The sequence below is a fragment of the Mesorhizobium huakuii genome, from assembly GCF_014189455.1.
Lineage (GTDB): Bacteria > Pseudomonadota > Alphaproteobacteria > Rhizobiales > Rhizobiaceae > Mesorhizobium > Mesorhizobium huakuii_A.
The window spans coordinates 57,672-287,118 of record NZ_CP050296.1; the positions used below are offsets into that span (position 1 = coordinate 57,672).

197 protein-coding genes, 2 tRNA genes, 2 other RNA genes, 24 pseudogenes and 1 riboswitch (2 of these 226 only partly in view) are annotated in these 229,447 nt (G+C 63.7%); of the genes and pseudogenes, 91 read left to right on the forward strand and 134 right to left on the reverse strand.

Annotation, left to right across the window (positions count from 1 at the left end; translation table 11 throughout):
- The 4 genes and pseudogenes from HB778_RS00270 to HB778_RS00285 form a co-directional block, all read left to right on the forward strand.
- Positions 1-23, forward strand: a pseudogene (locus tag HB778_RS00270) (HpcH/HpaI aldolase/citrate lyase family protein) (it extends 939 nt beyond the left edge of the window).
- A gap of 19 nt (positions 24-42) precedes the next feature.
- Positions 43-1,230 (forward strand): malate--CoA ligase subunit beta, encoded by a 1,188-nt coding sequence (locus HB778_RS00275; RefSeq protein WP_183460532.1) that lies wholly within the window; start codon positions 43-45, stop codon positions 1,228-1,230.
- Between the two features lie 14 nt (positions 1,231-1,244).
- A complete protein-coding gene (gene sucD, locus HB778_RS00280; RefSeq protein ID WP_096447120.1) occupies positions 1,245-2,144 on the forward strand; it encodes a succinate--CoA ligase subunit alpha in 900 nt (299 codons plus the stop codon).
- Positions 2,145-2,348: 204 nt separating this feature from the next.
- Positions 2,349-5,030: a phosphoenolpyruvate carboxylase gene (locus tag HB778_RS00285; protein ID WP_183460534.1), complete on the forward strand. Its 2,682-nt coding sequence runs from the start codon at positions 2,349-2,351 to the stop codon at positions 5,028-5,030.
- Positions 5,031-5,272: 242 nt separating this feature from the next.
- Here HB778_RS00285 and HB778_RS00290 read toward each other — a convergent pair whose 3' ends face one another.
- The 3 genes from HB778_RS00290 to HB778_RS00300 all read right to left on the reverse strand — a co-directional run bounded on the left by HB778_RS00290 (position 5,273) and on the right by HB778_RS00300 (position 7,615).
- A complete protein-coding gene (locus HB778_RS00290; protein ID WP_183460536.1) occupies positions 5,273-5,767 on the reverse strand; it encodes a DUF302 domain-containing protein in 495 nt (164 codons plus the stop codon).
- A 67-nt stretch (positions 5,768-5,834) separates the two neighbouring features.
- The gene (locus tag HB778_RS00295) at positions 5,835-6,695 is read right to left on the reverse strand and encodes an alpha/beta fold hydrolase (RefSeq protein ID WP_183460539.1); all 861 of its coding nucleotides are present in this window, start codon (positions 6,693-6,695) and stop codon (positions 5,835-5,837) included.
- Between the two features lie 149 nt (positions 6,696-6,844).
- Positions 6,845-7,615, reverse strand: coding sequence for an alpha/beta hydrolase (locus tag HB778_RS00300; protein ID WP_183460541.1), 771 nt, complete (start codon positions 7,613-7,615; stop codon positions 6,845-6,847).
- A 213-nt stretch (positions 7,616-7,828) separates the two neighbouring features.
- Here HB778_RS00300 and HB778_RS42705 point away from each other — a divergent pair.
- The 4 genes and pseudogenes from HB778_RS42705 (at position 7,829) to HB778_RS00320 (ending at position 11,884) form a co-directional block, all read left to right on the forward strand.
- Positions 7,829-8,792: pseudogene (locus HB778_RS42705) on the forward strand (cupin domain-containing protein).
- 142 nt (positions 8,793-8,934) lie between these two features.
- Positions 8,935-9,783, forward strand: a complete 849-nt coding sequence (locus tag HB778_RS00310) for a MipA/OmpV family protein (protein WP_183460543.1) — start codon at positions 8,935-8,937, stop codon at positions 9,781-9,783.
- Positions 9,784-9,800: 17 nt separating this feature from the next.
- Positions 9,801-10,562 (forward strand): response regulator, encoded by a 762-nt coding sequence (locus HB778_RS00315; protein WP_179298216.1) that lies wholly within the window; start codon positions 9,801-9,803, stop codon positions 10,560-10,562.
- The gene (locus HB778_RS00320; protein WP_183460545.1) at positions 10,559-11,884 is read left to right on the forward strand and encodes a sensor histidine kinase; all 1,326 of its coding nucleotides are present in this window, start codon (positions 10,559-10,561) and stop codon (positions 11,882-11,884) included. Before HB778_RS00315 ends, HB778_RS00320 begins: the two co-directional genes overlap by 4 nt.
- Before the next feature lie 86 nt (positions 11,885-11,970).
- Here HB778_RS00320 and HB778_RS00325 read toward each other — a convergent pair.
- Positions 11,971-12,055: transfer RNA gene (locus HB778_RS00325), tRNA-Leu, on the reverse strand.
- A gap of 236 nt (positions 12,056-12,291) precedes the next feature.
- Between HB778_RS00325 and lipB the strand changes: the two genes are divergently transcribed.
- On the forward strand, positions 12,292-13,035 hold the full coding sequence (gene lipB / locus HB778_RS00330; RefSeq protein WP_183460547.1) for a lipoyl(octanoyl) transferase LipB: 744 nt from the start codon (positions 12,292-12,294) through the stop codon (positions 13,033-13,035).
- Between the two features lie 131 nt (positions 13,036-13,166).
- On the opposite strand, the gene HB778_RS00335 is transcribed toward lipB, so the two are convergent.
- The 6 genes from HB778_RS00335 to proS all read right to left on the reverse strand — a co-directional run bounded on the left by HB778_RS00335 (position 13,167) and on the right by proS (position 18,820).
- Positions 13,167-14,309, reverse strand: coding sequence for a site-2 protease family protein (locus tag HB778_RS00335; RefSeq protein ID WP_244661753.1), 1,143 nt, complete (start codon positions 14,307-14,309; stop codon positions 13,167-13,169).
- A gap of 385 nt (positions 14,310-14,694) precedes the next feature.
- Positions 14,695-14,847, reverse strand: a complete 153-nt coding sequence (locus tag HB778_RS00340; protein WP_179298214.1) for a hypothetical protein — start codon at positions 14,845-14,847, stop codon at positions 14,695-14,697.
- Between the two features lie 267 nt (positions 14,848-15,114).
- Positions 15,115-15,408: a GYD domain-containing protein gene (locus HB778_RS00345; protein ID WP_095204077.1), complete on the reverse strand. Its 294-nt coding sequence runs from the start codon at positions 15,406-15,408 to the stop codon at positions 15,115-15,117.
- A 120-nt stretch (positions 15,409-15,528) separates the two neighbouring features.
- A complete protein-coding gene (locus tag HB778_RS00350) occupies positions 15,529-16,257 on the reverse strand; it encodes an ABC transporter ATP-binding protein (RefSeq protein ID WP_179298215.1) in 729 nt (242 codons plus the stop codon).
- Positions 16,209-17,495 (reverse strand): lipoprotein-releasing ABC transporter permease subunit, encoded by a 1,287-nt coding sequence (locus tag HB778_RS00355; RefSeq protein WP_183460549.1) that lies wholly within the window; start codon positions 17,493-17,495, stop codon positions 16,209-16,211. The genes HB778_RS00350 and HB778_RS00355 overlap by 49 nt, the downstream gene beginning before the upstream one ends.
- On the reverse strand, positions 17,492-18,820 hold the full coding sequence (gene proS, locus HB778_RS00360; RefSeq protein WP_183460551.1) for a proline--tRNA ligase: 1,329 nt from the start codon (positions 18,818-18,820) through the stop codon (positions 17,492-17,494). The genes HB778_RS00355 and proS overlap by 4 nt, the downstream gene beginning before the upstream one ends.
- Here proS and HB778_RS00365 point away from each other — a divergent pair.
- Complete coding sequence (locus HB778_RS00365; RefSeq protein WP_183460553.1) at positions 18,819-19,169, forward strand: hypothetical protein; 351 nt, start codon at positions 18,819-18,821, stop codon at positions 19,167-19,169. The genes proS and HB778_RS00365 overlap by 2 nt on opposite strands.
- A gap of 295 nt (positions 19,170-19,464) precedes the next feature.
- Here the strand turns inward: HB778_RS00365 and HB778_RS00370 are convergent, their stop codons facing one another.
- Together HB778_RS00370 and mce are read right to left on the reverse strand one after the other, a co-directional pair.
- The gene (locus HB778_RS00370; protein ID WP_010910093.1) at positions 19,465-19,749 is read right to left on the reverse strand and encodes a DUF1467 family protein; all 285 of its coding nucleotides are present in this window, start codon (positions 19,747-19,749) and stop codon (positions 19,465-19,467) included.
- Positions 19,746-20,150 (reverse strand): methylmalonyl-CoA epimerase, encoded by a 405-nt coding sequence (gene mce / locus HB778_RS00375; RefSeq protein WP_183460555.1) that lies wholly within the window; start codon positions 20,148-20,150, stop codon positions 19,746-19,748. Before mce ends, HB778_RS00370 begins: the two co-directional genes overlap by 4 nt.
- 159 nt (positions 20,151-20,309) lie before the next feature.
- Here mce and HB778_RS00380 point away from each other — a divergent pair, with 159 nt between their 5' ends.
- A complete protein-coding gene (locus tag HB778_RS00380; protein WP_183460557.1) occupies positions 20,310-21,173 on the forward strand; it encodes an MBL fold metallo-hydrolase in 864 nt (287 codons plus the stop codon).
- A 9-nt stretch (positions 21,174-21,182) separates the two neighbouring features.
- On the opposite strand, the gene HB778_RS00385 is transcribed toward HB778_RS00380, so the two are convergent.
- From HB778_RS00385 to HB778_RS00465, 17 genes and pseudogenes are all read right to left on the reverse strand, one after another.
- Positions 21,183-22,853 (reverse strand): ribonuclease J, encoded by a 1,671-nt coding sequence (locus HB778_RS00385; RefSeq protein ID WP_095204106.1) that lies wholly within the window; start codon positions 22,851-22,853, stop codon positions 21,183-21,185.
- Between the two features lie 35 nt (positions 22,854-22,888).
- Positions 22,889-23,710 carry a biotin--[acetyl-CoA-carboxylase] ligase gene (locus tag HB778_RS00390; RefSeq protein WP_095204084.1) on the reverse strand — a complete coding sequence of 274 codons (822 nt, stop codon included), beginning with the start codon at positions 23,708-23,710 and terminating at the stop codon, positions 22,889-22,891.
- Between the two features lie 4 nt (positions 23,711-23,714).
- A complete protein-coding gene (gene nuoN, locus HB778_RS00395; protein WP_183460559.1) occupies positions 23,715-25,151 on the reverse strand; it encodes an NADH-quinone oxidoreductase subunit NuoN in 1,437 nt (478 codons plus the stop codon).
- 18 nt (positions 25,152-25,169) lie between these two features.
- Complete coding sequence (locus HB778_RS00400) at positions 25,170-26,675, reverse strand: NADH-quinone oxidoreductase subunit M (RefSeq protein ID WP_183460561.1); 1,506 nt, start codon at positions 26,673-26,675, stop codon at positions 25,170-25,172.
- Positions 26,675-28,648, reverse strand: a complete 1,974-nt coding sequence (gene nuoL, locus HB778_RS00405; RefSeq protein WP_183460563.1) for an NADH-quinone oxidoreductase subunit L — start codon at positions 28,646-28,648, stop codon at positions 26,675-26,677. Before nuoL ends, HB778_RS00400 begins: the two co-directional genes overlap by 1 nt.
- Before the next feature lie 10 nt (positions 28,649-28,658).
- Positions 28,659-28,967 (reverse strand): NADH-quinone oxidoreductase subunit NuoK, encoded by a 309-nt coding sequence (nuoK, locus tag HB778_RS00410; protein ID WP_183460565.1) that lies wholly within the window; start codon positions 28,965-28,967, stop codon positions 28,659-28,661.
- Position 28,968: 1 nt separating this feature from the next.
- A complete protein-coding gene (locus HB778_RS00415) occupies positions 28,969-29,589 on the reverse strand; it encodes an NADH-quinone oxidoreductase subunit J (RefSeq protein WP_095204088.1) in 621 nt (206 codons plus the stop codon).
- A gap of 130 nt (positions 29,590-29,719) precedes the next feature.
- Positions 29,720-30,211: an NADH-quinone oxidoreductase subunit NuoI gene (gene nuoI, locus HB778_RS00420; RefSeq protein WP_095204089.1), complete on the reverse strand. Its 492-nt coding sequence runs from the start codon at positions 30,209-30,211 to the stop codon at positions 29,720-29,722.
- The gene (nuoH, locus tag HB778_RS00425) at positions 30,211-31,254 is read right to left on the reverse strand and encodes an NADH-quinone oxidoreductase subunit NuoH (RefSeq protein ID WP_027051252.1); all 1,044 of its coding nucleotides are present in this window, start codon (positions 31,252-31,254) and stop codon (positions 30,211-30,213) included. Before nuoH ends, nuoI begins: the two co-directional genes overlap by 1 nt.
- 2 nt (positions 31,255-31,256) lie before the next feature.
- Positions 31,257-33,338: an NADH-quinone oxidoreductase subunit NuoG gene (gene nuoG / locus HB778_RS00430; protein WP_183460567.1), complete on the reverse strand. Its 2,082-nt coding sequence runs from the start codon at positions 33,336-33,338 to the stop codon at positions 31,257-31,259.
- 73 nt (positions 33,339-33,411) lie between these two features.
- Positions 33,412-34,107 carry an NADH-ubiquinone dehydrogenase gene (locus tag HB778_RS00435; RefSeq protein WP_183460569.1) on the reverse strand — a complete coding sequence of 232 codons (696 nt, stop codon included), beginning with the start codon at positions 34,105-34,107 and terminating at the stop codon, positions 33,412-33,414.
- Between the two features lie 62 nt (positions 34,108-34,169).
- A complete protein-coding gene (nuoF, locus tag HB778_RS00440; protein WP_183460571.1) occupies positions 34,170-35,474 on the reverse strand; it encodes an NADH-quinone oxidoreductase subunit NuoF in 1,305 nt (434 codons plus the stop codon).
- A 10-nt stretch (positions 35,475-35,484) separates the two neighbouring features.
- On the reverse strand, positions 35,485-36,777 hold the full coding sequence (locus tag HB778_RS00445; RefSeq protein ID WP_183460572.1) for an NADH-quinone oxidoreductase subunit E: 1,293 nt from the start codon (positions 36,775-36,777) through the stop codon (positions 35,485-35,487).
- A pseudogene (locus HB778_RS00450) lies at positions 36,778-37,969 on the reverse strand (NADH-quinone oxidoreductase subunit D). It abuts the gene before it with no gap.
- A 9-nt stretch (positions 37,970-37,978) separates the two neighbouring features.
- The gene (locus HB778_RS00455) at positions 37,979-38,584 is read right to left on the reverse strand and encodes an NADH-quinone oxidoreductase subunit C (protein ID WP_183460574.1); all 606 of its coding nucleotides are present in this window, start codon (positions 38,582-38,584) and stop codon (positions 37,979-37,981) included.
- 4 nt (positions 38,585-38,588) lie between these two features.
- On the reverse strand, positions 38,589-39,170 hold the full coding sequence (locus HB778_RS00460; RefSeq protein ID WP_015317338.1) for a NuoB/complex I 20 kDa subunit family protein: 582 nt from the start codon (positions 39,168-39,170) through the stop codon (positions 38,589-38,591).
- The gene (locus HB778_RS00465; RefSeq protein ID WP_010910112.1) at positions 39,161-39,526 is read right to left on the reverse strand and encodes an NADH-quinone oxidoreductase subunit A; all 366 of its coding nucleotides are present in this window, start codon (positions 39,524-39,526) and stop codon (positions 39,161-39,163) included. The genes HB778_RS00460 and HB778_RS00465 overlap by 10 nt, the downstream gene beginning before the upstream one ends.
- Before the next feature lie 334 nt (positions 39,527-39,860).
- Between HB778_RS00465 and HB778_RS00470 the strand changes: the two genes are divergently transcribed.
- The 9 genes and pseudogenes from HB778_RS00470 (at position 39,861) to HB778_RS00505 (ending at position 50,294) form a co-directional block, all read left to right on the forward strand.
- Complete coding sequence (locus tag HB778_RS00470) at positions 39,861-41,060, forward strand: winged helix-turn-helix domain-containing protein (protein ID WP_183460576.1); 1,200 nt, start codon at positions 39,861-39,863, stop codon at positions 41,058-41,060.
- A 29-nt stretch (positions 41,061-41,089) separates the two neighbouring features.
- Positions 41,090-41,294, forward strand: a riboswitch (cobalamin riboswitch).
- A gap of 40 nt (positions 41,295-41,334) precedes the next feature.
- The gene (locus HB778_RS00475) at positions 41,335-41,763 is read left to right on the forward strand and encodes a DUF1636 family protein (protein WP_183460578.1); all 429 of its coding nucleotides are present in this window, start codon (positions 41,335-41,337) and stop codon (positions 41,761-41,763) included.
- Between the two features lie 2 nt (positions 41,764-41,765).
- Positions 41,766-42,803 (forward strand): cobalamin biosynthesis protein CobW, encoded by a 1,038-nt coding sequence (cobW, locus tag HB778_RS00480; protein ID WP_183460580.1) that lies wholly within the window; start codon positions 41,766-41,768, stop codon positions 42,801-42,803.
- A gap of 18 nt (positions 42,804-42,821) precedes the next feature.
- Positions 42,822-46,557: pseudogene (locus tag HB778_RS00485) on the forward strand (cobaltochelatase subunit CobN).
- A gap of 44 nt (positions 46,558-46,601) precedes the next feature.
- A pseudogene (locus HB778_RS43375) lies at positions 46,602-47,150 on the forward strand (precorrin-3B synthase); the annotation flags it as partial.
- Between the two features lie 305 nt (positions 47,151-47,455).
- Positions 47,456-48,131 (forward strand): annotated as a pseudogene (locus tag HB778_RS43380) (precorrin-3B synthase); the annotation flags it as partial.
- A gap of 2 nt (positions 48,132-48,133) precedes the next feature.
- On the forward strand, positions 48,134-48,766 hold the full coding sequence (locus HB778_RS00495) for a precorrin-8X methylmutase (RefSeq protein ID WP_096447192.1): 633 nt from the start codon (positions 48,134-48,136) through the stop codon (positions 48,764-48,766).
- On the forward strand, positions 48,763-49,533 hold the full coding sequence (locus HB778_RS00500) for a precorrin-2 C(20)-methyltransferase (protein WP_183460582.1): 771 nt from the start codon (positions 48,763-48,765) through the stop codon (positions 49,531-49,533). Before HB778_RS00495 ends, HB778_RS00500 begins: the two co-directional genes overlap by 4 nt.
- On the forward strand, positions 49,530-50,294 hold the full coding sequence (locus HB778_RS00505; RefSeq protein WP_183460584.1) for a precorrin-3B C(17)-methyltransferase: 765 nt from the start codon (positions 49,530-49,532) through the stop codon (positions 50,292-50,294). The genes HB778_RS00500 and HB778_RS00505 overlap by 4 nt, the downstream gene beginning before the upstream one ends.
- Here HB778_RS00505 and HB778_RS00510 read toward each other — a convergent pair.
- Positions 50,258-51,025, reverse strand: coding sequence for a cobalt-precorrin-6A reductase (locus tag HB778_RS00510; RefSeq protein WP_183460586.1), 768 nt, complete (start codon positions 51,023-51,025; stop codon positions 50,258-50,260). The genes HB778_RS00505 and HB778_RS00510 overlap by 37 nt on opposite strands.
- 1 nt (position 51,026) lies before the next feature.
- Between HB778_RS00510 and cbiE the strand changes: the two genes are divergently transcribed.
- The 8 genes from cbiE to HB778_RS00550 are packed head-to-tail and all read left to right on the forward strand — an operon-like array spanning position 51,027 to position 58,171.
- Positions 51,027-52,262, forward strand: a complete 1,236-nt coding sequence (cbiE, locus tag HB778_RS00515; RefSeq protein ID WP_183460588.1) for a precorrin-6y C5,15-methyltransferase (decarboxylating) subunit CbiE — start codon at positions 51,027-51,029, stop codon at positions 52,260-52,262.
- Complete coding sequence (locus tag HB778_RS00520; RefSeq protein WP_183460590.1) at positions 52,259-52,645, forward strand: cobalamin biosynthesis protein; 387 nt, start codon at positions 52,259-52,261, stop codon at positions 52,643-52,645. The genes cbiE and HB778_RS00520 overlap by 4 nt, the downstream gene beginning before the upstream one ends.
- Entirely contained in the window at positions 52,642-53,406 is a 765-nt protein-coding gene (gene cobM / locus HB778_RS00525; RefSeq protein WP_183460592.1) for a precorrin-4 C(11)-methyltransferase, read from the forward strand. The genes HB778_RS00520 and cobM overlap by 4 nt, the downstream gene beginning before the upstream one ends.
- Positions 53,403-54,221 carry a uroporphyrinogen-III C-methyltransferase gene (cobA, locus tag HB778_RS00530; protein WP_183460594.1) on the forward strand — a complete coding sequence of 273 codons (819 nt, stop codon included), beginning with the start codon at positions 53,403-53,405 and terminating at the stop codon, positions 54,219-54,221. The genes cobM and cobA overlap by 4 nt, the downstream gene beginning before the upstream one ends.
- A complete protein-coding gene (locus tag HB778_RS00535; protein ID WP_183460596.1) occupies positions 54,218-55,531 on the forward strand; it encodes a cobyrinate a,c-diamide synthase in 1,314 nt (437 codons plus the stop codon). Before cobA ends, HB778_RS00535 begins: the two co-directional genes overlap by 4 nt.
- A gap of 44 nt (positions 55,532-55,575) precedes the next feature.
- Positions 55,576-56,355 carry an adenosylcobinamide-GDP ribazoletransferase gene (gene cobS / locus HB778_RS00540; protein ID WP_183464950.1) on the forward strand — a complete coding sequence of 260 codons (780 nt, stop codon included), beginning with the start codon at positions 55,576-55,578 and terminating at the stop codon, positions 56,353-56,355.
- A 39-nt stretch (positions 56,356-56,394) separates the two neighbouring features.
- Positions 56,395-57,405, forward strand: coding sequence for a nicotinate-nucleotide--dimethylbenzimidazole phosphoribosyltransferase (gene cobT, locus HB778_RS00545; protein WP_183460598.1), 1,011 nt, complete (start codon positions 56,395-56,397; stop codon positions 57,403-57,405).
- A 25-nt stretch (positions 57,406-57,430) separates the two neighbouring features.
- Positions 57,431-58,171 carry a hypothetical protein gene (locus HB778_RS00550; protein WP_183460600.1) on the forward strand — a complete coding sequence of 247 codons (741 nt, stop codon included), beginning with the start codon at positions 57,431-57,433 and terminating at the stop codon, positions 58,169-58,171.
- A gap of 70 nt (positions 58,172-58,241) precedes the next feature.
- Here HB778_RS00550 and HB778_RS42710 read toward each other — a convergent pair whose 3' ends face one another.
- Positions 58,242-58,823, reverse strand: a complete 582-nt coding sequence (locus HB778_RS42710) for an ISAs1 family transposase (protein ID WP_183455035.1) — start codon at positions 58,821-58,823, stop codon at positions 58,242-58,244.
- Positions 58,783-59,397: an ISAs1 family transposase gene (locus HB778_RS42715; RefSeq protein ID WP_183456831.1), complete on the reverse strand. Its 615-nt coding sequence runs from the start codon at positions 59,395-59,397 to the stop codon at positions 58,783-58,785. Before HB778_RS42715 ends, HB778_RS42710 begins: the two co-directional genes overlap by 41 nt.
- 103 nt (positions 59,398-59,500) lie before the next feature.
- On the opposite strand from HB778_RS42715, the pseudogene HB778_RS00565 reads away from it, so the two are divergent.
- Positions 59,501-59,647 (forward strand): annotated as a pseudogene (locus HB778_RS00565) (nicotinate-nucleotide--dimethylbenzimidazole phosphoribosyltransferase); the annotation flags it as partial.
- Positions 59,640-60,377, forward strand: coding sequence for a hypothetical protein (locus HB778_RS00570; protein ID WP_183460602.1), 738 nt, complete (start codon positions 59,640-59,642; stop codon positions 60,375-60,377). The pseudogene HB778_RS00565 and the gene HB778_RS00570, both read left to right, overlap by 8 nt.
- A gap of 78 nt (positions 60,378-60,455) precedes the next feature.
- Here the strand turns inward: HB778_RS00570 and HB778_RS00575 are convergent.
- A tRNA-Lys gene (locus tag HB778_RS00575) sits at positions 60,456-60,531 on the reverse strand.
- 106 nt (positions 60,532-60,637) lie between these two features.
- Positions 60,638-61,545: pseudogene (locus HB778_RS00580) on the reverse strand (PhzF family phenazine biosynthesis protein).
- A gap of 101 nt (positions 61,546-61,646) precedes the next feature.
- Between HB778_RS00580 and HB778_RS00585 the strand changes: the two are divergent.
- From HB778_RS00585 to HB778_RS00600, 4 genes and pseudogenes are all read left to right on the forward strand, one after another.
- Positions 61,647-62,939 carry an efflux RND transporter periplasmic adaptor subunit gene (locus HB778_RS00585; protein WP_183460604.1) on the forward strand — a complete coding sequence of 431 codons (1,293 nt, stop codon included), beginning with the start codon at positions 61,647-61,649 and terminating at the stop codon, positions 62,937-62,939.
- Positions 62,940-62,944: 5 nt separating this feature from the next.
- A pseudogene (locus tag HB778_RS00590) lies at positions 62,945-63,651 on the forward strand (ABC transporter ATP-binding protein).
- Positions 63,648-64,866: pseudogene (locus HB778_RS00595) on the forward strand (ABC transporter permease). The pseudogenes HB778_RS00590 and HB778_RS00595 overlap by 4 nt, the downstream one beginning before the upstream one ends.
- A 123-nt stretch (positions 64,867-64,989) precedes the next feature.
- Positions 64,990-65,232, forward strand: coding sequence for a hypothetical protein (locus HB778_RS00600; protein ID WP_183460606.1), 243 nt, complete (start codon positions 64,990-64,992; stop codon positions 65,230-65,232).
- 97 nt (positions 65,233-65,329) lie between these two features.
- On the opposite strand, the gene HB778_RS00605 is transcribed toward HB778_RS00600, so the two are convergent.
- Both HB778_RS00605 and HB778_RS00610 read right to left on the reverse strand, forming a co-directional pair.
- Positions 65,330-66,046: a hypothetical protein gene (locus HB778_RS00605; RefSeq protein ID WP_183460608.1), complete on the reverse strand. Its 717-nt coding sequence runs from the start codon at positions 66,044-66,046 to the stop codon at positions 65,330-65,332.
- Positions 66,047-66,051: 5 nt separating this feature from the next.
- Positions 66,052-67,164 carry an endonuclease/exonuclease/phosphatase family protein gene (locus HB778_RS00610; RefSeq protein WP_183460610.1) on the reverse strand — a complete coding sequence of 371 codons (1,113 nt, stop codon included), beginning with the start codon at positions 67,162-67,164 and terminating at the stop codon, positions 66,052-66,054.
- Between the two features lie 189 nt (positions 67,165-67,353).
- Between HB778_RS00610 and HB778_RS00615 the strand changes: the two genes are divergently transcribed.
- Entirely contained in the window at positions 67,354-67,941 is a 588-nt protein-coding gene (locus tag HB778_RS00615) for a BA14K family protein (RefSeq protein ID WP_183460612.1), read from the forward strand.
- 76 nt (positions 67,942-68,017) lie between these two features.
- On the opposite strand, the gene ilvC is transcribed toward HB778_RS00615, so the two are convergent.
- The 3 genes and pseudogenes from ilvC to HB778_RS00630 all read right to left on the reverse strand — a co-directional run bounded on the left by ilvC (position 68,018) and on the right by HB778_RS00630 (position 70,353).
- Entirely contained in the window at positions 68,018-69,037 is a 1,020-nt protein-coding gene (ilvC, locus tag HB778_RS00620; RefSeq protein WP_183460614.1) for a ketol-acid reductoisomerase, read from the reverse strand.
- A gap of 25 nt (positions 69,038-69,062) precedes the next feature.
- A pseudogene (locus HB778_RS00625) lies at positions 69,063-69,730 on the reverse strand (TetR/AcrR family transcriptional regulator).
- A 164-nt stretch (positions 69,731-69,894) separates the two neighbouring features.
- Positions 69,895-70,353: a MarR family winged helix-turn-helix transcriptional regulator gene (locus tag HB778_RS00630; RefSeq protein ID WP_183460616.1), complete on the reverse strand. Its 459-nt coding sequence runs from the start codon at positions 70,351-70,353 to the stop codon at positions 69,895-69,897.
- 100 nt (positions 70,354-70,453) lie between these two features.
- Here HB778_RS00630 and HB778_RS00635 point away from each other — a divergent pair, with 100 nt between their 5' ends.
- Together HB778_RS00635 and HB778_RS00640 are read left to right on the forward strand one after the other, a co-directional pair.
- On the forward strand, positions 70,454-70,759 hold the full coding sequence (locus tag HB778_RS00635; protein ID WP_183460618.1) for a Rieske (2Fe-2S) protein: 306 nt from the start codon (positions 70,454-70,456) through the stop codon (positions 70,757-70,759).
- A gap of 1 nt (position 70,760) precedes the next feature.
- Positions 70,761-71,492, forward strand: coding sequence for a glutathione S-transferase family protein (locus tag HB778_RS00640; RefSeq protein ID WP_183460620.1), 732 nt, complete (start codon positions 70,761-70,763; stop codon positions 71,490-71,492).
- Here the strand turns inward: HB778_RS00640 and HB778_RS00645 are convergent.
- A pseudogene (locus HB778_RS00645) lies at positions 71,440-72,704 on the reverse strand (FAD-dependent oxidoreductase). The gene HB778_RS00640 and the pseudogene HB778_RS00645 sit on opposite strands and share 53 nt — an antisense overlap.
- Positions 72,705-72,757: 53 nt before the next feature.
- Positions 72,758-73,168: a winged helix-turn-helix transcriptional regulator gene (locus HB778_RS00650; RefSeq protein WP_183460622.1), complete on the reverse strand. Its 411-nt coding sequence runs from the start codon at positions 73,166-73,168 to the stop codon at positions 72,758-72,760.
- Positions 73,169-73,304: 136 nt separating this feature from the next.
- On the opposite strand from HB778_RS00650, the gene HB778_RS00655 reads away from it, so the two are divergent.
- Positions 73,305-74,198 (forward strand): SDR family oxidoreductase, encoded by an 894-nt coding sequence (locus tag HB778_RS00655; RefSeq protein ID WP_183460624.1) that lies wholly within the window; start codon positions 73,305-73,307, stop codon positions 74,196-74,198.
- A 34-nt stretch (positions 74,199-74,232) separates the two neighbouring features.
- Here the strand turns inward: HB778_RS00655 and HB778_RS00660 are convergent, their stop codons facing one another.
- From HB778_RS00660 to HB778_RS00675, 4 genes are all read right to left on the reverse strand, one after another.
- Positions 74,233-75,261, reverse strand: coding sequence for an SDR family oxidoreductase (locus HB778_RS00660; protein WP_183460626.1), 1,029 nt, complete (start codon positions 75,259-75,261; stop codon positions 74,233-74,235).
- A 35-nt stretch (positions 75,262-75,296) separates the two neighbouring features.
- Positions 75,297-77,216 (reverse strand): potassium transporter Kup, encoded by a 1,920-nt coding sequence (locus HB778_RS00665; RefSeq protein ID WP_095202304.1) that lies wholly within the window; start codon positions 77,214-77,216, stop codon positions 75,297-75,299.
- 188 nt (positions 77,217-77,404) lie between these two features.
- Entirely contained in the window at positions 77,405-79,318 is a 1,914-nt protein-coding gene (locus HB778_RS00670; RefSeq protein ID WP_183460628.1) for a potassium transporter Kup, read from the reverse strand.
- Between the two features lie 98 nt (positions 79,319-79,416).
- The gene (locus tag HB778_RS00675; protein ID WP_183460630.1) at positions 79,417-80,157 is read right to left on the reverse strand and encodes a pyridoxine 5'-phosphate synthase; all 741 of its coding nucleotides are present in this window, start codon (positions 80,155-80,157) and stop codon (positions 79,417-79,419) included.
- Between the two features lie 161 nt (positions 80,158-80,318).
- On the opposite strand from HB778_RS00675, the gene HB778_RS00680 reads away from it, so the two are divergent.
- Positions 80,319-80,738 (forward strand): STAS/SEC14 domain-containing protein, encoded by a 420-nt coding sequence (locus tag HB778_RS00680; protein WP_183460632.1) that lies wholly within the window; start codon positions 80,319-80,321, stop codon positions 80,736-80,738.
- A 2-nt stretch (positions 80,739-80,740) separates the two neighbouring features.
- On the opposite strand, the gene HB778_RS00685 is transcribed toward HB778_RS00680, so the two are convergent.
- From HB778_RS00685 to HB778_RS00725, 9 genes and pseudogenes are all read right to left on the reverse strand, one after another.
- A complete protein-coding gene (locus HB778_RS00685; protein WP_183460634.1) occupies positions 80,741-81,868 on the reverse strand; it encodes an ATP-dependent DNA helicase in 1,128 nt (375 codons plus the stop codon).
- A gap of 145 nt (positions 81,869-82,013) precedes the next feature.
- A complete protein-coding gene (locus HB778_RS00690; protein WP_183460636.1) occupies positions 82,014-82,373 on the reverse strand; it encodes a nitrile hydratase accessory protein in 360 nt (119 codons plus the stop codon).
- A complete protein-coding gene (gene nthB, locus HB778_RS00695) occupies positions 82,360-83,019 on the reverse strand; it encodes a nitrile hydratase subunit beta (RefSeq protein WP_183460638.1) in 660 nt (219 codons plus the stop codon). Before nthB ends, HB778_RS00690 begins: the two co-directional genes overlap by 14 nt.
- Positions 83,016-83,621, reverse strand: coding sequence for a nitrile hydratase subunit alpha (gene nthA, locus HB778_RS00700; RefSeq protein WP_183460640.1), 606 nt, complete (start codon positions 83,619-83,621; stop codon positions 83,016-83,018). Before nthA ends, nthB begins: the two co-directional genes overlap by 4 nt.
- Positions 83,622-83,699: 78 nt before the next feature.
- Positions 83,700-86,860: pseudogene (locus HB778_RS00705) on the reverse strand (efflux RND transporter permease subunit).
- The gene (locus HB778_RS00710; protein WP_183460643.1) at positions 86,857-88,122 is read right to left on the reverse strand and encodes an efflux RND transporter periplasmic adaptor subunit; all 1,266 of its coding nucleotides are present in this window, start codon (positions 88,120-88,122) and stop codon (positions 86,857-86,859) included. Before HB778_RS00710 ends, HB778_RS00705 begins: the two are co-directional and overlap by 4 nt.
- Before the next feature lie 213 nt (positions 88,123-88,335).
- Positions 88,336-88,932 (reverse strand): LysE family translocator, encoded by a 597-nt coding sequence (locus HB778_RS00715; RefSeq protein WP_183460645.1) that lies wholly within the window; start codon positions 88,930-88,932, stop codon positions 88,336-88,338.
- Between the two features lie 116 nt (positions 88,933-89,048).
- Entirely contained in the window at positions 89,049-89,624 is a 576-nt protein-coding gene (gene ilvN, locus HB778_RS00720) for an acetolactate synthase small subunit (RefSeq protein ID WP_183460648.1), read from the reverse strand.
- Between the two features lie 78 nt (positions 89,625-89,702).
- Positions 89,703-91,484, reverse strand: coding sequence for an acetolactate synthase 3 large subunit (locus HB778_RS00725; protein ID WP_183460650.1), 1,782 nt, complete (start codon positions 91,482-91,484; stop codon positions 89,703-89,705).
- A 474-nt stretch (positions 91,485-91,958) separates the two neighbouring features.
- On the opposite strand from HB778_RS00725, the gene HB778_RS00730 reads away from it, so the two are divergent.
- Complete coding sequence (locus tag HB778_RS00730; RefSeq protein WP_183460651.1) at positions 91,959-93,761, forward strand: NAD(P)/FAD-dependent oxidoreductase; 1,803 nt, start codon at positions 91,959-91,961, stop codon at positions 93,759-93,761.
- 89 nt (positions 93,762-93,850) lie between these two features.
- Here HB778_RS00730 and HB778_RS00735 read toward each other — a convergent pair whose 3' ends face one another.
- From HB778_RS00735 to tmpA, 3 genes are all read right to left on the reverse strand, one after another.
- The gene (locus HB778_RS00735; protein ID WP_183460654.1) at positions 93,851-95,008 is read right to left on the reverse strand and encodes a PcfJ domain-containing protein; all 1,158 of its coding nucleotides are present in this window, start codon (positions 95,006-95,008) and stop codon (positions 93,851-93,853) included.
- Positions 95,009-95,720: 712 nt separating this feature from the next.
- Complete coding sequence (gene tmpB, locus HB778_RS00740) at positions 95,721-96,305, reverse strand: (R)-1-hydroxy-2-trimethylaminoethylphosphonate oxygenase (RefSeq protein WP_183460656.1); 585 nt, start codon at positions 96,303-96,305, stop codon at positions 95,721-95,723.
- Positions 96,302-97,453 carry a 2-trimethylaminoethylphosphonate dioxygenase gene (tmpA, locus tag HB778_RS00745; RefSeq protein WP_183460663.1) on the reverse strand — a complete coding sequence of 384 codons (1,152 nt, stop codon included), beginning with the start codon at positions 97,451-97,453 and terminating at the stop codon, positions 96,302-96,304. Before tmpA ends, tmpB begins: the two co-directional genes overlap by 4 nt.
- Before the next feature lie 120 nt (positions 97,454-97,573).
- Here tmpA and HB778_RS00750 point away from each other — a divergent pair, with 120 nt between their 5' ends.
- Entirely contained in the window at positions 97,574-98,461 is an 888-nt protein-coding gene (locus HB778_RS00750) for a LysR family transcriptional regulator (RefSeq protein WP_183460664.1), read from the forward strand.
- Positions 98,462-98,471: 10 nt separating this feature from the next.
- Here the strand turns inward: HB778_RS00750 and HB778_RS00755 are convergent.
- The 3 genes and pseudogenes from HB778_RS00755 to HB778_RS00765 all read right to left on the reverse strand — a co-directional run bounded on the left by HB778_RS00755 (position 98,472) and on the right by HB778_RS00765 (position 99,908).
- Positions 98,472-99,002, reverse strand: a pseudogene (locus tag HB778_RS00755) (GNAT family N-acetyltransferase).
- A 29-nt stretch (positions 99,003-99,031) separates the two neighbouring features.
- Entirely contained in the window at positions 99,032-99,340 is a 309-nt protein-coding gene (locus tag HB778_RS00760; protein WP_027044842.1) for a hypothetical protein, read from the reverse strand.
- Between the two features lie 4 nt (positions 99,341-99,344).
- The gene (locus HB778_RS00765; RefSeq protein WP_183460666.1) at positions 99,345-99,908 is read right to left on the reverse strand and encodes a helix-turn-helix domain-containing protein; all 564 of its coding nucleotides are present in this window, start codon (positions 99,906-99,908) and stop codon (positions 99,345-99,347) included.
- Positions 99,909-100,062: 154 nt separating this feature from the next.
- On the opposite strand from HB778_RS00765, the gene HB778_RS00770 reads away from it, so the two are divergent.
- A complete protein-coding gene (locus HB778_RS00770; RefSeq protein ID WP_183460668.1) occupies positions 100,063-101,895 on the forward strand; it encodes an ATP-binding protein in 1,833 nt (610 codons plus the stop codon).
- A 220-nt stretch (positions 101,896-102,115) separates the two neighbouring features.
- Here HB778_RS00770 and HB778_RS00775 read toward each other — a convergent pair whose 3' ends face one another.
- Together HB778_RS00775 and miaA are read right to left on the reverse strand one after the other, a co-directional pair.
- Positions 102,116-102,907 carry a GGDEF domain-containing protein gene (locus HB778_RS00775; RefSeq protein ID WP_095202236.1) on the reverse strand — a complete coding sequence of 264 codons (792 nt, stop codon included), beginning with the start codon at positions 102,905-102,907 and terminating at the stop codon, positions 102,116-102,118.
- 105 nt (positions 102,908-103,012) lie between these two features.
- Entirely contained in the window at positions 103,013-103,978 is a 966-nt protein-coding gene (gene miaA / locus HB778_RS00780; protein ID WP_183460670.1) for a tRNA (adenosine(37)-N6)-dimethylallyltransferase MiaA, read from the reverse strand.
- On the opposite strand from miaA, the gene serB reads away from it, so the two are divergent.
- Entirely contained in the window at positions 103,968-104,855 is an 888-nt protein-coding gene (serB, locus tag HB778_RS00785) for a phosphoserine phosphatase SerB (RefSeq protein ID WP_183460672.1), read from the forward strand. The two genes, miaA and serB, sit on opposite strands and share 11 nt — an antisense overlap.
- Positions 104,852-105,424 (forward strand): GNAT family N-acetyltransferase, encoded by a 573-nt coding sequence (locus tag HB778_RS00790; protein WP_183460674.1) that lies wholly within the window; start codon positions 104,852-104,854, stop codon positions 105,422-105,424. The genes serB and HB778_RS00790 overlap by 4 nt, the downstream gene beginning before the upstream one ends.
- A gap of 32 nt (positions 105,425-105,456) precedes the next feature.
- Here HB778_RS00790 and HB778_RS00795 read toward each other — a convergent pair whose 3' ends face one another.
- The 6 genes from HB778_RS00795 to HB778_RS00820 all read right to left on the reverse strand — a co-directional run bounded on the left by HB778_RS00795 (position 105,457) and on the right by HB778_RS00820 (position 111,102).
- Complete coding sequence (locus tag HB778_RS00795; RefSeq protein ID WP_183460676.1) at positions 105,457-106,971, reverse strand: DegQ family serine endoprotease; 1,515 nt, start codon at positions 106,969-106,971, stop codon at positions 105,457-105,459.
- Between the two features lie 148 nt (positions 106,972-107,119).
- Entirely contained in the window at positions 107,120-107,308 is a 189-nt protein-coding gene (locus HB778_RS00800; RefSeq protein ID WP_183460678.1) for a DUF2065 domain-containing protein, read from the reverse strand.
- A 3-nt stretch (positions 107,309-107,311) separates the two neighbouring features.
- Positions 107,312-108,280, reverse strand: a complete 969-nt coding sequence (hflC, locus tag HB778_RS00805) for a protease modulator HflC (RefSeq protein WP_095202231.1) — start codon at positions 108,278-108,280, stop codon at positions 107,312-107,314.
- Positions 108,280-109,395, reverse strand: coding sequence for an FtsH protease activity modulator HflK (hflK, locus tag HB778_RS00810; protein WP_183460679.1), 1,116 nt, complete (start codon positions 109,393-109,395; stop codon positions 108,280-108,282). Before hflK ends, hflC begins: the two co-directional genes overlap by 1 nt.
- A gap of 169 nt (positions 109,396-109,564) precedes the next feature.
- Complete coding sequence (locus tag HB778_RS00815) at positions 109,565-110,083, reverse strand: dihydrofolate reductase (protein WP_183460681.1); 519 nt, start codon at positions 110,081-110,083, stop codon at positions 109,565-109,567.
- The gene (locus HB778_RS00820) at positions 110,083-111,102 is read right to left on the reverse strand and encodes a DUF4424 domain-containing protein (protein ID WP_183460683.1); all 1,020 of its coding nucleotides are present in this window, start codon (positions 111,100-111,102) and stop codon (positions 110,083-110,085) included. The genes HB778_RS00815 and HB778_RS00820 overlap by 1 nt, the downstream gene beginning before the upstream one ends.
- Positions 111,103-111,234: 132 nt before the next feature.
- On the opposite strand from HB778_RS00820, the gene cobF reads away from it, so the two are divergent.
- Positions 111,235-112,011: a precorrin-6A synthase (deacetylating) gene (cobF, locus tag HB778_RS00825; protein ID WP_183460685.1), complete on the forward strand. Its 777-nt coding sequence runs from the start codon at positions 111,235-111,237 to the stop codon at positions 112,009-112,011.
- A gap of 162 nt (positions 112,012-112,173) precedes the next feature.
- Here cobF and HB778_RS00830 read toward each other — a convergent pair whose 3' ends face one another.
- The 4 genes from HB778_RS00830 to modA all read right to left on the reverse strand — a co-directional run bounded on the left by HB778_RS00830 (position 112,174) and on the right by modA (position 115,235).
- A complete protein-coding gene (locus tag HB778_RS00830) occupies positions 112,174-112,515 on the reverse strand; it encodes a winged helix-turn-helix domain-containing protein (RefSeq protein ID WP_183460687.1) in 342 nt (113 codons plus the stop codon).
- A 91-nt stretch (positions 112,516-112,606) separates the two neighbouring features.
- Entirely contained in the window at positions 112,607-113,719 is a 1,113-nt protein-coding gene (gene modC / locus HB778_RS00835; RefSeq protein ID WP_183460689.1) for a molybdenum ABC transporter ATP-binding protein, read from the reverse strand.
- Positions 113,716-114,420, reverse strand: a complete 705-nt coding sequence (gene modB / locus HB778_RS00840; protein ID WP_183460691.1) for a molybdate ABC transporter permease subunit — start codon at positions 114,418-114,420, stop codon at positions 113,716-113,718. Before modB ends, modC begins: the two co-directional genes overlap by 4 nt.
- A 20-nt stretch (positions 114,421-114,440) precedes the next feature.
- Complete coding sequence (gene modA, locus HB778_RS00845) at positions 114,441-115,235, reverse strand: molybdate ABC transporter substrate-binding protein (protein ID WP_183460694.1); 795 nt, start codon at positions 115,233-115,235, stop codon at positions 114,441-114,443.
- A gap of 158 nt (positions 115,236-115,393) precedes the next feature.
- On the opposite strand from modA, the gene HB778_RS00850 reads away from it, so the two are divergent.
- Positions 115,394-115,603, forward strand: a complete 210-nt coding sequence (locus HB778_RS00850) for a TOBE domain-containing protein (protein ID WP_095202217.1) — start codon at positions 115,394-115,396, stop codon at positions 115,601-115,603.
- A 66-nt stretch (positions 115,604-115,669) separates the two neighbouring features.
- On the opposite strand, the gene HB778_RS00855 is transcribed toward HB778_RS00850, so the two are convergent.
- Both HB778_RS00855 and HB778_RS00860 read right to left on the reverse strand, forming a co-directional pair.
- Positions 115,670-116,464, reverse strand: a complete 795-nt coding sequence (locus HB778_RS00855) for a thymidylate synthase (RefSeq protein WP_183464951.1) — start codon at positions 116,462-116,464, stop codon at positions 115,670-115,672.
- Positions 116,465-116,905: 441 nt separating this feature from the next.
- Positions 116,906-117,217, reverse strand: a complete 312-nt coding sequence (locus tag HB778_RS00860; RefSeq protein WP_064983857.1) for a DUF2853 family protein — start codon at positions 117,215-117,217, stop codon at positions 116,906-116,908.
- Positions 117,218-117,386: 169 nt separating this feature from the next.
- Here HB778_RS00860 and ssrA point away from each other — a divergent pair.
- The 3 genes from ssrA (at position 117,387) to HB778_RS00875 (ending at position 119,046) form a co-directional block, all read left to right on the forward strand.
- Positions 117,387-117,746: a transfer-messenger RNA gene (gene ssrA / locus HB778_RS00865) on the forward strand.
- A gap of 177 nt (positions 117,747-117,923) precedes the next feature.
- A complete protein-coding gene (locus tag HB778_RS00870; protein ID WP_183460696.1) occupies positions 117,924-118,505 on the forward strand; it encodes a DUF4145 domain-containing protein in 582 nt (193 codons plus the stop codon).
- 31 nt (positions 118,506-118,536) lie between these two features.
- Entirely contained in the window at positions 118,537-119,046 is a 510-nt protein-coding gene (locus HB778_RS00875; RefSeq protein ID WP_183460698.1) for a hypothetical protein, read from the forward strand.
- A 37-nt stretch (positions 119,047-119,083) separates the two neighbouring features.
- On the opposite strand, the gene HB778_RS00880 is transcribed toward HB778_RS00875, so the two are convergent.
- On the reverse strand, positions 119,084-120,289 hold the full coding sequence (locus tag HB778_RS00880) for a multidrug effflux MFS transporter (RefSeq protein ID WP_183460700.1): 1,206 nt from the start codon (positions 120,287-120,289) through the stop codon (positions 119,084-119,086).
- Positions 120,290-120,477: 188 nt separating this feature from the next.
- Between HB778_RS00880 and HB778_RS00885 the strand changes: the two genes are divergently transcribed.
- The 4 genes from HB778_RS00885 (at position 120,478) to HB778_RS00900 (ending at position 122,295) form a co-directional block, all read left to right on the forward strand.
- Complete coding sequence (locus HB778_RS00885) at positions 120,478-121,167, forward strand: TetR/AcrR family transcriptional regulator (RefSeq protein WP_183460702.1); 690 nt, start codon at positions 120,478-120,480, stop codon at positions 121,165-121,167.
- Between the two features lie 145 nt (positions 121,168-121,312).
- Complete coding sequence (locus HB778_RS00890) at positions 121,313-121,849, forward strand: SspB family protein (protein ID WP_183460704.1); 537 nt, start codon at positions 121,313-121,315, stop codon at positions 121,847-121,849.
- Between the two features lie 17 nt (positions 121,850-121,866).
- Positions 121,867-122,061, forward strand: a complete 195-nt coding sequence (locus HB778_RS00895; protein ID WP_183460706.1) for a DUF4169 family protein — start codon at positions 121,867-121,869, stop codon at positions 122,059-122,061.
- Positions 122,062-122,070: 9 nt separating this feature from the next.
- Positions 122,071-122,295, forward strand: coding sequence for a ribbon-helix-helix domain-containing protein (locus tag HB778_RS00900; protein WP_183460708.1), 225 nt, complete (start codon positions 122,071-122,073; stop codon positions 122,293-122,295).
- Between the two features lies 1 nt (position 122,296).
- On the opposite strand, the pseudogene HB778_RS00905 reads toward HB778_RS00900, so the two are convergent.
- Positions 122,297-124,092: pseudogene (locus tag HB778_RS00905) on the reverse strand (chloride channel protein).
- Positions 124,093-124,222: 130 nt separating this feature from the next.
- Between HB778_RS00905 and HB778_RS00910 the strand changes: the two are divergent.
- The 3 genes and pseudogenes from HB778_RS00910 (at position 124,223) to HB778_RS00920 (ending at position 126,004) form a co-directional block, all read left to right on the forward strand.
- A complete protein-coding gene (locus HB778_RS00910; RefSeq protein ID WP_244661754.1) occupies positions 124,223-124,660 on the forward strand; it encodes a MarR family winged helix-turn-helix transcriptional regulator in 438 nt (145 codons plus the stop codon).
- 116 nt (positions 124,661-124,776) lie between these two features.
- Positions 124,777-125,082: a hypothetical protein gene (locus tag HB778_RS00915; RefSeq protein ID WP_183460712.1), complete on the forward strand. Its 306-nt coding sequence runs from the start codon at positions 124,777-124,779 to the stop codon at positions 125,080-125,082.
- Positions 125,082-126,004: pseudogene (locus HB778_RS00920) on the forward strand (sigma-70 family RNA polymerase sigma factor). Before HB778_RS00915 ends, HB778_RS00920 begins: the two are co-directional and overlap by 1 nt.
- Positions 126,005-126,139: 135 nt before the next feature.
- Here HB778_RS00920 and HB778_RS00925 read toward each other — a convergent pair.
- Positions 126,140-130,110 (reverse strand): annotated as a pseudogene (locus HB778_RS00925) (AsmA family protein).
- A 133-nt stretch (positions 130,111-130,243) separates the two neighbouring features.
- Here HB778_RS00925 and HB778_RS00930 point away from each other — a divergent pair.
- Entirely contained in the window at positions 130,244-131,230 is a 987-nt protein-coding gene (locus tag HB778_RS00930) for a Dyp-type peroxidase (RefSeq protein ID WP_183460714.1), read from the forward strand.
- 33 nt (positions 131,231-131,263) lie between these two features.
- Here HB778_RS00930 and HB778_RS00935 read toward each other — a convergent pair whose 3' ends face one another.
- The 3 genes from HB778_RS00935 to HB778_RS00945 all read right to left on the reverse strand — a co-directional run bounded on the left by HB778_RS00935 (position 131,264) and on the right by HB778_RS00945 (position 133,845).
- Positions 131,264-131,785, reverse strand: a complete 522-nt coding sequence (locus HB778_RS00935; protein WP_183460716.1) for a hypothetical protein — start codon at positions 131,783-131,785, stop codon at positions 131,264-131,266.
- Between the two features lie 137 nt (positions 131,786-131,922).
- Complete coding sequence (locus HB778_RS00940) at positions 131,923-132,426, reverse strand: hypothetical protein (RefSeq protein ID WP_183460718.1); 504 nt, start codon at positions 132,424-132,426, stop codon at positions 131,923-131,925.
- A complete protein-coding gene (locus tag HB778_RS00945) occupies positions 132,427-133,845 on the reverse strand; it encodes an FAD-binding oxidoreductase (RefSeq protein ID WP_183460728.1) in 1,419 nt (472 codons plus the stop codon).
- 102 nt (positions 133,846-133,947) lie between these two features.
- On the opposite strand from HB778_RS00945, the gene HB778_RS00950 reads away from it, so the two are divergent.
- Positions 133,948-134,427, forward strand: coding sequence for a thioesterase family protein (locus tag HB778_RS00950; protein WP_183460730.1), 480 nt, complete (start codon positions 133,948-133,950; stop codon positions 134,425-134,427).
- Between the two features lie 256 nt (positions 134,428-134,683).
- The gene (locus HB778_RS00955) at positions 134,684-134,881 is read left to right on the forward strand and encodes a hypothetical protein (protein WP_013894716.1); all 198 of its coding nucleotides are present in this window, start codon (positions 134,684-134,686) and stop codon (positions 134,879-134,881) included.
- A 53-nt stretch (positions 134,882-134,934) separates the two neighbouring features.
- Here the strand turns inward: HB778_RS00955 and HB778_RS00960 are convergent, their stop codons facing one another.
- The gene (locus tag HB778_RS00960; RefSeq protein ID WP_183460732.1) at positions 134,935-135,414 is read right to left on the reverse strand and encodes an Lrp/AsnC family transcriptional regulator; all 480 of its coding nucleotides are present in this window, start codon (positions 135,412-135,414) and stop codon (positions 134,935-134,937) included.
- A gap of 89 nt (positions 135,415-135,503) precedes the next feature.
- On the opposite strand from HB778_RS00960, the gene HB778_RS00965 reads away from it, so the two are divergent.
- Positions 135,504-136,424, forward strand: a complete 921-nt coding sequence (locus HB778_RS00965) for an EamA family transporter (RefSeq protein WP_183460734.1) — start codon at positions 135,504-135,506, stop codon at positions 136,422-136,424.
- Between the two features lie 9 nt (positions 136,425-136,433).
- On the opposite strand, the gene HB778_RS00970 is transcribed toward HB778_RS00965, so the two are convergent.
- Entirely contained in the window at positions 136,434-137,282 is an 849-nt protein-coding gene (locus HB778_RS00970; RefSeq protein ID WP_183464952.1) for a dienelactone hydrolase family protein, read from the reverse strand.
- Between the two features lie 421 nt (positions 137,283-137,703).
- Here HB778_RS00970 and HB778_RS00975 point away from each other — a divergent pair, with 421 nt between their 5' ends.
- Positions 137,704-137,859 (forward strand): hypothetical protein, encoded by a 156-nt coding sequence (locus HB778_RS00975; protein ID WP_183460736.1) that lies wholly within the window; start codon positions 137,704-137,706, stop codon positions 137,857-137,859.
- A 9-nt stretch (positions 137,860-137,868) separates the two neighbouring features.
- Positions 137,869-138,306 (forward strand): hypothetical protein, encoded by a 438-nt coding sequence (locus HB778_RS00980; RefSeq protein ID WP_183460738.1) that lies wholly within the window; start codon positions 137,869-137,871, stop codon positions 138,304-138,306.
- A gap of 34 nt (positions 138,307-138,340) precedes the next feature.
- Here HB778_RS00980 and HB778_RS00985 read toward each other — a convergent pair whose 3' ends face one another.
- Positions 138,341-140,659 (reverse strand): glucose/quinate/shikimate family membrane-bound PQQ-dependent dehydrogenase, encoded by a 2,319-nt coding sequence (locus HB778_RS00985; RefSeq protein ID WP_280515945.1) that lies wholly within the window; start codon positions 140,657-140,659, stop codon positions 138,341-138,343.
- 196 nt (positions 140,660-140,855) lie between these two features.
- Here HB778_RS00985 and HB778_RS00990 point away from each other — a divergent pair, with 196 nt between their 5' ends.
- Positions 140,856-141,692, forward strand: a complete 837-nt coding sequence (locus HB778_RS00990) for a DUF2059 domain-containing protein (protein WP_183460742.1) — start codon at positions 140,856-140,858, stop codon at positions 141,690-141,692.
- 81 nt (positions 141,693-141,773) lie between these two features.
- Positions 141,774-144,311: an ATP-dependent helicase gene (locus HB778_RS00995; protein ID WP_183460744.1), complete on the forward strand. Its 2,538-nt coding sequence runs from the start codon at positions 141,774-141,776 to the stop codon at positions 144,309-144,311.
- Between the two features lie 26 nt (positions 144,312-144,337).
- Here HB778_RS00995 and HB778_RS01000 read toward each other — a convergent pair whose 3' ends face one another.
- The 5 genes from HB778_RS01000 to HB778_RS01020 all read right to left on the reverse strand — a co-directional run bounded on the left by HB778_RS01000 (position 144,338) and on the right by HB778_RS01020 (position 149,320).
- The gene (locus HB778_RS01000; protein WP_183460746.1) at positions 144,338-145,384 is read right to left on the reverse strand and encodes an ABC transporter permease; all 1,047 of its coding nucleotides are present in this window, start codon (positions 145,382-145,384) and stop codon (positions 144,338-144,340) included.
- Positions 145,381-146,178 carry an ATP-binding cassette domain-containing protein gene (locus HB778_RS01005; protein ID WP_183460748.1) on the reverse strand — a complete coding sequence of 266 codons (798 nt, stop codon included), beginning with the start codon at positions 146,176-146,178 and terminating at the stop codon, positions 145,381-145,383. The genes HB778_RS01000 and HB778_RS01005 overlap by 4 nt, the downstream gene beginning before the upstream one ends.
- Positions 146,179-146,264: 86 nt before the next feature.
- The gene (locus HB778_RS01010) at positions 146,265-147,272 is read right to left on the reverse strand and encodes a substrate-binding domain-containing protein (RefSeq protein WP_095202191.1); all 1,008 of its coding nucleotides are present in this window, start codon (positions 147,270-147,272) and stop codon (positions 146,265-146,267) included.
- A gap of 111 nt (positions 147,273-147,383) precedes the next feature.
- Entirely contained in the window at positions 147,384-148,289 is a 906-nt protein-coding gene (locus tag HB778_RS01015) for a sugar phosphate isomerase/epimerase family protein (RefSeq protein ID WP_210308059.1), read from the reverse strand.
- Complete coding sequence (locus HB778_RS01020) at positions 148,289-149,320, reverse strand: Gfo/Idh/MocA family protein (protein WP_183460752.1); 1,032 nt, start codon at positions 149,318-149,320, stop codon at positions 148,289-148,291. Before HB778_RS01020 ends, HB778_RS01015 begins: the two co-directional genes overlap by 1 nt.
- Before the next feature lie 194 nt (positions 149,321-149,514).
- On the opposite strand from HB778_RS01020, the gene HB778_RS01025 reads away from it, so the two are divergent.
- Positions 149,515-150,540, forward strand: coding sequence for a LacI family DNA-binding transcriptional regulator (locus HB778_RS01025; protein ID WP_183460754.1), 1,026 nt, complete (start codon positions 149,515-149,517; stop codon positions 150,538-150,540).
- A gap of 22 nt (positions 150,541-150,562) precedes the next feature.
- On the opposite strand, the gene HB778_RS01030 is transcribed toward HB778_RS01025, so the two are convergent.
- Positions 150,563-150,877, reverse strand: coding sequence for a hypothetical protein (locus HB778_RS01030; protein ID WP_095087016.1), 315 nt, complete (start codon positions 150,875-150,877; stop codon positions 150,563-150,565).
- Positions 150,878-150,932: 55 nt separating this feature from the next.
- On the reverse strand, positions 150,933-151,688 hold the full coding sequence (locus tag HB778_RS01035) for a DUF4239 domain-containing protein (protein WP_183460756.1): 756 nt from the start codon (positions 151,686-151,688) through the stop codon (positions 150,933-150,935).
- Positions 151,689-151,882: 194 nt separating this feature from the next.
- Between HB778_RS01035 and HB778_RS01040 the strand changes: the two genes are divergently transcribed.
- From HB778_RS01040 to HB778_RS01060, 5 genes are all read left to right on the forward strand, one after another.
- A complete protein-coding gene (locus tag HB778_RS01040; protein ID WP_183460758.1) occupies positions 151,883-152,947 on the forward strand; it encodes a sensor histidine kinase in 1,065 nt (354 codons plus the stop codon).
- 5 nt (positions 152,948-152,952) lie between these two features.
- A complete protein-coding gene (locus tag HB778_RS01045; RefSeq protein WP_183460760.1) occupies positions 152,953-153,564 on the forward strand; it encodes a response regulator transcription factor in 612 nt (203 codons plus the stop codon).
- A 364-nt stretch (positions 153,565-153,928) separates the two neighbouring features.
- Positions 153,929-154,180 carry a hypothetical protein gene (locus tag HB778_RS01050; RefSeq protein WP_183460762.1) on the forward strand — a complete coding sequence of 84 codons (252 nt, stop codon included), beginning with the start codon at positions 153,929-153,931 and terminating at the stop codon, positions 154,178-154,180.
- A gap of 147 nt (positions 154,181-154,327) precedes the next feature.
- Positions 154,328-156,085 (forward strand): ABC transporter permease, encoded by a 1,758-nt coding sequence (locus HB778_RS01055; RefSeq protein ID WP_183460764.1) that lies wholly within the window; start codon positions 154,328-154,330, stop codon positions 156,083-156,085.
- 23 nt (positions 156,086-156,108) lie between these two features.
- Positions 156,109-157,428 carry an ABC transporter ATP-binding protein gene (locus HB778_RS01060; protein WP_183460766.1) on the forward strand — a complete coding sequence of 440 codons (1,320 nt, stop codon included), beginning with the start codon at positions 156,109-156,111 and terminating at the stop codon, positions 157,426-157,428.
- 13 nt (positions 157,429-157,441) lie between these two features.
- Here the strand turns inward: HB778_RS01060 and HB778_RS01065 are convergent, their stop codons facing one another.
- Both HB778_RS01065 and HB778_RS01070 read right to left on the reverse strand, forming a co-directional pair.
- Positions 157,442-158,995 (reverse strand): trimethylamine methyltransferase family protein, encoded by a 1,554-nt coding sequence (locus tag HB778_RS01065; protein ID WP_183460768.1) that lies wholly within the window; start codon positions 158,993-158,995, stop codon positions 157,442-157,444.
- A 12-nt stretch (positions 158,996-159,007) separates the two neighbouring features.
- On the reverse strand, positions 159,008-161,419 hold the full coding sequence (locus HB778_RS01070; protein ID WP_183460770.1) for a GcvT family protein: 2,412 nt from the start codon (positions 161,417-161,419) through the stop codon (positions 159,008-159,010).
- 307 nt (positions 161,420-161,726) lie between these two features.
- On the opposite strand from HB778_RS01070, the gene HB778_RS01075 reads away from it, so the two are divergent.
- The gene (locus HB778_RS01075; protein ID WP_183460772.1) at positions 161,727-163,202 is read left to right on the forward strand and encodes an esterase-like activity of phytase family protein; all 1,476 of its coding nucleotides are present in this window, start codon (positions 161,727-161,729) and stop codon (positions 163,200-163,202) included.
- A gap of 70 nt (positions 163,203-163,272) precedes the next feature.
- Here HB778_RS01075 and HB778_RS01080 read toward each other — a convergent pair.
- Positions 163,273-164,063: pseudogene (locus HB778_RS01080) on the reverse strand (L,D-transpeptidase).
- Between the two features lie 199 nt (positions 164,064-164,262).
- On the opposite strand from HB778_RS01080, the gene HB778_RS01085 reads away from it, so the two are divergent.
- Positions 164,263-165,627, forward strand: coding sequence for an MATE family efflux transporter (locus HB778_RS01085; RefSeq protein ID WP_244661755.1), 1,365 nt, complete (start codon positions 164,263-164,265; stop codon positions 165,625-165,627).
- A gap of 221 nt (positions 165,628-165,848) precedes the next feature.
- Positions 165,849-166,424 carry a TMEM175 family protein gene (locus HB778_RS01090; RefSeq protein WP_183460774.1) on the forward strand — a complete coding sequence of 192 codons (576 nt, stop codon included), beginning with the start codon at positions 165,849-165,851 and terminating at the stop codon, positions 166,422-166,424.
- A gap of 2 nt (positions 166,425-166,426) precedes the next feature.
- On the opposite strand, the gene HB778_RS01095 is transcribed toward HB778_RS01090, so the two are convergent.
- On the reverse strand, positions 166,427-166,708 hold the full coding sequence (locus tag HB778_RS01095) for a hypothetical protein (RefSeq protein WP_023668298.1): 282 nt from the start codon (positions 166,706-166,708) through the stop codon (positions 166,427-166,429).
- A 136-nt stretch (positions 166,709-166,844) separates the two neighbouring features.
- Here HB778_RS01095 and HB778_RS01100 point away from each other — a divergent pair, with 136 nt between their 5' ends.
- A complete protein-coding gene (locus HB778_RS01100) occupies positions 166,845-167,711 on the forward strand; it encodes an SDR family NAD(P)-dependent oxidoreductase (RefSeq protein WP_183460782.1) in 867 nt (288 codons plus the stop codon).
- 11 nt (positions 167,712-167,722) lie between these two features.
- On the opposite strand, the gene HB778_RS01105 is transcribed toward HB778_RS01100, so the two are convergent.
- Positions 167,723-168,097 carry a low affinity iron permease family protein gene (locus tag HB778_RS01105; RefSeq protein WP_183460784.1) on the reverse strand — a complete coding sequence of 125 codons (375 nt, stop codon included), beginning with the start codon at positions 168,095-168,097 and terminating at the stop codon, positions 167,723-167,725.
- Here HB778_RS01105 and HB778_RS01110 point away from each other — a divergent pair.
- Positions 167,982-168,263, forward strand: a complete 282-nt coding sequence (locus HB778_RS01110; RefSeq protein WP_183465331.1) for a hypothetical protein — start codon at positions 167,982-167,984, stop codon at positions 168,261-168,263. The two genes, HB778_RS01105 and HB778_RS01110, sit on opposite strands and share 116 nt — an antisense overlap.
- A 288-nt stretch (positions 168,264-168,551) precedes the next feature.
- Here HB778_RS01110 and HB778_RS01115 read toward each other — a convergent pair whose 3' ends face one another.
- The gene (locus HB778_RS01115) at positions 168,552-169,193 is read right to left on the reverse strand and encodes a DapH/DapD/GlmU-related protein (RefSeq protein ID WP_183460786.1); all 642 of its coding nucleotides are present in this window, start codon (positions 169,191-169,193) and stop codon (positions 168,552-168,554) included.
- A gap of 461 nt (positions 169,194-169,654) precedes the next feature.
- Entirely contained in the window at positions 169,655-170,173 is a 519-nt protein-coding gene (locus HB778_RS01125; RefSeq protein WP_183460790.1) for a CreA family protein, read from the reverse strand.
- 188 nt (positions 170,174-170,361) lie between these two features.
- Here HB778_RS01125 and HB778_RS01130 point away from each other — a divergent pair, with 188 nt between their 5' ends.
- Together HB778_RS01130 and HB778_RS01135 are read left to right on the forward strand one after the other, a co-directional pair.
- Positions 170,362-170,940 carry an SCO family protein gene (locus HB778_RS01130; protein ID WP_183460792.1) on the forward strand — a complete coding sequence of 193 codons (579 nt, stop codon included), beginning with the start codon at positions 170,362-170,364 and terminating at the stop codon, positions 170,938-170,940.
- 10 nt (positions 170,941-170,950) lie between these two features.
- On the forward strand, positions 170,951-171,823 hold the full coding sequence (locus HB778_RS01135; RefSeq protein ID WP_183460794.1) for a 50S ribosomal protein L11 methyltransferase: 873 nt from the start codon (positions 170,951-170,953) through the stop codon (positions 171,821-171,823).
- 37 nt (positions 171,824-171,860) lie between these two features.
- On the opposite strand, the gene HB778_RS01140 is transcribed toward HB778_RS01135, so the two are convergent.
- Together HB778_RS01140 and HB778_RS01145 are read right to left on the reverse strand one after the other, a co-directional pair.
- Positions 171,861-174,482, reverse strand: a complete 2,622-nt coding sequence (locus HB778_RS01140; protein ID WP_183460796.1) for an autotransporter outer membrane beta-barrel domain-containing protein — start codon at positions 174,480-174,482, stop codon at positions 171,861-171,863.
- A 116-nt stretch (positions 174,483-174,598) separates the two neighbouring features.
- Positions 174,599-174,895, reverse strand: coding sequence for a hypothetical protein (locus HB778_RS01145; RefSeq protein WP_183460798.1), 297 nt, complete (start codon positions 174,893-174,895; stop codon positions 174,599-174,601).
- A gap of 541 nt (positions 174,896-175,436) precedes the next feature.
- Here HB778_RS01145 and HB778_RS01150 point away from each other — a divergent pair.
- Positions 175,437-177,281 carry an aminopeptidase P family protein gene (locus HB778_RS01150; RefSeq protein WP_183460799.1) on the forward strand — a complete coding sequence of 615 codons (1,845 nt, stop codon included), beginning with the start codon at positions 175,437-175,439 and terminating at the stop codon, positions 177,279-177,281.
- Positions 177,282-177,292: 11 nt separating this feature from the next.
- On the opposite strand, the gene HB778_RS01155 is transcribed toward HB778_RS01150, so the two are convergent.
- The 3 genes from HB778_RS01155 to HB778_RS01165 form a co-directional block, all read right to left on the reverse strand.
- On the reverse strand, positions 177,293-178,159 hold the full coding sequence (locus tag HB778_RS01155; protein ID WP_183460801.1) for a LysR family transcriptional regulator: 867 nt from the start codon (positions 178,157-178,159) through the stop codon (positions 177,293-177,295).
- Positions 178,160-178,488: 329 nt separating this feature from the next.
- A complete protein-coding gene (locus tag HB778_RS01160) occupies positions 178,489-178,785 on the reverse strand; it encodes an AzlD family protein (protein ID WP_183460803.1) in 297 nt (98 codons plus the stop codon).
- Positions 178,782-179,510, reverse strand: a complete 729-nt coding sequence (locus HB778_RS01165; protein WP_183460805.1) for an AzlC family ABC transporter permease — start codon at positions 179,508-179,510, stop codon at positions 178,782-178,784. The genes HB778_RS01160 and HB778_RS01165 overlap by 4 nt, the downstream gene beginning before the upstream one ends.
- Positions 179,511-179,631: 121 nt before the next feature.
- Between HB778_RS01165 and HB778_RS01170 the strand changes: the two genes are divergently transcribed.
- Positions 179,632-180,390: an SDR family NAD(P)-dependent oxidoreductase gene (locus HB778_RS01170; protein ID WP_183460807.1), complete on the forward strand. Its 759-nt coding sequence runs from the start codon at positions 179,632-179,634 to the stop codon at positions 180,388-180,390.
- 23 nt (positions 180,391-180,413) lie between these two features.
- Here HB778_RS01170 and HB778_RS01175 read toward each other — a convergent pair whose 3' ends face one another.
- The 21 genes and pseudogenes from HB778_RS01175 to mraZ all read right to left on the reverse strand — a co-directional run bounded on the left by HB778_RS01175 (position 180,414) and on the right by mraZ (position 206,564).
- Positions 180,414-181,100 (reverse strand): DUF2461 domain-containing protein, encoded by a 687-nt coding sequence (locus tag HB778_RS01175; RefSeq protein ID WP_183460809.1) that lies wholly within the window; start codon positions 181,098-181,100, stop codon positions 180,414-180,416.
- A complete protein-coding gene (ligA, locus tag HB778_RS01180) occupies positions 181,097-183,301 on the reverse strand; it encodes an NAD-dependent DNA ligase LigA (RefSeq protein ID WP_183460811.1) in 2,205 nt (734 codons plus the stop codon). Before ligA ends, HB778_RS01175 begins: the two co-directional genes overlap by 4 nt.
- Before the next feature lie 129 nt (positions 183,302-183,430).
- A complete protein-coding gene (gene recN, locus HB778_RS01185; RefSeq protein ID WP_183460813.1) occupies positions 183,431-185,104 on the reverse strand; it encodes a DNA repair protein RecN in 1,674 nt (557 codons plus the stop codon).
- Positions 185,105-185,322: 218 nt separating this feature from the next.
- The gene (locus HB778_RS01190; protein ID WP_183460815.1) at positions 185,323-186,192 is read right to left on the reverse strand and encodes an outer membrane protein assembly factor BamD; all 870 of its coding nucleotides are present in this window, start codon (positions 186,190-186,192) and stop codon (positions 185,323-185,325) included.
- Between the two features lie 263 nt (positions 186,193-186,455).
- Positions 186,456-187,406, reverse strand: a complete 951-nt coding sequence (lpxC, locus tag HB778_RS01195; protein ID WP_183460817.1) for a UDP-3-O-acyl-N-acetylglucosamine deacetylase — start codon at positions 187,404-187,406, stop codon at positions 186,456-186,458.
- A 281-nt stretch (positions 187,407-187,687) separates the two neighbouring features.
- On the reverse strand, positions 187,688-189,373 hold the full coding sequence (gene ftsZ / locus HB778_RS01200) for a cell division protein FtsZ (RefSeq protein WP_183460819.1): 1,686 nt from the start codon (positions 189,371-189,373) through the stop codon (positions 187,688-187,690).
- 65 nt (positions 189,374-189,438) lie between these two features.
- Complete coding sequence (gene ftsA / locus HB778_RS01205) at positions 189,439-190,746, reverse strand: cell division protein FtsA (protein ID WP_183460821.1); 1,308 nt, start codon at positions 190,744-190,746, stop codon at positions 189,439-189,441.
- The gene (locus HB778_RS01210) at positions 190,743-191,684 is read right to left on the reverse strand and encodes a cell division protein FtsQ/DivIB (RefSeq protein WP_183460823.1); all 942 of its coding nucleotides are present in this window, start codon (positions 191,682-191,684) and stop codon (positions 190,743-190,745) included. The genes ftsA and HB778_RS01210 overlap by 4 nt, the downstream gene beginning before the upstream one ends.
- Positions 191,672-192,598, reverse strand: a complete 927-nt coding sequence (locus HB778_RS01215; protein ID WP_183460824.1) for a D-alanine--D-alanine ligase — start codon at positions 192,596-192,598, stop codon at positions 191,672-191,674. Before HB778_RS01215 ends, HB778_RS01210 begins: the two co-directional genes overlap by 13 nt.
- Before the next feature lie 302 nt (positions 192,599-192,900).
- Complete coding sequence (murB, locus tag HB778_RS01220; RefSeq protein ID WP_183460826.1) at positions 192,901-193,866, reverse strand: UDP-N-acetylmuramate dehydrogenase; 966 nt, start codon at positions 193,864-193,866, stop codon at positions 192,901-192,903.
- On the reverse strand, positions 193,863-195,263 hold the full coding sequence (gene murC / locus HB778_RS01225; protein ID WP_183460829.1) for a UDP-N-acetylmuramate--L-alanine ligase: 1,401 nt from the start codon (positions 195,261-195,263) through the stop codon (positions 193,863-193,865). Before murC ends, murB begins: the two co-directional genes overlap by 4 nt.
- Positions 195,260-196,386, reverse strand: a pseudogene (murG, locus tag HB778_RS01230) (undecaprenyldiphospho-muramoylpentapeptide beta-N-acetylglucosaminyltransferase). The gene murC and the pseudogene murG overlap by 4 nt, the downstream one beginning before the upstream one ends.
- A 1-nt stretch (position 196,387) precedes the next feature.
- A complete protein-coding gene (gene ftsW, locus HB778_RS01235; RefSeq protein ID WP_015317209.1) occupies positions 196,388-197,539 on the reverse strand; it encodes a putative lipid II flippase FtsW in 1,152 nt (383 codons plus the stop codon).
- Positions 197,539-198,939: a UDP-N-acetylmuramoyl-L-alanine--D-glutamate ligase gene (murD, locus tag HB778_RS01240; RefSeq protein ID WP_183460831.1), complete on the reverse strand. Its 1,401-nt coding sequence runs from the start codon at positions 198,937-198,939 to the stop codon at positions 197,539-197,541. Before murD ends, ftsW begins: the two co-directional genes overlap by 1 nt.
- 10 nt (positions 198,940-198,949) lie before the next feature.
- Positions 198,950-200,032 carry a phospho-N-acetylmuramoyl-pentapeptide-transferase gene (gene mraY, locus HB778_RS01245; protein ID WP_095202157.1) on the reverse strand — a complete coding sequence of 361 codons (1,083 nt, stop codon included), beginning with the start codon at positions 200,030-200,032 and terminating at the stop codon, positions 198,950-198,952.
- Between the two features lie 17 nt (positions 200,033-200,049).
- Positions 200,050-201,482, reverse strand: a pseudogene (locus tag HB778_RS01250) (UDP-N-acetylmuramoylalanyl-D-glutamyl-2,6-diaminopimelate--D-alanyl-D-alanine ligase).
- Positions 201,479-202,934 (reverse strand): annotated as a pseudogene (locus HB778_RS01255) (UDP-N-acetylmuramoyl-L-alanyl-D-glutamate--2,6-diaminopimelate ligase). Before HB778_RS01255 ends, HB778_RS01250 begins: the two co-directional pseudogenes overlap by 4 nt.
- A gap of 54 nt (positions 202,935-202,988) precedes the next feature.
- A complete protein-coding gene (locus HB778_RS01260) occupies positions 202,989-204,698 on the reverse strand; it encodes a peptidoglycan D,D-transpeptidase FtsI family protein (protein ID WP_183460832.1) in 1,710 nt (569 codons plus the stop codon).
- Entirely contained in the window at positions 204,695-205,090 is a 396-nt protein-coding gene (gene ftsL, locus HB778_RS43035) for a cell division protein FtsL (RefSeq protein ID WP_095202153.1), read from the reverse strand. The genes HB778_RS01260 and ftsL overlap by 4 nt, the downstream gene beginning before the upstream one ends.
- 12 nt (positions 205,091-205,102) lie before the next feature.
- A pseudogene (gene rsmH / locus HB778_RS01270) lies at positions 205,103-206,109 on the reverse strand (16S rRNA (cytosine(1402)-N(4))-methyltransferase RsmH); the annotation flags it as partial.
- Positions 206,106-206,564, reverse strand: a complete 459-nt coding sequence (gene mraZ, locus HB778_RS01275; protein ID WP_183464953.1) for a division/cell wall cluster transcriptional repressor MraZ — start codon at positions 206,562-206,564, stop codon at positions 206,106-206,108. The pseudogene rsmH and the gene mraZ, both read right to left, overlap by 4 nt.
- A gap of 408 nt (positions 206,565-206,972) precedes the next feature.
- Between mraZ and HB778_RS01280 the strand changes: the two genes are divergently transcribed.
- Positions 206,973-208,088: a cystathionine gamma-lyase gene (locus HB778_RS01280; protein ID WP_183460834.1), complete on the forward strand. Its 1,116-nt coding sequence runs from the start codon at positions 206,973-206,975 to the stop codon at positions 208,086-208,088.
- 101 nt (positions 208,089-208,189) lie between these two features.
- On the opposite strand, the gene HB778_RS01285 is transcribed toward HB778_RS01280, so the two are convergent.
- The 6 genes and pseudogenes from HB778_RS01285 to HB778_RS01310 form a co-directional block, all read right to left on the reverse strand.
- Positions 208,190-208,459 carry a type II toxin-antitoxin system ParD family antitoxin gene (locus HB778_RS01285; RefSeq protein ID WP_244661756.1) on the reverse strand — a complete coding sequence of 90 codons (270 nt, stop codon included), beginning with the start codon at positions 208,457-208,459 and terminating at the stop codon, positions 208,190-208,192.
- A gap of 166 nt (positions 208,460-208,625) precedes the next feature.
- An RNA gene (gene rnpB / locus HB778_RS01290) (RNase P RNA component class A) lies at positions 208,626-209,025 on the reverse strand.
- Positions 209,026-209,102: 77 nt separating this feature from the next.
- The gene (locus HB778_RS01295; RefSeq protein WP_183460836.1) at positions 209,103-209,804 is read right to left on the reverse strand and encodes a lytic transglycosylase domain-containing protein; all 702 of its coding nucleotides are present in this window, start codon (positions 209,802-209,804) and stop codon (positions 209,103-209,105) included.
- Between the two features lie 211 nt (positions 209,805-210,015).
- Positions 210,016-210,772, reverse strand: a pseudogene (locus tag HB778_RS01300) (N-acetylmuramoyl-L-alanine amidase).
- On the reverse strand, positions 210,769-211,488 hold the full coding sequence (locus HB778_RS01305) for a J domain-containing protein (protein WP_095202292.1): 720 nt from the start codon (positions 211,486-211,488) through the stop codon (positions 210,769-210,771). Before HB778_RS01305 ends, HB778_RS01300 begins: the two are co-directional and overlap by 4 nt.
- A 163-nt stretch (positions 211,489-211,651) precedes the next feature.
- Positions 211,652-211,864 (reverse strand): hypothetical protein, encoded by a 213-nt coding sequence (locus tag HB778_RS01310; RefSeq protein ID WP_183460838.1) that lies wholly within the window; start codon positions 211,862-211,864, stop codon positions 211,652-211,654.
- A gap of 180 nt (positions 211,865-212,044) precedes the next feature.
- Between HB778_RS01310 and HB778_RS01315 the strand changes: the two are divergent.
- The 5 genes and pseudogenes from HB778_RS01315 to HB778_RS01335 all read left to right on the forward strand — a co-directional run.
- Positions 212,045-215,795, forward strand: a pseudogene (locus HB778_RS01315) (hydantoinase B/oxoprolinase family protein); the annotation flags it as partial.
- 32 nt (positions 215,796-215,827) lie between these two features.
- Positions 215,828-217,126 carry a DUF3419 family protein gene (locus tag HB778_RS01320; protein ID WP_183460840.1) on the forward strand — a complete coding sequence of 433 codons (1,299 nt, stop codon included), beginning with the start codon at positions 215,828-215,830 and terminating at the stop codon, positions 217,124-217,126.
- Positions 217,123-217,788, forward strand: a complete 666-nt coding sequence (locus HB778_RS01325; protein WP_183460842.1) for a class I SAM-dependent methyltransferase — start codon at positions 217,123-217,125, stop codon at positions 217,786-217,788. The genes HB778_RS01320 and HB778_RS01325 overlap by 4 nt, the downstream gene beginning before the upstream one ends.
- 129 nt (positions 217,789-217,917) lie before the next feature.
- Positions 217,918-218,214, forward strand: a complete 297-nt coding sequence (locus HB778_RS01330) for a type II toxin-antitoxin system RelE/ParE family toxin (RefSeq protein WP_183460844.1) — start codon at positions 217,918-217,920, stop codon at positions 218,212-218,214.
- An 8-nt stretch (positions 218,215-218,222) separates the two neighbouring features.
- The gene (locus tag HB778_RS01335) at positions 218,223-218,531 is read left to right on the forward strand and encodes a HigA family addiction module antitoxin (RefSeq protein ID WP_019859111.1); all 309 of its coding nucleotides are present in this window, start codon (positions 218,223-218,225) and stop codon (positions 218,529-218,531) included.
- A 13-nt stretch (positions 218,532-218,544) separates the two neighbouring features.
- Here the strand turns inward: HB778_RS01335 and HB778_RS01340 are convergent, their stop codons facing one another.
- The gene (locus tag HB778_RS01340) at positions 218,545-219,924 is read right to left on the reverse strand and encodes a serine hydrolase domain-containing protein (RefSeq protein WP_183460845.1); all 1,380 of its coding nucleotides are present in this window, start codon (positions 219,922-219,924) and stop codon (positions 218,545-218,547) included.
- A 279-nt stretch (positions 219,925-220,203) separates the two neighbouring features.
- Here HB778_RS01340 and HB778_RS01345 point away from each other — a divergent pair, with 279 nt between their 5' ends.
- Both HB778_RS01345 and HB778_RS01350 read left to right on the forward strand, forming a co-directional pair.
- The gene (locus HB778_RS01345) at positions 220,204-221,004 is read left to right on the forward strand and encodes a glycoside hydrolase family 25 protein (protein WP_183460847.1); all 801 of its coding nucleotides are present in this window, start codon (positions 220,204-220,206) and stop codon (positions 221,002-221,004) included.
- 239 nt (positions 221,005-221,243) lie between these two features.
- On the forward strand, positions 221,244-222,422 hold the full coding sequence (locus HB778_RS01350) for a lytic murein transglycosylase (RefSeq protein ID WP_183460849.1): 1,179 nt from the start codon (positions 221,244-221,246) through the stop codon (positions 222,420-222,422).
- Positions 222,423-222,522: 100 nt separating this feature from the next.
- Here HB778_RS01350 and HB778_RS01355 read toward each other — a convergent pair whose 3' ends face one another.
- Complete coding sequence (locus HB778_RS01355; RefSeq protein WP_183460851.1) at positions 222,523-223,743, reverse strand: alanine racemase; 1,221 nt, start codon at positions 223,741-223,743, stop codon at positions 222,523-222,525.
- A 223-nt stretch (positions 223,744-223,966) separates the two neighbouring features.
- Between HB778_RS01355 and HB778_RS01360 the strand changes: the two genes are divergently transcribed.
- Positions 223,967-224,884 carry a DMT family transporter gene (locus HB778_RS01360; protein ID WP_183460853.1) on the forward strand — a complete coding sequence of 306 codons (918 nt, stop codon included), beginning with the start codon at positions 223,967-223,969 and terminating at the stop codon, positions 224,882-224,884.
- A gap of 481 nt (positions 224,885-225,365) precedes the next feature.
- On the opposite strand, the gene metF is transcribed toward HB778_RS01360, so the two are convergent.
- Positions 225,366-226,283, reverse strand: coding sequence for a methylenetetrahydrofolate reductase [NAD(P)H] (gene metF / locus HB778_RS01365; RefSeq protein ID WP_183460855.1), 918 nt, complete (start codon positions 226,281-226,283; stop codon positions 225,366-225,368).
- Positions 226,283-227,299, reverse strand: a complete 1,017-nt coding sequence (locus HB778_RS01370) for an ArsR/SmtB family transcription factor (protein WP_183460857.1) — start codon at positions 227,297-227,299, stop codon at positions 226,283-226,285. The genes metF and HB778_RS01370 overlap by 1 nt, the downstream gene beginning before the upstream one ends.
- A 195-nt stretch (positions 227,300-227,494) precedes the next feature.
- Between HB778_RS01370 and tsaA the strand changes: the two genes are divergently transcribed.
- A complete protein-coding gene (tsaA, locus tag HB778_RS01375; protein WP_244661757.1) occupies positions 227,495-228,019 on the forward strand; it encodes a tRNA (N6-threonylcarbamoyladenosine(37)-N6)-methyltransferase TrmO in 525 nt (174 codons plus the stop codon).
- Positions 228,016-228,330: a DUF2293 domain-containing protein gene (locus tag HB778_RS01380; protein WP_095202134.1), complete on the forward strand. Its 315-nt coding sequence runs from the start codon at positions 228,016-228,018 to the stop codon at positions 228,328-228,330. Before tsaA ends, HB778_RS01380 begins: the two co-directional genes overlap by 4 nt.
- A 5-nt stretch (positions 228,331-228,335) precedes the next feature.
- On the opposite strand, the gene HB778_RS01385 is transcribed toward HB778_RS01380, so the two are convergent.
- A complete protein-coding gene (locus HB778_RS01385; protein ID WP_183460859.1) occupies positions 228,336-228,845 on the reverse strand; it encodes a hypothetical protein in 510 nt (169 codons plus the stop codon).
- 154 nt (positions 228,846-228,999) lie between these two features.
- Between HB778_RS01385 and HB778_RS01390 the strand changes: the two genes are divergently transcribed.
- Positions 229,000-229,447, forward strand: the 5' end (the start) of a protein-coding gene (locus tag HB778_RS01390) for a D-amino acid aminotransferase (RefSeq protein WP_183460861.1). The gene runs 515 nt beyond the window's last position; 448 of the gene's 963 nt are visible here — the first part of the coding sequence; its start codon is at positions 229,000-229,002; the stop codon falls past the right edge of the window.

Genomic DNA, 229,447 nt, shown 5'->3' on the forward strand with positions numbered 1-229,447 from the left:
AGATCCGCATCGCGACGCATTGAAAGTTACGGGAGGACGACAATGGACATCCACGAATATCAGGCCAAGGAACTGCTCGCCCGCCACGGCGTACATGTGCCGCGCGGCGGGCTGGCCTACAGCCCCGAGCAGGCCACCTACAGGGCGCGCGAGATCGGCGGCAGCAAATGGGTCTTGAAGGCGCAGGTGCACTCCGGCGCCCGCGGCAAGGCCGGCGGCATCAAGCTGTGCGCCAATGACGAGGAAATCTCCAACGCCGCCGAAGCCATGCTCGGCCGCAAGCTGGTGACCCAGCAGACCGGCCCGCGCGGCAAGCTGATTTCGCGCCTCTATCTCGAGGAAGCGGTCGACATCGCCCAGGAGCTCTATGTCGGCTTCGTGCTCGACCGCAAGGAAGAGCGCGTCATGATCGTCGCCTCGGCTGCCGGCGGCATGGAGATCGAGGACATTGTCGAGAAAGAACCCAATTCCATCCTGCGCACATCGGTCGATCCCGGCGTCGGCATGCAGCGCTTTCAGGCGCGCGAGATCGCCTTCGGGCTCGGCCTCGACCACAATCTGATCGGCAAGGCGACCGAAACCATCTTCAGCTGCTACCAGGTGTTCCGCGACTACGACGCCTCGATGCTGGAGATCAATCCGCTGGTGGTGACGCGCGACGGCAATCTGATCGCGCTCGACGCAAAAATGTCGTTCGACGAGAACGCGCTGTTTCGCCGGCCGGAAATCTCCGAGCTGCGCGACAAGAGCCAGGAAGACCCGCGCGAAACCTTCGCCAGCGATCGCGGCCTCTCCTATGTCGGTCTCGACGGCAATATTGGCTGCATCATCAATGGCGCAGGCCTCGCCATGGCGACCATGGACATGATCAAGATCGCCGGCGGCGAACCGGCCAACTTCCTCGACATTGGCGGCGGCGCCTCACCCGAGCGGGTGGCGAAATTCTTCCGCGCCGTGCTCGGCGACAAGAATGTCGAGACCATCCTGGTCAACATCTTTGCCGGCATCAACCGCTGCGACTGGGTCGCCGAAGGCGTGATCAAGGCGATACGCGAAGTCGGCGTCAACGTACCGCTGGTGGTGCGGCTCTCCGGCACCAAGGCCGAGGAAGGCCGCCGCATTCTGGCTGATTCCGGCGAGGCGGTGATCGTTGCCGACACGCTGGCCGAAGCCGCCGAAAAGGCCGTCGCCGCCTGGCGCGCGGCCGCCAAGAAGAAAAAAGCAGCCTGAGGGAGGTCGAAAAAATGGCAATTCTGCTCAACCGCAGCACCCGGGTCATCGTCCAGGGTTTCACCGGCAAGATCGGCAGCTTTCACGCCGAGGACATGAAACGCTACGGCACCAAGCTGGTCGGCGGCGTCACACCCGGCAAGGGCGGCCAGAAGCATCTCGGCCTGCCCGTCTTCAACACGGTCAAGGGCGCGGTGCGCGAGACCCGCGCCGAGGCGAGCATCGTCTTCGTGCCGCCGCCCTTCGCCGCCGACTCGATCATGGAAGCGGCGGATGCCGGCATAAAACTCTGCGTCTGCATCACCGACGGCATCCCCTCGCAGGACATGATGCAGGTCAAACGCTACATGCTGCGCTACCGCTACGAGGACCGCATGCGGCTGATCGGCCCGAACTGCGCCGGCGTCATCACGCCGGGACAGGCGCTGATGGGCATCATGCCGGGCAGCATCTACCTGCCTGGCCGGGTCGGCATCGTCGGCCGCTCCGGCACGCTCGGCTACGAGGCCGCCTCGCAGATGAAGGCGCTCGGCATCGGCGTGTCGACCAGTGTCGGCATCGGCGGCGACCCGATCAACGGCTCCTCCTTCAAGGACATGCTGAAGCTGTTCGAGCAGGACGACGAGACCGACGCCGTGGTGATGATCGGCGAGATCGGCGGGCCGCAGGAAGCCGAAGCCGCGATCTGGGCGCGCGACAACATGCGCAAGCCGCTGATCGCCTACATTGCCGGCCTCTCCGCCCCGAAAGGCCGCCGCATGGGCCATGCCGGCGCCATCATCTCGGCCTTCGGCGAGTCGGCGCAGGAAAAGGTCGAAATCCTGAAAGAGGCCGGTGTCGTCATCGTGCCGACGCCTTCCTCCTTCGGCGAGGTCGTTGCCGATACACTGGCGCGGATGAAGAAGGCGGCGTGATGGCCGATCGGGCGAAGGCCGCATGGCGCAAGACGTGAAGTCTGTCCCAGCGGCACCGCAGCCGCTGGAGGACGTCGTGCTGTTGCCCGACCGCCTTCTTCGAGGGTCACCCGGTCCCCGATTGGGTCGCCCGGCAGCCGGCGCTGCCCTCGAAACAGGGCGCGGCTATAGCAGCAATCGATGCGGACAGATCAGGAAAGCAGTTTGGAACAGAGCCGACGCATCAACTTTCGTGAGGACGAGCGCAGCCTTTTGTTGCGCCTGCTGCTGCAGGTCGCAAGCGCGCGTGAGCCCGAGATCGCCGCCGTTCTGACCGGACGCAGGTCGCTTGTCTCCCTCGCCCCGGAGCAGCGCATCCCGGCACTTCAGGCGAGCGGCGTATGGTTCCAGTTGCTGGCGATTGCGGACGAGTTGCTTGCCATGCGGGCGCGTCGCGAACTCGAACAAGGCGCGGGCTTCGACGAAGTGCCGGGCTCCTTTGCCAGCGTTGTCGCGCAGATGGCAGCCAATGGCCACTCAGCGCAGGAAGTCCAGGCGACGCTCAATGAGCTTTGCGTCGGCCCGACCATGACCGCGCACCCGACCGAGGCCAAACGCGTCACGGTGCTGGAGATCCACCGCCGTATCTATCGCAAGCTGACCGAGCTCGATCAGCCGCGCTGGGCGCCGCGCGAACGCGACCTGTTGATCGCCGATCTGGAAAGCGAGATCGAGCTTCTGTGGATGACGGGCGAGTTGCGACTTGAGCGCCCGACTGTCGAACGCGAAATCGCCTGGGGGCTGCATTTCTTTCGCGAAGTCATCGTCGAGGCAACGCCGCAGCTCTATGGCAAGCTTCAAGGCGCCTTCGAGCGTCACTATCCGGGAGAGCCGATCAGAATTCCCTCCTTCATGCGCTATGCCTCGTGGATCGGCGGCGATCGCGATGGCAATCCCAATGTGACGGCCGCGGTCACAGCCCATGCCGTGACCGAATACCGCGATACCGCCATGGGTTGGTATCTGACGCAGGTGCAGCGGCTGGTGACGGTGCTCAGCGCCAGCTCGAATGTCGTCGCTCTGCCGACCAGCTTCAAACCGGTGCTGCAAACCGCGCTCGATAAAAGCGGACAGGCGCACCTGATCGCCGCGCGCAACCCTGACGAACCGCTTCGCCAGTTCGCTTCGGCCTTGCTTGCCCGGCTGGAGGCCACGCGAAATGGCGGTATGGCGGCGTACCACTCGGCAGAGGCGCTTCGTGCTGATCTGAACGGCCTGTCTTGTGTTCTCGAAGCGATTGGAGGCCGCGCGGTAGCCAAGCGTTTCGTCCAGCCTCTGCTCTGGCAAGTCGGAAGCTTCGGCTTCCGTACGGTCTCGCTCGACATCCGGCAGAACTCCACGGTGGTCAACCGGGTGCTGGCCGAGTTGTTTGCGCTGACAAATCCCACCGATCCGGTCGCAGCCGGCACGCCGCAATGGTCGGCGCGCATTCGCGCGGCCATCAGCCAGGGCGAGCAGCTGGAGATCGACGCAGGCCGGCTCTCGCCTGAAGCAGGTGAACTGCTTTCGACATTCTCTGTCATCCGCGACCATACGTCCGGCTTGGATGCCGACGCCGTCGGCTCTTTCGTCCTCAGCATGACCCGCTCGGCCGACGATCTTCTCGCGGTCTATCTGCTGGCGCAATATTGCGGACTTTCAACCTCGCCCGGTGGCGGCACAATCAGGCTGCGGATCGTGCCATTGTTCGAGACCATCGCTGATCTACAGGCCGCCCCTGGCATCCTGAATGATTTGCTCGGCGTTTCGCTGGTGAGACGGACGGTGCGAGATTTCGGCGCGCGCCAGGAAATCATGCTTGGCTATTCAGATTCCAACAAGGACGGCGGTTTCCTCGCGTCCAATTGGGAACTGGCAAAAGCGCAAAAGCGCCTCGCTGCCGTCGGGCACAAGCACAAGGTCAGGATCAGTTTCTTCCACGGTCGCGGCGGCTCTGTCAGCCGTGGCGGCGCACCGACCGGCCGGGCGATCGCGGCGCAGCCCGAAGGCACTGTCGCTGGAATCATGCGGGTGACCGAGCAGGGCGAGGTCGTATCGTCGAAATTCGCCAATCGCGGCACCGGCCTCAACCAGCTCGAGATTCTCGCCGCCGGCGTGCTGGCCCACAGTGTCGGATCGCCCGGTGATGTCGAGCCGAAGGAAGCGCCGGAGTTCAATGAAGCGCTGGAAGCGCTGGCAGGCATGTCGCAGGCATCCTATGCCGGGCTGATGGCTGAGCCTGGCTTCCTCGATTATTTCAACCAGGCGAGCCCGGTCGCGGAACTGGCGCTCCTGAAAATGGGCTCACGGCCGGAGCGCCGTTTCGGCGCCAGCGGTATTGCCGACCTGCGCGCCATTCCATGGGTGTTCGCCTGGAGCCAGAACCGTCATCTGCTGACCGGCTGGTATGGCATCGGCAGCGCGCTCAGCGCTTTCGTCACGGTGCGCGGCGAGGCCGGGCGCGAGCTTTTGGCGCGCATGTTCGAGCACTCGCGCTTCTTCCGCCTGATCGTCGACGAGGCCGAAAAGACGCTTTACCAGTCCGACATGGAGATCGCTCAGCTCTACGCCCGCCTGGTGTCCGACAGCGATGCGGCTCGACGGATCTACGCCCGCATCGCCGCCGAATACGAGCTGACGCGGCGCCTGATTGGTGACCTCACGGGAGGCGATCTCTCCGCGCGCTTTCCAATGTTCAAGCGGCGCTTCGACAATCTGCGGCGACAGATGGATGATATTCACCGGCTGCAGGTCGATCTGTTGCGTGAAGTTCGGACAAACACCGGGACAGTAGATCAAAAGCGAGCCACTGACGCTCTGCTCGTATCGATCAATTGCATCTCGGCCGGCCTTGGGTGGACGGGATAGGCTCGGTTTTTGCCAAGCCGTGGTCGTTCAAGGCACCTACAGCGCATCGCTTTCGGCGGCAAAGGGCTGGCGCACGAGGGAGAGCCGGCGATCGGCGTCACCCTTGCCGGGCGCCGCTCGCCGAGAATTGAAACCTCCAGCGCCGTGCCGGGCGGGCCAAGCCCCAACGGCAGCAGCGCCGATGCCATGTCATGGCCAAACGCGGTGGGGAGTAACCTGCCGCCTGAAGCGTCATCACGAGCTTAGTGCGCGCATTCGCGTAACAAGGTTGTGATTTTCACATCAAGATCGCGGGCGACGGCAAGAGCCTCCAAACTGCCATAAGGGAGCAGACAACTCTCCATTTTGTCGTAGGAGACATGCACGCCATCGGAACGTTCATCAACAAGGACTGTGACTGGCGCGTAAGATCCAGCATCGGGAACGTGCCTGACCATTTCTTTCATGATGAGTGGATTGCCCACCAGGAATCGCATGCTTCTTGGAGAGTCGAATCCAGTTTCCCGGCGCAGAATGGCGCCCAGGTCGAATTCCGCGAAGAGCATGAGACCTGTGCGGCCGAGGCCGCTTTGTACAACGCGCTCCAATTCCGGAAAGGAATTTGCAGCCCTCGTCGCCTTGAAAAACTCGACCATGTCAGGTTGCCCGACCGCCGACTTGAGCGCGGCCACAACGGCGTCGAATGGTTTGGAACACGTCAGGCTGAAACGCTCAACCTCGACCTTTGCGATTGTCATTTCTTTCTCCGCAACAGCTCTCATGAATAAAGGTGCGACCGAGCGCGCCGGACTATGCCTCCGCCGATTACGCTTCCAGGAACGTCCGGACGTGGCTGACGAACAATTCAGGGTACTGAAACAGGGCGCCGTGGCCGGAATCGGGATAGAGGACCAGCTGGGCGTTGCTTAGAGCCTTGAACATTGCGTAGGCGTTGTCCGCCGGCAGCATGGTGTCGTGGCTGCCGCTGACCACAAGGGCGGGCTGATGGATGGCGCGCAGAAGAGCGTGCTCGGGATCTGGTGTGGCGCACCAGGTAATAAGCGCCTTGGCCTGTGGATCCGTCACCGTGCTGCCGTTATCGGTATCCCGATCTTCCTTACGCACCTTCGCCCGCTTCAGAAACGCTCGGCCGGCCGACTGGCTGGCGGACGACTTCGTGAAGAACAGCGGCAGGCGAACGTCCGGCGCCTCGGTTTGGGAAAACGCGTCCTGCAGAACCGCCAACAGGTGTTCCTCTCCGCCTTTCGGAGCGGTGCCGACGAGGATGAGCTTGCGGACCAGCGTCGCGTGCTCGGCTGCGATCTGCTGGGCGATGAAGCCGCCGAGGGAAAAGCCCAGCAGATCGACTTGGGAGAGACCGAGCAGCTTGATAAAGGCGACCGCGTCCCGGGCCATCGCCGCGATATTGTCGGGCGTTTGGCCTGTCGAGCGGCCGACCCCGGCGTTGTCGAAAACGATGACCGGTCGATCGGTGGCCAGGGCATTCACGACGGCGGGGTCCCATGCATCGATGTTACCCGAGAAATGCTGCAGGAGAATCAACGCCGTTCCGGTCGATGGGCCGAGGCGGCGATAGGCGAAACGGATTCCGCCGCCTTCGATGTAGCGGGTGGGCGCCGTTTCCAGTGTGGCGGCGTTCTGGCTCGCGGTGTCGAGTTCAGTCATGTCATCCTCCGGATGCTTGGCATAAAATAATCGAGTGGGAGTAGCTGGTGCGGTTCTGGCCAGGTTTGAGCCGCTCGCGGCCCAAGGCATTCCGTAGCCCGCCGAGCACCGGTGGTGCTCCCGGCACGAAAGTCCCGGGAGCGGTATCGTCACTTCACGAGTGCGGCCTTTTCAATCACCGCGGCGACTTCCTTCGCGTGGACGACCAGGGAAGCATGGCTGCCGGCGACCTCCGTCGTCTGGGCCTTCATCCTGTTGGCGAAGATCTTCTGGACCTCGGGTGCGATGACCTTGTCCTTCGTGCTGATCACATAGAACGTCGGCTTGTCGTGCCAGGCTGCCTTATCGACGGGAGCCTCGAACGCCGTGTGGTTCAACGGGAGCTGATGGTTTGCCAAGGATTCGGCGATCTCCGGAGGAAGGTCGGCCGCGACTGCCGAAGGAAACACTTTGGGATCGATGTAGAGGTCGCCCTTTTCGTCGGGGTGAATCGCCGCGGCGCCTTCGGTTGCCGGACCGCTCTTGGCTAAGCTCGCCAGAGATTCTCCCACGTCGGGCGCGAATGCGGAGACGTAGACGAGCGCCGAGACGTTGGGATCGTCACCTGCCTGAGTGATGACCACACCGCCCCAGGAGTGGCCAACGAGGACGGTCTTGCCGCTCTGTTTGGCAAGCGCCTGTTTGGTGGCATCGACGTCCGCTGCGAGGGAGGTGAGCGGGTTTTCGACGAGCGTTACGTTGTAGCCCTTCTTCGTGAGGATATCGGCAACCGGCTTCCAACTCGTCTGGTCGACGAAAGCGCCATGGACGAGCACGATATTGTGAGCCGCCCCCTTGGGCAGTTGAGCTGATTGGGCGGGGGCCGCGACTGTTGCTCCGGTCATGAGCACGGTGGCGACTGAGAGTAGAAGATTTCGCATTGATTGCTCCTGTTGAAATGACGGACGACGCGGGTCCGGGGAAAGGCAGGCGTGTCGGCAACGGTCGCGGTTCTCCCATCTGCCGTTCGGGTGATGGTTGCCGCGCGACCTGTTGGCTCGACTTGCGATCAACTAATACGTGGAGCATTTGGACGTTAGGCCTCAATCGTCCGAATATTGTGTCTGACCGTCCGTCGTATTAACATCGGGACGATGGACATCCTCGCTGAAGTGCTCGATCGCGTTCGCCTTGGCGGAACCTTGCTGTTCCACTTCGAGCTCGGCCATCCCTGGAATGTCGCGTTGCCAAAGCGCCCCTATGCCCTGTTCCACTATCTCAGCCGTGGCTCGGCTACCCTCGCGCTCGAAAAGGGACAAGAACTCCACATGAGCGAGGGCGACTTTGTCGTCGTCACGCGTGGCGAGCCCCATGTGATCTACTCGGATAGCCGGACGGAGCCGTTGCCGATTGTCGACATCGATCGGCTGGCCGGGCGTCTTGGCCTCATTCGTCACGGAGGCGGCGCGCAGCCGCTCGCGACGATGATCTGTGGTAATTTCACTGTGGCGCGGCCGTCGCGCGGTAGCGTTTTGGAATTGCTTCCGCCCCTGCTTCTCCTGAAGCCGACGGAAGACGGAGGATGGCTCGAGGCGATCTCTGCAACGCATGGTGAGCGAGGCGGCGTTCGAGCGTCCCGGACAAGGCGTCGCGCTGTCACGTCTGACTGAAGTGCTCTTCGTCGAGGTGTTGCGAAGCTGGATCAAGTCGCTCGGCCCCGGAGAAGGCGGGTGGCTGGGAGCGATGGCGGACCCGCACATAGGGCCGGCCCTTCAGTTGATCCACGAACGACCGGATCGGCCCTGGACGCTTGGCGACCTCGGGCAAAGCGTGGGACTTGGTCGCTCGGCGTTTTCGGCTCGCTTCACCAAGCTCGTTGGCGAGCCCATGTACCGTTATCTGATCTCACGCCGGATGTCGGAGGCCGCATTTCTGCTCGAAACAAGCGACGAGGCGATTGCACGGATTGCGACCCGTGTCGGCTATGAGACCGCGGCCGCGTTTTCGAAGCTGTTCCATCGACATCACGGCCTATCGCCTGGCCGTTATCGAGCATTTCGCCGCTCTGACGGTGGCCGAGGGCAAGGTGGCGCTCTGGAAGCAGAAGTCGTCGATTGACCTCCCGCGCTTGTCGCCGGGCGACAAGATCGGGCCAAGATTGCGCAACAAAACTTAACATCACTTCACGCATGCAGCCATCTTCGCCTGAAATAGTCCGGAGCATCGGGGGCTCTTACTGCCTCTCTGCTCTGGAGCATGCATGTTCAAAATGGTTTCTGGACTCTTCGCCGGCCGGGCCTCCCTCGCGGCGATGGCAATCCTGTTTTCAACGGAGATCGTGCAGGCGGCGGACGCCATTGCCGTCGATACCGAGGATTTGACCCCGCCGCCCGATCCCACGCGTTTCGGGCGCTTCGAACAGAAACTGGCGGACTGGCATGTCGTCCTGGGCGGCGGCGCCATCATCGTCCCCAAATATGAGGGCAGCAACGAGTTCAACGTCATGCCGGTGCCTTTCATATCGGCGACATTCCTCGACACGGTGACGATCGATCCGACGGGCGCCAACATCGCCGTCTATGAACAAGGACCGTTCGAACTCAGTGCGCGGCTTGGCTACGACATGGGCCGCAAGGAAGACGATGCCGATCGTCTGCGCGGCCTGGGGGATGTCGACATGGGCGCGATCGTCGGCGCCAAGGCGGCGGTGAAGTTCGGCCCGGCTGAAATCTACGCGCAACTGGACAAGACCATCGGCGGCAGCGACGGCCTGGAGGGCACGCTCGGCATCGAGGTGACCCAGCCTCTGTCTCCGTCATGGATGGTCGGCGCCGGCGCATCGGTCGTCTTCGCCGACGAAAAATACATGCAGGCCTATTTTGGCGTCACGCCGGAGCAATCGGCCCGCTCTGGTTTGGCCCAGTATGATGCCGGCGCCGGGTTGAAACGCGCCGATTTTTCGATTTCCGCCACATATATGCTCAATCCGAACTGGATGGTGCGCGGCCAGGCGGGGGTCGGCATTCTTATGGGGGACGCTGCCGACAGCCCTGTTGTTGTCGACAAGGTCCAGCCCATGGGCATGCTCCTTGTCGGATATCGGTTTTGATGCCCACACATAATGCAATGCAGGCTGCGGCAAGCCGGATCGATTTGAACGCCGAGTTCAAATCGCCGAGGCAAGGCCCGCATATCCTCATTGTCGAAGACGATATCGAGATCGCGCGCATGCTGGGCGAAACGCTCAGCGAAAACGGCATGATCGTGGAAATCGCCGCAAACGGCGTCCGCATGAACGCCGCGCTTCGCAACCAGAAATTCGATCTCATCGTGCTCGATATCATGCTGCCTGGTGAGAACGGCCTCAGCATCTGCCGCCGGCTTCGCGCGCAAACGAACGTTCCGATCCTGATGCTGACGGCGCTTGGCGAGGAAATCGACCGCATCTTCGGACTGGAGATCGGCGCCGACGACTATGTGACGAAACCGTTCAGCGCGCGCGAACTAACTGCAAGGATAAGGGCGTTGCTGCGCCGCACGGCCTACGCTCCCGACGAACGCGACCGCACAAAGGTGCTTCGCTTCAACGGCTGGCGCCTCGATCCCGTTCGCCGACAATTGCATGATCCCAGCAATGCACGGGTTGCGACCACGACGCACGAATTCGACCTTTTGCTGGCGTTCTGCCGCAATGCGGGCCGTGTTCTGTCGCGCGAGGAGCTTCTCAGCGTCACCCATGCCGGGCTTGCCGGCCCGATCGAGCGAAGCGTCGACGTCCATGTCAGCCGGATCCGCCAAAAGATCGAAAAGGACGCGCGCGATCCGGTTCTTCTCAAGACTGTCCGGCTGGGTGGCTACATCTTCACCGCCACGGTGGAGGAAGCGTGAGGGATCTGGTCCGCCGCTTCCTGCCGCAGTCGGTGCGCGGGCAGTTCGCGGCGATCATTTTCATGGCCGTGATCGTGATCATGTCCGCCGGATCGGCCTTCGAAGGTTTGATCGAGAATGCCGACCTCCCCGTCGTGGAAGACAGCGCCAGGCGAGCTGCAATTGTCGCTGCCTTGTTGCGCCAAACACAAACCGAAGCCCGCGGCACTGTTCTGGCCGCAGCGACACGCGCCGGCTTTGATTTCAAGATCCTGCCCAGGCAACAGATCAGCAATATTCCGGATTCCTATCTGCAATGGCGAAGCATCACATGGCTTCTCCAGATCGAAAGCAGTTCGATCGCTGGGCGCTGGATAAGGACCGGCGGCAGGTACGCGTTTGTCATCGATCTGGACCAGCAGAGCGTCCTGGCGCATTTCGGCATGCCCGATTCCTGGCTGACATCAGGTTTCGTCCGCGTCTCGTTCTACAGGTTCATGGCTTTCATCGCCTTGCCCGTGCTGATCTGGCTGTTTGCGGTCTGGGCCGTGACGGAGCCGTTGAAGCGCATCTCGGCGGCAGTGGGAGAGGCCGAGATCGAGAATGGCAACGAGCTTTTCGCCGAACGCGGCTCCATCGAAATGGTCGGCCTGGCACGCGCGCTGAACAGGATGAGAACGCGTATCCGCACCATGATCGAGAACCGCACGCGCATGCTGCGCAGCGTCAGTCATGATCTGCGCACGCCATTGACGCGGCTGCGCCTTCGCGCCGAGCGCATGGAGGACGGCCCTGTTCGAACCGCCATATTGTCCGACGTCCGGCACATCGAGGATCTGATCGACGAGACCCTGACCTATCTGCGCAACGACGTCTCGACGGAGAAGCTGCAGCGGGCCGACATAGCCAGCGTGCTGCAAACCGTCTGTGCCGAATTCTCCGATGTCGGGTTTTCGGTTTCCTATTCCGGACCCGACAGGCTTCTGGGCTGGTGCAAACCCAATGCGCTGGCGCGTGCCGTCACCAATTTGTGCGACAACGGGGTCAAATTCGCCGGCAATGTCACCGTCGCATTGACGCAGACCGACACGGCGGCGCGCATCGCGGTCGGCGACGATGGGCCCGGCATTTCGATGACGGCGCGCTCCCGCGTTTTCGAACCCTTCTTCAAGGAGGACATGTCACGCGGCGTTGCGTCGAAGCATGGTTTCGGTCTCGGCCTTTCGATCGTCGCGGATATCATCCAGGGCCATGGCGGCAAGATAGAGTTGCACGACAACCAGCCAACCGGGCTCGTCGTTACCGTCGATCTGCCGAATGGGCCCGACGTCCAACCCTTGTAGGAGGGTCGGCGCCGTGCTCGGGGTCGATGATCACAGGATTGCCGGAGGTGATTTCAGGGCGTCCGAAGGCTTGCCTCGGAAAATACTGGTGCGGTCGAGAAGACTCGAACTTCCACGGGTTGCCCCACAGCGACCTCAACGCTGCGCGTCTACCAATTCCGCCACGACCGCACGTGGTAGGAGCCGGAACCGACCGGCTCGCGGCGTGTAGCAAATCGTTTCCGGCGAAACAAGTGCGCGGCACGCAATAATCTCAGGCGATTGGCATAACGGTCCACAGGATTGGAATGCAGGGCCGGAACTGGACGTTTGCGCGCGATATCGCCATATGGGAGGCGATGCATGTCGCCCAAAATCGCGAGGCGGCTATGGGACCATGACGTGCACAAGCGAAAAAACGAAAAACCATGACAGAACGCAGCCAGATCGCCACGTCGTTCCTGCCGCTCCCCGGTTCAGCACCGGTCGAGTGGCGCATCGAGCCTGGCCTGACCGCCTATCCCGATGCGCTCGCCTTCATGGAAGCGCGGGCCGAGGCGATCCGCAGCGGGGCCGCCGGGGAAATGGTCTGGCTGGTCGAACATCCGCCGCTCTACACCGCCGGCACCAGCGCCCGCATCGAGGACCTGATCGATCCTGATCGCTTTCCGGTCTTTTCGGCCGGCCGCGGCGGCGAGTACACCTATCATGGACCTGGCCAGCGCGTCGCCTATGTCATGCTCGATCTGAAGCGGCGCCGCGAGGATGTCCGCGCTTTCGTCGCCGCGCTCGAACAGTGGATCATCGGCACGCTCGCCGCCTTCAACGTGCACGGCGAGCGCCGCGAGGACCGGGTTGGCGTCTGGGTGGTGCGGCCCGATCGCCCTGCCCTGCCGGACGGCTCGCCGGCCGAGGACAAGATCGCGGCCATCGGCATCCGGCTGCGGCGCTGGGTAAGCTTTCACGGCATCGCCATCAATGTCGAACCGGAGCTCGACCATTTCGGCGGCATCGTGCCGTGCGGCGTGCAAGATCACGGCGTCACCAGCCTCGTCGACCTCGGCTTGCCCGTCGGCATGGCCGACCTTGATCTGGCGCTGAAATCAGCCTTCGAGGACGTGTTCGGTCCTGCCACTGCCTTGACCGCCGAAGCAGCCCGCAAGGCCAGTTGAACCTTTCGGGCTCAACACGAGCTCAAAGCAGTTGCGCCGACGCCCACAACACGCCGCAGCCATGAATGGTGAACACCGCCAGCAGCGCGCCGGCGATGGCGAAGCGGTCAACGGTGCGGATTGGCTCCAACTCATAGCGCGGCTTCCACGCCGCTGCCGACAGTGAGCAGGCTGAGGATCGAAAACACCGCTCCCGCCACGATTAGAAAGCCGGACGAGAAGCCTGCCCGCCAGCCCACCGCCAGGAACACGGAAAGCAGGAAGAACGAGGCCAGCGCCAGCGCGATCGGCCCCGGGCAGATCTGGCGCAGCACCTGGCCGCCATCGAACTTCCACACCGGCACCAGATTGGCAATGTTGAACAGGGCCGCACAGCCTGCCAGCGCTGCCAGCAGCGCGGCGGCGGCCTTGTGCCCCTCGCTGCCCGCAAACGCACTGGCGGCAATGACGATCGGCACCAGGAAGGCGGAGAAACCCGCCCCCATCAGCGCCACGAAGGCCACTTCGAAACGGCTGTTATAGGGCCGGCCGCCGATGGCGATGCCGCCGAGCAGCGGAATGAAGATCATCCGCGCCTTGCGGTGGCCCATCAGCCGGAATGCCGCCATATGGCCGAGCTCGTGAAGAGCCACGACCGAGGTCAGGATCGCGGCCAGCGCCAGCCCGCCGAGATGGAGGCCGAAGAACGGCCACAGGATCAATGCCGACAGCACGGCAAAGCCGACCTGACTCAGCGGATGCTCGAACCAGCCACCCTTGCGGTACTGTCCGGTTACCGCCCAACGCTGCAGCTTGGACAGCTCGCGGCGCATGGCGAAGTACCGAAACACCAGAAAGGCAGCGCCGCGGTAACGATCCGTCTGGCTGAGCGTCACCCGCGTGCCGCTGCCTTCGGAGACGAGTTCGGCGGTTTCGCGATAGTCTTTCCAGAACGAGCCATCGAGCGCGGTATCCTCGAGGACGCGCATGGCGAAGCGGCTGCCCTCGACGATGTCTTCAAACCGCGCCCTGCGCTCGATCGGCTTGCCGTCGCGGCCTTCCCACGACAGCATGATGCGAGACACACCCTCCCCGTCCAGCGGCCGCGCCGACAGGATCTCACCGGACCAGCCGGCATCGCTGCCAAGCGGCCACAGCGCCTGCCAGACGCGCTGGCGGTCCATCGCCACCACGCGGCTGACCCTGACCGTGCGCAAACCAAGCGGCACGGTCATCAAAAGAAAGATCAGCCCGAGATTGCTGGCCACCAGAATGGCCGTGACGATGGGCGACACCTGGACGTTGCTCCTGCCTTAGAGGAGCTACCCTAGCGTCGCGGCGGCAAGAAAGGTTTAACGGCGGAGCGGTTTTCGCCCGCCAGAAACCAAGGCGGCGAGAGCCGCCAAATCACATGGCGCCGATCCAGATCGCCATGGAAATGAGGAATGTGCTCATGCAAACCAGCGAGATGACATCCTGAACCAGATCGGTCATAACTCTCTCCTGTTGTTGATATGTTCGCAATTTGTTCTAATTTTGTTTCAATGTCAACGCCTGCAGAGATATGGTGATAGGACGGGAATTTGGGACGGTTAGTAAAAGGTTAACCGCTCGCTGGGAGGCGAGTGAAGCTGCTATTGACCACACCAGGCAGGCCATCCGCGAGCAGCGCCGCGAAGGTTACGATTGCGGGCAGCCACAGACTTCCCGGTTGGAGCCCTGCACGCACCGGTATGAACCGCCATGCGGGCAACCGAAGATCAATGAATAGACGGTCGCCAGGATGGCTACCAAGAACAGCAACGCCGCAACCCCGAGAATGATCTTTTTCACGGCCGCCTCCGACCAGCGAGAGCCCGGGAACGTACCATGCCGAAGCGGTTCGAGATCACGGCAAGCGTGGTGGATGGCGCACCTCGCCCTTGGTGATCTCAACTCTGCGGCAAGCGATCTTCTCGCCCACAGTTGGGCCGTTCCCGATGGTCCGGAAATCGCAACTGCGATTGCTGCCATTAAGCCCGCTGCGGGCGGGAAGCCTCCAACGCACCTTGGTGTGAGCCGCGGTGACTAGCCGGGATGGCGTGAATGCCTACGCTCCAGTCAGGCCATCTTTGCCATTATCTTGGTCATATCTGCCGTGTCGAACGCCCTCAGTGTCTGAGTTCTGATGTTACCTTGCGACGCTATCGACAGGGCTAGTGCGGTCGCAGCAATGTCGTCGTCTGCTTCGGCAATCGCCACGACATCATGCTGGCCAAGCGTCCACAACAGGGTGTGGACCTTGACACCGCTTTTGCTGGCCATCGCCTTGAAGGCCTCAGAACGCTTCTGAGTATCCTTTACACTCCTGATACCTTGATCTGTGAAATTCGACAGCAGCACGTAATAAGCCATTTGTTCCTCCCACAATAGGGAGCGGGCGGGCACTCACGGCGCGTCCGCCGTCTCCCAGAGCCTACGATAACACGAGCCGAGTGTGCGAACCACAGGTGGCCAGACACGCCATCGCGCAGCCTACAATGGGACAACCTTGCCGTCGGCCAGCGTGACGCGCCGGTCCATGCGCGATGCCAGTTCGTGATTGTGGGTGGCGATCAGCGCCGCGAGGCCTGACTGTCGCACCAGCGCCTCCAGGGCTTCGAACACATAAGAGGCGGTGACCGGATCGAGATTCCCGGTCGGCTCGTCGGCCAGCAGAACCAGCGGCGCATTGGCGACCGCACGCGCTATGGCCACGCGCTGCTGCTCGCCGCCCGACAATTCGGCCGGCCGGTGCGAGGCGCGCTTGCCGATCTGCATATAGTCGAGCAGTTGCGCCGCGCGCTCCGCCGCTTCCTTGCGCGGCAGCCCCTTGATCAGCTGCGGCATCATGATGTTTTCCAGCGCGGAAAACTCCGGCAGCAGGTGATGGAACTGGTAGACGAAGCCGACATCGTTGCGGCGAATCGAGGTGCGCTCGTCGTCGGACAGCCGCCCGCAGGCCCGGCCGGACAGGATCACGTCGCCGGCGTCGGGGCGTTCCAGCAGCCCGGCCGTGTGCAGCAGCGTCGACTTGCCGGTGCCCGACGGCGCCACCAGCGCCACCATCTCGCCGCGCTTCAACGAGAAATCGGCGCCGTTCAGGATGGTGAGCTTGCGCGGCCCCTGGACATAGTGCCGCTCGACGCTCTTCAGTTCGATAATGACCTCGGCCACTACTCGTACCTCAAGGCTTCGACGGGATCGAGGCGGGCTGCCCGCCATGCCGGAAACACCGTCGCCAGGAAGGACAGGCCGAGCGCCATGATGATGACATAGGTCGTCTCGCGCGGATCCATCTTCGCCGGCAGCTGGCTGAGGAAATAGAGCTCCGGGTTGAACAGCACCTTGCCGGTCATCCAGGAGAAGAACTGGCGGATCGATTCGATGTTGGTGCAGATGACGACGCCGAGCAGCACGCCGGCGAGCGTACCGGTGACGCCGATCGCCGCCCCCGTCATCAGGAATATCCGCAGGATGGCGCCGCGCGAGGCGCCCATGGTGCGCAGGATGGCGATGTCGTGCCCCTTGTCCTTCACCAACATGATCAGTCCGGAAATGATGTTGAGCGCCGCCACCAGCACGATCAACGTCAGGATCATGAACATGACGTTGCGCTCGACCTGCAGGGCCGAAAAGAAGGTCTCGTTGCGCTGGCGCCAGTCGACCATGTCGATGGGCCGTTGCGCCGCCTCCTCCACCTTCGGTTTCAGCGCGTCGACATTGTCGGGATTGTCGACATAGATCTCGATGGTCTGCGCGCGGCCATCCATGTTGAAATAGAGCTGCGCTTCGGAGAACGGCATGTAGACGATGGAAGTGTCATATTCCGACATGCCGACTTCGAAGATCGCCGAAATCTTGTAGCCCTTCATGCGCGGCGTCGTGCCGATCGGCGTCACATCGCCATCAGGAGAGATCAGCGTAATGGTGTCGCCGAGCGTCAGGCCGAGATTCTCCGCCATGCGCTTGCCGATGGCGACGCCCTCGCCCGAGTCGAAACCGGCGAGCGAACCCTGCTTGATGTTGTTGGCGACGATGGCGATCTTGCCGAGATCTTCGCCGCGTATGCCACGCACCAGCGCGCCGGTACCGCCGCCGACATTGCCTTGCGCCAGCACCTGGCCGTCGATCAGCGGGATGGCGTATTTGACGCCGGGCACGCCGTTGATGCGGCCGGCAACCTGGGCGTAGTCCTCGAGCGGCGAATCGAGCGGCTGCACGATCAGATGGCCATTGACGCCAAGGATGCGCGTCAACAGTTCAGCGCGGAACCCGTTCATCACGGCCATGACGACGATCAGCGTCGCCACCCCCAGCATGATACCGAGGAAGGAGATCGATGCGATGACCGAGATCACCGTCTCCTTGCGCCGCGAACGCAAATAGCGCCAGGCAACCGTGCGCTCGAAGAAGGAGAACGGGCCGGCGCCCGCCGATCTTGTCGCCGCCGCCTCGCTCATGCGGCGACACCGAAGCGTTTTTTCGCATCGGCGATCGGCAGCGTTTCGCGCTCACCCGTCTTGCGATTCTTGATCTCGACCTCGCCGGCAGCCACGCCGCGCGGCCCGACGATCACTTGCCAGGGCAAGCCGATCAGGTCGGCGGTGGCGAACTTGCCGCCCGGCCGCTGGTCGGTGTCGTCGTAGAGCACATCCTTGCCGGCGGCGGTGAACGCGGCATTCAGCTCTTCGCTGACACGGTCGCAATCGGCGTCGCCCACCTTCATGTTGATCAGGCCGATGTCGAACGGCGCCACTGCGTCGGGCCAGATGATGCCGTTCTCGTCATGGCTCGCTTCGATGATCGCCGCGACCAGCCGCGATGGGCCGATGCCGTAGGAACCGCCGGAAGCGAAATGGTCCTTGCCGTCGGGTCCCGTCACCTTGGCACCCATCGGCTTGGAGTACTTCTCGCCGAAATGGAAGATGTGGCCAACCTCGATGCCGCGTGCCGAAACCTTATCGCTCTCGGGGACCTTCTCCCACGCCGCCTCGTCATGCATCTCGTCGGTGGCGGCGTAGGGCGTCGTCCACGTCTTGACGATATCGGATATCTCGCCGTCATTGGCGAAGTCGGTATTGGCGCCGGGCACGGCTAGCGAAAGATAGTCACGATGGCAGAAAACCTGGCTTTCGCCGGTGTCCGCCAGGATGATGAATTCATGGCTGAGGTCGCCGCCGATCGGCCCGGTGTCGGCGCGCATCGGAATCGCCTGCAGGCCCATGCGCGTAAACGTCCTGAGGTAGGAGACGAACATCCTGTTGTAGGCCGCCCTCGCGCCCTCGAAATCGAGGTCGAAGGAATAGGCGTCCTTCATCAGGAACTCGCGCGAACGCATGACGCCGAAGCGCGGCCGCACCTCGTCGCGGAACTTCCACTGGATGTGGTAGAGGTTGAGCGGCAAATCCTTGTAGGATTTCACATAGGCGCGGAAAATCTCGGTGACCATTTCCTCATTGGTCGGGCCGTAGAGCATGTCGCGGTCCTGGCGATCCTTGATGCGCAGCATCTCCTTGCCATAGTCGTTGTAGCGACCGCTTTCGCGCCACAGATCGGCCGACTGGATGGTCGGCATCAGGATTTCCAGCGCACCGGCCCGGTCCTGCTCCTCGCGGATGATCTGGCAGACCTTGTCCAGCACCCGTTTGCCAAGTGGCAGCCAGGAAAAACTGCCCTGCCCCTGCTGGCGGATCATGCCGGCACGCAGCATCAGCCGGTGCGAGACGATCTCGGCCTCACGCGGATTTTCTTTGAGGATGGGCAGGAAATAGCGCGACAAACGCATGGACTGGTCCGTGAATGAGAACGGCCACGCCAGAATCGGCGCGACGCAGGCTTGCTTGACCCGGCTTCATAGCCATTTCATGGCGGAATGGAAACCCGGACATGGCGGCACATCAGTGCGTTGCGGCCCGGAATCCTACGGTTTCCAGGATCAGCCGCGCCGGCGATTGAGCATAGCGAACGTCTTCGGACTTGGCCGCCAATTCTTTGCGCGCGTCAATTCAGGACATGCCGCAAAGGCTCCGTGGTCGTTTCGAAAGCAAAGCATGCCATACTATTGTGCAGTGCAGCACGAGAATGCCTGTTTCGAGGCAAAATTCTTCGTGACATTTTCATTCGGCTTAGGCTAGTGTGCCTCGATAACCGAGAGGGCGGAGAAAAATCTGCTCTCCTACGCGGTCAAAGTCTTGGGAGGATGCGATCTAGGCGCGGTTACTCGCTGCCGCCGGAAACCGGAAACAGATCGGACGCGTTTAATTGCAAGGCCTCGTGCCTTGCATTTTTTTGTGCAATCATCTGGTTAGCGCGGCGAGTTGCCACGGTGCATGACCTTGCGTCAACAGGCGTACGGCCGCGAGATGTGGTGGCATTTTTGATCCCTGCCCGCAGCGCTCCAATGCGGCAGGAGCGCCCTCGCCGGACGATCTACTTTGCCGGCGTCTGGCCGAAATCCGGCACGATGTGGGGGATGTCGTTGAGGCTGTATCCCAGCCCGTGCGTCAGGCCATAGAAAATGCCCATCAGGATCGCCGTGGCGATGGTGGTGCGGATCACGGCGCGCAGCATGTGCGGCCCGCGCGGCGCGCTTGGGACCGTGCCCAGCGTCACGTCGTGATCGTCGTCCTGTGTGCGGACGCTGAACGGCAGCACGGCAAACAGCACCACCCACCAGGTCGCGAAAAACAGGGCGGTGAACGAAACCCAGCTCATGATTGCTCCAGTTCGATCAGCGTGCCGAAGAAATCCTTCGGATGCAGGAACAGCACCGGCTTGCCATGCGCGCCGATCTTGGGGTTGCCGTCGCCCAGCACGCGGGCGCCGGCGGCCTTGAGCTGATCGCGCGCGGCCAGGATGTCGTCGACCTCGTAGCAGAGATGATGCATGCCGCCGGACGGGCTCTTCGCCAGGAAAGCGGCGATCGGCGAGCCCTCGCCCAACGGTTCCAGCAGTTCGATCTTGGTGTTGCCGACGTTGACGAACACCACGGTGACACCATGCTCCGGCAAAGCCTGCGGCTCCGTCACTTCGGCGCCAAGCGTGTTGCGGTAGGCAGCAGCGGCAGAGGCCAGATCCGGCACCGCAAGCGCGACATGGTTCAGCCGTCCGAGCATGTGCGAGCTATCTCTCCTCTGTCCAATGGCTCGCGTCATACGTCAAATCGGCTGAGATCAACAGCCATTCGCGAAGCGCGCACTGTCGCACTTTGGTGAACATTCTCGCGAATCACGATCGAGGCTGGTCCGCCCGGCAACCGCAAAGTACAAACGGCAATGTCTTACATCCGCCCTGCCCGCGCCCGCGTTTTCACCTTCGATCTCGGATCATTCAAGATTGCCGCCTTGCTCGACGCTGTCGATGTTCGCGACAATCTTGCATCGGCCTTCGCAGCCGGACAGTCGCCAGCCGCCGTGCTCGAACTCGCGGTTTCGAACTTCATCGACCAGGATCGATACGAACATTGTTTCATCCCGACGCTGATCGACACCGGTTCCGAAAAGATCCTGTTCGACACCGGATGCGGAGATGAAGGCAGCTCACTCCTCGACTGTTTGCGAGACCTTGGGCTTGGGCCTGATGATATCGACGTGGTGGTCATCACGCACGGGCACCCGGATCATATCGGCGGGCTCATCAGGAATGGCGAACCCGTTTTCAGCCGCGCACGCTATGTATTCGGCGCGGCGGAATTCGCCTTCTGGACCGACGGAACCGCCGTTCGCGAGGCCAGATTGGCCAACCGTGATCTGTTCAGGCAGGTCTGCACCGGGCTGGCCGGCCGGGCAACTTTCATAGCGCCCGGAGATGAGGTGGTTCCTGGCATTACCGCCATCGACGCGTCAGGTCATTCCCCCGGTCTCCTGGCATTTCTCGTCGAAAGCGACAGCCAGAAATTGCTGATCTGGTCGGACGCCTTCCTGCACTATGTCGTGTCCATCCAGCAGCCGGAATGGCATGCCGATTTCGATGACGACAAGGAACAAGCGGTCGAGACCCGCAAGCGTCTGCTGAAGATGGCAGCGGACCAGCGCCTGCTGGTGGCCGGCCATCACATGCCATTTCCTGGCCTGGGTTACATCGAATCGGCGAACGGCTCTTTTCGCTGGCTTCCGGTCAGCTATCAGCTGAACGTGTAACTACCGCCCTCACCTGGTGACGAAAACCGTCACCAGCGGCTTCTTGCCCCAGGCTTCGTTGGCGGCGCCGCGCACCGCGCGCCGCACTGCCTCCTGCACCAGGTCGAGATCCTTGCGACGCTGACGGGGAATCGAATCGACCGCGCCGACCGCTGCGTCGATCATCAAATCCTCCAGTGTCTCGCCGCTGGCATCGGCCTCGGCGACGCCGATGGCGACCAGATCGGGATCGCCGGCGAGCTCATATTTGTCGTCGAGCACGACATTGACCGCGACATGGCCGGCAAAGGACAGTTTGCGCCGGTCGCGAATGCCCATCGCCTGGTCGGTGCCGATCAGGTTGCCGTCCTTGTAGATGCGGCCGAACGGCACCTGGTCGATGATGGTGGCAGGACCGGGAGCAAGCCTCAGCATGTCGCCGTCACGCACCTGCGCCACCTGGCCGATGCCGGAGGTCGACATCAGCGAGCCCTGCGCCACCAGATGCGCCGCCTCGCCATGCACGGGAACGCCGATCTGCGGGCGCACCCATTCATACATCTTGCGCAACTCGCTGCGCCGGGGATGGCCGGAGACATGCACCAGGGCGTCGCCATCCTCGATGATCTTGATGCCGAGATCGATCAGGCGGTTCTTGATCTCGAGGATCGCCTTCTCATTGCCGGGAATGGTGCGCGAGGAAAACACCACCGTGTCACCTGCCGTCAGCGACACCGACTTCATCTCTTCGCGCGACAGTTTCGCCAGCGCCGCAAGCGGCTCGCCCTGGCTGCCGGTGCAGATAATGACCAGGTTTTCGCGCGGGATGAAGCCGAAATCTTCCTCGGCGATGAATTCCGGCAGGCCGTCCATATAGCCAAGCTCGTCCGCGACATCGATGACCCGCTTCAGCGAGCGGCCGAGCACCAGGCACTGGCGGCCGGCGTCGCGCGCCGCCTTGGCGATGGAGACGATGCGCCCGACATTGGAGGAGAAGGTTGTGACGGCGACCCGGCCGACGGCACTCTGGATGACGCCCTTGAGCCCCTCACCAACCGCCACTTCCGACGGCGATTCCCCTTCCCGCAGCGCATTGGTCGAATCGCAGATCAGCGCCAGCACGCCCTTGTCGCCATAGGCCCGGAAACGCGCCTCGTCTGTCTTGGGTCCGATCGTCGGTTCCGGATCGATCTTCCAGTCGCCGGTGTGGATGACGGTGCCGGCCGGCGAGGTGATCGCCAGCGACATCGGCTCGGGGATAGAGTGCGCCACTGGAATGGCTTCGATCTCGAAGGGGCCGACGGTGAATTTCTCGCCCGCCCGGTAGATCGTCAGCGGGATTTTCGGTGCGCCCTGCTCGCCCTGCCGCTTGGCTTCCAGCAGCCCGGCGCTGAACGGCGTCATCCACACCGGCGCCTTCAGCTTCGGCCAGGTGTCGAGCAGCGCGCCGTAATGGTCTTCATGCGCGTGGGTGATGATGATGCCGCGCAGATTGGCGAGGTTCTCCTCGATGAAGCGCGTGTCGGGCAGCACCAGGTCGACGCCGGGCAGGCTGGCATCTGGAAAGGTGACGCCGACATCGATGACGATCCATTCGCGCGCGCTCGGCGGGCCGTAGCCGTAGAGGGCGAAGTTCATGCCGATCTCGCCGACGCCGCCGAGCGGCACGAAGACGAGTTCGGCGTTTTCCGCTTTCGCCATGATTTTTCCCTTCCTGGCCCTTGAGGCCAAGCCCATTATACCCGTGCGGACGCCACCGCGCCGAAATGCACATCGCCGGCGGCGATCGTCAGGACAGTCCCCTCATCGTCGCGGATCACGAAACGGCAGTCCTCGTCAATGGTCTCGAACACCCCACGCACTACATTACCGTCAATTCTGACGGCAACCTCGCCGCCAAGCCCCGCCGCGCGCGCCAGCCAGCGCCGCCTGACAGCGGCAAGGCCGCGCCCTTCATCCCACAGGCGGGCATTCTCGCTCCAGGCATCCGACAGCGCCAGGAACAGCGTTTCGGCATCGCATGTCGCGCCGAGCGCATGCAGCGATGTCGCGGGATAAGGCAAATCCGTTGGATGCGCCACCACATTGACGCCGATGCCGACCGCGACCGCGAAGCGGCCGCCGTCCAGTATCGCGGACTCCAGCAGGATGCCGGCGAGCTTGGCACCGGAAGCAAGCACGTCATTGGGCCATTTCAGCTCGAAACGGTTTTGTCCCTGGCTGGCGCCATCAAGCCCGATTGATATCCGACCCTTCGGCACCACGGCATCGAGTGCGTCGGCAAGCGACAGGCCGGCGACAAAACCCAGCGTCGCGGCAAGGCGAAGTTCACCGCCGGTGACGACAAGCAAGGTCGCCGCCAGATTGCCTTCGGGCGACACCCAGGCGCGGCCACGCCGGCCACGCCCGCTTTCCTGTTTTTTGGAAACGACCCACAGCCTGCCCGGGTCGCCTGCCCTTGCGTGGTCCAGCGCCACCGTGTTGGTGGAACCGATACTGTCATGGGCCTCGAGCCGGAACCCTTCCGACGCCGAGGTTGGAGCCAGCCGAAATGCCATCCCGTCAGAAAAATGTCTTGGCGGCGGCTTCGGCATAGGTACCGATCGGCCCGCCGATCAGCACATAGAACAGCACGAAGGCGCCGGAGACGCCGAGCACGAGGCGCAGTTCACTGGCCATCGGTACGAAGCCGCCGACCGGTTCGTCGAACCACATGATCTTGATGATGCGCAGATAGTAATAGGCGCCCACCACCGAGGCCAGCACGCCGATGATCGCCAGCGCGTAGAGGTTGGCGTTGATGGCTGCGAGGAAGACGTACCACTTCCCCCAGAAGCCGGCGAGCGGCGGGATGCCGGCCAGCGAGAACATCAGGATGGTGAGAATCGTCGCCATGATCGGATTGGTCGAGGCAAGTCCGGCCAGGTCGCTGATCTGTTCGACATTGCCTTCCTTGCGCCGCATGGCGAGGATGAAGGCGAAGGTGCCGAGCGTCATCACCAGGTAGATCAGCATATAGATCGCAACGCCGCGCACGCCGGCCTGGCTGTTGGCGGCAAGGCCGACCAGCGCGTAGCCCATATGGCCGATCGAGGAATAGGCCATCAGGCGCTTGATGTTGGTCTGGCCGATCGCGGCGAAGGCGCCGAGCGCCATCGAAGCGATCGAGATGAAGACGATGATCTGCTGCCAGTCGGCGGCGATCGGCTTGAAAGCGCCCATGGTGACACGCACGATCAGCGCCATCGCCGCCATTTTGGGCGCCGCCGCAAGGAAAGCTGTCACCGGCGTCGGCGCGCCCTCATAGACGTCGGGCGTCCACATATGGAACGGCACCGCCGAGATCTTGAAGGCAAGACCGGCCAGCACGAAGACCAGGCCGACAACAAGGCCCAGCTGGCGCTCGCCGCTGCCAAGTGCAGAGGCGATTTCCTGGAAGCCGGTGTTGCCGGTGTAGCCGTAGACCAGGCTGATGCCGTAGAGCAGCATGCCCGACGACAGCGCACCAAGGACGAAGTACTTCAAGCCCGCCTCTGTCGAACGCAGATTGTCGCGGTTGATCGCCGCCAGCACGTAAATTGCCAGCGACTGCAGTTCGAGGCCGAGATAGAGCCCGATCATGCCATTGGCCGAGATCATCAGCATCATGCCGAGCGTGCACAGCAGGATCAGCACCGGGTATTCGAATTTGTCGAAATGCTCCGCCTTGGCAAAGCGCATCGACATGATCAGCGTCACCGCCGAGCCGACCAGCGCCAGCACCTTCATGAAGCGGGAGAACGGATCCTGGATAAAGGCGTTGCCATAGGCACTGCCCAGCCCGGTGGAAAAAATCAGCCAGGCACCGGCGACCACCAGCACGGCCACGGCAAGGCCGGTTACGGTGTTGGCGGTGTTGGCGCGCGAATAGGCGCCGACCATCAGCAGCGCGAGCGCACCGATGGCAAGGATCAGCTCGGGCGTCGAGAGCGACAGGCTGGAGAGAAGGTCCGGCGTCATGGTTCGCAAAACCTCTGGTCAGTTCGCCGCCGCGGTCTGCGCGGCGCCGATGGATGCGGTGACATTGGTGACGAGCGACTTGACCGATTGGGCCGTCGCATCGAAGACGGGAGCGGGATAGACGCCGAAGAAGATGACCAGCACGACCAGCGGGTAGATGATGAACTTCTCACGCGGCGACAGGTCGAGCAGGTTCTTCAGGCTGTCCTTGGTCAGCGCGCCGAAAATCACCCGGCGATAGAGCCAGAGCGCGTAGGCCGCCGACAGGATGACGCCGGTGGCAGCGAAGAACGCCACCCAGGTGTTGACCCGGAACACGCCAAGCATGGTCAGGAACTCGCCGACGAAGCCGCTGGTGCCCGGCAGGCCGACATTGGCCATGGTGAAGACCATGAACACGGTGGCGTATTTCGGCATGTTGTTGACCAGCCCGCCATAGGCGGCGATCTCACGCGTGTGCATGCGATCATAGATGACGCCCACACAAAGGAACAGCGCGCCCGACACGAGGCCATGGCTGAGCATCTGGAAGATCGCGCCCTGCACGCCTTCCTGGTTCATGGCGAAGATGCCCATGGTGACGAAGCCCATATGGGCGACAGACGAATAGGCGATCAGCTTCTTCATGTCCTCCTGCATCAGCGCCACCAGCGAGGTGTAGATGATGGCGACGACCGACAGCGTGAAGACCAGCGGCGCGAACATTTCGGATGCCAACGGGAACATCGGCAGCGAGAAGCGCAGGAAGCCGTACCCACCCATTTTCAGGAGAATGGCGGCCAGGATGACCGAACCTGCCGTCGGCGCCTCGACGTGGGCATCCGGCAACCAGGTATGCACCGGCCACATCGGCATCTTCACCGCGAAGGAGGCAAAGAAGGCGAGCCATAGCCATGTCTGCATGTTGGCCGGGAATTGGTGCGTCAACAGCGTCGGGATGTCGGTCGTGCCGGACTGATAGAACATCGCCATGATGGCAAGCAGCATCAGCACCGAGCCGGCGAGCGTATAGAGGAAGAACTTGAACGAGGCATAGACGCGCCGCTTGCCGCCCCAGACGCCGATGATGATGAACATCGGGATCAGGCCGGCTTCGAAGAAGACATAGAACAGCACGATGTCCAGCGCGCAGAACACGCCGATCATCAGCGTCTCGAGCAGCAGGAAGGCGATCATATAGGCCTTGACGCGCTTCTCGATCGCTTCCCACGAGGCCAGGATGCAGAGCGGCATCAGGAAGGTCGTCAGGATGACGAACAGCATGGAAATGCCGTCGACGCCCATATGGTAGGAAATGCCGGAGTCGAGCCAGGCGAATTTCTCGACGAACTGGAAGCCGGCCTGCGAATTGTCGAAGCCGGTCCAGATGAACAGCGAGATGATGAACGTGGCCGTCGTCGTCAACAGCGCAATGGAGCGGATGTTGCGGCGCGCGTTTTCGCTGTCATCCCTGATGAACAGGATCAGCAGCACACCAACCAGCGGCAGGAAGGTGACCAGCGAGAGGATTGGCCAGGCGGTCATCAGAGCATCATCCAGGTGACGAGTGCGGCAACGCCGATCAGCATGGCGAAGGCATAGTGGTAGAGGTAGCCGGTCTGCAGCTTGACGACGCGGTTGGTGACATCGACGACGCGCGCCGAAATGCCGTCAGGCCCGAGCCCGTCGATGATGGTGCCGTCACCGGTCTTCCACAGGAAATGGCCGAGGCGCTTGGCCGGGCCAACGAACAGGAAGTCGTAAAGCTCGTCGAAATACCACTTGTTGAGCAGGAAGGCGTAGAGCCCGCGATTCTGCTTCGCAAGGGTCACCGGCATTTCCGGCGAGCGGATGTAGAACTTCCAGGCCAGCGCGAAGCCGATCAGCATGGCGATGAAGGGCGACAGCTCGACCCACAGCGGCAGTTCTTCGATGTCGTGCAGGATGTGATTGTCCGGCAGTGTGAACAGCGACGCCTTCCAGAACTCGGCATAGCCTTCGCCGATAAACGAATTGTGGAAGATGATGCCCGCAAACAGCGCCCCGGCGGCCAGGATGAACAGCGGCACCAGCATCACCGGCGGCGATTCATGCACATGATGCATCACCTCATGGCTCGCCCGCGGCTCGCCGTGGAAGGTCATGAAGATCAGCCGCCAGGAATAGAAGGAGGTGAAGCAGGCGGCGATGACCAGCAGGATGAAGGCAAAGCCGGCGACCGAGTTATGTCCGGCAAAGGCGCTTTCGATGATCGCGTCCTTGGAGAAGAAGCCGGCAGTGCCGATGACGGTCACCGGAATGCCGACGCCTGTCAGCGCCAGCGTGCCGATCACCATCATCCAGTAGGTGGTCGGGATCAGCTTCCGCAGGCCACCCATCTTGCGCATGTCCTGCTCATCGGAGACGGCATGGATGACCGAGCCCGAGCCAAGGAACAGCAGCGCCTTGAAGAAGGCGTGCGTGAACAGATGGAAGATCGCGGCGCCATAGGCGCCGACGCCAAGCGCCACGAACATGTAGCCGAGCTGCGAGCAGGTCGAATAGGCGATGACGCGTTTGATGTCGTTTTGCACCAGACCAACGGTCGCCGCGAAGAAAGCGGTGAAGGCACCGATGAAGGTCACCACGGTCAGCGCCGAATGCGACAGTTCGAACAGCGGCGACAGCCGTGCCAGCATGAACACGCCCGCCGTCACCATGGTGGCGGCATGGATGAGTGCGGAGACCGGCGTCGGGCCTTCCATGGCGTCCGGCAGCCAGGTGTGCAGCGGCACCTGCGCCGACTTGCCCATGGCACCCATGAACAGCAGCAGACACACGACGGTCATCGCCGTCTGCTTGTCCAGCGCATGGCCGAGGAAGGTCAGCACGGCCGCACCTTGCGGCGCGCCTTCAGCCGGGATGAACGTTGCTGCGTTGGCGAAGATGGTGCCGAGATTAACCGAACCGAACAGCACGAACACGCCGAAAATGCCGAGAGCGAAGCCGAAATCTCCGACGCGGTTGACGACGAAGGCCTTGATGGCGGCGGCATTGGCGGACGGCTTCTTGTACCAGAAGCCGATCAGCAGATAGGACGCGAGGCCCACCCCTTCCCAGCCGAAGAACATCTGCACGAGGTTGTCGGCCGTCACCAGCATAAGCATGGCGAAGGTGAACAGCGACAGATAGGCGAAGAAGCGCGGCCGGTTCGGATCGTGGTGCATGTAGCCGATCGAATAGATATGAACCAGCGCCGACACGGTGTTGACCACCACCAGCATCACCACCGTCAGCGTGTCGATGCGCAGCGCCCAGGGTGCTTCGAGCCCGCCGGACTGGATCCAGCGCAGCACCGGCACGGTGAACACCTCACCATGGCCGAAACCGACGCTGAAGAAGGCAACCCACGACAGCACCGCCGAAATCACCAGGAAGCCGGAGGTGATGTATTCGGATGCCTTGGCGCCGAGCGACGTGCCGAACAGGCCGACGATCAGGAAGCCGAGCAGTGGAAGGAAGACGATGGCCTGATACATGGTGGTTCCGTCAACCCTTCATCATGTTCACGTCTTCGACCGCGATCGAGCCGCGGTTGCGGAAGAAGACGACGAGAATGGCAAGTCCGATGGCAGCCTCGGCGGCAGCGACCGTCAGCACGAACAGCGCGAACACCTGGCCGACGAGGTCATGCAGCGCCGCCGAAAAGGCGACGAAATTGATGTTGACCGCGAGCAGGATCAGCTCGATCGACATCAGGATGACGATGATGTTCCTGCGGTTCAGGAAGATGCCGAACACGCCGAGTGTGAACAGGATCGCCGATACGGTCAGATAATGCGCGATGCCGACGACCATCTCAGACTCCTTCGCCCGACTTGACCTTGCGGATTTCCATGCCGGTGGCCGGCGTGCGGCCGACCTGGGCTGCGATCGACTGCCGCTTGACCCCTTCCTTGTGGCGCAGCGTCAGCACGATGGCGCCGATCATGGCAACCAGCAGGATGAGGCCCGAAATCTGGAAGTAGTAGAGGTAGTCGGTATAGAGGATGTCGCCGAGTGCGGCCGTGTTCGAGCGCGCGGCGAGATCGGGAATAGGCTTCGAAACCGTCGCGGCCAGCTTCGGTGCGAATGTGTAACCGCCCAGCACCACGATCAGCTCCGCCGCCAGGATCAGCCCGACCAGCGCGCCGATCGGCGCGTATTGCAGGGCGCCTTCCTTCATCTCGGCGAAATCGACGTCGAGCATCATGACGACGAACAGGAACAGCACCATGACCGCGCCGACATAGACGACGAGCAGGATCATCGCCAGGAACTCGGCGCCGGTCAGCATGAACAGGCCGGCGGCGTTGAAGAAGGTCAGGATCAGGAACAGCACCGAATGCACGGGGTTGCGCGACGAAATGACCATGAACGCCGACGCCACGGCGACAAAGGCGAAGAGGTAGAAAAAGGCCGCCTCTAGTCCACTCAGCATTGGGGTTCCCCCGGGTTCCTGTCCGGACACGACGCTTGCGTCCTGCCCGATCTTGCTTGCCACCGCCTCCGGTCGGCAAGTTTCGTTGTGTCCTTAGACGAGGCCCCTCGCCCCGTCCATGCGTCAAATATCAGCGGTAGGGCGAGTCCAGCGAGATGTTGCGCGCCAGCTCGCGCTCCCACCGGTCGCCATTCGCCAACAGCTTGTCCTTGTCGTAGTAGAGTTCCTCGCGCGTCTCCGTCGCGAATTCGAAATTCGGCCCCTCGACAATGGCGTCGACCGGGCAGGCTTCCTGGCAGAAGCCGCAATAGATGCACTTCACCATGTCGATGTCATAACGCACCGTGCGGCGGGTGCCGTCATTGCGGCGCGGGCCGGCCTCGATGGTGATGGCCTGCGCCGGGCAGATCGCCTCGCACAATTTGCAGGCGATGCAGCGTTCCTCGCCATTGGGATAGCGGCGCAACGCATGCTCGCCCCGGAAGCGCGGGCTGGTCGGCCCCTTCTCGTGCGGATAGTTGATCGTCTCCTTCGGCGCGAAGAACTGGCGCATCGACAGGAAGAAGGCGCTGACGAAATCCTGCAGCAGCAGCGATTTGGCGGCTTGGCCGAGAGCGGACATCACGCAAACCCCGTGATCTTGAGGAAGGCTGCGGTGGCGACCACCATGAACAGCGAGATCGGCAGGAACACTTTCCAGCCCAGCCGCATCAGCTGGTCGTAGCGGTAGCGCGGCACGAAGGCCTTCACCATGGAGATGCCGAAGAACACGAAGCAGACCTTCAGCACGAACCAGATGACACCGGGCACCCAGGTGAAGGGCGCGAAGTCGAAGGGCGGCAGCCAGCCGCCGAGGAACAGGATGGTGGCCAGCGCGCACATCAAGACGATGGCGACATACTCGCCGAGGAAGAACAGCAGGAACGGCGTCGACGAATATTCGACCATGTGGCCGGCGACGAGTTCCGATTCGGCTTCCACCAGATCGAAAGGCGGCCGGTTCGTCTCGGCCAGCGCCGAGATGAAGAAGATGATGAACATCGGGAACAGCGCCAGCCAGTTCCAGTCGAGGAACGTGTTGGGCAGGCCAAGCCGCGTGCCAATTCCACCCTGCTGCGACAGCACGATATCGCTGAGGTTGAGCGAACCGGCGGTGAGCAACACGGTAACGATAACGAAGCCGATCGAGACTTCGTAGGACACCATCTGCGCCGCCGAACGCAGCGCGCCGAGGAACGGATATTTCGAGTTGGACGCCCAGCCGCCCATGATCACGCCATAGACCTCGAGCGAAGAGATGGCGAAGACGTAGAGGATGCCGACATTGACGTTGGCGATCGCCCACCCCTGGTTGACCGGAATGACGGCCCAGGCCGAGATCGCCAGCACCGCCGACACCAGCGGGGCCAAAAGGAACACGCCCTTGTTGGCGCCGGACGGGATGACCGGTTCCTTGAAGACGAACTTCAACAGATCGGCGAAGGCCTGCAGCGTGCCCCAGGGGCCGACGACGTTCGGGCCGCGGCGCAACTGCACCGCCGCCCAGATCTTGCGGTCGGCGTAGAGGATGTAGGCGACGAAGACCAGCAGCACCACGATCAGCACGACTGACTTCAAGAGGATCAGCAGCGCCGGCAGCACGTAGAAGGAGAAGAAGGTGTCCATGCTTATTCCGCCGCCTGCTTGAAGCCGCTCTTGGCCAGTGCCGAGCATTCCGCCATCACGGCGGACGCCCGCGCGATCGGGTTGGTCAGGTAGAAATCCTTGACCGGTGAGGTGAAGGTGCCCTTGTTCAGCCGCCCGCCGAGTTTCGCCACATTGGCGATATCCTCGGCATTGCCGGCCGCGACCTGATCGATGCGGGCCAGATGCGGGTATTCGCCATAGAGTTTCGCGCGCAGCTGCGGCAGCGAATCGAACGGCAGCTTCTTGCCGAGCACATCCGACAGGGCTCTCAGGATTGCCCAGTCCTCGCGCGCATCTCCCGGTGCGAAGCCGGCGCGGTTGGTCTGCTGCACGCGCCCTTCGGTGTTGACGTAGGTACCCGACTTTTCGGTGTAGGCGGCCGCCGGCAGGATGACATTGGCGCGGTGCGCGCCCTGGTCGCCATGGGTGCCGACATAGACGACGAAGGCGCCGCCGGTCTTGCCCATGTCGATCTCGTCGGCGCCGAGCAGGAACAGCACGTCCGTTTCGCCCAGCATGCCGGCAACATCCTTGCCGCCCTCGCCCGGCACGAAGCCGAGATCGAGGCCGCCGACTCTGGCCGCCGCATTGTGCAGCACGGCAAAGCCGTTCCAGTCGGCGCGGGCGGCGTTGACGGAAGCTGCGAGCTTCGCCGCCTGGCCGAGCACAGCCGTGCCATCGGCACGCGCCAGCGCGCCCTGGCCGACAATGATCAGCGGATGCGTCGCCTTCTTCAGCGTCTCGAAGAACTTGCCATTGCCGTCGGCCAGATCCTTGAGCGAATCCGGTCCGGCGCCGAGCAGTTCATATTCGTAGCGCGTGTCGCCGACATCGCCGATGACGCCGACCGGCAGATTGCCGACCCGCCAGCGCTTGCGGATGCGGGCGTTGAGCACCGAGGCTTCGAAGCGCGGATTGGCGCCGATGATCAACACCGCGTCGGCCTGCTCGATGCCTTCGATGGTCGGGTTGAAGATGTAGCTGGCGCGGCCGAGCGCCGGATCAAGGGCTGCGCCATCCTGGCGGCAGTCGGTGTTCTTCGAACCGAGCGAAGCCATCAACAGCTTCAGCGCGTAGATTTCCTCGACCGCGGCGAGATCGCCTGATATGGCGCCGATCTTCTCGGGCGTCGTCTTCGACACCGCGTCCTTGATTGCACCGAAGGCTTCAGCCCAGCTCGCCGGAACCAGCTTGCCGTCCTTGCGCACATAGGGTCGGTCGAGGCGCTGCGTGCGTAATCCGTCCCAGATGAAGCGGGTCTTGTCGGAGATCCACTCCTCGTTGACCTGCTCGTTGACGCGCGGCAGGATGCGCATCACTTCGCGGCCTCTGCTGTCGATACGGATCGCCGAGCCGACCGCGTCCATCACGTCGATGGATTCGGTCTTGGTCAGCTCCCACGGCCGCGCCTGGAAGGCGAAGGGCTTGGAGGTCAGCGCGCCGACCGGGCAGAGATCGATGACATTGCCCTGCAATTCCGAGGTCATCGCCTGTTCGAGATAGGTGGTGATCTCGGCATCCTCGCCGCGGCCGATCAGGCCGAGCTCGGAAATGCCGGCAACCTCGGTGGTGAAGCGGACGCAGCGCGTGCAGTGGATGCAGCGGTTCATCACCGTCTTGACCAGCGGGCCGATATACTTGTCTTCGACCGCGCGCTTGTTCTCGTGATAGCGCGAGGAATCGACACCAAAGGCCATCGCCTGGTCCTGCAGGTCACACTCGCCGCCCTGGTCGCAGATCGGGCAGTCCAGCGGATGGTTGATCAGCAGGAACTCCATCACGCCTTCCCGGGCCTTCTTGACCATCGGCGTGTTGGTGAAGATTTCCGGCGGCTCGCCATTCGGGCCGGGGCGCAAATCGCGCACGCCCATGGCGCAGGAAGCCTGCGGCTTGGGCGGCCCGCCCTTCACCTCGATCAGGCACATGCGGCAATTGCCGGCGATCGACAGCCGCTCATGGAAGCAGAAGCGCGGCACTTCCGCGCCCGCGTCTTCCGCCGCCTGCAGCAGCGTGTAGTGGTCGGGTACAGTGATCTCTTTCCCGTCGACCTTGAGCTTTGCCATTCGCTTCAAACCCCTGCGGATTTCCCGCAATCTCATTTCCCGGGCGCGGCAGACGCAGCGCCCGGCATTTCATTCACTTCTTTGCGGCCAGCACAGCCGCCTGGGCAGTCCAGTCATCGCGGCCGATGCGGCCGTTGAACGACAGATAATCGTCGACCCAGGCGATCTCCTGCGTCGACCAGGCGGCGATCTGGGCATATGTCCAGATACCGAGCCCGTTCAGCACCTTCTCCAGCTTCGGACCGATGCCCGATATCGCCTTCAGGTCGGAAGGCTTGGCCGGCTTGTCGATAGCCTTGGGCTGGCGGAAATCCTCGGGCAGCAGCACATCGGCGGCCTCGGCCGTTGCCGGAGCGGCATTCGCCACAGGCGCCGCGGTGGCGGCCTCCTTGGCGGCGATGTCGGTGACTTCCTGCGCAAAGGACTGCGCCTCGGCGATCAGGGTTTTCGTTGTCGCTCGCGCTTTGGTGGCGGGGACGCTTGTGTCGTCGAAACTCCCGACGCGCGCCTCGAAATCCTCGATCAGAGGCTGCATCAGGCGCTGTGATGCCTCGGCGGCTCCTGTGAGCGCGCCCAGCCAGACGCCGAAGGCGTGGTTGGCAAGCCCGATACCGAGCGCCGACATCGCCGCCGCACCCGCGACAGGATGCACGAAAAGGTTGACGGCGCTGGCCATCTCCTTCGGCATCATCCTGGTCAGGTCCTGGTTCATCTTCTCGATCTGGTCCAAATTGAGCATCATTGGGTAGGGTGTCGAATACGCCGCCATAGAGTTCTCCTCGTCGTTTCTTCGCTCGCCCCGCCCCGTTATTCCCAAACTCACAAATTCGTCTATTCCGCCGCCACCATCACCGGTTCGGCGCGGTGCGCGTTGCGCGAAAACTCGTCGATGCGGCGCTCCACCTCGCCGCGGAAATGCCGCATCAGGCCCTGGATCGGCCATGCCGCGGCGTCGCCCAGCGCGCAGATCGTGTGGCCCTCGACCTGCTTGGTGACGTCGAGCAGCATGTCGATCTCGCGCTTCTGCGCCTCGCCGCGCACCAGCCGCTCCATCACCCGCCACATCCAGCCGGTGCCTTCGCGGCACGGCGTGCATTGGCCGCAGCTCTCATGCTTGTAGAAGTAGGACAACCGGGCAATCGCCTTCACGACGTCGGTCGACTTGTCCATGACGATGACGGCCGCCGTGCCGAGGCCGGATTTGAGGTCGCGCAGCGCGTCGAAATCCATCGGCGTGTCGATGATCTGCTCGGCCGGCACCAGCGGCACCGAGGCGCCGCCCGGAATGACCGCCAGCAGATTGTCCCAGCCGCCTCGGATGCCGCCGCAATGCGTTTCGATGAGCTCGCGGAACGGGATCGACATCGCCTCTTCGACGGTGCACGGATTGTTGACGTGGCCGGAGACGCAGAACAGCTTGGTGCCGACATTGTTGGGCCGGCCAAAGGACGAGAACCAGGCCGCGCCGCGGCGCAGGATGGTCGGCGCCACCGCGATCGATTCGACGTTGTTCACGGTTGTCGGACAACCGTACAAGCCGACATTGGCCGGGAATGGCGGCTTCAGCCTCGGCTGGCCCTTCTTGCCTTCGAGGCTTTCCAGCAGTGCGGTCTCTTCGCCGCAGATATAGGCGCCGGCGCCGTGATGCATGTAGACGTCGAAATCGTAGCCTGAAGTGTTGCCCTTGCCGATCAGCTTGGCCTCATAGGCCTCCTCGATGGCGCGCTGCAGCGCCTCGCGCTCCCTGATGAACTCGCCGCGCACATAGATGTAGGCGGCAATCGCGCCCATGGCAAAGCCAGCGAGCAACGCGCCTTCGACCAGCGTGTGCGGGTCGTTGCGCAGGATGTCGCGGTCCTTGCAGGTGCCGGGCTCGGATTCGTCGGCATTGATGACCAGATAGCTCGGCCGGCCGTCGCTCTGCTTGGGCATGAACGACCATTTCAGCCCAGTCGGGAAGCCGGCGCCGCCACGGCCGCGCAGGCCAGACGCCTTCATCTCGTTGACGATCCATTCGCGCCCCTTGGCAACGATGCCGGGCGTGTTGTCCCAGGCGCCGCGTGCCATGGCGCCGGCCAGCGACTTGTCGAACAGGCCGTAGATGTTGGTGAAGATGCGGTCTTTGTCCTGAAGCATTTTTCGTCTCTCAGACCGGCTTCTTGCCGAAAACGCGGATGTATTCGGCGACGCCGCCCTTGGCGAGCGCCTTGGCCTGCTTGACCCAGTCGTCGCGCTCGATGCGGCCGTGGAAGGAAAGATACCCGTCCACCCAATCGCGCTCGGCCTTCTTCCACGACGCGACCTGCGCGAAAGTGAAGATGCCCAGCGTATGCAGGACGCCCTCGATCTTCGGGCCGACGCCGGAGATCAGCTTGAGATCGTCGACCGCGGCCGGCCTGTCGATACCGGCCGGGCGGTTCTTGTCCTCCAGCGACGGTTTCGCCGGCTTTGCCGCCGGCGTCTTGGCTTCCGGCGCCTTGAAGGCAGTGACCGGTTCGGCCTTTGCCGTCGGCCCGTTGCGCTGCTTGGAGACCTGCTCGACTTCCGGCGCCGCCGTATTGGCGTTGGCGGCCGAATGCGGCGGTGCCGAAACGCTCGCCGCCGTCTCCACCGCCGGCGCCACCTTGGTGGCCGAGGGCGTCTTCAGGGCCGGGCTGGTTTCAGGCGCATCGGTCTTCGGCTTGCTGGCATTGGACGGCGCGACAGGAGCGGCAGCAGCAGGTGCTTGCGCTGCAGGAGCAGCCGGGGCCGGAGCAGTAGCGGCCGCATCCTTGGCCGCCTTGGTCGCCGCCTTGGCTTCCTTGTCGCGGGTCGACTTCAGGATCGCCTTTTCGCTCTTCAGCGTCGTCAGGCCGGAGGCCGGCTCCGAGCCGGTGCGGCCATTCTGCGGTCCCGGCGCCACCGAGGCGCCCTTGCCCGCATCATAGAGATCGATGATTTCAGCCAGCCGTTCCGGCGTCAGGTCCTCGAACGTATCCTTGAACACCATGACCATCGGCGCATTGACGCAGGCGCCGAGACACTCGACCTCTTCCCAAGACAAGGTGCCCTTGTCGTTGGTGTGGAATTGGTCGTGATGGATCTTCGAGCGGCAGACATCCATCAGCGCTTCCGAACCGCGCAGCATGCAGGGCGTGGTGCCGCAGACCTGGATGTGGGCGCGAGTGCCGACCGGATTGAGCTGGTATTGCGTGTAGAAGGTCGCGACTTCGAGCCCGCGGATGCGCGGCATGCCGAGCATGTCCGAGATCGTCTCGATCGCCGCCTTGGTGACCCAGCCTTCCTGCTCCTGCGCGATCATCAGCAAGGGAATGATCGCCGACTGCTCGCGGCCTTTCGGGTACTTCTTGATCCATTGCTTAGCCGCGGCCGCATTCGCCCGGTTGAAGGCGAAGGAGGCTGGCTGGACGCTGGCTTCTGCGAGACGGCGGACTGACATTTAGCGATCGACCTCACCAAACACGATGTCGAGGGAGCCGAGAACGGCGGTGACGTCGGCCAGCATGTGGCCGCGGCAGAGGAAATCCATGGCTTGCAGATGCGCGAAACCGGGAGCGCGCAGCTTGCAGCGGTACGGCTTGTTCGAGCCGTCGGAGACCAGATAGACGCCGAATTCGCCCTTCGGCGCCTCGACGGCCGCATAGACCTCGCCGGCCGGCACACGGTAGCCCTCGGTGTAGAGCTTGAAGTGATGGATGAGCGCTTCCATCGACCGCTTCATTGCCTGGCGCTTCGGCGGCACCACCTTACCATCGAGATTGGACACCGGGCCGGTGCTTTCCTTGCCGAGCAAGAGATCGACGCACTGGCGCATGATCCGTGCCGACTGGCGCATCTCTTCCATGCGCACGAGGTAACGGTCGTAGCAGTCGCCGTTCTTGCCGATCGGGATGTCGAAATCCATTTCCGAATAGCATTCATAGGGCTGCGACTTGCGCAGGTCCCAAGGCGCCCCCGAACCGCGCACCATGACGCCGGAAAAGCCCCAGGCCCAGGCATCGGCCAATGAGACGATGCCGATATCGACATTGCGCTGCTTGAAGATGCGGTTGCCGGTCAGCAGACGATCGAGGTCGTCGATCGACTTCAGGAACGGGTCGATCCACTTGCCGATGTCCTCGACCAGCTGGCGCGGCAGATCCTGGTGGACGCCGCCGGGGCGGAAATAGGCGGCATGCATGCGCGATCCGGAGGCGCGCTCATAAAACACCATCAGCTTTTCGCGCTCGACGAAGCCCCACAGCGGCGGCGTCAGCGCGCCGACATCCATCGCCTGCGTCGTCACATTGAGGATGTGCGACATGATGCGGCCGATTTCGCAATAAAGCACGCGGATCAGCTGGCCGCGCCTCGGCACCTCGATGCCGAGCAGGCGCTCGGCGGCAAGCGCGAAGGCGTGCTCCTGGTTCATCGGCGCGCAATAGTCGAGCCGGTCGAGATAAGGCACCGCCTGCAGATAGGTTTTTGCCTCGATCAGCTTTTTCGGTGCCGCGATGCAGCAGGCCGATATGCGGATCGACGCGATCGACGACTTCGCCGTCGAGCTCCAGCACGAGGCGCAAAACGCCGTGCGCCGCAGGGTGTTGCGGCCCGAAATTGATGTTGAAATTGCGGACGGAGGTTTCAGCCATTCTGGCGCCTCAATTCGTCTTGGCTTTTTCGTCCCCGGGCAGCACATAGTCCGTGCCTTCCCAAGGGGAAAGAAAATCGAAATTGCGGAATTCCTGCTTGAGTTCCACCGGCTCGTAGATGACGCGCTTGGCTTCGTCGTCGTAACGCACTTCGACGAAGCCGGTGAGCGGGAAATCCTTGCGCAGCGGATGGCCTTCGAAGCCGTAATCGGTCAGCAGGCGGCGCAGGTCGGGATGGCCGGAGAACAGCACGCCATAGAGATCGTAGGTCTCGCGCTCGAACCAGTCGGCACCGGGATAGACGCCGGTGATCGACGGCACCATCGTCTCCTCGTCGGCCTGCACCTTGACGCGGATGCGCACATTCTGTTTCGGCGACAACAGGTGATAGACGACGTCGAAGCGCTTGGCGCGCGACGGATAATCGGCGCCGCAGACATCGATGATCGAGATGAACTGGCAGCGCGCATCGTCGCGCAGGAAGGTCATCACCTCGACCAGATCGCGCGTCTCGACATGAATGGTCAGCTCGCCATAGGCGATCGCCGCGTCAGTGACGCGGCCGATCAGCTTCTCGCCGAGATAGGTCGACAGTTCGCTAAGGGATGCGGCCATGGATTTACCGTTCGATCGTGCCGGTGCGGCGAATCTTCTTCTGCAGGAGAAGAATGCCGTAGAGCAAAGCTTCGGCGCTCGGCGGGCAGCCGGGCACATAGATGTCGACCGGCACGACGCGGTCGCAGCCGCGCACCACCGAATAGGAATAGTGGTAATAGCCGCCGCCATTGGCGCAGGAGCCCATCGAGATGACGTAGCGCGGCTCCGGCATCTGGTCGTAGACCTTGCGCAGCGCCGGCGCCATCTTGTTGGTCAGCGTGCCGGCGACGATCATGATGTCGGACTGGCGCGGCGACGCGCGCGGCGCGACGCCGAAGCGCTCCGAGTCGTAGCGCGGCATCGAGGTGTGGATCATCTCGACGGCGCAGCAGGCCAGGCCGAAGGTCATGAACATCAGCGAGCCCGAGCGCGCCCAAGTGATCAGCGCCTCGGTCGAGGTGACCAGAAAACCCTTGTCGGCAAGCTCATTGTTGATTTCGAGGAAGAAGGGATCGTCCTCCCCCACCGGCCTGCCGGTGTTGGGATCGATGATACCCTTCGGCTTCGGCGCGACGAGGGTGCCTGAACTGTCGTTCAATCCCATTCCAGCGCTCCTTTTTTCCATTCATAGGCAAAGCCGATGGTCAGCACTGCCAAAAACACCATCATCGACCAGAAGCCGAGCATGCCAATCTTCGAGAAGGAGACGGCCCAGGGAAACAGGAAGGCCACTTCGAGATCGAAGATGATGAACAGGATCGACACCAGGTAGAAGCGGATGTCGAATTTCATGCGGGCGTCGTCGAACGAATTGAAACCGCACTCGTAGGCGGAAAGCTTTTCCGGATCGGGATTGCGGTAAGCCACCAGGAACGGTGCGGCCAGCAGCGCCAGGCCGACGACCAGCGCCACGCCGATGAACAGGACGATGGGCAGGTACGAACTGAGGAGTGCGTTCATGCAGCGGCTTTCCGTTGGCGCCAATCCACTTTGATTACAGCACCGGACCTTAATGCGGAAGCGTGACAGATTAACCGCTGAACCGTTTTAAGGGGCCTATGCTGCAACGCGGCGAGGGTTAGCGCAGCACTTCCAGCGAAGCAAGTCAAACCTTGTTCAAAACGCCGACCTGGACGGCATATCCGAAGAAACTGGTCCGATCCGCTCCTGTTTGATTTCCTTCGCTTTTCACTCCACTTTTCTCTCTTGACAAGGTTGCCGCCAAAACCCTGCTAGCATGGGCCGGAATCACCCATCGGACTCTCGACCTGGACGCCCTTAGAGTGACAGCTGCATGAAGGAAAAGATCTCGCTTGCCACCGCCCGGCGCATAGCGCTCGCCGCCCAGGGGTTTCTCGATCCGCGCCCGAATGGCACGCCCGACCGCCGCCACTTCGCCCGCGTGCTCTCGCGCACGGGTCTGCTGCAGATCGATTCCGTCAGCGCGGTGGTGCGCGCGCATTATATGCCGCTCTATTCGCGGCTCGGCCCCTACCCGCTCGCTTTGCTCGACAATGCCGCCGTGACGCGCAAGCGCATTGTGTTCGAATACTGGGCGCACGAGGCCTCGTTCCTGCCGGTCGAGACCTATCCGCTGATGCGCTGGCGCATGCAGCGCGCCGAGCAGGGCGACGAGATGTATCTGGGGCTGGCCAAATGGGGCCGAGAGCATGCCGCCTATATAGAAGACATTTATCGCGAGGTCGTAGCGCGCGGTCCGATCGCCGCTTCGGCGCTCGAGGGCCAAAAGGGTTCAGGCGGCTGGTGGGGCTGGAGCCATGCCAAGCACGCCTTCGAATGGCTGTTCTGGGCCGGGCGCATCACCACGGCGCATCGCCGCGGCTTCGAGCGCTTCTATGATTTGCCCGAACGCGTGCTGCCGCAGGCGATCCTCGACCTGCCGGTGCCATCAGCCGAGGACGCGCATCGCGAATTGCTGCGCATTTCCGCCCGCGCCCATGGCGTGGCGACATCAAGCGATTTGCGCGACTATTTCCGCCTGTCGCCGGCCGACATGAAGGGGCGTTTGGAGGAACTGGTCGAGACTGGCGAACTGGTGCCGGTGCGGGTCGAAGGCTGGGACAAGCCGGCTTACCTCCATAAGGATGCCCGTTTGCCCCGCAAAATCGAGGCCCGCGCCTTGCTGGCGCCGTTCGACCCGGTCGTTTTCGAACGGTCGCGGTCGGAGCGGCTGTTCGATTTCCATTACCGCATCGAGATCTACACACCGGCCGAAAAGCGGCAGTACGGCTACTACGTCCTGCCGTTCCTGCTCGGCGACCGGATCGTGGCGCGCGTCGACCTCAAGGCAGACCGGCCAGCCAGCGTCCTGCGCGTCCATGCCGCCTACCCCGAGCCCAACGCACCGCCTGAAACCGCTGCGCAGCTCTTTGAGGAACTGAAGCAGATGCAGGGCTGGCTCGGCCTTGAACGCATGGAAGTGACGCCGGCCGGCGATCTGGGCCCGGCGCTGGCCGACATAGCCATGTCGTAGCCGCGCGTTGACACCACTGCCTGCAAAAGCCTAAATCCGGTTCAGACGGTCCCTTGCCCGCAACGGCAGGGGCTAAGAGGGAATGCGGTGCGGGATGAAAATCTCAAATCCGCGGCTGTCCCCGCAACTGTAAGCGAAGAGCCAAGGCCGAAAGCCACTGGGAGTTTCCCGGGAAGGCGGCACCCAAGGCGATGACCCGCGAGCCAGGAGACCTGCCGTCTGCGACAAAAGAATCCGATCGCCTGGCGGGTTTCCGGGCAAGGAGCCCGGCTTTTTGGACCAGAACAGCAGTTTTTCGGCTGGCAAAGCGGACAATTCGTCCGCCGACGGCGATGCCTTGGCCGGCATCACGGTCATCGTCTGCGCCTCCTGCCGTGACGAGACCGGCTCCGACGCCCATCCTCGCGCCGGCGAACTGCTGGCTGAAGACATGCGCCGTGCAGCGTCTGACGACCATATCCGCGTGCGCACGGTCGAATGCCTCGGCAATTGCAAGCGCCGCCTCAGTGCGGCGATCCTGCGCGACGGCTGCTGGAGCTATGTGTTCGGCGACCTGACCGCGACCAGCGGCGCCGACCTCGTCACCGGCGCAAAGCTCTTCGCCACCTCGACGGACGGCCTCATTCCATGGCGCGGCCGGCCTGATTCCCTCAAGCGCGGCCTCGTTGCCCGCATTCCACCTCTCGACCTGTTGAAGGATTGATCATGAGCGCTTCCGTCTCCCGCGTCCCCTGCACCGTCGTCACCGGCTTCCTCGGCGCCGGCAAGACGACGCTGGTCCGCCATCTCCTGGAAAACGCCGGCGGCAAGCGCATTGCCATCATCGTCAACGAGTTCGGCGACATCGGTATCGACGGCGAGATTTTGAAGGGCTGCGGCATCGACACCTGCCCGGAGGAAAACATCGTCGAACTGGCCAATGGCTGCATCTGCTGCACCGTCGCCGACGATTTCGTGCCGGCGCTCGATCAAATCCTGTCGCTGACGCCGAAAGTCGACCACATCCTGATCGAAACCTCAGGCCTCGCTCTGCCCAAGCCACTGGTCCAGGCTTTTCAGTGGCCGACGGTGAAGAGCCGCGTGACGGTCGACGGCGTCATCGCCGTGGTCGATGGTCCCGCACTTGCCGAAGGCCGCGTCGCCAACGATATGGACGCGCTGCAGGCGCAGCGCGCGCAGGATGACAGCCTCGACCATGACGACCCGGTCGAGGAAGTGTTCGAGGATCAGATCGCTTGCGCCGATTTGATCATCCTGTCGAAGAGCGACCTGATGGATGCCGCCGGCTCGGCCCGCGCCAACGCCATCATTGGCGAACATTCCGCCCGTGCCGTGAAGATCGTGCCGACAGCACACGGCAAGGTCGATCCTTCCGTACTGCTCGGACTCGGTCTCGCCGTCGAGGACGACATCGAAAACCGCAAATCCCATCATGACGGCGCCTTCGACCATGAGCATGACGACTTCGACACCTTCATCGTCGACATTGCCTCGATCGCCAATCCGGACGAGTTGGCAAAGCGCGTCGCCACCGCCGCCGAACAGGAAAACGTGTTGCGCGTGAAAGGCTTCGTCGAGGTCGGCGGCAAGCCGATGCGGCTCCTGCTGCAGGCCGTCGGCCCGCGCGTCAACCACTACTACGATCGCGCCTGGACCGCCGAGGACGACCGACGCTCGCGCCTCGTCGTGATCGGCCTGAAGGGGCTGAACCGCCCCGCGATCGAGCGTATACTCGCCGGCTGATTTCAGACACGGGCCGCGATGCATATCCTCACCACGACCTCCGCCTCGCTCGACGATCTCGCCGAGCCGGTCGATCTGCGGCAGACGCCGGCGGATATCGTGGCCTTGTCCTTCACCGACAGCGACCTCGCCGGCCTGGCGGCCGCGTGGAAGGCCAACGCCGGCCGGTTGCCCTCGATGAGGCTGGCCGCTCTGCGCGACCTGCGCCATCCCATGTCCGTCGACCTCTGGATCGACAGCGTCGCCCGCCATGCCAAGATCATCCTGGTGCGCATCCTCGGCGGCTACGACTGGTGGCGCTATGGCTGCGACCAGCTGGCCACGATCGCCCGCGAACGCGGCATAAAGCTCGCGCTGCTGCCAGGTGAGAGCCATGACGAGGACCTCAGGCTGATCGAAGCCTCGACGCTGCCGCGCCAGGAATTGGATAGCCTGCTCGGCTATTTCCGCGAGGGCGGTCTGGCGAATATGAATGCGCTGGTGCAGAGGCTGGCCAGTTTGGCTGGACGGGATACTGCCGTTGTGGAGCCGGTGGCAGTGCCAAAGGCCGGCTACTACGAGCCAAGCCGCGGCGTCGTCCCCCTCCCCCTCGAGGGGAGGGTCCGGCCGCAGGCCGGGGGTGGGGTCCTCTCCGAAACGCGCCGACTCAAAGAAACGCCACACCCGGTCGTACCGACCCCACCCGGCCCTGCGGGCCACCCTCCCCTCGAGGGGGAGGGAAACGCCGCTCCCGTCATTCCCATCCTGTTCTACCGCTCGATGCTGCTCGCCGCCGATGTCGCACCGATCGACGCCCTTTTTGAAACACTGCGCCAGCGCGGCATGCTCCCGGTCCCCATCTTCGTCTCCAGCCTGAAAGACCCGATCTCCCTCGCCTTCGTCGAAACTGCACTGGCCGCACTTAAACCCGCCGCCATCATCACCGCGACCGCCTTCGCCTCCGGTGCTGAGCCCGGCGTCGAAACCCTGTTCGACCGCGCCGGCGTGCCGGTCTTCCAGGTCATCGTCGCCACCACCCGCCGCGACGTCTGGGAAAACAACCAGCGCGGCCTGGCGCCCGCCGACCTTGCCATGCATGTCGTGCTGCCCGAGTTGGACGGCCGCATCCTCGCTGGCGCCATTTCCTTCAAGGGCGAAAGCGATGTCGATCCGGCACTTGGCCACCGTGCTTTCGCCAACCGGCCGGAACCGGATCGCGTGGCGCAGGTGGCGGACCGTGTGGAGGCGTTCATCAAACTGCAGGAGACTCCGCGCGCAGAGCGCAAGCTGGCTATCCTGATCCCGGATTACCCAAGTGCGCCTGGCCGCACGGGATATGCCGTCGGCCTCGACGTGCCGTCGAGTGTGCTGGCAATGCTGCATGACCTGAAGGAACAGGGCTATGGCGTTGAGGGGATTCCGCAATCGCCGCGTGGGTTGCTGGAGATGCTGGAGCGGGGCGATGATGGGCTGGGGTTGGACGATTATCTCGACTTTTCTGCCGAGTTGCCGACAGCGGCAATTGCCGCAGTAGAAGCCGCTTGGGGCAAGGCAGAAGAGACAGGTTTGCGCGAGGCCCCCCTCTCTGTCCTGCCGGACATCTCCCCCTCAAGGGGGAGATCACGCCGTCATCACCGCCCTCGCCAATCTCAAACGTTGCAGGAAGGGTGCCGGCGCCCAAACTGCCAATCTCCCCCTTGTGGGGGGGTGAGGAGCGGTCCGCGCAGCGGACGGAAAGCCAATTGCTTGGCTTTCCGAGCAACGAACGCCCGGAGCGACAGCGAAGGGCCGGATCCGGCAGGACAGAGGGGGCGCCTCGCGCCAACCCTCACCATCAAGCAAACAGCACTTCCCCTTCCGCACCGCGACCTTCGGCAACATCACCGTGGCGCTGGCCCCCGATCGCGGCCGCTCGGCCGACCGCCGCACCGACTACCACGACCCGACCCTGCCGCCGCGCCATGCCCTGCTCGCCTTCGGCCTGTGGCTGCGCAAGTCGCTCGGCGTCCACGCCCTGATCCATGTCGGCGCCCACGGCACGCTGGAATGGCTGCCCGGCAAGACCGTCGCGCTGTCGCAAAGCTGCTTCCCCGAGATCGTCACCGGTCCCTTGCCCGTCATCTACCCCTTCATCGTCTCCAACCCAGGCGAAGCGGCGCAGGCCAAGCGGCGCATCGCAGCCGTCACCCTCGGCCATCTGCCGCCGCCGCTGACCGGCGCCGGACTGGACGAGAACCAGCACAAACTCGAGCGCCTGGTTGACGAATACGCCCAGGCCGACGGGCTCGACCGCCGCCGCCGCGACCGCCTGGCAAAGCTGATCGTCGACACCGCGCAAAAGACTGGTCTCGCCGCCGAAGCCGGTGTCGCCAGGACCGATGCGCCCGACGAGGCGCTGCGCCGCATCGACGCCTGGCTCTGCGACCTCAAGGACTTCGCCATCAAGGATGGCCTGCACATCTATGGCCGGGCGGCTGAAGACGAGCCCGATACCATGCGCCGCCAGAGTGCAGAGGCTGAAAGGTCGGCGCTGCTTGCCGCGCTCGATGGCCGCCACGTCAAGGCCGGTCCGGCCGGCGCGCCAGCGCGGGGCCGGTCCGACGTGCTGCCCACCGGCCGCAATCTGTTCACCTCGGACCCACGCACCATGCCGACGCCGACCGCCTACGATCTGGGCAGGGCGGCGGCGGAAGAAGTGGTGCGCAGCTACCTCCAGTCGCATGGCGACTGGCCGCGCTCGCTGGTCATCGATCTCTGGGGCTCGGCCTCACTGCGCACCGGCGGCGAGGAGATCGCGCAAGGTCTGGCGCTGATGGGCTGCCGGCCACAATGGGATGCCGCCACCGGCCGCATCACCGGCATCGAAGTGCTGCCGCCGGCCATGCTCGGTCGCCCGCGCGTCGACGTCACCTGGCGCATATCGGGCCTGTTCCGCGACATGTTCCCGACGCAGATCGCGCTGATCGACGCCGCCGCCAACGCTGTCGCCGCCCGCGACGAGGAGGATTCGGAGAACCCGCTCGCAGCCCGGACCCGTGCGGATGGCAAGATCAGCCCGCGCATCTTCGGCACCTCGCCCGGCACTTACGGCGCCGGCGTCGAGGATTTGTTGTCGAGCGGCGACTGGGGTGCGCGCGAAGAGATCGGCCGCGCCTATCTCGACGCCACCTCGCATGCCTATGGCGGCGCCGAGGGCGTAGGCATCTCCGCGCCCGGTGCTTTCGAAACCCGCATCGCCGAGGCCGATCTTCTCGTCCACACCGGCGACGACCCCGGCCGCGACATTCTTGAAGGCTCCGCCGACGTCGCCTTCATCGGCGGTTTTTCGGCAGCACTTGCCGCCCTTGGCCGGAATGCCGATGTCATCGTGCTCGACACGACGGACCCACAAAAGCCAAAGCCACGCTCGGTCAGTGAGGCGGTGTCGCGGGTGGTGCGCGCCCGCGCCATCAATGCGCGCTTCATATCAGGCCAGATGCGGCACGGCCCGCGCGGCGCCTCCGAATTCGCCGAAACGGTCGACCGGCTGGTCGGCTTCGCCGAGACCACCCATGCTATTTCAGGCGCGCTGATCGAAGCCGTGCATGATGCCTATGTCGGCGACGCGGAAGTTCGCGCCTTCATCCTGCGAGAGAATCCGTCGGCGGCGAAGGTCATTGCCGAGCGCTTCCTGTCGGCCCGCCGGCGTGGCCTCTGGCATCCCTTGCGCAATTCCATTGACGACGATCTCGCCGCGCTGATTGCCGAGGCCGAGGCGCTGGGAGTGGCGGCATGAACGCCTTCTCACGTCGCGGCGCCTGTCCGGCCTTGTCGGCGCCGATGCTGACGGGTGATGGGCTGCTGGTACGGGTCAATCCGGTTGCTGGAGGGCTGACGCCGAAGCTGTTGATCGGGTTAGCTGAATCCGCTCTGCGGCATGGCAACGGCATCATGGAAGTCACCGCTCGCGGCAGCTTGCAGATACGCGGTCTGACGGCGGAGAGCGCAGCACTGCTGGCGGCGGAGGTCGATGCGCTGGGCATTGCCGTGCGCACCGGCGTGCCGGTGGAGACCGGGCCGCTGGCGGGCATCGATCCGCAGGAGATCGCCGATCCCCGGCCGCTGGCTGAGCGGATCAGGGTGGCGGTCGAAGAAGCTGGGCTGACGCAGCGGCTTGGGCCGAAGGTGTCGGTCATTGTCGATGGCGGCGGACAACTGACGATGGATGCGGTGACGGCCGATGTGCGGCTGAAGGCGGTGCAGTGCGGCGAAGGCGTTCTGTGGACTGTATCTGTCGCTGTTGACGGCCAAAGCCCGAAACTGCTTGCGACGGTTGAGGACGATGCAGCGCGCGATATCACTGTCGCTGCTCTCCGAATGGTTGCTGAGAAGGGCCGCGACGCCCATGCGCGTGATTTGTCCGAGAGGCAGTTGGTGTCTTTGGCGGCGGGTTGGCTATGCTTGGCAGGTTTGCGCGAGGCGCCCCCTCTGTCCTGCCGGACATCTCCCCCCACGAGGGGGAGATTGCTCATGCACGCCCGCCTTCGCCAGTTTCCATGGCTGACGAGGGAAAGCCGGCGCCGAAACTGCCGATCTCCCCACTTGTGGGGGGTGAGGAGTGGTCAGCGCAGCGGACGGAAAGCCAATTGCTTGGCTTTCCGAGCGACGAACGCCCGGAGCGACAGCGGAGGGCCGGGTCCGGCAGGACAGAGGGGGGCGCCTCGTGCAAACCTATCGGCCTTTTCCCCTTGGCCGGCGACGCTTTCGCGCTCGGCATCGCTCTCCCCCTACGGCAGCATGCCAGCCGACAAAATCATCAGCCTCACCCAAAATGCCCTTGCCCACGGCACCACTGAAATCCGCCTCGCCCCGGGCCGTGCCTTGCTCTTCCTCGGTCAGCCGTCAGCCACCAACGAACTCCTCCAGCACACCGCCGCCACCCTCGGCTTCGTCACCTCCCCCGCCGACCCGCGCACCCGCATCGCCGCCTGCCCCGGTACACCGGCCTGCGCCTCCGGGCGCATCGCCACCCGCGACATCGCCGAGACGATTGCCGCTGAAAACGCCGATATTCTCGACTTCACCCTGCACATTTCCGGCTGCGCCAAGGGCTGCGCGCATCCCGGCCCGGCGGCGCTCACGATCGTCGGCGGCGAAAATGGAGCCGGACTTGTCGTGAACGCGACGGCAAAGGCCCTTCCTGCCGGCTACAGGCCGGGCTATGACGCCGCGCGCGGCTTCAGCCGCGTCGCGGCGGTGATCCGCAGTGCACGATTTGAGGGCGAGACCGCCGCCGCTTGCCTGACAAGGCTCGGGTCGGCAGCAATCGCCGAGGCTTACCGACAGGCCCAAACTAAAAAACGGAAATGAGCATGGCCGCCTACGACTACATCCACGACGGCACGGCGATCTACGAGCGCTCCTTCGCCATCATCCGCGCCGAGGCTGACCTGTCGCGCTTCTCCGAAGCCGAGGCCGATGTCGCCATCCGCATGATCCATGCCTGCGGCCAGGTCGAGGCATCAAGCCATTTCGTTTTCTCGCCTGATTTCGTCGCCGCCGCGCGCAAGGCCCTTGCCGCCGGCGCGCCGATCTTCTGCGATGCTGAAATGGTCTCGCATGGCGTCACGCGTGCCCGGCTGCCGGCCGGCAACGAGGTGATCTGCACGCTGCGCGACCCGCGCACGCACGACATCGCCAAGGCGATCGGCAACACCCGCTCGGCCGCGGCGATCGACCTGTGGGGCGAGCGCATGGCCGGCTCCGTCGTCGCCATCGGCAACGCGCCGACCGCACTCTTCTATCTCCTGGAGAAGCTGCGTGATGGCGCACCGAAGCCGGCGGCCATCATCGGCATGCCGGTCGGCTTCGTCGGTGCCGCCGAATCGAAGGATGCGCTGGCCGAGAATTCCTATGGCGTGCCCTATGCCATTGTGCGTGGCCGGCTTGGCGGCAGCGCCATGACCGCCGCCGCGCTCAATTCGCTGGCGAGGCCCGGCCTGTGAACGCGCTTCCCAATGCCAATTCACGGGGCAAGCTCGTCGGCGTCGGCACTGGTCCCGGCGACCCCGAACTGTTGACGCTGAAGGCGGCGCGGGCCTTGGCCGAAGCCGATGTCGTCGCCTATTTCGCCAAGCGCGGCAACAACAGCAATGCGCGCGCCATCGTCGAAACGCGCTTCCGGCCTGACATGCTGGAATTGCCGCTGCTCTATCCCGTCACCACCGAAATCGACAAGGATCACGACGACTATCGCTCGCAGATCACCGGTTTCTATGAGGAGTCGGCCGGAAAGGTCGCCGAGCACCTCGAAGCAGGCCGAATGGTTGCCGTCCTGTCCGAGGGCGATCCGCTGTTCTACGGTTCCTACATGCATCTGCATGTGCGCCTTGCCCATCGCTTTCCCACGGAAGTCATCCCCGGCGTCACCGCCATGTCAGGCTGCTGGTCGCAGACCGGTGTGCCGATCGTGCAGGGCGACGATGTACTGACCGTCCTGCCCGGCACAATGAGCGAGTTCGAGCTGACGCGTCGCCTCGCTGACACCGACGCCGCCGTCATCATGAAGGTCGGCCGCAACCTGCCCAAGATCAGGCGCGCGCTGGAAGCCACCGGCAAGCTGACGCGCGCCGTCTATGTCGAGCGCGGCACCATGACCGGCAGCGTTTCGATGAAGCTCGCCGACAAGCAGGACGACAAGGCGCCCTATTTCGCCATCGTGCTGGTCGCCGGCTGGTCCGGCCGGCCCGGTGCGCTGGGAGTGCAGGCATGAGCGGCCGTCTCACCGTCATCGGCCTCGGGCCCGGCAATGCCGATCAGGTCACCCCTGAAGCCAACCGCGCCGTGGCCGAGGCGAAATTCTTCTATGGCTACAAGCCCTATCTCGACCGGCTGGAACTGCGCCCGGATCAGACCCGCGTCGCCTCCGACAACCGCGAGGAACTCGCCCGCTCCAAGGATGCCTTGATCAAGGCCGCCGAGGGCTATGACGTTGCCGTCGTTTCCGGTGGCGATCCCGGCGTCTTCGCCATGGCGGCCGCCGTCTGCGAGGCGATCGAGGCCGGACCGGCCGAATGGCGCGCGGTCGATGTCGTGGTCGTGCCCGGCATCACTGCAATGCTCGCCGTTGCCGCCCGTATCGGCGCGCCGCTCGGCCATGATTTCTGCGCCATTTCGCTGTCCGACAATCTGAAGCCGTGGGAGCTGATCGAACTGCGCCTCCTTGCGGCAGCCGGCGCCGGCTTCGTCATTGCGCTCTACAACCCGATCAGCAAGGCGCGCCCCTGGCAGTTGGGCCGCGCCTTCGAGTGCTTGACCGCGATCTTGCCCGGCACCACGCCTGTCATTTTCGGCCGCGCCGCCGGCCGTCCCGACGAACGCATCGAGGTCTACCTGCTGGCCGATGTCGACGCGCAGAAGGCCGACATGGCGACCTGCATCATCATCGGCTCGCCGGAAACCCGCATCATCAAGCGCGGCGACAGACCGGCGCTGGTCTACACGCCGCGTTCGGCAGCGGGCTCGACAAAATGATCGACCATCGCGGCCAGCGCTTCGACGGTTTCAGCCGAAGGCACGTCCGGCAAGGTCGGCCTGCGGACCATGACCACCTCGATGCCAAGCGCCCTGGCGGCGGCAATCTTGCCGTAGGTCGCCTCGCCGCCGCTGTTCTTGGACACGACGACATCGATGCGATGGTTTCCGAGCAAGACGCGTTCGTCCGTCTGGCGAAACGGGCCGCGCGCCAGCAGATAATCGGCATCGGGCACCGCCAGCTTCGGCTCGACCGGGTCGACGCTGCGGATGAGATAATGGTGTTGGGGCGCCGCCTCGAATGCGGCGACCTCTTGCCGTCCGAGCGCCAGGAAGACCCGGCGCGGCACCGCTCCAACCGCTTGCACGGCCTCGCCGACAGTGTCGGCTTCAGTCCAGCGATCGCCCTCGACAGACTCCCAGCCGGGACGGCGCAGAGCGAAGATCGGCGCCCCGGCCATGCGTGCCGCTTGAGCGGCATTGGCGGAGATTCGCGCCGCATAAGGATGCGTGGCATCGATCAGCAGGTCGATCCGCATGTCATTGAGATAGGCCGCCAGCCCGCCAGCACCACCAAAGCCGCCGACCCTTGTCGGCACATTTTGCGCGATCGGGTTTTCAGTGCGACCGGCCAGCGACAGCGTGACGGAGAGATCCGCGCGCGCAGCCAGGTTTCCGGCCAATTGCCGGGCTTCCGTGGTGCCGCCGAGGATCAGAATGCGGTGGGTCATCATGCCTGCTGAGGGTCCGCGCGGTGCCAGAGCAAAATGGCTGACGGTGATTGGCATCGGCGAGGACGGTTTAGCGGGTCTCGGCGACGAGGCCAAGCGGAGGATCGCCGAAGCGGAGTTCATCTTCGGCGGCAAGCGGCATCTGGCATTGGTCGCCGCCTTCGCCAAGGGCAAGCCCTGCCTCTGGCCGGTCCCTTTCGATGCGGGAATGAGCGACGTGCTGGCGCTTGCCGGTAGCAAAGTCTGCGTGCTCGCCTCCGGCGATCCCTTCTTCCACGGCGTCGGCGCCACCCTCGCCCGCAAAGTGAAGCCACAGGCGATGCACGTCATCCCCGCGCCGTCGGCCGTTTCGCTGGCGGCCGCCCGCCTTGGCTGGGCGCTGCAGGATATCGAGACGGTCTCGCTGCATGGCCGGCCGCTCGATTTGATCCGGCCACTGCTGCAGCCCAATGCGCGCATCCTGGCACTGACGTCGGATGCCGAAGCGCCGGCGGCAATTGCCCGCCTGCTCACCGAACTCGATTTCGGCGCCTCGCGGCTGACGGTCCTGGAGGCGCTTGGCGGGCCAAAAGAGAACCAGCGCACCGTCCGCGCAGATGCCTTCGAACTCGAAAACATCAATCCGCTCAACGTGCTGGCCATCGAGATTGATTCGGATCCGCAAGCCCGCGTCCTGCCGCTCACGGTTGGCCTCGCCGATCATCTGTTCGACCATGATGGCCAGATCACCAAGCGCGAAATCCGTGCCATCACCCTGTCGTCGCTGGCGCCTAGGCGCGGCGAATTGCTGTGGGACATCGGCGCCGGCTCGGGTTCCATCGGCATCGAATGGATGCTCGCCCATCCCCTGATGCGCACCATCGCCATCGAAGCCGACCCGATCCGTGCCGCCCGCATTGGCCACAACGCTGCTGTCTGTGGCGTTCCCGGCCTCGTCGTGGTGGAAGGCAGCGCGCCCAAGGCCCTTGCCGGGTTGGACACGCCGGACGCGATCTTCATCGGTGGTGGCGGCAGTGACACCGGCGTGTTGAAGGCGGCTATGAAGGCGCTGCGCTCCGGCGGCCGTTTGGTCGCCAATGCGGTGACGCTGGAGATGGAAGCCCTGCTTCTCGCACAGCACACGAAACTCGGTGGCGATCTTACCCGGATAAACATCTCCCGGGCGTCTCCGGTTGGATCGATGCAGGCCTGGCGACCGGCCATGCCGGTCACCCAGTGGAGCTGGGTGAAGCCATGATGGTCGCGGGCATCGGCAGCCGAAAAGGCGCGAGCGTTGAAGACGTGCTCGCCGCGATTGAAACCGCTCTCGAAGCGCACGGGCTGGCGATGACGGCGCTTTCGGCACTGGCCACCGCCGCGCTCAAGAAGGATGACGAAGCGATCGCCGCCGCTGGCCGCGCGCTGAACCTTCCGGTCATCATCGTCGATCACGCAGCACTTCAGGCCGCCTCGCCAGCGACGCTCAGCAGCTCCAGCCTCTCGCAGGAACTGGCCGGCACGCCGTCGGTTTCCGAAGCGTCAGCCCTTGCGGTCGCTGGCGCCGGCGCAAAACTGCTTGGCGCCCGCACTGTGCTTGGTCCGGTCACCTGCGCCATCGCCATCAGCGGAGACGCGCCATGACCGTCCATTTCATCGGCGCTGGTCCCGGTGCCGCCGACCTCATCACGCTTCGCGGCGCCAGGCTCCTGGCAAGCTGCCCGGTCTGCCTGCATGCCGGCTCGATCGTTGCGCCTGAATTGCTGCAGCACTGTGCGCCGGGGACGAAACTCATCGACACCGCGCCGATGTCGCTCGACGAGATAGAGGCCGCCTATGTCGCCGCCCACAAGGCAGGCCACGATGTCGCCCGCCTGCATTCCGGCGATCTGTCGGTGTGGAGCGCGGTCGCCGAGCAGATCCGTCGTCTGGAAAAGCACCGCATTCCCTACACGCTGACGCCGGGCGTCCCTCTCTTTGCCGCCGCCGCAGCCGCACTGCGCCGCGAACTGACTATTCCCGAAGTGGCCCAAAGCCTGGTGCTGACCCGCGTCTCCGGACGTGCGTCAAAGATGCCACCCGGTGAGACGTTGGCCGGCTTCGGCCGCACCGGCGCCACGCTGGCCATTCATCTTGCCATCCACGCCATCGATCGCGTCGTCGCCGAATTGACGCCGCATTATGGCGGCGATTGCCCGGTGGCGATTGTCTTCCGCGCTTCCTGGCCGGATGAGCGCGTGCTGACCGGCACGCTGGAAACCATCGAGGCACAGCTTGCCGCCGATCCGATGGAGCGCACGGCGATCATCTTCGTCGGCCGCTCACTGGCGGCGGAAGGCTTTGGCGAGAGTTCATTGTATGACGCCCACTACCAGCGGCGTTTTCGCGGACGGGACGGATTGTGAGCGGCAACACCAAAAACAACGGCGAAAACGCCACGCTCGAACAGGCGCTCGCCCGTCTGGACTTCAAGCCGCGCCCGCTGGAGCCGGGCCATGTCTGGCTGGCCGGCGCCGGTCCCGGTGACCCCGGCTGCCTGACCCTGGAAGTGCTGGCGGCTTTGGCCGAAGCGGACGCGTTGGTCTACGACGCGCTGGTCTCGCCTGACGTTGTCGCTGTTGCTGAAAATGCCGAGCTGTTCTTTGCCGGCAAGCGCGGCGGAAAACCGTCGATGAAGCAGGACGACATCACCGCATTGCTGGTCAGACTGGCGCGCGAAGGCCGCCGCGTCGTCAGGCTGAAGGGCGGCGATCCCTATATTTTCGGCCGTGGCGGGGAGGAAGCCTTGGCATTGGCGCGTGAAAACATCCCGTTTCGTGTCCTGCCCGGCCTGACATCCGGCCTCAGCGCACTGGCCGCCACCGGCATCCCTGCCACCATGCGCGGCATCAACAAGGCGGTGATCCTGGCGACCGGCCACGCCGCCGGCACCGATGACGACATCGACTGGGCGGCGATCGCCCGCACCGGCCAGCCTGTCGTGGTCTATATGGGCATGGCCAATCTGCCCCTGATCGCAGCAGCTCTGCTCGATGGCGGGCTGGCGCCGTCGACACCGGCGGCGGTGATCGTCGCTGCCACCACGCCGCAGGAGCGGACCGTCGTCGCCACGCTCGCCACCATTGCCGAGGAAGCGGCCGCCGCCGGTCTCACCTCGCCGGCGCTGATCGTCGTCGGCGGCATCGTCGCCATGCGCGCCGCATTGACGGGGCAAGCATGACCGCCCGCGCCATCATCATCGGCGCGCCGCGCTCCGGCTCGGGCAAGACCAGCGTCACCATCGGCATCTTGCGCGCGCTCACCCGGCGCGGCCTGAAAGTGCGCGGCGCCAAATCAGGCCCCGACTATATCGACCCCGGTTTCCACACCGCCGCCACCGGCCTGTCGGGCGTCAACCTCGACAGCTGGGCGATGCCGCCGTCGCTGCTCAATGCACTCGCCGCGCAACAGGCCGACGACACTGATTTCGTCATCCTCGAAAGCGCCATGGGCCTGTTCGACGGCATTCCGGCCGCACCGGGGCGAACCGGGTCGGCCGCCGATCTCGCCCGGCTCTACGGCCTGCCGGTCCTGTTGGTGCTCGACGTGTCCGGTCAGTCGACCACGGCGGCCGCTGTCGCCAAAGGTTTTGCCACCTACGACCCGGATGTGCGCATGGCCGGCGTCGTGCTCAACCGGCTGGGCAGCGAGCGTCACCGCCGCTTATCCGGCGACGCCATCGAGGCGATCGGCCTACCCGTCGTCGGCGCCATCTTGCGCGATCCCACGCTCAATTTGCCCGAACGCCATCTCGGCCTCGTCCAGGCCGGCGAGTATGATGATTTGATGGCGCATCTCGACCGGCTGGCTGATATGGCGGAGAGATCGCTCGACCTCGATGCCGTGATGGCGCTGGCGACGCCCCTTACCCCGGCAGCCGGCGGCTTCGCCGATGCGCTGCAGCCGCCCGGCCAACGCATCGCGCTGGCCGAGGATGCCGCCTTCACCTTCCTCTATCCGCATGTCGCCGCCTACTGGCGCAAGGCCGGCGCGGAAATCGTCCCGTTCTCGCCGCTTGCCGATGAGGCTCCTGACGACAGCTGCGATGTCTGCTGGCTGCCCGGCGGCTATCCCGAGCTTCATGCCGGCAAGCTTGCCGCCGCCGAGACCTTCAAAGCCGGCATGTCAAGATTTGCGGCGACGAAGCCGATCCATGGCGAGTGCGGCGGGTTCATGGTGCTTGGTGAAGCCCTGGAGGATGCCGCCGGTGAGACGCATCGCATGCTCGGCCTGCTCGGCCACGCCACCAGCTTCGCCAAACGCAAGATGAACCTCGGCTACCGCGAGGCGCGGCTGCGCGCCGATTGCCCGTTGGGGGCGCAAGGCGCGCTGATCCGCGGTCACGAATTCCACTATGCGCAGATGACGGCCACCGGCAATGACGAACCGCTGGCCGACCTTGCCGACGGCCAGGGCAATCCGATCGGCGCCTCGGGCTATCGGCGCGGCCATGTCAGCGGCACCTTTTTCCACGCCATTGCGAGGGGCTAGAGAGCAAAATGCCGAAAAATGGCGACCGGTTTTCGGAAAAGATCATGCTCAAGCTGCGGAGCATGACCCTTTCGCCACGGCAGATCCCTAGCGACATCGCGCTTTGCCTGGTTTTCTTCACCCGCCTGCCCCTGCCCGATCTCGACTTTCGCGGCCGCAGCCTCGCCGCCGCGATCTGGGCCGCACCGGTCGCCGGCCTCGTCGTTGGGCTGATCGGCGCCATCGTCTTCGCCACGGCGGAACGGTTCGGCCTTGCCATGGCGCCGGCGGCAGCACTTGCCCTTGTGGCAACGGCGGTCACCACCGGCTGCCTGCATGAGGACGGACTGTCCGATGTCGCCGACGGTTTTGGCGGCGGCAAATCGCGCGGCCGCAAGCTCGACATCATGCGCGACAGCCGTATCGGCGCTTACGGTGCCATGGCGCTGGCCCTGTCGCTGCTCATCCGCTGGAGCGCGCTGGCGCAAATGGTCGACCCCACACAGGCACTCTTCGCTCTCGTAGCTGCCCACGCCGCCTCGCGTGGCGTGCTGGGCGCCTTCATGCACCTCTTGCCCCCGGCGCGCTCCGACGGCCTCTCGGCGGGCGCCGGCACCGTCTCGCTTGAAACCGCGATCGCCGGCGCTGTGCTCGGCGCGATCCCGCTGCTCCTGCTCGGGGTCGGTGGCGCCGTCGCGGCGCTGATCCTGCTTGGCCTGTTCTTTGCCGCCTTCCACGCCCTTTGCCTCAACCAGATCGGTGGCCAGACCGGCGACACGATCGGCGCCTTGCAGCAGGTGAGCGAAATCGCGGTGCTTCTCGTCGCTTCCGTAGCCCTCTCTTGATTCCCCTTGACCTGATTCCCTTCCGGAGACCTTGCCCCCATGCCCTTCAAATCCCTCGATGAACTGCGCGCCGCCTGCCTCGATCTGCCAGCCGGCAGCGACGCGGCCGCAAAGGCGGTTGCCAACCGCCAGGACACGCTGACCAAGCCGCAAGGCAGCCTCGGGCGGCTCGAGACCATCGCCGCGTGGCTGGCGCGCTGGCAGGGCCGCGACATGCCGAAACTCGACCGGGTCAAGGTTTTCGTCTTCGCCGGTAACCACGGCGTCACCGCGCAGGGCGTGTCGGCTTTCCCCTCCGAGGTCACCGTGCAGATGGTGGCTAATTTCGCCGGCGGCGGCGCCGCCATCAACCAACTGGCCCGCATCGCCGGCGCCGAACTCGATGTCATCCCGCTCGACCTCGACCATCCCACGGGCGACTTCACTCAGGTGCCGGCAATGGACGAGACGGCGTTTCTCGCCGCCGTCTCCGCAGGCTATGACGCGGTGACGAAGGATCTCGACCTGATCTGCTTCGGCGAAATGGGCATCGGCAACACCACGCCGGCGGCTGCCATTTCAGCAGCGCTGTTCGGTGGTGGCGCGGAACGATGGACCGGGCGCGGCACCGGCGTCGACGATGCCGGCCTGAAACGCAAGGTGGTCGCCATCGAAGCCGGCCTCAAGCGCCATGCCGCCGCCCTCGCCGACCCGCTGGGCGTTGCCGCTTCACTCGGCGGGCGCGAACTCGCCGCCATCTTCGGCGCGACGCTCGCCGCCCGTCATCTCGGCATACCCGTGCTGCTCGACGGCTTCGTCTGCACCGCCGCCGCAGCCCCGCTGGCCAAGCTGCATCCAACCGGCCTCGCCCACACCATCGCGGCCCATGTTTCGGCCGAATCGGGCCATCGCGGCCTGCTCGAAGCGCTTAGCCTACCGCCCCTGCTCGATCTCGGCATGCGGCTCGGCGAAGGCTCCGGCGCCTGCCTCGCCGTCAACATCGTCCGCTCGGCGCTGGAGTGCCATGCCCGCATGGCAAGCTTTGCCGAGGCCGGTGTGTCGGAGAAGTAGGTTCGCAACGCCCGGATCACACCCGATGAATGAGCCATCGCAGATATTCGGAGACCCCAAACAGGGTCTTCGGGATGTTCTTGCTCGGATTATCCGGGATTTCGACAGCAAGAGCGGAGCTTTTACCGGGCTGACGTACAATTCGCCGTGGATACTAGCAACGCAGGATTGGGCAGAGCGATCGGGCCATACGGTCGAAGAGCTATGCGAGATGATTTCTCAATGGCGAATCTCAATCTTTTCTGGCGAGCAGACCGGCCCGAGAATCGTTCAGGTTTTTGAAGACCTCCGCAGCGCGGCAGAAGAGTGGAGAACCGAGACAAATTACGTCGATCCACCCCTGCCTTATGATCCTGAAAAGGCAAAATTCTCCAATCGCAAAGAACTGAAAGCCCATACTCTCAAGGCTTGGAGTTCTTTGGGATTACCGACGCAATGGCATAGCTACGATGCCAGGGACCTCAGTTTTAGCAGCGTTTTTGAAGACAGATTCGGTCACAACGTTAGATTCTCGATGACCTTCAAGCTTGGATATGGCGGCCCAATCAGGCTGTTTTTTCAATTTCCCTATTATTCGGATGGCGAACCGAGATCACTGGACCTCTTTACGCTTTCGGGCAGGTTTATATGTCAGGATCTTCGTTTGCCCGAAGAGCCCGACCTCGAATGGATCGTTGGCAAAAGCAAGACAAGCTTCGAAGCGGTAGATGGCGTCCTCGCCATAACGCGGGCGATCCTGAGCTATATGCGGCCCACCATCCAATAGCAGTCGAATGAACATTGCCGCCCCTGCTTGACCTCGGCATGCGGCTCGGTGCAGGGCTGTTCAACGCTGATTACAGAGCCTTGTAAGCGAGGATGAGATCGAGGGAGAGAGCGCCGTTCCAGAGGGCTTGAGCGACGTTTTTCGTGCCGTTGTGACGCAGGATGTTGAGGGCGAAGCTGCGGGCTCTGGCCATGATGCCGGGGTTGTCGCGGATACGGCTGCGGTCCTCGTCGCAGGACACGTCGCGGACATAGTGGTTGCGGTTCTCGATGCCCCAGTGGCCTCGGATGATGGCGGCCCAAGTCTTGGCGGGGAGACCCTGTTCGGAGGAGATATAGTATGAGACCTCGCCGCGCGGCTGCCACATGCCCGTGGCGGCACTGCGGAGCCAAGTTTGGCGGGTGACGCGGATGATGGTCTTGACGAAGGGCTGCCATTCGCTGTCGACGAGGGCCTTGCCGACGGGAAAGACGTCCACGGTTCGATCCTCCTGCCGGGATCGCACTGTGTCGCGTGAGGAGGCCGTGTCGCTGGGAGTGCGGCTGTCGACGATGGCGCGAATCTCGTCATCCAGATTGGGCTGGTTCTCCTTGAGTTGAACCAGCAGATGGTTACCCGTGGCCAGGGCTACGGCGAAGGTTTTTTTGGGCATGCATGGCGTCGAGAGTGAACATGCGCCCGGTCAGGCCCAGCGTGGCGATCAAGTCCTGGGCGGCGGGGATTTCGTTGCTCTTCTCATCGATCGCCAGATGGCCGAGGATGATCTGACCATCGCTGGCGAAAGCACTCAGCAGATGCGCCGCTTTGCGATCGTTGAAGGCGTCGAAGCTGCCGCGCAGCGTCTTGCCGTCAATGGCCACGCACGCCGGCATGACGTCGTCCGGCATGGCGTCGTCCGGCTCTTGGGCCGGGGGCGTCGGCAGGCCGGCCGCATGCTGGCGGAACACCCTTTCGACCTCCGCCCCGTCGAGACCGCGAAGGATGAACCGCACCGTCGAGTAGGCTGGGGCCTTTCGCACCGAGACCCCGAACACGCCGTTCAGGCGGACAAGATGGATGCGGATGAAGGCGTGGACCTGACGATACGAAACCGCCCCGGCCAGCATCGCCAGCACCGTGAACAGCAGGATCGGCGCCTGGGGATACATCTGCCCCTGGCCACGGCGTGGATCGGGGATCTGCGAAAACAATGACAGCAATGTGCCGGGCAACGGTGCAACCCTCATGATTGGTTGCCCTGCATAGATTCAGACAAATCTCCCGGAGGGAATCGCCCTTTTGCCCGCGACGCATCAAAGCCGATCACAAAGATGTTAGCGTTGAACAGCCCTGCGGCTCGGTGAAGGTTCGGGCGCCTGCTTGGCCGTCAACATCGTCCGCTCGGCATTGGAGTGCCATGCACACATGGCAAGTTTCGCCGAGGCTGGGGTGTCGGAGAAGCAGGTCCGCAACGCCCGGATTACACCTGATGAATGAGCCCTCGCAGATATTCGGAGACCCCAAACAGGGTCTTCGAGATATTTACGCGCAGATTGTCAGAGATTTCGATCGAAAGATCGGAGCTTTTGCGGGCCTGAAATACAACTCACCATGGATATTGGCTACGGCGGATTGGGCGGAACGCTCGGGCCATACAGTCGAAGAACTGCGAGAGATGATTTCTCAATGGCGGATTTCGATCAGATTCGACCAACCGGATCCGAGAACCGTCCAGGTTTTTGAAGATCTCCGCAACGCTGCGGAAGAATGGAGAACTGAAACCGGCTACAGTGATCCGCCTACCCGTCTAACTCCTGAAATGACAAAATTCCCCAATCGCAAGGAACTGAAAGCCCATACCCTCAAGACATGGAGCGCTCTAGGGTTGACGAGGCAATGGCATAGCTATGATGCCAGAGACCTCAGTTTTGGTGGAGCTTTTGAAGACAGATTTGGTCACAACGTTTCGGTCACCATGACCTTCAAGCTTGGATATGGCGGGCCAGTTCGGCTGTATTTTCGTTTCCCCTACTACGAGCCTGGCGAGCCCACATCTTTTGAACTCCTTATGCTCTCAGGTTGGGGAATAAATCGGACGCTTAAGTTGCCGGAAGCTCCCGAGTTGGAATGGACGGTCGGCAAAAGCAAGACAGACTTTGGGGCTGTCGACGACGTCATCGCGATAACCCGGGCGATCCTCACCTATCTCCGGCCAACTGTGCAATAGCAGTCGACCGATGCCGCCACCGGATGGCAGCGAAACATCCCGCTTTCAGGGTCTTTCCACCAAGTCTTTTGAAGAATTTGGTGGGTGCGCACAGGATTGAACTGTGGACCCGCTGATTAAGAGTCAGCTGCTCTACCAACTGAGCTACGCACCCACTCGGCCGGCAAAAACCGGCGTTGGCGGGCATATAGCCGCCACCATCGGTCATGTCTAGCCCTGCCGGAATCATTTCCCGACAAATCTCTGAAGTGCCGCACATCTCAGACGAAGAGCTTGCCTTCCGCCACCTTCACCGCATGGCCGCCAATGCGCGCCGAGGCCAGTTTTCCGCCCTGCACGGTCAGTTCGAGACGGATGCGCGACGGGCGGCCCATCTCCAGCCCCTGCTCGATCCACAGCTGTGAAATGCCGTCCGTCGGGCCGTCGAAATGCATGATGGCGCCGGCGAAGGCGGCCGCCGCCGAGCCCGTCGCCGGGTCTTCATAGGAAGGCGTGCCGGGCACGATCATGCGGACATGGAAGGCGCTTTCGTGGTTCACCGTCTCGCGGCAATAGACATAGGGGCTGGCAAAGGCCCACTCGCTCTTGCGCGGCGCCAGTTCCGACCAGGCCTGGTTGTCCAGCCGGATGCGGCCCGCCGCTTCGAGATTGGCGACCGGGATCGTCACGTAGGGCACGCCCGCAGACCAGAAGGCGACGCGGTGATTCTCGAAACCGATCTCATGCGGCGCCAGGCCAAGGGCGGCACCAATCGCCTGCGGATCGGCGGACAGTTCCAGCGGCTCCGGCAATTTGGCGAGATCGAACTCGGCGAAGGTGGCGCCATCATGCGTGCTGACGGCGCAGCGCACCGGGCCGATATTTTCTTCCAGCACGAAGATGCCGGCGCTGCCCTCCCCGGCGAGTTCCGCAAGCGCGATTGCCGAACCCACTGTCGGGTGGCCGGCGAACGGCATTTCATAGTCGGGCGTGAAGATGCGGATGCGGTTTTTGTGCTTGGGATTGTCCGGCGGCAGCACAAAGACCGATCGGACAGGTTGAATTCGCGCGCGATGGCCTGCATCGCGGCGGTGTCCAGACCTTTGCAATCCAACACCACCGCCAGCGGGTTGCCGGCCAGTCGCTCGGTCGTAAACACGTCGTAAAGTAAGTAATTCCGGGTTTGCATTCCTGCCTCAATCCCAACATGGGCGAAATTTAATTTGATATTCGAACCATCAAGCCTGATCTGTGAACAGATAGGGACATTGCGCATCATAGGGGTCCAGCGTGGACCAGATTGTCAATCTGCCAAAGATGGAATCGGATTCCGCCATCGAGACGGCGCTTGGGCTCGATAAAAAGGGGCGAAGCAAGTCGCGCCGGCGTGGCTGGCTCTATGCATTGCTGACCCTGCTCGTGCTTGCCGCCGGTCTTGGCCTCTATCAATGGTATGCGGGCGCGCCCGCCAAGATCGATTACACCACCGTGCCGGCCGCCAAGGCCGACCTCACCGTCCAGGTGTCGGCAACAGGCACGCTGCAGCCGCTCACCCAGGTCGACATTTCCAGCGAGCTGTCCGGCATCATCCGCTCGGTCTCCGCCGAGGAGAACCAGCAGGTCAAGAAGGGCGACGTGCTGGCGACGCTTGATACGGTGAAACTCGAGGTCCAGATCGAACGCGCCGAGGCATCCGCCAAGGGCGCCGCTGCCAATGTCGAAGACGCCACGGTGACACTGGCCGAGAACGAAAGCGCGCTGGTACGCGCGGCGGCGTTGACCAAGCGCGGCATGGCGACCGACCAGTCGCTCGAGGCGGCAACCGCGACACGCGACCGCGCCAAGGCGGCGCTCGATAGCGCACAAGCCAATCTCGCCATCGCCCAGGCCGATCTCAGGGCGCAGCAGACCGACCTTGCCAAAAGCACGATCTATGCGCCAATCGACGGCATCGTTTTGACCCGTTCGGTCGATCCCGGCCAGACGGTCGCCTCCTCGCTGCAGGCGCCGGTGCTGTTCATCATCGCCGCCGATCTCAGAAACATGGAACTGGTGGCGGCGGTCGACGAGGCCGACATCGGCGCCGTCAAGTCGGGCCAGCATGCCCGCTTCACGGTCGATGCCTTCCCGGACCGGCCGTTCAATGCCGAGATCCGCGACATCTCCTATGCCTCGGTCACCACGGACGGCGTCGTCACCTACAATGCGCGGCTCGAAGTCGACAACAACGAGCTGCTGCTGCGCCCCGGCATGACCGCCACAGTCTCGGTCGTCACAAGACAGGCCAAGGATGTGCTCACCGTGCCCGCCTCCGCCTTCCGCTATCGCCCGGCGCAGCAAGCAGCGCGCGCGTGGAGCTTCAGCGACCTGTTCACCGGCCGCATGGGCCGTCCGGGCGGCAATCGCCAGCGTCAGGCCGCGACGGCCCCCACCGACGGCTCGCGCACGCTCTATGTGCTGGAGAATGGCCGGCCGCATCCGGTCAACGTCAAGATCGGCTCGACCGATGGTGAACTGACCGAGATCACCTCAGGCCTGGAAGAAGGCGCGCAGGTCATCACCGCCTCGCAGCCGCGGAGCTGAGGGCCGTGGCCGCCGGCGCGCCCCTCATCACCTTCGACAAGGTCTGGAAGAGCTATGGCCAGGGCGAGGCCCGCGTGCACGCGCTGGCTGGCGTCGATCTTGCCATCAAGCGCGGCGAGTTCGTCGCCATCATGGGCCCGTCCGGCTCGGGCAAGTCGACGGCAATGAACATCATCGGCTGCCTCGACACGCCGACGGCCGGAACCTATTCCTTCATGGGCGTCGACGCCGGCCGGCTCGACCGCAACCGCCGCGCCATGCTGCGCGACCTCTATGTCGGCTTCGTCTTCCAGGGCTACAATCTGCTGGCGCGCACCACCGCGCCGAAAATGTCGAACTGCCGCTGATCTATCGCGGCGTCGCCGCCCGCGAGCGCCGTGACCTTGCCATGCAGGCGCTGGCCCAGGTCGGGCTTGTCGGCCGCGAGCACCACACGCCGGCCGAACTCTCCGGCGGCCAGCAGCAGCGCGTGGCGATCGCGCGTGCCATCGTCACCAGGCCGACGCTGCTCGTCGCCGACGAGCCGACCGGCAATCTCGACACCGCCCGCACGCATGAGATCATGGAGCTGCTGACAAAGCTCAACAAGGAGCTCGGCCTGACCATCGCCATGGTCACGCATGAGGCCGACGTCGCCGGTTACGCCGAGCGCACCATCCGCTTCCTCGACGGCCACGTCGCCTCCGACACCATGAAGGTAGAGCTGGCATGATCTGGGAAACCGTCCGCCTCTCGCTGCGCTCGATTCTGCCGCAACGTGCTGCGCTCGTTCCTGACGCTGCTCGGCATCGTCATCGGCGTCGCCGCCGTCATCGCCATGCTGACCATCGGCTCCGGCACCACGCAAAAGGTCAAGGCCGACATTTCCAAACTCGGCAGCAATCTGCTGGTCGTCCGGTCAGGCCGCCCGGCCGGTCCCGGCGGCCCTGGCGGGCTCGACCAGGTGGTGCGTCCGCTGGCCGAAAAGGACCTGGAAGCACTTGTCGCGCATCTGACCGGCGCGCGTGCCATCTCGCCAGCCTCGCAAAAGCAGGTGCGGGTCATCTTCGGCACAGAAAGCCTGACATCGGGCGTCACCGGCACCGACAGCGCCTATCTCGATGCACGCGACTGGAAGCTGGTTTCGGGCCGGCCGTTCAGCGATCCTGAAACCCGCTCGGGCACCGGCGTCTGCCTGATCGGCGAGACCGTGCGGCAGCAATTCTTCGGCGCCGGCGATCCCGAAGGCGAGATCATCCGCGTCAACCGCACCTCCTGCAAGATCATCGGCCTGCTCGAGCCCAAGGGCTATACCGGCTTCGGCCAGGACCAGGACAATGTCGTCTTGATGCCGCTGCATGCCTATCAGCGCCGCATCGCCGGCAACCGCGACATCGACAACATCTACATCGCCGCCGACGACAGCACGCCGACCAGCGAGTTGCAGCCGCGCGTCGAGGACATTTTGCGCGATGCGCGCCGCATGACGCCCGACCGCGAAAGCGATTTCGCCATCCGCGACATGACCCAGATCGCCGACGCCATGGCCAGCGCCACCACCACCATGACCGGCATGCTGGGCGCGGTCGCCGGCGTCAGCCTCCTGGTCGGCGGCATCGGCATCATGAACATCATGCTGGTCTCGGTCACCGAACGCACCCGCGAGATCGGCATCAGGCTCGCCATCGGCGCGCATGAAAAGCACATCCTCATCCAGTTCCTGGTCGAGGCGACAGTGCTGTCCCTGCTCGGCGGCATTATCGGCATCCTGATCGGCCTGGCGCTGGCCGGCCTTGCCTCGGCGACGCTGACGATCCCCTTCGCGCCAAGCCCTGCCGTCATCCTGCTTGCAGTCGGCTTCTCGGCGCTGATCGGCATGGTGTTCGGCTTCTTCCCGGCCCTGCGCGGCGCCAGGCTCGACCCGATCGACGCGCTGCGGCACGAATAGCAGCGGCCGGCACCGCCACGACCGACAGCTATCCCCAACCTTGGACGCTTGCCTGCACCGACAACATTGTCGCCCGCAGGTCGACGATGCTAAGGCGAGACATCTCCGGTCGAGGAACAACGCATGAGCAAAAAGGCGCGACTGATCCTGGTGATGGTCATCATCGAGGCAGCCCTGGCAGGCATCTGGTGGTATCTCGCCCGTTACGGAATGGCCAATCCCGATCGCGTCACCGCGGATTTCCAGGCGGTCGTTGGCCAGACCATGGGAATGGCCATGGGTGGGTTGCTGGGCATCGGCTTTATCCTGTTCTTCGTCGCGGCCCGCAACGATCGCAAGGCGGCGCAGGACAAGGCGCGCCGTTAGAGCTGTTCACCGTTTCACAGAAACGGCGAACCGCTCTAACTCTTTGTTCTGACGCAATTTCGGACGGAAAACCGTTCACACTTTTCCTGGAATTGCTCTAATCCTTGCTCGCAAAATGCCATTCGACCAGCGGCTTCATATGCGGCGACAGTCCCTCCGGCAGGTCGGCGGCATGGCGGATGATGATCGGCCCTTCGATCTCCGGATCGGTTTCGCTGGCGACGAAGGCAGAGATTCGCCGTGCTATCTCATCAGCCGGCGCCGGCTCGTGATAGCGGCGGAAGATCACCGTGCCGCTGTTCGTCGACAAAGCGTGGTAGCGTTCGCCCCGTTGGGCATCCGACAGGTCGAGGCCGGTCTCTTCGCGCACCTCGCGGATCATGTTGAAATCGACATCGACCAGACCGTCGCGGAAATCGACGGGTTCGAAGGAGCCCGCGGCGAAATAGACGCGGCCGGCATTGACCGTTCGCGGTCCCATGCGGATCGCCACCAGCGCATTGTCGCCGGCGACCAGCATCGCATGGGCATAGGCGTGCTCGGCGCCGGAATTCTCGCGCCGCTTCCGCCACAGCATGAAGGTGGAGTAGTTGACCGCGTGACAGCGGCCAATCAGGCGGTTGTCGCGCCAGGCAAGTTGCGACAGCAGCACCACCGTGCCGTCGAACAGTGCCGGATTGGCCGCAATCTCGCGCTGCCAGTTCTCGGCGATCGCCGCTGCATTATCCCTGGCGAAAGGATGCGGGCCGGGATCGAGCCGGACGTCGATGGCATCGACCGGCAGGATGACATTGCGCGGCAGGTCGAAACTCATGCCTATCAAACCATATCCAGCGTGATCACCACCGGGCAATGGTCCGACGCTTTTGGCCGGTCCCAGCCGGCGCGCGGAAAACGCTCGACTTCCTGGCCGGCCGGAAAGATCGTGCGCCAGGGCTGGCCTTTGCGGATGATGTCGGGAACGGCGGTAGCATTCCTCGCAGCAAGTCCCTTGGACAGCAGGATATAGTCGAGCTGGCAGAGATGCCGCTCTTCAGGCCCGCGTGTATGATAGAAGGTCCAGCGGTTCATTTCCGGCCGCCGCTCGACGACGTTCTCGCAGAAGCCGCCAGCCGTCAGCACGTTGATGCAGGACTGGTTCTCGTCGACCACCTCGAAACGATAGCCGTCGACATCGTCGCCCGCGATCTTCACGCGCTGGCGGTAATCGTTCATGTCGCCGCAGATCGCCCAGCGCTTGTCGGCGGCGTGATCCGCACCGAAACGCTCCTCGATGATCCGGCGTACCGCTAGCGCCTCCGCCATGCGCACCGGCATCGTCGCCTCGCGCCCATCGAGCCCGTTGCGTGGCGAGCCCATCGACTTGAAATGCACGAGATAGAGCGTCAGCGGCACGCCACCGACGGTGAGGTCGACTTCCAGGCAGTCGCGCCGGAAAATGCGTTCATTGGCCTGGTTGCCGAGCGCCGCCAGTTCCGGCGTGTGCAGCCCGAACTGCTCGTAGGTGACGTAGGCGTGGCTGGTCATGCGCACGAATTCGATCGGCTGGCCCTGCGCGGTCTCGTTGCGCATCATCACGGCGACGTCGATGCCGCGCGAATCATTGCCGGACGTGGTGTATTTCTGGCGATAGCCCTGCCCCACCATCTTGAACAGATAGCCATATTCGAAGGCCTTCAGCGCCTCGATATTGTCGACCTCCTGCATGCAAATGATGTCGGCCCGGGTGGCGGCGATGGCCAGCGCCGTCAGCTGGCGCGTGTCGTCGGATTGGGCGATGGCGCGGGCCTGCTCCAGCATCTTGTATTCGGCCTCGCTCTGGATATCGAAGAGCGCCAGCGTCCGGTCTTCGTTGAGCTGATTGCGATAGCCGGAAAAATCGAACCTGTTCATCAGGTTCTCGACATTGAAGGTGGCAAGGCGCAGCGACATGCCCCGACCTTTGCCTCCAAGTGCCGGAGAAAACAAGATCGCAGGACCACAAGCCAAGATCGCTTGGCCCTGGAGGCATTCGCGCCATGGTTGATGGAACCTTTCCGTTCATCCGCCGTTCAGACGCAAGGATCCACAGTAGGCCCATTCCCAGGGTAGGCGTGGGGCCTGTATCTTTTGGAGAGTGCAATGAATTCGCTCTTTTCTTCCACCATCAAGTCCGGGCTGATTGCGCTCGGCATTGTCTCCGGCATCACGGCACCGTCCGCTGCCGGACCGATCCTGCAGCCGGACCTGTCGATTCCGACCAGCACTGCGGCGCCGACGATCACTCCGGTTCGCGAGGAATGGGCCGGCGGCAACAACCGGGACTTCAACAACGACTGGAGATGGCGCCGTCATGACGGCGGTCGCAATTGGAACCGCGGCAATTGGGACCGTGGCAACTGGAACCGCGGCAATTGGGACCGTGGCAACTGGAACGGCGGAGACGACTGGCGCTGGCGCCATGGCCGCCGTCACTATCACGGCGGCTATGATGATGGCGCAGCCGCAATCCTGGGCCTTGGCCTGGGGCTCGGGCTTGGCAGCATGTACAACAACTACAACAGCTACGACTACTATGCGCCACCGCCGCGCCGCCACTATCGCGCCGGGCGGCTTTCCAACGCCCATGTGCAGTGGTGCTATAGCCGGTACCGGTCGTATCGGGCCTGGGACAACACGTTCCAGCCCTATGGCGGCCCGCGCCAGCAATGCTGGTCGCCCTATAGCTGAGCTGTAGGCAAGACCGAACAAGGTAAAATGAAAACGGCGCCTCGCGGCGCCGTTCTTATTGTCGGGCGTGGATCGCTCAGTTCTTGGCCTTGTCGACCAGCTTGTTCTTGGAAATCCACGGCATCATCGCGCGAAGTTTAGCACCAACCTCTTCGATCTGGTGGCTGTCGTTCATGCGGCGGATGCCCTTGAAGCGCGACAGGCCGGCGCGGTATTCCTGCATCCATTCCGAAGTGAACTTGCCGGTCTGGATGTCCTTCAGCACGCGCTTCATCTCGGCCTTGGTCTCGGCAGTGATGATGCGCGGACCCGAGACATACTCGCCCCATTCGGCGGTATTCGAGATAGAGTAGTTCATGTTGGCGATGCCGCCTTCATAGATCAGGTCGACGATCAGCTTGACCTCGTGCAGACACTCGAAATAGGCCATTTCGGGCGCATAGCCGGCTTCCACCAGCGTCTCGAAGCCGGCACGGATCAGTTCGACCAAGCCGCCGCACAGCACAACCTGCTCGCCGAAAAGATCGGTCTCGCATTCCTCGCGGAAATTGGTCTCGATGATGCCCGAACGGCCGCCGCCGACGCCGCAGGCGTAAGACAGCGCCAGGTCGAGCGCGTTACCCGAAGCATCCTGGTTGACAGCGACCAAGCACGGCACGCCGCCGCCCTTCTGGTACTCGCCGCGCACCGTGTGGCCCGGGCCCTTCGGCGCGATCATGACGACGTCGACGGTCGACTTCGGCTCGATCAGGCCGAAATGCACGTTGAGGCCGTGCGCGAAGGCGATCGCCGCACCGTCGCGGATGTTCGGCGCGATTTCGTTCTTGTAGATGTCGGCCTGCAGCTCGTCGGGCGTCGCCATCATCATCAGATCGGCCCATTTGGCGGCTTCGGCCACGCTCATCACCTTGAGCCCGTCGGCCTCGACCTTCTTGGCGGTCGCCGAGCCGGCCTTGAGGCCGATAGCGATCTCCTTGGCACCGGAATCCTTGAGGTTGAGCGCATGCGCCCGGCCCTGGCTGCCATAGCCGATGATGGCGACCTTCTTGCCCTTGATCAGGTTGAGATCGGCATCACGATCGTAATAGACGCGCATTTTACTTCCTTCCCGTTTCTTGAGATCAGAGGCCTTGCGGCCCGGTTTTTGCTCCGAAAAGAGCGAGAAACTGCTGCGTCGCCCGGACGGCATCGCCGCCGATCGTCGCCTCAGTCAATTCCAGCCGGTCGCCCAACAGCAGACGGATCTGCACGTCGCGGGCAACCAGCCCGAAAAAGTGCGGAACGCCGTCTCGGCGTCCGCGAAATCGAGAAGCCCCGCCTGGCGCCCGGCCTCGAGCACCGGCTTCAGACGCTTGGCGAGCGCGAAACGGCCATTCTCCAGCACGACGGCGCCAAGATTATCCTTGCCCTCTTTGCGCCTAATTGGGCCGGCATGGCCGACAGCGACCCGGTTGAGCGCGATCGAGGTATCGCTGGAGATCACCTTCAGCCAGTCGGATGCAAAACGTTCCAGGCTTGCCGTCAGCGAGCCAAGGTCGAGCCCCTTGCCGTCGACAGGCGCCACGCGCACCTTGGAGGCCTGCCACTGCACGGTTGCCGTCAACAGCCCATCACGGTCGCCGAACCATTTGTAGAGGGTTTCCTTTGAGCAGCTCGCCCGCCGCGCCACGGCGGTCATGGTCAGCTGATCGCCCTCCTCGACCAGCAGCCGCAACGCCGCATCCAGGACGGCCTTCTGCCGCTCCGTCAGCCCTTGGCTGTTGTCGATGTCGGCGTTTGCCAGCAACACGCTCTGTTCCCGTTTGAAGGTCGAGGCTGCGGATCACCCAACAGCCGTACCGTACGTTACGGTTCGGCATATTGCGCAATCCAATAATCGACGCAAGAGGGAAAGTAGAAATATTCGCCTGCAAACGGCTGCGGTGCGCAATGGCCGCTCGGTGCTGGCCAGCCTCAATCGCCGGCAGGCGGATGGCGCAGCCGGCCAAGCAGTACCGACACCGTGTTCAGCTCGTCCGGCGAGAGCCTCGCGCCAACCAGTTCGGCGATCGACCGTCCGTAGACGGCCCACATCCGGCGGCGCGTCTCGCGCCCCTTGGCCGTGATGCGGATCGTTTGCCCGCGACCGTCGTCGGCCACCGGCAGCTTCTCCACCAGCCCGTCGGCCTCGAGCCGGGCCAGCAAGCGCGAGATGTTGTACTGCGCAAACAGGGTCCGCTCGATCAGTTGGAACGGCCGCAAGCCGCCCTCGCCCGCCTCGGCGAGTTCATGCAGCACATCGTACCAGGCGAGCGGCGGCAGGCCACCCTCCTTCAGCGCGTCTTCGGCACTCTCCACCAGTTGGCGCGACACGCGCATCAGGCGAGCCCAGGCCTTGACGGCTTCCGGCGAAGGCGTGGCTCTCTCGGTCATGACCTACCCTAGGCGATAGATGCAGATGCATCAAGCTTGACGATCAATGCACATGCATCTATATAGATGCAATTGCATTGAATATCGGAAGGCAAATCCCATGAAGCACGAAATCTGCAAGGTTGCCGACATCCCCCAAACGGGCAGCTTGATTGCTCCGTTCTTCGGCCGGGAGGTCCATGTCTGGCGCAGCGGCGAACGCATCCGCGCCGCCGCCAATGTCTGTCTGCATTTCGGTGGACCGCTCGACTGCAGGGATGGCAGACTTGTCTGCCAGTGGCACGGCGCCGCCTTCGACATGGCATCGGGCGATCGCCTCGACGGTCCCGCGCCAAAGAATTCCCGCCTGATGTTTCTGTCGACGCGCGTCGAGAATGACGCGTTGAACTATGTCTGGGGAGAGTGAGATGACCGACAAGCTCATCCTCGTCAGCCACCCTCTCTGCCCCTACGTCCAGCGCGCCGCGATCTCACTGACCGAGAAAGGCGTGCCGTTCGAGCGTGTCGACATCGAACTCGCCAACAAGCCGGGCTGGTTCAAGGCGATCTCGCCGCTCGGCAAGGTGCCGCTGCTGCGCGTGCGGCAAAGTGGCGAGGAAACGACGATCTTCGAATCCGCGGTCATCCTCGAATTCCTCGAGGAGACACAGGCCAATCCGCTTCACCCGGCCGACCCCTATGCACGTGCCCGGCACCGCGCCTGGATCGAGTTCGGCTCGGCCACCCTCAACGCCATCGGCCGGTTCTATTCAGCGCCGACCGAGGCCGGCTTCCTCGCCGAGTCCCGCGGGCTGGTGGGCATGTTTGATCGCCTTGAGGCCGAACTGGCGGACGGCACCGGCCGGATTGGCCCATGGTTCGCCGGCAACCGCTTCTCGCTCGTCGATGCGGTCTATGGGCCTGTCTTCAGATATCTCGATGCTTTCGACCGGATCGGCGATTTCGGCACCCTGGACGGCAAGCCGCTTGTCCAGGCCTGGCGAAAAGCGTTGCGTGATCGTCCGTCGATCAGGGATGCCGTGGCACCAGATTATCCACAGCGTCTGCATGCCTTCCTGCAAGCGAAGGGATCATTTCTGTCGAAACTCATCCACCGGAACGATCCGGCCATCGCGCTTCCGTCAATCCTGCCCGCCTGAACGGATCGATCACAGTACCTGCGACCATCGACGCCAGAAACTGCGGGGCCGGCGGGATCTTTGCGATGGTCGCCACCAGCCTGTCGCGGATGAAGGGCAGTGCCGCGAATCCGACTGGTAGAACGGCGTGAACGCCAGCGACAGCGCCTGGAAGACACGCACGTGCCAGCGCCGCGCCCGGGCATAGGCTTCGAGCGCTGCCTCGATGCTCTGCGTGCGCGCCAGCGCATGGCCGAGCGCCGCCGCGTCGAGCAGCGCCATGTTGGCCCCTTGCCCAAGCTGCGGGCTGGTCGAATGCGCGGCATCGCCGATGACGGCCAACCTGCGGCCGGCGGGAAACTTCATCGTGTGGTGGCCGTAGCGGGCCAGCGACAGCTGGTCGAAACTGTCGATCTGGCGGGTGAACGCCTCGCTTTGCGGCCACAGCCGCACCACCCTCTCCTTCCAGGCGTCGATGCCGACAGCGCGCACCGCGTCTGCATCATCAGGCTTCAAGCTCCAGAAGAAGGCCGCCATCTTTTCGGCACCGAGTTCTGGCCGGCCGATCGGCAGCACGCCGATCATCACGCTGGCCTTATCGTAGCGCTGCAAGAGCGCGTGCTCGTCAAAGCCTTCGCCACGCCAGCCGAGCGACGCCCAGAAGGCACCATAGGTCAGAGGGCGCGGCGCGCCCGCAGCGCCAACGCATTGCCGTAGTTTCGAGCGCGAACCGCTGGCGTCGACGACCAGATCGAACGGCCCTGCCTTTCGTCCCTTGCCACAGATCAGCGTCGCCCGTTCGCCGGCCTCCACCGTCTCGATCTCGACACCGGTTTCGATGGTGATCGCCTCACGCCGGGCGGCGCGAAAGAGCACGCCGAACAGCGCTGCTCGGTGCACCGCCAGGCCGAAACGGCGGCCGCGCTGGGCATCGTAGCGGACGTCGAGCACCGTGCGCCCGGTCGAGGCATCGGCGCCATGCAGCCGATCGATGCGGGCGCCGAGCGCCAGTATGTCGTCGAGCAGGCCGAGATCGGCCAGAACCGTCAGGCCGGTCGGCTGCAGGATCAGCCCGGAGCCGACCGGCTTCGGCTCCTCGAAGCGCTCGAAGATGGTGACCCTGTGCCCGGCACGCTTGAGGTAGAGCGCCATGGCCAGCCCGGCCGGACCGGCGCCTGCAATTGCAATGTCGTAGGAAATGCCGATGCCCCCAAGCCGAACTGGCCGGGACAATCCTTCAGCCGCCTGATGAAATCAAGCCACCGCGCCGAACGCTGCCGGGCTGCTTAAGCCTGTGTTGCGTCGAAACCGGAACGTGCCTCGCGCACGGCATCGTGGTTGAGTTCTGCCCATTGCAGCAGATGCTGCAGGGCACCGAACATCGAGCGTCCGAGATCAGTCAGACTGTATTCGACGCTGGGCGGCTTGGTCGGGAACACTTCGCGATGCACATAGCCGTCGCGCTGCAGATCGTAGAGCGTCTGGGTCAGCATGCGTTGCGAGATGTCGGGAACCAGCCGCCGCAATTCGCCGAAGCGATAGGGCTGTTCTGCCAGCGCCGCCATCAACAGCGAACTCCATTTGCCATTGAGCCCCTGGATGACCTCACGGACGGGGCAATCTGCAAGGTTTCCGCCGCCGGTCATGGCCTTGTAGACGTCGAGTTTGGATCTCAGATTGACGATCCGGCTGTCCATGGCTGGTTCCCTGCGTGTGCCTACCTCCCGAAAAACTGCCTTCTTTACGGCACCGGGTCAATTCCTATTTTAGTGCTGGTCTCTTTTTGAGACCACTACCCAAACCGCCATGCTAGCGCAAAATCAGGATCTCCCCATGACCGAAACCCTCCTTGTCACCGGCGCTTCCGGCCAGCTTGGCCGCGCCGTCATCCGCCATCTGCTGGACGCTCAGAAAGTCGCGCCGGCAAGCATCATCGCCACCACGCGCGACCCCGAAAACCTCGCCGATCTGGCGGCACTTGGCGTCACCGTCCGGGCGGCCGACTTCAACGATCCGGCTTCGCTGGAGAAGGCGTTTGCTGGCGCCGACCGCGTGCTGATCGTCTCGACCGGCGATCTCGATCTCAAGACCGGCAGGCGTCTGAAGCAGCATGAGGCGGCGGTGGCGGCTGCGAAGAAAGCAGGCGTTTCGCATCTGCTCTACACCTCGATGCCCAATCCGGAGCCGGTTTCGCCGGTGCTGTTCGCCGGCGACCACTACGGCACCGAGCAGGCGATCAAGGCGAGCGGCATCCCCTACACCATCTTCCGCAATGGCTGGTATCAGGAGAACCTGTTCCTGGCGCTGCCGCACGCCATTGCATCCGGCAAGTGGTACTCCTCGGCCGGCGACGGCCGCATCGCCCACGGCGCCCGCGACGACATGGCCGCTGCGATCGCGGCAGGCCTCGCATCCGGCACAAAGGAGAGCAATATCTACACGCTGACCGGCCCGCACGCCTATACCACGAGCGAGATCGCCACTCTGGTGACGGAAGTCACCGGCAAGCCGCTGGAGGTCATCCAGTTGCCGGATGAGGCGCTGACCGAAGGCGTCAAGGCGGCGGGCCTTCCGGAAGACTTCGCCCGCATCATCGTTTCTTTCGACGCCAACACGCGGTCCGGCCGCATCGCCATGGTGACGGACGCGGTCGAAACGCTTTCCGGCAGGAAGCCGCAGACGCTGAAGCAGTTCCTGGAAGCCAACAAGGCCGCCCTGGCTGGCTGAAAACTGCGCGGCGGCCGGTCTTCCTGCCGCCGCGCTATTTCTTGAGCAGGCCGAGCCGAACAAGGCTCTCGCCGGTGGCAGCCAGCGCGTCCTCGCGCGATCGCGGCGCCCAGCCGAGCACACGCACCGCCTTGGCGTTGGTGGCATTCTTGACCTTGCCCAGTTCCGTCACCAGTTGCGCGGCTTCCGCGTTGAACAATCCGACGATCCGCACCAGCCAATCGGGAAGCTCACGCGTCGTGACACGCGCCGCCGCATCGCCGAGCCGCGTTTTCACGGTCTGCGCGATTTCCCGCACGGTCATGAAATCGCCTGATACAGCCAGGAAGCGCTCGCCCTTGGCGGCCGGATCGGTCATGGCGCGCACATGCAGGTCGGCCACGTCGCGGGCATCGACGACGCCGAAGGACAGACGCGGCAGCCCCGGCATGGCGCCGTTCATCATGCGCTGGACAAATTCGGTGGAGGTCGAATGGTCGGAGCCGAGCACAGGTCCAAAAATGCCGACCGGATTGACGACCGCTAGTTCCAGCCTGCCGCCCTCGGCGGCGATGAAATCCCAGGCAGCGCGCTCGGCAAGCGTCTTCGACTTCACATAGGCGCTGACCTTGCCCTTAGGATCGGTCCAGCTCTCCTCGGTGAACGGCCCGGGCGGCATCTTGCCATAGCCGATGGCCGCGAAGGACGAGGTCAGCACGACGCGTTTGGCGCCAGCGTCCCGCGCCGCCCGCAGCACCCGCAATGCACCCTCACGCGCCGGGATGATCAGATCATCCTCATGCTTGGGCACGCCGGGCGGAAATGGCGAGGCGACATGGAGCACATAGTCACAGCCGGCGACCGCTTGCGGCCAGCCGGCGTCGCTCATGAGGTCAGCGATGGCAAAGGAAAGCCTGTCGCCCGGCTCGGCGCCGCCGGCCTTGAGCATGGCCAGGACATCAGCCTCACGCTTGGCGGAGCGTACCGTCGTGCGCACGCGGTAGCCCGCCTTCAGCAGTTCGACAATACAATGGGCACCAAGGAAGCCCGATCCGCCAGTGACAAGCACCAATTCGCCGCTCACGCCCGCCTCCTGTTAGGTCGAGGCGATCAAGCCGATCAGATCGCCACCTGCGTGCCGATTTCTACCACACGCCCGGTCGGGATCTGGAAATATTCGGTCGCGTCCGCCGCCGTGCGTGCCAGGCCGATGAACAGCTTGTCCTGCCACACCGGCATGCCGGAATTAGGCGATGCCTTGAGCGAGCGCCGCGACAGGAAGAACGACGTCGTCATGATGTCGAACTTCCAGCCCTGCTTGCGGCAGATCGCCAGTGCGCGCGGGATGTTGGGCTGCTCCATGTAGCCGAAGGTCAGCGTCACCCGCATGAACAGCTCGTTGACCGTCTCCATCTTGACCCGCTCGCTGTCGGGCACCACCGGCTGCGGCGCGGTCACCACCGAAAGGATGACGTTCTGCTCATGCAGCACCTTGTAGTGCTTCAGGCTGTGCATCAGAGCGGTTGGCGCGCTGAGCGGATCGCTGGTCAGGAACACCGCGGTGCCGGACACCAGCTGAGGCTTCTTCTTCAGCAGATTGCCGGCGAGGAAATCGAGCGGGATCTCGTTGCGGCGAGTCTTGTCGAACAGATAGCGGCTGCCGCGCACCCAGGTCCACATGCCCAGCACGATGGTGAAGGCCACCGCAAGCGAAGCCCAGCCGCCTTCGAACACCTTGACGATGTTGGACGCAAAGAAGCCGACGTCGATGAAGGCAAACAGTGCGGTCAGTGGGATCGCCACCATCAGCTTCCATTTCCAGATGCGGGTCATCACGACATAGAGCAGCACCGTCGTCACCAGCATGTTGCCGGTCACCGAGATGCCGTAAGCCGAGGCGAGCTTGCTGGACTCGCCAAAGCCGACCACCAGCATCATCACCACCAGCGCCAGCAACAGGTTGACACGCGGCATGTAGATCTGGCCGGACTGTCTTTCCGACGTGTGCAGGATTTCCAGCCGCGGCAGCATGTTGAGCTGCACCGCCTGCCTGGTCAGCGAGAAAGCGCCCGATATCACCGCCTGGCTGGCGATCACTGTTGCCGCCGTTGCCAGCACCACCATCGGAATCAGAGCCCAACCCTCGTTCATCTCGAAGAACGGATGGCCGACGATGCCATTCTTGGCCAGCACGAAGGCGCCCTGCCCGGCATAGTTGAGCAGCAGGCAGGGAAAAACGATCGCCAGCCAGGCAAGTACGATCGGCTTGCGGCCGAAATGACCGAGATCGGCATAGAGCGCTTCCGCACCGGTCACGGCGAGGAAGACAGCGCCGACCGTGACGAAGGCCACGTCCGGCGAATGGATCAGGAAGGCGACGATATAGTGCGGGCTGATCGCCAGGAGGATTTCCGGATCGTTGATGATATGTTTCAGGCCGGAAAGGCCGATCGCCAGGAACCAGACCGCGGTCACCGGTCCAAACACCAATCCCACCCCACCCGTGCCAAAGCGCTGCACCGCGAACACCATGGCGAGGATGACCAGGGTGAGCGGCACCACATAAGGCTGGAAAGCAGGCGTGACGACGTTCATACCCTCGACCGCCGACAGCACCGAAATCGCCGGTGTGATGACCGCATCGCCGAAAAACAGCGAGGCGCCGACGATACCGATACCCAAAATCACCGCTGAACGCTTCGGGAAACTGCCGCGTGCCAGCGCCATCAGCGACAGCACGCCGCCCTCGCCGCGATTGTCGGCGCGCAGCACGAACATGATGTATTTTATCGTAACCGTAATCGTCAGCGACCAGATGATCAGCGACAGCACACCGAGAATATCGCCGCGATCAGCAACGGTGCCGTGAGACGACGCCACCAGCGCCTCGCGAAAGGCATAGATCGGGCTGGTGCCGATATCCCCATAGACCACGCCCAGCGCGCCCAGCATCAGCACCTTGGTGCTATGCTGTTCGATTTCCGGATGGCTCGACTGTTCGACGGGTTCTGCCTCACTACCAGCATTGGCAAGGGCCATGGACGACACTCCGATAAGCGCGCGGTGCTCTACGCTTGCTGCAATGCAATATCAAGTGCCGTTGCGTGATGGCTCCCATGCTGCCAACGCTAGACTCTTGGGAAATGGCCTGTAAATCCAATGGTCGCGGGTTGAATTCGCGGCTGCGGGGGCATGGCGGGCGCCCAATAATACCTGCCGTATCTGCTTTAGATAGCGACTTGCGTGCCGATTTCCACGACACGCCCGGTCGGGATCTGGAAATATTCGGTCGCATCGGCCGCCGTGCGCGCCAGGCCGATGAACAGCCGGTCCTGCCACACCGGCATGCCGGAGTTGGGCGATGCCTTGAGCGAGCGCCGCGACAGGAAGAACGACGTCGTCATGATGTCGAACTTCCAGCCCTGCTTGCGGCAGATCGCCAGCGCGCGCGGAATGTTGGGCTGCTCCATATAGCCGAAGGTCAGCGTCACCCGCATGAACAGCTCGTTGAGTGTCTCCATCTTGACCCGGTCGCTGTCCGGCACCACCGGCTGCGGCGCCGTCACCACCGAAAGGATGACGTTCTGCTCATGCAGCACCTTGTAGTGCTTCAGGCTGTGCATCAACGCTGTCGGTGAACTCAAGGGATCGCTGGTCAGGAACACCGCGGTGCCCGACACCAGGTGCGGCTTCTTCTTCAAGAGATTGGCGGCGAGGAAATCGAGCGGAATCTCGTTGCGGCGGGTTTTGTCGAAGAGATAGCGGGTGCCGCGTATCCAGGTCCCCATGATCAGCCCCATCAGGCAGGCAACCGTGATCGATACCCAGCCGCCTTCGAAGATCTTCACGATGTTTGCCAGGAAGAAGCCACTGTCGATGACACCGAACAGCACGGTCAGCGGCAGGGCGACCGCCAGTCTCCATTTCCACAGCTTGCGCATGACAACGAACAGCAGGATCGTCGTCATCAGCATTTCGCCGGTCACCGAGATGCCATAGGCGGACGCCAGCGAACTCGAGCTGCCGAAACCGACGACCAGCAGCATCACCCCCAAGGCGATGAGCAGATTGACGCGGGGCATGTAGATCTGGCCGAGTTTCATTTCGGACGTATGCTGCACCTCGATGCGTGGCAGAAGGTTGAGCTGCACCGCCTGGCGGGTCAGCGAAAAAGCACCTGATATGACTGCCTGGCTGGCGATGACGGTCGCGGCCGTCGCCAGTCCCACCATCGGCATCAGTGCCCAGTCAGGCAGCATCTGGAAGAATGGATTGGTCGGCCTCCCGCCATTGGCCAGCACAAAGGCACCCTGCCCGAAATAGTTGAGCAGCAGGCAGGGGAAAACCACGGAAAACCACGCCAACACGATAGGCTTGCGCCCAAAATGGCCAAGATCGACATAAAGCGCCTCGGCCCCGGTCACCGCCAGGAACACCGCGCCGACCGTGACAAAGGCGGCCGTGGGTGTGCTGACGAGATAGGCGACCGCGTGATACGGATTGATGGCCAGCAGGATCGATGGGTCGTCCATCAGGTGATAGAGCCCCGCTACGCCGATAGCCAGGAACCACAGCGCGGTCACCGGCCCGAACACCGCAGCCACCTTTCCCGTGCCGAAGCGTTGCACCGAGAACAGGATGGCCAGGATGAGCAGCGTGATCGGCACGACGTAAGCGTCCAGTGTCGGGGTCACCACCTTGAGGCCTTCGACCGCCGACAGCACGGAGATGGCCGGTGTGATGATCGAATCGCCGAAAAACAGCGCCGCGCCGCAAAGGCCGATCGCCAGTATGAGCCGCGCGCCCTTGGGATAGGCGCTTCGCGCCAGCGACATCAGCGACAACGTGCCGCCTTCGCCCTTGTTGTCGGCACGAAGCACGAAGGCGACATATTTTATGGTCACGATGATCGTTAGCGCCCAGACGATCAGCGACAGCACGCCAAGCACGTGAGCGCGCGTATCGATACCGGGCGAAGCGTGAAGCGCCTCGCGGAAGGCATAGATCGGACTGGTGCCGATATCGCCATAGACAACGCCGAGCGCGCCCAGCATCAGAACCTTGGTGCTGTGCTGCTCGGCCGCGGAATGGCTCGATTGCTCGACGGTTTCGGCCTCGCTACCGCGACTGGCAAGGTCCATGGACCACTCCCCGACAAGCGCGCGGTGCTTCACGCATGCTGCGATGCGACGTCAATTGCACGCTATGGCTGCCATACCTGCAAAGCGAAGCTCTACCCCTACCAGCCGCAGGCTCTGAGGAACCGGCCCACCGTGCCGGCCATGCCATACTCCAACGCGTCGGCTGTCAACCCATGTCCGATTGACACTTCGGCCAATGCCGGAATGCGCTTGGCCAGGGCGGGCAGATTGCCCACCGTCAGATCGTGGCCGGCATTGACCTGGAGGCCGGCGGCAAATGCCGCATCGGCTGTTTTCCCCAATCTTTCCACTTCCTTGGCCGCCTTTGCGGAATCGGAATGGTAACTGCCATAAGGACCGGTATAGAGCTCGATCCGGTCGGCGCCGGTATCGCGTGCGGCCGTCATGCCGGCGGGATCGGCATCGGAAAACAGCGACACCCTGAAACCGCCCTTCTTCAGACGTTTGACGATCGGTGTCAGGAACGCCGCATCGGCTGCGAAGTTCCAGCCATGGTCGGAGGTTGCCTGTGCCGGATCATCGGGCACCAGCGTCACCTGTTCGGGCTGATGCTTTTCCACAAGCGCCAGGAAATCCTCGCTCGGGTAGCCCTCGATGTTGAATTCCGCCTGCGGGAACTCATCGTCGATCAGCGCTCGGATCTCGGGCAGATCGGAATGCCTTGTGTGACGTTCGTCGGGACGAGGATGGACGGTCAGCCCATGCGCTCCGGCGGCAAGGGCAAGCCGGCCAATGCCGGTGACGCTGGGCCATGGCAGGTCGCGCCGGTTGCGCAGCACGGCGATGGCGTTGAGGTTGACGGAAAGCTTTGCGGGCATGGCTGGCGTCCGTGAAACAGGCGGGTTGACGGCGCGCCAAAGCCACAAATTCAGCCGCGGCGCGCTTGAGACCGGGCATCTATAGCGTCTTTAACGGGAACAGATAGGGGGTTTCCGGTGTTCCAGAAGACCAGCGTTCTTTCGCCAAAGGAGGCCCTGCCGTGAATTTCCTGCAATCCGTGCCGGCGATCCGTCGCATCGAGACTGCTCGCGACGACCTGTTCGCCATCGATGTGGTCGGGCATGTCTCGGCGGCCGATGCGGAAAACCTGTTCGGCCTGCTGGAGGCGGCCTACGCGCTACACCAGCGAATCGACGTGGCCGTGCGCATGGTCGATCACGACGGCGTCGACTGGACCGACATTTCCGACGAAACCCTCAAACAGGGTGCGGCCCACGCACTGGACCATATAGGCCGTTGCGCGGCGATCGGCACACCGGACTGGACGCCGGACGCGCGACACGCCTTGCCTGCGGCGTCGCCCATCGAATTCCGGCATTTCAAGGCCGAGGATGAGGAAGAGGCCTGGGAATGGCTCGGCGCCCGGCAGGTCGGTGTGCGAGAAAAGCCGTCGTCGTAGCTCTACCGGACGATGGTCAGCCGTTCGGCGGCCCGGGTGATCGCGGTATAGAGCCAGCGCTGGCGGGTTTCCTTGAAGGCCCAGCTTTCGTCGAACAGCACGATCTCGTTCCATTGCGAGCCCTGCGCCTTGTGCACGGTCAGCGCATAGCCATAGTCGAAATCGTCAAAACGCTTCTTCTGCTGCCAGGGGATATCGGCGTCGGGATCCTCGAACGCCGCCTTGAGCAGCTTGATCTTGGCAACGCCGCGGTCGGGATCGTCCTCTTCCGGCGAAACCAGCAGGTTGATGCCTGGCTTGATCGTCTCGCGCGACGAGGTCATCACCTTCCACAGCGAACCGTTGAGCAGCCCCTTGGCCGGATCGTTGCGCAGGCAGACCAGCTTGTCGCCGGCCTGGGGATAGTCGGCATTGAAGCCTTTGAGCTCGCGCAGTCGCTGATTGTAGCGGCGGCGCGTGCGGTTGGTGCCGACCAGCACCTGGTCGGCCTTCAGCACCAGCTCCTGGTTGACGTCTTCCTTGCCGATCACCTGCGCCGTGCCATAGTCGCCGCGCATGAATTCGCGGCCCTCGCGCACGTCGAGCGCCAGCCGCAGGATCGGATTGTCGCGCGCCTGCCGGTGGATTTCGGTGAGCAGGAAATCCGGCTCGTGATCGGTGAAGAAGCCGCCGCCGGAAATCGGCGGCAACTGGCCGGGATCGCCCAGCACCAGGATCGGCGTGCCGAAACTCATCAGATCGCGGCCGAGCTGCTCGTCGACCATCGAGCATTCGTCGATGACAACCAGTTTCGCACGCGAGATCGGGCTCTGCCGGTTGAGCGAAAAGGTCGGCGACATCGAGGTCTTGCCGGTCACCTCGTCCTCCACCGATTCCTCGCCCTTGGGCCGGTAGATCAGCGAATGGATGGTGCGGGCATTGACCGCCCCCTTGGAACGCAGCACCTGCGCGGCCTTGCCGGTGAAGGCGGCGAACTGCACCTGGCCGTCGACATGTTCGGCGAAATAGCGCGCCAGCGTCGTCTTGCCGGTGCCGGCATAGCCGAAAAGCCTAAACAGCTGCGGCTGGCCGGCCTGCAGCCAGCGGGCGACCGCTTGCAGCGCCTCGTCCTGTTGGGGAGAGAATTCCATCAGCGCGACAGACCGGATTCGCAAGGGAAAGACAAGACAGTCGCCACCATCATCGACGCGTCGCGAACGCCTCAGCGCCGCCGACGGTAAGGCTATCAGGAGCAAACAAGAACGTAAAGAGAACAACCGGTAAGACCACTACGACCTATCTGGTCGGTCCGGGATCGTTCTCCAGCAGGATCGGCTTACCGTGTGGCGTGGCATGTGCGGCGCGCTCCCAGGCCTGCGCCATCGCATCGACATCGGGCCTGGCGGCCAGCCCCTTGGAGGCAAGCAGGCTTTCCAGCGCCGCCAGCCAATGCTCGTAATAGTCATGACCGTCGGCTGCCGCACCCGGCTTCTTCACCTCTGCCGAGAGCGCCTGCGCCCACTCGCTCCACGAGAACAGGCCCTTGTCATGCAACGCCACCGTCATGGCGAACGCCTCGGCCTGCCAGGGCTCGGCGAAAACCGGCGCATCGAGGCCCACGGGCAAATCGGCAGCGGTCCCGTCAGGCCGGCTCAAGATAGCTCTCCCAGGCGTCGATCGAGACGGTCAATGTCGGGTCTGCGCCCTCGCCCCAGATCTCCGTGCCGTCGAAAACCACGGTATAGACCCATTGCGGATTTTCGCCTTGCCCATGCGCATTGCTGTCGGGAAAGACGAAGCCATCGCGCACTGCCTCGATCCTGCCCGGCTTGCCGCGCGCGTAGCGCGGCAGCCTGGTGTGGGTGGTCGGGTTGAAATTCTTCGTCCGCACGGCGTCGCCGGCCTTGAACCGCGCCGGCTCCGCCATCGGCCGGTTGCAGGGACCGCCCTTGGCCAGCACGGCAGGAACGTTTTCCGCCTTCAGCACCCGTTTCGGGGTCGCCGCGGCGTCGATCGCCTCACCCGCCTCGAGATCGCGGTCGCTGACGAAACCATGGCGCTTGAGCAGCACCTCCAGCGCCTTGATCCAGATCTGGTAGTAGCTGGAGGAATAATAGTCGGCCGGATGCAGCGATTCCCGCGCATGCCGGCTTTCGTCGATGGTCCAGGCGCCCATGGCGCCGGCCGTCAGCGTCACGCCGAGCGCCCGCCTTTCCCAATCGGCATGGAAATAGGGTTCGTCCTTTTCGGGCGCAACTGGGCCGAAGCCCATCTGCCCGCCGAGATCGTGCGGCCCGTTCATGCCGGCTCCGTCGCGACTGCCGTGCCGATCATCGCATCGCGGCTCACCAGAGCGGCCAGCCGATCCTCGCTCCAGCCTTCGGTGCCCTTCGGCCGCATCGGCACGACGAGATAGCGCAGTTCAGCCGTCGAGTCCCAGACGCGTATCTTGGTCTCGGCCGGCAGCGTCAGCCCGAATTCCGCGAGCACGCCGCGCGGATCGATCACCGCGCGCGAGCGATAGGGCGGCGCTTTGTACCAGACCGGCGGCAGGCCGAGCACCGACCATGGATAGCAGGAGCACAAAGTGCAGACGACGAGGTTGTGCGTATCCCCGGTATTGAACACCGCCTGCATGTGCTCGCCCTGGCGGCCGGTATAGCTCAGCGATTCGATCGCCGCCGTCGCGTCGCGCTTGAGCCAATCGGCAAAAGCGGGATCGCTCCAGGCCTTCGCCACCACCCTGGCGCCATTGCGCGGGCCGATCTTGGTCTCGTAAGTGTCGACGATGACGTCGATCGCCGTTGGATCGATCAGCCCCTTGCGGGTCAGGATGGTTTCCAGCGCACGCACGCGCGCGGCAAACGGATCGAGTTCGTTGTCGTGGTCATGATCATGGGACATGGCCACAAATTACGGTTCCGACCCGCTGGCTGCAAGCATGACGGCTTGGGCCAGCGGAAATCAGCGTCCGCTGGCCGGCTATTCGGCGGCCGTCTTTTGCGGCTCGACCGGGATGTCGTCGTTGATGCCGAACAGCGAAGGCTGCTCGGGATTCTCGACCGCGGGCAAGTCGGGCTTGCGCTTGGGCATCAGCCCGACCAGCCACCCCGAGAAATTCTCCATGTAGACGTAGATCACCGGTGTCACGAACAGGGTCAGCGCCTGCGAGGCGAGCAGGCCGCCGACAACGGCAACGCCCAGCGGCTGGCGCAGCTCGGCGCTGGCACCGGTGCCGAGCGCGATCGGGAACGTGCCCATCAGTGCCGCCAGCGTCGTCATCATGATCGGCCTGAAACGCATCAGGCAGGCCTTGTGGATGGAGTCCTTGGCGGACATGCCTTCTCGTCGCAATTCGAGCGCGACATCGACCATCATGATGCCGTTCTTCTTGACGATGCCGATCAGCATCAGAATGCCGATCACCGCGATCACGGACAGATCCATGCCGGCGAAGCGCAAGGCAACGACCGCGCCCAACACCGCCGACGGCAGGCCGGTGAGGATTGTGAGCGGGTGGATGAAGCTCTCATACAGAATGCCGAGCACGATATAGATGGTCAGGATCGCGCCGCCGACCAGCAGGCCCTGGTTGGCCAGTGAGTCCTGGAAGGTCTTGGCCGTGCCGGCAAAGGTGGTCGAGATCGCCGTCGGCATGCCGATCTGCTCTTTGAGCGCGTTGATGCGCGTCACGCTGTCGCCCAGCGCCACGCCTTGCGGCAGATTGTAGGAGATGGTCACGGCGGGAAGCTGGCCGAGCTGGTTGACCGTCAAGGCGCCGGCCGTGCGGTCGACCCGGGCGAAGGCGCCAAGCGGAACCAGAGAGCCGCTCGCCGTCCGCATCTGGATGGCGAGCATCCGCTCGGGCGACCACTCGATCTTGGGATCGAGCTCGGTGATGACTTCGTAGCTGTCGGCCGAACCGAAGATCGTCGAAACCTGGTCGGTGCCGAAACCGCCATAGAGGGCGGAGCGCAGCGTGTCGGTATCGATGCCGAGCTGGGCAGCCTTGTCGCGATCGATGACCAGCGATGCCTGCAGCGCATTGTTCTGCAGGTCGCTGGTGACGTCGGTGAAGGTCGTGTGGTCGGCCGCCATCGCGTCATTCAGTTTCTGCGCCCACTGGTCGGTCAGGCCCGTATCGAGGCCCTGAACCACGAGCTGGTAGGCACTGGCCGACGACCGTGAACCGAGCCGCAGGTTCTGCACCGGCTGCATGTAGGTCTCGATGCCCGCCACGCCGGCCAGTTGCTTGCGCAGGTCAGCCTGCACCTTCTCGATGTCGGGTCGCTGGCTCTTGTCCTTCAACTGCACATAGAGCTGGCCCTGGTTCAGTGCATTGTTGCCGCTGCCTGCCGACCATGCCACATGCGAAACATAGGGCGAATGGGAAAAGACGCTTGCCACCTGCCCCTGCAGCTTCACCATGGCGTCAAAAGAAATGTCCTGGCGCGCAATGGTCGTCACCGAGATCTGGCTGATATCCTCCTGCGGGAAGAAGCCCTTCGGCGAGGCCTGGATCAGCCACACCGACGCCGCCGCGGTGCCGACAAAGACGAGGAACACCAGGAAGGTGTGCCGCAGGCAGAAAGTCAGAACCCGGTCGTAGCCGCGTGTGATGAGGTCCTGCTTATGGCCAGGGCCATGCTTGTCGCGATCGGCCTTGGTCACCGACAGCAGCCGCGAGCACAGCATCGGCGTCAGCGTCAGCGACACGAACATCGACGCCAGGATGGCGACCGTCACGACGACGGCGAACTCGTTGAAGATGCGCCCGATGACGCCGCCCATCAGCAGAACCGGGATGAACACGGCCACCAGCGAGATCGAGATCGAGATGATGGTGAAGCCGATTTCGCGCGCGCCCTTCAGCGACGCATCGAAGGCCGACAACCCATCCTCTTCCATATGGCGGAAGATGTTTTCCAACATCACGATGGCGTCGTCGACGACGAGGCCCACCGCCAGCGTCAGGCCCATCAGCGATATGTTGTCGATGGAAAAGCCGAACAGGAACATCGCGCCGAGCGTGGCGATCAGCGAGATCGGCACCGCCACGGCCGGGATAATGGTCGCCGTCACCCGGCGCAGGAACACGAAGATCACCATCACCACCAGCGCGATGGTCAACAGCAGCGTGAACTGCACGTCGTTGACGGCCTGGCGGATGGAGGTCGAACGGTCGTTGAGCAGTTTTATCTGGGCGGCGCCCGGCATCTGGTCCTGGAAGGACGGCAGCATCGCCTTCACCCTGTCGACGACGTCGACCGTGTTGGCATCGGGCTGGCGTTGCACCGCCATGATGATCGCGCGGGTACCATCGTACCAACTTGCGGTCGTCGTCGTCTGCACCCAATCGACGACGCGGGTCACCTCGCCCAGCCGTACCGGGTGGCCATTCTTGGTTGCGATGATGAGGTTGGAGAAGCCGGCGGCGTTGGTCAGCTGGGTGTTGGCGGTGATGGTTAGTTGCTGCTTGTTGTTCTGCAGCACACCGAGAGGCGTATTGCTGTTGGCCGACGCGACAGCCGCCTGCAGCTGATCGATCGAGATGCCGCGCGCGGCAAGCGCGGTCGGGTCGATCTGGATGCGCACGGCATATTTCTGCTGGCCGAAGATCGAGACCTGCGCGACGCCGTCGATGGTCGACAGCGACGGCGAGATGACGTTTTCGGCGAAGGCATCAAGATCTGTCAGCGGAACCGTGTCGCTGACCAGCGACATCAGGAGGATCGGCGCGTCGGCTGGATTGACCTTGCGGTAGCTTGGCGGCGACGTCATTTGCGGCGGCAATGATTTTTGCGTGCGCGCGATCGCGGCCTGCACGTCCGCGCCGCCGCGTCGATGTCACGGTTGAGCACGAACTGGATGGCGATCGAGGTCTGGCCGAGCGAGTTGGTGGTCGAAATGGAATCGATGCCGGCGATGGTCGCGAATTGCTTGATCAGCGGCGTCGCCACCGATGTCGCCATGGTTTCCGGCGAGGCGCCCGGCAGCGAAGCCGAGACATTGACCACGGGGAATTCGGCGCTCGGAAGTGCCGCCACCGGCAGGAACTTGTAGGCGAACAGTCCGCCCAGCACGAGGGCGAATGACATCAGAAGGGTGGCAACGGGTCTGCGAATGCAGAATTCGGAGATCATCGGGCCGCCTCGCCTGTGTTGGTCTCCTGGGCCACCTTGGGTGCGGCTGCCGCGGCACCCTCATGCACGGCGGCGCCATTCTTCAGCCTCGTCTGGCCTTCCGTCACCACTTTCTCACCGGCCTTCACGCCCTGGCTGATGGCGCTGTTTTGGCCTTCGGTCAGCGCCACCTGCACCGGCCGCATCTCGACCGTGTTGTCCGGCTTGACCACATAGACGAACGGCCCGCTCTGGCTGGGCTGCACCGCGACGGTCGGAACGGAGGTCATCTGCGGCATGATGCCGGCGTCGAGGATGACATTCACATACTGGCCGGGCCACAGCGAAAGGTCCGCATTCGGTATGCTCGCCCGCGTGGCGATCGTGCCCGACGCGGTGTCGACGCTGGAATCGACGAAATCGAGCGTGCCCTTGCCGATCGGCGTCGGATCGCCGTCCTTGGTCAAGGTCACGGCGCCTTGCTGCGGATTGGCAAGCGCCTTGTGCAGCAGCGCCAGGTTGCTTTCCGGCAGATTGAAGTTGACCTGCAGCGGGTCCATCTCGGTGATGGTCACCAGCGGCGTCGAGGTGCTGGAGTTGCCATTGCTGGTGGTAACGAGATCACCGACGGCAACGCTGACAGCGCCAAGCCTGCCGGAAATCGGTGCGGTGATGGTGGCAAAGCCAAGCTGGACGTTGTCGGCGTCGATCGTCGCCTTGTCGGCATCGACGGTGGCGGCCGCAGCCTTCTGCGCGGCTACGGCCTGGTCGTAGGTCTGCTGTGTACCGGCCTGCTTGGCGACAAGGTCCTTGGCGCGCTGAAGATCGGAATTCGAACTGGCAAGCAGCGCCTGGTCCTTGGCGAGCGTGGCCTGGTCCTTGGCGAGTTGCGCCTTGAGCGCGCGGTCATCGAGCTGGAACAGAACGTCGCCGGCCTTCACCATCTGGCCGTCCTTGACATCGATCGACACGATCTGGCTGGAGACCCGTCCGTTGATGTTGACCACAGCTGGAGAGGAGACGAAGCCGATGGCATAGCGCCGGATCGGGAAGTCGGCCGTCGTTGCCGTCGCCGAAACAATCGAGGCCGAACGGGCGCCATTGCCGCCGGCCCCCTGCTTGCCCCCTGCTGCCTGCTTGTCACCTGCCGCTTTGTCTGATGTCGCGACCTGCTTTACGCCGATGAGCTGCTGAACCTTGCCCAGCGCGTCGGGCGAAAGGTAGAGCCAGGCCGCGCCCGCACAGGCGATCGCAAGCAATGAAAGGATGACTTTTCCACGCATCGACAAAGGCCTCTCCGTCCGACACGCCATAGCCAGGTGGTCGTATTCTAGCGCAACTCACGGCTGATTGCCGCGATTTCGCCGAATAGATAGGACACGCATTTGTTGGAAAAGGGCCAAAACACGGCATTACGAAGATTTAATGTGCACTGCACAATGGATAGGCAGCCGGCTATGGCTACCGGCCAAAGCCCGTTGAACCGTCGGGCAGCCCTATTTGAGCATCGGCCAAAGGGTCGCTGCCAAGAGTACGCCCATGGCGATGTTGAACCATTTCAGTCGCACCGGATCCGACAGGAATCCCCGCAACGCCGTGCCGAATCCTGCCCATATCGAAACGCTCGGCAGGTTGACGATGGTGAAGGCGATCGAGATCAACACCACCGACAGGAACGGATGCTCGGCATTGGCATAGACAGCCATGGCGGTGATCGCCATCACCCAGGCCTTGGGATTGACCCACTGGAATGCCGCCGCATCGATGAAGCGCATCGGCCGCGCTTCCGCCGCACCCTTGCCGCCCAATGAGCGCGACATGGCGATCTTCCAGGCGAGATAGAGCAGATAGGCGGCACCGGCGATCGTCAGTCCAGTGTGCAGCGCCGGAAACGCCGTCAACACAGCGCCAAGGCCGAGGCCGACGGCAAGCAACAGCACCAGGAAGCCCATGCTGATGCCCAGCATGTGCGGCACCGTCCTGGCGATGCCGAAATTGACGCCGGATGCCAAGAGCATGAGGTTGTTCGGCCCCGGCGTGATCGAGGTCACGAAGGCATAGACGAGCAGTGCGAGGAATGCGTCGAGTGACATGTTATCCTCCCAGATACGTCAGCATCATTGTCGCTTTTCGCCGACTGCGCAAAGCCCAGCGCCCGGCCACTGATCGAGCCAGGCGTTGAGCGGATCTCTTTGCGCGGTAGCGGGTTCTACATCCCTTGCGGGCCGCGGTTCATCGCTGCCACGCCGGTGCGACAGATCTCGACCAGGCCGAGCGGCTTCATGATGGCGATGAACTGGTCAATCTTGGTGCCCTTGCCGGTGATCTCGAAGATGAAATGCTCGGTATTGGCGTCGATGACCGAGGCGCGGAAGGCGTCGGCCAGCCGCAGCGCCTCGACACGGGCGTCGCCGGTGCCGGCGACCTTGACCAGCGCCAGTTCCCGCTCCAGCGGCCGCTCCTGTCCGAATTCGTGCGAACGCACGGTCAGATCGACCACGCGATGCACCGGCACGATGCGCTCGAGCTGATGCTTGATCTGCTCCAGCACATGCGGCGTGCCGCGCGTCACGATGGTGATGCGCGACAGGTGCTTCTCATGCTCCGTTTCGGAGACGGTCAGGCTCTCGATGTTGTAGCCGCGACCGGAAAACAGGCCGATGACCCGGGCAAGCACGCCCGGTTCGTTATCGACCAGCACGGAGAGCGTGTGGTTCTCCGGCCGTTCCGTTTCCTTGGCGATGAAGTAGGCGGAGCCGGTCGGTTGAAGGTGCTGTGCGTTCATGACATGGATCTCAAATTCTTGATCTAATTCTTTGTTTGCGCACGGCTTCTTTCGACAAGCCCTGCCTTGGCTATCGGTTTACACCAGTTCCCTGCCCTTGGCGTCGATGGCGTTGGCCACGGCCTCGTCGGTGGCCTCGTCCGGCAACAGCATCTCGTTGTGTGCCTTGCCCGACGGGATCATCGGGAAGCAGTTGGCGAGGTTCGCCACGCGGCAATCGAACAGCACCGGTTTCCTGACCGAGATCATCTCCTTGATGGCGTCGTCCAGCTCGTCCGGCTTCTCGCAGCGTATGCCGTGGCCGCCATAGGCCTCCGCCAGCTTGACGAAGTCCGGCATCGCCTCGGTGTAGGAATGCGACAGCCGGTTGCCGTGCAGCAGCTGCTGCCACTGGCGCACCATGCCCATATACTGGTTGTTGAGGATGAAGATCTTGATCGGCGCCTTGTACTGCACCGCCGCGCTCATCTCCTGCATCGTCATCTGCACCGAGGCATCGCCTGCGATGTCGATGACCAGCGCATCGGGATGCGCGATCTGCACGCCGAGCGCCGCCGGTAGGCCGTAGCCCATCGTGCCCAGCCCGCCCGACGTCATCCAGCGGTTCGGCTTTTCGAAATGATAATGCTGCGCGGCCCACATCTGGTGCTGGCCGACCTCGGTGGTGATGTAGGTGTCCTTGTCCTTGGTCAGTTCGTAGAGCCGCTGGATGGCGTATTGCGGCATGATCACGTCGTGGTTCATCTTGTAGGCGAGTGAATCGCGACCGCGCCATTTGGCGATCTGCTCCCACCAGGGATAGAGCGCCTTCTTGTCGGCCTTCGCGGTTGCCCGCCACAGCCGCACCATATCCTCCAGCACCCGGCCGACATCGCCGATGATCGGCACTTCGGTGTGCACGTTCTTGTTGATCGACGACGGGTCGATGTCGATGTGGATCTTCTTCGAGTTCGGCGAAAATGCATTGAGCCGCCCGGTGATGCGGTCGTCAAAGCGTGCGCCGATGCAGATCATCACGTCGCAATCATGCATGGCCATGTTGGCCTCGTAAGTGCCGTGCATGCCGAGCATGCCGACCCAGTTCTTGCCCGATGCCGGATAGGCGCCCAGGCCCATCAGCGTCGAGGTGATCGGGAAACCGGTGAGGTCGACCAGTTCGCGCAGCAGATGGCTCGCTTCCGGACCGGAATTGATGACACCGCCGCCCGAATAGATGATCGGCTTCTTGGCACCGGCCATCAGCTCGACAGCGGCCTTGATCTTCTCCAGATCGCCCTGGACCTTGGGCTGATAGCTGGTGCGCGGTGCGATCTGCGGCGGGACATAAAACCCCTTGGCGAACTGCACGTCCTTGGGGATGTCGACCACAACCGGACCGGGACGGCCCGTGGTCGCGACGTGGAAAGCCTCGTGGATGGTCGCGGCGAGCTCGTTCACGTCCTTCACCAACCAATTGTGCTTGGTGCAGGGCCGCGTAATGCCGACCGTGTCGCATTCCTGGAACGCGTCGGAGCCGATCAGCGAAGTCGGCACCTGTCCGGTCAGGCAGACCAGCGGGATCGAATCCATCAGCGCGTCCTGCAGCGGCGTCACCGCATTGGTGGCGCCGGGGCCTGATGTCACCAGCATGACGCCCGCCTTGCCTGTCGAGCGCGCATAACCTTCGGCCGCATGGCCCGCGCCCTGCTCGTGGCGCACCAGAATGTGCTCAACCTCGTCCTGTTGGAAAATCTCGTCGTAGATCGGAAGAACCGCGCCGCCGGGATAGCCGAAGACATGCTTGACGCCATTGTCCTTCAGCGCCTGCACCACCATTTCGGCGCCCGTCATTTCGCGCCGCTCACTTTGTCCGTTGCTCATCGGTCTGGTCCCGTACTGTCGCCGCTTGGGCGTTGCCATTTGGGTGTAATTGGTCGTTTAGTCGTGTTTCAGGCAATAAAAAAGGCCCCCGAGGGAGCCTGTGTGTTGCGCATGGGAGGTTTTCGCCCGGCGGTTACACCGCCTTGCCCACGCGCCTTCCTACGAGAATGAGTGCCTTTTTCATGGTCGCGGACACTACGGGCGGGCAAGGCGCCCTGTCAACGGCAAAAATCACGCCGGCGATGAAGGCGCTCCGCAATTCGACAAATGGCCGTCACGATTTCGCGATGGACACCGCATCGTGCCTACATCACGCAAACCCAGACCGGCTCGCAAGCGGCATTTTCCGGATAAGTCCTTGAAGCCACGCGAAACTATGGTGGGGCGTGACGAACGCCGTCCTCTCTGCCGATACTTGATCGTCCGGCTCGGGAGGAGCCACCACGACGGCCAGGATTTCACGGAGGAAGACTTATGCTCGACAAGGCCCCAAGCAAGAAACTGTCCGACCTGCTCGACCAATTCGGCGGGGCGCTGGCCGCCAATGACATCGACAAGGCCGTCGGTTGTTTCCAGGAGGACTGCTATTGGCGCGACCTCGTCACCTTCACCTGGAACATCAAGACCATGGAAGGCCGCGATCAGGTGCGCGACATGCTGGAGAGCCAGTTGTCGAAGACAAAGCCGTCGCATTGGACGCTCGCCAAGGGTGAGGACGCGACCGAGAGCGGAGGGATGATCGAGGGCTGGATCAGTTTCGAGACCGAACTGGCGCGCGGCTTTGGCCATATCAGGCTGAAGGACGGCAAGATCTGGACGCTGCTGACCACCATGGTCGAATTGAAAGGCCACGAGGAACCGGCCGGCTTCGCGCGGCCGATGGGCGCCAAACATGGCTCGGGCAAGAACCGTCCGACATGGAAGGAAGAGCGTGAGAAGGAGGCCGCCGAACTCGGCTTCAAGACGCAGCCCTACACGCTTATCATCGGCGGCGGCCAGGGCGGCATCGCGCTCGGCGCAAGGCTGCGGCAGCTCGGCGTCCCGACCATCATCGTCGAGAAGAACGAGCGGGCCGGCGACAGCTGGCGCAAGCGCTACAAGTCGCTCTGCCTGCACGACCCGGTCTGGTACGACCATCTGCCCTATATCGATTTCCCAAAGAACTGGCCGGTCTTCTCGCCCAAGGACAAGATCGGCGACTGGCTGGAAATGTACACCAAGGTGATGGAGCTGAACTACTGGTCGGCGACCGAGGCCAAGAGCGCCTCCTATGACGACAAGAAGAAGGAGTGGACCGTCGTCGTCCACCGCGACGGCAAGGACATCACCCTGAAGCCCAAGCAATTGGTGCTGGCGACCGGACAATCCGGCAAGGCCAATCTGCCGAAATTCAAGGGCATGGAGACCTTCAAGGGTGACCAGCATCACTCCTCGAAGCACCCCGGCCCCGACGCCTATGCCGGGAAGAGAGCCGTTGTCATCGGCTCCAACAATTCCGCCCACGACATCGCGGCCGCACTTTGGGAAGCCGGCGCCGACGTCACCATGGTGCAGCGCTCGAGCACCCATATCTCCAGATCCGACACGTTGATGGAGATCGGGCTGGGGTCGCTCTACTCGGAGCGGGCAGTGCAGAACGGCATCACCACGGCCAAGGCCGATCTCATCTTCGCGTCGCTGCCCTACAAGATTCTGCACGAGTTCCAGATCCCGGCCTATGCCGAGATGAAGAAACGCGACGCGGCGTTCTACAAGGGACTGGAAAAGGCCGGTTTCATGCTCGATTGGGGCGATGACGCGTCCGGCCTGTTCATGAAGTACCTCAGGCGCGGCTCTGGCTATTACATCGACGTCGGCGCCTCCCAGTTGGTCATCGATGGTTTGATCAAGCTGAAAAGCGGCGTCGACGTCGACGAGATCAAGCAGCATTCGGTTGTGCTCAGTGACGGATCGGAACTGCCCGCGGATCTCATCGTCTACGCCACCGGCTATGGCTCGATGAACGGCTGGGCCGCCGATCTGATATCTCCCGAAACCGCCGACAAGGTCGGCAAATGCTGGGGCCTTGGCTCCAACACCACCAAGGATCCCGGCCCCTGGGAAGGCGAGTTGCGCAACATGTGGAAGCCGACGCAGCAGGAGGCGCTGTGGTTCCATGGCGGCAATCTGCACCAGTCGCGCCACTATTCGCAGTTCCTGTCGCTGCAGTTGAAGGCCAGGCACGCCGGACTGCCGACACCAGTCTACGGGCTGCAGAAGGTGCACCACAAGGGATAGCCGGCAAGCTCGGGAGGCCTTCCGCCATCCCGCATCGGCAATGAGAAAAGTATGCCCCGCGCGGCATGTCCGCCGCGCGGGGTTTCGTTTCAGTCGCGCAGCGACACGCCCTTCGCCTTGGCCCAACGCTCGAGGATCTTGCGCTCGTCCGGGGTAGCCAGACGATTGCCGAAACCGCGCACCTGGACCGCCCGGTGCTGCGGATCGAGCTCGATCGTCAGCAAGCGCTCGATCTTGCCGAGCGCCTTGCGCCGCAGCGCCCAGATCGAGGCATAGCCGGCAATGCATTTGGTCGCATAGGACGACACGCAATGATGCATCGCCCTCGACTCGGCAACGAGGTCCTCCGCCGTCTTCAACTGGCGGATGGAGAACCACTCGCCATGCGCCTTCGCCTCCTTCGGCGGCGGAGCCCATTCCCAGTCCTGCAGGCGCGAGCCGGCCCATGCGTTGTTCTGCACCGGTGCGCCGACGGCGGGTTGAGCCCGCGCGGCGGCACGCCGGCGCATCGCCTCGATGCGTTCGATCGCGGCAAGATCGCGATGCCAGTCCGACATCTGCCGGTTCAGCGAGGCAAGCGTGCGGCCCTTCAACCTATACGCCTTGTCGCGCCGATGCATGGCGGCCATGTAGTCGCTGAGGTCGTCGATCTCCTCCTTCGAGGCAGGGTGCTCGCAGAAGAAGCGCGCCACCTCGCGCCAGAAAGCCAGATCGCCGCGCGGCGTGCGCGCGATTTTCGTGCGCGCAAGTCGCCCAGCCAGCCCGCAATCCTCGGTGTAGGACCGCGCGATCGCAAACCAGAACGCCTCGTCGAAGGCAAAGTCGCCGGCCACGTTGAGGAAGCAATGCACCTCCTTACGCGACAGCCACGCATTGGCGCCCGCCTTGTAGAGCGAGTTGCCGCCCGCAGCCGCGATGTACCACGTCTTGCGCAGCTTGATCTCAGCGGCATCGAGCCCCGAACCGTCAAGCCAGATCGCTTCGAGCGCAGCCGGGACCGGGTAGAGGGCAAAGAGATGACGTGCTGCCGCCAGCCGCAAACGCGCGGGGTCACGCGTCTTCAGCTTCGGACGCCACAACCTGCCATCGCGAACCGCCATGCCGAAGCCGCGGTGTGCTTCCTCGAGCGCCCGCTCGAAATCCGGAGCGGGACGCGGCATGGCGGAAACCCGCCGCAGCGATGCTTGATATGCTTCAGTGCGTAGGCGCTCGGCGTCCTGCCTGCGCTGGATCATGGACCTGGCCATGGCCGTTCTTCCCGATTGGAACCCTGTCAGCCGCACGCAAATCCAGCGCCGGCACGGAATGTGTCGATCTGGGTTGGCGTGACATTTGACAGGTCTCCTCTGGAGATGACGGTTGGAATGGGCGGGCTCTAGGCTCACAGACAGGTTGGAGCAAGAGACATTCTTCTAATGTTTACAATGACATGAAAGAGTGTTGCAAAGGCGCATCTCAGGCCTTCAGGCAGCCGCGATCGTCGGCCGGGGCGTGTCGGCTCCCACCGTCTCATTGATATCAGCGGCGTCGATGCAGCCGTGGGACAATGACCGCCGCACACATAGCAACTCGGCGGTCGTCAGATCGTCTGGAAATTGGGATCCGCTGTGGTGCGGCTCAGCCCGTTCGACCGCCGTGGAGGCGCGAAATGCGTGAACAAGTTCTCATCATGCCTCCTTCAAAAGTGTGGTCGATACGGCGTGCGGCGCAAAGAGCGCCGCATGTCGGGCGTGGCTAATACTCCTGAACCATCTCGACAGCAATATGGCGAACGTGGCCAGCATCGGGCGGCACGAACGAACCGACCGCGCCGAACTTTGCTGGCTGGGAAGGGACCGGTCGTTCGGCGCGGGCGTCAGTCAAGCGCTCGCGGCAGCTCTCCGGCCGGAATGCAGCCACCGCGTTTTCACCATCGAAGCAGAAACACATAGGCTGTCCCCTCTTGGTGATGAACCGCCGTCAGGCGCGATTGGCGAAATCGTGCACGACGCGCTGCAGCAGCGGCACGTAGTCGCGAAACGCCCGCGTCTTCATGTTGGCAACCTTGCCGCCCTCGTCCCAGATGCGGACCCGCACCGCTTCCTCATGGAACGGGTTCTTGCGGAAATCGGCCACCTCGTCGGCGCTCATCGGTCCGCCCTGCAGCGACAGCGTATGCACCGAAGCCGGCGACAGCCTGGAGAAATAGGTCGGGTCGGTGGCGCAGAGATAGCGCTTGGCCGCGACATGCAGCCTCACGCATTCGACGATGACCGGCGGGAAGAACGGCGCCAGCACCTCGCCTCCGGCCTCGTCATGGTGCTTGTCCTCGACATCGTCGGGCGAATAGGTGCCGAATTCGCTGGTGTAGTGGCCGATATCGTGCAGCAGCGCTGCCGCCACCAGCGCGTCGGGCGCGCCGTCCTGCTCCGCCAGCCATGCCCCTTGCAGCATGTGCTCGGACATCGTCACCGGCTCGCCGAGATAGGATTCCGCACCCCGGCGCTCGAAAATGTCGGCGATGAACTCGACGATGTTGTCAGCGTTCAGATCCTGGCCGCTCATTCCGCGGCCTCCTTGAAGCTGTGTTCGATCGCGGCGAGCGTCGACAGCAGGCCGTCCTTGTCGGCGTAACAGCCTTGCAGCCAGCGCTTGCCGGTGCCCGAGAATGCCTTGCGAGCATGCATGACGCGGGTGTTGTCGACGATGAAGGCTTGGCCCGCTTCCAGCTTGAACGTCACTTCGAAGGAGGGATCCTCGATCAGTTCGGCGAACCGGCGATAGGCGGCATAATAGGCGTCCATATCGGCGAAGGGCACGTCGACGACAGGTGCCAGCGAGCGGTTGTTGAAGCGGATGCAGATCAGCTCGCCATCCGGTCCGAGCTCGATCATCGGGCGCTTCGCCTGCAGCCGCACGCCGGATGAACCGGCATATTCAAAACGCGCCGGACAGGAACTCAACAGGCGGAAACCTTCGGGGTTTTCGGCCTGCAGCGCGGCCGCCACGGCAAAACCGTCGACCACGCTCGACTCGCCACCCTCCACCGTATTCTCGATGCAGGACAGGATCTGCAGCGTCGGCACCGGATCGCGATAGGGATTGTCAGTATGCGCCTGGAGGCCGAGATTGGTGTAAGCGAGATTGTTCGGATTGACCTCGGCGCGCACTTCGAACCAGCGGCCGTAATTGGTCTCCCTGATATAGCCGAACAGGTCGGAGACCTTGCACAGCGCCCCGGATTCGGCCGGCAGCCCGTCCATCACCGCAAAGCCATAGGTTCTCACCGCCGAAAGCCATTCGCGCAGGACGCCGCGGCTGTGAGAGGCCGCCGCGTATCTGGCGCGCGGCACCGAATTCTGCATCGTCGCCTTGGTCCAGCGCTGGACGATATCGCCCGTCCAACCCGGCTCGCGAGGCTCGTCGCGATCATAGGCGTTGGCACTCAGCCATTGCGCGGGAAAGCTGACGGTTTTTCCTTCCGGCACGAAGCTGACTTCCAGCGCGCCGTCCTTGATCGCGGCCGCGCCGATCCTCGTCCCGGCCGGAATGTCGAGGATGGTGATCAGCCGCTGGCCATTGCCGGCGCTGCGCGTCTTGTCGTCGAGCGCATTGTCGCGCAGCCACATGGCGTGAAAGCGGGTGCGCCTCCCGCCTTGCCAGCCAAGTTCGATTGTTCTGCCTTCGTCGCCAATCAGCGCGTGGGTGAGCATGGAGATCCGTTCCCGTCCTCTACGCCCCGCGGCCCGATCCGCAGGGTTTCGATTGCATGTTGGCCGCGCGGAAGGCATAACTCAAATTATCATTTTTTGGCCAAAGACCATAAATCTCTAATGCCTCGAAAACCCATTCCCGCTCTGCCTCCGCTCGACTGGCTGCGCAGTTTCGAGGCGGCGGCGCGGCTGTCGAATTTCACGGCGGCAGCGGCCGAACTCGGCCTGACCCAGGCCGCGGTCAGCCAGCATATCCGGCTGCTCGAGGAACGATTGAAGACGCGTCTGTTCTCGCGGCTGGCGCGCGGTGTCGCGCTATCGCCGGAGGGCGCTGCCTACCTCCCGCACATCCAGTCGGCCTTCGCCACCATCTCCAGCAGCACGACGGAACTGTTCGAGCCCCGCGCCGTCCAGACCGTCTCGATCCGGGTCCCGATTTCTTTCGCCTTGCTGATACTGGTCCCGGCGCTGCCCGATCTCGCCGCGGCGCTGCCGCGCATCCAGCTCGATCTGGTGACCATCCATAGGCCGGCCGACTATGATTTGCCGGGCTCTGCGCTCGACATCCGTTTCGGCAATGGGTTCTTTCCCGGACGCGAGGCCGACAGGCTTACCGCCGAGCGGCTTGTGCCGGTGGCAAGTCCGGCGCTTAGCGGTGCCGCCGATTGGACAGCCCTGCCGCTGCTTCTGGTCGCCGGCGCGCGCGAAATGTGGTCGGAATGGTTCGCGGCCGCCGGATTGGCCGGCCACCCCCAGCGGTCGCACCGCTTCGACAGTTTCGTCGCCGCGCTGGAAGCGGCGAGCGCCGGGGCCGGCGTGCTTCTGGGCTCGCGGCCGCTTGTGGACGCAGCACTCAAGAACAGGAGCCTAGTGCCGCTTTCCGATTTCGAACTCTCCAGCACCTCGGGCCATTTCTTGACCAAAGCATCGACCGCGCGACTGACCAGTGCCGAACAGGATTTTCGCCAGTGGTTGCTGAGGTATCTCTCCAGGGAGGCCTCGGCCTGAGCGGCGCGGACTATCGCGACGTCACGCCGATGCGCTTCCAGTAGATCAGCGTGCCGGTCAACCCGCCATGCGGCTTCAGCGCATAGTCCGGTATTTCGCCGGTCAGGGTGAAACCGAGTTTTTCGTAGAGGCCTGAGGCGCCCTCTTCCGTCGCGGTATCCAGCACCAGCAGCGTGCGCCCCTTCTCGACGGCAAGACGCTCGGCGGCCCGTATCAGCCGCGTTCCGACACCCCCTGCCCCGGTGTTCGACCGATGTCATCAGCTTGGCGATCTCGGCCCGGTGCGGCTGGTTGGGCGGGCAGTCGAGCAGCAGGGTGACGGTGCCGACCAGGACCTTGCCGTCCCAGGCACCGAGCACCACCCTTTCGCCTTTTGCCGCCGCGCCAGCGACCGTTCCCAGAATACGCTTGCCGCTTCCGGCGCCAGCGGATGCATGAAGCTGACCGAACCGCCGGCGGCAACCGTTTCGACCAGCAGGTCGGCCAGCATCGCCAGCGTTTCCGCACTGGCGCTCAGCGCTCCGATTTCGATGGAATTCATGCCTGGTCCTCTGGAAACGATGAATGGGCTCAGTCGAGATGCCGCACGCGCCGCCGCTTGCGCGCGGCCTTGATGGCGCTGATGCGTTCGGTGTCTTCTTCCCTGAGGTGCCGCCCACGCTCAAGGATTTCGAGCGTGTATTCCTCATAGGTCAGGCCCAGCCGCTCGGCCTTGTCCATGCGCATCAGCATGATTTCGCGGCTCGGCGCTTTCCATGCCTTGGCGTGCGCGGCCTGCCAGGCCAGGAAAATGTAAGGATCGCCCTTGCCCCAGGGCGGTCCCTTGTACTCGTCAAGAGGCGGCCCCCCATTGTGGGAGCGTTTTGGCCGTCTCGCCATGATCTCAGCCCCTGACCAGCGCGACGAGATAGTCGGCGCCCGCCTCCGGGGCATGGAAGGTGCAGTCCGACGGCGCGCCGAGCGCCAGGCAATCGCCGGGCTCCATCCTGTGCACCACATCGCCCTCGGTGAAGTCGAGCCGTCCGGAAATCAGCCAGATCTGCTGCTTGATGAAGGCGTAGGAGGCCGCCGGCAGGCTGACCCTGGCGCCCGCGGGCAGATGCACCTTGATCAGTTCGAGCGGCATGTCGCTGGCCGGTGACAAATGCCGCCTGACATAGCCGGTATCGGGATCGCGCCACACCGGCTGGTCGGCCGCGCGCAGCAGCCCGCCGCCTTGCAATTCGGCCCGCGCGATGAGGGTCGACAGCGTCATGCCGAAGGCCGCCGCGATGCGCACCAGAAGGGTCGCCGTCGGGCTGGTCATGCCGCGCTCGATCGTGCTCAGCATCGCTTTGGAAACGCCGGACCGCTCGGCGAGCTCGGCCAGCGACCAGTCCCGCACGGTCCTTTCGGTGTGGATCCGTCTGCCGATGGTCGAGGAGATGTCGTTCGCTATATCATCCATTCGTCCATTATAGCGAAAGCCGGGGATTGGAGAAGAGGCCTTTCGCGACAATTTTCGCCAGGCACTTAATCCTCTCTATACCATCCGACCTCATCCGACCTTAACCCCACTCCTGTAGGGTCCGATCTCCAGGGAAATGGGGATAGGCCAGTCCATGTATGTCGAACGCGAAGCTTCCGTCGGAGAACCGACATCGCAGGAGCGCCGCAACGCAGAGCAGAACGACCGGCGCATCCTGGGCAATGTCGTGCAATGCGACGGCGCGCGCGCCACCATCAGCGCCTATGCCGACGATGTCGACGGCGCGGTGACCGGCCTGTGGACGGTCGGCAAGATGATCTCGATCAATCTGGGCACGACGCGAACCGTCGGCCTGGTCTATGGCATTGGCAAATCGGACCGCGCCTGGAGCAGTGAGGGCCAGAACGCCATCGAGGTCAGCATCGAGCTGATCGGCGAAGTCCGTGATGGTCCCGAGCCCGGCGCCAAGCCGGTCTTCGACCGCGGCATCACCACCTATCCGCATATCGGCGCGGTCGCGCACCGCATCCGCAGCCGTGACCTGCAGGCGGTCTATGATCTGGCCGGCCGCCATTCCATCACCATCGGCTCGCTGTCGCAGGACGAAGCGATCGCTGCCAACATCGCCATCGACGACACGCTGGCGCGCCATTTCGCCATTGTCGGCACCACGGGTGTCGGCAAATCCACAGCCGTTTCGCTGCTGCTGCGCAAGTCGATCGAGGCGCGCCCCGATCTGCGCATCCTGATCCTCGACCCGCACAACGAGTTCGCGAACTCGTTGCCCGAATATTGCGTCAAGGTCGATTCCAAGACACTCGACCTGCCGTTCTGGATGTTCAAGCTCGAGGAATTCGCCGAGGTGCTGTTTCGCGGTCGTGAGACCGACCCGGAAGAGATCGACGCTCTACGCGACCTCATTCCGCTCGCCAAGAACCTCTACCGCAACCCGAATTCGGGCGCCTATCTCAGGCGCGGCAACGATGCGCTGACCGCCGATACGCCGGTGCCTTACCGCATCGTCGACCTGCTCAAGCAGATCGACGAGCGCATGGGCATGCTCGAGAGCAAGAACGAGCGCCCGACGCTAAAATCGCTGAAGACGCGCATCGAATCGGCGGCCGCCGATCCACGCTACCGCTTCATGTTCAGTTCGCGTCTGATCGAGGACACCATCCACGAAACGATCGGCAACATTTTTCGCGTGCCGCATCACGGCCGGCCGGTGACCTGCTTCGAGATGGCCGGCATGCCTTCCGAAGTGGTCAATTCCGTCTGTTCGGTGCTGGCGCGCCTGGCCTTCGATCTCGCTCTGTGGAGCGAGGGCAAGCTGCAACTGCTGTTGCTGTGCGAGGAAGCGCATCGCTACATGCCGGCCGATCCGCGTCTCGGCTTCGCGCCGACCAGGCACGCTCTGTCGCGCATCGCCAAGGAAGGCCGCAAATATGGCTGCTATCTCGGCGTCGTCACCCAGCGTCCGGGCGAGCTCGACCCGACCATCCTGTCGCAATGCTCGACCTTCTTTGCTATGCGGCTCGCCAACGAGCAGGACCAGGCGATCATCCGCTCGGCCATCGCCGACTCGTCCGCCTCCACGCTTGCCTTCCTGTCGTCCATGGGCCAGCGCGAAGCCATCGCCTTCGGCGAAGGCGTGGCGACGACCATGCGGCTGAAGTTCGAAAGATTGCCCAGCCACCTGCTTCCCGGCACCTCCAAGCGCGAAGAGGCCATTTCGTCGAAAAGCGGCGATGATGTCGATCTGGTGGCGATCGTCGAGCGGCTGCGCAACGTGCCGAAACCGACACCGCAGGCGATGGCCTTCGCCGAAGTGGTCGATTCCGGCCGCCAGGCCGGCGACCCTGACTACCGCAAGCCGGCAACCGCCCGCGTGGCGTCGGACGACGATTTCGATATGCGCTACGGCCTGAAACCCGCCACCTTCGGCCTGCGCCCTCAGAACGATTAGGCCTACAGCTCCCTGACGACCGACTTGGGAAGCCGCACCAAGCTTCCAAGGCTCCACATCGCCGAACCAGCTTGGGTAAATCCCGAAAGGGAATTCATCAGGCCGGATTGAATGGCGTGGTTTTCGAGAAGCCGGAGCGGAGCGGACATTCAGTCCGTGAGCACCGGAAGTCGAGAAAGCCGCGTCAGGCAACCGGCCTCATGAATTCTTCTTCGGGATTTTAGGCGCAGACGCGGTTGCGGCCCTGCCTCTTGGCTTCATAGAGCTGGCGGTCGGCGCGGCGGTAGAATTCCTCGGCCGTTTCCTTGCGATCCCAGACGGCAAGGCCGACGCTGGTCGTGATCTTGAGCCGGATATTGCCCGAGAGGATCGACATGTTGGCGATCGCCTTGCGGATGCGCTCGGCGAATTTGGCCAGTAACTCCGCCTCCATATTGGGTGTGACCACCGCAAACTCCTCGCCGCCCAGCCGCGCCACCACGTCGTGGTAGCGTGTCATGTCCTTCAGGCAGCTGGCGACGGCCTTGAGCACCTCGTCGCCGACATCGTGGCCGTGCGTGTCGTTGACCTGCTTGAAATGGTCGAGATCGAGGATCATCAGCCCAACCGGCTTTTCGATGCGCCGGAACTCTTCCAGATATTCCTTGAGCGCATCGTCGAAATAGCGCCGGTTCTGCATGCCGGTCAGGCCATCGGTCAGGGCGGCGTGCTCGAGCGTTTCGGAGCGGGCGCTGAGCGAGACCGTCATGGCGCGCAGCTTGCCTTCTTCCGTCGCCTGTTTGCGGATCAGCGGATAGATGAAGAAGATGCCGAAGAACAGCGCGGTCGCAAGCAGCACGCCCGTCGCGAACAGCAGCTTGTTGAGGTAGATGACCTTGTCCAGGCCCGACTGCGTATGGAGTTCCGTGGCGAAGGATTGCAACAGTCCATAGGCGTGCAGCGTCACCAGGCCAGCGGCCAGGATCACGAAAATAAAGACGAAAAAAGCGGATTCCGCCTTATGGAAACGCATCTGCTCCCCAATGGAAAAGTGCCCATCGACCTTATGGCACGGACCGCCTTACGGAGCGTTAATCCCGGCAACCTCGGCGCGAACCTTTCCATCATGGTCAACTTTTTAAGTTGCATTAGCAACAAGTGTTTGGATCGTGGTTTCGAGATCGTCACCCGGGCGCAATCTCTGCCATTCCGGCCCCAGCTGATGGCGAAACCAGGTCGCCTGCCGCTTGGCATATTGCCGGGTCGCGATCTTGGCGCGTTCGATCGCCTCGGGAAAGCTCAACTGTCCGGCCATCGCGGCCTGCAGGTCGCGAACGCCGATCGCCTTCATCGCCGGCAGATCCGGATCGAGGCCAAGGGCCGCAAGTTGCCTGACTTCCTCCAGCGCGCCCTTGTCGAGCATCTGGTCGAAGCGCCTTTCGATGCGATCTACCAGCGCTGCGCGATCCGGCTCGATGACCAGGAAACGCGCCGTCTGCCTGTCGATGAGCGGCCGGCCGCGCTCTGCCTGCCAATCCAGGATCGACCGGCCGGAGGCGTCGAGCACTTCGAGCGCCCGCACGACGCGCTGGCTGTCGGTTGGCTTGAGCTGCACGGCGGCTCTCGAATCCTCGCGCAGCAGCAGAGCGTGCAGCTTGACCGCGCCTTGCTCCTTCAACTCGTAGCGCCAGCGGTCGCGGATGCGCGGCGGAATGTCGGGCATCTCCGAAATACCCTCGGCCAGCGCACGGAAATAGAGGCCGGTGCCGCCGACGAAGACTGGCCGCCGCGACAGCGTTCCGTCGTCGATGAGTTTCATCACATCGCGCAGCCAAGCGCCCGTCGAATAGGCGGTACCGGGATGGACGTGGCCGTAGAGAAAATGCGGCACGCGTGTGAGGTCGGCCGCCTCCGGCCGGGCGGTTAGCACATCGAGAACTGAATAGCCCTGCATGGAATCGGTGTTGACGATGACGCCGCCCGCGCGTTCGGCCAGGTCGAGCGCCAATGCCGACTTGCCGCTGGCGGTCGGCCCGGCTATCAGGATCGCGTTCTTCACGCGGCCTTCGCCCGCATCCGCGCCGGAATTCTCGATGCCGCTCATTGCCACGCTTGTTTCCCGTCCCGCCGACCGCGCTCTGTCGCCGTCACTTGCGAATATGGCCTCGCGGTCGGTGGGCGCAAGCACTGTCGTCTGGCTGGCCGAAGGCATTGCCTGCGATCTTGCCTTGCCGCAAGAGGCTGACGCCGCCGATGTCAATGCTGCCTTGCGCGCCGCATTGGCTGGGCAACCGGTCGATGTGATCGTCCAGCAGGCCGAAACGCGCCGCAAGAAGATCCTCCTCGCCGACATGGATTCGACCATGATCGACCAGGAATGCATCGACGAACTGGCCGACGAGATCGGCGTCAAGGATCGCGTTGCCGCGATCACCGCGCGGTCGATGAATGGCGAGATCGCCTTCGAGCCGGCCCTGCGCGAACGCGTCGCGCTGTTGAAGGGGCTCGATGCCGCCGTCGTCGACCGCATCGTCGCCAATCGGCTGACATTGGCCTCGGGTGGCCTCGCGCTGGTCCAGACCATGCGCGCCAACGGCGCCTGGACGGCGCTCGTGTCGGGTGGCTTCGAAGTGTTCACGACCCGCATCGCCGCCATGCTCGGCTTTCAGGAAAACCGCGCCAATCGCCTGCTCGAACAAGACGGACGCTTCACCGGCCTGGTCGGCGAACCGATCCTCGGCCGCGCCGCCAAGGCAGACGCGCTGCTCGAAATCTCCGCACGGCTTGGCCTGACACCGGCCGACGCCATCGCCGTCGGTGATGGCGCCAACGACCTCGACATGATCCGCCTCGCCGGCACCGGTGTGGCGCTTCATGCCAAGCCTACCGTGGCGGCGCAGGCCAAGGTCCGCATCGACCACGGCGACCTCACCGCACTGCTCTATCTGCAAGGCTATCGCCAGGAAGAATTCGTCCAATGAAACCCATGCGCACCGAGCGTCTGATCCTGCGCAACTGGGAGGATCGCGATCGCAAATTGTTCCATCGGATCAATTCCGACGAACAGGTCATGGAATTCTTTCCGTTCCGCCGCGACCGGGCCGCCGCCGACGCCAAGATGGACGAATTCCGCGCCTGGATCGAAGAGGACGGCTATGGCTTCGCCGCGGCCGAGATTGCCGCGACCGGCGAATGCATCGGTTTCATCGGCCTCCTCGATACCGATCATGTGCCATCCCTGCCGGCCGGCACGATCGAGATCGGCTGGCGGCTGGCGCCCGAATTCTGGGGCAAGGGCTATGTCACCGAGGCCTCGGAAGCCTGGCTGGCCTACGGTTTCGAGACATTGGCCGTCGACGAGATCGTTTCCTTTGCCGTCGCGGAAAACCACCGCTCGACCGCCGTCATGAAACGCCTCGGCATGACGGCCGACCCATCGGCTGACTTCGACCATCCCAGCATTCCCGACAGCCATCCGGAGCTCAAGCGGCATGTGCTCTACCGGCTTTCGCGCGAGGATTGGCAGGCAAGAAAAAAGGCGGCTCGTTAGCCGCCTTTTTTGAAATCGCCGGATTGAAAATCTCAATCCATCCGGATCGTCACAAACCGCAACTCGCCGGTCTTCGACGCCAGCATCAGAAGCGCGTTCTTGCGGCCCTGCTCCTTCAGCGCGCCGATCCGGTCCATGACGTCCTTGGGCGTGGCGACCGATTCCTGCGCGATCTCCGTAATCACCTCGCCGGGCTGGATGCCGCGCTCGGCGGCGGCCGAGTCCTTGGCCACATCGGTGATGACGACGCCGGAAACATCGGCGGCAATGCTGAACTTCTTGCGCGTCTCGTCATTGAGTTCGCCGACGGTCATGCCGAGCACCGAGGCGGTCGAAACGGCCGGAGCCTTGTCGCCCTTTTGCTGATCGGTATTGCCATTCTCGCCACTGGCGAGCTTCTCACCATCCTCGAGCCGGCCGAGCGTGACCTTCACCGTCTGCTCGACACCCTTGCGCACGATCAGCACGTCGACAGCCTTGCCGACTGGGCTTTCCGCGACGACGCGCGGCAGGTCGCGCATTTCATGGATGTCCTTGCCGTCGAACTTGATGATGACGTCGCCGGCCTGGATGGTGCCGTTGTCGACCGGTCCGCCCTTGATGACGCCGGCGACCAGCGCGCCCTTGGCAGTCGCCATGCCGAGGCTCTCGGCGATGTCGTCCGTCACCGGCTGGATGCGCACGCCGAGCCAGCCGCGCCGCGTCTCGCCAAACTGGCGCAACTGGTCGACGACGCCTGAGGCAAGCTGCGAGGGGATGGAGAAGCCGATGCCGATCGAGCCGCCGGACGGCGAGATGATCGCCGTGTTGATGCCGATGACCTCGCCGGCGCTGTTGAACAGCGGTCCGCCCGAATTGCCGCGATTGATCGCTGCGTCGGTCTGGATGAAATCGTCATACGGACCGGAATTGATGTCGCGGTTGCGGGCCGAGACGATGCCGACCGTGACCGTGCCACCTAGGCCAAATGGATTGCCGACCGCCATCACCCAGTCGCCGACGCGCATCTTGGTGGAATCGCCGAATTTCACCGCGGTGAGCTTGTGGCCTTTCGGATCGACCTTCAGCACCGCGACGTCGGTCTTGGTATCGGTGCCGACCAGCGTCGCCTTCAGCGTCACGCCATCGGAGAAATTGACCTCGATGTCGTCGGCGTCCGCAATCACGTGGTTGTTGGTGACGACTATGCCTTGTTCGGCGTCGATGACGAAACCGGATCCCAGCGACTGCACCTTCTGCGCGCCATTGTCCTTGTCGCCGCCGCGGTTCTTGAAGAAGTCGTCGAAGAAGTCCTGGAAGGGCGAGCCTTCGGGAAGTTGCGGCATCGGCACCGCACCTGGCCCTTCCGTGCCCTTCACCGTCTGCGAGGTCGAGATGTTGACCACCGCGCCGAGCACGCCTTGCGCCAGGTCGGCCACCGAAGCAGGTCCGTCTGCCGCGAAGGTCGGCGTCACGAAGGACGGGACGGCGACAGTACCGACAAGAAGCGCTGCCGTACCGGCGATGAACGTCCGCCGTGCCGCGCGCAAAAGGAATGTGGATGTCATCGAGAAGCCTCCCGGTCTTTCTGAAAGAGAAAGCGCTGCGGCGAAAACACCGCGTTGCGCCATGTTGGCAAAAATACGGCACGTTTGCGGCTACGACTACCGGCAGAGGATAAATCCTCCGTTAGCCGCAGACGAAAACCTGACGTTCTCATCCGCCCCGCACCAGCCAGACGATGCCGACACCGATGGCGATCGCGACCAGCCCGGCGATCCGCAATGCATTCTCCGGCATCGACAGCACCTCGCCCGCGAGCTTCTTCGCCAAGCTGGGAAAGCCGCCATAGACCAGGCCCTCAATGACAAGGACCAGGCCTATCGCTGCGAAAAAGTCCTGCACCGGCTATTGCTGGCCGGTGCTGGGTTGTGTCGTCGGCGCGGCAGGTGCCGTCGCCGGTGCAGCCGGAGCCGCTGGCGGCTTCGCCGGCCCTTCCTTGCCGTCCGGATCGCGGAAGAAGCGGAAGAACTCCGAATTCGGCGACAGCACCATGGTCGTCCCGGTGTTGTCCAGCGCCGTGCCATAAGCATTCATCGACCGGTAGAAATCGAAGAAGGCCGGGTCGCGCTTGTAGGCGTCCGCGAAAGTGGCACTGCGCTGGGCTTCGCCCTCACCGCGCAGGATCTCGGACTCCTTCTGCGCTTCGGCAACGATCTCGACCACTTCACGATCGGCGCGTGCCGTGATGCGCTGTGCCGCTTCATTGCCGCGTGCCCGCAGCCGAGCGGCCTCTGCCAGGCGTTCGGCCTTCATGCGGTCGTAGGTCTGCTGTGAAACCTCGGCCGTGAGGTCGGTGCGGCGGATGCGGACATCCTCGATCTGCAGGCCGAGCGAGGTGGCGTCGGGCCGGAGCTGATCGCGCACTTCGCGCATCATCACCGCCCGCTCTTCCGAGAGCGCCGCCTCGAAGTCGCGCAGACCGTAGACGCGACGCAAGGCAGCGTCGAGACGGGTCCTCAGCCGCGCTTCAGCCAGTTCGATCTGGCCGGACACCGCGGCACGGAAGACGCGCGGATCCGAAATGCGATAGGCGATGAAGGCATCGACCTCATAGAACTTGCCGCCCGACACCTGGACGCGGATGTTGTCGAGATCGAAGCGCAGCACCCTGTTCTCGATCAGCTGCACCGTATCGGCGTCGAAGAACGAGAACGGCGCCTTGAAGTAGATGCCGGGCTCGCTCTTGACGTCGACGATCTCGCCGAAGCGCAACACCAGCGCCTGCTGGCGCGCATTGACCACGAAGACCGAGGAATAGATCAGGAACAGGATGACCGCGGCGATGACGACGAAGACAGGAAGACGGTTGGCCATCACTGGGCACCTCCCGTGTTCGCGGCAGGTGCGGCCGGAGCCGGCGGTCTGGGCTGCAATGCCGGCAGCGGCAGATAGGGCACGACGCCTTGTCCGTTGCCCTGCTCGACGATGACCTTGCTCGAGTCCTTCAGAACTCTCTCCATGGTTTCCAGATAAAGGCGTTTGCGCGTGACATCGGGTGCCTTTGCATATTCGTCATAGACCGAGATGAAGCGCTGGGCCTCACCTTCGGCTTCCTGCACCACACGGTTCTTGTAGGCGGCCGCGTCTTCGCGGATCTGTGCCGCCTCGCCGCGTGCCTGGCCGAGCTTCTGGTTGGAGTATTGGTTGGCCTGCTCGACGAACTTGTCCTCGTCCTGCTCGGCGCGCTGCACTTCGTCGAACGCATCGGCCACTTCGCGCGGCGGTGCTGCGTCCTCGATAGAGACGGCGTTGATGTTGAGGCCGGCCTTGTAGCCGTCCAGCGTCGTCTGGATGATCTCGCGCACCGAGGCCGCTATGCCCTGGCGGTCATCACGAAAAATGTCCTGCGCCGGCCGGCGGCCGACGGCTTCGCGCATTGCGCTTTCGGCAACCTGCCGCAGCATGCCGTCCGGGTCGGAGACGTCGAACAGATAGGCGCGGGGATCGGAGACCTGGTAGGCCACCGAAAACTGCACGTTGACGATGTTCTGGTCGCCCGACAGCATCAGGCCGTTGCCGCTGGTGTTGCCGCCGCCAATGTCGACGAGCTGCTCGGAAATCTTGGCCGTCTCGACGGTTTCAAGCGGCCACCAATGGAAATGCAGACCAGGCTGGGAGAGTTCAGGCTTCGGCTTGCCGAAGCGCAATTCGACCGCGACCTCGTCTGGCTGCACGGTATAGACGGCCTGGAATGCCCACAGAACGACCAGCACCGCAGCGATCAGCCCGAACACCGCCGGGCTGGCACCGCCGCCACCGGGCAGCGCCCGCCGCAGCCGGTCCTGGCCGCGGCGGATGATGTCTTCGAGGTCGGGAGGCGACCCCTGCGGGCCGCTTGGCCCCTTCGGCCCCTGCCCCCAGGGTCCCTGATTGTTGCCGCCGCCGCCCCACGGGCCGCCGCCTCCGCCGCTCTTGTCGTTCCAGGGCATGAATGTCCTTTCGCTTGGAATTCCCTCAAGCGCCGGAGTTACGGCGCAAAATCCAGTGTTGTTCTTCTATAGGGACGCCACGGCACGCTTTCAACGCGATGGCCCGCCGACATCATCCGTTTTGGGCCGGTAGCGACCCTTTGTCGTCCTTCAATGCACCTTTTGTCTATCAAAGTATTGGGCGGCGGCGCTCGTAAACCGAATAGCGTGTCGCGTGGCTGTCCTTTTCCCCGGCTGGAACCTCCTGCGAACTGACCGCGCGCCATATCTGAAGGTCGATCGGCGGGAAATGCGCGTCGCCATCGACGGCGGCCAGCACATGGGTGACGTGCAGCCGGTCGGCCAGCGGCAGCGCCTGCGCATAGATCTCGCCACCGCCGATGATGCAGACCTCGTCGACGCCGGTCATGCAGCGTCCGCGCACCGTTGCCAGCTGAATCGCCGCCTCAAGCGTATGCGCCACTTCGATGCCCTCGGCGCGCCAGCTCTTGTCGCGGGTGACGACGATGTTCAGCCGGCCTGGTAGCGGGCGGCCAATGCCTTCATAGGTCTTGCGGCCCATGATGATGGGCTTGCCCATCGTGTCGGCCTTGAAACGCTTGAGATCGGTGGACAGCCGCCAGGGCAATCCGCCGTCCCGGCCGATCACGTTGTTCTCGGCAATGGCGACGTAGATCGCAACATGCATCAGTTGGCTTCCCCGCCATTGTTGTCCGATGGTTCGAGCAGCAGGATATCGATGTCGTGCTCTGGGTAAAAATCGCTCGCGGTCATCTCGAAGGTTGTCGGCCCAACCTTTTTGACATTGTCGCCGCAGAACGAGACCAGGGCTTTTGCGTTGCCCTTGTCGATGGTCAGCTTGAACTTGCCGATCGTGCCCGCCGCCCAGTTGCCGCCCGTGGTCAGTATATAGGCGATGCGGCTTTCGTAGAATTTGGGATAACCGTCCGGATTGTCCTTCGCCGCCTTGCGCACCGCGTTCTCGAACGTGTCGTCCATGCAGTAGCGGGTCTTGTAGGCGGCGTATGAGCCCTGGAACTGGCCCTCATTGAAGAAACTGACCGAGGACGTGCCGCCGACGCTCGGCTTGTAGCGGTGCGAAACATGGACGTCTTTGTTGGCCGGAAAGGTCGAACGCCACCAATAGGTCGAGCGCAGCTGCCACCATGGCGCGTAGGACGGTGTGGCGCTTTGGTCGCTGTCGCCTTCCGGATCCTCGATGATGATGCCGCGGTTGACCCAGTCGTCGGCGACCGCCTTTGGCAGCTTCGCCAGCGCCGCCTTGGCGGCATCGCCGAACGGGTTGAACGGTACATTCTGCGCCTTGAGGTCGGCGCTGATGTCGATGCCGAGCGCGAACACCTTCTGCTCGAGCTGAGGCTCTGCCGGCGCACCGTCGATCGTCACCTCGAAGCCCAAAAAGTTGTCGCTCTGGTTTTCAGGGATCGCCGGCATTTCTTCCGGATCGCCCGAAATGTCAGGCATCGGAAAAGCGACGATCGCGTCGACATCCTTGTCGGTGTTGTTGTGGAAGACGTAGTCGACCGTCACCTTCTCGGGCGAGATAAAGAGGTCCTCGCTTTGCATCGCGACTGCATCGCTGCGCGACAGGATCAGGCCACCGGTGCCGAGCTCGGCAACCGAATCGTTGGCCAATGCTGGTGCTGCCGACAGGGCCAGCACGGTGGTAAGAACATATCGCAGCATGAAAGCCCCCTCGGCGAGAATGCCGGCAGGACCCTAGCCGTTTCAATGTGGCGTTTCAAAGCCCTTCCACGCTTGCAGACGTGACACGAGCGGTCTGGACTAACAGCTTCCGATCGGGCAGGAGTTCGCCCCATGCGCAAGCTTCTCGTCATCGGCATCGGCGCCGGCAATCCCAACCATATGACCGTGCAGGCCATATCAGGCCTGAACCGTGCCGATGTGCTGTTCATCCCAGACAAGGGCGCCAAGAAGAACGACCTTGCCGAATTGCGGCGCGATATCTGCGACCGCTTCGTCACCAACCCGAAATCGCGCCGCGTCGAATTCGACGTCCCGGTGCGCGCCGAGCCGGCGTCTTCCTATCGCTCCACCGTCGACGACTGGCACGAAGCCATCGCCGCCATCTATGAAAGCCTGATCCGCGACGAGATTGCGGAGAATGGCTGCGGCGCCTTCCTGATATGGGGCGACCCTTCGCTCTACGACAGCGCGTTGCGCATCCTCGAGCGCGTGCGCCTGAGGGATAATGTCGCCTTCGAGCTGGAGGTCATCCCCGGCATCACCGCCATCCAGGCACTTGCCGCCAGCCACAGAGTGGCGCTGAACCGTATCGGCGATTCCGTATTGATCACCACCGGCCGCCGGCTGACCGAGGAAGGCTTGCCCGCCAATGCAGGCTCGGCAGTGGTCATGCTCGATGGCAAATGCGCGTTCAACACGCTGGCCGACAAGGATGTCTTTATCCAGTGGGGTGCCTATCTCGGCACACCGGACGAGATCATTCTCTCGGGCCGCCTCGGCGATGTCGGCGCCGAGATCGAAAAAGTCCGCGAGGAAGCCCGCCGGCAAAAGGGCTGGATCATGGACACCTATCTGCTGCGCAAGCCCGGCGAGCCGAAAGAGAATTAATCCCTTTGTGGCGCCAACGCTGAGATCGGCTCGAAACTCGTCCCGATGAGGTGAATAGCGTGAATTTCGAGAACCGGAGCGGAGCGCACATTAAAGTCCGCGAGCACCGGAAGCGCAGAAAATCGCGCTAGTCGCCCGTCGGGGTAGAGTTTCCAGTCGATCTCACCCCGCATCTATTTCCGCCTGCAGCGCATCCATATGCGTCGCAGCCGCTGCGGTGGCCGCGCGCTCGATGGCGCGGAAACGGCTGACCACCGCAAGGCCAATGGCCGTCAGTTGCGCGCCGCCGCCCCTGCGGCCGCCGGTCTGCGCCGCCACCAGCGGCTTGCCGAACACCCGGTTCATGTCCTCGACCAGGTCCCAGGCGTGCTTATAGGACATCTCCATGCCGCGCGCGGCGGCCGAGATCGAGCCGAAAGTGGCGATGTGCTCGAGAAGCTCGATCTTGCCCGGACCGATGCGCCCGTCTGGATCGAGATTTATCCGCAAGCTCAGCGATGGCATCTTTGCTCCTTCGCGGTCACCAGGACTCCTACCGAAGCCAACGCGGCGATACCGTTATTCCAAAACAATATAGCGCCGATCGCCGCACCTGTCAGCCATCGACCTCGAGCGGCAGGCCGGCGCCGGTGTTGGCCCGGTCGAAGCTCACTGTCTTGACCACCGCGAAAACCTTGCCGCCGAGCCGCAGTTTCAGCGCCTGCCGCGACTGCTCGGTGATGCGGGCGAGCACGGCTGCGCCATTGCAGTCGATACCGACCTCGACCGCCGGCCCCTCGCCCGGACGGATCGCGACGATCGTGCCGGGCAGGATATTGAGCGCGCTGAGGCCTGTCGGTCTCTCCGTGGCGATCATCACATCGCGAGCCCGAATGCGGATACGCACGGGAGCCCCGGGCTTCATAGGAACACGCGGTACGCGGATCTCGCCAGCGGCCGAGCCAAGCACGGTCATGCCGAAAGCCTCATCGTGACTTAGCACTTTCGTGTCCAGCACCGCACCGCCCTCGCCGCGCTCTTCCGCCGGCAACAAATCGAGCCTTTGCATCACCGCCTCGGTCGGTCCGCTGGCAACGACCTTGCCTTGCGCCAGCATCACCACGTCGCTCGCCAGCCGCGCTACCTCGGCGACCGAATGGCTGACATAGACGATCGGGATCTTCGTCTCGTCGCGCAATCGTTCGATATAGGGCAGGATCTCCGCCTTGCGCGCTTCGTCGAGCGAGGCCAGCGGCTCGTCCATGAGCAGTAGTTTCGGACTGGCCAGCAGCGCCCTGCCGATCGCCACGCGCTGCTTTTCGCCGCCAGACAGCTTTGCCGGGCGCCTGTTCAGCAGCGGGCCGATGCCGAGCAGTTCGACGACGGCATCCATGTCGGCGTAACGCTCCTTCGCCGGTGTAAACCAGCGGCCGTAGCGCAGATTGCCGGCCACGCTCATATGCGGGAACAGACGCGCGTCCTGGAACACCATGCCGATGCGGCGCTTGTGCTTCGGCATGAAAATGCCGGCATCGGTGTCGACCAGCACGCGGCCGTCGACCGCGATGCGGCCCTTGTCGGGCCGGATCAGCCCGGCGATCATGTTGATGAGCGAGGTCTTGCCGGAGCCTGACGGCCCGAACAGCGCCGTCAGCCGCCCGGCGCTCTCGAAGCGCGCCTCGATGGCGACATCGCCGAGCCGATGGCCGATGTCGACCAGCACACTCATTCGATGTCCATCCGCCGGCCGACGCGCCGCGCCAGCACTTCCGAGGCGACCAGTGCCGCCATCGAGATGACGATCGAGATCAATGTCAGCCGCAATGCGCCCTCATCGCCGCCCGGCACCTGCGTGAAAGTATAGATCGCTGACGGCAGCGTCTGCGTTTCGCCCGGAATGTTGGAGACGAAGGTGATGGTTGCGCCGAACTCACCCATCGCCTTGGCGAAGGCCAGGATGGCGCCGGCGATCAGCCCGGGCAGGATCAGCGGCAGCGTGATGGTGGCGAACACCCACAAAGGATTGGCGCCCAACGTTCCCGCCGCCGCCTCCATCTTGCGGTCCACCGCCTCGATTGACAGCCGGATCGCCCGCACCATCAAGGGGAAGCCCATGACGCCGCAAGCGAGTGCCGCACCCGTCCAGCGGAACGAGAAGACGATGCCGAAATGCTCAGCCAGAAAGGCGCCGGCCGGGCCGCGCTTGCCGAAGGTCAACAGCAGGAGATAGCCGGTCACCACGGGCGGCAGGATCAGCGGCAGGTGAACCACACCGTTGAGCAGCGTCTTGCCCCAGAACTGTCCGCGAGCCAGCAGCAGCGCAATCAGAATACCTGGCGGCAGGCTGAAAAGCATCGCCACAGTCGCCACCTTGATGGACAGCCGGACCGCATTCCATTCGTCGGGAGTGAGGTCCAGCAGCCAGGTCATATTGCGCTATCAGGCCCTGTTCAGTTGCTCGGCGTGAGCACGGTAAAACCCTGTTCCTTAAAGAGCGCGCCGGCCTTGGCGGACTGCAGGCATTTCAGGAAAGCCGGCGTATCCTTGTCCTTCGAATCGGCGGTCTGGGCAACCGGATAGATGATCGGCGGATGCGAATCCTCGGGGAAGGTGCCGATCACCTTGACGCCCTTTTCGGCATGCGCGTCGGTGGCATAGACGATGCCGAGAGCGGCCTCACCTGTTGAAACCAGCTTGAGCGCCGCGCGGACGTTTTCGGCCTGCGCCACCTTGCCCTCGACCGAGGACCAGACGCCGAGCGATTCCAGTGCTGCCTTGCCGTACTTGCCGGCCGGCACCGCCTTGAAGTCACCCATGGCGAGCTTGCCGTCACCGACCAGCTTGGCGAGGTCGAAACCCTTCTCGATCTTGGTTTCAACCGTCGAGTCCTTCGGCGCCACCAGCACGATCTCGTTGCCGAGCAGCTTCACCTCGGTGTCGGGCTTGGTCAGCTTCTTGTCGGAGAGATATTTCATCCAGTCGAGGTCGGCCGAGATAAAGACGTCGGCCGGTGCCCCGCCCTCGATCTGCTTGGCGAGTGCCGAACTCGCCGCATAGGAGACGGTCGCGGCCTCGCCGACATCGGCCTCGCAGGCCTTGTTCACCGCATCGAGCGCGTCCTTGAGGCTGGCCGCGGCAAACACCACGACCTTGTCTTCCGCATGTGCGGCCGGCACCGCCGCCATCAACGCCGCCGCAAAACCGCCAATGGCGATCGCCCTCAATCCAAAACCTTTGCGCGTCATCGAAAACTCTCCCTGGTTTGAAATCCGTGTGGCCCGAAGCCTGCCGATCGATATATCCGCATGAATATAACAAGGGAAGGCCCGGCGGCTTGCGAAAACGCCTATGCCCGTTCGATTGTTCTGGTAAGACGGGCGGGAACTTGAAAATGGAGAGCCCGATGAAGATCAGCGCCCGCAACATCCTCAAGGGAACGATCACCGAGATCGTCAAGGGAGCCACCACTTCGCATGTCAGGATCGACATCGGCGGCGGCGCTATCGTCACCGCCTCGATCACCAACGAAGCCGTCGCCGATCTCAAGCTCGAAAAAGGCAAGCAGGCCTATGCCGTGGTCAAGGCCTCGGACGTGATGGTCGGCATCGACTGACGGTCGCCGAACTCAAGGTGTGTTGAGATTCAGGTCAGGCCGGCATCACCTGAATATCGACATGCCTCAAACGGCGATCGGCGCCTTGATCGACGCATCGGCGACATAGTTTTCCAGCCGGAAATCCTCGAAGCGGAAGGCGAACAGGTCCTTCACCTCCGGATTGATCCACATCGTCGGCAGCGCCCTCGGCGTGCGCAACAATTGTTCGCGCGCCTGTTCGAAATGGTTCGAATAGAGATGCGCGTCACCCAGCGTGTGGACGAAATCGCCCGGCTTCAGCCCGGTCACCTGCGCCACCATCAGCGTCAGCAGCGCGTAGGACGCGATGTTGAACGGCACGCCGAGGAAGATGTCGGCCGACCGCTGGTAGAGCTGGCAGGAAAGCCGGCCCTCGGACACGTAGAATTGGAACAGGCAGTGGCAGGGCGGCAGCGCCATCGCTTCCACCTCGGCCGGGTTCCAGGCCGAAACGATCAGCCGCCGCGATTGAGGATTGCGGCGTATCTCCTTGAGAAGGCCCGCGATCTGGTCGATCGAGCCGCCATGGCCGTCCGGCCAGGAGCGCCACTGCCTGCCGTAGACAGGCCCAAGGTCGCCATTCTCGTCGGCCCATTCGTCCCAGATCGTAACGCCGTGGTCGGTGAGATATTTGATGTTGGTGTCGCCGGCCAGGAACCACAGGAGTTCGTGGATGATCGACTTCAAATGCAGCTTCTTGGTGGTGGTGACCGGAAAGCCGCGCGCCAGATCGAAGCGCATCTGGTAGCCAAAGACGGAGCGCGTACCCGTACCGGTGCGGTCGCCACGGTCGGCGCCGTTGTCCAGTACGTGCTGCAAGAGGTCGAGATATTGGCGCATCGGTTCCGGCTCGATCTCGAGGGTGTCGGTATTATAGCGGCCAGACAGGCGACCGAACACAGCAAAACGGTAGAAGGGTTGCTCGGCCCACCACTCTTTCCAGACGTTTGCGCCGCCCTTCATTGCCCTAGCGGGCATTCTCCCCCGCTTTACGCCACGCTATGCACACATCTTCTGTGATTGGCGTGACTGATCGGCGCGAGGCTTGACTGCCCCGTGGTTCCCCCAATCCGTCGCTGCTTCGCAGCGCCATCTTTCCCCTCCGGAGGGAAAGGAAAGGAGCTTTTCTGGACGAGCGTTGACGGCAGAAAGCTTGGCTCCTTTCCTCTACCCCGTCGATCGGGGGAGAGGTGGCTCGGCGAAGCCGAGACGGAGTGGGGGTCGACCAGCGCAGGCTGGCCGCAACGCCGGCGCCAGCCTTCGCAAATCGACGCGCGATCGTTAGAGCGAGCCGAGTTTGCCCAGATCCTTGGCCACCAGATAATAGAAGGTCACGCGGCTCTTGGTGTTGTCGGCGTGCATCGCCTTGCAGGTCTTCTCGATCGAGGCGTCGGCCTTGGCCCCGTCGCTGACGCCGAGCTTCTTGGCCACCCAGCTCTCCTTGACGCGCTCGAGCTCCTTCGGGTCGGTGCAGGACACCAGCGAAGAATCGCGGTTCCTCAGCGCAATGCCCAGATGCTTGACGATCTTTTCGACCGCGTCGGCGCTGGCGCCCGCGTCGTATTTCTTCACATCCGCAAGATAGTCGGCCATCAAAAATTCCCCTCGTCGGCGCCACGGATCCGATCGATGAGGGCTGTGGCGCGCTTCGCAACTTGTGCGCTAGGTCGGTAACTCCTCACCGCTCGCAAAGCTTCCGTTGAGACCGCGCCCAAGTCAACCCTTGCCGTCGCTATTTGACACAGGGACAAAGCACCATTGCGGCCTTTCATTTCCGCGCAACGCCCCCTATATTCGTTTTGTCGGCTTGACCGACTATGGCGATAAATGGGCGATGAAATAAGCCGTTCGGACCCGGGGCGGTACCCGGCGCCTCCACCAAAAGCCGCTGTTGACGACAGAGCGGTTTTTGCTGGGGGCGAAATAGGATCGACGAAGGTGTAAAGATCGTACTTTTGCCCGGCATTGTACCACCGTCATCGGGCTAAACTTATAGTTGCCAACGACAACTATGCGGAAGCTCGTCTCGCTGCTTAATGCAGTGCGAACGCTTCAAATCAAGCCCTAGGGGTTCGCACTTCTAGGCGGGGTTCGGAGGTACCTGGCAACAGAAACCTCCACTTCTCCCCCTCAAATATGCTTTGTGCGCAACCATCTCCCGCTGGCCAGGCTTTCGCTTGGCTGCACGCCGCGAAAGCAGCATTGCTCGCCCTTCCCATGGATCAAGGGAGACAGATCGCCCCCCGCCTTGACCCGGACTGCGGCAACGCGTTGACTGAGATGAAGGGGGCAACGCTGCATGAACTGGCTCGACTTCTTCGCATCGGTGATCGGATCGATTACCTCGCTGGCATGGCCAGCCGCTGTCGTTACAGCGGTATGGATGTTCCGAGGTGAAATCCGCCCGCTGCTTCCCAGGCTAAGGCTGAAGCACAAGGAGACGGAAGTTTCCTTCCGGCTCGATGCTGCCGAGACTGTGGTCGGTCAGTTGCCAGCGCCTCCTGATACAGCGCCAGCTACGCCTGAAGAGCTTTCCAGGTTCGAGCAGTTGGTGAACATCTCTCCGCGTACTGCCCTCATGGAAATTCGCCGAGAAGCTGAAGAGGCTATCAGTAATGCAGCAAGTAGGGCGGGTTATCCCCCTCGGGCCTTTGGTGGCACGCGGGGGACATTGCGGATGCTCAGAAAGCATGACCTCGTCGACCAGAACACCTCGCAACTGCTCGACGACTTGTTTGCAATCGGCAATGCAGCCGCGCACGATCCACAAGCTAGTCTCACTGCGATTGATGCCCGGCGTTATCGTGCTTTGGCCGATCGAGTGATTGCCGTTCTGGAAAATCCGCCACCTCGCTCGCCATCGGGGCCGGGCGACTTCTGACGCAAACGATCAACGTCTGCCGGAGGGAGCAATGCCGGAACTGGAGACAATCAAGGACCATGCCGAAGGACTGAGATCGCCCTTTGAGCGGCATCCAGACCTGCTGGTTGAGATCGGTCGCGTCGTCTCCGTTTGGGGTGCTGTAAGCAATCTGCTTCGACAGTTCGTCTCCAGGATTCTCGATTGCGATCCGGTGAAGGCCGACATGATCCTGGCAGCGTTCCCCGGCGAGGAGCGACGGCTAGATTTCATTATCAGCCTGCTCTCTGCCGGTCCGCAGGATGACGGCGCGACGGCGCTGACTGCTGTGCTGAAGAGCTTGAAGAAGTTGTGCGCGGAGCGAAATGTGATCGTGCATGGCGGGCCGATCTGGGGCGGCAAGAAGCCCGATCGGCCGATGGATACCTACTTCGTCAACTTCCGGGTTGAGCACGATGGGAAGCGGTATGTGAATGCCCGCGACCTTCTCGCGCGCCACCTGGTCAAACTCCGTCGGCACGGCGGAGAGCTGTTTGATATCCTGCATCCTCAAGTGCCATGAGCCGCCGCATCGCAAGGCACGTCCAGCCTGCCCTAAGCTACTCGGCCGGCGCCTCGACCGCCTCGCGCGAGCGGCCGAGCGTCACCTTGGCCAGTGTGAAGGAAATCACGGCGCAAAGCGTGATGCCGGCGACCATCGGTAGCGGCGTGCCGTCGAAGAACACGCCTGCAACGCCCATGGCGAGCGCGCCGATGGCGAAATGCAGCGTGCCCATCAGCGCCGATGCGGTACCGGCGATCTCGCCGTGCTCTTCCATGGCCAGCACCGAGGTGCTCGGGATGACGAGGCCGAGGAAGCCGTAGCCGACGAATAGCAGAGCCGCCATCACGTCGAGCCGGTCGACGCCCGTCGCCATGATCGCCAACAGCACCACCATCGTCGAGGCATAGCCGGTGACTGCCACCCACACCACGCGCTTCAGCCCGAAGCGCCCGGCCAGCAGTCCCGTCAGCTGCGACATGCCGATGAAGGCCACCGCATTGATCGAGAAGAACACGCTGTAGACCGAAGGCGACAGCCCGTAGTGGTCGATCAGGATGAAGGACGAGCTCGACAGATAGACGAAGAAGCTCGCAATGCCGAAGCCGGCGATCGCCACCAGGCCGAGGAAATTGCGGTCACCCATCAGGAAACGGTAGCCGGCAAGCGCCGTGCCGAAGGAGGAACCGACGCGTTCTTCTGCCGGCCGCGTCTCCTTGAGCGAGGTCGCGAGCAGGATGGTGGCAAGGGCCGCCGCACCGGTCACCGTCCAGAACACGGCGCGCCAGCCGAAATTCTCGATGATCTGGCTGCCGGTCAGCGGCGCCAGAATCGGCGACACCGAAAACACCAGCATCAACAGCGACATCAGCTTGGCGGCCTCGTTGCCGGTGTGCAGGTCGCGCACGATGGCGCGGGGTATGGCCATGCCGGCACTGGCGCCGAGGCCCTGCAGGAAGCGGAAGGCGATCAGCCACTCGATGGTCGGCGCCATTGCCGAACCGATGCCGCCGACCATGAACAGCGCAAGACCGCCATAGAGCGGCAGCTTGCGGCCGACCATGTCGGAGATCGGCCCGACGACGATCTGGCCAAAACCCATCGACAGGAAGAAGATCAGCAGGCTCATCTGCACGGCGGCCGTGCCGGCGTGTAGATCCGCGCCGATCGACGGCAGTGCGGGAAGATACATGTCGATGGCGAACGGGCCGATGGCGGACAATAGGCCGAGCACGACCGCAATGCGGAGGAATTTGGGACTCATGATATTGGCTTCTTTCGAAATCTGGTTGCCGCCGCCAGGCGACGTCTAACCCTAGGACGTTCCATCCCATGAGACACCGACACTGAAGGAGCGAATTCTATTCGTCCCCGGTGCGAAATCTCTTTATCGTATGTCCACAAAATTAGACACTCTTGTCTAAATCGTCAACCACCTCTATATAGATTTTCATGAGAGCAAGCGTTTCTCCTGACACTTTCCCGCCACGTGGCCATGAGGCCAAGCGTCTGTCGATCGTCGACGCCGCCGCCGGCGTGTTCTGCCGTGAAGGCTTTGCCGGCGCCAATATCGACCTGATCGCCGCTGAGGCCGGCGTCTCGCGCCAGACCGTCTACAACCACCATGGCGACAAGGAAAAGCTCTTCATGGCCGTGGTGCGGGACCTCACCGAGCGCTGCAATGTCGGCATCTTCGCCACCATTGCCACCTTTCCCGACCAGCCAGGCGACCTCGAAGCGGATTTGATCGGCTTTGCCGTGCGCCTGAACCAGAACTGCATCTGCAATCGCGACGGAAAATTCCTGCGCAAGCTGATCCAGACCGAGGGTGAGCGTTATCCCGAATTGTTCGCCGAATGGCGGGAACAGGGTCCGGGCAGGACATGGCCGGCAATCGCCGCCCGTTTCGCCCGCCTCGCCTATGGCGGCTATCTCAGCATCGACGACCCCGACGTCGCGGCGCGCCAGTTCCTCGGCCTGGTCAATGCCGAACTGCAGACCACCTTCATGCTCGGTGGCACGCCGCGCGAGGACGAGGTGGTGCAATCGGCGACGAATGGCGTGCGCACCTTCCTGCGCGCTTTCGGCAAGCGCCCTGCCCCGGGCAGCGTCAAAAAGCACACTGCGCTGGCTAACGCATAACATTGCCGTTGCCGCCGGGCCGCCCTGCCGATCAAATCGTTGGCAATAGTTCTCGCTTCGACGCGGCGGTGGCCTATATCAGGTTTACGCCGCGCTCAAGCTTGATTACAGCTATGCGGACGATTCAACGGAACCCGACCACCACATGGCCGACGACCACATCCGCTACGACATTCTGGCCCAGGAGGCGTTGCGCGGCGTCATGCGCAAGGTCCTGGCCGAGGTCGCACGCACCGGCCTCCCCGGCAACCATCATTTCTTCATCACCTTCCTGACCGGCGCGCCCGGCGTGCGCGTCTCGTCGCGCCTGCGCGAACGCTATCCCGAGCAGATGACCATCGTCATCCAGTTCCAGTACTGGGACCTGAAGGTGACCGACACCGGCTTCGAGGTCGGCCTGTCCTTCTCCGATGTGCCGGAGAAACTGGAAATCCCGTTCTCGGCCGTGCGCGGCTTCTATGATCCCTCGGTCAATTTCGAGCTTGAGTTCGACGTCAAGACCGACGCGCAGCCTGAAGAAGAACCGGCCCAGCCGGCGCCTGAGCCGCTGACCATCGTTTCTGAGAAGAAGCCGAAGGCCGAGAAGAAGGCCGCCGCCGAAGCGGAGAAGAAGCCCGCCGCGGCTGACGCCGGCACCAAGGGCGCCGAAGTGGTTTCGCTCGACGCCTTCCGCAAGAAATAGGCTGGGCGGTCTGCGCCATGGCCGAAATCGTCAACCTCCGTCAGGCTCGCAAGCAGAAGGCGCGGGACGAGAAGCTGCGCGTCGCCGAACAGAACCGGGCCTTGCATGGCCGCTCCAAGGCAGAAAGGCAACGCGACCGGCTGATCGCCGACAAGGCCGAGAAATTTGTCGCCAGCCATCGCCTCGACCCGTCCGGCAAGGACGAACAGTGAGTCCCGGCCGTGAGCGTCGTTGAAAAGCGCTCGGTGACCATTCGCGGCCATCGCACCAGCTATTCCCTGGAAAAGCCCTTCTATGACGATCTCATCGCCATCGCGGCGGCGAGAAAGCTGACACTGGCCGCCCTCGTCGCCGAAGTCGATGAGACGCGGCCCCGCGACACCAACCTGTCCTCGGCGCTGCGGCTGCATGTGCTGGAGTGGGCGAAGCGCGGGGCGAACGCCTAGGCTAGATGCCCTCGACCACGTCCGTCTTTCTCCCGCGTCTGGTGCCGAAGCCAAGCAAGGTCGAACGGTCGCGTTCCTCGGCCTGTTTCCTCGACCGCACGCGCATCAGATCCTTCCAGCCGACATAGCCGACCAGTTGCAGGCTTTCGCGGGTGACGACCGGCAGATGCGAGATATTGGCCATCAACAGCTTGTCGGAGAGGCCTTCGAGATACTCGTCGGGATAGGCAAGCGTCACCTTGCTTCCGGAAAGCAGGTCACTGAGCGTCGTCGTCCTGTGCTTGCCGGCGCGGCGCCAGCGCAGGATCGCCGGCGGGTCGATGAGGCCAAGCACCCGCCTGTTCTCGTCGATGACCGGGAAGCTCGGATGCCGGGTTTCCGGCGCGGTCAGGAACGCCGCCGCGCCATGCAGCGTCATCGTCGCCGGCACGCTCTCGACCTGCGCCGTCATCACCTCGCGCACCCTGGTTAGCGCGAAGGGATCGACGCGATATTCGCGCACCAAATGATGCCCTCGCCTTGCAACCTTTTCGGTCAGGATCGAGCGCTTCATCAAAAGCACGGTCACGGCATGCGCCGTGGCGCAAGCCGCGATCAAGGGAACAAGGACATGCGTGTTGCCGGTCAGTTCCACGGCGAAGAACGTTGCCGTCAGCGGCGCCCGCATCGTGCCGCCCATGGTCGCAGACATGGCCAGCAGCGCCCAGAAACCGGGATCCGCCGTCGGCAGGAACCCGCCGAGCAAGGCGCCCATCGCGCCACCCATGATCAGCAGCGGCGCCAACACGCCGCCGGACGTCCCTGAACCGAGCGCCACCGACCAGATGATGGCCTTGACCACCAGCAGCATCAGCGCCGCAGTGGCAAGCGTGCGGCCATCCAGCATGTCGGCGATGTTGTCATAGCCGACGCCGAGCGCGCGCGGCTCGATCAGTCCGCCGATGCCGACCACCAGGCCGCCGATCATCGGCCACCACATCCAGTGGATGGGCAGTTTCTGGAAGGCGTCCTCGCAGGCATAGACCATCTGGGTGAGCAGCCCCGACAGCAGGCCGGCGCAGACACCGACCAGAACCCAGCCGCCAAGCCCAACGAAGGACACCGCCATGCCGCCCTGGAACGGAAAGATCGGCCCGGGCAGATGCAGCACGGTGCGCTCGACCTCGGCAATGATCGCGGCAACCGCCACGGGGATGAAGGAACGCGGCGTCCATTCGAACAGCAGCAATTCGACCGCCAGCATGATGGCGGCGATCGGCGTGCCGAACACGGTGGTCATGCCGGCAGCCGCGCCTGCCACCAGCAGCGTCTTGCGTTCGTTGTCGCTGACCGGCAGCATCTGCGCGATCAGCGAGCCGATCGCGCCGCCGGTCATGATGATCGGCCCTTCGGCGCCGAACGGTCCGCCGGAACCAATCGAGATAGCCGACGACAGCGGCTTCAGGATCGCCACCTTGGCACCAAGTTTTGAACGCCCAAGCAGATCGCCTCGATCGCTTCGGGAATGCCGTGGCCGCGGATCTTCTCGCTGCCGTAGCGCGCCATCAGGCCGATGATCAGCGCGCCGATGACGGGGACGATCACGGCGGCAAGCCCGCGCGGCGTATCCTGCAATTTCAGCTCGGCGAGCGTGAACTGGCCGAAATAGGCAATGTTGGTGGCAAGCCGGATCAGTTTCAAAAGCACGATGCCGGCGAACAGCGCCGCCGTGGCCACCACCACCGCTATGGTAGCAATGGTCAGCACGCGCGCGTCGGTGGTGAAATCCCTGAGATGGCTATTTTCGGAGGGCTTCATGGCTGGCTTTCTCGCGGTGGCCGGACCTCGGATATGCCGGCTTGGTCGGCTCGCTATGTATCGTAACACGATATAAATTCAAGCTGGTTTTGCAGCAAAACCGTTTGAGCCTTTTGCCGGAATGGAACAAATGTCTGGAATGACGCAGCCCAAAAAATCACGCCCCGCCATCAAACAGGCCGACTACCAGCGGCTGTCGGAGTTCCGCTACCTGATCCGCCGCTTCCTCGAGTTCAGCCAGATCCAGGCGGAAGACGCCGGGCTGACGCCGCGCCAGCATCAGGCGCTGCTGGCGATCAAGGGCTATCCGGGCGGTGGACCGGTGACGGTCGGCGATCTGGCGGAGCGCCTGCGCATCCGCCATCACAGCGCCGTCGAACTGGTCAACCGCCTGAGCGAAGCCGGACTGGTCGTGCGGGACCAGGACAAGGACGACCATCGCCGCGTGCTGCTGCGGCTGACCGAGCGCGCCGACGATTGCCTGGCCGAGTTGTCGGCCACGCATCTCGACGAGCTTTCGCGCATCGAACCCATGCTGAGGCGCCTGCTCGATCAGGGCCGCGAGTGACGTCTCAGCATGGCACCTGGCATTTTTTTGCGGCGCCCGAATCCTTTGGCCTTTCCGCAACGTCTAGCGGATGAACGCCTCGAAGGGCGCAAGGGCAATCAAAAGGAAGACCAGAGATGAAACGTCACCTGATACGCTACAAGATGAAACCAGAACGGGCCGATGAGAACGAGCAGTTGATCAAGACCGTTTTCCAGGAATTGCGCGACAAATCGCCGGACGGCGTTCGCTACATGACCTTGCGCGCCGGCGACGGGACATTCGTCCATCTGGTCGAGACGGAGACCGATGCGCATTCTGATATCCTCACCGGGCTGGCCGCATTCGAGGCCTTTCAAAGCGGCTTCAGGGATCGCTGCAGCGAACGTCCGCAACGCGACGAGATGACCGTGGTGGGTAGCTACCGGATGCTCGAGGAGTAATCGAAGCAGACGAGGTCGCAGAACGGGAGGCTCATGAACATTCCCATTCCTGGCGGGCAGCATGGGCTCTTCGAGCGCCTGTTTGGGGAATTGCGCCCTAAGCTGCACCGTTACTGCGCCCGCATGACGGGCTCGGTCATAGACGGCGAGGATGTGCTGCAGGATGCGCTGGCCAAGGCATTCGAGGCCTTGCCCAGTGCCGGCCCGATCGCCAATCCGGAAGGCTGGCTGTTTCGCATCGCCCACAATGCGGCGCTCGACTTCCTGCGCCGGCGCACCCGCGAAAAAGACCTTTGCCGAGGAGGATCCGGACATGATCGTCGACCCGGCAAATCCCACCATCGATCGCCAGGCCGCTTCCGCCGCCCTGCACAGCTTCATGCGGCTTCCCATCGCGCAGCGAAGCAGCGTCATCATGATGGATGTTCTGGGCTACTCGCTGCAGGAGATCAGCGCCACGTTCGACATCAGCATTCCCGCGGTCAAGGCCGCGCTGCATCGTGGCCGCGACCGGCTGCGCCAGATTGCAGACGAACCTGACGACCGCCCTCTCCCGAGACTGGGCGTCGCGGAACGTCAGTTGCTCAATGCCTACATCGACCGCTTCAATGCCCGCGATTTCGACGCGGTACGCGACATGCTGGCGCAAGAAGTGCGCCTGGAGTTGGTGGCCAGGACGCGGCTCAACGGTAAAAGGGAAGCCGGCACCTATTTCGGCAACTATTCCCGCGTCCAGGATTGGCGCCTCGGGCCCGGCTTGGTTGAAAACAGGCCAGCAATCCTCGTCCGCGACCCCAACGACCCGGCGGCCCGCCCCACCTATTTCATCCTGGTGGCCTGGCAGGGCGGCAGACTTGCCGGCATCCGCGATTTTCGCCATGCCCGTTACGTCGCCGACGGCGCCAAGCTACTCGCTCTCTGAGACAAGAGTCCTTCGGGTCAGCGACGGGAAGGCCTTGCCCTACTGCCCTACTGCCCTACTGCCCTACTGCCCTACTGCCCTACTGCCCTACTGCCCTACTGCCCTACTGCCCTACTGCCCTACTGCCCTACTGCCCTACTGCAACGACTTCAACAAATTATCGACCGTGAACGGATTGGACTTAGGCTTGGCCGGCGGCGGATTGTCGTTGGCCTCCGGCAGCGGCGCGCGCTCGACCTTGGGCGCCTGTTCCGCCGCCTTGCGCTCGGCCTCGAGCCTGGCCTTTTCCTGCGTAGCGATGCGCATCGCCTCTTCGGCTTTCTGGCGCTCCTGCTCGGCCTGCGCCTTGGCCGCTTCGTCGGCGGCCTGCTGCTCGGCCGCGCCTTCGCCTCGGCATCGGCTTTCGCCTTTGCGTCCGCATCGGCCTTGGCTTTCGCTTCCGCGTCGGCCTTCGCCTTGGCCTCCGCTTCGGCCTGCGCCTGGGCTTCAGCCTCCGCTTTCGCCTTGGCGTCGGCCTCGGCTTTCAGCCGCGCCGCCTCTTCCTGCTGGCGCAGTTCCTCGGCGGCCTTGTCGCGCGCGTCCTGCAGTGCCGCGTAATAGCGCACCTCGCGCCGCAGCCGCTGTTTCTCCAGCAAGGCCGCCTGCATCGCCTCGACGCGTTGTTGCTCCTTCTCCAGAGCGCGCTGGGTCAGGAACTGCGCCAGCGGTTCGCTGTCGAACTGCCGTTTGACGGCGCCGAACGGTCCTTCAGCGGCGAAATTGACGGCCGGCTCGGAGCCGACCAGCGCCTCATCGCCAGGCCGGTAGGTGATGGTGCCCTTGGCGGAAACCGTGCTGGTGTTGAGATCGGTCGTGACATCGGCAGACAAGGTCGCAGCCGGGTTTTCGAGGCTGATCGGCGGCGCTCGCAGCGTGCCGCCGGCAATTGTAAAGGCGATGTCGGCATCCTTGGCGGCAAAATTGCCAGCGGCGGCGATCTCGGGCGCGAAGCCCGCGGTCTTGGCCGCGTCGATGTCGCGCCCGATCGCATCCGCCTTGGCCAGCAAAGCGCTGAACGCATCGGGATTGACGCCGGCGACCTGCAAACCCCTGAGCGCCGCCGTGCCGGAACCCGACAGGGCGGCAATCATCGCATCGACCGACTTGCCGCTGGTCGACAGCGTCGTCGAGAAATCGCCACTGCCGCTGATGCCGGCGTCTGGCAGCACATTTGCCAGATCAGCCCCCGCCAGTTTCATCTGGCCGGTGAAAAGCCCGGTGCCCTCATTGTTCTTCAATTCGAACAGCCCGGTCAGCGCCCCGCCAAGCAGTTTCGCCTTGAGGTCGGAGACGCGGATGCCTTCCTGGTCGAGCTTCAGCGAAAAAGCGGCATCATAGGCGGTGGCGAGCGGTCCGGCGGCAAGGGCCGCCGTCGTCAGGTCGAGATCGGCGGTGAACGGCAGGCTGGATTTTTGGCTGAAGGGCGCGGACGGCCACGCGCCGCCCTTGCCGCTCTTGTCGGTCCCATTCTTATCAGCAAGGAAAGACGAATCGCCGAACAGCGCCACCGCCATCGGATCGAGGTCGAGCTCGTCAAGCACCAGCGCACCGGCCAGATGCGGCACGCCGTCCTTGACGTCGACATTGATGTCGCCGGACACCGCCGCCTCGTTGATGGCGCCGCTGACATTGTCCAGCACCAGCAGACCGTTGCCGTAATCGCCTTGTGCCGAGAGCGACGTCGACATGCCAGCCCCCATGCCGGGCAGACCGATGCCTGTCGTCATCAGCCAGGGTTCGATATCTGCGGCATCGAGGTTGATCTTGCCCTTGGCGGTCGGGCCTTGCGGCGTATCGGCGAACGTCCCTTCGAAGCCAGCCTTGAAGTCGTTGCCGGCAAGACTGAAAATCGTCGCCAGGCCACCGCCAAACGTGCCCTTGGCCTGGATATCCGTGGTTGCCTCGCCCAGCATGCCGAGCGGCAGCGCCGGCAGGCCGTAAAGCGCCAGCAGCGCGGTCGCGTCGGGGTTCTTGGCGTTGAAGGTCAGTGTCACCGGCGCGTCGAGAAGCTTGTCCGGCGCCCCCTTCCCCGACAGCGAAGCCGAAAAAGCCGAGCCACCGGCCTTGCCCTGTCCGCTCACCGCCAGGCCGGTCGTGCCATCGCCATTGTCGGCGGCACTTGCCACGAGGTCGACGCGTGCATCCTGGAACAGGTCCGGATAGGCAGCCGCACGGCTCGCCAACCCTTTCAGCACCGCATTGTCCGGATAATGCTGCGCGGCGACATCGATCAGCGGCTTGAGATCGACAGCGACAACCGATGCATCGAGCTTGCCGGTCGGGCTCGCCGGAAAATCCTTGATCCGGCCCGTCGCGCTGATCGAGGCGCCGGCCAGCCCGCCGAGCGAAAGCCGGTCGACTTCAAGCAAGCCGTCGCGCAGCCTGAGCGCGGTATCGACCGTGTCGGCGGTCAAACCGCCGGCGCTGACCGGGCCGGCCTTGATCTGGAAATCGAGATCGCTGTTGGCAAAACGGTTGGCACCCTTGTCGCTGACGAAGATCGAGGCGAAGGCCGCCAGCCCGTCGACATCGAGTTCACCGCCCTCGAGCCGCATCAGCACCGATGGCTTTGCGTCGTCAGGTTGGCTGGAATCGATGCGGCCGGAAAACTTCGCCTTGCCGAGGATCAATTCGAGATCGCTGAAGGATTGATGGTTTTCCGCGAGATCGACCTTGGCCTTGAAGCCGGCAGCGGGCAGACGGCGGATCGCCTCGTCGACATCCCTGGACAGCCACGCTGCAAAACCCGAAGGTTGCGCTACGGCCAACAGCAACGAGCCGGTGAAGCCGAAATGGCCCTGCACGTTGAGCGCAAGCATGCCATCGGCTTCCAGCGTGGTGCGTCCCGGCAAGGTCGCCGCAAGCGATTTGATCGACCAGCCGCTCTCAACGGGCTCGGCGGAAAGATGGACATCACGCACCGTCGTGTCGCCCGCCACCACCGCCGGCAGCTTGACCTCGACGGTGCCGGGAATGGTCGGCTTCGGCAGATCGAGCAGCGCCTGCTCCAGCCCGGCAATACGCTGATCCAGTGTCAGGCCGGCGCCGGCCTCAGCGCCCACCGCCTCATCGAGCTGCACCTGTGCGCCATTGGCCTCGATGGCGAAGTTCGGCTTCTGGCCGAGATCGACCGAAGCCTTTCCGTCGGCGGTGTAGGGATTGTCCAGCGGCCCGGTCTCGAAGCGGAATTCGTCGACGCCAAGCTTCTGGTGGTCGAGCGAAAATTTGCCGTTCAGCCGGAAGCCCGGATCGGGCTTGCCGGCGCTGACCTTCACGGTCTCACCATCGGTGCCGCGCAGTTCGGCGCTGTGCTTGTCGGCGCCATTCTTGTCAGCGCTCGAGATCTTGAACTGGCCGGAATAGACCGCGGCACCATTGACGATGCCGGCATTGCCGTCGGTTTCGATGACCAGCGGATAGGCGTCGGGATCGGCCTTCAGCCGCAGCCGCATCTGCCCATTGCCTTCGGCCTTGCCGGTCGACGCCGCGATCGTGGTGCGCAACCCATCAAGCCGCAGCGTGCCGTCCATGCGCCACGGGCCGGCCAGCGACTTGGCCGAAATGGTCGAGTTGATTTCGGAAAAGATATGGCTGCGTCCGCCGGCGGCATGTCGCAGTTCGATCTGCCCTTCCGTCACTGTCAGCTTCTCGATCGAGATCTGGTTGAGGTCGAAGGGCGAGGACGGCCGCATCGCCCAGTCCACCGTCCCATCCCTGGCAATGTCGATCGTCGCCTTCGGCCGTACCAGCCGCATATCGAAGATCAGCACCTCGCCGCGCAGGAAGGGCGCCAGTTCCGCATCCATAGAGAACGTCTCGACGGTCATGGCCGACTGGCCGTTCGGGCCGCCGGCAACGGCGACGTTGGAGAAGGTCACCGAAGGGAACGGCAACAGCCTTGCCGTGGCGTCGCCCTGCACGGTCACCTTGCGGCCAAGGATGGCGCTTGCCTCGCGCTCGAACTCAGCGCGGTAGCCGGTCCAGTCGACAAAGTACGGGACCACCAGCGCCGCGCACAGCACCAGCACGAACAGGCCACCAAAGATCACGAACAGGCGTGCGAGCATCAGCTCCGAACAGGTTGATTGAAATTCTGCCGCACTCTACCCGCATCCGCGTGTCGATAAAGAGGCAATTCATCCAGTATTGCGTCATCCCAAGCGATCTGAAACAAATCCGGCAAAAGTGGAGATTTTTCAGATGTCGGGCAAGAACTGGGACCGCGTGCCGATCGACGCGCAGAGCGTCGATGCGCCGCTTTCGCAGTCGGCGATTTTCCTTGTCGTCACCGTCGCCGGCGAACAGCCGGCCCTGGCCAAGGTTTGTTCCGTGCTCGGCGAACTTGACGACCTAGTCAAGACTGTCGGCTTCCGCGACCTTGGCGGCCGCCTGTCGTGCATCGCCGGCATCGGCCGCGATCTCTGGGACCGCCTCAGCCCCGGCCGGCGGCCGCTGGAGCTGAAACCGTTTGCGCCGATCAAGGGCGCGGTCCATTCGGCGCCTTCGACAGCGGGCGACCTCCTCTTCCACATCCGGGCCGAGCGGCCCGACATGTGCTTCGAGTTCGAGCGCATCCTGCTCGACCGGCTCGGTCCTGATGTGATCGTCGTCGACGAAGTGACGGGCTTTCGCTATTTCGATGCCCGCGACCTGCTCGGTTTTGTCGACGGCACCGCCAACCCGACCGGCCTCGACCTGCCCGCCTCGGCGCTGGTCGGCGACGAGGATGCCGACTTTGCCGGCGGCTCCTATGTCGTCGTCCAGAAATACCTGCACGATATGCAGGCCTGGGCGCGCATTCCAACGCCCGAGCAAGAGGCGATCATCGGCCGCACCAAGATCGACAACATCGAGATCGACGATGACGACGCGCCGCGCAAATCGCACAAGTCGCTGGCCACCATCGAGGATGCCGACGGCAACGAGTACGACATCTTGCGCGACAACATGCCGTTCGGCCGGCCCGGGCAGAACGAGTTCGGCACCTACTTCATCGGCTATTCCAGGTATCTGTGGGTCACCGAAAAGATGCTGCAGCGCATGTATGTCGGCGACCCGCCGGGCGCCTACGACCGGCTGCTCGATGTCTCCACGCCGCAGACCGGCACGACATTCTTCGCGCCGACGCGGCCCTTGCTGCAGGCCCTTGTCGAGGGCGCGCAGCAGCAGCTTCCCGCCGGGCGGTAGGGCGGGGCGACAGACAGCCCTTACCCACAAGGATCAGCGCGCGTCGCGCTTCGCTTGCGCCACCTTGCCCGCCTTGCGTTGCCGGCCGAGTTCCGCCGGCCGCACCAGCTTCGGCGCCCGCTCGTTGGCCACGGCCCGCATGCCCTTGTGAGCCGTGCGCGAATTGTGTGCGGGACCGTCCGCCGGTGCATTTTGCTTCATGGCCAGCGCCTTGCGTGCATTCCCGACCAGCGAAACACGAGCCGCCAGTTGGCGTCGCCGTTCGGCCTCGCCATTCAGCCGCCGCATCGCCATGGCCAGCACCGCCAGCTTGGCCTGCGAACCACCATCGGACTTTGACGGCGCAGCGCCCTTCGGCGCGCCCTTGCCGCGTATTTCACGGCGGCGGCGGTGCGCTTCGGCCTGCGCCTTGTCGCGCCGCTCCCGCAGCAGCTTGACCAGGCCGGAAAGGTCGGCATCGGAAAGCTCCTGCACCGCCGGATGGTGCGATTTCTCCACCAGTTCCGTTTCATCGGCGCTCAGCGCGCGGGCTTCTTCCTTGCGTGAAATGGCCATGACAATCCTCCTCCGCTGGCGCGCCTGTCTTTTCAGGTTTGCCGCGGAAGGAGCCTCGACCCGAATGGTGGCGCGGTCAAGACGAGCCTTTTTGTGTATCGCGCGTGACCAGCTTGCGGGACCTTCGTGTGGAGAGTTCAGACGCCCTCTCCGGCGGCCTCCATTAGCGCAGTCAAAACCGCTCCCTTGCGAAGGCTAGTCGAGAAACTCTTGGCGATGAACTCCAGCGTCGAATCGTGGAACGTCAAGATGAAATGCAGATAGTCTGAAAACAGCTCGGGTGTATGGGACGAATGAACCTGATTTGCCTTTTCCAGGGAGGCGATCCACGACGAGTTACGCACCTCAAATGCCTCGTACGCCCGCAGGCCCAACGGATAGAGACGATGGCCACTGATGGACTCGTCATTCGGCGGGCCGAACTGAAAAGCCAGATAAGGCTCTGCCGTCAGGATGGCGACTGATTGGTTGCCTGTCAGCGGCGAAACCGAGCGCGGATTCGTGCCATCGAAAGACGTATCGGGAGTGTCGGCGAGGTAGGCGACGAGCAGCCTGCCTTCATCCGCAAACACATGGGGCAGTGGCGCTCCAGCGGACGACAGCGGCACCTCTATCCGCAGCAAGGTCTCGGCAGTCGACATCTAGCGGTCGCCGCCCGGCAATATCTTGCCCGGATTCATGATGTTTTGCGGGTCGAGCGCCTGCTTGATGGTGCGCATGATGTCGACGCCGTGGCCGAGTTCGCTGCGCATGAAACCGATCTTGCCCTGGCCGATGCCATGCTCGCCGGTGCAGGTGCCATCCATGGCGATCGCCCGCATGTTGAGCCGCGCGACGAATTTTTCCGACAGCGCGATCTCCTTGGGATCGTTGACATCCATCAGCACCAGCACGTGGAAATTGCCATCGCCGGCATGGCCGACGATCGGCGCGATCAAGCCCATTTCGGCGATGTCGGCCTCAGTTTCGGTGACGCATTCGGCAAAGCGCGAGATCGGCACGCAGACATCGGTCGACAGGCCCTTGGCGCCCGGCCGCAGCGTCAGCGACGACCAGTAGGCATCGTGCCTCGCCTTCCACAGTTTCGTGCGTTCCTCGGCGACACTGGTCCACAGGAACGGCCCGCCGCCATTCTCTTCCGCGATCATGCCGAAGGTTTCGGCCTGCTCGGCAACGCCGGCATCGCTGCCATGGAATTCGACGAACAGGCACGGGCTCTCGGGATAATCGAGCTTGGAATAGTTCTTCATCGCCCGCATCTGCAGCGCGTTGACCAGTTCGATGCGTGCCACCGGAATGCCCATCTGGATCGTCGCTATTACAGCGTTGCAGGCCGCCTCGACGCTCGGAAACGGACAGACGCCGCCGGAGATCGCCTGCGGAATGCCTTGCAGTTTCAGCGTCAGCGAGGTGATGATGCCGAGCGTGCCTTCCGAGCCGACCAGAAGCCGCGTCAGATCGTAGCCGGCCGAGCTCTTCTTCGCGCGCTTGCCTGTCGTCACCGTCTCGCCGTCGGCCATCACGGCCGTCAGCGACAGCACGTTCTCGCGCATCGTACCATAGCGCACCGCATTGGTGCCGGAGGCCCGCGTCGCCGCCATGCCGCCGAGCGAGGCATTGGCGCCGGGATCGATCGGGAAGAACAGGCCGGTGTCGCGCAGATGCTTGTTCAGATCCTCGCGCGTCACGCCGGGTTCGACCGTGCAGTCCAGATCCTGCGGATTGACCGCAAGGATGCGGTTCATGCGCGAGGTGTCGACCGAAATGCCGCCGCCCGGCGCGTTGGTGTGGCCTTCCAGCGAGGAACCGACGCCAAAGGCGATGACCGGCACGCGGTGCGCCGCGCAGGCGCGCACGATCTCCTGCACCTCGGCCGTCGTTTCTGGGAAAGCGACGCCGTCGGGCGCCTGCGTCGGGATATAGGTGGTGGTGTGCGCGTGCTGCGAGCGGATCGCCTGGCCGGTCTGAAAACGCTCGCCGAGCTGTTGCTTGAGGATGCCGAGCACCGACGCGATGCCTTCCTCGTTGCGTTCGACCGGATTGAGGTCGCTCAGAGCCATGAATTCCTCCGCGAATGGACCAGCGCCCACGCTTGTTATGCGATTATGGATGCGTAGTCTTCGCAGCCGCAATTTGTCCAGCACCAGAACAAGGAAGTTTCTATGTCCATCCCCGCCCCCTTCGTCTCCAGGCCCATGGACATCGAGAAGGACTGGATCGATTACAACGGCCATCTCAACATGGCCTATTACAACGTGCTGTTCGACCGCTGCTCGGACGAGGCCTTCGAGGCGATGGGCATGGGGCTGGACTATGTGAAGGGGCGGCGGCTCACCATCTACACCGCCGAGGTCCATGTCTGCTACGTCCAGGAACTGCATCTGGACCACAAGGTCCAGGTGTCCTTCCAGCTCATCGACCATGACGCGAAGCGGCTCAGGGCCTACCAGGAAATCCGCCATGTCGACGGCTGGCTCGCCGCCACCTCCGAGACGCTGTCGCTGCATGTCGACATGTCGGGACCGAAGGTCGCGCCCTTCCCCGCCGATGTGCTGGCCAAGGTCGAAGCCATGCGCGCCGCCCATTCCGTGCTGCCGATGCCGGAGCGTGCCGGCCGCTCGATCGGCATCAAACGCAAATAGGACGAAGCCGATATCCATCCAGCTTCCGGCGAGGCATTGGGTCTGACTTCAAAGCCACACCCTGAACTCAAAATCGCAGAGCCCCCGATATCCACCGGCAGCGGTGCTTGAAGCGGGTTTGGACCGGCGTTAACCTTACCGAGGATTTAACGGGAACAAGCCAATTGAGCCGTTGAACGACTCAGCGGAGCGGTCGAAAACCATCCGCATAGAGTTGTTTACGAGCGGCGGGGCGAAGCCGGTTCGAGGGACGTGCATGAAAACCGACATCAAGGTCGAGGTGGACAGGCTGGCCGCTGATCCGCGCATCACCGACTACGATTTCTGGCGTTCGCTCAAGAACGTCGACAACGAGATATTCCATATCGCCAACAACAACGAACCGATCCCGTTCGACATGATCCGCTGGCGCAGCATTTTGAAGCGCGCCCGCCTGAAGCGCGGCCACGCCTAGCCTCGGCGAGTCGGTCTGGAAGACATCGGATAAACCAATCAAAATTGCGCCGTTTACGGCGATCGCTTCACCGCCGCCAGCGGTGAGCGCGCCACCACCGGTGACGACTGGATGATGGCCGTGTTGGTCATCGCATAGGGGATGATGCGGTCGATCACCCGTTCGAGCTCGGCCACCGAGCCGACATGCGCGAGCGCGATGAAACAGTCCTCGCCGGTCACCCGGTCGCATTGCACGATCTCCGGCAGCTCGCGGATGATGTCGGCGACAACCGACAATTGCCCCGGCACCGGCCGGATGCGCAGCCACGCCGACAGCTTCAGGCCAAGGGCAGCCGGATTGATCCTGACGCAATAGGCCTCGATCACGCCGTTCTCCTGCAGCCGCTTGATGCGCTCGGCGACACTCGGCGCCGACAGGCCGACCGAACGCGCCAGCTCCGCCGTGCTGGCCCGCGCATCCTTTTCCAGCAGGCGCAGGATCTTCATGTCGGCCGCGTCGAGATCGACATTTTCAGTTCGAAGGCGTTTCACGGTCAAATCCTTGCTTTCGGTAGAGATATGATCCAGCTGATCGATCATCATCCATATAGGCTGCGGAAAATGCCTGCGATACTGATCCGATGGATGATCAAGCGCAAGCTCCCACGGCAGGCCCTGTGCCTAACCCCGCCTCCACCGGCTCTGGCCTTGGCGGCCTGGCGACAAGACTGCCGCCGCATGTCTGGTTCGGCGTCAGCGCCATCTTCCACTATCTCGGCCCGGCCTTCGCCGTACTGCTGTTCCCGCATGTCGGCGTGCTCGGCATGGCGTGGCTGCGCATCGCCACCGCAGCGCTGATCTTCGCGCCGTTGACGCGCCCCTGGCGAAGCTTCGCCCGCGCCGATCCTCCGACGCGGCTGCTGTTGCTGGCTTTCGGCGCCTGCCTGGCGGTGATGAACTGTTCCTTCTATCTCGCGCTCGACCGCTTGCCGATCTCGCTGGTGGCGGCGATCGAATTCGTCGGCACCATCGGCGTCGCGGTGATCGGCTTGAGGAGCGCCCGCAATCTCGCCGCTCTTGCCGTGGCCGTCACCGGCACCTTGCTGCTCATCGACGTCAAATGGTCCAGCGATCCCGTCGGCCTGTTCTGGGCCTTCCTCAACGGCGCGCTGTTCGTCGGCTACATCGTGCTCGGCCACCGCGTCGCCCGTTCCGGCGCCGGCGACGGCATTGCCGGCCTTGGCGCCGCCATGGCGGTCGCCTTCATCGTCGTGCTGCCGATCGGCTGTACCGACGCGCTGCCCGCCTTTTTCTCCCCGCCACTGCTCATCGCCGCCATCGGCGTCGGCATCTGCTCCTCGGTCATTCCCTATGTCTGCGACCAACTTGCCATGTCGCGATTGCCGCGCTCGAGTTTCGCGCTGATGCTGTCGCTGCTGCCGGTGACGGCAACGCTGATCGGCGTCATCGTGCTGCGCCAGATTCCAAGCGTCAGCGATTGCCTCGGCATTGCGCTGGTGGTCGCCGGCGTTGCCTTCCACAGGCCGGCGAGCACGGATTAGGCAAACCGCCTACGCCAGTTTCTCCTTCAAGAAGGCAATCGTCCTGCCCCAGGCGAGATCGGCCGCCTTCTTGTCGTAGCGCGCCGCCGACGTATCGTTGTTGAAGGCATGGTTGGCGCCTTCATAGACATAGACCTTGTATTCGACATGCGCGGCATCGAGTTCCTTCTTGAAGGCGTCGATGCCGGCATTGGTGCGATCGTCGGGGCCGGCATAGTGCAGCAGCAGAGCGGCCTTGATCTTCGACGCGTCGGCGGCGTTCGGCTGCATGCCGTAATAGGCGACGCTGGCAGCGAGATCGGGCGCATTGACGGCCAGCATGTTGGCCGTGCCGCCACCCCAGCAAAAGCCGATGGCGCCGACCTTGCCGTTGCCGTCCTTGTTGGCCTTGAGAAAGGCGACGGTCGCCACCGCGTTGGCGACGGTCTGCCCCGGATCGAGTTTGGTGAACATGTCGCGCGCCTTGTCCTCGTCATCGGGCGTGCCGCCGAGTGGCGACAGGAAATCCGGCGCAAGCGCCACGAACCCTTCCAGCGCCACGCGCCGGACGACGTCCCGTATATGCGGGTTGAGCCCCCGGTTTTCATGGATGACGATGACCGTGCCGAGTTTGCCCGTCTGGTTCGCCGGTTTGACCAGATAGCCCTTCATCTCACCGCCGCTGCCGGGATAGCTGATATCCTCGCCCTTCACCCGCGGATCGTTGTCGGCAACGATCGCCGCCTGGGCGGAATTCGCCGCCAGCATCGGCGCGATGGCCGCCGCCGCGGCACCCGATCCGGCAAGCCTGGTCAATTGCTCCATGAAGCGGCGACGGTCGAGCGTCAGATGCGTATATTCGTCATAGGCATCGATCATCGCCTGCGTGATGACGGGTTTTTCGTTGTTGGCGGATTTCGTCACGGGCGCATTCCTCGATCTTAGAGCATGATGCCGAAAAGTGTGAAGCGGTCTTCGGACGACATCATGCTCTATCTCTTTGATTTAGAGCCGGATTCAGATTTCAGGTCGATTCGACCTGAAATCATCCGGCTCTAGGGTCTCGACTTTGGTATCCTTGCCGTTTGCAAGATAGGGGCGAGCCTCCTATCGTCCAGTCACGGCTCGGTGACACTTTCGTTCAGCGGGACGTGCGGTGAGCGGCGGCAACCCTCATCACATTCTTGTCATCGGCGACAAATCCTGGTGGCGCTGCCACAATAGTAGGGGAAACTGACCATCCGGCCGCCCCATGGCGCGGCCACGGTCCTGACGGGCCCGATCTGAAAAGGAAACGCCGATGACCATGCCCTCGCCGATCCTGGCAACCGCCCTCTTGGTTGCTGCGGCCGCCCTTCTGGCGATGCGCGCGACCGTTGTCGCGGCAAGCCGGAAGTCCATGGTCAAGGTCCGCAGCCGCCAGCGCCATCCGGCAAACACGAAAACCCAAGGTTGAGGTGAGATCATGAACGTCCAGGATATCGTGAACACCGTCTCGCAAAAGGCGGGCCTCGACCAGGCGACGACGGAAAAGGTCGTCGGCACCATTTTCTCGGTTCTGGAGCACGAGGCCGAAGGCACCAGCGCCTCGTCGTTTTTCGCCAAGATTCCCGGCGCCGACGACCTTGCGCACCAGTATGACGTCATGGCCGCCGCTCCTGCCGGCGGTGGCGGCGGCTTCCTGTCGTCGCTGCAAGGCGCGCTTGGCGGCGTTCTCGGCGAAAAGGCCGGCGCTCTGGTCAACGGCCTCGCCGCGCTCAAGGCATCCGGCCTCGATCTGGCGCAGATCCAGAAGGCCGGCGCCACACTGGTCCAGCAGGCAGAAGCCGCCGCCGGCCCAGACTTGACCAACCAGGTGCTCGGCTCCGTGCCCGGCCTGAAGAACCATTTGGGACTCGGCTAGACGCCGAGACCGCTTTCGGCTGGCGCGACCCCAGCTACTTCGGCAGCGCGTAGGCCATCACATAATCCCCCGGCTTGGTGCCGACCGAGCCGTGGCCGCCGGCGACGATGACCACGAACTGGCGCCCGTCGGCGACCGTATAGGTCATTGGCGTCGACTGCCCGCCTGCCGGCAATCGGGCCCGCCAGAGCTGTTTGCCTGACGTCAAATCATAGGCGCGCAGATAGTCATCGACCGCCGCGCCGAGAAAGGCGACGCCGCCGGCGGTGATCATCGGCCCACCAATGCCGGGCACCCCGACCTTGAGCGGCAGCGGCAGCGGCGTCATGTCGTAGACGGTGCCGTTGCGGTGCTTGTAGGCGATCGCGCCGGTTCTGAGATCGACGCCGGCGACATAACCCCAGGGCGGCGCCTGGCAGGGAATGCCGAGCGGCGACAGAAACGGTCCCATCACCACCGCATAGGGCGCGCCCTCGTTGCGGTTCAGCCCTTGTTCGCTGCCCTTGGTGTCGTCGCCCGGCGGCGGCACGTCGGCGCGGGGAATGAGTCTCGATGTGAAGGCGAGATAGGTCGGCATGCCGAACATCACTTGCCGCACCGGATCGACCGCCACCCCGCCCCAGTTGAAGGTACCGAAATTGCCGGGATAGATCAGCGATCCCTGCAGCGAGGGCGGCGTGTAGCGGCCTTCGTAGCGCAATTTGTGGAAGGCGATCCGGCAGGCCAGCTGGTCGAACATGGTGATGCCCCACATATCGGCATCGGTCAGCGGCTTCGGGTTGAAGGAGAGATCGGACGAAGGCTGCGTCGGTGAGGCCTTGTCACCCTCAATGGCGCCGCCGGGCGCCGGCACTTCCTTGACCGCGATCACCGGATCGCCGGTGCGTCGGTCAAGCACATAGAGGTCGCCCTGCTTCGTCGGCCCGACCAGCGCCGGTACGACCGAGCCGTCGGCCTTGGTGATGTCGATCAGGCTCGGCTGCGCCGGCACGTCCATGTCCCACAGATCGTGATGCACGGTCTGCCGCACCCATTTCAACTGCCCGGTGTTCAGGTCGAGCGCGGTGATCGAGGAGGAGAATTTCTCGACATTGGCGCTGCGCCCGGCGCCGAGCTGGTCCGGCGTCTGGTTGCCGAGCGGCACGTAGAGCAGGCCGAGCTTCTCGTCGGCGCTCGGCGTCGACCACATGTTGGGCGAGTTGGCGGTGTAGGTCTGGCCGGCCGGCAGCGGCGTCGTCTGGTCCGGATTGCCGGAATCCCAGTTCCAGATCAGTTTGCCGGTAGCCGCATCATAGGCGCGGATGACGCCGGACGGCTCCTGCGTCGAATAATTGTCGTTGACGGCGCCGCCGACGATGATCTTGCCGCCAGCGATCAGCGGTGCCGAGGTCGAGTAATAATAGCCCGACTTCGGATAGGGCATGCCGGTCAACAAATTGAGCGTGCCGGCCTCGGCGAAGGCGGGACAGACCTGGCCGCTGGCGGCGTCGAGCGCGATCAGCCGCGCATCCGAGGTCGGCAGGTAGACGCGGGTCGCGCAGGGCTGGCCGGCGGCAATTGCGGCATCGGCATAATAGGACACGCCGCGGCACGTCTGGTGTTGGCGGTCCTTGTCGAGCTTGATCTTGGGATCGTAGCGCCATTTCTCCTTGCCGGTCGCGGCATCCACGGCGATGGCGAAATTGTGCGGCGTGCAGATGTAGAGCGTGTCGCCGATCTTGAGTGGTGTCACCTGATAGGTGGTCTCGCCAATGTCGTCCGGCCCCTTCACATCGCCGGTGCGGTAGGTCCAGGCCGGCTGCAGACTGGCGACATTGTCCGGCGTGATCTGGTCGAGCGGCGAATAGCGCTGGCCAAATTGCGTGCGGCCATAGAAGTGCCATTCGCTCGCCGGCACATCATTGCCCAGATTGGCGTTGGGGATCACCTTGTCGGTGTCGAGCGCGCCGGCAATGTCCTTCGGGTCCGTGGTCATCGAATAACCGGCCACCGCCAGCGAGGCCAGCACCGCCAGGATCAGCGGCGCACGCCCATCAGGACCGGCAAGGCCGCGCCGTGCCCACGGCGTCAGCAGCCACAGCGCCACCAGCACGATGATGCCGCCGCGCGGGCCGAGTTCCCACCAGTCGAAGCCGGTTTCCCAGACCGCCCAGGCCAGCGTACCGATCACGATCGCCGCGTAGAGCCACAGTGCCGTGGAACGGCGCCGGTAGAGCAGCCAGGCAGCGAGCAGGAAGGCCAGGCCGACGATGATGTAGTACCAGCTGCCTCCCAGCGAGGCCAACCAGACACCACCCGCGCCGAGCGCCAGACCGAGGAGAAAGAGGATGAGGGAGGTGATGGTGACAGCCAAGATGATACTCCTTCGACTGTTGCGCGCTGGCGCGGCCATGGGCGACCCCGGTGCACCGTTCCTGCCCTCGGCCCAGCTTTCTCCCGCCTGCCCCGCCTGTCAAGCTGACCCACACGCCAAGGTGGCAATTCATCTTGCCTGCGTCAGGGTTTTCCAGCAGTCTCCACTGGTCATCTCTCCCGTGGAGCCAAGCAAAATGACGTCGTTCCTTCCGCCGCTGACGCGCATGGCGCTTGTGCTCTACTGCCTCGTCCCGCTCATTGCTGGCACTGTCGCCGCGCCGGCGCAGACAATCAGCGAGATCAACAAGGCGAACGGCTTTCACGAGATGCTGATGGGCATTGGCCCGGGTTTCACCGCGGCCGTGAAATCGGCGCCGGGAACGCCGCCACAAAAGGTCCTGGACGCCCTTGCCGCCGCCATGGAAGGTGCCTTTGACCCCAACAAGATGGAGGCAGCCATCGAGGCGCGTATGGCGGACAAGCTCAGCGCCAAGGATCTTTCCGACCTCGCTGTTTTCTATGCTTCGCCCTTGGGCAAACAGGTCACGGCGCTGGAGATCCAGGCTGCCGCACCGGAAGCAAAGGAGGCCAAGAAGATCGAGGGCGCCAAAATCCTCGGCGAGCTTCCATCCAAGGATCCGGCCCGGCTCGCATTGTACAGGACAATGATGGACGATATCTCCGCCGTCGACACTGGCGAAGCCGTCGCCTTGAACATGGGCTATGCGATGCTCACCGAAATGCTGGGCGCGGCCGGAAAGCCCCTGCCCGACGACCAGGTTATGGCCCTGCTGCGCAAGCAAACCGAAGGGCTTCGCCGTGACATCGACAGCGATGCCATGGAATCTGCGGCCTATATCTACCGGGATATGTCCATGGCCGACCTGAAGCTCTATGAGGCCTTCCTGGCCTCACCCGCCGGCGGCCGCTATTACGACCAAATGCAGGTCGCCCTCGGCGCGGTGATGACGGACGAGGCGCGGTCGTTCGGCCATCGATTTTTCGTCGCCCTCGGTTACCGCAAGGCTTGAACCGCCATATCAGGCACTTTGCCGGGAACAAAACGTAGACAGTTCTGGTCTTTCCCTCCCGAATCACTACATTCGGGGGAGATGTCCGGCTTTTCGGAAGACATGCCCTTTTTCGACGAACCCAATGCGCGGCCCACGGCCCCGTCGGGCATTGCCGCGCGCGCCATGGCTGCCCGCGGCGGCCAGAACAGTGCACCCGACTATCTGAAGGGGCTCAATCCCGAACAAAGGCTGGCGGTGGAAACCACCGAAGGCCCGGTTCTGGTGCTCGCCGGCGCCGGCACCGGCAAGACCCGTGTCTTGACCACGCGCATTGCCCACATCCTCGCCACCGGCAAGGCCTTCCCGTCGCAGATCCTGGCCGTGACCTTCACCAACAAGGCCGCGCGCGAGATGAAGCAGCGCATTGGCATCCTGATTGGCGAAGGCAATGTTGAGGGCATGCCGTGGCTCGGCACGTTCCACTCGATCGGCGTCAAGCTTTTGCGCCGTCATGCCGAGCTTGCCGGCTTGCGTTCCGACTTCACCATCCTCGACACCGACGATGTCATCAGGCTGATCAAGCAGCTGATCCAGGCCGAGGGGCTGGATGACAAGCGCTGGCCGGCCAAGCAGTTCGCACAGATGATCGACGGCTGGAAGAACAAGGGCCAAGGTCCGGCCGATATCGCCGAAGGCGACGCGCGCAGCTTCGCCAACGGCAAGGGCCGCGAGCTCTACAAGGCCTATCAGGAGCGGCTGCAGACGCTGAACGCCTGCGATTTCGGCGACCTGCTCTGCCATCCGATCCGCATCTTCCGCGCCAATCCGGACGTGCTGAAGGACTATCACCGGCGCTTCAAATACATCCTCGTCGACGAATACCAGGACACCAACACCGCCCAATATATGTGGTTGCGGCTCCTGGCGCAGCGGGGCGAAGGCCGCGCCACTGTAAACATCTGCTGCGTCGGCGACGACGACCAGTCGATCTATGGCTGGCGCGGCGCCGAGGTCGACAACATCCTGCGCTTCGACAAGGATTTCCCGGGCGCCACCATCATCCGGCTGGAGCGCAACTACCGCTCCACCGCGCACATCCTTGGCGCCGCCTCTCACCTCATCGCCCACAATGAAGGCCGTTTCGGCAAGACGCTGTTCACCGACCGCAACGATCCCGAAGACGGCAAGGTCAATGTCCACGCCGCCTGGGATTCCGAGGAGGAAGCCCGCGCCATCGGCGAGACCATCGAGGCCTATCAGCGCCAGAAACACAATCTCAACGACATGGCGATCCTGGTGCGCGCGTCTTTCCAGATGCGCGCCTTCGAGGATCGCTTCATCACGCTCGGCCTCAACTACCGCGTCATCGGCGGCCCGCGCTTCTACGAGCGCATGGAAATCCGTGACGCGCTGGCCTTCTTCCGTGTCGTCGCCAACAGTGGCGACGACCTCGCCTTCGAGCGCATCGTCAATGTGCCGAAGCGCGGGCTGGGCGAAGCCACCATCCGCCAGATCCACGACACGGCGCGCGCGCTGCGCATTCCGATGCTGGAGGCCGCCGGCAACCTCGCCGAAAGCGACGAGTTGAAGCCGAAGCCGCGCGCCGCACTGCGCGAAGTCGCCGCCAATTTCGAACGCTGGCAGAAGGCGCTGGAAACCAAGCCGCACACCGAACTCGCCGAGACCATTCTCGAGGAGAGCGGCTACACCGACATGTGGAAGAACGACCGTTCGGCCGAAGCGCCGGGCCGGCTGGAGAATCTGAAGGAACTGATCCGCTCGATGGAGGAGTACGAGTCGCTGCGCTCCTTCCTCGAACATGTGGCGCTGGTCATGGATGCCGAGCAGAATGCCGGACAGGACGCCGTCTCCATCATGACGCTGCATTCAGCCAAAGGCCTCGAATTCGAGACCGTTTTTCTCCCCGGCTGGGAGGAAGGCCTGTTCCCGCACCAGCGCGCGCTGGATGAAGGCGGCCGCTCCGGTCTGGAGGAAGAGCGCCGGCTGGCCTATGTCGGCCTGACGCGGGCCAAGAAGAACCTGCATCTCTGGTTCGTCTCCAACCGCCTGATCCACGGGCTCTGGCAATCGACCATCCCGTCGCGCTTCCTCGAGGAACTGCCGGAATCGCATGTCGAGATCGCCGAAAGCGGCAATTCCTATGGCGGCTACGGCAATCCCTATGGCGGCGGCTCCTTCGCGTCGGGCCGTGGCGGCCGGCAGAACCCGTATGGCGCCTCGCGCTTCGACAATGTCGGCGCCAACACCGAAAAGTCCGGCGCCTTCTCCAACACCTATTCGACACCGGGCTGGCAGCGCGCACAGGCCAACCGCACCGAAGCGACCGACCGCAACTGGGGCACGCGCTCCGGCCATCAGGTCGAGCGCATCGGCTATGGCGAAACCGACAGCGGCTACGGCGCCGGCCGCACTTCGGTCAAGGGCCGCACCATCGACGGCGAACTGGTCGCCAAATCCGTCTCCGACACGCCATCCGCCTTCAGCGTCGGCGACCGCGTCTTCCACCAGAAATTCGGCAACGGCAACATTTCGGCCATCGAAGGCAACAAGCTGACCATCGATTTCGACAAGGCCGGCCAGAAACGCGTGCTGGACGGGTTTGTCGCGGCGGTGTGAGCCGCGCCCGACGGCGGTTCAGCCCCTCACCTGTACCGTGCCTGGTTCCACTTGTGCCCGAGCAGCGACAGGATGATGATCAGCCCGTTGAAGAACTGCACGTAGAAGCCGCTCAGGCCCGCCGCCACGACGCCGGTCTGGATGAACGACACGGTCACCGCGCCGATCGCTCCGCCGGCAACCGTGCCGATGCCGCCCCAGGTCGGGGTGCCGCCAACGAAGACGGAGGCCAGCACCGGCAGGAGATAGCCGTCGCCGGCGGTCGGCCACCAGGTGAAGTTGATCATAACCGAGAAGGTGCCGGCGATCGCGGCCCCTATGCCGACGAAGACGAACACTTTCACCCGCACGCGCTTGACGTCGATGCCCATCTGCTGGGCGCTGTCGGGATTGTCGCCGACCACCTTCACCTGCGCGCCGAAGCGGTGGCGGTTGTAGAGCATCGCCGACAGCACGACGAAGGTGATGGCCCAGAAGATCTGCACCGGAATGCCGTAAACCTGGCTGGAGAAGATCTTGTAGGCCGGGGTGTCGGCAAGGCCGGTCAGCGCCATCGACTTGCCTTCGTTGATGATCTGGATCAGGCCGCGCAGCAAAAAGTTCATGCCGAGCGTGGCGATCAGCGACGACAGCCCGCCATAGACGACCAGCGACCCGACGAGGAAGCCGAGCAGCATGCCGGTGACGAGCGCGGCGACGATGCCGAGGAACGGATCGTAGCCGGCCTGGACCACCAGCGCGAAGACCCAGGAGGCAAAACCCATCGTCGCCGGAAACGACAGGTCGATCTCGCCGCAAGTGACGACGAACACCAGCGGCACCACCACGAACAGCGCAACAGGCAGCGTCGTCAGCACGGAACTGTAGAGATACCAGGTGGTGAACACGGTCGGGTTGGCGATCATGAACACCGCCATCATGACGATGAACACGGCGAGCGTGCCAAGCGAGGCGCGGTTGTCGAGGACGAAGCCGCGCAGCCAGTGATCGGATGGATGTTTCCACTCTTTGCGGGCGGATCCGCCATGCGCGCTGAGAGGACTTTCGAGATCGGGTTCCATGGTCTTGCTCATCGTGCTTGCTGCTCCGCTTCGACGGCCTCGTGCAGTCCGGCCAATCCGCCGGGATGCGCGACGTCTTCCATGAAATTAATCAGTTCCTCCGCCGACCTGATCGCGCTGCGGTCGGCGGTCAGCGCCACCTTGCCGCGGTCGAGCACGACGAAGCGGTCGGCGATGTCGAAGACATGATGGATGTTATGGCCGATGAACAGGATCGAGCGTCCGCTCGCCCGCACCTGGCGCACGAAATGGAAGACCTTGGCGGTCTCGGTCAGCGACAGCGCAGTGGTCGGTTCGTCGAGGATGATCAGCTCCGCCTGCTTGTAAATGGCGCGGGCGATCGCCACGCCCTGGCGTTCGCCGCCCGAGAGCTGGCCGACGATCGAGTGCGGCGTGAACACTTTCGAGGTGAAGCCGATCTCGCGCATCAGCCGGCTTGCCTCCTCGATCTCCTTGTTGACCTTCAGCCAGCCCATGAAGCCGGTCAGCTCGCGGCCCATGAAGATGTTGCGCACGATGGTCTGCTGCACCGCCAGCGCCCGGTCCTGGAACACCGTCTCGATGCCGGCATCGCGCGAGCGCGCCGCACTCCAGCCGCTCACCGGTCTGTCGCGCACGAGGATCTCGCCGCTGGTCGGCCTGACCACGCCGGACAGGATCTTGATCAGCGTCGACTTGCCGGCACCATTGTCGCCGATCAGCCCGACCACCTCGCCGCGGTCGACGCTGAGATCGACGCCGCCCAGCGCATACACCTGACCATAGGACTTCTTGATATCGCGCAGTTCGATGATGCGTTCGGCCATCGGATCCTCGCTTTCATTGTCGCTTGCCGGCCTGTTCGCCGGCGGTCCTGCCGGCCGGGATTGGCCCGGCCGGCAGCCTTGGGAGGTCAGCGCAGCGCCTGCTTGGCGAGCTCTGAGACGATCTCATAGTTCTGCGGCGTGACGAAGCCGGCGCCCGTGTCGACATTCATCGGTGCCAGCCCCAGCACCACTTGCTGGCAGAGGCTGAGGATCGGCAGATAGCCCTGCATGAACGGCTGCTGGTCGGCCGTCAGTTGCACCCAGCCGCCCTTGAAACCCTCGACGATCTGCGGGCTGGTGTCGAAGCCGAAATTGAAGATATCGCCCGGCTTCCGGCCCGCGGCCTGCATGTATGTCGGCACATTGCCGAGCATCTGGCCGCCGGGATAGCCGACCGCCTTGACATTGGGGTTGTTGAGCAAGGCCGCGGTGATCACCGGGATGGCGAGATTCGGATCGGCTGCCCACTCGGGTACAGAATTGATTTGAACGACATCGACGCCGGCCTCTTTCAATGCGGCGACTGTCCCGCGCTCGCGTGCGCCTCGGCTCTCATTGTCGAAGGGACCGATCATGATCGCCTTGTCACCGGATTTCAGCCCGGCCAGCTTGAACGCCTCGGCACCGAGCGCGCGGCCCTGCTGCTCCTGCTGGGCGCCGACATAGCCGCCGCCAAACGCCGCCGTCACCTTCGGCACCGGCACGTTCTGGTACATCATCTTGATGCCGTCCTTGTGCGCCTGCTCGGCCAGCGGCATGATCGCGTCGTCGCCGGGATGGCCCATCATGGCGATGCCGCCGGGCTTAACCGCAACCGCCTCGCGCAATTGCTGCACCATTTTCTCGACGTCCCAGCCCGAGAAGATGTAGTCGACCTTCGGCCCGAGATCGGCCGCCGCCTGCTTGGCGCCATTATAGACGATGGTGCCGAAAGCGTCGCCCTCGGCGCCGCCGACGAAGAAGCGGATATGGACATCCTTGCACCATTGGGCGTCGAGCGCCCGTGCCGGCAAGGTCGAGACGGCGGCGCAGAGCGCCGTGGTGGCCGCCATGACGGCCGTGCGCAAAAATGTCGTTCTGATCGCTATGCTCATGCACTTGTCCTCCCATTGTTTCCCTCGTCAGCCGAGGGCTTTGACGATTTGCTGGCATTGGCACTGACGGCCGGCTCCTCCCGCCGGCCAATTCTCACATCAAGTTTGGCTTCACGTCGGATTTGGCAGGTAGCTGGCGCCTCCCCGGCATTGCTTGAGATAGTCCAGCGCCCGCGCCTGCCCGGTGATTTCGAGATCGCCGCGATAGACCGGGTCGTGCCAGCCCTCGATGTCGATGGCGCCCTTGTAGCCGGCCAGCCGCAATTCGCTGATCACCCGCGTCCAGTCGCTGTCGCCGAAGCCCGGCGTGCGCATCTGCACGAAGGGCAGCCGGCCGAAAACGCCGTGCTCGCGGATGACATCCCAACGCACGGTGGCGTCCTTGCCATGGACATGGAAGATGCGCGGTGCCCATTTGCGGATTTGCGGCATCGGATCGATCAGATAGACGAGCTGATGGCAGGGTTCCCATTCGAGGCCAAGGTTCTCATCAGGCAATTCGTTGAACATCAGCTCCCAGGCATCCGGATTGTGGGCGATGTTCCAGTCGCCGGCGGCCCAGTTGCCATCCATGGCGCAATTCTCGAAGGCGATGCGCACGCCCTTGTCGGCGGCGCGTTTTGCCAGCGGACCCCACACTTCGCGGAAGCGCGGCAGGCTGTCGGTCAGCTTCTTGCCGCGCAGGCGCCCGGTGAAGCCGCTGACCATCGAAGTGCCGAACAGATGCGCGTTGTCGATGACCGTTTCCCAAGCCGCAAGCACACCGCGATCGACCTCGCCATCCTCCAGCGGATTGCCGAACACGCCCAGGGAAGACACGATGACATCGGCATCGCCGATCGCCTCGCGGATCTGGCCGGCAAGGCGTGGAAGGTCCTTGCCGCCCAAGGTCTGCCAGAAGAAGGGCTGGATGCTTTCGAAACCGAGCGGCAGGATCTGCTTGATATAGGCTGCCGGGTCGTCGAGATTGGCCCGCACCATGGTGCCGATCCTGATGTCGAGAAGCGGGTTTGGCATCACAGTTCTTCCCTTGCAATTGCCACGCGCCGACCGGTCTCGGCGCTTTCGATGGCGCCGAAAACCATGGCCAAGCTTTTGATGTTGTCGGCGCCATGCGTTTCCGGCTCGGTGCCGGTTTCGACCGCGCGCATGAAATCCTGGATGATGCCGAGATGGCCGCCGACACGATCGGCAGGGTCGAGCAGCGGCACCTCGATCGGCTGGGTCTTGTCGATGATACCGTCGCGGCCGGACGCAACCACCTCCGCCTTCAGCCCGTCATGGCCGTCCCACAACAGGCTGCCGCGCTCGGCAACGATGCGCCAGCTGCCCTCCCAGCTGGTGCGAAAGCCGTCGGCGCACCAGGAGCCGGCATAGGTAAAAACCTTGCCGCCGCCGAGATCGAAGACCGCACTTGCCGACGAACCCTGCCGATACCAGGAATTGGCCGGCTCCCACTCCTGGCAATAGACGCTGGCCGGTTCGCCGCCGGCCATGTAGCGAGCGGCGTCGAATGTGTGGATCGCCATGTCGAGCAAAAGCACATGCGCCATCTCCTCGCGAAAGCCGCCGAAATGCGGCGCGACGAAGAAATCGGCATGGATGCTGGTCGGCGTGCCTATGGCGCCGGAATCGAGAAAGCGTCGGATGCGCCTGACATTGGCGACATAGCGGCGGTTCTGGACCACCGCATGAATGCGTCCCGCCTGGCGGGCGGCGGCGATGATGGCGCGAGCATTCTCCGGACTGTCGGCCAACGGCTTTTCGGTCAGCAGATGGCAATTGTGGGCGAAGGCTGAAAGCGCGACTTCGCGACGGGCGGCAGGGACCACGACATCGAACACCGCGTCAGGGCTGGTCTGGTCGAGCACTGCGTCGAGGCTGGTGCCGATGACTATGCCGGCGAGGTCGTATTCGCGCGCCCTCGCCTGCGCCCGTTCGGCGTCGAGATCGACAAGGCCGACAATGGCGAGCCCGTCGATCTGCCTCGCGGCATCGAGCCACTGCCTGCTCATCGCGCCACAGCCGACGAGGACGACATTCATCATCCGGCATTCCTCCCGTCCGGTCCCTCCAGACCGATCGTCACGGCATTCACGGCATCACCGTAAACGTTTTTCCGTAAACGTTTACGAGAACACACCCGATAGCGTAGAATGTCAATCGGCTGCTCTCAAAAATCGTCCCGAAGCCTTGGCCTGAGCGGCAGCCGGTGCTAGCCAAGGCAGGGGGAGAATGATCTTTGGCGTCCAGCATCCACGACCTCGCGCGTCATCTGAACATTTCGATCGGCACCGTGTCGCGGGCGCTGAACGGCCGCGCCGACGTCAATGCCGACACCCGCCAGCGCGTGCTCGACGCCGCCAAAAAGCTGAATTATTCACCCAACCAGTCCGGCCGCAGCCTGCGCCAGGGCGCCACCCGTTCGATCGCCTTCATGCTGCAGCCGCATCCGGGCGACCAGCAATATGGCGAACCGTTCTTCATTCCATTCCTGATCGGTCTGCAGGGCCGGCTTGCCGACTATGACCTGGATCTGATGGTCGTCATGGGTGAGCCCGGCCAATATCAGCAGGAGAGGCTGCGCCGCGTGGTTGAGACGCGCCGGGCCGACGCGGTCGTGTTGGCCAATACACGGCGGGAAGACGATCGGATCGACTATCTCAGCAAGGCCGGCTTTCCCTTCGCCACGCTTGGCCGAAGTCAATCCGGCGGCGACACCTATCCTTCGCTCGATATCGATTTCGAGAAAGCCGGCTGCGACGCGGTCGACCGGCTGGTCGCGCGCGGCCACCGCCGCATCGCTGCCATCCGCCCTTCGCATGATCTCAACTTCGGCTACCTGTTCCTGGACGGCTACCGCAAGGCGCTGCAGCGACACGGCATCGAAGTCGACCCCGGCCTGATCGCCGACGGCTTCATCAACGAGGCCGGCGGGTACCAGGTGACGCCGCGCGTGATGCTCTCCAAGGACCGGCCCACCGCCATCATCTTCAACAACGACGCCATGGCGCTCGGCGGCTGCAAGGCGCTGGCCGAGATGGGCATCAGGCCAGGCCATGATATCGCGGTGATCGTCATCGTCGACACGCCGCTCTGCCGCTATTTCTCGCCGGCGCTGACCGCCTTCCGTCCGGCGCTGGAGCCGATGGGCCGGCGCCTGGCCGAAATGCTGCTGGCCTCCCTTCCCGCCTTCGCCGGCCCCGAGGGCCCGCGCATCATCCACGAAGTCTGGCCGCTGGAGCTGATCGCCCGCGACAGCGATTGATGGAGCCGTTAGACTAGGGCTATCAATCCACCTTCTTCTCGCCCCGCTCGCCGGCCTTGACGATATCGCCAGTCGTGAACAGGATTTCCTTCAGTTCCGCCCGCCAATCCTTCTTCTGGCGCAGCAGGAATTCCAGATCCATGCCGAAATGCTTGAACTCCTCGCCTTGCGCGTTCTTCATGATGGCGCGCGCCTGCGGGTCCTTCTCCACCGAGATGCGCTGCTCGTACCAGCCGATCGCCTCCGCCTCCTCGATCAGCGAGGTGATCATGCGGGCAAAGGTCCGCACCTTCTGCGACAGTTCTTCAGGCGGTTCGTGATACTGGTCGAAACCCATATCGTCCTCCGTGAGCCATTCCCATGAATGCCTCGGAGCCGCCGCCGGTTCCGCCTCATCGCTGCAATTCCGCCAGCGCCCGCTCCAGCGGCGCCGGCGAAATCTGGATCGGGCCGGAGAACGGCACGTCCATGTCCAGGATCAGGTAGATCGCTCCGGCGATCAGCGCGGCGGAAACCACGAAGGTTGCAAAAGTGATCGCGTTCCTCGGCGCCCTGAATCCGAAACTGGCGAAGATCAGCCCCAGCCACGCAACCAGCATGGCGATCAGCGGCCCGGGGATGGCGCCCTCCGACTGCTCGATCAGCACCCAGCGCATTTCCAGCACTTTCTGCAAGCGCTGGCGGGCATCCTGCAACAGCATGCCATGCGTCGCATCGGGCGGCGCCAGAGCGTTCAGCCTTGTGCCGATCTCCGTCAGCAAATGTTCGGATAGCTGGTTGGACACGACAGGCGTTTCGCTGGTTTTCATCGAGCCGGCCGCCACACGCTGCACATAGGCGACCAGCGGTTCGCGCACCGCGTCGGCTTCAGGGCCGTATTGGCGCAATGTCCGGTCCAGAAGGATCAGCTCCGTCGCATAGGCGTGCACATTGTGATCGATCGATTCGAAGGTGTTCTTGGCCGAGTTGATCATCAGGCCGAGCACCAGCGAGGTCATGACGCCGAACAGATTGGCGGCGAGCCGCACGACATTGTTTGTATCGTCGTCGCGATGCCTGGCCGGCAGCCTCGGCCAGATTGCCATGCTGACCAGCGGGGCGGCCACCAGGCACAGGAAAATTACCGCTGCGATCAGGGCTTCGCGCATGAAGCTCATTTCTGCACGGCATGCGTCAATTGCCAATGGCAAGGCAGTCAGTCGAAAGCGAAAGTTGGAGCGTGCTCCCGGCTACGCTGCGATATCGCAGCGCCTTGCCGGGCTGAAAGACGGCGCGGTAATGTCCTGCTGTCCGTCGCGGCAATTCGATCAGCAAGGAGGCCGGCATTTCTGCAAGATCATCCTTGCCGCTCCTTGGGCCGCTCCTCCGGCGCCGACCGCTGCTGCCGGCCCTGCTTGTGCTGCTGGCGGCGGCGATCTTCCTTGCCGATACGATCACCAATCTCGAGATCGCGGTCGCGGTCTTCTATGTCGCGGTTGTCCTGATCGCGGTCCGCTATCTCGACCGTCGCGGCGTGGCGATCGTGGCGGCGGCCTGCATGGCGCTCACCGTGCTGAGTTTTTTCCTGACGCGGGCCGGGTCCATGCCGGCGGGCGTGGTCAACTGCGCCATCAGCCTGGTGGCTATCGCCGTCACCGCCTATCTGGCGCTGCGCACCGCCGCCGCCGAGGCGTCCGCGCGCGAGGCGCAGGCGCAACTCGCCCACATCACGCGGGTGACGATGCTGGGCGAATTGACGGCCTCGATCGCCCACGAGCTCAACCAGCCGCTGGCGGCGATCGTGCTCAACGGCAACGCTGCCCAGCGCTGGCTGGCGGGCGGCAATCGCGATGAGGCCGGCAAGGCGGCCGAGCGCATCGTCAGGGACGCTGAACGCGCCAGCGAACTGATCAAGCGCCTGCGCGGGCTCACCCGGAAAGCCGCCGGCAAGGCGATCTGGCTCGACGTCAACAAGACGGTCACGGAGACGTTGCCCCTGGTCCAGAACGAGGCCGGCCGGAACCACGCCGCCTTGCGGACTGAACTGGCCAGCGGCCTTCCTCAGATCCAGGTCGACCCGGTGCAGATCCAGCAGGTCATTCTCAACCTGACCCTCAATGCCCTGGAGGCGGTGAAGGATGAGAGCGTGCGCGACGTGACGGTGCAGACCAGCCTCGGCAAACCGGGTGAGGTCATAATTGCCGTCCGCGATTCCGGCCGTGGCCTGGACGGCGTGCAGATGGACCATCTTTTCGATGCCTTCTACACCACCAAGCCGGACGGCATGGGCATGGGGCTTGCCATCAGCCGCTCGATCGTCGAGAGCCATGGCGGGCGCATCTGGGCGGAACCGGTGGTACCGCGCGGCGCCGCCTTCCGCTTCTCGCTGCCGGCCGGCAGGACAGGGTCGCGCGGACCAGACCGGTGAAGCCAATGAACGAGCCAGAACAGATCGTTTTCGTCATCGACGACGACCCCGCCATGCGCGAAGCGCTCGACAGCCTGCTGCGCTCGGTAGGGCTTGACATCAGGTGTTTCGGTTCGGTCGCCGAATTCCTGGGCGCGCCGAGGCCCGATATTCCCTCCTGCCTGGTGCTCGACGTGCGCCTGCCCGGCAAGAGCGGCATGGATTTCCAGAAGGAGCTCGCTCTTTCGGATGCCCCGCTGCCGGTGATCATCATGACCGGCCATGGCGACATCGCCATGTCGGTGCAGGCGATGAAGACCGGCGCCGTCGATTTCCTGCCAAAACCGTTCCGCGAACAGGACCTGCTCGATGCCATCGCCGCAGCCCTGGACAAGGACCGGCTGCGGCGGGCACAAGCGGCCGAACTCGCCATCTTGCGCGAGCGCCTGGCGACGCTGAGCGATGGCGAGCGCAGTGTCGTGGTGCTGGTGGTGCAGGGGCGGCTCAACAAGCAGGTCGCCGGCGACCTCGGCGTCAGCGAGATAACCGTCAAGGTCCGCCGGGCGCGGGCCATGCGCAAGATGCAGGCCGGCTCGCTGGCCGAGCTGATAAAAATGGCTGGCAAGCTCGGAATCTGACCGCTTCAAGGCAGCAAATAAATCTCTACTTTTCAATGCATTGCTGGTGAATCCCTTGCCGCGTGGCCTGCCTCCTTATGCCTTGGTATCAGGCCATATACTTAAGATTCCGGCGCCCCGCGTTGACACCTCGCGAGCAGCGGGCGTAAGGCGGCGTGGCTTCGGATGACCGAGCATCAATTCGAGATCGAACAGGTTATGGACAGCTATCCCAGTCGCTGTCCGGATCAAGCCCCAGGCACGGTCCGGACACTGGCCCCGTCAACAGATTTGGTTTCCGGCATGTGGCGCCGGTCGGGCCTGGGCAGGGCATAACCCGCCTTCGGCTCGCCTTGCCGTCCCGCCGGACCGCAAGAGGTGAGCCATGAACACCAACGTCATCCCTTTCCCCACGCGCCCTGTCGCGCGTTCCGCTTCGACCGCACGCCCGTCCGTTGGAACAACGCGCGGCCTGGCGGGCAAAGCCGGCTTCACCATGCCGCCGACAAGGCTCGTCTGCGTCTGGCGACGCGGCACGGTGAGCGGCCGCCTGGAGTGCCGCTGGACGCAGGAGCAAAAACCCGTTTCCGAAGAGGGCGTCAGTCGTCGAACGGTCCTCCCGCAGCGCGCTGCCTGAGCCCCTCTTCGACGCGACCCAAATCTCCGCACTGACGGCCGAGCCTTGGCGCTCGGCGCGACCGCCTCCCGGTCGCAGCGTTGCGCATGCCCGCAATCACCCTCTCCCAAGCCATACCGCAATCGGCCCATCATTCGGAGGCCCGCCATGATCTTCCTGCCCCACAACCGCAATTCCCTCGGCGAGGCCGCGGCGCTTGCCCGCGGACGCATCGCCCCCAACATCTATGACACCATCGCCTTTGCCATGCTGGTAGCGCTTTTGGTGCTGCTGGCGCATGGCGCGGCCGGCATGCGCGCGCCGAGCACGCTGCTCACCAGCTCGCCGGTGACGCTCGATCTCGCCAATTTGCCGGAATACGCGCTGCGCACCACGCTGCGCATGTTCGCGGCCATCATCGTCTCGTTGATCTTCACCTTCACCGTGGCGACGCTGGCCGCCAAGAGCCGCCGTGCCGAGATGGTGATCATTCCCGCGCTCGACATCCTGCAATCGGTGCCGGTGCTGGGTTTTCTCACCTTCACCGTGACCTTCTTCATGGGTCTGTTTCCCGGCAGCCAATTCGGCGCCGAATGCGCGGCTATCTTCGCCATCTTCACCAGCCAGGCCTGGAACATGGCGTTCTCTTTCTACCAGTCGCTGCGCACGGTGCCCGGCGATCTCGACGAGGTCAGCCGTGGCTTCGGCCTGTCGGCCTGGCAGCGGTTCTGGCGGCTGGAGGCGCCGTTCGCGGCCCCCGGCCTGGTCTGGAACACCATGATGTCGATGTCCGGCGGCTGGTTCTTCGTCGTCGCTTCGGAAGCCATCACCGTCGGCAACACCACCGTGCAGCTGCCCGGCATCGGCTCCTGGCTGGCGCTGGCCATCGATAAGCAGGATTTCACAGCCGTCACCTGGGCGGTGCTGGCGATGGGCGTGCTCATCCTGCTCTATGACCAGCTGCTGTTCCGGCCTGTTGTCGCCTGGGCCGACAAGTTCCGTTTCGAGCAGACCGCCGGCCAGGAAAAACCCCGCTCCTGGGTCTACGACATACTGCGCCGGGCCCGGTTGCTGCAGACCGTGGGGCTGCCGGTCGCCTGGCTGTGGCGGCGCGCCATGCTGCTTCGCCTGGGCAAGCGGGCCATGCCGGCAGCGTCGACCGCCGGATCGCGCCGGCTGTCGCGGGCGCTGGACATCGTCTGGCTGGGCCTGGTGCTGCTTGTCGCGCTCTGGGGCGTCGTCGAGACGGTCCTCTATCTCAGGCAGACGCTTGGCTGGAACGATGTGGTCGAAGCCTTCGAGGGCGGCCTTCTCACCTTGCTGCGCGTGATCGTGCTGATCGCGGTAGCCAGTGTGATCTGGGTGCCGATCGGGGTGTGGATCGGGTTGCGGCCGGCGGTCGCCGAGCGCGTTCAGCCGCTTGCGCAGTTCCTCGCCGCCTTCCCGGCTAACGTACTGTTTCCGTTCGCCGTCATCGCCATCGTCGCCACAGGCGCCAGCCCCAGCATCTGGCTCTCGCCGCTGATGGTGCTCGGCACGCAATGGTACATCCTGTTCAACGTCATCGCCGGCGCCAGCGCTTTCCCTTCCGATCTCAAGGAGGCAGCCACGGTCTTCAAGATACGGTCCTGGTCGTGGTGGAAGAACGTCATGCTGCCGGGGATCTTCCCCTACTACATCACCGGCGCGCTGACCGCCTCCGGCGGCTCGTGGAACGCCTCGATCGTCGCCGAACTGGCAAGCTGGGGCAACACCAGGCTCGAGGCCTTCGGCCTCGGCTCCTACATCGCCAAAGCCACCGAAGCCGGTGATTTCCCGCGTGTCATCCTCGGCATCGCTGTGATGTCGCTCTTCGTCACCATCTTCAACCGCACCCTCTGGCGCCCGCTCTACGTCTTTGCCGAACGCCGCATGCGGCTCGACTGACCCCCTTCTTCAGGAGACTGATCATGAACCAAGCTGTCATCACCAAGAACCGTCCGCTCGTCGAAGTCCATGGCGTCTGCCAGACCTATGACAAGGGAAGCGCGGGCAAGCTCGTCGTCCTCGACCAGGTCGGGCTGACGCTCGTCTCCGGCGAGATCGTCGGCCTGCTCGGCCGCTCCGGCTCCGGCAAATCCACCTTGCTTCGCTCGATCGCCGGCCTGATCCGGCCGAGCCAAGGCGCCATCGCCTTCGAAGGCAAGCTCGTCTCCGGCACGCCGGACGGCATCGCCATGGTCTTCCAAAGCTTTGCGCTGTTTCCCTGGCTGACCGTGCTGCAGAATGTCGAACTCGGGCTCGAGGCGCAGGGCGTCTTGCCCGCGGAGCGCCGCAAGCGCGCGCTGTCGGCCATCGACCTGATCGGCCTCGACGGTTTCGAGAACGCCTATCCGAAGGAGCTGTCGGGCGGCATGCGCCAGCGCGTCGGGCTCGCCCGCGCACTGGTGGTGCATCCCAAAGTGCTGCTGATGGATGAGCCATTCTCGGCGCTCGACGTGCTGACGGCCGAGACGCTGCGCACCGACCTGCTCGACCTCTGGTCGGAAGGCCGCATGCCGATCGAGTCGATCCTGATGGTGACGCACAACATCGAGGAGGCGGTGCTGATGTGCGACCGCGTGCTGATCTTCTCGTCCAATCCAGGCCGCGTCGTCGCTGAGCTCAGGATCGATCTGCCGCAGCCGCGCAACCGGCTGGACCCGGCCTTCCGCGCGCTGGTCGAGGACATCTATGCCCGCATGACCGCCAGGAAGGAGCCGGGCACCCCTGCCCGCGACGGCGTCTTCCCGGGTTCGGGCATCGCCATGGTGCTGCCGCGCGTCTCGACCAACCTGCTCGCCGGTCTGATAGAGGCCGTCGCCGCCCCGCCTTATAACGGGCATGCCGACCTGCCGCCGCTGGCCGCCAGCCTGCAGCTCGAGATCGACGATCTGTTCCCGATCGCCGAAACGTTGCAATTGCTGCGCTTTGCCGAATTCGCCGAGGGCGACATCCAGCTGACCTCGGCGGGCAAACGCTTCGCCGAAAGCGAGGTCGACGCGCGCAAGCAATTGTTCGCGCAGCAGCTCGCGACCTATGTGCCGCTGGCCGGCCACATCCGCCGGGTGCTCGACGAGCGTGCCAACCACAAGGCGCCGGCCCGCCGCTTCCGCGACGAGCTGGAGGATCACATGTCCGAGGATTATGCCGAGCAGACGGTGCGGGCTGTCATCAGCTGGGCCCGCTACGCCGAGTATTTCGCCTATGACGAGGAGAGCGACCTGTTCACGCTCGACAACCCGACATAACCGCGGCTGCCGGTCACGACACCGGTGCCGCGCCGCCCTCTTCGGTGCGCCGCGCGATGAATTCGTCGAGCACACCTGATGTGGCGGCAGCCGATGCCGGCGGCTCGAAATCGGCAACCGCGCGCCGCCAGACCCCGGTGGCGCGCTCGCTTGCCGTCTTCGATCCGCTTTGTGTCCAGTTGCCGAAGTTCGACCAGTCGGCCACCAGCGGTTCGTAGAAGGCGGTGCGGTAGCGCGTCATGGTGTGGCCGGCCGAGAAGAAATGGCCGCCCGGTTGCACTTCGGCGATCGCCTCGAAGCCGATCGAATCGTCGTCGCCGGGCGTCGCGGCGCACAGTTCCGCGACCGTCTGCAGCGCCTCGATATCGGTGATCATCTTCTCGAAGGAGACGCTCAGGCCGCCTTCGAGCCAGCCGGCGGCATGAATGCACATCGTCGCCCCTGCCAAGACAGAACCCCACAGCGCGAACTGCGTTTCGTGCGCTGCCTGCGCGTCCGAGATGTTGGCGGCACTGCCGCCGCCCGATCGCCAGGGCAATCCGGTGAAGCGCGCCAGCTGGCCGGCGCCCAACGTCGCCTTGACATGCTCCGGCGTGCCGAAGGCCGGCGCTCCGGATTTCATGTCGACATTGGAGGAGAAAGAGCCATAGACAACCGGCGCCCCGGGCCGCACGATCTGCGCCAGCGTCAGGCCCGCCAGCGCCTCGGCATGCTGCAATGCCAGCGCCCCGGCCACCGTGATCGGCGCCATCGCACCTGCCAGGCAGAACGGCGTGATGACGGAGACCTGGCCAGCCCTGGCGAAATCGATGATGCCTTGCGCCATCGGAATGTCGAGCTGGCGCGGCGAGTTGGTGTTGATGACGGTGTAGCAATGCGCGTTCGCCAGGAATTCGTCCTGCGACAGGCCGCGCGCCAGCCGGATCATCTCGAAACCGTCTTCGACCTGCGGCGTGCCGCGCGCGAAGATGAAGGGAAACTTGTCGGACAGCGTCAGTTGCGCGCGGTTGACGGCATAGTGGCGAAAGCGGTTGTCGACATCCTGCGGCTCAATGCAGGGTCCAAGCATATGCAGCACGTCGAAATGCTGCACCAGCCGCAGCAGATCCTCGAAATCGGCCAGCGTGCCCGGCCGCCGGCCACGTTCGAGATCGGTGACGTTCGGCGCTCCGCATCCGGCCAGGAAAGTCATCGACCCGAGTTCCAAGGTCAGGTCGCGGGAACGGTCGCCGGCTTGCGCACGGATCGACTTCGGCGCCGAGGCCAGTGCCGCCACCACCATGTCGCGGCCGATGCGCACCATGTCGGTGTCTGCATCGACCACCGCGCCGGCGCTGGCGAAATATTCGCGCGCCTGCGGCAAAAGCACCTTGATGCCGAGTTCCTCCAGCACGCGCAGCGCCGTGTCGTGGATGGCGGCGACCTGATCGTCGGAAAAGATCGGTTGCGGCAGGAACGGGTTCTTCAGCGACCGGTAATTGGGCCGGCGGCTGCTTTCGCTGCCGGCCTCGCCCGTGCGTCCACGCCGGCGTTCGCGCCTGCTGTCTCGTGCCGCGTCATCGACCATCGAAAATCCTCCTCATTGCCGCATCGCCTTGCCCGCGGGATCGTAGGGCGAGGCCGCTATGATCCGTGCCGGCCGCTCGACGCCGACAATGTGCACCGAAAGCGCCGTCCCCTCCTCGGCAAAATCGTCGTCGACCAACGCCAGCGCGACGCTCTTGCCGATCGTGTAGCCAAAGCCGCCCGAAGTGACGAAGCCGACGCGCCGGCCCTGATGCCACACCGGCTCGAAGCCACTGGCGTCGGCATCGACGGCGTCGATCTCCAGCGTCACGATCCGTTGTGACGTCCCGGCATTGCGCTCCTTCAGCGCCGCCTCGCGGCCGACGAAATCGCCCTTGTCGAAGGCGATGAAGCGGTCGAGGCCTGTCTGGCCAGGCGTGTAGCCCTGCGTGAATTCGCGCGACCAGATACCGAAGCCTTTCTCCAGCCTGAGCGCATTGAGCGCGTAGTAACCGATCTCGGCCAGGCCGAGATCTTCACCGGCGGCAAGCAGCGTGTCGCGCAGTGTGGCATGAATGGCCACCGGGCAACTGATCTCGAAGCCGAGTTCACCGGCGATCGAGAGGCGGGCAACCCGCGCCCGCACCATGCCGATGTCGAACGCGCCGCAGGCCATGAATGGCAGTGCCGCGGTGGAGACGTCCTGATGCGTGGTGCGTTCGAGGATATTGCGGGCATTCGGCCCGGTCAGCAGGAAGCCGCTCATCGCGTCGGAAATGTCAGTGACAGCAACCCCTTCCGCCGCCTGGCTCTCGAACCAGCGCATGTGGAATTCCCTGAGATAGTAGGAACCCATCAGCCAATAGTCACTGCTGCCCCAGTTGATCACGGTGAGGTCGCCCTTCAGCCGCCCATTCGGCCCGAGCATCGGCGCCAGCCGCGCCTGTCCCGCTTTCGGCAGCTTGCAGGCAAGCAGCCGGTCGAGCCATGTCTCGGCGCTTGGCCCCGACACTGCATAGCGCGCATAGGCCGAGATATCGACGAGACCAGCGGCGCGCCGGACCTGCAACGCCTCGTCGCCGACGATGTCGAAGGCGTTGGAACGCTTCAGCGTGGTGTTCTCGCGAAAACCCATCGGCGCGAAATAGGCCGGGGTTTCCAGCCCCCACGACGCCGTCCATTCGCAACCCGCCGCCGTCATGCCGTCGTAAGCGCCGGGGCGCTTCAAGGGCCTGCCGGCGGGAAGCCGCTCATTGGGAAAGGTCATGACGAAACGACGCGAGTAGAATTGCCGTGTCGTCTGCGCGAGATACTCGCGGTTGGCGGCGAAGGCGCCGTAGCGGGCGATATCCATGCCGAAGATGTCGGCCTGCGGTTCGCCGTAGATCATCCATTCGGCCAGCGATTTTCCGACACCGCCGCCCTGGCTGAAGCCGGCCATGACGCCACAGGCGACCCAGTAGTTTTTCAGGCCGCGCACCGGTCCGACGATCGGATTGCCGTCGGGGGTAAAGGTGAAGGCGCCGTTGACCCATTTGCGGATGCCGGCCGTTGCCAGGCAGGGAAAGCGCTCATGCGCCTTGGCGAGTTCCGGGCTGATGCGATCGATGTCTTCCGGGATCAGCTCGATGCCGTAGTCCCATGGCGCGCCATCCATGTTCCAGTGCTTCGGGTTCTGCTCATAGACACCGAGCAGCACGCCCTTTCGTTCCTGGCGCAGGTAGGAGAATCCGTCGAGATCGACGGCGATGCCGATCTCGCGATCCAGTGCCGCGATCTCCGGAATGTCCTCGGTGATGAAATAATGGTGCTCCATCGGCGTCACCGGCAGGTCGACGCCGGCCATGCGGCCGAGCTGCTTTGCCCACAGCCCGCCGGCGTTGACGACATGTTCGGCAACGATGATGCCCTGCTCGGTGACGACGTCCCAGTGGCCGTCCGCGCGGGACTTCAACTCGACGACACGGTTGCGCAGGATGATGTCAGCACCGCGCTTCTTCGCGGCACCCGCATAGGCGTGCGTGGTGCCGTAGGGGTCGAGATGGCCTTCGTTGGAATCGTGCAGTCCGCCGAGCACGCCGGTGACGTCGACGATCGGGCAGATCGCTTTGATCTCGTCAGGCGTCACCAGCCGGGCGGTTTCGATGCCGACCGACTGGAACACCGCCCAGGCCGATTTCAGCCATTCCCAGCGCTGGGAGTCACTGGCGATGTTGACGCCACCAGTCATGTGCAAGCCGATATCCTGGCCGGACTCGGCCTCGATCTCGCGGTAGAGGTTGATGGTGTAGTCCTGCAGCGCCGCGACGTTGGGATCGGCATTGAGCGCATGAAATCCGGCCGCCGCATGCCAGGTCGAACCGGCGGTCAGTTCGGCACGCTCGATCAGCGCCACGTCAGACCAGCCGAACCGCGTCAAATGGTAGAGCACCGAGGCGCCGACCACCCCACCCCCGATAACCACTGCGCGATAATGCGGCTTCAAGGCTTCCCTCCCGGTCTGTCCAAGGCCGGCACCATATACGCACTGGACATAAGTGTCTAGTGCGGCCCAGAACACACCTCGCCTGACCGAACCAACACGTGGCGAGGTGATCAATTCGTTGGCTCGGGCACACGTTTCTGTCGGCGCGTGACGAAGCCGGCGGGCATGTACCGCGCGCTGTCACGCAAGCATCATGTTCGCGCCGTAGATCGCTTTGGGGGGCGCGCGCGGCATCATCGATGTACGCCTCTTTCAGCTTTTCGTCCTTCGGCCGCTCCGGCACGCTTTGTCACAAAGAGGATTGTCCATGAAACACCTGCACCGAACCGCCTCGCTCGGCGTCGCGCTGGCCCTGTTCACCGCCTTGACGCCGGCACTGGCCGACAGCACCGCGACCGTCGGCGCCACCAGCTTTGTCAACAAGGGTCTGGTCGGTGTCGGCCGCATCCCGGCCGCGCAGCGCGACAAGTTCGGCGAGACGTTCGGCTCGGGTTCCGGCATGGCGATCGACACCGCCAGTTGGACGCATGAAGCGGGCACCTATAAGGGTTCGCTCTGGCTGCTGCCGGATCGCGGCTACAATGTCGCCGGCACCACCGATTACCGGCCACGCCTCAACACCATCGGCATCGAGTTCACCCCGGCGGCAGCGGGCGCTGCCGGCCAGCAGCAGACCGAAGTCAAGGCGACGCTGGCCGACACAATGCTGCTGACCGACGACAAGGGCGCCGACGCCACCGGTCTCGATCCGCTGTCGGATGTGCGCCCTGCCGCCGGCGACATGCCGATGCTGCCCGTCGCCACCAATGGCAAGCTCGCCCTCGACAACGAGGCGATCGTGCGGCCGCCCGACGGCTCGATGTTCATCTCCGACGAATATGGCCCCAACATCTACCGGTTCTCGGCGCAAGGCCGCCTGCTGTCGGCGACCCAGCCGCCGGCGGCGCTGGTGCCGATGCGCAAGGGCGCGCCGAACTTCTCCTCGGACAATCCCGGCCCTGGTGCTGCCGAACCCGATCCGAAGGACCCCGAGACCGGCCGCCAGAACAACCAGGGCCTCGAGGGCATGGCGATGACACCGGACGGCAAGTTCCTGATCGCCGTGCTGCAGTCGGCGACAAAGCAGGATGGCGGCGATTCCGGTTCGACCCGGCAGAACACGCGGGCGCTGGTCTATGACGCCTCCGACCTCGCCCATCTCAAGCTGGCGCATGAATATGTCGTGCCACTGCCGGTGTTCAAGGATGCCAAGGGCAAGACCAAGATCGCCGCCCAAAGCGAGATCGTGGCGCTGTCGGACACGTCCTTCCTGATGCTGGCGCGCGACAGCGGCAATGGCCAGGGGGTGAAGGGCGACACATCGCTGCTGCGCCAGATCTTCGTCGTCGACGTTTCGGCCGCGACCGACATTGCCGGCGGCGCCTTCGATGCCGCCGATAAGCCGGTCGCGCCCAAGGGCGTGCTCGATCCCTCGGTGACGCCGGCCAAGCTGACGCCGTTCATCGACATCAACGACAATGCGCAACTCAATCGCTTCGGCCTGCACAATGGCGCGCCGAACGACCACAACAACCTGTCCGAGAAGTGGGAGGCGATGTCGCTGGCCAGCGTGCTCGATCCGAAGCTGCCCGACGACTATTTCCTGTTCGTCGCCAATGACAACGACTTCCTCGCCCAGGACGGCTTCCAGGTCGGCGCCTCCTACAAGGCCGATGACGGCGCAAATGTCGACACCATGTTCCTGGTCTATCAGGTCACGCTGCCCGGCCTCGCCAAGAAGTAGTCGCATACAAAAGGCGGGCGCGCCCGGCGCGTCCGCCTCAACGACCTCAAACGGCCGACCATGAGGACGCCTATTTCAAGAACTCAGCGTCCTTCGGCACGCCCGCATCGATCGGCTCGGCCGTCCTGCTCGACACGGCCATGATCTTGCCGGCAGCCGACAGATTGGGACGCACGAAAACCGGTGCGGGACCGTTGACGCGGCTGTAGAGGTCGATGATGTCCTGGTTCATAAAGCGCACGCAGCCCGACGATGCGTTCTTGCCGATGGAATCCCACTCCGGCGTGCCGTGCAGCCGGTACATCGTGTCCTTGCCGTCCCGGAAGAGATAGAGCGCGCGGGCGCCGAGCGGGCTCTGAGGGCCGGGCGGCATGCCGTCCTTGAATTTCGCCAGCTCCGGCCGGCGCTGGATCATTTCCGGCGGCGGCGTCCACACCGGCCACTTCTTCCGCGCCTGGACCACGGCGCTGCCGGTCCAGCCGAAGCCGGCCTTGCCGAGGCTGACGCCGTAACGGATGGCCTTGCCGCCATCGCGCACCAGATAGAGGAAATGCTCGGAGACATCGACGACGATCGTGCCTGGTTTTTCACCGGTCGGGTCGGCCACGATCTGGCGCACGAACTTCGGATCGAGCTTGGCGACCGGGATTGCCGGCAGCTGAAAACCCTCGTCGGTGCGCGCCGCGTACATGCTGGCGGCATCACCGAACGCCGTATCCGGTGGCGCCGCGCCACCGGCGGCGGCGTCACCACCTCCGTCGTGGTGCACGCCGAAAGCGCCACGGAAGCCGCGCTCAAAGCGGACGCACCGAGAAACGCGCGCCGGTTCAGGCGCTCGGAAAACAGCGGACTATCGGACATGAATCCCCCAGCAATTCACAGGATCTGACAAAGAATGCGGGCCCCACGCCCCCAACGACCAATATCCCATTCCGAGGGCTTTGAGAACATGATTAGATCAACACACGCCAGCCGGAATTTTCCGACGCCGCATCGGCCTGTCTCCTTGAATCGGCAATCGTCGCGGACTCAGATAAGCCCTCTGCCATGACCGAAAAAAATGCCCACGCGCCGGCGCACCGGCGACCTGACCAGCGGCCCGATCCCGCGTACGCTGCTGTTGTTTGCCTTGCCGGTGCTGGGGTCGAACGTGCTGCAGTCGCTCAACGGGTCGATCAATGCCGTCTGGGTCGGCCGCTTTCTCGGTGAATCAGCGCTGACCGCCACCTCCAACGCCAACCTCGTCCTGTTCCTGATCCTGGGCACTGTGTTCGGCATCGGCATGGCGGCGACCATCCTGGTGGCGCAGTCGGTCGGCGCCCGCGACCTGCCCGAGGCGCGCCGCATCGTCGGCACCAGCGCCACCTTCTTCTTCCTGGTCTCGGTGGTCCTCGCCATCTGCGGCTGGATCTGGGTCGACGCCATCCTCAACACGCTTGGCACACCGCCAGACGCCTTGCCGCTGGCGCGTTCCTATCTGCGCATCATCTTCGTCGCCGTGCCGATGATGAACCTCCTGTCCTTCGTCATGACCGTGCTACGCGGTGCGGGCGACTCACGCACGCCCTTCCTCTTCATGGCGCTGGCAGTCGTCCTCGACATCGTGCTCAATCCGCTGCTGATCCGCGGCATCGGCCCCTTCCCCGAACTTGGCATCGCCGGTTCCGCCACCGCGACGCTGATTGGCCAGACGGTGAGCGTCATCGCCATCCTGATCGTGCTCTACGCGCGCAAGCATCCGTTGCGGCTCGCCGGCGCCAATCTCGCTCTGCTGCGGCCGGACCCTGTATTGCTGCGAATCGTCGTCTTCAAGGGCGTGCCGATGGGCCTGCAGATGATCGTCATTTCGGTGGCGGCACTGACGGTGATGGGCATCGTCAATTCCTACGGTTCGCAGGTCGCCGCAGCCTACGGCATCGCCGCGCAGTTGTGGACCTATATCCAGATGCCGGCGCTGGCCATCGGTGCGGCGGTCTCCTCGATGGCGGCGCAGAATATCGGCGCCGGCCGCTGGGACCGGATCGGGCGCGTCGCCGCGTCCGGCGTCGGCTTCAACCTCGTCCTGACCGGTTCCCTGGTCGCGCTGCTGTGGCTCTTCGACCGCCCGATCCTCGGCCTGTTCCTGAGCAGCGACAGCGCGGCGATCGACATCGCCGCCCACATCAACACGGTCGCGTCCTGGTCGTTCATCCTGTTCGGCATCACCATCGTACTGTTTGCCACCGTGCGCGCCACTGGTGCGGTGATGCCGCCGCTGATCATCTTGGTGATCTCGGTGCTTATCGTGCGCACCGGCTTTGCCTATTTCATGCGCGGCGTGATCGGCGAGGAAGCGTTGTGGTGGAGTTTCCCGGCGGGCTCGATCACCTCGCTGGTTCTGGCCGCGCCTATTACCGTTTCGGCGGCTGGCGCAGCTTGCACATGATCGAGAACAGGCCGGCCGCCGGCGAGCCGCCGGACACCGGGCTTGGCGTGCCGCGCGGCCGCGCCAACATGGCGCCCGAGACGCCGAACGGCTGAATGATTTGGCACACCTTTCGCGAGTCGCGGGACAAGGTGCGGGCCATCCACCGTTCGCCCAGCCACATGGCGGGTAGCCGCACATCCAGCCATCGCGTAGATTTTACCAGACAATCGGGGGGCTCCATGGGTAAAGGCAGGGTCGAGGCATTCACCGATGGCGTGGTGGCCATCATCATCACCATCATGGTGCTGGACCTGAAGGTGCCTGAGGGCGAGGACTTTTCGGCGCTGCTGCCGCAATGGCCGGTCTTCCTGTGCTACGTACTGTCCTTCATCAATGTCGGCATCTACTGGAACAATCTGCACAACATGTTCCACACCGTGCAGCGCGTCGACGGCCGGGTCCTTTGGGCGAACCTGCATCTGTTGTTCTGGCTGTCCTTGATGCCCGTAACGACCGCTTTCATGGGCGAGAACCATTTCGCCACGGTCCCGGTCGCGGTCTATGGCGTCGACCTCGCACTGTGCGCGACCGCCTATGCCATGCTGGTCCTGGCGCTGCGCCGGCTGCATGGACAGGACACTGCCTTCGCCAAGGCAATCGGCAATGACCGCAAGGGAAGGATTTCGCTCGCCGTCTATATCGCTGCCGTTGCGCTTGCCTTCCTCAACCGGTGGATCAGTGTGGCGCTCTTCGTCACCGTCGCCCTGGTGTGGCTTGTGCCGGATACGCGTTTTTCGCGCGTCCTCGAGAAATAATTCTATTTACGCATCGCCTTCAGCTTTTCCGCCACCGACGCGGCAAGGTCGGCGTAGCGCTCCTCCAGCCGTTCGGCTGCCTTGATGATCGAGAAATCATGGCCGAATTTCTCCAGCGCCATGCGCAGTTTCTCGACGAACTCGGCTTGTTTCTCCAGCGCCGAGAACAGTGTCTTCACCTGGGCTTCGCTGATATCGGGATTGGCCAGCATCTGCGGCACCTCGCGCCCCATCTGGTCGCCGGTGGCGGTCTGTTCCTTCAGAATTGCGACCCAGTCCGTCAATCGAAAATCTCCACTTGTGGGGGCAACATGCGCAGTTGCGGCCCGACTGGTCAACCCGAACACGTACTGACGCAGGCTTGCGCTAGCCGGTTCCAGCGCTAAGTTCGGCGCCATCGAGAAAAGGATCCCGTTGCTCATGATCACCGACGCCGAAATCCAGACTGCCCTGCCGGCTTTTGGCCCGGGCAACACCGCCGTCATCACCGGCGCCGCCAGCGGCATCGGTCTGGCGGCCGCCAAGCGGCTTGCGCTGATGGGCATGAAGATCGTGCTCGCCGACATTGCCGGCACCCGCCTTGACGATGCCTCCCGCGCCGTGTCGGCCATTGCCGGCGACGACACCGTGCTTGCCGTTGCCGCTGACGTTTCGAAGGCCGATGAGGTCGATCGTCTCGCCGACCGGGCATTCGGCGCCTTCGGCGAGGTCTCGCTGCTGATGAACAATGCCGGCGTCGGCGACAATCCCGGAAAGCCCTGGGAAAACCGCGATGCCTGGAAACGGCTGCTCGACATCAATTTCTGGGGTGTCGTGCATGGTGTCGAAGCCTTCGCGCCGCGCATGCTGGCGTCGGCCAGGCCGGGCCTGATCGTCAACACCGGCTCCAAGCAAGGCATCACCACGCCACCCGGCAACCTTGCCTACAATGTCTCCAAGGCCGGCGTGAAGACATTCACCGAGAGCCTGGCGCATGCGCTGCGCAACGAGCCTGGCGCCCGCCTGTCGGCGCATCTGCTCATCCCCGGATTCACCTATACCGGCCTCACCGAAGGCGCGACGGAAAAGCCAGCCGGCGCCTGGACCGGCGAGCAGGTCATTGATTTCATGCTGGAATCCCTGGTCAGGGGCGACTTCTACATCTTGTGCCCCGACAATGATGTGGCGCGGCCGCTGGACGAGAAACGTATGGCCTGGGCGATCGGCGACATCATCGAAAACCGCCCTGCTTTGTCGCGCTGGCACCCCGATCACAAGGATGCGTTCGCGGCCTTCATCAAAGGCTGATCCGCAAGCCCTCAAGCCGCGTGCTTTTTCGGAGCTCGTTTTTGACCCACGGCCTTCTTTGCGGCCATGGTGGCGATCTTCTCGTCATGCCGTCGCGCCGCCCGCTCGCACCTGTCGCGGATTTCCTCGACCTCGGTTTCCGTCAGGTGCTCGATGCCGATGAAACGGTTGTGCCCCTCGCTGACCCGGATCAACTCATCGAGCTTGGCCTGGATCGCCGCGCCGTCGCGATTCTGGGTGTTCTGGATCAGGAACACCATCAGGAAAGTGATGACGGTCGTGCCGGTGTTGATCACCAATTGCCAGGTGTCCGAGAAACCGAAGAACGGCCCACTCACCGCCCAGACGACGATGATCAGACAACAGCCGGCAAAGGTCAGCGGCATGCCGGCTATGTGGGCGACCCGATTGGCGATCCTGGTAAAAAAGCTTTTCCATCTGTCGAGATCCCTCAATGGCTGCCGCGATGAGAAACAACCGGCGACCGTTTCGGGTTCCCACGGGCGACAAATACGTCAGGCGCAATTGGATACACGCAAAGCGCGCATATAACGGAAAACACACCTTATCGGTTCAATGTCACAGTAACCGTGCAGGCAAGAGAGCCTGTTCCATCCGCCTCACAGCGGTATACCTCCAACCCCTTCCGCTGCGCCACCCCCGCATGGCGGAAGGGGTTTCAGTCCGCAGAGCGCGGAGCATGGTTCCCCGAAAGCAAGGGCCGGCACCCAGACAGATGGTCGCTCCACTTTCCCGCAGCTTGCTTCGCAGCGTGGGCCTTGGCCTGCTGAAATCCTTGGCAGCCGTGACGGCCTGGCCCAAACCGTTCTCAGCGGAAGCTTAAAGGACGTCGTTCTCCCAACGATCGAGGAAGGCCTCGATCGGCATAGACTGGATGTCGGGAACCGCCCTCGCGAGTTTCTCGACCGGCCAGTCCCACCACGCGAGCGCTTCGATCCGCGCCGCTATATCAGGAGCAAAGCGCGGCCGGAGCGGCTTTGCCGGCACGCCGGCGACGATAATGTAGGACGGCACATCCTGCGTCACCACCGCATTGGCGCCGATGACCGCACCATTGCCGATGGTGATGCCGGGCATGATCACCGCGCCGTGGCCGACCCAGACGTCATGGCCGATGCTCACGGCCTTCGCCTGCCGCCGCTCGCGGAACGCCGCATCGACACCCAGCCAGCGGAAATATTCGTTCGGCCGATAGCTGACCTTGTGCTGGGTCAGCCGTTCGATCGGATGCTCCAGCGCATTGATGCGGCTGTTGGCGGCGATCGAGCAGAATTTGCCGATGCTCGTGTAGATCGCCTCTGAATGGCGCTCGAAATACGAGAAGTCGCCGACACTCACCTCGCGCAGCACCACCCGCTCGCCGATCGAGGCATAACGGCCAAGCTTGCACGCCTTCAGCTCCGCGGTCGGATGGATGCGCGGCTCGGGATCCTTGAGGACGAGGTTTTCGGAACGGTCCATGCGGGCGGCTTTACCCCCGGACGATTGGTCCCGCAAGCCGGTGTCCCGCCGCGTAGCTGCGCCTACTACAGAAGCTCAACTTATAGCGCCCAGCCGCTCAGTTGCTAGGCTGACGCACTGGTCGCATATAAATGAGATCTTTTCAGCCATAAACCGCCTCTTCCCATCATTCTGGAACTCACATACCGAGCACCCGAACGTCGTTGGGCTTACGTCCGTTTTCCTAAATAGGTGCAGGGCGCCCTTGAATGCAGGAGCAATGCATTTCTCACAGGTGTATCTAGAAAGACCGGCAACGAATTCCCTGTCGTCGTCATTTTTCGCGCCGCAGAAGTCACATGAAATTGGCCGAGATCGGCTCCAGGGCGGCGGGGACATCACCAAATCTCCTCAAGCATGTCGTGTAAGAGCAAGCTTCTGTCTGCAACTCAATGGTGGCCTATCGGGGACCAATCGTCCGCCTATTTCGGTTTGCCCTTGCTCCACACCACGTTCTGGCCGTAGAGCGGCACTGTTGTGACCGACATTTTGGCCGAGCCGTTCTGCACCTGGCGCGAATGCGAGAGATAGATCAGCGTTTCGTTGGTCTTGTCGTAGATGCGGTTCACCACCTGTTTCTTCCAGATCAGGCTGATGCCTTGCTTGAACACCTCCTCGCCGCCTTCGCTCATGTCGATGTCGCCGATGGTGATCGGTCCGGTCTGACGGCAGGAGATCGACGAATCGGAGGGATCCTCGAACCAGTTGCCCTTGTGTAGCCGGTCGATGATGCTTCGGTCGAAATAGGAGACATGGCAGGTCACGCCATCCACCTTCGGGTCCTTGATGGCTTCGACGATGATGTCGTTGCCGACCCAGTCGACGCCGACCTTGCCGACTTCCTCGGCAACGGCGCTGCCCGCGCCAAGCGCAACGCAGACGGCCAAGGCGCCGCCAATCAGTTTTCGCCCAATCCGTTCGCGCGCAATCCGTTCGAGCAAAGGAGCCTCCTGCGGTTCGAGTTGCCGGTATCAGGTGGGACGCGTTGTGCGGCTTTGCAAGCGGAAGCGTCAATGCCACCGCGGTTGCGGCAACGCGGCGCTTTGCCTGCGCAGGCCCGAACCGCTAAGAGTGTCGCACCGGCGCGGCATCGAGCCGGCGCGATGATTTCTGCAGGCGGACTTTTCTGATGATGCGTTCTATCCTGGTCGGCATTCTCGTCCTGATGGCGGCCGGCATCGGCTGGCTGACCTTCGACTGGTATCGCGGCCATTATGGCGGCGAACCGTTCGGCGCCCCCTTCACCCTGGTCGACCAGAAAGGCGCGCCGATCACCGAAGCCGCCTTCCGCGGGCAGCCCAGCGTCGTCTTCTTCGGCTTCACCCACTGCCCGGAAGTCTGCCCGACCACGCTGTTCGAACTCTCCGGCTGGCTGAAGGCGCTCGGTGACGACGGCAAGACCCTGCATGCCTATTTCGTCTCGGTCGACCCGGAGCGTGACACGCCGGCGGTGATGAACGCCTATGTCAGCAATTTCTCCGACCGCATCATCGGCATCACCGGCGACCCGGACAAGGTTCATGCCATGGCCAAGTCGTTCGGCATCTACTGGAAGAAGGTCGACACCGGCGATGGCGACTACACGATGGACCACACAGCCTCGGTGTTGCTGCTCAACTCCAAGGGCGACTTCGCCGGCACGATCGCCTATGGCGAAAGCGCCAGTACCGCCGTGGAGAAGCTGAAGCGCCTCGCGGGCAAAGGCTGATACAGATTCGATGACCCAGACGCGGCTCCATTTCACCACCGGCAAGATCGAGGCCGAGCGCGTCTTCGCGGCGCTTGAGCTGGCCTTCGAGGATGAAGGCCTGCCGATCGCCGTGCTCGAGGTCGACGAGGACCGGGATATCCACGAGGTCTCGCTTTACGCCGATGGCGACGTCGATGCGGTCGAGGCGCGGGTCAAGGATATCCTCGCCGGCCTCGCTCTGGCGAAGCCGATCGAGCGCGAGATACTGCCCGACATCGACTGGGTGGCGCGCTCGCTGGAAGGGTTGAAGCCGGTGCGCGCCGGCCGTTTCTTCGTCCACGGCGCGCATGACCGCAGGAAGCGCCACAGCGGCGAGCTCGCCATCGAGATCGAGGCCGGTCTTGCCTTCGGCACCGGCCATCACGGCACCACATCAGGCTGCCTGGAAATGCTGGAGAAAGTGGTGCGGCGCGAACATCCGCGCAATGCGCTCGACCTCGGCACCGGCAGCGCCGTGCTGGCCATCGCCGTCGCCAAGCTGGCGCACATTGCGGTGCTGGCCACCGACATTGATCCGGTAGCGGTGAAGGTCGCCGCAGCCAATGCGCGGCTCAACCACGTCAAGGCACTGATCGAAACGGTGACCGCGCCGGGCTTCCACCACCCGATCTTCGGCAAGCGTGCCCCCTTCGATCTGATCGTTGCCAACATATTGGCGCGGCCGCTGATGCGGCTGGCGCCGCAAATGGCCCGGCACATCGCGCTTGGCGGCTCGATCGTGCTGTCAGGCATTCTCGAGCGCCAGCGCGACGCCGTCATCTCGGCCTATGTCGGCCAGAATTTTCGCCACGTGCGCACGCTGCACCGCGAAGGCTGGGTGACGATCCACCTCAAGCATTGAGGCCGGCAGACACTGCCGGCCCTCGAGGGTCGAATTTTTAGAATTTGATGCCCAGATTGGCTTTGAACCCATTGTCGAAGGCATCCGCCCCGAACTGTCCGGCATAGGACAGGCCAAGCGTGGCGTTGTGCGCCAGCTGCACGTCGAAGCCGGCTTCGACCAGCATCGTATCCCTGGCGATCGGCACGCCGGCAATGGTGAAGTCGTCGCCGCCGGCAAAGGCGACGGTCGACAGCGGTGTCACGTCGCCGAAGGCATGACGCCAGCCGAGCATGCCGCGCGCGGTCGCCGCAACGCCGCCAAGGGTGATGTCGGTCGACGCCCTGACGCCGAGCGTGGTGAAGGTCGCATCTGACGTTGAGCTGCCGCTGGTCAGCGCAGCGGCGCCGCCGCTCTCGGCAAAACCATCCGTGTGCAGGTTGACATAAGCGAGATTGGCGAAGGGCTCGAAGGCAAACGGCCCGGCGTCGGTCTTGTAGGCCAGTTCGCCGAAGGCCTGCGCGGTCGCGGCGTCATAGTCGGCCGACAGACTGTCGGTAAAGCCCTGGAACGCGACGGAGCGCGACGTGGAAATCCGATGCCAAGTGTAGGCTACACCGGTACGGAAGGCGATGGCGCCCCAATTGGTCCCGCCATAGAGGCCGAGATGATAGTTGTCGCTGTCGCCGGAGGAATGCCTGTCGTCGGCATCGAAGCTGGTGCGGCTGTAGCCGCCGACCACGCCGATGCGCCAGGCGCCGGCTAGGCCGTCGGCGCCAACCAGCAGGCCGCCGGTCGACCGGTCGAAGGCAGCGGCATTGCCGCCGCTGTCGGTGCTGCCCCAGGAGCCAAAACCCTGCGACCAGATGGCGAAGCGGTCGGTGTCGGCGACAACGGGCTGAACGCCGTCCTCGCCATAGGCCATGACCGGCAGCGAGGCTGTCTTGCCGCTGTCGCCGAAGGCACCGCGCAGGCGCGCCGTCACCGCGTCCTGCAGCAAGTGGCTGTCCTGGAGGAGCATGCCCTTGGCCGAGGCATGGATTTCACCCGAAAGCTGGTCGAAAGCGGCCTGCGCCGCCGCGTCGCTCGGCAAGGCGAGCACAGCGCTGACCAAGGCGCTGCTGCCCGCGCTCTCCAGCCCGTCCCCTGTGGCAATCTGGTTCGGCGCCACGCCGGCCGAGCCGAAGGTTTTCGTCTGAGTGACGTCGACATAGACTTGCGTCGCAATGGAGTGGGTGCTCAGTCTGGCGAAGGCGGAGACTTGCGGATCGCCTATCAGGGTGAAGGTTCCGCCGACACTGACGGCTTGAAGCACGACGTAGTGGGCGCCCGCCACCAGGCTGTCCGGCCCAATATTGGTCACGCTCAAGCCGGCGCCCGGGGCTATGCTTGCCGTGCCTACGGCAACGATCAGATCGGCAGCGCCGGCAGAATTCAGTTCGACCGCATAGGTCGAGCCGGATGCGAAGCTGGCGTCGCCATAGACCGCCAGCGTGCCAATGCCATTCTTGCCGGGCGCCACCGTGCCGGAAACAGCGAGCGGGCCAACCGAGCCAGTGCCGCCGAGCGTGGCGCCGCTGTCGACTGTAACGGCCGAACCGATCAGAGAACCTGAAACCAGCAAGGTGCCGGCCTTCACCTCGGTCCCGCCCGACAACGCGTTCGAACCCGACAGCTCGAAGGTTCCCGTCCCGTCCTTGATCAGCCCGTTGGTACCTGTGATGACGCCCGAAAAGATCGTCGAGCTGTTGTTGCCTCCGGTCGTCAGCTTGCCTGTCCCGGCATTGACCGCTCCGGCGCCGGCCAGCGAACCTATCGCCTGGTCGAAATTGTTGAGATCGAGTGTTGCACCGCTTTCGATCGTATAGTCGCTGTTGGCGCTGAAAATGTTGGCGGCGAACAGGCCCGCCTTGAGCGTGCCTTGGGCGACATCGGTGGCCGTGGCATAGTTGTTGTTGCCGGCAAAGCCGTCCACCGTCAGCGTTCCGGCCCCCGTCTTGATGAATGTCCCGCTCGGCGCGCTGTCGTCTCCCATGCTGGCGGAGGTGCTGACGTCGAAGCCGTTTGTGTCGATGGTGCCGCCGGCGGCACCGAACAGGATCGAGACATTGGCAAGGGTGAGGTTCGCGCCCGCCTGCAGCGTGCCGCCGTCGAGCGTGATCGGCCCCACACCCAAAGCATAATCGGCCGTGCTCCGGATCGTTCCCTCCTCGATCCGGGCGCCGGAGCCGAAACTGTTGCTATTGGTGAGCACCAGCGTGCCGGCGCCGGTCTTGACGATCGCGGATGGATCGCTGAGGTCCGAAATCTGGCCGGCATAGGTTCCGGTTGCTCCGGATCCGACGTTGATCGTCTGGCTGAGATCGATGGTCAGGTCGTTGTTGATCGTGACGCCATTCTGGATATCGATCACCGTTCCGCTGAAGGCGGAAAGCACGCCGGTTCCCAGCGCATTATTGTTGCCGAGGCTAAGCGTGCCGCCATAGAGGTTGGTGCCGCCGGTGTAGGTGTTTGCGCCATTCAAGGTAAGCAAGCCATCACCGCTTTTGGTGAGGCCTGCACCTGAGATTGTTCCATCCGCTGTAAAATGAGCCCCGGCAGCAACCGTGAAAACGGTGTCGGACATGAGATTGAAACTGCCGCCGGCGTCCAGGTCGGGAATGAAATTGTTCGTCTTCACGTTGACCGCGGCCTGCCCAGAGGCCTGGAAATTCAAAACACCGTTTGAAAACCGGTAACCGCCGGAGGTGCTCGTGGCATTCAAGTTCAGCGTGCCGACCGTATAGGGTCCGCCAGTCAGGAAAACGGTATAGCCGAGCCCTGGTCCGGCGCATCATGGTTGAAGTTCGCGACCGCATCGGTGCCGTTGGGAACCGTTGCGGGGGTCCAGTTCGCAGCCGTACCCCAATCGCCGCTGTTGTGAGCGAAATCCTCGGCCGAGGCGCCACCTGACATGATCGGCGTTACAGCGGCCGCAATCAGCCCGGCTATCAGCAGAGCCGGAAGCGACGTGGACGACAGAAGCGAGCCCGCAAGCCGCGCATTCACCTCGCCATCGCCGTTGGCACGCGCTGCGCAAACAGAATGTCTCATCCAAAATCCCCCCGACCAACCATCTATTGGCTGAATCGACCCTTGAAGCCCGTGGCGACGCTACGAAAACCGCTGCCGAGAGACAAGCGAATGTAAGCCGTAAAGATTACCGGAACCAAGCAACACAGAGCCCAGACAAGAAATCAGAGCAAATCCGTTGCGAATTTGCATCAACCAATAGTTGGCCACACCAGCAGCGTGGCGGAATTGGTCCGCCAACACCAACATTGACCGGAAGGCCCCACCCCTTGCGGCCAAGACAAGAAAACCCGAAACAGATAGCTTCCCATGCGAAGTGACGCACGCTCAAAAAGCAGTCTTTGCTAACTTTTTCTGGTTACAATTCCCGGGTGCTGGCGGGCGGCGCGGCAATGCCGCGTGGTGTGGGGGCGAACAACGACAACCCAGCCTTCGGGCTGCGGCTGGACCAGCCCCATTCGGTTGTCAGCCAAGCAGCACTGTAGCAGGTTGCGCCAGCTGGAAATCGATTCCGCTTTCCAGGTCCATAGGCTACGGTCACGCTGATATCAGGAGGCCCATCATGTTCCAGACCTTCGATTCTGCGGGCGACCCTGCAGTCGGCAAGCCGCGCGTGGCGCTGCTGCGCCAATGGCTGGCCGCGAATGGCCTCGATGGTTTTATCGTTCCGCGCGCGGACGAGCATCAGGGCGAATATGTCGCCGATCGTTCAGCACGGCTGAAATGGCTGACCGGATTCAGCGGCTCGGCCGGTGTCGCTATCGTGCTGCGTGACCGCGCCTTCATCTTCGTCGACGGGCGCTACACGCTGCAGGTGCGCAGTGAGGTCGATCTCGACATTTTTTCGGTCGAAAGCCTGGTCGACAACCCGCCCGCCGTCTGGCTCAAGGACAATATCGGCAAGGGTGCGCGGCTGGGCTTCGATCCCTGGCTGCACACGATCAGCGAGGTCAAGGCGCTGCAGGCCTCGGCCGACAAGACCGGCGCTGTGCTGGTGCCGCTCGAGAAAAACCCGATCGACATCATCTGGAAGGATCAGCCCGCCGCACCTGTGACCCCGGTCGAGCTGCACCCGATCGGCTTTGCCGGCGAGCTCGCCAAGGACAAGCTGGCGCGGCTGGCGACGGCGATCGGCAAGGACGGCGCCAGCCATGCGGTGTTGACCGACCCCTCCTCCATCGCCTGGGCCTTCAACATCCGCGGCGGCGACGTGCCGCATACGCCGCTGGCGCTCGGTTTCGCCATTCTTGCCGCTGACGGATCGCACCAGCTGTTCATGGACAAGCGCAAATTCTCGCGCCAGGTCGCGGCCTATCTCACCCAGCTCGCCGATCCGCACGAGCCCGGCGAGTTCGAAGCAGCGATCGCCGCGCTTGCCAAGGGCGGCGCCAAGATCGCGCTCGACCCGGTGCTGGCGGCCGACAGGCTGCGCATGCTGGTCGAGGACAATGGCGGCACGGTGGTTGCCGCGCCCGACCCGGCCCGCATCCCGCGTGCCACCAAGAACCAGGCCGAGATCAATGGCTCGCGCGCCGCCCATCGCCGTGACGGTGCGGCGGTGGCCAAGCTCTTGTGCTGGCTGGAGCAGCAAAAACCCGGCTCGCTCGACGAGATCGCGGTCGTCACCAGGCTGGAAGCGAGCCGCCGGCAGACCGGCGAGGAAACGCAAATGCCGCTGCGCGACGTCTCCTTCGACACCATTTCCGGCGCCGGCCCCAACGGCGCCATCATGCATTACCGCGTGTCGCGCGCCACCAGCCGCAAACTGCAGGCGGGCGAACTGTTCCTGCTCGATTCCGGCGCGCAATACCAGGACGGCACCACCGACATCACCCGCACCGTGCCGATCGGCCAGCCGACCGAGGAGATGCGCGAACGCTTCACGCTGGTGCTGAAAGGCATGATCGGCATTTCGACGCTGCGCTTCCCCGGCGGCACGCGCGGCTCGGAGATCGACGCCGTCGCCCGCATGGCGCTGTGGAAGCATGGCTGCGATTTCGCCCACGGCACCGGCCATGGCGTCGGCTCGTACCTGGCCGTGCATGAAGGCCCGCAGCGCATTGCCCGCACCGGCACCGAAAAGCTGCTCGAGGGCATGATGCTGTCCAACGAGCCCGGCTACTACAAGGAAGGCGCCTACGGCATCCGCATCGAGAACCTGATCCTGGTGACGCCGGCCGAACAGGTCGAAGGCGGCGACATCGCCATGCACGGCTTCGAGACGCTGACGCTGGCGCCGATCGACATCCGGCTGGTGCGGACCGACCTTTTGACGCGCGAGGAGCTGCATTGGCTCGACGCCTATCACGCCCGTGTGCTGGCCGAGATCGGACCGATGCTCGATGGCGAAACGCTGGCCTGGCTGGAAAAGGCGACAGCGCCGCTGCCGCACGACGCTAAGATTTGAGCAGTCGCCATTCAGCTTGCGAGGCCCTGCTCCGCAAGCAGTGCCCGCAAGGCTTGAATGTTGGGAGAACTGGCTCCCTTGCGCCAAAACAACACCGTGAGGGCATTGTCTTCGTCCGGAGGCAGTTTGTGCAGCCGTAACATGCGGCTCTCGGGAAAGCCCGCGAGCACACATTTCGGTATCAGCGCTATGCCCATGCCAGCCGCCACGCAACCAAGCATGGCAGGGTATGAACCGAGCTCGATGGTCTGCTCGGCGATGAAGCCCCGGCGCGCGTACCATTCTTCCAGTCGCTTGCGATATACACAGCCATGTTCAAAGGCCATCATGGTTTTGGGCATGTCGCTGCGGTCCTCGACCGAAACGCGCGATGCCGCAGAGACAATGACCAGTTCCTCGTGAAAGGCAGGCTGCTTCTCGAATTGCGCGTCGGCGATCGGCTCGGCTGCGAGCGCCGCGTCGAGTTCGCCGGCAAGCATGGCGGTCGCGAGAGCCTGTGGATAGCCGGTGCGCAGCCGGATCTCTACATCTGGGTAGCGTGCGTGGTACTCGGCGAGCAGAGATGGAAGCCGCGCCGCTGCGGTGCTCTCCATGGCACCAAGGCGCAGCGCGCCGCGCGGGCGCGGATCAAGCACTGCCGTTCGCGCTTCCTCGGCGAGCGCCAGCAATCGGTCCGCATAGCCGATCAGCCTCTGGCCGGCAGGCGACACCTGCAGTCGCTTGCCTTCGCGGATAAACAACCGCACGCCCAGATCTTCTTCAAGTTGCCGGATGCGTGTGGTCACGTTTGACTGCACACGCGACAGTTTCTCCGCCGCCCTGGTGACTCCGCCCTCGCGCACCACCATGCGGAAGATGCGCAGATCGGACAAATCCATTCATCTCTCCTGGAGAATAAAAGCATCCCAATTATTCATTTTATATGATGAAACATATCCCGTAAATCGGCTGCCGTCGGCGCCAATCAGCACAGCCGACCAGGGAGATGGAGATGTCGCCCGAGCCCCTCGACATCTGGCCGATCGATCTTGACGCGTTGACGCCGAAGCAGCGTGAGACCCTTTATGCCGACGCCGTGCGTCGCGCCCGTCAGGAGAGATCGGAGGCGATCTGGCTGAGCATCGCGTGGATCGCTTCGATTTTCAGGAAGCGCGCGCCTGACAGAGAGGCGGCAAAGCGCGTGCGCGGACTCCCTGCCAAAAATCGATCAGCCGACGAACTGTCGAGCGATAATCAGCACCGCCGCGCCCGCCAGGAACATCGACATCAGCCCGCCGCGCAGCGACACCACGGCCGTGACGACCAGTGCCGCCCATTCGGCGGGTCCGGCATTTAGCAGTTCCGGCGCCACCAGCGTCGTCAGCACCGCCGCTGGCACGGCGTTGAGGCCGGCCTCGACGCGTGGATGGATGTTGTCGAAGCGGGAGATGACCAGATGTCCGCCGATGCGCGTGAGATAGGTGGCGATCGCGCCGGCGATGATGATCCAGAATGTCGTGCTCATGGCCGTTCTCCCACGCCGCTATGATGCGGTGGCAGGATGACGGCAAGCAGCACGCCGGCAACGGCGCCGATCGAGACGTGCCAGGGCGAGCCGACCGTCTTGTAGGCAATGATCGATGCGCAGGCACTGGCGACCACCACCGGCAGCCACAGCGGCCGTTTGCGAAAACCCATGACGAGGCCGAGAAAATAGATCGGCAGCAGGAAATCGATACCCAGCGCATGCGTGTCGGGGATCAGCTTGCCGAACACCGCGCCGAGCGCGCTTTCGATCACCCAGAACACATAGACCGGCAGGCCAAGCCCCAGATACCAGGCGAAGCCGACGGTCTGGCCGGATTGCGCCCGGGCTTCGGCCACGGCGTATTGCGGATCGGTCAGGATGAAATAGCCGAGCGCTTGGCAGACGACAGGCCAGTGTGCGATGCGCCGGCCGATGCCGGCCGAGTAGAGCACATGGCGGAAATTGACGGCGAAGATCGACAGCACGATCAGCCACGGCGCGACATGCTGGCCGAAGAGCTGGATACCGACCATCTGGCTGGCGCCGCCGAACACCAGCGCGCTCATCAGGAAGGCTTCGAGGACCGAGAAGCCATTGTCGACGGCAAGCGCCCCGAACAGCACCGCGAATGGCGCCGAGGCCACCACGACAGGCATGGAGAGCCGCACGCCGCTCCAGAAATCACCGGCCAAAGAATTTTCGCTCAAGGTCTCAGCAGACATATCCCGTTCCCAAGTTGCGCTGATATGTAGGGGCGAGCGGTTGGAAAGTCAGACGAATTCGTTTGAGCCAACAGATCAGCGAAACTGATGTCTTGGGTCGCGCAAGCAAATGAGGTTCCAGATGATCGTTTATGATTTCACCGGCAGGCACGCGGTCGTCGCCGGCGCTGGCGGCGGCATGGGCGAGGCGATCGCGCTCGCGCTGCTCGAAGCCGGCGCGTCCGTTACCGCCATTGACGTCAAGCCCGTTCCGGCCTCGCTGTCCAAATTCGGAGACAGGCTCACTTTTGCACAGGGCGACCTCACCGACGCTGCCTTTGTCGAGCAGGTCGTGAGTGCGGCGGGCCGTGAGCGCGGCGGCATCGACTATCTCGCCAATGTCGCCGGCGTGCTCTGGTTCGGTCGCGACAGGTCGGCACTGGAAATGGATCTCGACGTCTGGGACCAGGTCTTCAACATCAATCTGAAATCCTTCGTGCACACCGCGCGCTCGGTCGTTCCTTATATGCGCTCGGGCGGACGCGGTGGCGCGATGGTGCACTTCTCGACGATCCAATGGTACCGCGGCGATCCGAAGCCCCAGGACGCCTATCAGGCATCCAAGGCCGGCGTCTGTGCGCTTTCGAAGTCGCTGGCGATGCAGCTTGCAAGCGAGGGCATCCGTTCGAATGCGATCTGCCCGGGCATGGCGCTCACCCCCTTGCAGGCCCGCTGGGATACCGAGGAGAAACGCGCTGCCGTTGCCGACTACACACCGCTAGGCCGGATCGGCACGCCGCAAGACATGGCCAACGCTGCGCTCTTCCTGCTCTCCGACGCCGCAAGTTACATCACCGGAGTTGAGCTCGCCGTTGATGGTGGACTGTTGATGCGGATGTAGCTTGCACTCGACCCCGCGAGTGCCTAGTCCAACGCCTTGCCCTCGATCGCCCTGCCCCAGTCGAGCAGCGGCTTGGCGCGCAAGATGAAATCGACGAGTTCCTCGACCAGCGCCGGGCTGTGGATCGCAGCCGGATCGATGGAGTGGCGAACCGCGAAATGCCGGTTGCGGATGGCAGCGACAAGATCCTGGTCGGTGACATGCTCGAAGCCGCGCGGCGTGCGCTTCATGCGATCCTCTGCATCGAGTTCAAGGCCGTTCTTCTTCAACGCCTTCACCGTGGCGCGAAACCTGTCGGGCCTCGTCTCGATGGCCCTCCGCATCGCCAGCAGCAGCGCGGCCTCCGGCTGCCACCAGGCGACGCCGGCAAAGCAGCCCTCCAGTCCGATATGAACGTAGAACACGCCCTGCACGGCCTTGCTGCCATCAGGCGACAAGATCGCCGAGACATGCCGGTTATATGGCCGTTTGTCCTTGGCGAATCGCACGTCGCGATTGATGCGGAACAGTGACTTCTTGCGGTCGCCACGCAGACCGAGGCCCGCCACTGCAAAGCGCTGCGTCAGCGTCTCGACGAGATCGCCAAGGGGATCGCGCAATTCCTGTTCGAACAGGTCGCGGTTCTCCAGAAACCACTCCCGGCTCTGGTGGAAATCCAACGCCTTCAGGAACGGAATGGCTTTTGGGCCGAACCCTTTGAACGCCATCACGACTTGCCAACCCGCTGCAGCCAGGTGTCCTCGTCGATCACCTCGACGCCGAGTTCACTGGCAAGCTTGAGCTTGGAACCGGCACCCGGTCCCGCCACCAGCAGGTCGGTCTTGGCCGAAACCGAGCCGGCGACCTTGGCGCCGAGACGCTCGGCCATCGCCTTGGCCTCCGAGCGCGTCATCTTTTCCAGCGAGCCAGTGAAGACGATGGTCTTGCCGGCAACCTCGCTGTCGGCCGAGACGGTGACGATATACGGCTTCGGCTTGACCTGTTCGAGCAGCTTGTCGAGCACGTCGTCATTGCGCTCATTGCCGAAGAAATCGCGCAACGCATCGATCACCGTGTCGCCGATGCCGTTGACCGATGGGAAAACGGTGTGCGGATCCTCCGCTGCCGCCGTCTCCTTGCCGACGCGGATCAGCTCCTCGATGGTGGAAAAGGTCTTGGCAAGCGCGGCGGCCGTCGTCTCGCCGATATGGCGGATGCCGAGCGCGAAGATGAAGCGGTCGAGTTCCGGTTCGCGGCGCGAATCGATGGCCGCAAACAGCTTGTCGAGGCCTTCATAGTTGCGGTCCTCGACGCTGCGCACATTCTTGCGTGTCTTGCCGGACGCCGCCTCGCGCTGCCTGGCCTGCTCCTCGCGCCGCTCGGCCAGCGCCTTGGTGACAGCGGGGCGACGGTCCCTGAGCGTAAAAATATCGGCGGCCGTCTTGATCAGCCCGGCATTGAAGAACGTATCGATGTTCTCCGCGCCAAGGCCCTCGATATCCAGGGCGCCGCGCGAGACGAAATGGCGCAATCTTTCCACGGCCTGTGCTGCGCAGATCAGCTCGCCGGTGCAGCGCCGCCGTGAATCCTCCTTACCGGTCTTCTCGTTGATCTCGCGCGTGGCCGGCGAACCGCAAACCGGGCAGGTATGCGGGAATTCGTAAGGCACGGCATTGGCCGGACGCTTGTCGATGACGACGCTGACGATCTGCGGAATGACATCCCCTGCCCGCTGGATCACCACCGTGTCGCCGATGCGCACGTCGATACCATCGCGGATCGGCAGGCCATTGCTGTCGAAACCCTTGATATAGTCCTCATTGTGCAGCGTGACGTTCTCGACCACGACGCCGCCGACCGTGACGGGCGCCAGCCGCGCGACCGGCGCCAGCGTGCCGGTACGGCCGACCTGGATGTCGATCTTCTCTACGGTCGTCATCGCCTGCTCGGCCGGGAATTTGTGGGCAACGGCCCAGCGCGGCTCGCCGGTGACGAAGCCCCAGCGGCGCTGCAGCTCCAGCTGGTCGACCTTGTAGACGACACCATCAATGTCATAGCCGAGCGAGGAGCGTTGCTCCTCGATCCGATGGTAATGCGCGACCAGTTCCTCGGCCGACTTCGCTCGCACCATCAACGGGCTGATCTTGAAGCCCCAATCGGCAAATTTCTGTACCGATTCGTACTGGGTCGGCGCCGGATCCGCTGTCGTGAAGCCCCAGGCATAGGCGAAGAATTTGAGGTTGCGGCTGGCGGTGACGGAGGCGTCCTTCTGGCGCAGCGAGCCCGCGGCCGTGTTGCGCGGATTGACATAATCCTGGCCGCCGGCAGCGGCCGAGCGCTGTTTCAGCGCCTCGAATTCCGCATAGGTCATGTAGACCTCGCCGCGTATCTCGATGGTCTCGGGCCAGCCCGATCCTTTCAGCTTTGCGGGAATGTCGGCGATGGTCCTCAGATTCGCGGTGATGTCCTCGCCGACGGCACCGTCGCCGCGCGTCGCACCCTGCACGAACATGCCCTTCTCATAGCGCAGCGACGCCGACAGCCCGTCGATCTTCGGCTCGGCGGTGAAGGCGATGTCGAGATCCTTGTCGCGGTCGAAGAAGCGCCGGCCGCGCTCGATGAAATCGGTGACGTCCTCGTCGGTATAGGCCTTGGCGAGGCTGAGCATCGGCACGGCATGGCGCACCTTGGCGAAGCCCTCCGCCGGCGCAGCACCCACCCTGCGCGACGGCGAATCCTCGCGCACCAGGCCGGGAAAGCGTTCTTCGATGGCAAGGTTGCGCCGTCGCAACGCATCATATTCCGCGTCCGTGATCGTCGGCGCGTCCTCGGTATGGTAGCGCCGGTCGTGCCCGGCGATCTCCTCGGCCAGAAGCTGGAGTTCGGCTTCAGCCTCGCTTTCGCTGAGCGTATCGACAGGTTTTTCGGCCATGCTTTTCTCCCCCGAACGGTGGCGCGTCACCATAGATCAGGATTTTGGGAAAATCATTCCTGAACAGCAGGATGGAGCCATATCCTGACTCGGTCCCATATCCAAAATCGGCCATGACGCCGGATATTCTTATGCCGCGTTTGTATTTTCACGCAGCAGCCGCTCGGCCGCGGCGCGTGCCTCGTCGGTGATGGTGGCGCCGGCCAGCATGCGGGCGATCTCTTCCTGCCGCGCTGTCCTGTCCATCTCGGCAATGCCTGTCGCCACGCGGTCGGTGCTGCCCGATTTGGAGATCAGGAAATGCGTCGCCGCGCGCGCCGCCACTTGCGGCGCATGGGTGACCGACAGCACCTGCACGCGCTTCGACAGCCGCGCCAGCCTCTGGCCGATGGCATCCGCCACGGCGCCACCCACGCCGGTGTCGATTTCGTCGAAGACCAGCGTCGGTGCCGAGCCACGGTCGGCCAGCGCCACCTTCAGCGCCAGCAGGAACCGCGACAGCTCGCCGCCGGATGCCACCTTCATCATCGGCCCGGGCCGCGTGCCGGGGTTGGTGCGCACCCAGAACTCGATCTGGTCGATGCCCTCTTGCATCCGGGTCTCGGCCTCGCTCTTCATCTCGACGATGAAGGCGGCGCGTTCGAGTTTCAGCGCCGGCAATTCGGCCATCACGGCCTTGGTCAGGCCGGCGGCCGCCGCGTGGCGAAGCGAGGAGAGCTGAGCAGCGGCGATGTCATAGGCCTCGCGTGCCGCGGCGGCCTGCTTTTCCAGCCCATGCAGGCGTTCCTCGCCGGCATCGAGATCGGCGAGATCGGCAACCATCGTGTCGCGCAGTTGCGCCAGATCGTCGACGGCGACACTGTGCTTGCGCGACGCGGCGCGCAGCGAAAACAGCCGCTCCTCCGCCTTTTCCAGCCGCTGCGGGTCATATTCGGTGGCGCGAAGTGCCGCCTCGACACCGGATTGCGCCGCGTCGAGCGACAGCATGGCTTCGTCGAGCGACTTGACCACATCCTCGAGCAGGCCAGGCGCCTCCGTCGCCTTGCGCTGCAGCCGTCTCAGCAGACTGGCGAGCTGCGGCAAGGGCGAGGACGGGCCGGACAGCACATCCTGCGCGTCGTGGATTTCGGACGCGATCTTTTCGGCGCGCATCATATGGGCGCGCAGTTCGGCAAGTTCCGTTTCCTCGCCGGGCTGCGGATCGAGCTTGGTCAGTTCCGCCACCGCAGCGCGCAGATAGTCGGCCTCGCGCGCGGCAGCCGCTACCTTGGCGCGATGGCGCGTAAGCTCCTGCTCGCCGGCGCGCCAGTGCCGCCAGGCCTCGCCGGTCGAACGAACGGCGCCAAGATGGCCGCCGAAAGCGTCGAGCACGTCACGGTGGGCGCCGGGATCGACCAAGGCACGTTCATCGTGCTGGCCGTGGATCTCGACCAGCGCACGGCCGACATCGCGCATCAGGGTCACGCTGGATGGCTGGTCGTTGACGAACACGCGGGTGCGGCCGTCGGCCGTCTGCACGCGGCGCAGGATGATGTCGCCATCATCCTCGATGGCGTTTTCGACAAGCAGCGCGCGCACCGGATGGTTGCGCGGCACATCGAACACGGCAATGACCTGGCCCTGTGCCGCGCCATGGCGCACCAAAGAGGCGTCGCCGCGCGCGCCGAGCGCCAGCGACAGGGCATCGAGCAGGATGGATTTGCCGGCACCGGTTTCGCCGGTCAGCACGGAAAGGCCCGGCTGGAAGTCGATATCCAGCTTCTCGATCAGGACGATATCGCGGATCGACAGTCTGGAAAGCATCAGAACCCGGACCTCAGGCAACTCCAGGAAAAGTGCGTAGCGTTTTTCCCACCGGAATTGCGTAGAACAAAAAGTTGGGACGGCTCAGCGCTTCAATCAAACCACTGAACCGCCGTGGAGCGGCACGCGACCGATTGGGAGTCGCAGCGCCGCACTATCTTTTTGTTTCAGCATCGGATCAATCCGAAAAAGCGCGTCGCTGCGACGCGCTTCAGGGATCAGGCGCCGGTGATCAGCTTGCCGGCCTTGGAAATCCACGATCCGGCATTCTCGCGCGGCGAAAGCCCATTGCTCTGCAGGAGCTTGTAGGAATCCTTGTACCATGGGCTGTCGGGATAGTTGGTGCCGAGCACCGCGGCGGCAGTCTGGGCCTCCGAGGTCAGCCCCAACGCATAATAGCTTTCGGTCAGGCGGGCCAATGCTTCCTCGACGTGGCGCGTGTTGGAATAGTTCTCCACCACGGTGCGGAAGCGCTTGACGGCGGCAATGTATTCGCGGCGCTCCAGATAGTAGCGGCCGATCTGCATTTCCTTGCCGGCGAGCTGATCGTTGGCGAAGCGGATCTTCTCCTTGGCGTCGTCGACATATTCCGATGTCGGCCAGCGCGTGACCAGATCCTGCATCGTCTGCAGCGTCTGGCGCGCTTCCTTCTGGTCCTGCGTCACATCCTTGATCTGGCGATAGTAGCTCAGGCCGATAATGTACTGTGCGTAGGGCGCGTCATCGGTGGACGGATACAGCGCCAGATAGCGCTTGGCCGACGAGATCGCTTCGTCGTAGCTGCCCTTTCGATAGTCGGCGAACGCGCCCATCACCATCGATTTACGAGCCCATTCCGAATAGGGATGCTGGCGGTCGACGGCGTCGAACTTCTTGCTCGCCTCGTCCAGGCGGCCGGCATTCAAATTGGCGAGACCCTGATTGTAGAGAACGTCGGCCGGCTCGGTCTGGTCGACATATTTCGACAGGTCGATGTCTTTCTCCGACGACATGCAGGCCGACAGAAAGAGCGAAGGAACAACCAGCGAAAGCGCCAGGATAACAGACCGCTGGGGCGCTTTCGATCGACCGGCTCGCTTGAAGAACATGATTGGATTGCGCCCTTTCGGCGTTATTTTAATGCCTCTTGCATGCTGTTGTCCCAAAACTGGTCCCCACTTTTGAGCGACATGCACTAATCGACGGCAGCAGCCATAAACCATAACCGCCTTGCCGGGCAACGCTATGTCTAGGCAATCGCGCATTTTTGTGGCGGCGCGGCGGCGCCGGAGCATCCCTGTGTTTTCACCGACCGATGATGCATTCCTGCAACACTCGGCTTCCCGCCACAAGGTGCGAAAACGTGCGGAGTTCAGATCATCCAGGGCGCGTAGAGCGGCGCATTGACGGCGCTCATCTCTGCCGCGCGACCACGCTCGCGGCGGGTCGTTTCGACGATCTCGAAGGCAGTGCGGTCCGACAGCAGGCGCCGCAGCGCGGCGGCATTCATCCTGTGACCACCGCGATAGGAGCGGAAGCAGCCGATGAAGCGGGCTCCGGCCAGCGCCAGGTCGCCCATGGCGTCGAGCGTCTTGTGGCGCACGAATTCGTTGGGATAGCGCAGGCCGCCCATGTTGATGACGCGGTTGTCGTCGCCGATCACCAGCGAATTCTCGAGCGAGGAGCCGAGCGCATAACCGGCGGCCCACAGTCGCTCGACGTCCTTCATGAAGCCGAAGGTGCGGGCCCGCGCAATGTCGCGGCGGAAAATATCGGCATTGAGGTCGGAGGCGAACAGTTGGCGGCCGATTGCCGGGCTTTCGAAATCGATCTCGATCTCGAAACGGGTGCCGTCATAAGGCCTGAACTCCGCCCAGGACGCACCGTTCTCGATACGGACCGGCTTGATGACCCTGATGTAGCGCCGCTTGACCGAAAGCGTCTCGATACCTGCCTGATCAATGGCTTCCACGAAGGCCATGGCGCTGCCGTCGAGGATGGGAACCTCGGAACCGTCGATCTCGATGACGACATTATCGATGCCAAGCCCGAACAGGGCAGCCATGATGTGCTCGACCGTGGCGATGTGCTCGCCCGCGGGATCGCCAAGCATGGTGCACAGATCGGTGGCGCCGACCTCGGCAACCAAGGCGCGGAACTCGCGGCCCTGCCCGTCTCCGTTGACAAGCTGGAACACGATGCCGGTATCGGCATCCGCTGGCAGGAAACTGATGGAAACTTCTTTGCCGCTGTGAACGCCGGTGCCCGTAAGCGACGCGCGCGTCTTCACTGTCGTCTGATAGTCGTGCAAGACAATCCCCATAAGCCCGAAATGCCTAGGTCCGCTTCTCCAGCCCGTGGGCGCGGCTCTTGTGAAAATCGGCAGGCAGGGTCACTTCCCCCGAAATCCCGACACACCGACTATGGTAAGCAGCGAAGATAATGTTCCGGCAGGGAGACTCCAAATCACGGTTTCTTACCCTTTGTAACCGCGGGCCGGAGCGAGCTCTACATTATAACCCTTTGATTTTACTGCATCTAAAGCGTTAACAGGCAAGCAATTCCTTGCCTGCCTGTTAACAAATGTTACAGTCCGTTAACCGCTCAGTTGGCCTGGCGGCGCAGGAACGCCGGAATCTCCAGCTGATCGTCGTCCTGAGTCGCCCTGGTCTGCGGCGTCAGCCGACCCTGGTCATCCAGCTGGCCGCGGCGCGGCGCGTAGAGCTGGGCGTCCTGGCTGGCGAGACGACGCACTTCGGGGGCGGCCTGGCGCAGCTTCGGCTCGCGCGGCTGCGCCGGCTGCAGCCTTGCGGGCTCCTCCTCGCGGCGGGTCAGGCCATTGGTCAGGCGCTTCAGCAGGCCCATCGGTCCGCTGTTGTTCTCGTGGTCCACCGGGCGGCTCTTGGCGTCGACCTCAGCCTTGACGACCGGCGGAAAGTCCTCGACGCGCGGCATGCGCTGCGGTGCCATCGCCACCGGCTGCTGGACCTCACGCAGCATTTCACGCGGCTGCGGGGCCGGCTGCATCTGCTGGACGACCGGCTGCAGCATTGGCTGCGGCTGCTGCGGCGGCGCCTGGAAGATCTTGCTCTGCGGACGGAAATCGTCCGCATGGGCGACAGGAGCCGGACGAGCCTGCGCCATGGCGGCGGCGTTTGCCTCGGCGAGCTGGATAGCCTCAGCGACCGGGTCGGCGGCGCGCGGTTCATAGACAGGCTGTTGCACCGGTGCCGGGCGGCTTTCCACGGCAGCCACTGCCGGACGAGCGGCCGGCTTCGGCGGTGCTGTACGGATCGAGATGGGTGCTGCGGCGATTTCAGCCGCCGACTTGTCGATGCCGGTAGCAACCACCGAGACGCGGATGACGCCTTCTAGTTCCTCGTCGAAGGTGGCGCCGAGGATGATGTTGGCGTCCTGGTCGACCTCCTCGCGAATACGGGTCGCCGCTTCGTCGACTTCGAACAGGGTCAGGTCGCGACCGCCGGTGATCGAGATCAGCAGGCCCTTGGCGCCCTTCATCGAGGTCTCGTCGAGCAGCGGGTTGGCGATGGCAGCCTCGGCGGCGGCCATCGCGCGGCCCTCGCCCGAAGCCTCGCCGGTGCCCATCATCGCCTTGCCCATCTCGCGCATCACCGAACGCACGTCGGCGAAGTCGAGGTTGATCAGGCCTTCCTTGACCATCAGGTCGGTGATGCAGGCAACACCGGAATAGAGCACCTGGTCGGCCATGGCGAAGGCATCGGCGAAGGTGGTCTTGTCATTGGCCAGCCGGAACAGGTTCTGGTTGGGGATGACGATCAGCGTGTCGACGCACTTCTGCAGCTCCTCAATGCCCATGTCGGCCGTCTTCATGCGGCGCTGGCCTTCGAAGTGGAACGGCTTGGTGACGACGCCGACGGTGAGGATGCCCTTTTCGCGGGCGGCGCGGGCAACGACCGGAGCAGCACCCGTGCCGGTGCCGCCGCCCATGCCGGCGGTGACGAAGCACATATGGGTGTTGGTGAGATGATCGAGGATCTCATCGATGCACTCTTCAGCCGCCGCGCGGCCGACTTCCGGCTGCGATCCGGCACCGAGCCCCTCGGTGACATGCGCGCCGAGCTGGATCAGCCGGGAGGCCTTCGACATGGTCAGCGCCTGCGCGTCGGTGTTGGCCACGACGAACTCGACACCGCGCAAGCCCGCGGTGATCATGTTGTTCACGGCATTGCCGCCGCCGCCGCCGACACCGAACACGGTGATGCGCGGCTTAAGCTCGGTGATGTCCGGCTTCTGCAGATTGATGGTCATTGTCTCCGTCCTTTGCCTTTCACGCCGCTTCGCCGCCGCGCCGCCTATGGGGCTGTCCCCGTCAATTAGAAACTGTCTCTCAACCACTGACTCATGCGATGCAGTTTTCCACCCGTTCCAGTCATCCTGAGACCGGAAATGCCTTTCGCCGGATGGCTCTCGAAGCTCGCCATCTGCGGATAGATCAGAAGCCCGACGGCGGCCGAGAAGGCCGGACCCTTCGCCGCTTCGGGCAGGCCCGCCACGCCGAGCGGGCGGCCGATGCGTACATTGCGTCCCAGGATGCGGCGCGCCGCCTCCGGCAGGCCGGCCAGCTGGCTGGCGCCGCCGGTGAGCACGACACGCTTGCCGACCGCATTGCCATAGCCGGACTTGTTCAGCCGGTCGCGCAGGAGCTCGAGCGTTTCGTCGATGCGGGCGCGCACGATGCGCGTCATCACCGAGCGCGGGATCTGCAGCGGCACGTCGACATCATCGCCGATCGGCTGGATCGAGACCAGGTCGCGGTCGTCGGCACTGCCCGGCAGCGCCGAACCATGCATCACCTTCAGCCGTTCGGCGGCGTCGAGCGAGGTCGAAAGCCCCTTGGCCATGTCCAGCGTGACGTGGTTGCCGCCGATGGCGATGGCGTCGCCGTGGACGAACTTGCCTTCCGAAAACACCGAGATGGTCGTCGTGCCGCCGCCCATGTCGATGCAGGCGGCACCCAGTTCCAGCTCGTCGTCGACGAGCGCCGCCAAGCCGCTGGCATAGGGCGTCGCCACCATGCGTTCGACCGACAGATGCGAACGGTTGATGGAAAGTTCGAGGTTGCGCATCGGGGCAGCGTCCCCCGTCAGCACATGCATATCGACGCCAAGCGAGTCGCCGACCATGCCGCGCGGATCGCGCACGCCGCGCTCGGCATCGAGCGAGAAGCCGACGGGCAGCGAATGGATCACCTCGCGCTCGGCCTTCAGCGCCTGCTTGGCGCCGGCGCCGAGCACGCGCTTGATGTCGGCCTCGTCGGCCTCGTGGCCGCCAAGATTGATGGTCGCCGAGAAGCTTTCGCTCTTCAGCCGGCCGGCGGTCATGTTGACGATGAGCGAATCGACCGTCAGCCCCGCCATGCGCTCGGCGGCATCGACGGACAGGCGGATGGCATGCTCGGCCCGGTCGAGATCGACGACCACGCCCGACTTCACGCCTTGCGACTTCTGGTGGCCGATGCCGATCACCTGGATCCGGTGCGAGCGCCCGCGCAAAAGCTTGCCGTCATCGTTCGGCTTGAGCTTGGCCACCATGCAGCAGACCTTGTTCGAGCCGACATCCAGCACCGTGAGAGTGCCGGACCGGCGCGACGAGGCATCGCCTGAACCGCCAAGCCAGCTCATATCTTCGTCTCCGACTTGCGCTTGATGGTCTTCGGCTTCTCGTTGAGCGCGGCCTCGCGCTGCGTCGCCGCCTCGGGCGTCAATTCCACGACCAGCCGGTCTGTCAGACGCATGTCGACAGCGGCGATGTCGCGCGACAGCAAGCCCTTGTCCTTGTCCATCTTGACGAGTTCAGCGAGCGCCTGGTCTTCTTCGTCCTCGGGCAGCTTGACGGTGATGCCGTTATCCAGCTTCAGGTCCCAGCGCCGATCGCCAATGCGGATATAGCCTTTGATCCGGCTCGCGAGGTCGGGATATTTTTCGACCTTAGCCAGGAAGTCAGGCGCCTTGGCCGGCGCGCCGTCGCCGATCAGCAGCGGCAACATCACCTGCTTGCCACCCGAGAACGGCGCGATGACGGCGCCATCCTTCTCGATAACCGAGAGATCATTGCCCTGCTGCCAGAGCGCGAAGGCCTCCCGCTCCTCGACGCGCACTTCCAGCGTGTGCGGATAGACCTTGCGCACCGCCGCCACCTCGATCCATGGCAGGCCGGAGATGCGCTCGCGCGCGGCCTCCGCGTCGAAGCCGATCAGCGAGGTCCAGCCGTCGAGTTCGAGCCTGTCGAGAATGTCGATCTCCGAAGTCTGGCGGTTGCCGACCACCTTGACTTGATCGACGGCGAAGCCGGTGCGGGCCGTGATGCTCTGGATGATGCCGTCGGCATGGCCGCCGAGATAGGCGCCATAGGCGCCGCTTGAAGCGAGCAGCACCGCCGACATCATCGCGGCGGAGAAGCGCGGCGCCTCGAATTCACCATCGCCCAGGCGCGCCAGGATGCGCACCGGGCGGCGAAGCACGCGCGGCAGCACGAAATGGCCTGATGACAACGACAAGCCGAACAGCGACGGCCCGGCCGCGCCCTTCCCCTTGCCTTGTCCCCATTTCAACGCAGACACGAAGCGTCCTCCACCATCCAACTCAACAACTCACCAAACGAATGCCCGGCATGGGCAGCGATTTCAGGCACCAAAGACGTCGGCGTCATGCCCGGCTGAGTGTTGACCTCGAGCCATACAACCTCGCCATTTTCGGAGTGACGATCGTCATAACGGAAGTCCGATCGGGAAACGCCCCGACAGCCGACAGCTTGGTGAGCCTTGAGCGCCAGTGTCTGTATTTTTTGGTAAATATTCGGTGAAACTTTTGCGGGGCATTCGTGTTTTGATCCGCCCGCGACATATTTTGAATCGTAATCGTAGAAGGAATGGCCCGTCGGAATGATCTCGCAGACGCCGAGCGCCACATCGCCCATGACGGCGCAGGTCAGCTCGCGCCCATGGATGTAGCGCTCGACCATGACGGTATCGCCATATTTCCACTCGGACGACCCGACGACCTGCGGCGGATGCGACTGCCCCTCCGACACGATGACGACACCGAAGCTCGACCCCTCATTGACCGGCTTGATCACATAGGGCGGCTTCATCGGGTGCTTGTTCTGGATGGCGAAGCGATTGGCGACCTTCGATTCGGCGACGGGAACGCCGACCGATTTCACGATCTTCTTCGCCTGCTCCTTGTTCATGGCGAGCGCCGAGGCGAGTACGCCGGAATGGGTGTAGGGAATGCCGAGATATTCGAGGATGCCCTGAATGGTGCCGTCCTCGCCGAATGGGCCATGCAACGCATTGAAAGCAACGTCGGGCTTGAGCTCGGCGAGCACGGAGCCGACATCACGCCCGACATCGACACGGGTGACTTGGTAGCCTTCCTGCTCAAGCGCATCGGCACAGGCCTTTCCGGAAGACAGGGACACGGGCCGCTCGGACGAAAAACCTCCCAGCAGGACGGCCACATGCTTGCTTTTCATTCCCCGTCATCCCCTCTCACGGCGGACCAAAAACCAAGATTTCCGCAACATTGAGTCCGAGTCTCCCGGCAGGTTGCCCCCCAGACGGAAAAACGCGGGTAACGCGTCGAACGACTCAAATCAGGAAACGCTTTCCAGCAGAGAATCAGAGAGTTGATTCACTGGCAAGTGCTTATGAATCCGAGAGATTCACTTTGTGAGAAAATGGCTGCGAAAACCGTGTCGCTGAGTCTTTGCAGCAACGGTTTTGCACATTCTGCGAGCGTGTTGAAGTTCATGCATCACATGAACTTCAACACATGTCAGAGAAGCTGACCTAAAAATTCCTGCACGGCATGGCCGGGCCGGAAATTGCCGATGCGCTTGATCTCCCAGTGCAGCCGGATGCCCGAATGTTCGAGCACGCGGGCGCGCACCGTCTCGCCGAGATATTCGAGGTCGTAACCGGTCGCCGTGCCGGTGTTGATCATGAAGTTGCAGTGCATCGGCGACATCTGCGCACCACCGATCATCAGGCCACGGCAACCCGCCTTGTCAATCTCCTTCCAGGCTGACGTGCCATCTGGATTCTTGAAGGTCGAACCGCCGGTCTTCTCGCGGATCGGCTGCACCGTCTCTCGGTGATTCTGCACCGCGTCCATCGCCGCCTTGATCACCGCCTTGTCCTCGGCAATGCCTTCGAACACGGCGGAGGTGAAGATCAGCCCGGCCGGCGCCGCCGAATGGCGATAGGCATAGCCCATCTCGGCATTGCTCAACGTCTGGACATTGCCCTTGCGGTCGAGCGCCCGCACCTCGACGACGCGCTCGCGCGTTTCGACGCCATTGGCCCCGGCATTCATCCTGAGCGCGCCGCCAATGGCACCCGGAATGCCGTGGTAGAAATGGAAGCCGCCAATGCCCGCTTCCAGCGCCAGGGCCGCGACACGCTTGTCGGGCGTGGCGGCACCCGCCTTGATGCTGGTTGGCCCGATGGCTTCGGCCTCACCAAAGCCCTTGGCCGAAAGCCGGATGACAAAACCCGGAATGCCGCCGTCGCGAACCAGCAGGTTTGAGCCGACGCCGACAATGGTCAGGGGAATCTCTTCGGGAACCGCGCGCAGGAACGCGGCAAGGTCCTCTTCGTCGGCCGGCTGGAACAGCACCTCGGCCAGGCCGCCGGCGCGGAACCAGGTGATCTTGTCCATCTCGGCATTCGGCGTGAGGCGGCCGCGCAGGCCGGCAAGCCGGTCGCCGAGTCTGTCGATCAGGGCCTGGCCGTGCATCATGAGGTGGCAAGCTCCTTTGGCAGAGCATAGGCCCATTGGGTGATGTTGCCGGCGCCTAGGAAGACGACGAAATCGCCGGGCTTGGCCAAATCGCGGATGATCGGCGCGATATCAGCCGGCCCCTCGATGTAGCGCGCGTCGCGATGGCCGCCGGCGCGGATGCGTGACACCAGCTCGTCTGACGTGACACCGTCGATCGGGTCTTCGCCGGCAGCGTAGACCGGCGCCACCATCACCGTATCGGCGTCGTTGAAGCAGGCCGAGAACTCGTTGAACAAATCATGCAGCCGGGTGAAGCGGTGCGGCTGGGCAATGGCGATGACGCGTCCCTTGGTGGCGCTACGCGCCGCCTTCAGCACCGCTGAAATCTCGACCGGATGGTGGCCGTAATCGTCGAACACGTCGACGCCCTTCCACGAACCCGTGTGGGTGAAGCGGCGCTTGACGCCGGCGAAGGACGACAGGCCCTTCTTGATTGCTTCGCCGGACAGGCCGAGCTCATGCGCGACGGCGATGGCGGCGGTAGCGTTGGAGACGTTGTGCCGGCCGGGCATCGGCAGGCGCAGGCCTGAAATCGTGCTCTGGCTGCCGGTCTTGCGGTCGCGGATAATCACGTCGAACTCGGACGTAGCACCCGCCATGCGGTGGTTGGTAAAGCGCACATCGGCCTGCGCGTTCTCGCCATAGGTGATGACGCGGCGGTCCTCGATGCGGCCGACCAGCGCCTGTACTTCCGGATGGTCGGTGCACATCACGCCAAAACCGTAGAACGGCACGTTCTCGACGAACTGGCGGAACGCCTCGCGCACCTTGTCGAAACTGCCATAGTGGTCGAGATGCTCGGGATCGATGTTGGTGACGACCGCGATCTCGGCCGGCAACTTGAGGAACGTGCCGTCGCTCTCGTCGGCTTCGACCACCATCCATTCGCCGTCGCCCATGCGGGCATTGGTGCCATAGGCGTTGATGATGCCGCCATTGATGACGGTCGGATCGAGCCCACCGGCTTCAAGCAGCGTCGCCACCATCGAGGTCGTCGTCGTCTTGCCATGCGTGCCGCCGATCGCCACCGCCTGGCGGAAGCGCATCAGCTCGGCCAGCATCTCGGCGCGGCGCACGATCGGCAACAGCTTTTCGCGCGCGGCCTTCAGCTCCGGATTGGATTTCTTGATCGCCGTCGAGACGACCACCACCTCGGCATCGCCGAGATTCTCGGCCTTGTGGCCGACGAAGCATTCGATGCCCTTGTCGCGCAAACGCTGCACATTGGCGCTGTCGGCCTGGTCGGACCCTTGCACCTTGTAGCCGAGATTGTGCAGCACTTCGGCGATGCCGCTCATGCCGATGCCGCCAATGCCGATGAAATGCACAAGGCCGATGGTCTGCGGCATCTTCATGGGTGCGTCCCCTTCCTGAAATCCGAAACGGTTTTTTGGGACGCAATAGCCTCTGTGAGATCGGCGAGCAACCGTGCCGCGTCCGGCCTGCCGGCCGATTTCGCGCCCGCGCCATTGCCACCAGCCGCTCAGGCATGTCCATCAGCCCGCCAATAAGGGCTGCGATGCGCTCGGGCGACAGCGTCGATTGCGGGTGCACCTCGCCGCCGCCTGCAGCGGCAAGGGCCGCAGCATTCGCCGCCTGATCGTGGTCGAGCGCATAGGGATAGGGTACCAGCAGCGCCGGCCGGCCGATGACGGCGATCTCCGAGACGGTCGAGGCGCCGGAGCGCGAGATCACCAGATGCGCCGCCGCCATGCGTGCCGCCATGTCGGTGAAGAAGGGCGAGACCTCGACTGCGACGCCAAGGGCGGCATAGGCCGCCTTCACCCGCGCCACGTCATCCGCCCGGGCCTGTTGGGTGATGACCAGCCGCTTGCGCTGCGCATCCGAAAGCAGCGCGACGGCCCCAGGCATGGCATCGGAGAAGAATTGGGCGCCCTGGCTGCCGCCGAACACCAGCAGGCGGAAAGGCTCCTCGCCGGTCGACGCCGCGTAAGGCGTCTTGGCCGCCTCCAGCACCGCCGGCCTGACCGGATTGCCTGTCGTCACAGTCTTTTCGCCGATGGCGCTCGTATCCTGCGGCAGGAAGCCACCGGCGATGGCATCCACACGGCCGGCCAGTGCCCGGTTGGCGCGCCCCATCACCGCGTTCTGCTCATGGATCAGCGTCGGCACCTTGCGCCGTGTCGCCGCGTAGAGCGGCGGCAGGGTCGGATAGCCGCCAAAGCCGACGACGGCATCCGGCTTGATCCGGCCGATGATGGCGGAGGCCTGCCGCACGCCGCGCCAGATTTTCCAGAAGGCACCAAGCACGGCGATGGGATTTTTCGAACCCATCGTCGCCGACTGGATCGGGTGGATGGCGGCGGCCGGGAAGTGACCGGCAAACCGCTCGGCGCGGTCGTCGGTTGCCAGATGCACCGACCAGCCGCGCCCGTTCAACTCGTGCGCCAGCGCTTCGGCCGGGAACAGATGTCCGCCGGTTCCGCCCGCCGCGAGAAGGATGACGCCCCTCGCCATGTCACTCCGCCGGCATGGCGCGCTGCGGCAGCGTAAAGCCCATTTGCTTGCGCTTTTCCGGCCGCTTGCGCGTCAGCGCCAGCACCATGCCCATCGAGATGGCGATGGCGATCTGCGAGGAGCCGCCATAGGAGATGAAGGGCAGCGTCATGCCCTTGGCCGGCACCAGCTGCAGGTTGACGCACATGTTGATGACGGCCTGCAGGCCGAACACGGTGACGAGGCCGCCTACCGCATAGCGGGTGAAATCGTCATGTTCCTTGAGCGCCGTGTTGAGGCCGCGCAGCACGATGAAGGCGAAGATCGACATGATGAAGAAGCACATGATCAGTCCGAACTCCTCGCCCGCGACCGAGAAGACGAAGTCGGCATGGCTGTCGGGGATGACCCGCTTGACCGTGCCCTCGCCCGGGCCGACGCCGAACCAGCCGCCATTGATCAGCGCGTCGCGTCCCATGTCGACCTGGAACGTATCGCCTTCGCCGGTGAGGAACTTGTCGATGCGCAAGGCAACGTGCGGAAACACCGTGTAGGCTGCAAAGACGCCGCCGACGCCGGCCGCACCCAAAACGATGATCCACAGCCAGGGCAACCCGGCCATGAAGAACATGATGCCCCAGGTGCCGGTCGTCAGCATGGTCTGGCCAAGGTCCGGCTGCGCCACCAGCAGCGACACGACCAGCACCAGCAGCAGCATGGCGAACAGATTGCCTGGAATGTCGGGCTGGCGCTTGTGCTCGGCGAACAGCCAGGCGCACATGATGACGAAGGCCGGCTTCAGGAACTCGGACGGCTGGATCGACAGGCCGGCCAGCGAGACCCAGCGCCGCGCACCTTTCACCTCGACGCCGACATAGAGCACCGCCACCATCAGCACCAGCATCAGGCACAGCATGATCAGCGACATGCGCCGGATCTGCCTGGAATCGAGGAAGGACACGGCCAGCATCACCCCGAGCGCCGGCACGGTGAAGATGATCTGCCTGGTGGCGAAGTGGAAACTGTCGAGGCCGATGCGCTCGGCGACCGCGGGACTGGCGGCGAAGGACAGCACGATGCCGAGGCCCATCAGCGACAGGAACGCCGCCAGGAACCAGCGATCGATCGTCCACCACCAGGTTGCGACAGGACTTTTATCGAGACGGCTCTGCATTATCGTGCCCCTCCGATGGGTTTGACGCCATCTATAGCGCTCGCAGCTTGCCTGAAGGCTTCGCCGCGAACTTCGAAATTCTTGAACTGGTCGAAACTGGCGCAGGCCGGCGACAACAGCACCACCACCTCGCCGCTGTCGTCCTTGGCCGCATCATGCGCGGCGTGCTCGACCGCCGCGGCCAGCGTGCCCGATATCTCGTAAGGCACCGCCTCGCCCAGCGTCGCCGAAAAGGCGGGGGCGGCCTCGCCGATCAGATAGGCCTTGGCGATGCGCGGGAAGAAGCCGCGCAGCGGCTCGATGCCGCCTTCCTTTGGCAGGCCGCCGGCGATCCAGTAGACGCGCGGAAAGCTCGACAGGGCGGGTGCGGCCGCATCGGCATTGGTCGCCTTGGAATCGTTGACGAACAGCACATGGTCCTTGCGGCCGACCTGCTCCATGCGGTGGGCAAGGCCCGGAAAACTTTCGAGCCCGGACTGGATTTCGCCGAGGTCGAGCCCGACCTTCAGGCACGCAGCGACCGCGGCAAGCGCGTTCTGCGCATTGTGCTGGCCGCGCAGCGACCCGATGCCTTCGAGGAAGGCGACCTTGCTGTAGCGGCCGTGTACGGCCTCCATCAGATTGGTGCCGTCGGCGAAGTAGCCGTCGGTCAGCGGCAGCCGCTTGGAAATGCGGATGACCTGCCGACCTGCCCGCTCCAGCCGCTCGGCGATCTGCGCGCACCAGGAATCGTCGATGCCGATGATCGCCGTCTCGCTGCCCGCCACCAGCCGCTCCTTGATCGAGGCGTAGTGCTGCATGGTGCCGTGGCGGTCGAGATGGTCCGGCGTCAGGTTGAGCAGGATGCCGGCCGTCGGATTGATCGAGGGCGCAAGGTCGATCTGGTAGGACGAGCACTCGACGACATAGTGGCGATCGGGCGTCGGCGGATCGAGCGTCATCACCGCGCGGCCGATATTGCCGCCCATCTGGGTGTCACGGCCTGCCGATTTGAGGATATGCGCCGTCAGCGCGGTTGTCGTCGATTTGCCGTTGGTGCCGGTGATGGCGATGAAAGGTGACGTCGGCGCCTGCAAAATCCGCTCGCGGCAGAAAAGTTCGATGTCGCCGATCACCTCGACGCCGGCACCCTTCGCCAGCTCCACCGTCCAATGCGGCTTGGGATGCGTCAGCGGCACGCCGGGTGACAGCACGAAGGCCGAGAATTTCGCCCAGTCCGCACCCCGCAGCTCGGCGGTGGCGATGCCGGTGGCGGCAGCCTTGGCGACGCTGTCGGGATTGTCGTCCCAGGCCAGCACGTCCGCGCCACCCTCGATCAATGCCCGCGCGGTCGCGATCCCAGAGCCACCGAGCCCGAAGAGCGAGACGTGCTTGCCTGCGAAGGATGCGGCGGGGATCAACGAGGTCTTCCTATCTGAGCTTCAGGGTGGAGAGGCCGACCAGCGCCAGGATGACGGCGATGATCCAGAAACGGATCACCACCTGGCTCTCGGTCCAGCCGAGTTTTTCGAAATGATGGTGGATCGGCGCCATCAGGAACACGCGCTTGCCGGTCATCTTGAAGTAGCCGACCTGGATGATGACCGAGAGGATCTCGACCACGAACAGGCCGCCGACGATCACCAGCACGATCTCGTGCTTGGTGGCGACCGCCACCGTGCCGATCAGGCCGCCCATGGCCAGCGAACCGGTGTCGCCCATGAAGATCGCCGCCGGCGGCGCATTGAACCAGAGGAAGCCGAGGCCGGCGCCGATCACCGAGCCGAGCACGACAGCCAGCTCGCCTGTGCCGGGGACGAAATGGATCTGCAGATATTCGGCGAATACCGCATTGCCCGAGAGATAGGCGATGACGCCGAAGGAGGCCGCCGCGATCATGATCGGCACGATCGCCAGTCCGTCGAGGCCATCGGTCAGGTTCACCGCATTGCCGGCGCCGACGATGACGAAGCAGGAGAACGGAATAAAGAACCAGCCGAGATTGACGATGAATTCCTTGGCAAAGGGGAATGTCAGCGACGACGAGAACGGTGCCTGGCCGTTATGCATGATCACCCAGGCGGCGATGCCGGCGATGATGAATTCGAGCCCCAGCCGCGCCTTGCCGGAGAAGCCGAGATGCGACTGCTTGGTCACCTTCAGATAGTCGTCATAGAAGCCGATCGAGCCGAAGCCCAGCGTCACCAGCAGCACCACCCAGACATAGATGCTCGACAGGTTCGCCCATAGAAGCGATGAGCCGATGATGCCGGACAGGATCATCAGCCCGCCCATGGTCGGCGTGCCGGCCTTCTTGAAATGCGTCTGCGGTCCGTCGGCGCGGATCGGCTGGCCCTTGCCTTGCCTGAGCCGCAGCGAATTGATGATGGTCGGCCCGAAGATGAAGACGATCAGCGCCGAGGTGATCAGCGCCCCGCCGGTGCGGAACGTGATGTAGCGGAAGACATTGAAGACCGAGATCTTGTCCGCGAAATCGACCAGCAGTGTAAACATGCGCTTTCGTCCCCCGACTAGGTCAGTTTGCTGGTTGTTGTTTCAGCCGGGTATTTGCCCAGCAGCGCATCGACCAGTTTTGCAAAACCGATGCCTTTCGACGATTTGATCATCACCGCGTCGCCCGGCTTCAGCGCGGCAAGCAGCACCGGCTTCAATTCCTCGACGCCGGCGCGGTATTCCGTCTTGATGTCTTCAGGCAGCGCTTCCGCCAGGGCCCGCATTTCCCGGCCGCCGAGAAAGACGGTCTGCGTGCCGGTGCCGACGATGAGATCGGCAAGGGCGGCATGCAGCTTGGCCGAATGCTCGCCGAGTTCCAGCATGTCGCCGAGCACGGCGATGCGGCGCCCCTCGCCCGTCACCGGCGTCGCGTTGAGCAGCGCCATAGCCGCCGCCATCGAGGCCGGATTGGCGTTGTAGCTCTCGTCGATCAGCGTGATAGGGCCGCCGGGATGCCGCAACACATGGCGCTTGCCACGACCGCGCTCGGCCGAGAGATCGTTCAGCGCGATTGCCACCTTGTCGAGATCGGCGCCAACCAGCTGCGCCGCGCCCAGAACCGCCAGCACGTTCTGCACCATGTGGCGACCGGGGGCCCCGATGCGGGCGATCATGTCATGGCCGCCGATCCGGGCGGCGATGTCGGAATGGTCTGCATACAATTCGCATTTGGTGAGCTTGAAGGTTGAGCGCGCATTCTCGCCGAAGCCGTAGACATGCTCGACGCCGGCAGCATGCGCCATCTTGTCGAGCAGCTTGAAGCGCGCATCGTCGCGGTTGAGGACGGCAGCCCCTCGGGCTCCAGCCCTTCGAAAATCTCGGCCTTGGCCTTGGCGATCTCGTCCAGATTGCGGAAGAAGCCGAGATGCGCCGCCGCGATCATGGTGACGATGGCGACATGCGGCCGCACCATCTTCACCAGCGGCCGGATCTCGTCGGGATGATTCATGCCGATCTCGAAGACGGCATAGTCGCAATTCTCGGGCATGCGCGCCAGCGTCAGCGGCACCCCCCAATGGTTGTTGAAGGACTGTGCCGAGGCATGCACCTTGCCGACCGCCGACAGCACGTGGCGCAGCGCTTCCTTGGTCGTGGTCTTGCCCGCCGAGCCGGTGACCGCGATGATCTTGGCCTGCGAGCGAGCACGCGCCGCGACACCAAGCTTTTCCAATGCGACCAGCACATCCTCGACGACGATGATTGGCGCCGTCAGCCGGCCAAGCGACGGCAGCTTGCCTTCCGCCACCACCAGCACGCCGGCACCGGCCTTGATGGCCGCGGTGGCGAAGTCATGGCCGTCCATCACCTCGCCCTTGATGGCGAAGAAGGCGTCACCCGGCTGCAGGCTGCGGCTGTCGATCGAAATGCCCGATATGCCTTCGGGCATAGGCCCGAGCGGCCGCCCGTCCATGGCGGCAACCAGCGCCTCGGAGGTCCACAGCAAACTCATGCGGCACGCTCCCGCAGCGCGGCGCGGACTTCCTCGTGGTCGGAGAAATGCAGGGTTTCGGAGCCGATCGTCTGGCCTTCCTCGTGGCCCTTGCCGGCGACGATCAGCGTGTCTCCGGCATGAAGCATGCCGACAGCCTCGTGGATTGCCTTGCGTCGGTCGCCGATCTCGATGGCCCCCGGGGCAGCGGCTAGAATGGCTGCGCGGATCGTCTCGGGCACCTCGGAGCGCGGATTGTCGTCGGTGACGATGACGACATCGGCAAGCCGGGTCGCGATTTCGCCCATGATCGGTCTTTTGCCCCGGTCGCGATCGCCGCCGCAGCCGAACACGACCATCACGCGGCCCGTCGTGAACGGCCTCACCGAGGCCAGCACATTCTCCAGCGCATCGGGCTTGTGCGCGTAGTCGACATAGACCGGTGCGCCGCCGGCGGTGGTGCCGACGAGGTCGAGCCGGCCCGGCGCGCCCTTCAGTTTCTCCAAGGACATCAAGGCTTTGGCGACAGGTGTTCCGGTGGAAATGGCGAGGCCCGCCGAAACCAGCGCGTTCGAAATCTGGAAATCGCCGGCCAGCGGCAGGTCGATTTCGTAAAGCACGCCCTCGGCCTCGACCTCAGCGCGCTGGCGGTGGCGTTCGTGCTCGACCCGCTTCAGCGTAAGGAAGACGCCATGTCGGCCAACCGTCAGCACATTGAGCCCGGCAGCTTGTGCCGCCTGGATGGTCGGCCCCGACCACGGATCGTCGGCGAAGATCACCGCGGGCGCGCCTTTCGGCAGCAGCGTGTCGAACAGGCGCAATTTGGCGTGGTGGTAATCCTCGACCGTCGGATGGTAATCCATATGGTCGCGGCCAAGATTGGTGAAGCCGCCGGCGGCGAGCTTCACACCGTCGAGACGGCGCTGGTCGAGCCCATGACTGGAAGCTTCCATTGAGGCATGGGCTACGCCGGCATCGGCCAATTCCCGCAGCAACTGGTGCAGCGCCACCGGATCGGGCGTAGTCAGCGAGCCATACTCGTTACGGCCTGGCGCGACCACACCAGTGGTGCCGATCGAAGCTCGCGGCATAGCCCGCCTGCTCCCAGATCTGCCTGGTGAAGGCGGCGACCGAGGTCTTGCCGCTGGTGCCGGTGACCGCGACCATGGTCTGCGGTTGCCTGCCGAAATAGCGGGAAGCACTCAGCGCCAGCGCCAGGCGCGGATCATCGACCGCCAGCACCGGAACCGGCAGTCCGGCGACGGAACTGCCTTTGCTTGTCACGATCGCCAGCGCGCCACGCCTGGCCGCATCGGCAGCGTAGGCCGCACCGTCCGCCTTGGTGCCGGCGAGCGCAAAAAAGACGACGCCCGGTTTTACCTGGCGGGAATCGGACGAAATCCCGGTAACCTCCAGATCGGCGGAAGCTGTTCCTTCGACTGGCAGGACACCGGCTAGATCTCTGAGCTTCATCGAGTTCCGTTCACCGCAACAAAATAGCGCGCAGTTACCGGCGCGCCCTAAGAATCACTGATAGGAAACCAGCGTTGCACCATTTTCATGGCTGAAATCTGGCTTCACGCCAAGCATGGCCGCCGAACGCCTGATGATATTGCCGGCCATGACCCCAGCATTCGAGGCCGCGACGTCCGTCATGCCAGGCTTTTCCGGGTGCGGGGCGTCGGCAATCGTAAACACCAGGTATTGTGGATCGTCCATCGGGAAAGCGGCGACAAACGTATTGAAATTCAATTCCTTCGAGTAGCGGCCGTTGATGACCTTCTCGGCCGTTCCGGTCTTGCCGCCAACGCGGTAGCCGGGGACCCTGGCGTTTCTGGCCGACCCCTTTTCGGCGTTGAGCGAATAGAGGTAGCGCATGCCCTCGACCGTCTTTTCGCTGACAACTTTCTTGGCCATCGCCATCGCTTCCTCCTGCGTGCGCACCAGGAAGGTCGGATTCATCAGATAGCCGCCATTCATCAGCGCCGCGCAACCGACAGCCGCTTGCAACGGCGTCGTCGACACGCCGTGGCCGAAGGCGATGGTGAACGAATTGACCTGTTTCCAGACCTTCGGTTCGGTCGGGCGGGCGACTTCCGGCAGTTCGGTCTGCATCCTTTCCAAGATGCCAAGGCGATGCAGGAATTCCCGGTGCCCTTCGATGCCGACCAGCTCGGCCTCGCGAGCCGATCCGATGTTGGACGAATAGAGGAAAACCTCCGGCAGCGACAGCACACGGTTCTTGCCGTGGAAATCGTGAATGGCCTGATGGCCGACCCGGATTGGATGCGAAGCGTCGAAACGACTGTTCATCGTTGCCTTGCCGGAATCGAGCGCCATGGCCGAGGTGAAGCTCTTGAAGGTCGAGCCCATCTCATAGAGCCCCGCCGACATCCGGTTCAGCCGGTCCTTTTCCTGTGCATTGTAAGGATTGTTCGGATCGAAATCCGGCACCGAGGCCATGGCCACCACTTCGCCGGTCTTGACGTTGAGCACGACGGCGCCGGCGCCGATGGCGCGGTAGCGCTCCAGGCCGGCGGCGATCTCGTCGCGCACCACATGCTGGATGCGCAGATCGATCGAAAGCTTAACCGGCTTGAGATCCTTGGCCACCGCCAGGCCCGACGCCTGCAGGTCGCTCAGGCCCTGCTCATCGATATATTTCTCCATGCCGGAGATGCCCTGATTGTCGATGTTGGTCAGGCCGACAATGTAGGACGAGGTTTCGCCGCTCGGATAGAAACGGCGCTTCTCCGTGCGGAAGCCGAAGCCGGGAATGCCAAGCTGCATGATGTCGGCCTGCTGCTTGGGCGTCAGCTGCCGCTGCAGCCAGACGAAGCCGGCGCCGCTCTTGAGCTTGTGGTAGGTTTGCTCGTAGTCGATCTCGGGCAGCACGGTCGACAGCTTCTCGATCGCCTCGTCGGCATCGACGATGCGGCGCGGCTCGGCAAACAGCGACGCCGTCTTGATGTCGGTTGCCAGCACCTCGCCATTGCGGTCGACAATGTCGGGCCGCGAGGCGGTGATCCGGCTCTGCGGGCCGCCCGACAGGTCAGGCGTCTGGAAGCCGAGATAGACCAGGCGCCCTGAAATGGTCGAGAAGATGCCGAAGAACACCGCCATCGTCATCACGATGCGCGCCTTGCCCTTGCCGCCTGTCGCCTTGCGGGCGCCCTCGACGACGATAGAACCGTCTTCACCCGTCCTGGCGCGGCGCTTCAGCAGTTTGCCGATCATTGGGCGATGTCTCCGGTCACGACGGGATCCTTGTCGCCGGACGGCGCCTTGTCGGAATTGTCGGCCATGCTGTCCTGGCGTCCTTTCAGTATGTCCTGAATGTCCAGGGCCTTGGCCGGCAGATCGCTCAAGCCGACGATCTGGCGCGCGCTGACCGGCTCGAGCGCGAGCTGCGACTTGTAGAGCTCGGCGAGCTTCTGCAGCCGCGACGGCTGGGTGAGCAGGCTCCAGTCAGCCTTGAGCAGGTCGATCGTCTCCTCCTCATAGCGTATCTGGTTATGGATCTTCTGCACCGCCGCCAACTGGTCCTCGGCCTCGCGCTTGGTCTTGTAGGTCAGGGCCGCCGCCGAAACCATGACGGCGATCAGGACAATGTCGCTGGTACGGAACACGTGCTTACCTCTCCCCGGCAGGTTGATGCCGGGAAGCTTTGGAAGGCCGAAAATTGAAAAGTCGCCGCCGCGCGCAGGCGCATCGGTGCGGATCGCCGCGCGCAGCCTGGCCGAGCGGGCGCGCGGATTGGCCGCGACCTCGGCATCATCAGCCGTCACGCCGCCACCGGCCTTGCGGAAAGTCGCGGTGCGCGCATGCGCCTCGGGCAGATGACGTGAGCCGGTGGCGACGTCGGCCCGGTCGGCGATGAAACGCTTGACGATGCGGTCTTCCAGCGAATGGAACGTCACCACCACGAGCCGCCCGCCGGGTTTCAGCGCGCGTTCGGCCGCGAACAGCGCCTTGGCCAGTTCGCCGAGCTCGTCATTGACGTAGATGCGCAGCGCCTGGAAGACGCGGGTGGCCGGATGGATCTTGTCCTTCGGCGCGCGGCCGATATGCGTCTCGATGGCGTCGGCCAGTTCCAGCGTGCGCTCGAACGGCTTTTTTCGCGGCGCGCCTCGATCATGCGGGCGATGCGGCCGGCGTGACGCTCTTCGCCGAGGAAGCCGAAGATGCGAGCAAGGTCGCCCGGCTTGAAGCTGTTGACGACATCGGCGGCGCTCAAGCCCGCTTGCGCCATGCGCATGTCGAGCGGACCGTCATTGCGGAACGAGAATCCGCGCTCGGCCTGGTCGAGTTGCATCGAGGAGACGCCAATGTCGAGCACGACGCCGTCGACACTCTCGACATGTTCGTCGAGCGTCGAGAACGGCGCCTGCACCAGCCTCAGCCTGCCGCCCGATTGCGCCTCCAGATCGCGCCCGGCAGCGATGGCATCGGGATCGCGGTCGATGGCGACGACCGAAGCGCCGGTCGCCAGAATGGCCTTAGTGTAGCCGCCGGCGCCGAACGTGCCGTCGATGATGATGTCGCCCTCCGCCGGCGCCAGTGCCTCGAGCACTTCGCCAAGGAGGACCGGAATGTGGCGGACCGATCCGCCAACGGCGTGGACGTCATCGCCGTGGCCCACCGTCATTCCGGTCGCTCCCCAGGCTTCGTCCCCTGCCGAAGCTGCAAAAGCCTGGCCCGCGCCTGCGCCCCATAGGCAGCAAGCCGTCCTGGCTCCCAGATCTGAAAGAAATTGCCGCGCCCGACAAAGGCCACCTCCGCCGAGATGCCGGTGTGTTCGCGAATGAAATCGGTCATGGTGATGCGGCCATCCTGGTCGAGTTTCAGGAACGCTCCGTCCCCATGGCAGAAGAAGGACATGTCGTCCGCCGTCTGCAGGAATGGATCTTCCAATGCGATGCGCTGCTCGTAGCGATCGAGCAGGTCGAGCCCGCCGACATCCATCGCCGGCAGGTCGAGGCAGCGCAGTGCATAGAGCTCCGAATAGCCGCGCTTCTGCACAACGGCGCGGAAATGCGCCGGAACGGACACCCGCCCCTTCGCATCGATCCTGCTCACCGTGTTCGACAGAAACCGGTCCATCACGCGTTACAGCCGCTTGCGCCGCCGCACCCCTTTTCATTGTATCGCACGCGCCACTGCCGCGCGTTCCCTGCCCCGTATCAGCCTCGCCCACACGGGCAAAAACCGGCAAACGCGCAGCCGCCGCGGCTGCCCGATTGGCGTACGCTTTACCCTGACGCGGAACGAAGGCTTTGATGTCTTGATGGGATATCATGGGGCACTATGGGCGTCAACGGGAATGGGCTTCACAAACACGCGCAGCGCGACCAATCCGAGCAGCCGTTACGGCACGTCTCGTCTTTATGGATCATTAAGCCTAACGAAGCGTTTAGAGCCCTCTGGCCCAAAAGACTTGGGCTTGCCGCAAATCACCCACCCGCATAGCGTCGAGCGACGTCTTCCGCCCAGATAACAAGGATCGATCTCATGTCCGAGACGGCAAAGTCACGCGCCGCCGAACTGTCCCATTTGCGCAGCGGCGATTTCGCCGCTGGCGATCCGATCCCCTTGCCGCTGACCATGGCTTCGATCTTTCACACGCCCGGCGTCGAGACCGGGGTCGATCAATATGGCCGCTACGACAACCCGACATGGCGCGCCGTGGAACACGTGCTCGGCCATCTGGAGGATGCGCAATGCGTGAGTTTTCCCTCTGGAATGGGCGCGATTTCGTCGGTGTTTTTCGCGCTGCTGAAATCGGGCGATCGCGTGCTCCTGCCCGCGGACGGTTATCATGCCACGCGCGCGATGGCCGAACGCTTCCTGAAGCCGTTCGGCATCACCTGCGACTCCAGGCCGACGCCGACCTTCCTTGACGGCGGCTTCGAAGGCTATTCGCTGGTCTTCGTGGAAACCCCATCCAATCCGCGGCTGGACATCTGTGACATCTCGGCGATCGCCAAGGCTGTCCGCGAACAAGGCGGGATCCTTGTCGTCGACAACACGACGATGACGCCATTCGGCCAGCGTCCGCTCGACTTCGGCGCCGATATCGTCGTCTCCGCCGACACCAAGGCGGTCAACGGCCATTCGGACGTGCTGTTCGGCCATGTCGCCAGCCGCAACCCCGACATCATCGCCAAGGTTACGGACTGGCGCGCAATGGCCGGCGGCATTCCCGGACCGTTTGAAGCCTGGCTGGTGCATCGCGGCCTCGAAACACTGGAGGTGCGCTTCGATCGCATGTGCTCATCGGCCGAAACCATCGCGCAACGGCTGAAGGACCATCGCGCGGTGCGCGGCCTGCGCTTTCCCGGCCTCAATGGCGACCCGTCGCACAACCTTGCCCGCGTCCAGATGGAGCGCTTCGGCTTCCTCATCTCATTTGAGCTCGCCTCGGCGGATAAGGCCGAGGACTTCATCAACAATTGCCAACTGATAGAGGCCGCGACCTCCTTCGGCGGCGTCCACACTTCGGCCGAGCGGCGCTCGAAGCGAGGCGATGCGGTGCCGCCAGGCTTTGTCCGCCTCTCGATCGGCTGTGAGCCGGTGGAAGAGCTTTGGAAGGCGATCGAGACGTCGCTGGATAGGATCAGCGGCTGACGGGCTGGTCACGAATGTCGTCGGCCTCGATGTTGCGATGGCCGTGCAGCACGCGGACGATTTCGATCGCATCGCCAGCGACGCGATACTAAGTTAGATATTCACCAACGACCAGATGACGAATGCCCGGCGCGCGCTCGTTCGAGGATAGGCGGTCCCTCCAGCGCCGGCCCGCTATCGACGCCTTCCTGCACCAGCCTACGCAACTCCTCGATCGTATAACCGAAGAGATCGCGGCGGTCCTTCCATTGCCGCAGCGCATCGCGGATGACTTCGCTCGCCGAGGCATACTCCCCTGCAGCGACCACATCGTCCACCGCTTGCGCCAGTTCCGGCGACAACGTGATGCTGCGTTTGTCGACCTGTCCCATGATAGGCTCCCGATATCGTTGTCGAAACCATGGTACGATTTAATCGCACCAGCTTCAAGCGACGGCCGAACCTGGCTCTCATTGGCAAACAGATGAAAGACTTGAATCGACAGGCGCGCCCGAGGGCGCAACCTGCTGATCTCAAAGGATTTCTCTTCGGGGAGAAACTGCCAGCTGGCCTGTAAGCCGGGTTCTGTATGGCCCTCGCCCCTTGCGGGACGAGAACGTGGCGGCCATTCATCTTGGGCGCATGTTGCCATGCGCCTCACGCAACCTACCCGGACGGTGAGCCGGAAACAGCCCTCGAGGGTTGCCCCTCGCACCGCCCCTATTCGGTTTTGCTCCCGGTGGGGTTTACCGTGCCGCTTCTGTTGCCAGTCGCGCGGTGGGCTCTTACCCCACCCTTTCACCCTTACCCCGACAAAGTCGTGGCGGTTTGCTTTCTGTGGCACTTTCCCTGGGGTCGCCCCCGCCGGCCATTAACCGGCACCGTGTCTCCATGGAGCCCGGACTTTCCTCACTCGCGGCCTTTCGGCGTTTGCGAGTGCGGCCGCCCAGCCAGCTGGCACGGCGTATAAAGGGGTTCAGCAGGGAAAACGCAAATGAAAAAGCCGGCTTGTCCGCCGGCTCTCGCAACTTGTAATCAAAGTGCCGCCATCTGAACCTTGACCTTGCTGCAATAGGCAGCCGAGATCGGGTTCATCCGCGTCGCGGCATGGCCGGCATTGTATTTCAAGATCGTGCCGCAGGTGGTGCCACCGCCAAGGTTCTGCGCCAAAGCGAGATACTTCATGCCGTATTTGATGTTGGTGTCGGGATCGAAGAGACCCTTGGCCGAACCATTGTAGCCCATCATCCGCGCCGTCGCCGGCTTGATCTGCATCAGGCCGATCTCGCCGGCGCTGCCGACCATGTTCGGCCGGTAGTTGCTCTCGATCGTGATGACGGCCTGGGCCAGCGACACCGGGACGCCGTAGCTCGCCGCATAGCGGGCGACGATCGCGGAGTACTGGCCGCTGCTGGCCACCGCTGCCGTCGACGCAGCCACGTTCCTGAGGCCGATCGATGCCGTTGTCGTCATGTCGACGGTTTTGCGGCCGCGCTTGGCCTTGGCGGTGGATTTCTTCGCCCTGGCCCAGCTGGCCTTTTCCACCTTCGCGGAAGCCTGCTTCGCCGTTGCCTTCACACTCCTGCTGCTTTTGGCCGAAATGGCCTTGCCTTTGGCGGTCACCGTGACGAGCCCCTGATCCGCCCGCGGGCTTACCGGCGCGGCATCGGCCGCGTTCAAGGCAAAAGTCATTACGCCGGCAGCAAGAGCTGCCGTTACAACGGTCAATTTCTGCATGTGATCCTGTTCTGTCTGGACCACGCGAAGATGTTCGCGTGGCGCTGATTGATTAATATCAGGACATCCGGAGGGCTAGAGGTCCGACAAACTGTACGGATTGCCCTTTGAAGCTCGATTTGGCGCCAATGAAGGCGGGGCAAGTCACTTTGAGTGACAGTTTGTAACCTGGCAGGGAAAAAGATTACTTGGGGGGCGTCTTGCCCCCGCGTTAGCCGCTCACCGAAGCAAGCAATTTCTGCAGCGTGCGCATGGTCGAGCCGTCGGCCAGCCCGTCGACCAGGCGCGGTCGGAAATGCCGCTGGAAGGCCTCGACGACGATCTCAGTCTGCTTGTCGAAAATGCCTGATATCTCGACGCCATAGCCATAGAGCGCCAGCATCGACTGCAGTGCCTCGACATCGGCACCGCTATCGCCGGGCTTCAGCGGGGCCCCGCGCCTGATGGGTGCGGCCGGCACGAGATGGCCGACACCGGCTTCGAACAGGGCGGCCCAAGGGAACTTCTCGCCCGGATCGATCTTGCGACCCGGCGCCACGTCGGAATGCGCCAGCACCCGCATGGCGGGGATCGCATGCCGAGCGGTGATCCCCCTTGCACAGGCCGATCACCGCATCGATCTGGCGCTGCGGAAACCCGGGATAGCCCAGCGAATGGCCCGGATTGACGATCTCGATGCCGACCGAGCAGGAATTGATGTCCGTGCGTCCGAACCAGGAACTCTTGCCGGCGTGCCAGGCGCGGTCGCTCTCCCGGACCATCTGCACGATGTGGCCATTCTCATGGACGAGATAGTGCGACGAGACTTCGCTCGCCGGATCGCACAGCCACGCCTCCGCCCCGGCCCCAGTCGCCATGCCGGTATAGTGCAGCACGATCATGTCGGGCTTCAGCGTATCGCGCCTTGGCCCGAAGTTCGGCGACACCCTGACCTCGGCGCTCGGCTCGTCAGGCAGGAAGCCGCTCATACGTGCCGCAGGCCCCGCTCGATCATCTCATAGGCGGCGTTGATCGCCGCGACCCTGGTCGTGGCGATCTTGATGAATTCCTGCGGCAGGCCGCGCGCGATGAGGCGATCGGGATGATTGTCGGAAACCAGCTTGCGATAACGCTTCCTGACCTCCTCGAACGGCTTGCCGCGCTCGATGCCGAGCACGACATAGGGGTCGCCGGCGCCAAGATTGACGTGCCGGGCCAGGATCGATTCGTAATGCGCCTCGTCGATGCGGAAGATCTCGGCGATACGGTGGAGGAAGATGCCTTCGCGTTCATGCACCAGCCCGTCGGCCTTGGCGATGTGGAACAGGCCGTCGAGTATGTCTTCCAGCATCACGCAATTGGAATGCCCGGAGCCGCACAGCTGCGCCATACGCTCGGCATAAGTTTCGAAACCGGCCACGTCACGTTGGGCGAGATCGAACAGCCGCGCAACGTTGCGTGTCTCCTTCGGCGGCACTTCGAATATTTCCTGGAAGGCACGCACCTCATCCTGGGTGACGATACCGTCGGCCTTGGCCATCTTGGCCGACAGCGCGATCATCGCCACCGAAAAGGCGACGCGGCGGCGCAGGTCCGCATCGCCGGAGAACACTGTGCGCACGGCCTCGACAACGTCGGCAACACCCGACGTCGCTGAAGACGATACCCGTGTGATAAACTCGCCGAGGCGGTCCCAAATCGACATGGCCCGCTTCATAGAGCCAACCGGTCCCCGCTATCAAGCCAATAACGGCCGCTGTCAGGTCCGTGAACCAGAGGCACCTTGTCGGTCCCGGTGGCTGCCTTTGCAAGAAAAGGCCGGCGAGACGCCGGCCCTTCCTCCCAAGACACTTGTACTGCTGTACCAACTACTGCGCGGGCGCAGGAGCGGGCGTTGCGGGAGCCGGCTCGGCAGGCTTAGTCGAATTGTCGGCAGGGGCCGCAGGCTTCATCGGCTGCTCCGCGGCCGGCGGATTGGTGCTCTGCGTGGTGGTGGTGTCAGTGCCCTTGCCGCTGTCGCTGCAGGCTGCGACGCCCAGCAGGGCAAGGACGGACACAGAAGCCAGAATGAGCTTTTTCATAATATCTCTCCTTCAATACACGCTCAAAATGCGGTGAGCGCTCGGATAAACAATGCACCACGCGGCTATGAGTTTCGTAACGTTGCGTTTCCGCGTGTAACATCAACGGGATGCGTTGCTGCCAGCGATTTGGCGCATTAACAACGAAAGCTGGAAACGAAAATGCCGGAGACTAAAGCCATGGCCGCGAAATGGGATTTCTGGATCGATCGCGGCGGCACGTTCACCGACGTCATCGGCCGTGACCCGCAAGGCGGGCTGCATCCGCGCAAGCTGCTTTCGGAGAATCCCGAAGCCTATGCCGATGCCGCCATCCAGGGCATCCGCGATCTGCTCGGCGTCGAACCTGGCGTCGCGATCCCGTCCGGCCAGATCGGCGACATCAAGATGGGCACCACGGTCGCCACCAACGCGCTTCTGGAGCGCAAGGGCGACCGCGTGCTGCTGCTCATCACCAAGGGCTTTCGCGATGCGCTCAGGATCGCCTACCAGGCGCGTCCCGACATTTTCGCCAAGGAGATCATCCTTCCCGAGCAGCTCTATGAACGCGTCATCGAAATCGACGAGCGCGTGCTCGCCGATGGCTCCGTCGAACGGCTGCTCGACATCGCCGCGTGCCGGCCGGCGATCGAGCAGGCGAAGGCCGACGGCATCGATGCCGTGGCAATCGTCTTCATGCATGCCTGGAAATACCCCGACCACGAGAAGGCGGTGGCAAAGGTCTGCCGCAAGATCGGTTTCGCCCAAGTCTCTGTCAGTCACGAGGTCTCGCCGCTGATCAAACTGGTCGGCCGCGGCGACACCACCGTGGTCGACGCCTATCTCTCGCCCATCCTGTCGCGCTATGTGCAAAGGGTGGCGGGAGAACTGGGTGCGGCGCGCGAGAGCGACCAAACCCCTCGCCTCATGTTCATGATGTCCTCGGGCGGACTCACCGCCGCCGACATGTTCCAGGGCAAGGACGCGTTGCTGTCGGGTCCGGCCGGCGGCGTTGTCGGCATGGTCGAGACGGCGAAGCTCGCCGGCTTCGAAAAAGTCATCGGCTTCGACATGGGCGGCACCTCCACCGACGTCGCCCACTATGATGGCGAATATGAGCGCGCCTTCGACACCGAAGTCGCCGGCGTTCGCGTCCGCGCCCCGATGATGCGCATCCACACCGTCGCCGCCGGCGGCGGTTCGATCCTGCATTACGAGGCCGGCCGTTTTCGCGCCGGACCGGACTCCGCCGGCGCCAATCCCGGCCCCGCCGCCTACCGGCGCGGCGGGCCGCTCGCCGTCACCGACGCCAACGTCATGCTTGGCAAATTGCAGCCCGATTTCTTCCCGGCCATTTTTGGCCCCGGCCAGAACGAACCGCTCGATGTCGGCACCGTGCGCAAGAAATTCAGCGCGCTGGCCGCCGAAATCGGCGATGGCCGAACGCCCGAGGCCGTCGCCGAAGGTTTTGTCACCATCGCTGTCGAGAACATGGCCAATGCCATCAAGAAGATTTCCGTGCAGCGCGGCTATGATGTCACCGAATATTTGCTCAACTGTTTCGGCGGTGCCGGCGGCCAGCACGCCTGCCTGGTCGCCGACGCGCTCGGCATGGAAGCGGTGCTGATCCATCCTTTCTCCGGTCTGCTTTCAGCCTATGGCATCGGCCTGGCGTCGGTCTTTGCCTCGCGTCAGCAGGCGCTGCTCAAGCCGCTTGCAGAGGAATCCAGAACCGAGATCGGCAGCCTCATCGCCATCTTGAAAAAGGCCGTCATTGCCGAACTCGCGGCGCAAGGCATTGCCGAGGACGCGGTTGCCACCAAGCCCGTGCTGCACATCCGCTATGACGGCACGGACACGACCCTGCCGGTGAATTTCGAAAGTGACTCGATTTTCCAGGCGAAGCGCGATTTCGAAATCGCCCACAAGGCACAATTCGGCTTCGTCTATGACGACAAGCCGATGATCGTCGAGACGGTCGGTGTCGAGGGCGCAGAAATCGGCGAAAGCAGCGCCGAAGCCTATGCGCCCGCCGGACCGGCAAGGATTGAAGCCGGCGCTTCCGGAACACGCCGCATCTACACCGAAGGCCGGTGGCATGAAGCCGGCATCCATCGTCGCGAAAACCTGCGCCCATCCAATCTGGTCGCAGGCCCCGCCCTCATCATCGAACCGAACCAGACCATCGTCGTCGAGCCAGGCTGGCAGGCCGAAATCACCAACCTCAACCACGTCGTGATCCGCCGCACGGAACGGAAAGCGCGCGCCGCCGCCCTTGGCACAAACGCCGATCCGGTGATGCTGGAGGTCTTCAACAACCTGTTCATGTCGATCGCCGAACAGATGGGTGTCACGTTGCAGAACACCGCCTATTCCGTCAACATCAAGGAAAGGCTGGATTTTTCCTGCGCCGTCTTCGACCACACCGGGGCGCTGGTCGCGAACGCACCGCACATGCCGGTGCACCTCGGCTCGATGGACCGCTCGGTCGAAACCATCATCCGGCTGAATTCCGGCGACATCCACCCCGGCGACGTCTTTGCCTTGAACGCACCTTACAATGGCGGCACGCATTTGCCCGACATTACCGTGGTGACGCCAGTCTTTTCCCTCCCCCTTGAGGGGAGGGTGGCCGCTCAGCGGCCGGGCGGGGTCCTCTCAGAAGGCACCGCAAGAGCGCCGAGCCCGGTCGATCCGACCCCCTCCGGCGGCTTCGCCGCCACCTCCCCCTCAAGGGGGAGGAAATTCTCTTCTACGTTGCCTCGCGCGGCCATCACGCCGATATAGGCGGCACCGCCCCTGGCTCGATGACGCCGCTCGCCACCACGGTCGACGAAGAAGGCGTGCTGTTCGACAATTTCCGCATCGTCGACCGCGGAAAATTCCGCGAAAAAGAGCTGCATGCGCTGCTCACCGACCATCGTTACCCCGCCCGCAACCCGCATCAGAACATCGCCGACCTCAAGGCGCAGATCGCCGCCAATGAGAAAGGCGTCGCCGAGCTGCGCAAGATGGTCGCGCATTTCGGCCTCGATGTCGTCGAGGCCTATATGGGTCACGTCCAGGACAATGCGGCCGAAAGCGTGCGGCGGGTGATCGAGCGGCTGCCGGACACGTCGGCCTATGAATATCCCACCGATACCGGACAGGTGATCAAGGTGAAGATATCGGTCGACCGGCAAAAGCGCGAGGCGACGGTCGACTTCACCGGGACGTCGCCTGTCATGAAGAACAATTTCAACGCGCCGGAACCCGTTGCCCGCGCCGCGTCCTCTATGCTTTCCGCGTCATGGTCGAGGACATGATCCCGATGAATGCCGGGTGTCTCAGGCCGATCAACATCGTCATTCCCGACGGCTGCATGCTGAAGCCCGCCTACCCTGCCGCCGTCGTTGCCGGCAATGTCGAGACCTCGCAGCATGTCACCAACGCGCTGTTCGGCGCCATGGGCGCCATGGCCAATGCGCAGGGAACGATGAACAACCTCACCTTCGGCAACAAGAAATACCAGTACTACGAGACGATCTGCTCCGGCTCGCCCGCTGGACACATGAATTCCGGCCGCGGCTTTGCCGGTACCTCGGGCGTCCACACCCACATGACCAATTCGCGCCTCACCGACCCGGAAGTGCTGGAACTGCGCTTCCCCGTGGTGCTCGAGGATTTCCACATCCGCGAAGGCTCCGGAGGCAAGGGCAAATGGAGTGCCGGCGACGGCACCAAGCGCACCATCCGCTTCCTCGACAAGATGGAATGCGCGATCCTGTCCTCGCACCGCAACCGCCCGCCGCAAGGCCTGGACGGTGGCGGCGACGGCGAGGTCGGCTCGACCAAGATCCGCCGCAAGGATGGGACGGTCGAGGTGCTGAGGGCCTGCGACCAGACAGTGCTCGATGTCGGTGAGGCTGTCATCCTGACGACGCCGACGCCGGGCGGGTTTGGCATGCTGTAAAGAAGACGTCAACAGGCTGTCACCGGGCTGTCATGACGCTGCGCTACCCGCTTGCGACAAAGCAAATGGGGAATCACTTTGTCATGACGGACGTCTCCTCGGATCTGGTTTTTCGCCGCGGCAAGGAAGTTGGAAAGGCCGTCTATCAGAACCGCGCACTTTCCAAAGCGGGCATCTCCGAGCGGCTGTTCGCCTTCCTGTTTTCCGGCCTCGTCTATCCGCAGATCTGGGAAGACCCCGATGTCGACATGGAGGCCATGCAGCTTGGCCAGGGCCACCGCGTCGTCACAATCGCTTCGGGCGGCTGCAACATCCTGGCCTACCTCACCCGTTCGCCGGCAAGGGTCGACGCCGTCGACCTCAACACCGCCCACGTCGCGCTGAACCGCATGAAGCTTGAGGCGGTGCGCCGCCTGCCCTCGCAGGGCGACCTGTTCCGTTTCTTCGGCGCCGCCGACACCAGCCACAATTCGCAAGCCTACGACCGTTTCATCGCGCCCCATCTCGATCCGGTCAGTCGCCAGTACTGGGAGCGCCGCAACTGGCGCGGCCGTCGGCGCATCGGTGTCTTCGACCGCAATTTCTACCAGACCGGCCTGCTCGGCCTGTTCATCGCCATGGGTCACCGCACTGCGAAATTCTTCGGCGTCAACCCGGCCCGCATGATGGAAGCCAAAAACATCGGCGAGCAGCGCCGCTTCTTCAACGAGGAACTGGCACCGGTCTTCGACAAGAAGCTGCTGAAATGGGCAACGTCGCGCAAGGCTTCGCTGTTCGGCCTCGGCATTCCGCCGGCGCAGTATGATTCACTGATCACCTCCGGCGACGGCACCATGGCCAGCGTGCTCAAGGCCCGGCTGGAAAAGCTCGCCTGCGATTTTCCCCTAGAGAATAACTACTTCGCCTGGCAGGCTTTCGCCCGCCGCTATCCCGAGCCCGGCGAGGCCGCCCTGCCTGCCTATCTGGAGAAGCAGAACTACGACACCATCCGCGGCAACATCGACCGCGTCGCCATCCACCATGCCAATCTGATCGAGTTCCTCGCCGGCAAGGATGCGGGCACCGTCGACCGCTTCATCCTGCTCGATGCGCAGGACTGGATGACCGATGACCAGCTCAATGCGCTGTGGTCGGAAATCAGCCGCACCGCGTCCACTGGCGCCCGCGTCATCTTCCGCACCGCCGCCGAGCCCAGCCTGCTGCCGGGCCGCGTCTCGACCTCGCTGCTCGACCAGTGGGATTATCAGGACGAGGCGTCGCGCGAATTCTCGGCCCGCGACCGCTCGGCCATTTATGGCGGCTTCCACCTCTATGTGAAGCGCGCCGCATGAGCACGACGGAACTGCCGGCCAGCCATGCCGAACTGATGGACGGCGTCTACCGCTGGCAGCGCCACATCTACGACCTGACCCGCAAATACTATCTGCTCGGCCGCGACCGGCTCATTGACGGGCTCGATGTGCCGGCTGGCGGCACCGTGCTGGAACTCGGCTGCGGCACCGGCCGCAACATCATCCTGGCCGCCCGCCGCTATCCGGATGCCCGCTTCTTCGGCCTCGATATCTCGGCTGAAATGCTGGAAACGGCCGGCAAGGCGATCGACCGTGAAGGCCTGTCCAGCCGCGTCACGCTGGCACGAGGCGACGCCACCGATTTCGACGCTGCGGCACTTTACGGCATCGAGCACTTCGACCGCGTCTTCGTCTCCTATTCGCTGTCGATGATCCCCGGTTGGGAAAAGACGGTGTCGGCGGCACTGGCCGCGCTCGCCCCCAACGGCTCGCTGCATGTCGTCGATTTCGGCCAGCAGGAAGGTTTGCCGGGTTGGTTCCGAGCGATGCTGCGCGGCTGGCTGAAAAAATTCCACGTCTCGCCGCGTGAATCCCTGCGCGAAGTCCTAGAATCGGAATCCCGACGAACCGGCGCAACCTTCCGTTTCCGCACGCTCTATCGCGGCTATGCCTGGCTGGCGGTGATCAAGATTGCTAGCTGATCTGATAGCACTGTTCTGAGTTGCAATCTGAAGGCCTGCTTCTCCCACCCTCCATGAGGTGCATAAACTGTTGGCACATTGCCACATGCCCCACGGAGTGGTACATTAGCTCCACGCTGGAAGTATGCAATGATCGTTGGCTTTAGAGACGGATGGCTCCGGGCTTTCTTTGTAGACGACTCCCGCTCCCGCAACATCCCGTCCGATCTCGAAAGCCGCTTGTTCCGCAAGCTCCAGATGGTTGACGACGCTGTGACCGATCTGGATTTGCGCGTGCCGCCCAGCAACCATTTCGAGAAGTTGCGCGGCAATCTGGAAGGCTTCCATTCGATCCGCGTCAACAAACAATGGCGGCTGGTCTTCCACTGGGACGGCGGTCGCGGTGAGGCGTCGGATATCTATCTCGACGACCACAGTTACAAGTGAGGTGAGACATGTTGATGACCGCACGCAAGCCGGCAACGGTTGGCGAGATTCTCACGGAAGAATTCATGCAGCCGCTCGGCTTGACGCAGGCGGCTTTAGCCGAGGCGATGGGTGTTCAGCGCAAGCATGTGAACGAATTGTGCAACGACCGCCGCAACGTGACGGCGGCAACCGCGCTCATTCTGGCGCGGGTGTTTGGCAACAGTCCCGACTTCTGGCTGAACGTCCAACGCCGAAGCGATCTTTGGGCCGTTATGAATTCGCCCGACGAACGGGCGCGTGTTGACCGCGCCAAGCCTCTGCCGACAGCCGCATAGACAATTTGCAAGGCTAATGCAGCGCCTTCACCAGCGCGCCCACCATCGTCTGCGGGCGATAGCCGAGCTTGGCAGGCGTCAGCCCCAGCCGCACCACCACCAACTGCTCCGAGGGAATGATGGCTACCGTCTGCCCGTCATGCCCCTCCATCCAATAAGTGTCCTTCGGCAAGCCGGCGGCGACGCCGGCGCCCGGCTTTTCCTCATCGCCCGGCGCCTCGATCCACAACTGGCCCTTGCCGTAGACTTTCGAGGCCGGCGCCGGCTCGCGCATCCAGTCGACGAAGCCGGCGGGCAACACCTGGTTGCCGTTCCACACCCCGCCTTGCAACAGGAACTGGCCGAAGCGCGCCCAGTCATGCGCCGTGGCGTAGAGATAGGATGAACCGACGAACGTGCCCTGCTCGTCGGTCTCGAGCACGGCGCTGTGCATGCCGAGCGGCCCAAACAGGGCCGTGCGCGGCCATGTCAGCGCCTTGGCCTTGTCGCCGATCGCGTCCTGCCAGAGGCGCGACAACATCACCGCCGTGCCGCTCGAATAGGAAAACACCTTGCCGACCTCGGCCGCCAGCGGCTTGGATTCGGCAAAGCCCGCCATGTCGGGTTCGAGATAGAGCATGCGCGTGACATCGGCGACGTCGCCATAATCCTCGTTGAATTCCAGCCCGCTCGACATCGCCATCATGTCGGCAAGGCTGATCGCGGCGCGGCCGTCGGCTTTCCAGGGGGCGAACAGGCCCTTGTTGTCGACGGCCATCTTGCCGTCCTTGACCAGCGTGCCGATGATGGCGGCGTTCACCGTCTTGGTCATCGACCAGCCAAGCAGCGGCGTCTTGGCCGAAAAGCCGTCGCCATAGCGTTCGGCGACGACGCGACCGTTCTTGACCACGACGATTGCACGCATGCCGGTGCCGATCAGCGCCGCATCGTCGAGCAGCTTGGCAATCACCGGATCCTGCGATGCCTCGACCCGCTCGCCCTCCGGCCACAGCGCATCCTGGCTGGTTGCAGCGGGTTCGGCATGGACCGCCGTACGCCGCGCCTTACCGACATCGCCGTCGGGAACCGAGGCGCAGCCCAGCCCGTCACGCGAAACCGCCTCGCTCTTGCCGAGGAAACCCAGCAGGCCCGCCGAAACCGTCCCCCTGTTCTTGTCGACCGAGACCCGCATCAACCGCAGCAGCGGGTGGCCTGGCGCCTGCACGTCGACGGCAAGCACGTCATTGGGGTCGCGCCCGGCGATGAAGACGTTGGAGCAGACGATCTTGGCCGAATAGCCGGAACCGACGCGGATCAATTCCGGCGGCGCGATGTAAAGCCAGGCAAACAGCGCGGCGACCGCCAGCACGATCAGGCCAAGCAGCCATTTGACGATCTTGACGACCACTCGCATCCGTTGCCTCCCAGGCTCTCGCCCGACCCTTATGTCATCGAATTGCCGCCATTGCTTCCGCAAAATCGGGGCTCTTGTCGAGCGCCGTCAACGGATTATCAACCATGATCGGCGATCACATGGATGCATGTCGCCCAAAAGTGCGCAGCGGTTTTGGGACAACGACATGCACAAAAGGATATGCTGGACGATGCGTGGGGCGATCGTTCGGAGGGGGCCAGACCGGCCATCAGTTCACAGACCCATCAGCGACCGGCTGATTCCGGCTTGGAAGTTGTGATGCGCCGTCTTGCGGCTCTTTTCATGCTGACGCTGCTTGGCGCCTGCTCGACCGTGGACGATCTGTCGCCGCTGTCACCCTCTTCGTCGAGCAGCCCGACAGTCGCCGTGCGCGCGCCGCGCTTCGCCGATTCCAAGCCGCATGAATGGGACAGCGGCGCACCGTGGAACTATGCCGTTCACGGCACCGACGTCTCCAAGTACCAGACCTCGGTCGACTGGCCGACGGCCAAGGCAAGCGGCATCTCCTTCGCCTTCATCAAGGCCACCGAAGGCGGCGACCGCTTCGACGAGTATTTCAACGAGCATTGGGCGAACACGAAAGCCGCCGGCGTTCCGCGCGCCGCCTATCACTTCTTCTACTTCTGCACCCCGGCCGCCCAGCAGGCGCGCTGGTTCATCCAGAATGTTCCCGTCGACCGATCCGCCATGCCGCCGGTGCTCGACATGGAATGGAACCCGAAATCGCCGACCTGCAGGCTGCGTCCCGACGCCGCCACGGTGCGCAGCGAAATGACCACCTTCCTCGAGATCGTCGAGCGGCATTACGGCAAGAAGCCGATCATCTACACCTCGGTCGACTTCTTCGACGACAACGAGCTGTCAACCTTCCGCGGCTATCCCTATTGGCTGCGCTCCGTCGCCGGCCACCCGCGCGAGAAATACGGCAGCCACCCCTTCACCTTCTGGCAGTACACCGGAACCGGCATCGTTCCCGGCATGACCGGCAAGTCCGACATCAACGTCTTCAACGGCTCGGAAGCCGCCTGGAATAAGTGGCTGCGGCAGAACACCCGTTGACGTCAGGTTCAACGGCAGCGAATCCTTGGACTAAGTTGTCCCAGCAGAACTGCCGTTGAACCGGGTCCAACGGCAGCGAGCGGCATTCAACGAAGGACTGTGGCAGAAGAACCGTTGACACCGGGCCTGCCGCCTGCTTTTCGACACAGCCAGCGGTAAAGAGTGCAACCGCCGGTAATTCAGGGCGTTGGGCATCCAGCCAAGCACGACAATGCCCTCTTCGTTTCGAAAGGAAGCTGATGCGACTGCGTTCTCAAGCCCTCGCGGCGCTATTCCTGTGCGCCACGGCCTTGCCGGCGATGGCGCAGGAATGCGGCGGCGACTTCGAAACCTGGAAACAGGGCGTGGCGGCGGAAGCCAAGGCGGCCGGTGTCGGCGCTGTCGGCCTCGACGCGCTGGAGGATGCCACCTTCGACGAGCGGGCGCTGGCGCGCGACCGCGCCCAGGGCGTCTTCACCCAGACCTTCATCGAGTTTTCCAACCGCATGATTTCAGCCTACCGGCTGAAGCAAGGTGCGGCGAACATGAAGAAATACGCCGACATCTTCGCCCGCGCCGACCAGCAGTTCGGCGTCCAGGCGCCGGTCATCACCGCCTTCTGGGCACTGGAGACCGATTTTGGCGCGGTGCAGGGCGATTTCCACACGCTGAGCGCGCTGGTGACGCTTTCGCATGATTGCCGCCGCCCGCAGCTGTTCCGCCAGCAGCTTGTGCCGCTTCTGGAGCTGATCGATCGCGGCGTGCTGCCGGCCGACGTCAAAGGCGCCTGGGCCGGCGAGATCGGCCAGACGCAGATCCTGCCTTCCGACTATCTGACACACGGCGTCGATGGTGACGGCGACGGCAAGGTCGACCTGCGCGGCAGCGTGCCCGATGTGATCATGACCACGGCCAGCAAGGTGCTGTCGCGCGGCTGGAAACGCGACGAGCCCTGGATCCAGGAAGTGCGCGTTCCCGACGAGATGCCCTGGGACCAGACCGGGCGCACCAACAAATTGCAGCTGACACAGTGGGCGCAGTGGGGCGTCACCAACCCCGACGGCTCGCCGCTGGTCGACAAGGGCCTGAAGGCCGGCCTGGCCCTGCCCATGGGTCGCAAGGGCCCGGCCTTCCTCACCTACGACAATTTCGACGTCTATCTCGAATGGAACCAGTCCTTCACCTATGCGCTGACCGCGGCCAACCTCGCCGCTCGGCTCGCCGGCGCACCGCCGCTTGATCCGCGCACCCCCGAACCAGGCCTCAACAACGAGCAGATGAAAGCGCTGCAGACCAAGCTCGAGGCCCGGGGCTACGATGTCGGCACGGTCGACGGCATTCTGGGCACCAACACCCGCGAAGCCATCCGCAAGGAGCAGATGCGGCTGGGGTTGCCGGTGGATGGCTGGCCGACGCAGGAGCTTTTGGCGAAATTGTAGCGAGTAGCGAGTAGCGAGTAGCGAGTAGCGAGTAGCGAGTAGCGAGTAGCGAGTAGCGAAGAAGATAATTCCCTATTCGCTACTGGCTATTCCCTATTCGCTAATCAGCCATCGTCTCCAAACTCGCAAACCCCTGCGGCGCATCACCCTCGTCGAAGGGCGTCGTCACCTCGACGAAAGTATCGGGATAGAAGCCGTTGAAGCGGGTCCGGAGCGACAGCGAATAGGCGCCGATATGGCCGATCTCGATCCAGTCGCCGGTATCGACGGTTTCCGGCAGCCAGAATGGCCTGGACAGGATGTCGACGGAATCGCAGGTCGCGCCGCAGACCTTGAACGGCACGATGTTCTTTTCGTCGCCATTGCGGGTCCTGATCGCCGGATCGGGAATGAAACGCGCCGGCAGCGTGATCTTGCCGGTCCATGAATCCGACAGCGATGCCCAGATGCCGTCATTGATGTAGAGCCGCTTGCCCTTGCGCAAAAGCACGCGCACGATCAGCGACAGGCAGCGCGCCACGATCACCCTGCCCGGCTCCGCCACCAGCGGCATCTGGTCGAACTGATATTCTTTCAGGTCTCCGGAAAACCGCGACATGATCTGGCCGAGCGATGGCATCTCGATCAGCTTGCGGTTGGGATCGTGGCCGTACTCGGCCGGAAAGCCGCCACCGACATCGAGCCCGGCAATGTCGAAGGTCAACCGGTTGCGCACCCAGTCGGCCGAGGCCAGCGCCCGCTCATAGGTATCGGGATCCTCGATCTGGCTGCCGACATGGAAGCAGAGGCCGACTTTGTAGCCGGTGCGGTTCAGCCGCTCGGCGAGTTCCACGGCATAGGCCGGACCGGCGCCGAACTTCTTCGACAGTTCGTAGGCCGCCGATCCTTTCGTCTGGATGCGCACGAAGACGCTGATGGCGCCGGGGTCGATATCGAGCGCCCGCACCACCCGGGTCAGCTTGGTGATCTCGTCCTCATGGTCGAGCGAGATGACGCGGATGCCGTATTTCTCCAGCGCCAGCTTGATGTCGGACTGCGCCTTGACCGGGTGCATGTAGAGCATCTCGGCATCGGGTGAGACGGCGCGCACGGCGGCGAATTCGCCAGGCGAAGCGACATCGAAGGCGGTGACGCCGGCCTCGACCAAAGTCTTCAACACGATCTGCTCGCCATTGGTCTTGACCGCATAAGCGGTCTTGCCAGGGAACATGCCCATGAACTGCCTGGCATCGGCCTTCAGCACCTGCGGGCGGAAGCAATAGACCGGATCGTCCGGACGAAGCGCCAGTGCTGCCTCGCGGGCATTCTCGAATCGTTGCATTGACGAATCCTCGATCTCGGCTGCGCACAATTAATCCAAGCTAGCGGCTAATGAAAACAATTCTGTGTCTCGCGGCACTAACGCAGCGGCTCTAGTTTTTGGCAGCATCGTTTGCCAGCGATCAGGTTTCGGGTGGCCCTTGTCATCAGACCGGCTATGCCATCTTCCTGACCGGCCGGCATTAGGGCCGACATGTCGGCCCATCCGGGGGAGGACGATAGACATGGCAATAGCCGCGACATCCGCACCACGCGGACCGATGACGCTCACCGACTGGGGGCAATTGCTGCTGCTTGGGGCCATCTGGGGCGGTTCGTTCTTCTTTGCCCGCATCGCGGTGGCGGAACTCCACCCGCTGGTGCTGGTGCTGTTTCGCGTCGCCATCGCGGCGATCGCGCTGCAGATTTATCTCGGCCTGCGCGGCCCGTCCTTCCGCCTCGCCCTTCCGCATGCCGGGCTGTTCTTCCTGCTGGCCTTCACCAACAATGTCGTCCCCTTCTCGCTGATCTTCGCCGGCCAGACTGAGCTTGGCGCCGGTGTCGCCTCGGTGCTCAACGCGACGACGCCGTTCTGGACGCTGATCCTCGCCAACGCGCTGACCTCGGACGAGAAGCTCTCCTGGAACAAGCTCGCCGGCATCGGGCTCGGCGTTGCCGGTACCGCTGTCATGATCGGTCCCGGCCTGCTCGCCGGGCTAGGCGGCCCGGTCTGGGCGAAATTCGCGCTCATCGGCGCGTCTTTGTCCTATGGCGTCGCGCTCATGGTCGCCCGCCGCTTCAAGGGCGTGCCCTCGCCGGTCCTCGCCACCGGGCAGCTGACCGCTTCGACCATCATCATGATTCCGGTCGTGCTGCTGGCGCACGGCCCGGCCGGCCTGTTCTCGGCCACGCCCTCGGTCTGGGTGGCGGTGCTGGCGCTGGCGCTGCTCTCCACCGCCTTTGCCTACATCCTCTATTTCAACCTCGTCGCCTCGGCCGGCGCCACCAATGCCTCGCTGGTCACGCTGATCGTGCCGGCCAGCGCCATGCTGCTCGGTTTTCTTTTCCTCGGCGAGCGGCTGGAACTGTTCGAGATCGGCGGCGTGGTGCTGATCGCGCTGGGCTTGGTCACCATCGACGGACGGCTGTTCGGCAGACGATAGAGCGCCGCGCGTCTGATTGGACGCGCAAAGGACGCTCTAACGACTTAACCAAATCCCGGCATTGGCGCGAAAGTCGAAGTCGACTTTCGCGGTGGTAGCGCTGCCATGACATGGTAACGACACCGTCCCGCCACAATTTATTCACAGGTCTGAAGCCGGTTTTTGCCGAGAAGTTTCAACGGCTAACGGCGAAACCGAGGTCGCAAATTTCACAATCACGTCGCAATGCAGCACATTTTCCGCTTGCCTGTGGCACAAATGACCCTAGACTCTCAGGCATAGCTCTTTAAGAGGAGGCTATGTCATGGGACTCACGAGGCCAATCAACGCATTGATGATTTGTGCTGCGTTTGCTTTCATCGGCGCCCTCATTATGGGCGTCCTTCCCTGAACCCGCCAAGACGGGGAAGACCAGCACCAGATAGTCTAAGCAATTCGAAAGGCCGGGTTTTTACCCGGCCTTTTGCTGTTCAGCCCTGCCTCACGCCGCAGCCGAGCCTGCCACCTCCGCCTCGTGCGAGCGGATGCCGATCATGTGGCAAATGGCAAAGACGAGGTCGGCACGGTTCATCGTATAGAAGTGGAAATCGCCCACCCCGCGCTCGACCAGGTCGAGAACCTGTTCGGCGGCGACGGCCGATGCCACCAGCGCATGCGTCTGCGGGTCGTTCTGCAAGCCGTCGAAGCGCTCGGCCAGCCATGCCGGCACCAGCGCGCCGCAGCGTGCCGAGAAATTGGCGACCTGGGTGAAATTATGCACCGGCAGGATGCCGGGCACGATCGGAATGTAGATGCCGGCGCGGCGCGCGCGCTCGACATAACGCTCGTAGAGATCATTGTCGAAGAAGAACTGGGTGATCGCCCGCGTCGCGCCATTGTCGACCTTGCGCTTCAGCATGTCGATGTCGGTGGCGAAATCAGGGCTTTCCGGATGCTTCTCCGGATAGGCCGAAACCGAAATGTCGAAATCGCCGGCATCCTTCAGCGCGCCGACCAGTTCGGCGCCATTGGCATAGCCATCCGGATGCGGGCGGTAGGCGGTGCCCACGCCGGCTGCCGGATCGCCGCGCAGGGCGACGAAGCGCTTGACCCCCATATCGACGAATTCCTGGATCACCGCGTCGACCTGATGGCGGGCGGCGTCGACGCAGGTCATGTGCGCGGCCGGCGTCAGGCTGGTCTCGTTCAGGATGCGGCCGATGGTGCGCGCTGTGCGTTCCCGCGTCGAGCCGCCGGCGCCATAGGTCACCGAGACGAATTTCGGCTTCAGCGGCTCCAGCCTGGTGACGGTGTCCCAGAGCCGCGCTTCCATCTCGTCGTTCTTGGGCGGGAAGAATTCGAAGGAAACCTTGACCTTGTCGCCAATGTCGGGGCGGCGGGAAAAGCGGAACTGGTTCATCAGGCGATTTCCCCTATCGAGTTCACTTTGGTCTGCTCATTGGCGGGATCGGCGATCAGCAGGCGCCGGTCGCGGCCGAGCCAGAGTTTTACGGTAAGCCTGGCCTCGTTGCCGCCGCGCGGCTCGAACTCCTGGGCATCCTCGAGATCAAGCCCTGCCTCGGCAAACCATTCGCCGATCTGCCGGTCGGAAAAGCCGAGCCGCATATGCGCATGCTCATCGCGTAGGAATTCCAGCGTGTGCGGCGCGAAATCGACGATGACCAGCCGGCCCGACGGGCGCAAAAGCCGCGCCGCCTCGTGGATGGCGCGGGCCGGATCGTCGAGATAGTGCAGCACCTGATGGATGGTGACGAGATCGAAGGCGTCGCGCTCGACCGGCGGCGAGAAGATGTCGCCCTGCCGCACCTGCGCGTTCGAAACGCCGGCCTTATCGAGATTGGCGCGCGCCACGGTCAGCATCTCGCGCGACATGTCGATGCCGACGCCGCGCCGGTAGAGCGGCGAGAAGATTTCGAGCAGCCGCCCGGTGCCGGTGCCGAGATCAAGCATCGACTGGAACGGCCGCTTGCCGACCAGCTTCAACATCGCGGCCTCGACGGCGCGGTCCGGCACATGCAGCGAGCGGATATGGTCCCAGCTTGCCGCGTTCACCGAAAAATACTCAGTGGCGCGGTCCTGTCGCTTGCGCTTGACCGAGGCCAGGCGTTCGAGATCGCGCTCGACCTGCGGATCTGCGCCGCGAATGCTGGAAATCAGCCCCATGACGAAGTCACGCGCGGAATCGGCATCCGACAGGCGGAAGAAGGCCCACGACCCTTCCTGGTAGCGGCCGATCAGGCCGGCCTCGAGCAGCAGCTTCAGGTGCCGCGAGACGCGCGGCTGCGACTGGCCGAGAATTTCGGTAAGATCGGAAACGGTGAGGTCGCCGCGCGACAACAGTGCCAATATGCGCAGGCGGCTGGATTCGGCCGCGGCCTTCAGCGTATCCACCATCGTGTCGAGCGAGACATGCATCAGCGTATTCTCTTTTCAGCGCATTTCATTTTGAAAAAGATATAAACATATGTTTATGTCGATTTTCAAAACCTTGCAAGCGCTATGTCGCTTGCGGACAAGAAAATGCCGCATGCGTGATTTTCCGGTGCGTGCCGCTCAAAAATGTGGTGCGGTCTTCCGGCAATGACAGGTACCAACACAGAGATGGGCAGAATGAGCGCGCCACGCGAAATGTTCGAGGCACGCGAAGGCGAGCAGAGGCTGGACCAGGATCCGGCAACGATGCCGGCGGATGGCGGCGTCGTCTTCATCGGCAGCATCACCTCGCCATGGACGACAAGGGAAACCTGCCCAAAAAACATGCGCACGGCCCGCGACACCGGGCAGCCGGCGGTGCTGACCATCGACGCGCCCTATCGCAGCGGCCTGCGGGGACTGGAGCGCGCCAGCCACGTCATCATCCTGTCCTGGCTGCATCACGCGCCGCGGAATCTGATTGTGCAAAAACCCCGCCATGCAGCTGAAGCGAAAGGCGTATTCGGCCTGCGCTCCCCTGCCCGACCGAACCCGATCGGCCTGCATGTGGCAAGGCTCGTCGGGCTGGACATCGCCACCGGGCGCATCGATCTCGACGCCATCGACGTGCTCGACGGCACGCCGGTGATCGACGTCAAGCCTTACTTCGCCTCGACCGACGCCATACCGGAGGCGACCATCAATGGGCGCGAAGAACGATGACGGCACCGACCGGCCGCCGCCGCGCCATCGCCAAGGCGCTGACCGCACTTCTGCCGCTGGCGCCTTACGCCGACATGGAAAAGATCCGCACTGACGCCGGCGCGGTGCATATGAAGACCTTGCCGCCAGGCATTGCCGTGTGGCTGGCAACCATCGCCCACATCCGCCACATGCACACCGATTACGAAAAGCTGCTGGCCGAGGGCTATGACCGCGACTCCGCTCGCTTCTTCGTCATCGAGCAGACAAACATCGTGCTCACCCGCTGGCGCGCGACACGCCTGCTTGACGCCGACGATGAGGAGGAATGAGGCGGCTATTGCCGGGTCAAAACGGCGATCGCATTGTAAGGCTGGCCATCGGCCTGCCCGACCCAGGTCCAGGACAGGTTCCCCTTGAAGAAGCGGACGGTGATGTCGCCGCCGTCGATGCACTTGTCCTGGCCATAAGTGATGCTCTCGTGGAATTCCGCCGACGTCTCGTCCCTCAACGTCTGCGACAGCAATCCGCCGCAGCCGAGTGAGGGATAGTCGATCGATCCGCCGTCATCCCTGATGGTCATGGCGATCGACCAGTCGGCACCGGCGTCACCCGCCGGGCTCTGGTGGCCGCTGCCGACCCAGATGCCGGTCAAAGACGGCGCCGGCACATTCACCGCGCAAGGCACGTTCTGGAAAATCGGCGTCAGCTCGCTGCCGGTCTTCTCGCAGCGATAGGTCTGGCCGCTCTGGCAGAACTCTTCGCCTTCTTTGCTACACAGCGCGTTTGCTTCGCCCGCGGCGGCGAAGATCATCATGGTTGCGATGACAGCCCCAAGCCTGCCCATATCCCCCTCCAGCTCAGTGTTCCACGACCATAAGGCAATTCCAATCCAGTGTATCGGCCAGATCGTCGTGGAGGACGAACAGCGCCTGATGGCTGGCTCTATGTCTTCTGTCCGGCGCCGATAGGCTGATGACCCTGCGCGCGAGGAGACCCCGATGGACCAGACGACGGCAACACAGGCTTCAAAGCCGCTGCCCACGGTCAGTGACCGTCATATCGACCCGCATGCCTATCCCAACGGCATCGCCTTCCTCGACGGCCAGTACCTGCCGATGTCGCAAGCCAAGGTGTCGGTGCTGGATTGGGGGTTCCTGCATTCCGACGCCACCTATGACACGGTGCATGTCTGGGACGGCCGCTTCTTCCGCCTCGACCTGCATCTCGACCGCTTCTTCGGCGGGCTGGAAAAGCTGCACATGACCATCCCCTTCGACCGGGATGGCGTGGCTGAAATCCTGCACAATTGCGTCGCACTTTCGGGTCATCGCGCCGCCTATGTCGAAATGCTGTGCACGCGCGGCGCCTCGCCGACCTTCAGCCGTGATCCGCGCCAGGCGATCAACCGCTTCATGGCCTTCGCCGTGCCTTTCGGCTCGGTCGCCA

Bases quoted from the DNA above. Each gene is read 5' to 3' on its own strand.
- HB778_RS01380 (WP_095202134.1), top strand. From the start codon at position 228,016: ATGACGGCACCGACCGGCCGCCGCCGCGCCATCGCCAAGGCGCTGACC.
- tmpA (WP_183460663.1), bottom strand. From the start codon at position 97,453: ATGCTCACCCACGCGCTGATTGGCGACGAAGGCAGAACAATCGAACTT.
- HB778_RS00350 (WP_179298215.1), bottom strand. From the start codon at position 16,257: ATGGCGGGCAGCCCGCCTCGATCCCGTCGAAGCCTTGAGGTACGAGTA.
- HB778_RS00370 (WP_010910093.1), bottom strand. From the start codon at position 19,749: ATGAGCTGGGTTTCGTTCACCGCCCTGTTTTTCGCGACCTGGTGGGTG.
- HB778_RS01075 (WP_183460772.1), top strand. From the start codon at position 161,727: ATGAAACACCTGCACCGAACCGCCTCGCTCGGCGTCGCGCTGGCCCTG.
- HB778_RS01215 (WP_183460824.1), bottom strand. From the start codon at position 192,598: ATGAAAAGCAAGCATGTGGCCGTCCTGCTGGGAGGTTTTTCGTCCGAG.
- HB778_RS01330 (WP_183460844.1), top strand. From the start codon at position 217,918: ATGATCGTTGGCTTTAGAGACGGATGGCTCCGGGCTTTCTTTGTAGAC.
- mraY (WP_095202157.1), bottom strand. From the start codon at position 200,032: ATGTTTACACTGCTGGTCGATTTCGCGGACAAGATCTCGGTCTTCAAT.
- HB778_RS00290 (WP_183460536.1), bottom strand. From the start codon at position 5,767: ATGACAATCGCAAAGGTCGAGGTTGAGCGTTTCAGCCTGACGTGTTCC.
- HB778_RS00715 (WP_183460645.1), bottom strand. From the start codon at position 88,932: ATGTCACTCGACGCATTCCTCGCACTGCTCGTCTATGCCTTCGTGACC.
- lipB (WP_183460547.1), top strand. From the start codon at position 12,292: ATGACAGAACGCAGCCAGATCGCCACGTCGTTCCTGCCGCTCCCCGGT.
- HB778_RS00910 (WP_244661754.1), top strand. From the start codon at position 124,223: ATGTCTGGAATGACGCAGCCCAAAAAATCACGCCCCGCCATCAAACAG.
- HB778_RS00635 (WP_183460618.1), top strand. From the start codon at position 70,454: ATGAAGCACGAAATCTGCAAGGTTGCCGACATCCCCCAAACGGGCAGC.
- HB778_RS01170 (WP_183460807.1), top strand. From the start codon at position 179,632: ATGATCGTTTATGATTTCACCGGCAGGCACGCGGTCGTCGCCGGCGCT.
- HB778_RS00940 (WP_183460718.1), bottom strand. From the start codon at position 132,426: ATGTCGACTGCCGAGACCTTGCTGCGGATAGAGGTGCCGCTGTCGTCC.
- HB778_RS00445 (WP_183460572.1), bottom strand. From the start codon at position 36,777: ATGTCAGTCCGCCGTCTCGCAGAAGCCAGCGTCCAGCCAGCCTCCTTC.
- ilvN (WP_183460648.1), bottom strand. From the start codon at position 89,624: ATGAACGCACAGCACCTTCAACCGACCGGCTCCGCCTACTTCATCGCC.
- HB778_RS01090 (WP_183460774.1), top strand. From the start codon at position 165,849: ATGGGTAAAGGCAGGGTCGAGGCATTCACCGATGGCGTGGTGGCCATC.
- HB778_RS01100 (WP_183460782.1), top strand. From the start codon at position 166,845: ATGATCACCGACGCCGAAATCCAGACTGCCCTGCCGGCTTTTGGCCCG.
- nuoG (WP_183460567.1), bottom strand. From the start codon at position 33,338: ATGGCAAAGCTCAAGGTCGACGGGAAAGAGATCACTGTACCCGACCAC.
- HB778_RS01335 (WP_019859111.1), top strand. From the start codon at position 218,223: ATGTTGATGACCGCACGCAAGCCGGCAACGGTTGGCGAGATTCTCACG.
- HB778_RS00915 (WP_183460712.1), top strand. From the start codon at position 124,777: ATGAAACGTCACCTGATACGCTACAAGATGAAACCAGAACGGGCCGAT.
- HB778_RS00435 (WP_183460569.1), bottom strand. From the start codon at position 34,107: ATGGCGGCGTATTCGACACCCTACCCAATGATGCTCAATTTGGACCAG.
- HB778_RS01260 (WP_183460832.1), bottom strand. From the start codon at position 204,698: ATGATCGGCAAACTGCTGAAGCGCCGCGCCAGGACGGGTGAAGACGGT.
- recN (WP_183460813.1), bottom strand. From the start codon at position 185,104: ATGCTTTCCAGACTGTCGATCCGCGATATCGTCCTGATCGAGAAGCTG.
- HB778_RS00345 (WP_095204077.1), bottom strand. From the start codon at position 15,408: ATGGCTTATTACGTGCTGCTGTCGAATTTCACAGATCAAGGTATCAGG.
- HB778_RS00730 (WP_183460651.1), top strand. From the start codon at position 91,959: ATGCTCGACAAGGCCCCAAGCAAGAAACTGTCCGACCTGCTCGACCAA.
- HB778_RS00870 (WP_183460696.1), top strand. From the start codon at position 117,924: ATGAACTGGCTCGACTTCTTCGCATCGGTGATCGGATCGATTACCTCG.
- nuoH (WP_027051252.1), bottom strand. From the start codon at position 31,254: ATGGACACCTTCTTCTCCTTCTACGTGCTGCCGGCGCTGCTGATCCTC.
- ftsW (WP_015317209.1), bottom strand. From the start codon at position 197,539: ATGCAGAGCCGTCTCGATAAAAGTCCTGTCGCAACCTGGTGGTGGACG.
- HB778_RS01045 (WP_183460760.1), top strand. From the start codon at position 152,953: ATGAACGAGCCAGAACAGATCGTTTTCGTCATCGACGACGACCCCGCC.
- ilvC (WP_183460614.1), bottom strand. From the start codon at position 69,037: ATGCGCGTCTATTACGATCGTGATGCCGATCTCAACCTGATCAAGGGC.
- murB (WP_183460826.1), bottom strand. From the start codon at position 193,866: ATGATGCACGGCCAGGCCCTGATCGACAGACTCGGCGACCGGCTTGCC.
- cobW (WP_183460580.1), top strand. From the start codon at position 41,766: ATGAGCGCTTCCGTCTCCCGCGTCCCCTGCACCGTCGTCACCGGCTTC.
- ftsZ (WP_183460819.1), bottom strand. From the start codon at position 189,373: ATGACCATCAATCTGCAGAAGCCGGACATCACCGAGCTTAAGCCGCGC.
- HB778_RS01150 (WP_183460799.1), top strand. From the start codon at position 175,437: ATGTTCCAGACCTTCGATTCTGCGGGCGACCCTGCAGTCGGCAAGCCG.
- HB778_RS01165 (WP_183460805.1), bottom strand. From the start codon at position 179,510: ATGTCTGCTGAGACCTTGAGCGAAAATTCTTTGGCCGGTGATTTCTGG.
- HB778_RS01015 (WP_210308059.1), bottom strand. From the start codon at position 148,289: ATGCCAAACCCGCTTCTCGACATCAGGATCGGCACCATGGTGCGGGCC.
- HB778_RS01135 (WP_183460794.1), top strand. From the start codon at position 170,951: ATGACCCAGACGCGGCTCCATTTCACCACCGGCAAGATCGAGGCCGAG.
- HB778_RS00770 (WP_183460668.1), top strand. From the start codon at position 100,063: ATGTATGTCGAACGCGAAGCTTCCGTCGGAGAACCGACATCGCAGGAG.
- HB778_RS00710 (WP_183460643.1), bottom strand. From the start codon at position 88,122: ATGCGTGGAAAAGTCATCCTTTCATTGCTTGCGATCGCCTGTGCGGGC.
- HB778_RS00675 (WP_183460630.1), bottom strand. From the start codon at position 80,157: ATGCCCGCAAAGCTTTCCGTCAACCTCAACGCCATCGCCGTGCTGCGC.
- cobF (WP_183460685.1), top strand. From the start codon at position 111,235: ATGCGCAAGCTTCTCGTCATCGGCATCGGCGCCGGCAATCCCAACCAT.
- HB778_RS00600 (WP_183460606.1), top strand. From the start codon at position 64,990: ATGAGCAAAAAGGCGCGACTGATCCTGGTGATGGTCATCATCGAGGCA.
- HB778_RS01160 (WP_183460803.1), bottom strand. From the start codon at position 178,785: ATGAGCACGACATTCTGGATCATCATCGCCGGCGCGATCGCCACCTAT.
- HB778_RS00655 (WP_183460624.1), top strand. From the start codon at position 73,305: ATGACCGAAACCCTCCTTGTCACCGGCGCTTCCGGCCAGCTTGGCCGC.
- ftsA (WP_183460821.1), bottom strand. From the start codon at position 190,746: ATGAGCTGGCTTGGCGGTTCAGGCGATGCCTCGTCGCGCCGGTCCGGC.
- HB778_RS00980 (WP_183460738.1), top strand. From the start codon at position 137,869: ATGAACGTCCAGGATATCGTGAACACCGTCTCGCAAAAGGCGGGCCTC.
- HB778_RS01110 (WP_183465331.1), top strand. From the start codon at position 167,982: ATGACGGTCGTGCCGGTGTTGATCACCAATTGCCAGGTGTCCGAGAAA.
- HB778_RS00990 (WP_183460742.1), top strand. From the start codon at position 140,856: ATGACGTCGTTCCTTCCGCCGCTGACGCGCATGGCGCTTGTGCTCTAC.
- HB778_RS00685 (WP_183460634.1), bottom strand. From the start codon at position 81,868: ATGGAATTCTCTCCCCAACAGGACGAGGCGCTGCAAGCGGTCGCCCGC.
- nuoL (WP_183460563.1), bottom strand. From the start codon at position 28,648: ATGTATCAGGCCATCGTCTTCCTTCCACTGCTCGGCTTCCTGATCGTC.
- cbiE (WP_183460588.1), top strand. From the start codon at position 51,027: ATGCCTGCTGAGGGTCCGCGCGGTGCCAGAGCAAAATGGCTGACGGTG.
- HB778_RS00390 (WP_095204084.1), bottom strand. From the start codon at position 23,710: ATGGCATTTCGGCTGGCTCCAACCTCGGCGTCGGAAGGGTTCCGGCTC.
- HB778_RS00790 (WP_183460674.1), top strand. From the start codon at position 104,852: ATGAAACCCATGCGCACCGAGCGTCTGATCCTGCGCAACTGGGAGGAT.
- HB778_RS01305 (WP_095202292.1), bottom strand. From the start codon at position 211,488: ATGTCGATTTGGGACCGCCTCGGCGAGTTTATCACACGGGTATCGTCT.
- HB778_RS00550 (WP_183460600.1), top strand. From the start codon at position 57,431: ATGAATGAGCCATCGCAGATATTCGGAGACCCCAAACAGGGTCTTCGG.
- HB778_RS00930 (WP_183460714.1), top strand. From the start codon at position 130,244: ATGTCGGGCAAGAACTGGGACCGCGTGCCGATCGACGCGCAGAGCGTC.
- HB778_RS00665 (WP_095202304.1), bottom strand. From the start codon at position 77,216: ATGGCCCTTGCCAATGCTGGTAGTGAGGCAGAACCCGTCGAACAGTCG.
- HB778_RS00885 (WP_183460702.1), top strand. From the start codon at position 120,478: ATGAGAGCAAGCGTTTCTCCTGACACTTTCCCGCCACGTGGCCATGAG.
- ligA (WP_183460811.1), bottom strand. From the start codon at position 183,301: ATGGCCGAAAAACCTGTCGATACGCTCAGCGAAAGCGAGGCTGAAGCC.
- HB778_RS00520 (WP_183460590.1), top strand. From the start codon at position 52,259: ATGATGGTCGCGGGCATCGGCAGCCGAAAAGGCGCGAGCGTTGAAGAC.
- HB778_RS01020 (WP_183460752.1), bottom strand. From the start codon at position 149,320: ATGATGAATGTCGTCCTCGTCGGCTGTGGCGCGATGAGCAGGCAGTGG.
- HB778_RS00455 (WP_183460574.1), bottom strand. From the start codon at position 38,584: ATGGCCGCATCCCTTAGCGAACTGTCGACCTATCTCGGCGAGAAGCTG.
- HB778_RS01000 (WP_183460746.1), bottom strand. From the start codon at position 145,384: ATGAGCAAGACCATGGAACCCGATCTCGAAAGTCCTCTCAGCGCGCAT.
- HB778_RS01145 (WP_183460798.1), bottom strand. From the start codon at position 174,895: ATGAGACATTCTGTTTGCGCAGCGCGTGCCAACGGCGATGGCGAGGTG.
- HB778_RS01155 (WP_183460801.1), bottom strand. From the start codon at position 178,159: ATGGATTTGTCCGATCTGCGCATCTTCCGCATGGTGGTGCGCGAGGGC.
- HB778_RS01035 (WP_183460756.1), bottom strand. From the start codon at position 151,688: ATGCGCGAAGCCCTGATCGCAGCGGTAATTTTCCTGTGCCTGGTGGCC.
- HB778_RS01010 (WP_095202191.1), bottom strand. From the start codon at position 147,272: ATGAGCATAGCGATCAGAACGACATTTTTGCGCACGGCCGTCATGGCG.
- HB778_RS01285 (WP_244661756.1), bottom strand. From the start codon at position 208,459: ATGGGACAGGTCGACAAACGCAGCATCACGTTGTCGCCGGAACTGGCG.
- HB778_RS00975 (WP_183460736.1), top strand. From the start codon at position 137,704: ATGACCATGCCCTCGCCGATCCTGGCAACCGCCCTCTTGGTTGCTGCG.
- HB778_RS00855 (WP_183464951.1), bottom strand. From the start codon at position 116,464: ATGCGCCAATATCTCGACCTCTTGCAGCACGTACTGGACAACGGCGCC.
- tmpB (WP_183460656.1), bottom strand. From the start codon at position 96,305: ATGAGCGGCCAGGATCTGAACGCTGACAACATCGTCGAGTTCATCGCC.
- HB778_RS00725 (WP_183460650.1), bottom strand. From the start codon at position 91,484: ATGAGCAACGGACAAAGTGAGCGGCGCGAAATGACGGGCGCCGAAATG.
- proS (WP_183460551.1), bottom strand. From the start codon at position 18,820: ATGCGTTTGTCGCGCTATTTCCTGCCCATCCTCAAAGAAAATCCGCGT.
- modB (WP_183460691.1), bottom strand. From the start codon at position 114,420: ATGACCTGGCTGCTGGACCTCACTCCCGACGAATGGAATGCGGTCCGG.
- HB778_RS01320 (WP_183460840.1), top strand. From the start codon at position 215,828: ATGACGCTGCGCTACCCGCTTGCGACAAAGCAAATGGGGAATCACTTT.
- HB778_RS01350 (WP_183460849.1), top strand. From the start codon at position 221,244: ATGCGACTGCGTTCTCAAGCCCTCGCGGCGCTATTCCTGTGCGCCACG.
- HB778_RS01325 (WP_183460842.1), top strand. From the start codon at position 217,123: ATGAGCACGACGGAACTGCCGGCCAGCCATGCCGAACTGATGGACGGC.
- HB778_RS00510 (WP_183460586.1), bottom strand. From the start codon at position 51,025: ATGACCCACCGCATTCTGATCCTCGGCGGCACCACGGAAGCCCGGCAA.
- HB778_RS00505 (WP_183460584.1), top strand. From the start codon at position 49,530: ATGAGCGGCCGTCTCACCGTCATCGGCCTCGGGCCCGGCAATGCCGAT.
- HB778_RS01355 (WP_183460851.1), bottom strand. From the start codon at position 223,743: ATGCAACGATTCGAGAATGCCCGCGAGGCAGCACTGGCGCTTCGTCCG.
- HB778_RS00400 (WP_183460561.1), bottom strand. From the start codon at position 26,675: ATGACCGCCTGGCCAATCCTCTCGCTGGTCACCTTCCTGCCGCTGGTT.
- HB778_RS00735 (WP_183460654.1), bottom strand. From the start codon at position 95,008: ATGGCCAGGTCCATGATCCAGCGCAGGCAGGACGCCGAGCGCCTACGC.
- HB778_RS00850 (WP_095202217.1), top strand. From the start codon at position 115,394: ATGAAGATCAGCGCCCGCAACATCCTCAAGGGAACGATCACCGAGATC.
- nuoK (WP_183460565.1), bottom strand. From the start codon at position 28,967: ATGGTCGTCGGCATCGCGCATTATCTGACCGTATCGGCGATCCTGTTC.
- HB778_RS01105 (WP_183460784.1), bottom strand. From the start codon at position 168,097: ATGCCGCTGACCTTTGCCGGCTGTTGTCTGATCATCGTCGTCTGGGCG.
- HB778_RS00460 (WP_015317338.1), bottom strand. From the start codon at position 39,170: ATGGGATTGAACGACAGTTCAGGCACCCTCGTCGCGCCGAAGCCGAAG.
- hflC (WP_095202231.1), bottom strand. From the start codon at position 108,280: ATGGCCAACCGTCTTCCTGTCTTCGTCGTCATCGCCGCGGTCATCCTG.
- HB778_RS00535 (WP_183460596.1), top strand. From the start codon at position 54,218: ATGACCGCCCGCGCCATCATCATCGGCGCGCCGCGCTCCGGCTCGGGC.
- mce (WP_183460555.1), bottom strand. From the start codon at position 20,150: ATGCTCGGACGGCTGAACCATGTCGCGCTTGCGGTGCCGGATCTGGCC.
- HB778_RS01370 (WP_183460857.1), bottom strand. From the start codon at position 227,299: ATGCATGTCTCGCTCGACACGATGGTGGATACGCTGAAGGCCGCGGCC.
- HB778_RS01295 (WP_183460836.1), bottom strand. From the start codon at position 209,804: ATGCAGAAATTGACCGTTGTAACGGCAGCTCTTGCTGCCGGCGTAATG.
- HB778_RS00300 (WP_183460541.1), bottom strand. From the start codon at position 7,615: ATGCGAAATCTTCTACTCTCAGTCGCCACCGTGCTCATGACCGGAGCA.
- cobT (WP_183460598.1), top strand. From the start codon at position 56,395: ATGCCCTTCAAATCCCTCGATGAACTGCGCGCCGCCTGCCTCGATCTG.
- HB778_RS00815 (WP_183460681.1), bottom strand. From the start codon at position 110,083: ATGCATGTTGCGATCTACGTCGCCATTGCCGAGAACAACGTGATCGGC.
- HB778_RS00830 (WP_183460687.1), bottom strand. From the start codon at position 112,515: ATGCCATCGCTGAGCTTGCGGATAAATCTCGATCCAGACGGGCGCATC.
- nuoN (WP_183460559.1), bottom strand. From the start codon at position 25,151: ATGACGCCGGACCTTCTCTCCAGCCTGTCGCTCTCGACGCCCGAGCTG.
- tsaA (WP_244661757.1), top strand. From the start codon at position 227,495: ATGAGCGCGCCACGCGAAATGTTCGAGGCACGCGAAGGCGAGCAGAGG.
- cobM (WP_183460592.1), top strand. From the start codon at position 52,642: ATGACCGTCCATTTCATCGGCGCTGGTCCCGGTGCCGCCGACCTCATC.
- HB778_RS00795 (WP_183460676.1), bottom strand. From the start codon at position 106,971: ATGACATCCACATTCCTTTTGCGCGCGGCACGGCGGACGTTCATCGCC.
- HB778_RS00315 (WP_179298216.1), top strand. From the start codon at position 9,801: ATGCAGGCTGCGGCAAGCCGGATCGATTTGAACGCCGAGTTCAAATCG.
- HB778_RS00895 (WP_183460706.1), top strand. From the start codon at position 121,867: ATGGCCGAAATCGTCAACCTCCGTCAGGCTCGCAAGCAGAAGGCGCGG.
- HB778_RS01385 (WP_183460859.1), bottom strand. From the start codon at position 228,845: ATGGGCAGGCTTGGGGCTGTCATCGCAACCATGATGATCTTCGCCGCC.
- HB778_RS01065 (WP_183460768.1), bottom strand. From the start codon at position 158,995: ATGGTCGATGACGCGGCACGAGACAGCAGGCGCGAACGCCGGCGTGGA.
- HB778_RS01360 (WP_183460853.1), top strand. From the start codon at position 223,967: ATGGCAATAGCCGCGACATCCGCACCACGCGGACCGATGACGCTCACC.
- mraZ (WP_183464953.1), bottom strand. From the start codon at position 206,564: ATGGACCGGTTTCTGTCGAACACGGTGAGCAGGATCGATGCGAAGGGG.
- HB778_RS01190 (WP_183460815.1), bottom strand. From the start codon at position 186,192: ATGTTCTTCAAGCGAGCCGGTCGATCGAAAGCGCCCCAGCGGTCTGTT.
- HB778_RS42710 (WP_183455035.1), bottom strand. From the start codon at position 58,823: ATGCCCAAAAAAACCTTCGCCGTAGCCCTGGCCACGGGTAACCATCTG.
- HB778_RS00650 (WP_183460622.1), bottom strand. From the start codon at position 73,168: ATGGACAGCCGGATCGTCAATCTGAGATCCAAACTCGACGTCTACAAG.
- HB778_RS01085 (WP_244661755.1), top strand. From the start codon at position 164,263: ATGCCCACGCGCCGGCGCACCGGCGACCTGACCAGCGGCCCGATCCCG.
- HB778_RS00965 (WP_183460734.1), top strand. From the start codon at position 135,504: ATGGATGATCAAGCGCAAGCTCCCACGGCAGGCCCTGTGCCTAACCCC.
- HB778_RS00365 (WP_183460553.1), top strand. From the start codon at position 18,819: ATGGACTGGTCCGTGAATGAGAACGGCCACGCCAGAATCGGCGCGACG.
- HB778_RS42715 (WP_183456831.1), bottom strand. From the start codon at position 59,397: ATGAGGGTTGCACCGTTGCCCGGCACATTGCTGTCATTGTTTTCGCAG.
- HB778_RS00820 (WP_183460683.1), bottom strand. From the start codon at position 111,102: ATGCTGCGATATGTTCTTACCACCGTGCTGGCCCTGTCGGCAGCACCA.
- modC (WP_183460689.1), bottom strand. From the start codon at position 113,719: ATGAGTGTGCTGGTCGACATCGGCCATCGGCTCGGCGATGTCGCCATC.
- hflK (WP_183460679.1), bottom strand. From the start codon at position 109,395: ATGCCCTGGAACGACAAGAGCGGCGGAGGCGGCGGCCCGTGGGGCGGC.
- murC (WP_183460829.1), bottom strand. From the start codon at position 195,263: ATGAAGATGCCGCAGACCATCGGCCTTGTGCATTTCATCGGCATTGGC.
- HB778_RS01340 (WP_183460845.1), bottom strand. From the start codon at position 219,924: ATGCGAGTGGTCGTCAAGATCGTCAAATGGCTGCTTGGCCTGATCGTG.
- HB778_RS01050 (WP_183460762.1), top strand. From the start codon at position 153,929: ATGAACACCAACGTCATCCCTTTCCCCACGCGCCCTGTCGCGCGTTCC.
- HB778_RS00465 (WP_010910112.1), bottom strand. From the start codon at position 39,526: ATGAACGCACTCCTCAGTTCGTACCTGCCCATCGTCCTGTTCATCGGC.
- nthA (WP_183460640.1), bottom strand. From the start codon at position 83,621: ATGTCCCATGATCATGACCACGACAACGAACTCGATCCGTTTGCCGCG.
- HB778_RS00775 (WP_095202236.1), bottom strand. From the start codon at position 102,907: ATGCGTTTCCATAAGGCGGAATCCGCTTTTTTCGTCTTTATTTTCGTG.
- HB778_RS00950 (WP_183460730.1), top strand. From the start codon at position 133,948: ATGTCCATCCCCGCCCCCTTCGTCTCCAGGCCCATGGACATCGAGAAG.
- miaA (WP_183460670.1), bottom strand. From the start codon at position 103,978: ATGAGCGGCATCGAGAATTCCGGCGCGGATGCGGGCGAAGGCCGCGTG.
- cobS (WP_183464950.1), top strand. From the start codon at position 55,576: ATGCTCAAGCTGCGGAGCATGACCCTTTCGCCACGGCAGATCCCTAGC.
- nuoI (WP_095204089.1), bottom strand. From the start codon at position 30,211: ATGTCCGCTCTCGGCCAAGCCGCCAAATCGCTGCTGCTGCAGGATTTC.
- HB778_RS01280 (WP_183460834.1), top strand. From the start codon at position 206,973: ATGTCCGAGACGGCAAAGTCACGCGCCGCCGAACTGTCCCATTTGCGC.
- HB778_RS00380 (WP_183460557.1), top strand. From the start codon at position 20,310: ATGTCTTACATCCGCCCTGCCCGCGCCCGCGTTTTCACCTTCGATCTC.
- HB778_RS00615 (WP_183460612.1), top strand. From the start codon at position 67,354: ATGAATTCGCTCTTTTCTTCCACCATCAAGTCCGGGCTGATTGCGCTC.
- HB778_RS00275 (WP_183460532.1), top strand. From the start codon at position 43: ATGGACATCCACGAATATCAGGCCAAGGAACTGCTCGCCCGCCACGGC.
- HB778_RS00880 (WP_183460700.1), bottom strand. From the start codon at position 120,289: ATGAGTCCCAAATTCCTCCGCATTGCGGTCGTGCTCGGCCTATTGTCC.
- HB778_RS01310 (WP_183460838.1), bottom strand. From the start codon at position 211,864: ATGAAAAAGCTCATTCTGGCTTCTGTGTCCGTCCTTGCCCTGCTGGGC.
- modA (WP_183460694.1), bottom strand. From the start codon at position 115,235: ATGACGCGCAAAGGTTTTGGATTGAGGGCGATCGCCATTGGCGGTTTT.
- HB778_RS01130 (WP_183460792.1), top strand. From the start codon at position 170,362: ATGATGCGTTCTATCCTGGTCGGCATTCTCGTCCTGATGGCGGCCGGC.
- HB778_RS00470 (WP_183460576.1), top strand. From the start codon at position 39,861: ATGAAGGAAAAGATCTCGCTTGCCACCGCCCGGCGCATAGCGCTCGCC.
- HB778_RS01115 (WP_183460786.1), bottom strand. From the start codon at position 169,193: ATGGACCGTTCCGAAAACCTCGTCCTCAAGGATCCCGAGCCGCGCATC.
- HB778_RS00415 (WP_095204088.1), bottom strand. From the start codon at position 29,589: ATGCTGAGTGGACTAGAGGCGGCCTTTTTCTACCTCTTCGCCTTTGTC.
- HB778_RS00970 (WP_183464952.1), bottom strand. From the start codon at position 137,282: ATGATCGATGCCTATGACGAATATACGCATCTGACGCTCGACCGTCGC.
- HB778_RS00750 (WP_183460664.1), top strand. From the start codon at position 97,574: ATGCCTCGAAAACCCATTCCCGCTCTGCCTCCGCTCGACTGGCTGCGC.
- metF (WP_183460855.1), bottom strand. From the start codon at position 226,283: ATGAACCAGTTCCGCTTTTCCCGCCGCCCCGACATTGGCGACAAGGTC.
- HB778_RS00310 (WP_183460543.1), top strand. From the start codon at position 8,935: ATGTTCAAAATGGTTTCTGGACTCTTCGCCGGCCGGGCCTCCCTCGCG.
- HB778_RS00935 (WP_183460716.1), bottom strand. From the start codon at position 131,785: ATGGCCATTTCACGCAAGGAAGAAGCCCGCGCGCTGAGCGCCGATGAA.
- serB (WP_183460672.1), top strand. From the start codon at position 103,968: ATGCCGCTCATTGCCACGCTTGTTTCCCGTCCCGCCGACCGCGCTCTG.
- HB778_RS00630 (WP_183460616.1), bottom strand. From the start codon at position 70,353: ATGACCGAGAGAGCCACGCCTTCGCCGGAAGCCGTCAAGGCCTGGGCT.
- HB778_RS01060 (WP_183460766.1), top strand. From the start codon at position 156,109: ATGAACCAAGCTGTCATCACCAAGAACCGTCCGCTCGTCGAAGTCCAT.
- HB778_RS00860 (WP_064983857.1), bottom strand. From the start codon at position 117,217: ATGGCCGACTATCTTGCGGATGTGAAGAAATACGACGCGGGCGCCAGC.
- HB778_RS00495 (WP_096447192.1), top strand. From the start codon at position 48,134: ATGGCCGCCTACGACTACATCCACGACGGCACGGCGATCTACGAGCGC.
- lpxC (WP_183460817.1), bottom strand. From the start codon at position 187,406: ATGGGGATTGTCTTGCACGACTATCAGACGACAGTGAAGACGCGCGCG.
- HB778_RS01005 (WP_183460748.1), bottom strand. From the start codon at position 146,178: ATGGCCGAACGCATCATCGAACTGCGCGATATCAAGAAGTCCTATGGT.
- nuoF (WP_183460571.1), bottom strand. From the start codon at position 35,474: ATGCTTCAGGACAAAGACCGCATCTTCACCAACATCTACGGCCTGTTC.
- HB778_RS00670 (WP_183460628.1), bottom strand. From the start codon at position 79,318: ATGGACCTTGCCAGTCGCGGTAGCGAGGCCGAAACCGTCGAGCAATCG.
- HB778_RS00760 (WP_027044842.1), bottom strand. From the start codon at position 99,340: ATGGCGAGACGGCCAAAACGCTCCCACAATGGGGGGCCGCCTCTTGAC.
- HB778_RS00945 (WP_183460728.1), bottom strand. From the start codon at position 133,845: ATGGCTCTGAGCGACCTCAATCCGGTCGAACGCAACGAGGAAGGCATC.
- HB778_RS00355 (WP_183460549.1), bottom strand. From the start codon at position 17,495: ATGAGCGAGGCGGCGGCGACAAGATCGGCGGGCGCCGGCCCGTTCTCC.
- HB778_RS00640 (WP_183460620.1), top strand. From the start codon at position 70,761: ATGACCGACAAGCTCATCCTCGTCAGCCACCCTCTCTGCCCCTACGTC.
- HB778_RS00610 (WP_183460610.1), bottom strand. From the start codon at position 67,164: ATGTCGCTGCGCCTTGCCACCTTCAATGTCGAGAACCTGATGAACAGG.
- HB778_RS01030 (WP_095087016.1), bottom strand. From the start codon at position 150,877: ATGGGTTTCGACCAGTATCACGAACCGCCTGAAGAACTGTCGCAGAAG.
- HB778_RS00890 (WP_183460704.1), top strand. From the start codon at position 121,313: ATGGCCGACGACCACATCCGCTACGACATTCTGGCCCAGGAGGCGTTG.
- nthB (WP_183460638.1), bottom strand. From the start codon at position 83,019: ATGAACGGGCCGCACGATCTCGGCGGGCAGATGGGCTTCGGCCCAGTT.
- HB778_RS00295 (WP_183460539.1), bottom strand. From the start codon at position 6,695: ATGACTGAACTCGACACCGCGAGCCAGAACGCCGCCACACTGGAAACG.
- HB778_RS00955 (WP_013894716.1), top strand. From the start codon at position 134,684: ATGAAAACCGACATCAAGGTCGAGGTGGACAGGCTGGCCGCTGATCCG.
- HB778_RS00765 (WP_183460666.1), bottom strand. From the start codon at position 99,908: ATGGATGATATAGCGAACGACATCTCCTCGACCATCGGCAGACGGATC.
- HB778_RS01055 (WP_183460764.1), top strand. From the start codon at position 154,328: ATGATCTTCCTGCCCCACAACCGCAATTCCCTCGGCGAGGCCGCGGCG.
- HB778_RS00875 (WP_183460698.1), top strand. From the start codon at position 118,537: ATGCCGGAACTGGAGACAATCAAGGACCATGCCGAAGGACTGAGATCG.
- HB778_RS00570 (WP_183460602.1), top strand. From the start codon at position 59,640: ATGAATGAGCCCTCGCAGATATTCGGAGACCCCAAACAGGGTCTTCGA.
- HB778_RS00605 (WP_183460608.1), bottom strand. From the start codon at position 66,046: ATGAGTTTCGACCTGCCGCGCAATGTCATCCTGCCGGTCGATGCCATC.
- sucD (WP_096447120.1), top strand. From the start codon at position 1,245: ATGGCAATTCTGCTCAACCGCAGCACCCGGGTCATCGTCCAGGGTTTC.
- HB778_RS00385 (WP_095204106.1), bottom strand. From the start codon at position 22,853: ATGGCGAAAGCGGAAAACGCCGAACTCGTCTTCGTGCCGCTCGGCGGC.
- HB778_RS00995 (WP_183460744.1), top strand. From the start codon at position 141,774: ATGTCCGGCTTTTCGGAAGACATGCCCTTTTTCGACGAACCCAATGCG.
- HB778_RS01345 (WP_183460847.1), top strand. From the start codon at position 220,204: ATGCGCCGTCTTGCGGCTCTTTTCATGCTGACGCTGCTTGGCGCCTGC.